The following is a 230,686-nucleotide window of genomic DNA, read 5'->3' as shown; positions in this document are numbered from 1 at the left end:
AATGACTATGATACGCTATCATATCATTGTCCAAGGAAGGGTACAGGGTGTAGGCTTTAGATATTTTGTTCAATATACTGCATCTCTGCTTAATATAACAGGTACTGCTACAAACCTTGATAATGGCGATGTAGAAATCTATGCACAAGGTGATAATGAGCATGTAACTGCATTTTTAGCTAGAGTTAAGAGAGGTAATGGCTTTTCAAGAGTTATTGATTGTGAAGTTCAAGAAATGCCTACAATCGAAAAAGAAAAATCTTTTAAAATAGTTTAAATCCTTGTGGATTATAAAGAACAAAGTATGCCGCCTGCCATTCTTTCTTCACATACGTTCATAACAAGCAGATGCGCAAAAAAATCACTGAAGGTCGCTTCAGTGACTTTTTTACTTCATTTAATTATTCTTCTGAATTAAGCTGTTCTAACACATAGTTAGGAAGTGCAAAAGCACCAACATGAATATTGGTATTGTAATACTTTGTCTTTAGGCCACGTTTTTCAAAGTTTGCTGCATTAAAGTCCTTGATAGGATGAAGGGCCTTTGATGCAAATCCAAATAACCAATGTCCAGAGGCATATGTAGGCATATGGTACTGATAAGCCTCACAGATTGGGAATATTTTCTTTAGTTTTGAATACGCCCTCTTCATTTCTCTTGAATTATTAGGATAATAAGGACTTTCTCCTTGATTAACTAATATTCCTTTTTCGGTAAGAGCCTTAAAGCAATTATTATAGAATTCAACAGTAAATAGTCCTTCTCCAGGTCCTATTGGATCAGTAGAGTCAACTATTATAAGATCATACTCATTTACTTTTCCTTCAACAAACTTAATTCCATCTTCAAAGTATAAATTCACTCTTGGATCATCAAGTTTTCCTGCTGTAAATGGTAAAAATTCCTTCGAAGCCTTAACAACTACTTCATCTATTTCCACCATATCTATTTTTTCTATAGTTTCATACCTTGTTAGCTCTCTAACAGTTCCACCATCACCTGCGCCTATTACTAATACTTTTTTAATGTCAGGGTTTGTAGACAATGCTACATGTGTAATCATCTCGTGATATATAAACTCATCTTTTTCAGTAACCATAGTCCAACCGTCTATTACTAGAACTCTTCCGAATTCGTAAGTATCTATTACTTCTATCTCTTGAAATGGACTTTTTTCCGCATATAGATGACTTTTTACCTTCATTGAGAATTTTACATTAGGTGTCTGATTTTCTGTATACCACAATTCCATTTTAATTCCTCCAAACATTATTCATTCATTGGCTTATGTGTAACATCTACATTGTCATATTGGCCATCAGAATAGTTTTTTATCTTTTCTATAATTCCTCTTGATACTTCAGTTGATTCACTTCTTTCAGCCTTCAGCATATCTTCTAAATAGTTAAATGCCTTCCATGGGTTAACACTATCACCACAGGTATATAAATCAACAGATGCATAACCGTACTCAGGCCATGTATGAATTGTTAAGTGAGACTCTTGTATAATTACTGCACCACTAACTCCCCATGGATTAAACGTATGAAAACAACTTGTAACTATAGTTGCACCTGATTTCCTTGCAGCTTCGTTCATGTATTCTTCTATCAAACTATGATTACTGATTACATCCTTATCACAATTATAATATTCCACCAATATATGTCTTCCAAGTTGCTCAATTTTCATAATAACCCCTCCTAATATTAAAGAAACCTAGTATTAAAAATATTAAAATTTAATATAAATATTTGCGTATTTATCTTCTAAACTCAACTAAACTCTTGGTTTAATAAAGTTTACTTTTACTAAACCAAGAGTTTATCAATATTAAGTACAAATAAAATATATCATATTTTAAAAATTTGTCAATAGCTTTTAGAATATACCCATATTCTTCTTTTTCCCCATGGATTTAGTAGATATAAAGAAAAATAGACTGCATTATACAGTCTATTCATTAGTATCAGTATGTACTTTCCTTGGCTTATCTTTTCCTAACTTCCTTGATTCTTTTGAGTATCCTATCTCATTAGCAGTTTCTATTTTCATATTCTCTAATTCTTTCTTTGTCTTAGGATTTGACTTTTTATTATTCTTACTATTTTTATTATTTTTATGAGACATGTATAACCCTCCTTATAATAAGCTACTATAATATTAAACTACTGTATTAATATTATTAGTACTTTTTGAAAGCCTATACCTGAAACATATTAACAAAGATTTTTACAAGTTATATATATAAATTATCTAAGTACCAAAAACTATAATTCCTCCCATAAATCTTCTATAGAAGGATAGTCACCAAATATCTTATCCATTAAATCTTCTATATCATCATCTTCCCAGGTAGTATGCTTTTCTACCTTTTCCAATTTAATAAGGTTATCATTTTTATCTTTTTTTATCAAAATCTTTTCAGAACATTTCTCTATATAGTCATCTATATGCTCTTTAACAGTATTTTCAAATTCTAAAGTTATATGTCTTTCATTGTTCTCGTCTCTGAAGTCTACCACTACTCTATGCTGTTTTCTCAAAAGCTCCAAAAAATCCTTATGGTTGTCGTCCCCATAGTCAAACCAAATATCATATATATTATCAAAATTCTCTCCAAACTTTATTATAATCGCATATACATTGCATTTCTTGTCACCGATAGAAGTGCTTTTTATCCCTATGGGAGTATCTTCATTTATTGATACTAGGTCTTCTTTTCTCTCTTTAATTATTATGATAGGAAATAAATTTTCTTCTATCCCCACAACTAATGGAGTTACACTGCCACAAGGTCTCTCTGCTATAATATCATTTACTGTTAAATCAACCATAAGCACATCTCCTTAACTTAATCCTTATCATAGTATTATACTTCAAATGGAAATAATTATACAATAGAAAATTTCTATATATAGTTTACAACAATATTGAATTTCTATATATGTTGCTACTGGATAGGCACTTTGCTATAATAAAGTAATAACTTGTTTAAATTGGGGGTATTTCTATGAAAATTGATTTTATAAAATGTCATGGTTCAGGAAATGATTTTATATTAATAGATGAACTAAAGGAATCACTTAATATAAGTGAAAATGATAGGATAAACTTAGCAATCGAATTATGTAACAGAGAAAAGAGCATAGGAGCAGATGGTATTTTATTTGTACAAAGTAGCTCTTTCTGTGATGGGAAAATGAGAATATTTAATGCCGACGGTTCAGAACCTGAGATGTGTGGTAATGGGTTAAGATGTGTAGGTAGATATCTAATAGATGCTCTAGGAAAAGATTTTATAACTGTTGAAACTATGAAAGCAAAATATGATGTAAAAGCTGTTTCTGAAATATTTAATGGAGTAAGAACAGTAGAAATCGAAATTGACACTGTAAGCTTTGATGTTACTACGCTTCCACTTAATCATTCAAAAAGCACGTTAATAAATGAGGCACTCCTAGCTTTATCCGAGGATCTAGTGTTTACAGCTGTTAGCATAACAAACCCTCATATAGTAACATTCATTGAAGACTTAAGCAGAAATGAAATAACAAGGATAGGCAAAGAAGCAAACACAAATAAAACTGTATTTCCACAAGGAGTAAATGTAAACTTCGTAAAGATAATTGACAACAATAGCATATATGTAACTACTTATGAACGTGGTGTAGGTATAACTAAATCCTGTGGAACTGGTATGACTGCTTCAAGTGCAGCATATTGTCTAAATAACCCTGGTCAATATTATAAGGAACTTAACATATACAACGATGGCGGAATGATAAAAATATATGTTAACAAAGACGAACTAAACAATTATAAGATTAGATTTATTGGCAACGGCTCTTACGTATACTGTTCTACAGTAGAAGTAGATGATAACTTTAAAGTAACCTCCCTATCTGATAAAAAAGACTTTGAAGACGAGATCTCAAGCTACAATGAATTTTTAAAGTATACTAAGGAAGTAATCTCCAAGTAATTATTTATATATACTTTTTATATTACAGAGTTCTATCACGAAGTAGATATTAAAATGTTCCTATACTGAAACTTGATTTATACTTGTTGAAAATTACTAGCTTTTGGCACCTTCTAGCATATGTAAATTAATAGTTTAGTTAATAACTCTATAGCTATATAAAAATTCACATTAGATATTATTATCTAGCAAAGCAAGAAAAGCCATTATCATTTTTGTGATTATGGCTTTCATTTTATTGCTTTTTTGCAATATATTAAAGTACCTATTTATTAAGTTTTATATCTTTTCTCATATTTAGATCTCTTTGTCAGTACCTTCGAATGCATTTATATACATTTGTCTTATTTCGCCCATAAGAGGATATCTTGGGTTTGCTCCTGTACATTGGTCATCAAAAGCCTGCTCAACCATTTCATCTAAAGTAGCATAGAACTTTTCTTTAGAAACGCCCCATTCTGATATTGTTTTTGGCATTCCCACTCTAGCTTTAAGGTCATCTATAGCCTTAATTAAGTTATGGATTTTTTCTTCTTCTGAATTTCCACCAAGCCTTAAGTAATCAGCTATTACACTGTATCTCCACTTAGCATTAGGATATCTATATTGCGGAAATGCAGTCTGTTTTCTTGGATCATCCACTGCATTAAATTTTATTGTTTCATTTATTAGTAATGCATTTGCAACTCCATGAGGTACGTGATGCATTGAACCTAACTTATGTGCCATTGAGTGACAAACTCCTAAGAATGCATTTGCAAAAGCCATTCCAGCTATTGTAGCCGCATGAGCCATCTTCTCTCTAGCCTTTATATTTGTAGTACCTTCTTCATAAGCCAGTGGCAAATATTTAAATATAAGTCTAATAGCCTCTAAAGCTAAGCCGTTTGTATACTCTGAAGCTAAAACTGATACATAAGCTTCTATAGCATGAGTTAAGGCATCAATTCCAGATGCAGCAGTTAAACTCTTTGGCATATTCATCATAAGCTCGGCATCAATTATTGCCATTCCTGGAGTTAACTCATAATCTGCTAATGGATATTTTATTCCTGTCTTTTCATCTGTAATTACTGCAAAAGGAGTTACCTCCGATCCAGTTCCTGCAGATGTAGGTATTGATACCATCATAGCCTTACGACCTAACTCAGGGAACTTATAAACTCTCTTTCTTATATCCATAAACCTCATAGCTAAATCTTCAAATCTTACATCTGGATGCTCATACATCACCCACATAATCTTAGCACAATCCATAGGTGATCCACCACCTAAAGCTATAATTACATCTGGTTTAAATTTATCCATCTGTTCTGCACCGTTCTTGGCAGTTGCTAGTGTTGGATCCGGCTCTACGTCATAGAACACTCTAAAATCAACATGACCTTCCTCTAAAACTTTTATAGCCATATCAGCATAACCTAAATCATATAGAACCTTATCCGTAACTATAAAGGCTCTCTTCTTACCCATATCAACTAATTCCCTTAATGCTACAGCAAGAGATCCATACTTAAAATATATCTTCTCCGGCACCCTGAACCAAAGCATATTTTCTCTCCTCTCAGCCACATTCTTGATATTTAGTAAGTGTTTAGGGCCAACATTTTCTGACACTGAATTTCCTCCCCATGAACCACAACCTAATGTTAAAGATGGCGCTAGCTTGAAATTGTATATATCTCCTATGGCACCTTGAGATGCTGGCATATTTACTATTGTTCTTGCAGTCTTCATCATATTCCCAAAGCTTGTAATTCTATCAGCACTTCTTGTCTGGTCTGTATACAATACTGAAGTATGACCAAAACCTCCAAGTTCTACTAACCTTGAAGCTTTTACCAAAGCGTCTTCAAAGTTTTCAGCTTTATACATGGCTAGTACTGGAGATAATTTTTCATGTGAAAATGGTTCCTCTAACTCAACAGATTCAACTTCTCCAACTAAAACTTTAGAGTGCTTTGGCACTTCAACACCTGCAAGCTCTGCAATTTTATGTGCAGACTGGCCAACAATATCTGAATTCAAACCACCTTTATCATTAAGTATTACTTTTCTTACCTTCTCTGTTTCCTCTTCATTTAAGATATAAGCCCCTCTATCATAAAGCTCCTTTTTCACCTCATCATAAATTTCTTTTAATACAACTAAGGCTTGCTCAGATGCACAAATCATACCATTATCAAAGGTTTTTGAAAGCAATATAGAGCTTACTGCCATTTTAATATGAGCAGTCTCATCAATTATTACTGGTGTATTTCCTGACCCTACACCTATGGCTGGTTTTCCTGAAGAATAAGCAGCCTTTACCATCGCTGGTCCCCCAGTGGCAAGTATTATATCGGCTTCTCTCATAACCATTTGTGAAAGCTCTACTGATGGCTCATCAATCCATCCTATAATATTTTCTGGTGCTCCAGCCTTAACTGCAGCATCTAGCACAATTTTAGCAGCAGCAATCGTTGATGCCTTAGCTCTAGGATGAGGAGAAAATATTATTCCATTCCTTGTCTTTAGGGATATTAGAGCCTTAAAAATCGCAGTTGAAGTTGGATTGGTAGTAGGTATTATTGCAGCCACCACACCAATAGGCTCCGCCACTCTTGCTATACCAAATGCTTCATCATAATCTAGAAGGCCACAGGTTTTATCATTTTTATATTTATTGTATATATACTCTGAAGCAAAGTGATTCTTAATTACCTTATCCTCAACTACACCCATACCAGTTTCTTCTGCTGCCAATTTTGCTAGAGCTATTCTTGCATTATTAGCAGCCATAGCTGCTTGCCTAAAAATTTCGTCCACCTTTTCCTGACTATAAGAAGCAAAAGTTCTTTGAGCTTCTCTTACCTGTTCTATTCTTTGCATTAACTCCTCTGAATTAGTTACCTTCATACGATAATTTTCCTCCTTTCAAAAATACAACATAATTCTTGTTGACTGTGTTTAAAAACAATACATACGCTTATTAATATTAAAGCCTTATATAAGCGTATTATTCTCAACGTATGCCTAATAATATTCCATCTTATTATCAGTATATTTATAAGCTGAATTCATAGTTATAGGTTTCCTAACTATATTAATTATATTTATATATATTTTCTAAAGGCTTAATATTATAATGTTCTTGTATACTAAAAACTTCTAAATAAAGGGGGCTTCTATGAAAGCAATAACTTCTAAGATTACAAGTAATATGATTAAATATTTCAATGGAGACATCAAAAGAATAAATCATGCCTTAAAGGTGCATTCCTTTGCCAAACTTATTGGTGAATTGGAATACATAGATATTGATAAACTTTTTATTGTAGAGATCTCCTCTATATTGCATGATATAGGAATAAAAGTAAGTGAAGAGAAATATAATTCTTCAAACGGAAAGTACCAAGAAATAGAGGGGCCTCCTATAGCAAGAAGTATTTTGATGGATTTTGATATACCTGAAGAAACTATTGATAGAATTTGCTATCTTATTGGAAATCATCATAGCTATGATAAAATAGACGGATTAGACTTTCAGATTCTCATAGAGGCCGATTTCCTAGTAAATATATATGAGGACGAAATTCCTATGGAAAATATATATACTATAGAATCAAAAATATTCAAAACGAATACTGGTAAGCAATTGTTAAATTCTATATATAAATTCTAGATTTAATATAAATGACTGAAGAATAAAATCTGCATTTTAAAAGGCTCCTCTCAGAACACAGAGGAGCTTTTAAAAATAGATTTCATGTTGAATTAAATCATTGATGATTAACCACTGAATTTCAAAACAGTACTTTTAGTAGATACGTAATTTAATCTCTTTAGCCTTTTAGAATAGCTTTATATTATACTTGTCCAACATGAACTCTTGAAACATTTGATCGCATTCGCACTTACCTTCACAGTTAAAACTACCACCGTTTAAATTTGCAATAATTGCTTTTCTTATAGCTTCCACTCTATTTATAGCTGGCGCAGTGAGTTTCTCTACTATTTCAATACCTAATAATACCATTATTGGAACAAATAACATATTAGTATAATCTTTAAAATCCACATACAACTTAAGTAACCCTATAATTATTATAGAAGGGTACATTACAGTTCTAACTTTTTTCATATTCTCTGCAGGACCTAAAGCCTTTATAAGACTAGCTACATTTTTTCTGCATGCAAAGGTCATATGCTTATAAAATTCTTGTTTTTCTATATCTCCCATATTATCTCTACTAAACTTTTATAAACTCTAAGGATTTATTAGCCTATAGATTTATGTATGCTTAGTTAAAGTTCCCCCTTTCTTTTCTCTATATTTTAAATGTATGCTCAAGAAAGTAAATGAATTCTATTAATTAATTACAACTTAGAACATAAAACAATATAATTTGCTTCACAGCTAATATCTTTTATAAGATGTTAACATATAGTGACTTTCACTTATTTACAAGTATTATCCAATCTACAGAGACAATTTTTTATAACAGCTAAGCTATAAAAAAAGATATTATACAAATTTGCAAAGTAACAACTTATATGTTATCATAAAGTTGTTACTTATAAAACAAGGAGGTTAATTGATGATTGAATTTAAGAATATATCAAAACAGTTTAATAATAAAAAAGTAATAGATAATTTTAATTTATCTATAGACGATGGTGAGTTTGTAGTTTTAATAGGTCCAAGTGGTTGTGGTAAAACTACACTACTAAAGATGATTAACAAGTTAAACACCCCAACTTCGGGTGAAATATTAATTAACAATAAAGCTATTTCTACAATTGACACTATTGAACTTAGAAGAAATATAGGTTATGTAATACAAAACACAGGATTATTTCCACATATGACTGTTAAAGAAAATATAGAACTTATCCCTATATTAAAGGGTGAAAGTTTAGAATCTATATCTAATAACTGTAAGAATCTATTATCTATGGTTGGATTGAATCCTATTGAATATCTCGATAGATTCCCGGAAGAATTAAGCGGTGGGCAAAAACAAAGGGTTGGTGTTGTAAGAGCACTAGCAACAAATGCAGATATTATATTGATGGATGAACCTTTTAGTGCACTTGATCCGATAACTAGGAACTCACTTCAAGAAGAATTATTTCAAATGCAGCAAGAATTAAAGAAAACAATTGTTTTTGTTACTCATGATATGGATGAAGCTATAAAATTGGGTAGTCGGATATGTATATTAGAAAATGGCAAGATAGCTCAATATGATACTCCAGAAAATATACTAAAAAAACCATCAAGCGACTATGTTGAAGATTTTATAGGCAAAAATAGGATTTGGAATAGTCCCTCATTTATAAAAGCGAAAGATATAATGATAACAGATCCTATAAAAACAACACCTAAAAGAACAGTACTACAAGCCGTTGAAATTATGAAATCGAACAAAGTTGACAGCATTCTTGTCACAAATAAAAATAATGAACTTATCGGACTCATAACATTAAAACAGTTAAAGCTAGAAAATCGGTCAGCTTTTATAGAAGATTTAATGATTAAAGATATAACAAAAATTGATGAGGAAACAAACCTTATAGAAGTTTTGACACTGATGAACGAGCAAAAAATAGGTTACGCTCCAGTGGTTGATTCAGAAAATAGACTTAAGGGATTGATTACGAGGACAAGTATCCTCTCTACAATAAGTGCTCATCTAATAGATTTGGAGGTGAGTTTCTAATATGAATTTTCTAAATTTTATAAGTAATCGAAAAAGTGATATTTTTCAATTATTATTTCAACATTTATATTTAACTGTCTTTGCAGTTTTAGTAGCAATAGTAATTGGAGTTCCTTTAGGTATATTAGTATCAAAATCTAAAAACTTATCAAAGCCTATAATAGGGTTAGCAAATATCGTTCAAGCTATTCCTTCTTTAGCACTTCTGGGATTTTTAATTCCTTTTGTAGGTATAGGAAGCAAGCCCGCAATAATAATGGTAGTGCTATATTCACTGTTGCCTATTATAAAAAATACCCATACAGGACTAACCAATATAGATCCTGATCTTATAGAAGCTGCTATGGGGATAGGGCTCACAAAACGCCAAATATTGAATAAGGTACAACTACCTCTTGCCCTTCCAGTAATAATGGCTGGTGTAAGAATTTCTGCTGTTACCGCAGTAGGACTTATGACCATTGCTGCTTTCATCGGTGCTGGCGGATTAGGTTACTTAGTATTTTCAGGAATACAAACTGTTGACAATAATATGATTCTATCAGGTGCAATACCAGCTTGTATCTTAGCCTTAGCGATAGATTTTATATTTGGTAAACTAGAGAAACTTTTATCTTATAAAAACAATAAAGTTAAGAAATATAAATCAGCTCAACAGAAAAAAAGATTCTATAACTCTAAATTATTTAAATTTTCTAGTATACTAATAGTTATATTAATTTTAAGCTCAGCTATAGGCTATAATTATCATATGAAATCTAAAAGTATTACTATTGGCTCTAAAAACTTTACAGAACAGCTTATACTTGGAAATATGTATGCAGATTTAATAGAAGAAAAAACTGATTTGAAGGTAAATAGGAAATTAAACCTAGGTGGTACTCAAGTAGCTTTTGGTGCATTAAAATCAGGAGATCTTGATTTATATGTTGAATACACTGGTACAGGGCTTATAGATATATTAAAAGAACCTTTATCCAATAATTCTGATAAAGCCTACGATATTGTAAAAAAAACTTTTAAAGAAAAATATGCTATAAACTGGCTAAAGCCATTAGGTTTTAATAATACTTATACCCTAGCGGTTACTAAAGGATTGGCAAAGCAGTACAATTTAGAAACCTTTTCAGACTTGGCAAAAGTAAGTGATAAGTTAACACTTGGCCCTACAATAGAATTCTCAAACAGAGAAGATGGTTTGTTAGGTCTGGTAAAGACATACAATATGAACTTTAAATCTGTAAAACCTGTAGATGGCGGGCTGAGATACACCGCTCTTAACAGTGGAAATTCAGATGTTATAGATGCTTTCTCTACAGATGGCTTAATAAAATCTTTTGATCTTAAGGTTCTTAAAGACGACAAGGCCTTTTTCCCGCCATATTATGCTGCACCACTAGTAAGGCAGGATACATTAGATAAGCACCCTGAACTTAATAAGCTTTTAGATTCACTGGCTGGCAAATTAAATGATGAGACCATGAGAGGCTTAAACTATAAAGTAGATAAATTGAACCAGTCTCCCGATGATGTTGCAAAACAGTTTTTAATTGATCAAGGTTTAATAAATAATTAAATATAATTTCATAAAACAAAAACATATGTAATTGATTGAATTTCAATTACATATGTTTTTCAGCTATAACCTTCTATATTATAGTAGTATTAAAAAGATCTACTTTATAATGTAATACTAGTCTCTTAAAAACTTTCCTACTCTCTCCATTATATTTTCATCACCAATCACAAGGAGTATATCATCCTTCGTAATCAATGCATACGGACCTGGCGATATAACTATACTACCATTTCTCTTTATACCAACTACTGTTCCTCCTGTATTTTGCCAAAACTTTAACTCTGATATAGTTTTTCCTATATGTGAACAGTCATCAGGTACTTCAACCTCTATTGGCACCATTGGATTACTATCTTTTAATTTTGATGAGTACTCTTCTATCTTATTTATTGAATCTATCAATATAGTATCTAGTTTTCTTTTTTCTTCTATTATATTATTAATCTTTATCTTCAAGTCTTTCACAGATTCCATGTTAGAAAATCTACTAATATACTTGAACGCATTTTCTCTAGAGATAATTAATACTCCACTACCTTTGGTAGATTCAACTATATCAACATCTTCCAGTAACTTTATAGCTCTTCTTATTGTTTCTGGAGAAACATTGTATTCACTAGCTAAAATAGATCTACCGAATAATCTTTCCCCAACTGCTAACTTTCCAGAGTTTATTTTATTTGCTATATCTATAGCTATCTTTTGATATACAGGTATTATAATATTGTTTTCCATGCTGTACCCCTTTGTTAATTGTCAGAATTGCTTACAAAATAATGATCAATTAATTTCTCAGCTATTTTCCTATAGCCATTTGCCATATCAATTATAGAAAGTATGTATAGTAGTACATCCCCCTCTTCATCCTTTACTTCTTTAAGTTTTTGCTCTGCTGAAGACTTAATCTCTTCTGAATTATTATTCTTTATCAAAAGGTATTTATTGTATAATATATCTAAAGATACTTCGTCTCCAGTTTCATTCTCAATGCTATCTACTATGGGTTTAAGCATACTTTTGATATCATTAATAGCCAAGCTTTGCTTTAAATTATATATTATAATCATTAGTATTATATGTTCTCTAGTATATTTCTTTTTCTTTGCAGGCATTAATAGTTTATCTTTTGTATAGTTGTTTATCATTGTTTTCGTAAGTAACTTATTCTCACTACTTCTCTTTGTCTCAAACAAATTACTTTCAAATAATGTTATAACTTGATCCATGTATAAATCTAGTTTTGGTATCTGTTCAGGTTGTATTTCTTTATCAAAATGTAAATCATCAAAAATTTCTTTTAATATATCTAAGTCAAATTGTAAGTTCTCTTTATCCATATTCTCCTCCATCATTTGCATGCACAATAAGTAGTTCTTAAAACTACTTATTTTAATATTAATAGAAAATATTAGTTTATTCAAGCATTTTATAGTTAGCATGAATAAATATAGGAGAATGATCCATAATAACTATTGCAAAGCCATTATATGATATCGTATAATATAATTACAACAACAAGTAGTTAAGTTAACTACATATTTTATTCATAGGAGCTGATGTTATGACAAAGTATATAAGAGAGCCTGTCAACAGTTTAACTCATGTATTAGGAGCTATTGCTTCACTTATAGGGCTGATATTTATGATTGAAAAGGTAATAGTAGTTGATGGCTCTTTACCTGGTAAGCTTATAGGATCCATAATATTTGGACTGTCACTAATTTTCTTGTATAGCGCCAGTTCTATATATCATTGGGCAAGAACTTCTGACAACAAACTGTTATTATTACGCAAAGTAGATCACTCAATGATATTCATACTTATTGCAGGAACCTATACCCCTATATGCATTGGGGTTCTAGACGGATTTTTAAAGACTTTTGTATTGTCAACTGTGTGGACTTTAGCCATAGCTGGAATTGCATTAAAGATATTTTGGTTCAATTCCCCTCGCTGGTTATATACAGCCTTTTATATAATAATGGGATGGTTAGCTTTAACTTTTAGCGGACCTCTTTACAGAGCATTACTGATGCCTGGCTTCATTTGGCTTCTAATAGGTGGATTACTATATACTATAGGCGGAGTAATTTATGCTTTAAAATCACCTAATATTTCGTCTAAATTCGGATTTCATGAATTGTTTCATGTTTTCGTACTATTAGGAAGTTTAAGCCATTTCTATTTAATTTATGCTTACATTTTATAAAGAATTAATAAAAATTTGTATGTTTTTATAGAAAAAATCACTAATGAACTTTCATTAGTGATTTTTTCTATAAGTATATTTTTTCCGTTAATATTTTATTCTTGTCTATGTTTAATAATATTGTTGAGATTAATATACATACGATTTATAAAAAATGAATGGTTAAATAAAGAATAAAACTGTATGTTCGAACGTAGTGAGTCTACAGTTTTAGCCATGGAATACGCCGAAATCATATTAATTCTTTTCGCAAGCTCATCTAATCATCGGATGACTGAACACTTAATTTCAAAACAGTACTTTAACAGAGGCAAATTAAAAACATTTTATTTTATAAGAAGACTTCCATCATTTATCTTCCAGCTATTATCTTCATAAACTAACTCGACATTACAAACGTCAGTTACATCAGCATCTACATACTCGATTCTAGCATTGATTTTATTACCATCCTCAGTACTACTTATAACCCTTGTAAACTTCTCCAATGTATTTAACCCATCTCCACAAAGAACATATTTCTTGCTATCAATTACTTTAAAGAAATTTTTCACATGGCTGTTAATAAAGTCCTTTGAAAAATATTGTGAGAAGGCTTTTGTCTCATTATCAATATTTACACTTTGATTTTTCATGATAGCATAACTGATACCATCTGGTGAAACAGTTTGACTACTATCTCCATCTTCTAGCAACCTACTAGCTTCAAAGTTTCTTCCAACAGAAAATAAATTTAGTATATCTTCATCTTTAGGCGCCTTTATATCATTGCTAATTGAATTATTTTTCACTTCAGTAGGTTTTTTAGTTGAATCATCAGCCTTAGGTTTTTCTTGGACTTTTACTTCTGATGCAACCTTTATCTTTTCTTCTTTAACTACTGATACCTTTAAATCCTTATCAAACTTATACCAACTCAATTTGTCAGAATTATTTAGTTGAGGTATTTCTAATATACCATCCCCATCAATATCCTGAGCAAATTTATTCATACCGGCTACGGTACTGTTGATAAGTCTAGAAAGCTTTTCCTTGTCCATAATATATACATCTATATTTGAATCTTTGAGAACCATAGCATTACTTATTAGTCCATAGGTATTTTCATTTATCTTGCTTACAGAAAGCTCACCTGGGAATATTCTATTTGATGGCGCATATTTTGAGCTTACATCCTTATATTGATCTTTCTCATATTTATATATCTTGATACTTGCTTTATTATCATCGTTAGATTTAACATCTAACTTATATATTTCAGGTATTTTATCGTTGTCAAGATCGCCAAAGGCATAACCATCTTTGTTCATCTCTTGAATACTTGTCCAGTTTTTCCCTTTTGAGTATTTATCTTTAATAAAATTAATCATAAGTTCATCTAATTTACTGAATTTTTCATCTCCTCCTAATGAGATGTATTCAGCATATTTTGAGATAGCATCAGAATATTTTTTTTCATCATACAATGCACTCACTTGTTTAAAGGCTTCTTCTTTTGTATCCTTGCCTTTATTAGCAGTACTACTACATCCTGATACCAACAAAGCAATTACTAAAGTTGAAACAATCATTATACTAAATTTTTTAGCCACGTTTTCTCTCCTACCTTTACTGTACTTTTACTTTTTTCAACTATAAAATTATATCATAACAGAACATTTATTCCCATAGTAATAAATCTCAATTTAAAGTGGATTTAATTAGTTTAGTTTATTTAATTGACATAAGTCTTTAATTTTCATATCCTTATAATAAATACAAAAATTTATACGGAAATGAGGATAGTTTTTATGGATTATATAAAAAAAGTAATAGATGAAAATATAGATGAAGTAAAAGAAATGTGGCATAAACTACATGCCATACCAGAGCTTTCTTTTGAAGAGTACAAAACTCAAGAATTGCTTATAACTTTACTAGACTCTATGGGATATGAACCTAAGAAAATTGCAAAAACCGGCTTAGTTGCATTGCTAGGAAATGATTCTAAGGCTATCGGTATAAGAACCGATATTGATGCTATAAATGTAAATGGTCCTCGACATTCTTGTGGTCATGACTTTCATATGTCGACAGTTTTGGGGGCTGCACTTGTTTTAAAGAAATTAGGCATAAACAAGACCGTAAAGTTTTTATTTCAACCAGCAGAAGAAGCAATAGGCGGGGCAAAAGTAATGATTGAAGAAGGAGTGCTAAAAAATCCTGAAGTAACAGAGATGATAGGTTTTCACGTTTGGCCTAGTGTGCCAGTTGGAACCATAGAAGTATCTCCTGGTCCGTCAATGGCTTCAGTAGATGATTTTATAATAACTTTTAAAGGTAAAGGCGGCCACGCAGCAATGCCTTATGTATGCGTAAACCCTTTATATCCAGCAATGGATTTTATTAACACAATGACTATAAAGACAAAAATAGAAAATAATCCTCTTAATCCACATATACTTACCTTCACTACCCTTCAGTGCGGTACTGTTGGTAATGTTATAGCAGAACAAGCAGTAGTTAAAGGTACTGTAAGAACTTTTGATATGAACTTCAAAAAGAAGCTTCAGGAACAGCTCTTATCAGAAGCTGAAGTTATAGCCAAAAAGCATAACTGTACAGTGGCAACACATTATAACGTTTATTATCCACCTGTTATAAGCGATAAAGCCCTTACAGAAAAATTTGTTGCTATAACAAAGAATCTCTTAGGAGAAAGCCATGTAAAGCCATTGGAGAAAACCTTCACTGCTGAAGATTTCTCATTTTACTGTGAGGAAGTTCCATCAGTGCATTTTAGGTTAGGCATATCAGATGGAGAAAAAGGAGAATTGCCACTTCACTCACCAGATTTTGATGGCTCCTTAGAAGCTTTGTATTACGGAATCTACACTTTAGTAAACTATGTAATTAACTCATAATACTGCAAAGCTAAAGTAGTATTATTCTTAAGAACATCTTATTTTATCGAATACGTTAGGGGGAAAAGTCTTGCTAGGTACTTTAGTTAACTTTGGGGCTATAATTGCTGGAAGTGTTTTAGGATTGCTATTAAAAGGTGGAATACCTGAAAAGATAAGTAAAACAATCATGAATGGCCTTGCACTATGTGTATTGTATATTGGTATTTCTGGAACTTTAAAAGGAGACAATCCATTATTAATAATAATATCTATAGCTGCTGGTGCATTGATTGGTGAACTTGTAGACATTGATAATTTATTAAATCGCTTTGGTATTTTCGTTGAACAAAAATTTAATAAAATCACAAAAAATTCACCTATTGCCGAAGGATTTGTAACTTCATCTTTATTATTCTGTGTTGGTGCAATGGCTATAGTTGGTTCATTACAGAGCGGACTTCAAGGTAATCACACTGTTCTGTTCAACAAATCTATTTTAGACGGAATTTCTGCTATAGTTTTTGCATCTTCATTAGGTATTGGTGTTGTTTTATCAGCTTTTGCAGTATTGCTATATCAAGGTTCTATAACAATGTTGGCAAGCTTGCTTCAAGGAGCCTTAACTACAGCAGTAATTAATAATATGACAGCTGTAGGGAGTTTGCTAATAATAGGCTTAAGTTTTAATATGCTTGGTATAACTAAGATAAAGGTAGCAAACCTGCTTCCTGCAATAATTGTACCAATCATCTATAGCCTCTTCTGTTAAAATAGTCACAACAGTTATTATTTATATGCTATAAGATGTACCGCTTCAATCCAAAATCAATTCTCAAAACTTCTATGGTTTCTGAGAGGATATTTTGAAGATATCAATTTTATTACAAAGTAGTACATCCATATAACCACATAAAACTATAAAATAAAAATCATGCATATACTCTATGCATGATTTTTATTTTATACTAACTTGTATCCTTACAATCTTATTGATCAATAAGACTGCTAAATTACCGCTTATAAAGCATACGATTAGAATTAAGCTACGTGTACATCATCGTTAAATATAAGTATTTTATATTCTATAAATTAAAATGCTTAGCTGCTATTTCAATAGCCTTAATCTTATGCTCTTGCTTTATAGCACAAGTGATTCTAATCTCAGATGTTGTTATCATCTTAACTTCTATGTTTGCTTCAGAGAAAACCTTAAACAGCCTAGCTGCAACACCTGTAGTGTTTTTCATACCTAATCCAACAAGTGAAAACTTAGTTATGTCCTCATCTATTAATATATTTTCTTTTGATGAAAAATCAGTTAATATGTCCATACACTCATTAATTTCATTTTTAGGAATGGTAAATGAAACATTTACTCTTTGGTCCATTGGAGCCGTTTGAGAGATCATATCTATGTTAATTTTTCTTATAGCTATAGCTTCAAATAAGTCCGATAAAATATTAATATTTGAAGATAAGTTTTTAATAGTTATTGATACATCCTCATCACTTGTTGCTAAGCCTGTTACTGGTTTACTCTCTAAATTCATATCTTTTACCCCCTTGATAACTGTTCCTTTAATATCACTACAGCTCAATCCTACATATATAGGAATATCATACTTTTGTGCCAGCTCCACACTTCTAGAATGCATAACCTGAGCCCCAAGGCTTGCAAGTTCTAACATTTCTTCATAATCTATAAAATCAAGTTTCTTAGCTTCCTTAAATTTTCTCGGATCGCAGCTATATATACCATCTACATCTGTATATATTTCACATTGTCCTCCTAACTTTACTGCCAATGCTACTGCAGAAGTATCAGAGCCCCCTCTTCCAAGAGTAGTAATATCACCAAGTTCATTTATGCCTTGAAAGCCTGCTACTATAACTATCTTTCCTTCTTGTAAGCTCTTTTTAACTTTTTTCACATCTATATCATCAATCAATGACTTTCCATAGATTCCAGAAGTTTTTATACCTATCTGGTAAGCAGTGTAGCTTATAGCGTCATACCCTTTACTTTTTAGAGACATTGCTAGAAGAGATGATGATATCATTTCTCCTGTGGAAAGTAGTGCGTCAAGCTCTCTTTTATCTGGATTTGAGCTAACTGCCATGGCTAAATTTATCAAATCATCTGTAGTGTCCCCCATTGCGGATACTACAGCAACCACATTATTACCTTCCTTTTTCTTTTTAATAAGTGCATCTGCTACCTTTTGTATTTTTTCAGAAGTAGCAACTGAACTCCCACCATATTTTTGTACTATTGTCTTCAACTAGAAGCCCCCTTTTCCCTTCAAATATAAGTCCCCAAGGTTTATTGCTGCCATACTTTTTACTGTATTTCCTTAAAATTGCAAAAAATAAATGCAGCCAAGGTACACCTTAGCTGCATAAAAATACAATTGTAAATACGCATCTCGTGTCACCTTGTAGCTCTCCACTTACTATATAAGTGACAACTATACATATCTTATATGTATAGCCAGAGAACATATTTTGCTCTACATTCTCTTCGGCTGTTGTTCCTTTCCTCATGTATCATCACTTGCCAGCTACTCATGAGTACTATTAACATACAGCACCTCTACCCTAGGTATATCAACAAATCATTATTAAGTTCAATTAATGCTAACATATTATATAAAGTTTTTCAACCATTATTTTTCAATTAATATACTACTATATTCAAAAATTATTAATAAATATACAACAATATCTTATAATATTGATTATATATACTAAAAATATACTCTTTATTTATCATACACATCTATTTCAGTATAAATAGATTTCTGAAGTTAGTTTTTTGCACATATTCCTTTTATGTACTTAGTGAATAAATTATAAAACTAACTTTATTACCATATAATTATGCAATATAATTATATAAAAGTATTAAAAGAAAGGAAGTATTTAATGATTGAAAGTTCTAGAATAAAAATACTAAATGATAAACCTATTACTGATGGAAAATACGTATTATATTGGATGCAGGCTAGTCAAAGAACCGAGTATAATCACGCTCTTGAGTACGCTATCTTGAAAGCTAACGAACTTAATCTTCCCTTAGTTGTATACTTTGGTCTTGCTCCAAACTATCCAAATGCAAATCTCAGACATTATAGTTTTATGTTAGCAGGTCTAAGAGAGGTTAAATCTCAATTGCTAAGTGAAAATATAAAGTTTTTAATGTTAAAATGCCAGCCTAACTTAGGGGCCATTGAGCTTGCTAAAGACTGTGCTATTTTGATTACAGATAGAGGCTATTTAAGATTTCAAAGAGAAATTAGAACTGATGTTTCTATGAATATCTCTTGTCAAATGCTACAAATTGAAACTGATGTAATAGTACCCATTGAGCTAGTTTCAGATAAAGAAGAATATGCTGCTGCAACCATACGAAAAAAGATTTTTATACACCTAGATTCATTTAGATTCGAGGTACCTCATAATACAATTAAAATATGTTCTATAGGTTTTAATGTTGAAATTAGCGATAAATTTCTAGAAATAGATTTAGAGGATATACCCAATCTTTTGAATAGCTTGCCTATAGATAAAAATGTTAAAGATTATGGTTTCTATAAAGGTGGCACAAGCTCAGCAAAAGCTATACTTGAGGATTTTATTGATAATAAGCTGCAACATTTCAACGACAAGCGTAATGATCCATCTGAAGAATATCTTTCAAATATGAGTCCTTATCTCCACTTTGGTAATATTTCGCCACTTTACATATTACTTAAAATAGACAAAGTGCAAGGCTTCAATGAAGCTAAAAGCTCTTTTATCGAGGAACTAGTTATTCGTAGGGAGTTAAGCATGAATTATGCCTACTATAACCAATGCTACGATTGCTATGAAGGAATACCTAACTGGGCAAAGCTTTCACTTGAACTACACAAAGAAGATACTAGACCAATAACTTATTCCCTAGAAGAGCTAGAAAGCTTTCATACTCATGATCCATATTGGAATGCTGCCCAAAAAGAACTTGTTATAAAAGGAAAGATGCACGGTTATATGAGAATGTACTGGGGAAAAAAGATTATAGAATGGACTAAAGATATTGAAGAAGCTTACAACATACTGATTTACTTAAACGATAAATATAGCTTAGATGGCAGAGACCCTAATGGTTACACTGGTATTGCATGGTGCTTTGGAAAACATGATAGACCATGGAAAGAAAGAGAAGTATTTGGTAAAATCAGATACATGAATGCAGGAGGTTTAAAAAGAAAATTTGATATTGATAGATATGTGTCTAATATAGATAATCTTGAATATTAAAACTCTACTTATATTGTCTATATTTTATTTCTAATATATAATGATTATTAATTGAATACGACTATAGATAGAGTACTAAATTCAAAATTTCTTTTGATCTAAATATATATTTCTTCAATCTTTAGAATGAAACTACAAATTTAGAAGACTCAAACTAAGCTTTATTGTGATAGTTTTCAATATGAAGTAGCATTTCTGTAGATCCCCTACTTCATATAAGACTTTATATTTTCAAATTCTCTTTTTAGAGAAAGTAAAGTTTCAAAAACAGTTTTCTGATTGAAGTGATATATATTACATATAGGTCACAGAATAAAAACACTAAGGAGATCTTACAAATGCCAAATACCTTTAAACATAAAATCAGCATTGCGCCAATGGTAGATAAAACTGATAAACATTTTAGATATTTTGCTAGATTACTTACAAAAAACACCTTACTATATACTGAAATGATAACGGCTCAAGCTATAATAAACGGTGATCGAAAAAGACTTTTAGATTTTAATGCCATAGAAAATCCTTTGGCTCTACAAATTGCTGCATCAAATCCAGAAGAGCTTTATCACGCTGTAAAACTTGCTGAGGATTGGGACTATGATGAAATAAACTTAAACGCTGGTTGTCCATCTGACAGGGTTTCAGGAAATATGATGGGAGCCTGCCTAATGGCTTATCCTGATCTAATTTCCGAAATGCTTTCAGCAATGAAAAGTGCTACTAATAAACCTATTACTGTTAAGCATAGAATAGGTATAAGTAGTTCTAAGGTAACTTCTCCCTTTATGCCTTATGGTGAGTTCAAAGATTATGATCAGCTTGTGGAGTTTATAAATATAATAAATAAGGCAAACCCAGTACGAAATATAATACATGCTAGAATCGCTATCTTAGAAGGTTTAAGCCCAAAGGAGAATAGAGAAATTCCGCCTTTAGATTATGAATTAGTATACAGATTAAAAAAAGATATTCCTACTGCTAATGTAGAAATAAATGGAGGTATAAAAAACTTAGATCAGATTAAAGAACATTTAAATCATGTTGATGGCGTTATGATAGGAAGAGAAGCTTACTCAAACCCAGTCCTCATGGCTGAGTTCGACTCCCTATATGATTGCAAATCTCCTGAACCATTAACTAGAAGAAGTATCATTGAAAGCTTTATCCCTTATATAGAGACTTTAGAAAAAAATGAAGAAAATGCACACCTAGCATTAACTCACACACTAGGGTTGTTTCAAAATATGCCAGGAAGCTCTCAATGGAAAAGACTAATTTCAACTCCTTATAAGGGACTTAAAAGTCAACTCCTTAGAGAAGCTTTATCTTCATTACCTAAAGATATCTTAGACAAAGAAATCTAAGTTCAGCTTATGCCAACAACTATTTTTATATGATTAGCTTAGCTGTTGTTAAGCACTATAGCTCCTATATATTAAAGAATACTATAATTTCTTGTGTACTAAAAAGGAGTTTGAGAAATCTCAAACTCCTTTAAAATACTATTTTTTAGGTGTATATTTGTGATGAAGTAACTTATGAGCTCTTCCTTCACCTGGTGTTCCCATGTAAGTTTCATACATTTTTAATAATGCAGCATTTTCATGAGACTTTCTCTTCTTCATATCTTTATCTTGATTGTAAAGTACAGATGCTCTTACTGCCTTTATATCAACCTTTTCTAAAGTAGCAGCATTAACGTGAGGTTGTCCTCCACCATTTACGCAACCACCTTCACAAGCCATAACTTCGATAAAGTGATATTCTTTTTCCTTCATCTTGTTTGAATTCATGAAGTCAAATAGGTTGGCAGCTCCATTGATAACAGCAACATTGTAGTTGTTTCCACCAATCTCTACTGTAGCTTCTTTTATTCCCTTTAAGCCTCTTACTACTTCATAATCTACGTTTTCTAGTTCTTTCTTTTCAACAAATTCTTTAGCAGTTCTTAATGCCGCTTCCATAACTCCACCTGTTGCTCCAAATATAGTACCAGCACCAGTATATTCGCCCATTGCAGGATCAGCTATACCATCTTCAAGAGCTGCGAAGTTCATCTTAGCTTCTTTTATCATCTTAGCTATTTCTCTTACAGTTAAAACAGCATCGATTTGTCTAAGTCCGTTGATTTCCATTTCTGGTCTATCAGCTTCAGCCTTTTTTGAAGTACAAGGCATAACAGTTACAGTGAATATGCTTTTAGGATCTAAACCTGTTAGTTCTGGGTAGTAAGTCTTAGTTGCTGTACCGAATATTTGTTGTGGTGACTTAGCTGATGAAAGATTTCCAAGCATTTCTGGATAATAGTTCTCTGCTTGTCTAACCCAACCTGGACAACAAGAAGTAAACATTGGGAATGGACCATTAGCTTCTATTCTTTGAATTAATTCTGTAGCTTCTTCCATTATAGTCATATCAGCTCCAAAGTTAATATCAAATATCTTATCAAAGCCTAAGTTTCTCAAAGCTGTATAAGCTTTTCCAGTTACATCCACACCGAATCCCATGTTGAATAATTCACCTAAAGATGTTCTTACCGATGGAGCCATAGCAACTATAACGTGCTTTTCTGGATCATTTAGAGCTTCTTTTACTCTATCAATATGAAGTTTTTCTGACAAAGCATCTACTGGGCAAGCTATGATACATTGTCCACATAATAAACAGTTTGTATCGTCAAAGCATTTTCCGCTTTCATTACCGATAACTTTTTGTCCATCTTTTTCAACAAACTTAATTGAGCTTGTTCCTGTTTTCTTTTCACACTTAGCAACACATCTACCACAAAGTACACATTTTGTTCTGTCAATAACTAGTGAAGCACTTCTGTCATCAACGTATTCTGATTTGTCTGCAACCACAAATGGTTTTGAAGCCTTAGCCTTAGTCTTTATAACTAATTTTAAGAATTCACAGTTTTCTCTTCTTTTACAAGGTCCACACTTGAATTCATGTCTATCAAGCATAGTTGAAACTCTTTCCTTGATATGGTTTTGAACTTTCTCAGAGTCAGTTGTAATCACCATTCCATCTTCAACATATGTATTACAAGAAGTTGCAAGCTCGTCCCTTCCTTCTATTTCAACAGCACATACTCCGCAATTACCAACATCGTTACAATCCTTCAAAAAGCAAAGAGTTGATATGTCTATACCGTTATCTCTAGCAAGTCTTAAAATTGTCATATCTTCATTGACTTGAATGCTATTACCATTTAAAATTACATTTTTCATTTTTCCACCTCTGATTAAAATATTATTTGAATAACTGTTACTGCAGCATGGTTTATCCCATGCTTTTTTACCTTCTATAAATCCAAATCATAATGTGCATTTATATTTTATCAGATTGTTAAAGAAAATCATATGTTATATTTTAAAATAATTAACTTTTTTCGCATGTAAAACCGTTTACATGAGTATTTTTTTATATTTTTTCTTTTTTGTCAAAAAAATATCTATATTTTTATTAAATCATTTGGTTTAAAAAACAAAATTCTCAAAAATTAAAGCTTTTTTCACTAGATATCATGTTGAACCCATGCAAAAGGAAGTTTCTTAAAAGATTATATTGTTATTTTTTTAACTATTCCTGTTCTGGATATTTTTATAGAGCAAAAAGAACTCTCATACAGTGTGAGAGTTCCTATACAAATGCTATGTTCAATTTAGATAACTACAAACTAAAAAGCTTTTACCTAAGAGGCTTCTTAGTATAATACGCTATTCCTACAGTGCCTGGTCCTACATGCAAACCTATAACAGGACCTATATCACTTATTTCTACCTTTCTATTAACAATTTCCTCTACCCTTTTAGCTAATTCCTTTCCGTCTGCCTCAGAGTTTATATGATGAACTATTACTTCACCTAATTCTTTATTATTAATATCATTTTTAAAAGCCTCTATCATTGCATCAATAGCTTTCTTCCTAGTTCTAACCTTAGTGAAAACCGAAGTCTTTCCATCCTCCACTGTTAGTATAGGACGTATCTGTAAAAATGCCCCAATTAAAGCTGATGCCCCACCTATTCTACCACCTTTTTTCAGGTAATCTAAGGTATTAGGCACAAATAAAAATCTGCTTCTAGACTTTATTTTTTCTACTACTTCTAAAACTTCTTCTATGGTCTTACCTTCTTCAGCAGCCCTTGCTGCAGCTATTGCTGCATACCCCATCTGCATAGAATTAGTCTTTGAATCAACTATTTCTATCTTGGCATCAGGATATTTATCTAATATCATTTCTTTTACAAGGTTTGCACTAGAATATGTACCGCTCATATCAGAGGACAAGAATATCCCCACAATTGAATTATTGGCAACCACTTGTTTTTCGAATATTTTATAAAAATCCTCTAAGCTAGGCTGTGAAGACGTAGGAATATCACTTGCTACTATGATCTTTTCATAAAAAGCAGTCCTGTCCATTGTAGTCTCATCATAACTTTGTCCTTGAAATATAACATTTAATGGACATATAGAAATATCGTATTTTTCTATCAATTCATTAGGTATATATGAAGTGCTATCTGTAATTATTTTTATACTCAAGATTAATACCTCCAGCAAGTTTCTATGACTAAATTATACTCTTTTATATAAATTTATACAAATATATGTGCAGCTATTATTTTTTCGTAAAAACTAAAGGAGCCTTCAAGATGATTTTTTAATCAGAAGACTCCTTAGTTCCACAAATTATTTATATATTCAAAAGCTTCTATAAAATATATGGTTGCAAACTCTTATATCTCTATACTAATTTTGATATGGCATATCTAGCTATATCTCTTATATTCTCTTTGACATTATATTTAACCTTATCCATTATCTGTTCCTGATCTATAGGCTCAGAAACTATAGTTCTAATGGCTATCTCTGTAATAATATCGAATCTATTAAGCTTTGTAAGCCCATCTAGAGTAGTATACTCATTATACTTTATTACATTGTTGATTATTTTTATAGCCTCAATTATATCCTGATCTGTATTATTTCTTAACACACCTTTTTTACCCAAGGCCTTAAAGGTAGATAATGCTAATATACATAAATTTTCATCTAGAAGCTCTTCCACATCTGTAAGAGTCCTTGCCACATATCTAATGCCTTTATCTATTTGCTTATTATATAAATTGAGATCTTCTTTACCTAATCCAAAAGATAGCAAAGCTAAGCAAGTATTTTCAACCCTATCATATAATGTACTTTCTTCTGAATTATCAAAAGATCCTTCTGCAAATTGATTTCTTGCAACTATTCTCAAAAGCTCTTCTCTGTTAACAAGCTTACTGCTTTCCATTTCTGCTTTCTTTTTATTAGTTTTCTTTGAAGCATCATATAAGAAACGAGGTGAATCTATAAAATATCCACTACCAAGATCTTTTAGTGCTTCTTCATCCACTATTAAAGGAACTGCCTTTTTAATTGTAGCTCCTAAAACTGGATCTTGGAAGCTTTCAACCATAAGTAACTCGGTTTCTTCACTTAGTATCTTATGCTCCTTTGAAATCTCTATTATCTTGTTCTTCATAGACTCTGCTACTTCTCCTCTTTCTCCTCTCATTCTTTCACTTATAGACTCAATTCTCATTCTTCCCCAAGCTCTTCTTATAAGATCTACATTCTCTTCTAAGTCAAAGGAGTCCATATTTATAGTTACCTTGTAGTCCTCCTCCCCAACCTTTCCTATTATGCTTATATTACCTTCCAGAGATCCTTTTACAAGAGCGAATATAGAAAACTGCTCTCTATCATATAGATATTCTATACTTCTTGGATAGGTCCTTAAAACATCTAGATTAGCCCAGTCAATCTTTAAAACATCTATTTGTGGACTATTTATCCTGCTGAATTGCCTTACCACCATATCTTCTATTTTTTCATCATAATAAATAAATTCTGGCTTACCATATCCATATTCAGCAATCTTATTAATGAAATAGCTGTTTACTGATGTATCCATGCCAAATGGGAATATTCTGTTATCTCCAATATTATTCTTAACATAATCTAATATTTCATCTTCTTCTTCATCTTCAACATTGTCATCAGTGAATAGCAATATTGTAGAAATTCCTTCATTATTTTTCTCTTCAAGAGCAATTTTTAAGGCTTCCATAAGATTTTCTTCTTCACTGCTTGGTTGAAGTGCATTAATGAATTCACTTGCTTTTCTTAGATTCTCTTGTGTATAAGGTACTTTTCCTTTTTCAGAGAAAATTATTATCTCCTCATCAAAAGCTATTATATTAAAGGTATCAGTATCATCTAAATTCCTTAAGCAAAGCTGTAAAGCATTTTTCCCTTGTTCTAGTTTTTCTCCCATCATAGAATTTGATTTATCTAATATAAACATATAATTATTCCCCTGATCATTAAGCTCTTCATCAAGTTTTGGTAATATGTTTAAATACAACATAGATTCCTCTTTTTCTTCATCGATGGTATAATACATTCCGCTTGCTTCTATTGGATGCTTTTCTGTAAGATCAAGTACAAAATCTCTATCTAAAACCTCTGTATCTTCCAAAGTTATTTTACATAGTGTTTCATCTTCTCTTTCTATGTCTATCTTATGAGATGGTGATTCAATTGTCATTTCAACCATAGACTTCACTATTATGCTGAAATAAAATTTATTTGGCATAACATCATCATTTATTATCTTAGGAAGTGTTAATCTATAACCATCATCTTCATAAATCATATGATCCATATAGGATACTTTTATTTTTACTAGTTCACTTGGCAAGATATCCTTTATAGTTAATTTATATAGATTATTTTCATAGCTTTCTAACTTTAGAGGATTTAGTCCATCGAAAGACTCCTCACTAAATATATTTTCTACATCCGCCTTGCCTTCAACTACTGATTCCAAAGTTCTATCCCCTAATCTTATCTCAAGGCCTGTAAGCACAGCAGTTTCAGGCATGGGGAAAACATATTCACCATCTATTGTTTTGCCAGTATTATTTTTAAATGATTCAGAAAGAGTAAACTCCACAAACTCTCCACATATATGTCCATTAATACTCAATCTCTCCAGTTTTACATCCTTTATGCTCATAATATTACTTTCCTCCTATATTCTTCTGTTATTGCTATATATGAAATATTTTCTATCCTTATAATCTCACCATATTTTTCTAGCCTTTTTTAAATTTTATTTCTAAACGATTAAATTGTAAAGAGTTTTTTTAATATTCTAAAATAATAGTTTAATCAAAATATTTAGAATAAATTCCTTGAGCCGCTGAAAACATTAATTTTGTGTTAGGTAGAACTTAATAACCAAGCTTTATCTAAAATGTAATTTTCAAAAGAATAAAAAAGAAGAAGTATAGTTTTTTTATCTATACCTCTTTATGGATTTATTTTATTAAATACACTCTGCTTAAAATTACAGAATCAATTTTTTCTTAGTGTCCGTAGCATGGATTATTTTCCACATTAAATTTTTAAGGCACTTTCCTTAACTACTTGACGCTGCAGATGCACTTACAGCTGCTATACAAGCTGCTGATATAGCAGCTTGTTCCTGAGCTATTAATATAGCAATAAGACTATTGCTCATAGCAACATCTGTTATTCCATCTTTAATGCTATCTATATAGTAGCTAGAAACAATATTTGAAGAAAGTATAGTTCTAGTAGAACCATCTAAACTCCAAAAACCATAGCCATCTAAGGAATGTATATATTCATAAACTTCTTTAATTTCTGATACCAGTACATCTACCTCCTGAGGTAGCAATACTAGAAGCCCTATAGTTGACAATGCATTATGTTGCAGTCTGCATTTATTCTCCTTTAGCTTTTTATACAGATAAACAGCTCTATTGCAATTGACTTCTATATCTCCATCACTTAAAGCCAAAATATGCGATAGTGTCTGTAAGTCATTTCCTTTATAAAAACCGTTTTTATTTAATAAACTATAGTATTTTTCAACTTTATTCATTGTTTCTTCTACATCTAACTGGGAAGTAGCAAGTACTGCAGAATACACGTAATCATCTTGGGAAGTTAACCAAAAATGATTTTTTTTCATGCCCTCATAAAAATCCATCATTCTTCTTATTCCTTCATCCCACTGAGATTTTTCCAACTTAGTTGCTAGTGTATAAGCCGCCATTGGTAAATAGGGCCCTCTAGTAAATCCATTTTTCTTCATAAGTTCATATATATCTTTAATATTATCAAAGGTTTCTTGGTAATCTACCTGTGAACTTAATAAGTTTACTAATAAAAGTTCGTTTGTTCCTCTGAAGTAAGAAGTCCAGCTTGAATGTCCTTTTATATAGTTCTTTATATTTGATAGATTTTGTATATCCACCTTTCTATTAGAAATGGCATGAGACATGGCCACAAAATGTTTGATTAAATGAGAATCCCATTTAAAAGCTGATTTTAATTTATGAAAATTATCCACCATCAAATGAGCTCTATCTGCTATTAACGAATTCATATTTACCTCCATTTAATACAGTATCAATTAACTCTTTATATATTATAATAATATACATTCAATATTTTGTAAACAACTTTTATTACTGAACATTTATCTTTTTTAGGCTATATTTAAGAACATTGTTAAAATTAAGTGATAATAAATGATATGCACTATAAGAAAGCTAATAAGCTTAAATGTTTTTTAGATATACTAATGTTCAAAACTGTATACATCTTAATCTATATACTAATAAAATTTATTTTATTCCTTATGCAGGTAAATAGTTCAACATATTTTATATCAATATTTGAAAAAAACACCTGAATTATGGAACTTTTCACTCCATAATTCAGGTGTTTTCTATATAATTTATAAGTTTTCCTTTAAGTTAATCCATTCATCTCTAAGCAAACCATATAGATACATGGAGTATCTCTTATAATCTCTAAGTATAAATTCTCTGTACTCTCCTTCTCTTCTAAAGCCAACAGCTTCGTACAACTTTATAGCACTAGTATTATAGCCTAGAACATTTAACTGAATCCTATGAAAATTTAGTTCTGCAAAACCAAACTCTAATAAAAGCTTGATTGCTTCTTTTCCCAAACCTCTATTTCTATGCTTGGTATCTCCTATTCCTATAAATAGCGTTGCCACACCATTACTCCAAATTACGTCATCAAAACCCGCAACACCAATTATTTCATTAGATTCATTATTTCTTATTGCAAAAATGACTCTCTCTTGAGTATTTTTAAATTCTTCAAAAACGTCTTTTACTTCCTTGTCTAACTTTGGAATTGCTGGTACCATATCATAGAATCTTAAAAAGTCAGCATCATCATACCAACTGTTAATACTGGTAAAGTCTTCATCTTTAATTGAATTAAGCTTTATGTTTTCACCTTTAAGCAATGAATTCATTTAATAACACCTCTATATATTAACTATATATTTTCTTTCAAGTCTCACTGGATGATATGCTAGCTTTGCTTTTCTTAGACCAGCTACACCTCTATCTTCTTCTCTGTTTACATAGTCTATTTCACTTAGATACTGTTCCACAAAGGTCTTATTTATAAACGCATATATACCTTGATAATTTACATCACCTTTTTCAATATGAACTATAGCCATTTCCTTATTTACTATTTCACCTATAGTAAAACCTGCAATCTCGCCTTGTACATATACTGCCATACCTATAGCATTTAAAACTTGTAGATTTTCTAGCACACTTCTAATTCCTTGTTCTTCAATAACTAGCTGATCATCCAAGTTGTCCTTATCTAAATTCCATTTTGCTTCAAATTCTATGCAATCATCTATTACAGCTTTATCTCTAATATCTTTAACTTCATAATCATAGGTTTTAATAAATTGATTGTATTTATTCTTTTTACTGTGAAGTTTCTTTCCAGACAATGATATTAACTTTTCTGATTCATATATATAATCATAGTTGTCTTCATCTTCTTCTATAGTAATTTGCTCCCCATATAACTCTTTCAACTTTATAAGAAAGCTTTCTTCGATATCCCTAAAAAGAGCTTTAATATTAGAATCTTCTTGCTTTATCTTAAGCAGTTCGTCAATCACTGTTTTTAAATTATCTTCTTTATAACCAATAGGCTCCATAAAATATGTGCCAGTATGACTTTCGGTTTTTTTAATGATCAATACCTCATCAAAAAATCCAAATTCAACTTTAAACAAGTTTTTCCACAAATATAATGTTAAGAATGAATATTCATAAGTAGAAAACTTATAATCTTTAATATATTTTTCAAATATATCTTTATCGCTAAGCTCTAGAGTTTTAAACTGTATCATTGGTATCCTCCTCTGATGTCTACATAACACACCCTGATTGCCTTAAACATCTTCTATTATATTACTATTAAATTCAATTTGATATATTGTCTTTACATTTCAGCTTCTTCTGCTTTTCCATAAGAAATATCCCACTGTTTTCTTACTTCGTCCATTATTGTTAAAACATCTTTAGATAGGTTCATATTGTTTAACTCTTCAGCCCTATCAGTATTTAAAATACTTTCGTTCATATCTTTTACTTCATATAAAAGTGCCTTTGATTTATCTCCACACTTTATCTTTTCTGACCGTCCATCTACATAGGTTATAACAGCCTCATCAGCTCTTGGATAATCGTCAATAGTTATATACCCTAAATCTCCAGCTATTACTGCTCTCTTAGGAAGCTTAGATCTCATGGCTAAGGTAACTACAGCCATCTCGTCCTTTTCGTTTTTCAGGATTATTCCAGACTGCTCATCAACCCCTGTTTCAAACTTTTTAACTGTACTTATTATTTCATTTGGCTCTACAGATAAAAATAGTCTAGTTACTGATAGTGCATAGCTACCTATATCAAATAAAGCTCCTCCTGCTAATTCCCTATTAAAAAATCTATTTGTCACATCATATTCCTTACAGCTACCGAAGGAAACATTTATCATTTTTATAGCTCCAATTTTTCCTTGTCCAACTATTTTCTTCAACTCTTTAAATAAAGGCATATGAAAAATAGTCATAGCTTCAGCAACAACAAGATTCTTCTTTGCAGCTAGATCAATTATATTATCTAACTGTTTTCTATTGAGTACTATTGCCTTCTCACAAATAACGTGTTTATTGTACCTTAGGGCCATCATTATATATTCATAGTGATTACTATGAGGAGTTGATATGTATACAACATCTATTAACTCATCACTGAGCATTTCTTCATAATCACCATAAGCTTTAGAAACACCGTATTTTCTAGCAAAATCTAAAGCTCTATCATAAGAACGAGACCCAACTGCATATATAGCTCCATTTTCCTCTAGTATTGCACTAGCAAAATCTTTTGCAATAAGTCCTGGTCCTAAAATGGCCCAATTTAATTTTTTCATAAATACACCACCTAAACAATTACTAATTATAATCTACTATAATTATACAACCTACTTTGCAATTTTAACAAATAGAAATTAGTACTTTATGTCCATGTAAAGCTTATATACTTATTTTTCTTTAAAATTAATTACTTTTACAGCTCTATCATAGGCTAAAGATGTGTTTTCAAATATATTAGTGGCATTTTCTTTATACTCCTCTGGATTCATTAAAGAAGGGCTGAAATGAGTAATTATAAGTTCATCTACTGATGCATTTTTGGCAATTTCAGCACTTTCCCTGAAAGTCATATGTTTATTCCTTACGGCCTTCTCCAAGTCATCCTCAGATCCATAAGTACCTTCACAAACTAGTAAATCACTATCCTTCACGAAGCTTTTAATTTCATCAATTGGTCTAGTATCTGTTATATAGCTAACCTTTATGCCTTTCCTCTGCTCCGCTAATACCATGGAAGGGGTATATATTTTTCCTTCAAACTCTTCCACCAAGTTTTTTTGAAGTTTACTCCAGAGTATTTTAGGAACCTTATTATCCTCTGCTTTTTTAATATCAAACTTAGGAGCTCTTCTAACATAAAAGTTATAGCCAATACATGGTGCTGAATGATCTAAATCTAACGTATTTATTTCCAACTGTACAGAGTTAGCTTTTTCATTGTATGCTTCAGCTTCAATTATCTTAGCACTATCTTTCGTAAACTCTATAGATATAGTGCTTTTAGGGTTTTCAATTATTCCTATATCGAAAGGTAAATAAGGGATCACTACGCTTAGACCTTTCATTACCTCAAAAAGCCCTTCTGGACCAACTATGTATATAGGTTCCTCTCTACCGCTATTTCCTATGGTAGCTAGCAGACCTGGTAATCCAAGTATATGATCACCATGAAAATGAGTTATACATATTATATCTATGGTTTTAAAGCCCCAGCCAAGCATTCTCATAGATACTTGAGTTCCCTCACCACAGTCTACTAAAATTTTTCTGCCGTTATATTTTAATAACATTGAGGAAAGATATCTTTCCGGTATTGGCATAGTTCCACCGCATCCTAAAAAAGCAATATCCACCACTATTATCACCTCTCAAACTAAAATATTAGATATGTTTAGCATATTGATTTCATCTTATTATATACTTAATAATTACAAATTTCATTTTAAGTAAAGGTATATATTTACAACCATGCTATTAGGATGTAGTATAATAAATATATACTCTCACTTCTTACATTAAATTTGTATCTTTAAAGTCAATTATAATTAAAAGAGTTGATTTTTATACACTCTAAATAGTTGAAAAATTCTTAATATATTGATTTTACAATTATATTAAGATCAAATACAATAAATATATAATATATCTTTTACGCTAGCAAATATGCTAATTTTAACTCAAAATAGTTAACCATTTAGGAGGTATAATCATGTTTTTGAATGAATTATCAAAGAGAGAAGCAATATTATTTATTAATTTAGTAAAGAGTATAGCCACAGTAGATCAGGTATTCTCAGAAAAAGAACAACAACTAGTAGCTGATTATCTAGAGGAGCTTTCATTAAAAGATTCTGATTTAGAAGAAGTATCCTTTGACCAAAGTTTAGAAGGATTAAAAAACTCTACAACAAAAAATAAAAACATAATTTACTTTGAATTAGTTGGACTAGCATTAGTAGATGGTGTTTACTCTGAAGAAGAATTAAAGCTTCTTGAAAAAATCTCAGCTAGCCTAGAAATTTCATCTGAAAAAGAAACTGCTTTTTTGAACTTCTTTAAAGAGGTAAAAGACTTATATGATGTTACAGTGGTAGACTATGAAAGCAAGATAACTCAATTAGAAAAGACTGTAGCTGCTTTGCTAGCATAATAAAATACTTATTAATTAATTTTTAATCTAGTAAGACATGTAGGCATTAATAAAGCACTATGGCTATTATTTAAAATAGTCTTGGTGCTTTATTTTTTTACTTTTTTGAAGTATTCTTGGTAAACTAAAAGTTTATATAAAATAAATAATTCTAGCTTTTATAAAAGATAATGAATCTCATTTACATTTTATTTTTCTTGTGCTATAATTATTCTTGGCTGTCTGGTATAAAATTTGAAACCGCAAAATTATATTTTATTGGAGGATTCAAATGGCAAGATCAATGGGACCAAGATTTAAAGTTGCAAGACGTCTTGGAGTAAATGTATTTAACCACCCTAAAGCATTAAATAGAGGGGTAAAGAAGCAGAAACTCTCTGAATATGGAGAGCAATTATTAGAAAAGCAAAAGTTAAAAGCATATTATGGAGTATTAGAAAAGCAGTTCAGAAGATATGTATTTGAAGCTATGAGCTCTAAGGAAAAATCTGAAGTTGTACTAATACAAAGATTGGAAATGAGACTAGACAATATGGTCTATAGAATGGGCTTTGGTTCAACCTTAAGACAATCTAGACAGATGGTTTCTCATGGACACGTAAGAGTCAACGGACAAAAAGTAGACATACCTTCCTATAAACTTAAGGTTGGAGATGTTATATCCTTAAAGGAAGCTTCTAAGAAGACTCAAATGTTTGTGGATAATTTCACTTCTATATTACCAGTGGTAAACTATATAGAAAAGGATTTGGAAGCTTTAAGCGCTACAATCAAGGTTATGCCAAATATTGAAGATATTCCTGTAGATGTAAAATTCCCTAAGATAATAGAATTTTACTCTAAAAATTAGTATAAACATAACAATACAAGTTTAAAAATAATAGAACGTAAAAGCAGCTATACTTAAATTTTCTTAAATTTAGGTATAGCTTTTATATTAGGTCCCTGTTAAAAGACGATGTTGAAATTAAGTGGTTAATAATCTGATGCTTTAATGAGCTTGCATAAATGATTAATACGTTCACCAACCTCTAATATACTCCTCTAATGTAATATTTCTAGCTTCTATCACCCTGGAAATATCCCTTCCAACATATCTTATATGCCATGGTTTATACTTATATCCAGTTACATTTTCCTTTCCTACTGGATATCTCAATATAAATCCATACTCATAACAGTTCTTAGCTAACCACTGCCCTTCCTTGGTTTGAGAAAACTCGACCTTATTATCACCGTTCTCTGAATCATTGTTTGTAATATCTATAGCCAATCCAGTTTGGTGCTCATTAGCTCCTGGGGTAGCAATATATTCATCATCTTCAGCTTTTTCTTTCTTGTCCATTTTCTCAATAAGTTTCTCCTGAGTTTTATAGGATGTATAACCACACTCCATATAAAGATTGACATTCTCCTTTTTAGCTGCTTCACACAATTTCTCTAAAGCCTCTCCAGCTTCTCTCCTAATGAGCTTTCTTTCTCTAGTTATATTTTTTGAAAAATTAACTTTTGGCACAATCAAATCTGAAGGAACATAGGAATCCTTAAGCATACAATCCTTATTTACTAGGACAGATATACTTTCTGGATTATTAGGTACATCTAAATTTATAAAAGCCCTAGTAGTATAGGCTTTGTATATCACTAAAACAAATATAGTCATAAAAATAAAAAGCTTAATAAAATTTTTAATAATTCTTACCATTATATTTACCCCCACCATTATTAATAATAGAAGATAAATCCTAAAATAAACGAAAGAATTTCTTAAGAATTTATTAAGCTTATATTTATAAGTTAATAGTTAAAGTTGGAACCATATATGATTCTTTAACTAACTTTGTTATTTTCCTTCTTTTTAATATATAAGTATATAGGAAAACCAATAAGGGTTATGCAGATGCCATATAATGCATTATATGTATCAGTTATCATAGTACTAATTAAAATATACAATCCGCCTACTATACCTATTAAAGGTACTACTGGATATAGCGGAACAGTATATTCTCTTTTTATGTTTTTATGCTTTGCTCTTAATATAAAAATTCCTGCTACTGTCATAACGAAGAATATCCACATTACAAAGACCGCTAGGTTGGTCAATGTATCAAAGGATCCAGAAAGCACATATAAAATAGCTAGTATAACTTCAAATATAAAAGCATTCATAGGAGTACTGAACTTATCATTCAGCTTTCCAAAGAATGATGAAAACGGCATTAACTTTTCTTGAGCCATTGCGTATGGAATTCTAACACCAGTCATCAAATACCCATTTAATGCTCCAAATATTGATACCATTATTCCTCCAGCTATTAGTGCTGCTCCACCATTACCAAATAAAACAACTGCAGCATCAGAAGCCGGCTTTTTAGATGCAACAATATATCCTAAAGGTAATATCTTTAAAAGAGCTAGATTCACTAATAGATAAACAGAAATTATTATAGCCAAACCTATTATTATAGCTTTTGGAAGATCCTTTTTAGGTTCTTTTAACTCACCAGCCATGTTTCCTACACTTATCCAACCATCATAGGCCCATAGAGTCCCTAAAATAGCCGCACCAAATCCAGCAAGTCCTGAAGCATTACTCTTTGTTATAGCTGCTGTCATAAACCCATGTTCTGTTCCATTTATTAAACCAAAAACAATTATTACTATTATAGGTATAAGTTTTGCTATGGTAGCGATAAACTGAACCTTACTTCCTAACTTAGTGGATAGTATGTTTATTGTCATTATGAATAATATAATAAAAATTGCTAATATTTTTTGACCTGTTGCAGATAAATCTATAAAGTATGTAGCTTGAGTTACAAATACTATAGAAAGTGCTGCTACTACACCAGGAACATATATAACTGTTTGAACCCAACCAAATAAGAACGCCCACTGTTCTCCATAAAGTTCTTTTAAGTACGCGAATACTCCACCGGTCTTTGGTATTGCCGCTGCAATTTCTGCTACTGTAAGTGCTGACGCCATGGTTATTATACCACCTATAATCCACGCTGATATTCCCATCACCGAATTTCCTGCGTTGCCAAATACAGTGGTAGCCTTAAAGAATATACCAGATCCTATAACAATTCCAATAACCATGGTTATTGCTTCAGGTAATCCTATTTGTTTCTTTAAAGTAGATTCATCTACTTTTTCCCTATTATCTTTAGAATAATTCATCAATTTCATCCCTTCATTTGAATTATTAAACTCATTTTCTTTTTCTAATTCTATAGACAAAACTCTTATAAGTCAACTTATTATTACTACTTATGTTTATTATAATTTTAACAATCAATAACCATTAGATTTACATATTAAAAGCAAGTTACATCAATAGATTACATATAAAAACCATGCGTATAAATAGCCAATTAAAATGTCTTTATGAAGATTCATTTTAATGTTTCTACTCATAGCATGGTTTCATTTAGAGAGATAATATATGGAAACTTAATTTATTTAACTAACCTTCTCAACATTTTCAAATACGCTTTTTTTAGAAGCTCTATTATTATAAAGTCTAAAAGCTGTAAGTAATGCTCCTGTTGCACAAATCACACAGGCCGCAATGTAAGAATACCTCATCCCATAAACAAAAACATCTTCTCTGCCTTCAATGAAATTGGCAACCTGGTATCCAATCTTATAACTCATCCTATTATATAGTATTGCAGTTGATAAGGATATACCAAAATTCATTCCTAGGTTTCTAACAAGTGCATTTATGCTTCCTGCTATCCCCAACTTATTTTTAGGAACTGTAGACATTACTAAAGAGTTATTTGGTGATTGAAACATCCCATTACCTAGGGCTAACGCAATTAAAAATACAACTAAAATCATCATTGAAGAATTTTGATTCAAAGTTGACATCAAAAATAACCCTAAGCTTGAAGCCACAAGTCCAATAAAAGTTAATATCTCCGATCCAATTTTGTCAGATAAATGTCCACTTATTGGTGCTACAAAGGCCAATACCAGCGGAGATATCATCATAAACAGCCCAGTTACCGAAGATGATAACTTCATTACATCCTGTAAGTAAAATGGTTGTATTATATTAGGACAGCTTATTGCTATAAAGGATATAAATCCACAGAATATACTTAGAGAAAATAATCTATTTTTAAATATAGATAAATCTAACATCGGTTCAGCTACTGTCTTTTCAACAAAGATGAAAGCTACAAAAGCTAGTATAGCAATTAAGAAGCTTCCAAGTATAATAGGACTTCCATAACCCAGCTGTTGTCCCTTTATAATTGCTACAAATAACATAACAACAAAAATAGTAAACAAAGCAGCACCCTTTAGATCTAACTTTTCTTCTGATTTATTTCCCTGTGTTTTAGGTAGTATCTTATATGACATTGCAAAGGCTACTAAACCAATAGGTACATTTATCAAGAATATATACTTCCAGCTTACAAGATAAACTATGAAACCACCTAAAGGAGGACCAACCATAGTTCCTAAAGCTACTGCAGTACCAGACATTCCTAGAGCTTTTCCTCTCTCGTTTGCAGGAAATACATTAGTTATTATACCTTGGCTTGTAGACATTGTTGCAGATGCGCCTACTGCCTGAACTATTCTTGAAAGTACCAAGAACCATAGAGAATTTGATAAACCACACATAAGTGAGCCAATTGTAAACATAATTATTCCAAAGCTAAAAACCTTAGTTTTTCCTTTTATATCACCAAGTCTTCCAAATACAAGTATTATTGAAGAAATTGTTATAAGATAGCTTGTAACTACCCATTCGATTGATGCCATATTGACGCTAAGCTTCTTAGACATAACTGGCAAGGCTACATTCACTATACTACTATCAAGACAAGACATAAAAGTCATAAGAACCACATTAAATAATATAAGCCATCTATTCTTATAGATTTTTTCATTCATATTTTCCATGTATTTTTTCCCCCTCCATATTGCCATCTTTATAGGTTTGTGCATTTATCAATGCATTATTCAAAAAATCAACTGCTTTATCTATTTCTTCATCTGGTAATCCATTGGATATAATATCAATCCACCCCCAAATTTCCCTTTTGATATCTGGTATGATACTTATTGATTTTTCCGTTAAATATAGTCTAAAAGCTCTAGAGTCATCTCTATCTACTTCTTTTCTTATATAATCTAATTCAATCAGTCTTTTTATAGTCCTTGCAGACATTGCCTTATCTACATTAAGCATCTTACTTATTGAATTTTGACTTATACCTTCACAATGTTCCAATTTAAGTATAAATGGATACATTCCACTTGTAAGATTAAACTTTTCTAACGCCACATCTAGATGTGCTTGAGTATGCCTATATAATCTATTGACAAGCTTTATTAAAGTCGCTCTCTTTTCATCCATTATTTCACCTTCCTATTAAGTTGATTAGTCAACCACATTTATATTAACATTATATAGTTGACTAATCAACCTATTAATTTAAATAAAAACCATTTCATTCGTAAATTTTTTTCAGAATAAAATGGCATAGTACTACAACTTATACTTTCATAGTAGTTTAACTCCTTGTATTACATATAGAAACTTATTTTAGCTATGTACTATAAAACTAAGTTATTCATGTTTAAAGATCATGCATCTATAAATTTTAATCATATATATATTAATGTTTAAAGTTAGCCCCTATAGTACTAAATAAATCTTATATAAAGTGACTTATTACATTATTATATGTCTTGCAAAATACTCTCCTATTTCTGTCTTAATTCTACTATAAGCATCAAGTACATCTTTAGGAATATCTACATGTCCTATAAAATTCTTTCCCTTAGGTCCATATCCAGCTTCATCATCTCTTAATCTTGGAATCTCTCCTATAACAAGAGATAAAAATCTTTCCACCTCCCATATTCCTTCAATATAATCTTGCTCAAATGTTACTTTTTCTCCTTCAAATTTAATGCTTGGTAAAAATGGGGCATAGTTTATAAAGTTAATCGCTTCATATCCTTGAAAATACTTTTTAAAGGCTTCATAACTTCTAAGCTGCATAGTAGGATCTTGTATTAGTAGTACTGAACTTGGTTTAATTTTAATTTTTCTTAAAGTATCTAGTGCTTTTTCAGCATTATCTCCACAATTAGTTGATTGATTTTCTACTATGATACATTCCTCATTTACATAGTACATATCCTCAAGGATATCCTTCATAATATCTGCTTCGGCTCTACCTTGGATCTTAATATCGCTGTATCTATTATATTTTCTTATATTATCATATAAATAAGACGTGGAATGCCCTATTCCACCAACTATCATAATATAATCTGCAGACAGGTTTTCGAAAGCCTTCTCAGCTATTTCAATACTATAGGTTATACTGTTTCCAAGTAAAATAACCATATCAATTTTTTCTAAGCTATACTTTTTATATAGTTCGCTTACACTTAAACTAATGATATCCCTCTTAGCAAGATAAAATCCAATTTCATTAATGTCATCTATTAACTCCCTATTAAATTTAACTTTTTTTGCATCCATCTATATCTTCTCCTTTTATTGGTTGATTTTTGGGTACTAGTGCCTTAAAATTTAATTAATAGCATAAAGGCAGAGTAGGTTATAGTGCGTTAAGTGCCAGTAGGACGGGAAGTTTGCCTCTGGACGAAAAGTTAAGTTAACTTGCGGTACTATGATTGCATTCCGCTGCCACATAAAAGAGTGCTTATCTCTTAATGTGGTTTATTTGCCATAATTAAAGAGAGGAGGTGCTTTTTTGAAAAACACAAAAACAGTTGTGTATTTAGCTTTTTTTGTAGCTTTACAAATAATACTTACAAGATTTTTATCTATTCAAACTCCAATAGTTAGAATAGGATTTGGATTTATTCCATTAGTTTTCTCATGTATATTATTTGGGCCTTTATTAGGTGGAGTATGTGCAGCTATATCAGATGTACTTGGTATGGTAATTTTTCCCCAAGGTACTTATTTTCCTGGATTCACATTCAGTGCCCTTTTATCTGGCATAATTTACGGAAGTGTTCTTTATAAAAATAAAATATCTATCTTAAGAATCTTCATAGCAACCCTTTTAGTTAAAATACTTGTAGATATAGGCCTCAATACCCTTTGGCTTTCCATATTAACAGGCAAAGCTGTATTGATACTTCTGATTCCTAGATTGACTAAAACACTAATTATGCTACCAATTGAAATATTACTTATTAATATATTATGGGCATACTTTTACTCCAGAATAAAAGCTCAGCTAAATTAACTTATTTAAAAAGTAAAAAGGCACTATTTATAATAAATAATGCCTTTTTAATAGAACTTCTATTCCGATAATAAAATTATAACACTTCATCTTCCACTTTTTCTAACTTTATCTTAACATTTATAACTATCATTCCTAAAAATATCAAGAAAGATCCAATTAGGCTATTTCCAGTAAGTTTATCCCCTATGAAAATTGAAAATATAGCACCAAAAACAGGTTCACCAAGGTATATTATGGCAGCATGAGTGGGATTAGTATAAGGCTGCATTTCATTTTGAACCCACATAGCTATTACTGTTGAGAATATTATGGTTATCACTAAGGCCATCACTACTGTCTTAGTAACTTCAAAATGAAGCCTTTCTATTCCTACTGCGGGTATGAAGCTTAAAATTCCCACTATAAAAAGTTCTAATGTCGTTAAAAGCCCTGAGTCCACTTCTTTCGCATACTTATCAACTAATATTATTTGTGCAGCAAACACTATACTGCAAAGCAATGTTAAAAAATCGCCAAAGTTTATACCTGAAGATCCTTTAGCGGATAAAATATATAATCCTATGATAGATAAAATAATTCCTATAATCGTCCTATAATCAGGAAGCTTTTTGTAGATTATCGCTAACATAATTGGTACGAAAACCACATTTAACCCTGTAATAAAAGCGGATTTGCTTGAAGTAGTATATGTAAGTCCTACTACCTGAAGTATTATTCCTATTAAAAGTGTTACACCGATTATTCCTGCTATCTTAAAATCTTTAATACTTATAGATTTTAGCTTCTTTCGAAAAAATGTTCCTAATATTATCGCTCCAATTGTATATCTTATAGCGATATAACTATATGGAGGAATTGTTTTCAATGCCACACTCATTATAGGAAAGCTAAGTCCCCAAAACACTGTGACAGCTACTAAACTTATATCTGCCTTCAACTCTTTAGTCATACTAAAACCCCTTAAATATATATCCTAATAAGACTATTTTTCCTTATAAGATATATCCAATTCCAATTTATCCCCATTATCAAAGTTCAAAGGAACACTTATTACAACTGCATTCGCTTGACTTACTTCTATATTACTTCCAGTCATTATTATAGGAGGCGTAATATCAATATTTATATTATTAGAATAGAATATAGTTGCGGCATTGCCTAGTATCATATTACACAACTCTGATATAGCGCTCTTGGCCAACTCATCTAATTCTTTGACCTCCATTCCTCCCATCATCGCCGATACTATCTTTAATGCCAATCCCCTATTAAGCGAAACATTTACACTCCCCTGTATCTGTCCTGTAAGCCCAATAAGAACGACAATTGTATCTACTGAATACGGTACTTGCTTTCTGTAAATCTTACCTAGGCTAGGATCAAGTCCTGTTATCTGATTTATAACATTTTTACTAGCCTCAATAATTGGATTAATATATTCTACTTTCATCTTAAGCACTCCAATCTCTTATGTAATAGGTTATTTAATAAATTATATCATCTTTATTATTTACTTATCAATTCAAATTTATTGCTGTATAAAAAATCGATTACATTTTTTCTTTTTTGTTATATGCTACAAATAACTATACTGATACTTTCAAATTATTAGGTTTAGCTAACAAAAATCTTCATACTTTCTTTAACAGACAAAATCTTACCTTATTCAAAACATAAAAATATATAAAATATCGTTAGCTATACTATATAATCAAATAGGAGGTGATAAGACTATTTATATCGTAGTCTTTACCCACCTCCTGTAACCCTAATATATAAGATTAACACTTTTTTGTAATAAATAATCTATACTCTATCTAAAGAAATATTAACCTCAAAAGGCATATCATTTACAAACATCTCAACACAAAGTACCTTACTTGATGTAGCTTTAGCAGTAAAATTACCATAAATAAGTGTTGGAGTAGAAATATCTATATTTATTCCTTCATCAGCAAAGTTCATACAAGCATTAGCAGTAAGCATATTAGTAAGCTCTGATATAGCACTTTGTGCCATTTCGTTTAACTCTGGCACTGGCATCCCCATCATCATTGTTTGAGCAATACTTTTTGCTGTATCTATAGTTGTTGTATACATTACATTACCTTTTATATCTCCTATAATTCCTAAGATGATTATAACCCCTGGACTTTCTATGTATCCATCCTTTACACTTAAGTTACCCTTTCTTATCTCACTAATACCTAACATAGGAAAAACATTAGAAAAGGCTTTAAGAAATGGATTTATATATTTGACATCCATTCTCCATCCTCCTTTTGGAACCCTACACTCATGTATATTTCACCGAATATAGTATCTACTATAGCAGAAGTTGTAGTATCTAATTCAGCTCTTGATATATTAATAGATTCTCCGTGGAATATTGCTGGTGGTGCTACTCTTAGTCCAAATAACTTATTTTTTCTGTTTATAATCGAGCAACCCTGCCCTGATATTATGTTGTTTAGTTCTCCCATTACATTGAGAATCTCTTCAAAGCTCTTAGGCTCCCTCTTAAGTACGGATTTGGCAATATTTTCTGAAGTTTCATGAGACATATCAAAAATTATTCTTCCAGAATATTTTCCTATTATACCTATAACAACAGATATTCCTCTCGATACTTGTCCATTGTTCGCGTTATTTTCTTCTCTAAACTCTGGAACAGTTTTAGCAACCTTATTGAAGGTATCCATAAAGGCTTCTCTATAGCAAGAATAATATAATCCTGTAAGCTCATTATATAGCTCTTCACTTGCCATTATTCTATTGATAAGCAAAGTGACTTCTTCTGGATCTGCTGGTTTTTGAATATAACCAGAAACCTTATTTTTTCTAGCCTTTCTAAGTATCTCTTCATCCATCATTGAACTTATTACAATTACTTTTATATTTGGATCAATATCATGAACAGCTCTAGTGCATTCTAATCCATCAGTTCCCGGAATAGTCATATCCATGGTAACAAGATCTGGTTTAACTTCACTAACAACGCTGATAACTTCTTCTAATGAGCCTGCTTCCCCAACCACTTCAAATCCATTTTCCTCAAGTATATCCCTTATAATAGCAATGGAAAATGGTGAATCATCAACAATAACAATTCTTGCTTTTGCCATAAATAACACCCCTATTTAATATATTATTAATCTTTATATCGTAGGTATTTGTATTACCTTTATAACTGTTTTTGCTGAAAAATATGTATTTTCGAAAAACTCCTGATATTTCTGATAATTTTTAAAGTTATAATTCATTAAATATACTATTAAGCATTTTAGCAGATAATATGTTTATAATATGAAATAGCTCATTTATATGATGTATATCTAATCTAACAATGCCATTAGCTATTGATTTAAATATAATTATCCACTATATTTACTACACAATGTTACATCTTTATATATTTTAAAACTAAAAACAAACATTCTTTTGTCAGCACAAACACTATAGCTTCATATAATGTTATAAATATATAATTATAGATTCTAAGAATATTAATAAATATAATTGAAAAAATAATAGAAGAAAATCACTTAATTACTTGCATAAAATGGATTAAAGTTATACTATTAAATAATGAGCCACGTGCTTATTATTTTGGAGGTGTTGTATATTAATAAAAATTTAGAACTCAATGAAAATATTAGAAGTAAAGAAATAAGACTAACTGGTGAAGAAAGCAAAATCATGAAAACTGAAGATGCTTTAAGAATGGCTAGAGAACAAAATCTTGATTTAGTTATGATTTCTCCCACTGCTGTACCGCCTGTATGCAGAATAATGGATTACAGCAAATATCTTTATGAGCAATCAAAAAAACAAAAAGAAGCCAAAAAGAATCAGAAAGTAGTAGAGCTTAAGGAAATAAGATTAAGTCCTACTATCGAAGAGCATGACATAGATATAAAATGTAACAATGCTAAAAAGTTTCTATCTAGTGGAAACAAGGTAAAAGTATCAGTTAGATTCAGAGGAAGACAAAATAATACTGCTGCCGTAGGAAACAAAGTTTTAGATGTTTTCATTTCTAAACTTGGAGATGCAGGTGTTATAGAAAAATCTCCTCAATTCGAAGGAAGAAATATGTTTTTAATTCTTTCACCTAAAAAGTAATTGATATAGATATGATATATCTATTTAATGCAGAAAACCTATAAGCAAATAAGCTTATAGGTTTTTTTATTCTTAAGTGAAATTGGTTGATATTTTATAATTAAAATTGTTATACGGGAAATTATTGACAAGCACATATAATTTATGCTATCATAAAAATTTGCTATTTTTCTATTTATACATTATAATATATAAATAGACTATATTCTTGGAGGTGTTGTTTTGTTTAAAATCGGTGATAAAATTATTTATCCTATGCAAGGCGCCGGAGTAATAGAAAAAGTAGAAGAAAAAGAAATATCTCAAATAAAGATTAGTTACTTTATCATAAATATGTTGAACAACAACATGCAGGTGATGATCCCTCAGGATAAGATTTCAAATTCTGGGATAAGACTTGTCACAGATGCTAATGATCTTGAAACAATCTTAAGCAGTATCGTAATTAGCGAAGAAAGAACTGATATAGATCTTAACTATAAAGAAAGATATCAGACAAATTTAAGAAAAGTAAAAAGCGGTGACTTAAAGGAAAACTCAGAAGTATTTCGTGATCTAACAATTTTAAATAGTAAAAAGCCTCTAAATTCTAGTGAGAAGCAGATGCTAAATACCGCGAAAAAACTTTTAATCGGTGAGATATCCTTAGTAAAAAATATTTCAGAAACTGAAGCAATTGATATAGTCAATTCGATTATAGCATAATAAAAAAGTCGCTAAAGCGACCTTCTTCAGTTAGTTTTTTAGGAATCTGCCTTCCCGAAAGTTTTATACTATCATAGACAGTAAACATATCTAAAAAGAGAAGCCACTGACATTTTAGTCAGTAGCCTCAACATTTGCTTTACATATTGTTTGAATACTTATATAAGTTGCTTCTAATTATGATATCTTTAGGTGCTAATATTGTAGGCAAAAGATTCATATATCTACAACAAGGTCCTGCTGCAACTTATATATAATTTTTATTTAAACAATGCATGTATTTCTCTAGTTAACTTTTCCAAACAACAAGACTATCTTATATAATTCACTGTATTTTCTTTTCTTGGTGCAGCTTTTGCATTATCGTTAGCCTTATATCCAAATATAGCTGAATATAAAGGTTCATAGTTTTCAGGTATTCCTAAAATCTTTTTTAGTTCTTCAGCTTTTGGTGAGCTAAATATAGCATCTGAGCTTCCAAGCCAGCAAGAACCTATACCTAGTGCTTCTGCCGCAACTAGCAAGTTTTCTGTAGCTGCTCCACAGTCTGCCTTTGGCGCTATTGCATTCTTGTCTCCAGAGACAATTATTAAAGTTGGAGCATTATAGAATGGCTTAAAGTTATCACTCTGCGCTCTTTTAACCATTGCTTCTTGATTTGAATTTAAAAGAACTTGTCTAAATGTTTCTGCAAGTGTATTTATAACTTCTTTATTTTGGACTACTGTAAAATGCCATGATTGTTGGTTCATAGCGCTTGGTGCAAACCTTCCTGCTTCTAATATTGTTTCTAATTCTTCATCTTTAATCTGCTCATCTTTAAAAACTCTCGTACTTCTTCTGTTCAATAAAACCTTTATTGCCTCATTCATTATTTTATCCTCCTCTTATTATATATAGCTATATAACTTAACTATATATGTTGTTAATAAATCCTCTAGAAACTGACAATTTATTAATAATATCTTTAACGCTTAGTTATCACACAATATATTATACACCTTAAAAAACAAAAGTAAAGCAAATATCCTATTACAATTAACTATATTAAAGTAACCATGATTCTAGATAAGAATATGAAAAATCATATTCTTTATTTTAGTAAGCTCCTTAAAGCATCGGATGCTTAACCAATCAATATTAACATTCTACTTAAACTACTTTATTCTAATATCTTTTTCAAAGCACTAGTTAGGAGATCATTACTATGCTTATACTTTATAGCTATTCGAAAGTTAAATCTACTTATCCCATTAAAGCCTTTAGGAAGTCTTATCAAAATATCATACTTTAACAATTCTTCTTGTAGCCTGTAGGCATCAATCTTCTCATCTAAGATATTAATAAAGAAAAAGTTTGAACTAGACTTGTAAACTTTTATAGATGAAATCTTTGAAAGCTCATCATAGAAACGTTCTCTCTCTTCGTTAATCCATTTTAAGGTATTCTTTATATATTCTTCGTCATCAAAAATACTTTCTGCGGCTATTTCTGCTGCAGTATTTACACTCCATGGCTCCATGCTGTCTTTTATCTTCTTTACGAGGTTAAGGTTAGAAGATACTCCATATCCTAATCTAATACCAGGCATACCAAAGAATTTCGTTGCAGCTCTTATTATCAACAAATTATTATATTTATCTATAAACTCTACCATGGAAGCACTTTTAAAGCCTGGTGCAAATTCTATAAAGGCTTCATCAATTATCAAAAATGAATTCATGCTTTCTAACTTAGCCAAAAGTTTTGCTATATGCGCTCTAGGTATTAATGTACCTGTTGGATTGTTAGGATTACATAGTAAAACTACGGATTTCTCTTCCACCTTATCAAATATATAATCTAGCTTTATATTTTGAAAATCATCATCGTATATATCAAGCTCTTCTACTTTCATATTAACTCTTTCGCCAGCTCTCTTATACTCAGCAAAGGTAGGTAGTGAAATATATAATCTACTATAATTCATAACCTCAAGAGCTCTATATATTATATCTACTGCTCCATTGCCTGGAATAATTTTATCTATAGAGTTAACCTCTAAATACTTTGCTATCCTTTCTCTCATCGCCCTATATTCTCTATCCGGATAAACTGAAAACTTATTTATATTATCAGCTATAGATTTTTCAAACCCTTTAGGAACTCCTAAAGGGTTTATATTACTGCTAAAATCTATTACTCTTCTGTTATGTTCGTATATGTTACCACCATGATATTCCATGTGAAATTACTCCTTTTACAATAGCAAATATTAAAATCGAAAACACGTAAGCCCCATACATAAGTTTAATTGAATCTTTTATATATTCAACATCTAATATATTTTTACCTATTCCAATAGTAGGTTTGACTACTGGCTTTCCAAAATAATAATTTATTCCACCAAGCTCTACACCTAATGCTCCAGCTACCGCTGCTTCTGGATGAGCAGAATTAGGACTTGAATGATTTTTCCTATCTCTTTTAAATATATAAGCACTGTTCTTATAATCATATCCAAATATAAAAGCTGAAAAAATCATCATTATACCAGTTATCCTTGCTGGTATGAAATTGACTAAATCATCAAATTTCGCTGATGCCCATCCAAAATTCAAAAATATACCTTCCTTGTAACCAACCATAGAATCTAAAGTGTTCGCAGCCTTATAAGCCATAGCTAAGGGCGCTCCGCCAATAAACATATAAAATAAAGGTGCTATTACCCCGTCAGAACAATTTTCTGATATTGTTTCTATAACCGCTTTAGCTATCTGACTTTCATTTAAGTTCTCTGTATCTCTTCCCACAATATATGAAAGCTGCTTTCTAGCACTTACTATATCACCTGTCTTTATTATCTTATATATCTTAATGCCTTCACTAGCTAAGCACTTAGCTGCAACTGTTGTCCACATTATAAAAACATTTATTATGAAGTATAGGTATATTGATATATCTTTGCAAAATTTCAGTAGGAAAAATGTAATACTAAAGGTTATTCCTACAGTAGTAAGTGTCAAGATAACTCCAGCTACCTTAAGTCCAAACTCTTTTAGTTTCATACTTTCAACTAACCTTTGGAAGGCAATTATATATTTACCTATAAATCTTACTGGATGTGGAAACCAATATGGATCTCCTACTATTAAATCTACTATTAACGCTACAAATATACTTATCATACTAATTCCTTTCACAAAAGTAAAAATCACATAAATCGTAGCACTTTAGGAAGCATTTAGTCAATAATTTATATAAATTACTTTTGCTTATTGAAAATATCCAAATATGTGTTATAATTTTATTAATTTAATAATTCCGGTTGAAGCTAGCGGGATATTTAGTAAACCGCTATTGGACGGAACTCTGGAGAGACTCGTTTTGAGCACCGAAGGGGAAAACCATTATTATGGTGAAACTCTCAGGTAAAAGGACAGAGCATTAGGAATGTTTATGCATATATTTTTGCATAATCGTTTTTTAATATTCATTCTTCAGAGGCTAAGCATATTTAGGCTCTTTTTTTATTCTTTAGATAAATAAACCTACTGAAAATCATATAATAAGCATTTACCTATGATTATAAATCAGTACATGATCTGAAGAATAAAAGATAAAATAATCAGAATAAATATTAATTTTAAGGAGAGATGATTAAATGAGATCATTAATAACTGTTATAGGAAAAGATAAAATAGGTATAATATATGAAGTTACTTCTGTACTAAAAGAAAGTAATGTTAATGTTTTAGATATAACGCAAACTCTGCTTGATGGATTTTTTACCATGATAATGCTTGTAGATCTTTCAAAGCTTACTATGGACTTCTCCGAATTAAAAGATAACTTGGATACTCTAGGTTCCGAATTAAATGTATCTATTAGAATACAACAAGAAGCACTTTTCAATTCAATGCATACAATATAAAATTCTAAATCCCCCATTAGTAATTGGGTAGTCTATTCAAGTAATATAGCACTTTACCCTTTATGTTGAAATTAATATTCTAATCACTACATCTTTAGATAAATTTAGTTTCAACAATATTCTTAAGCATAGTCCTAATAACAAATGTACCGTATTCAATAGTTAAATAAATAGTACTGGAGGAATTAATTTTGATAAATACTCAAAATATACTTGAAACAATAAATATGATAGATAAAGAAAAACTAGATATAAGAACAATAACTATGGGTATATCCCTGCTCGATTGCTGTAACAGCGATGGAAAAATATCAAGGCAGCTTATATATGATAAAATCACAAAAAAAGCTGAAAATCTTGTTAAGGTAGGAAATCAACTTGAGGCTGAATTTGGTATCCCTATAATAAATAAAAGAATATCTGTAACTCCTATTTCACTTATAGCCCAAAGCTCTAATGATACAAGTTATGTAGAGTATGCAAAAATACTAGACAAAGCTGCAAAAGAAGTTGGAGTGAACTTTATTGGAGGATTTTCAGCTTTAGTTCAAAAAGGCTATTCAAAAGGTGACAGAATATTAATCGATTCTATTCCTGAAGCCTTAGCAGTTACTGAAAAAGTATGTGCATCTATAAACATAGGCTGCACTAAATCAGGTATAAACATGGATGCTGTAGCCCAAATGGGAGAGATCATAAAGCAAGCAGCCTTTCTAACTAGAGATAGAGACTCCATTGGTTGTGCCAAGCTAGTTGTTTTTGCTAACGCTGTTGATGACAATCCTTTTATGGCAGGAGCTTACCATGGAGTAGGTGAAGCTGAATCAATAATAAACGTTGGCATAAGTGGGCCTGGCGTGGTTAAAGCTGCTTTAGAAACAGTTAGAGGTGAATCCTTTGATGTTATGGCCGAAACCATTAAGAAAACTGCTTTTAAAATAACTAGAGCTGGTCAGCTTATAGCTCATGAAGCTTCAAGGAGACTTGATACACCATTTGGCATAATAGATTTATCACTAGCACCAACTCCAGCAGTAGGCGACTCAGTAGCAAGAATTCTTGAAGAGATGGGACTTGAAAGCTGCGGATGCCACGGAACCACTGCTGCACTTGCAATGCTAAACGATGCTGTTAAAAAAGGTGGGGTAATGGCGTCTTATCACGTAGGTGGCTTAAGCGGTGCATTTATACCAGTTAGTGAAGACGAAGGAATGATTCAAGCTGTAAAAAACGGATCTTTAAATATTGAAAAGCTTGAAGCCATGACTTGTGTGTGTTCAGTAGGTTTAGATATGGTTGCAATCCCAGGAGATACCCCTGCTTCTACTATCTCAGGAATAATTGCTGATGAAGCTGCAATTGGTGTAATTAACAACAAAACTACCGGCGTTAGAATTATACCTGTATACGGAAAGACCTTAGGTGATGAAGTTGAATTTGGAGGGCTTTTAGGTACTGCTCCTATAATGGCTGTAAGTAAATATTCTTCTGAAGATTTTATAAAAAGAGGTGGAAGAATTCCAGCACCTATACATAGCTTTAAAAATTAGTAGCTAATATAAAACGAAGTAATTCATCTGGAGACTTAAGCATCTTAAATAAAGAATTTCTATAATAAATATTTATACTATACCACTGGAATCATCACTTTAGTGCTCCAGTGGTATTTTTACGCACCTGCACTTTCTGAATGAATATGAAGAAAATCTGAGATGAGAATAAGATTTCTTTTTACTGTCTATCCTAGAAAACCTATTATTAGCTATTATGATTAATAGATTTAGCTAATAAAAAGTTATAAATGGTCTAGAAATTAAAAAATAATCTTTAAGTATAAGTACTAAAAATAGATATACTATATTTAAACACTTTTATAACTTATATTTGACAAAGTATTATACTATGTGTAGAATTAGAGAGATTTTTTATTATATAAAATCTAAGTATTACATTTTATTATTGTCATATTTAACAAGACGAGTAATGTTTAAAATAATTAAGTTCCATACAAAAAAGGAGATACTATTTATGAGTTCATTTGATAAATTATCAATTCCTGATTATATTATAGAAGGTTTGTCAAAATCTGATATATTAAATCCTACATCTATTCAAGAAAAAGTTATCCCGCTTGCTTTAGAAAATAAAGATATAATAGGTAAGTCTCAAACTGGTAGCGGAAAAACTCTAGCATACTTAATTCCTATCTTTAGCAAGATTGATTCCTCGAAAAGAGAAATGCAAGCAATCGTGCTTGCTCCAACTCATGAATTGGTTATGCAGATAGACAGAGAAATAAAGCTTTTAGCTACAAACTCCAATATACCTGTAACCTCAACTACTATTATTGGAGAAGTAAATATTAAAAGACAGGTAGAGAACCTTAAGAACAAACCACATATTATCGTAGGCACACCTGGTAGAGTTCTAGAACTTATAAAATTAAAGAAGATCAGTGGTCATACAGTAAAAACTATTGTTATAGATGAAGGCGATAGATTACTAAATGATAAAAATATTTCTTCAGTTAAAGACATAATAAAAACAACACTTAAGGATAGACAGCTAATGTTTTTCTCTGCAACTATCACGGCAGAAAGTGAAAAAGCTGCCAAGGAGTTAATGAAGGAACCAGTTATAATTAAATTAGATGAAGATACTAGTGTTAGTCCTACTATTGAGCACCTATTCTTTGTTACAGAACGTAGAGATAAAATAGAACTTCTAAGAAAATTAATATATGCTTCTGGTACAGAAAAAGCAATTGTATTTATAAATAAGAGTGAAGAAACTGAAACCACCACACTGAAACTTCAGTTCCACAAAGTAGAAGCTTACGGCATATATGGTGATAGCACTAAAGAAGAAAGAAAAAAAGCTCTAGAAGGTTTTAGAAATGGTAAGTATAAGATTCTAGTAGCTTCTGACATAGCCGCAAGAGGATTAGATGTAAAAGGAGTTACACATATCTTCCATCTAGATCTTCCCGAAGACCCTAAAGAATATCTTCACAGAGCTGGAAGAACAGGAAGAGCTGGTAAAAGTGGAACTAGCATATCAATAGTTACTGACAAGGAAATACCAACAATACATAAATTTGAAAGCACCTTTAATATTAAGATACATCAAAAGGACGTTTATAAAGGACAGATATTAGAGGTTGAAGAAATGAAGCAGCTTAAAGCAGCTAATTCTTACCACTCACCTAATAAGAGTAAAAAAGTAACATCAAATAAAACTTCTTTTAAGAAGAAGAAATAGTTTTATATTTATGTTCATACTACTCTCTTAGTGAAAGACTTTACCTATATAAAAAAGGTTCACTGAAATGACCTTCTTCAGTGAACCTTTTTTTGCGTAGCTGCCTTTCCCAATGTATACGAATAAAATCTAGCATGCGAATAAGTTTTATTTTTAATAATTCTTTAAAATCTATTTTAGAAGCTTGATATTACCAGGTTTAGATAGTAAAAACTATCTCTATCTAATAAGACTATTCTTGTATATCTTTATAATATCTTCAGTTGTAACCACTTCAGTATGATTTTTTAATTTGGCCTTATTTGCAGCAAAACTAGTGGCATAATCCACAATCTCTTCTTCTGTTATAGCTATATCTACTTTGAAAAGTTTATTGAAGATTTGAGAAAGTTCGTCAATACTATTTAATCCAAGTAGCTTAAGCATTCTTCTTATTTTACTTTGTTCTTTAAAGGATTTTAAGTATTCAATCGTTAATACTCCGTTAGCCAATCCATGTGGAAGTCCTTTATTATATGTTAAGGCATATCCCATACCATGAGGAAGAGAAGTTCCTGTTTGTGCTATCTGTATCCCTGCTATAGTTGATGCAGACATCACTTCTTCTCTAAACTCTTTATCCAAATTATTATCAAGAAGTTTTTTGAAACATCTACTAAATATCTCAAAACCTTTTTCTCCATATATCTCTGACGCTAAGGTACTATTGACATTTAGATAGCCTTCTACTAGATGAGTAAATGCATCTATAGCAGTATTCACAGTTATATCATAAGACAATGCTCTTGTATATTTGCTATCCAAAAATGCTATCTTTGGAAAGACTTCTTGTCCTAAATTCTTCTTTGTTTTTTCTTTATTTACTGTAACTATACTATATTGAGTCACTTCTGAACCTGTCCCAGAAGTGGTAGCAATAGCAGCCACAGGTATACTTTCAAGCTTTTCACTAGTAAAAGCATTATCTATATTTAGTTCAGGATTCTTAATAAATAGAGCAATTGCCTTTGATGCATCTAGAGGTGATCCACCGCCTACCCCAATAATAAACTGAGCATCAAATTCTTTTCCTATTTCTGCACCCTTTTCAATAGTCTCTAGAGATGGATTTTCCTCAACTTCGTTAAACACTTTATACTCTATTTTTTCCTTTTCTAAAGCTCTTATTACATCATCCAATGATCCATTAATTTTCGATGAATTTCTTCCAGTAACTATCAATGCTTTTCTACCAAGCTTTCTAAACTCACTACTGTTTTTTACTACTACATCATCTCCAAAAAATATTTTTACAGGTAGATAAAATCCAAATTCCATTTTCTATTCACTCCTATACTTCATTAATCTGTCAATAACTATTATAACAGATTATCTAGGCATGCTAGCAATTGTCAATTTTAAATTAGTTACTCTTTCCTCAGTATGACTGCTCATTATAGCAAAACTTCAAAACTCAATAGTAACTAAAAAATTGGCTAAAGAATAAAATAAGGCTTTATCATAAAGTATTACTTACATGATACAGCCTTATTTTAATCAAAGAATTAGACTACAAAACACATTAAGCCGTTTTATTTGTAGTGGTACCTAAAACCTTTGACTTAATATAATCAAATGGAAAATTGATTCCTGGGCATTCAGTTGTTGGTTTTACGTCTTTATGCCTTCTTAATTCCTTAATTCCATACTTATTAACCAAATATTTTGATAATATTATAGCTGAATTTAACTGCTGCTCGGTTGGTTTTTCAACCATGAAATTTCCCTCAAAGGCTATTCCTAGAGCTATATTATTAACACCTGGCGCATGTGAACCTACAGCATTTTCAGGTCTTCCTCTATAGATTGTACCATCTTTTCTTATATAGAAATGATATCCTATGCCAGCCCATCCTCTATTAACATGCAGCTGATGTATCTCTTCTGGTGTTTTTCCTATCTCCACAGTATGATGATATACTATCATCTGAGGTTTCATAGTAAACTGCAATGGCTGAGCCCATTTATAGTTAACTTCCACTATCTTAGGCTGAACTTGTCTTGCTTTAAAAACACGTCTATACACCCTTCTAAATATATTTTTCATCATGCTCTCCTTAATATTACTCTATAATAGCTTATGTTAAACCCTCTTTGATGACACAAATTTATTAATCTATAGCAATTTAGTATAGTAGTGTGTTAATATAAAGTGTGCTTATAAAGAGATTTATATTTTTTGCACATATTATCAAGAATATCTTTATACATAGTAAACTTATCAACTTGGGAGGTGGACAATTTGTTTCATTCTAACATAGGTGAACTAGCAGCTTTAGCTTCAGCTCTATGCTGTACAGTTTCTCCAATTGCTTTTGAAACAGCTGGAAAAAAGGTAGGCTCTCTTTCTGTAAACTACCTAAAACTCATTTTTGCTTTTATTTTTACTGGTTTATATACTCTTGTAAATAGAGGTATGTTTCTTCCTCTTGATGCGTCATTAACTAACTGGACTTGGCTCTTTGTTTCAGGAATTATAGGTTTCGTTATTGGTGATTTATTCCTATTTCAAGCCTATATCGAGATAGGATCTAGGCTATCAACCTTAATAATGGCTACAGTTCCACCAATTTCAGCTATAGCAGGATACTTTATTCTAGGTGAAAGATTATCCTCGAGAGACTTATTAGGTATGCTTATAACCTTAGCTGGTATCGCTTTGGTTATATTAGTAAAAGGATCTGATGAAAAGAAGATTAAGCTTTCTCATCCTCTTAAAGGATTGATATATGCGCTTATAGGTGCATTCGGACAAGCATTTGGATTAATTTGTAGTAAGTTCGGAATGGGCAATTACGACCCCTTTGCTGCTACACAAATTCGTGTAATATCAGCCTTTGTAGGTTTCACAATAGTTATAACTATTGCTAATGGATGGAAAAATCTATTTTCAACCTTTAAGGATACAAGTGCGATGAAAAGTATAACCATCGGTTCAATATTTGGACCGTTCTTAGGTGTTGCCCTATCTCTATTGTCAGTTCAATATACAGCCACTGGCATAGCTTCAACTATAAGTTCTATATCAAGAATACTTATAATACCTGCATCTATGGTTATATTTAAGGAGAAAGTCAGCGCAAAAGAGGTTATCGGTGCGTTAATAACAATAGTTGGTGTTGGTATCTTATTCTTATGATAATTACAGCATCTGATAACTAACTTATTAATTTCAAAATGATTGCTAATCTTATGATATAAATAAAAGCCATGGGTAAAAAGGAGATAACTTGCCTTTTTATTCATGACTTTTATTTTATAAGGAATTTTCACCTTTTGAAATAAACCTTTATTTAACTTTCTTAATCCTTCAGTTAGAAAAGTTTCAAAAAAATATTTTTATACATATCTTTCATAAAGCTTCATTATCTCTTCTTTAATAATGTCTCTTAATTCGTGAGGTTCTATAACTTTTGCTTTACTGCCAAATTGAAGAATCCAGCTTATCAGCGTATTATCATTACTAGTCTCTATGTTTGCTATAAAAGTTTTCTCTCCATCACTTAATATATCAATAACCCCTTTTAAATTATTGATCTCATCTCTAAGTTCATTATCAAACTCAATTTTCACTGGCATTTTATTGGAGTAATTCATGAATATATCATTACAATAATCATTATTTAAATTTAATGAATTTAAGTAATATCCCTTCTTATTCTCGGAATATTCTCTTATGTCAAAGCCTAATTCCTTAAAATTCTTTATGTACTCATATATAGTCCTTCTGTCAATCTTATCACCTGTTTGCTCTTCCATAATTTGTAATATTTTTTTCATTGATAACACATTTTCATTATTGCTGTGTTTTCTTAAAATGTTAAAAAAGGTATAAAACTTAATATAGTTACTTGCCATAATATCACCTTTTTCTATATATTTTATCTACGCTGAAAAATCCATATATTGTATAAAATATTAAACAAAATCTAGTTTCTATAAAATAAATTTACATAAATTTAGAACATTTATACATTTAATACTATATATACATTATAGAATCTATAATGGCAAATAACAACATTTTTCATAACTATTATGTTATATAAAAGCTACTCTTATCGATTCTCTTCCATTCTGGTCTTAATTCCTCTATATCATCTGCTAGCTTATATAATGATAAGTCCTTTTTCTTTGCTTCAAGCATAACATCCATATCTCTGTTAACTTCCTTGCATAAGTCAATAAATCTTACAAAGGCTTCAGCATCAATGTAATCTGCATGTTTTCTGTCTCTTTCACTCTCCTTAGGAGAGGAAAAGTGGAACTTTGCTGGAAGACTCTGCCCATTCCATGTATCAAAGATTTCACATATGTAATCTTTTAGCTCTTCCCCATCATTATTACAAAGATGATGATGAGCATCCAATACCATGGGAGCATTAAGTTCCTTACATAAAGAAAGTACTTCCTTTACATTAAAAGTCTTATCATCATTCTCAATCATAAGCCTTGATGTAATTTCCTTAGGAAACTTTCTAAAGTTTACTTTAAACCTCTCTAAAGCTTCCTCTTTTCCTCCTGCACTACTTCCTACATGTAGCACCATTTTTCCCTCAGGATAATCTATATCTTCAAATAGATGAACATGTGGCCATAAATTTCTCTCAGTAGCAACCACCACCTCCTCTTTAACTGAATTAATTACGTTAAATTCATCTGGATGGGTATCTACTCTCATTTGCTGTTTTCTAACCAAATCGCCAATTCTCTTAAAGTCCTTCGAAAACATAGCCCTGTATTTCCACATTACCTCTGGATGTGTTGCTAATGGTATTAAGGCAGAAGTTATTCTATAAAAGTGTAGTTGATTTTCTACATTGTATTGAAGTATTTTATACAGGTCATCCAAATTAGATAGTGTAGTAGATTTTAATTTATTAATCCTGCTTTCCTCATTAGTGAGTTTACTATAAGTTGCATATGTAACTGTGCTTGATGATGTAGTTTTAGGCAGATTTAATGCAATTGCTACATATCCTAATCTCAAAATCAAGTTATCATCTCCCTATATTTTTGCTATTAGGTTTCTCCATAGTACATATATTTATTAATCTGATTAATCAAAAAGTTTTTATGTATATCAATATCTATATATGACACAATGATATAATTTCACACTGGTCTACACAGTAAAAAAAGCACACTAAAGCGGCTTTCTTCAGTGTGCTTTTTTTGCGCATCTGCCTTTCCAAATGTATATGAGGAAAATGTGGCAGGCGAATATGATTTTTTTTACTGTTTATCCTAAATAACTACTCTAAATCGTTTATATTCCTAGGTTTAATTAGAAGAAAATCTTATACTTTCTCAAACAGTAAAAAGTCACTGAAGCGATCTTTCTTCAATGACTTTTCATATTATTCTCCTAAATATGCACTTCTAACCTTTTCATCTTTTAGTAATGCATCTGCACTACCGCTTAAGACTACATTGCCAGTCTCAAGCACATAAGCTCTATTAGCAATAGACAGTGCCATATGAGCATTTTGCTCAACTAAAAGTATAGTTGTTCCACCTTTGTTTATCTCCTGTATGGTATCAAATATATTCTTTACCACTATTGGCGCAAGTCCCATTGATGGCTCATCTAGAAGCAATAACTTGGGCCTATTCATAAGAGCTCTACCTATTGCAAGCATCTGCTGTTCTCCACCAGAAAGAGTTCCTGCAAGCTGACTCATTCTTTCCTTAAGTCTAGGAAACTTATCATATATCATTTCATAGTCTTTTTTTATACCATCTTTATCGTTACGAAGATAAGCACCTAATTCAAGATTTTCTTTAACACTTAGGTTTGCAAAAATCTTTCTTCCTTCAGGCACATGTCCTATACCTGAACCTACAAGCTTATGTGGCTGAATATTTTTTATAGCCTTATCCTTAAAAAATACTTCTCCTGTCTTATACGGAGTGAGGCCCGAAATAGCTCTAAGAGTAGATGTTTTCCCTGCTCCATTTGCTCCTATTAACGTCACTATTTCACCTTCATTAACCTCTATATTTATATCCTTAAGGGCATGTATTCCTCCGTAATAAACATTCAAGTTGTTAACCTTAAGCATCTATATAGCCTCCTCACCAGTATAAGCTTCTCCTAGATAAGCTTCTATAACTCTTGGATTATTTTTGATTTGCTCTGGTGTACCTTCTGCAATCTTCTTACCATAATCTAATACCGCAATTTTTTCGCAGATTCCCATTACTAGTTTCATATCATGCTCAATCAAAAGGACCGATACACCAAATTTATCTTTAATCCAATTAATTAACTTCATTAAGTCTTGAGTTTCTTGTGGATTCATTCCTGCAGCTGGCTCATCTAAAAGTAATAGTTCTGGTCCAGCAGCTAAAGCTCTAGCAATCTCAAGTCTTCTTTGCTCTCCATAAGAAAGGTTTGTTGCTAGTTCAAAAGCTTTGTCTCCTAGTCCAAAAGCTTCTAAAAGCTCTAAGCACTTTTCCTCAATTTCCTTTTCAACCTTAAAATACTTAGGTGTTCTAAATATAGCCTGAAAAATATTGTATTTTGCTCTATATCCAAAAGATATTTTTACATTATCTAAAACTGTAAGACTGCTAAACAATCTTATATTTTGGAAGGTTCTTGCTATTTTCTTTTGAGTAATGCGATAAGGCTTTAAACCTTGTATCTTCTCGTCCCTGTAGGTAATTGAGCCTTCAGTTGGTGAATAAACTCCAGTAAGCATATTAAATACTGTGGTTTTGCCTGCTCCATTTGGTCCAATAAGACCTACTACCTGTTTTTCATCAATCTCAAGTCCGAACTCAGATACTGCTTTAAGTCCACCAAATTGAATAGTTAGGTTTTCAACTTTTAGCATCACACAATTCCCCCTTCCTTCTTTTCCTTTTTAAATAATTTTCCAAATACACTTAGACTTACTTCCTTAGTTCCAAGTAAACCTTGTGGTCTAAATATCATTAATACAATAAGCGCAACAGCGTAAATGATCATTCTAAAGTCCTTTATAGGTCTTAATACTTCTGGTAAGAAAGTTAATATACCAGTTGCTATGATAGATCCAGACAAAGATCCCATACCACCAAAAACTACAAAAGTTAATATTTCAATAGACTTCATAAAATCAAAGTAACTTGGTATTAAGAACTTAGAGTAATGAGCGTAAAGTCCACCACCTACACCTGCTAAGAATGCTGCTATTACAAAAGCAGTTACCTTGTATCTTGAGGTATTAACACCCATAGCTTCAGCAGCTATTTCATTTTCCCTTACTGCTATCATACTTCTTCCCTGAGCTGAATGAATTATGTTGTATACTATTATAACTACAGCTACCATAACAAAAAATGCCCAAGTAAAAGTGGTTTTTGGAGGTATCCCAGTAAATCCTCTTGGACCTCCAGTATAATCTATATTAGTAAGTATAACTCTTATGATTTCTCCAATACCTAATGTAGTTATTGCAAAGTAGTCTCCTTTAAGCTTTAAGGTAGGTAATCCCACTATTAAGGCAACAACTGCAGCCAATATTCCACCAACTATCAATGCTAATACAAAATTATATTGTAGTTTTGCAGTAAGAATAGCAGCAGTATATGCACCTATAGACATAAATCCTGCATGTCCTAGACATAACTGACCTGTAAATCCTGTTATAAGATTTAAGGAAACTGCTAGTATTATATTTATACAAGCTAACGTTATAAGTCCACCGTAAAATCTGTTTATGATTCTTTCATGCAATAAATAATTAAGCAAAAAGAAAATTCCTAATATTATAACTGCATACACTAAATAATTTAATATCTTCTTCATGCTATCACCTACACTTTCTCTCTAGTTATCTTACCTAGTAGACCTGAAGGCTTGATAAGAAGAATTATGATTAGTATTGAGAATGCTATTGCATCTGAAAGTCTTGTGGAAACATATGCTTTAGTCAAAGTTTCGGCAACCCCCATGAATAGTCCACCTATAAGAGCTCCAGGTATAACTCCAATACCTCCAAGTACAGCTGCTACGAAAGCCTTAATACCAGGCATCATTCCCATATATGGATCTATTGTCGTCCATGCTAGTGCTACCAAGACACCAGCTGCACCTGCTAATGCAGATCCTAAAGCAAAGGTAAATGATATTGTGTTATTTACGTTTATACCCATTAATGAGGCAGCTTCAATATCAAAAGAAGCCGCTCTCATAGCCTTACCAACTTTGGTTTTGTACACTATAAACTGGAGTAATACTACTAGGAGTAGCGACACACCTAAAGTTATAAGTTGTATGTTGGTTACTTGAAGAGAACCTATATTTATTTTTGAAGATTCAATGAGACTTGGAAAACTCTGAGGAGTTGGTCCAACTATAAATCTCATTCCGTTTTCTAGTAATAACGATACACCTATAGCTGTGATTAGAAGCGTGATTCTAGGTGATTTTCTAAGTGGTTTATATGCTACCTTTTCTATTACAATTCCTAAAACTGCTGAAACTATCATTGCTATTATCATAGTTGGCAGGAAGGATAAATGAAGCTTAGTAGCTACATAGAACCCTGTAAAGGCACCAATCATATATATGTCCCCATGGGCAAAGTTTATAAGTTGGATTATACCGTATACCATTGTATATCCTAATGCAAGAAGAGCATATATGCTTCCAAGTGATAGTCCATTAATCAATTGCTGTAGTAACTCCATAGTAGTCCTCCTATTTATTTCCTTAATCCTTATCTATCATTTATTTGCTAGGATCAACCTTTGATACAAGTGAGTTCTTTTCTCCCTCAACCTTTAATATTGCAGCACCTTTTATTGCTGTTCTTTCTGAGTTGAACTTTAACTTTCCTGTAACTCCAGTATATTCAACCTTAGCTAATGCATCTTTAATCTTATCTCCATCAGTACTCTTTGCATCTTCTATAGCTTTAAATAGTACTTTTGCTGAGTCATAACCTAGAGCAGCAAGAGCATCTGGTTCCTTGTTGTATTCTTTCTTATAAGCTGAAACATAGTCTTGAACTTCCTTAGCTGTATCTCCAGGGAAATAGTGATTTATGAATAAAGCACCCTTAACAGCATCTCCACCAATCTTGTATAAATCAGCTGAATCCCATCCATCTACACCAAGCAATTGAGCATTAATTCCAACAGCCTTAGCTTGTTTAGCTATAAGTCCAACAACATTGTAGTAATCTGGTAAAAGCAATACATCTGGATTGTCATTCTTAATCTTAGTTAATTGGGCATTAAAATCTTTATCATCATTATTGTAAGTAGAAAACTCAACAACTTTTCCACCTTTTGCTTCAAATTCTGCTTTAAAGGCTTCTGCTATACCTTTGGAATAGTCAGATCCTACGTTGTATAAAACAGCTGCAGTCTTTTTACTTAAGTCACCAGCTGCATATCTAGCCATTACTTGACCTTGATATGAATCAACATAACAGCCTCTAAATACATACTCTCCACCAACCTTTGTTATTGTTGGTTCTGTTGCCGTAGGTGTTATCATTGGAATCTTTGCCTGAGTTGCATTAGGTGCAACTGCTAATGTTGCGCCAGAAGTAACTGCCCCTATTACTGCTGAAACTTTTTCCTCATCAACTAATTTATTAAAGGCATTAATAGCTGCATTTTGATCAGCTTGATCATCTTCAAAAACAACCTTAACTTTCTTTCCATTAATACCGCCATTTGCATTTATTTCTTTCTCAGCTAATTGAACCCCTTCCTTAACTGATTGTCCATAAGTAGCAACTTTTCCTGTTAGTGGTGCAATAGAACCAATCTTTATTACCTCAGCACTGTCACCATCTTTTTTGCTGCTACAACCTACAAATAAACTTGCAACCATAGCTACTGCAAGTGTAGCTACAAGTATCTTCTTTTTCATAATTAAGTCCCCCTCTTTATACATTCCTTTTTATTTATATTAGCAACTAATCAATAAAAAATCAACAATATTTTTCGGTATTTTTTAATAATTATCTATATTTTAGTATTTCAAATTAACTATAACGTTCAATATCATCTATTTTTTTAACAAATTAATAATTTACCTTTTTAAGTAAACGTTTTTCTGGTTATATCAATTTCAAAATAATCAAAATATTAATAATATGTTAATAATGAAGAAAAAATAAAAATATCACTTTATTTTTAACGTTAAAATTCAAATCAGCATTTATGCTATAATTCTATTAAAAGTTTAATTTTTAACAATCAAACATATTAAACTAGCATGTTTTTATTATGTTTATGCTCAAATTATTAAAACCATGAAAACAAGACTTGATGTTAATCGCTTGTTTTCATGGTTTTAATTTTTTGTGAACGCTGTTAAATATATATCACTTAGTTCCGAAATCTATGTTCAAAGCCCATCTGAGTTACGAGAGAATAATTTGAGAATTGAAATTTTATTTTGAAGTGGCACATTCGTAAATATCATATATCAGAAAATTCTATTTTTATTTTCTGAAGTAATTCCTCTTCTAAAATTTCATAGTTGCATTTATTGTTGACATCAGCTCTGATAATTTTCTTACCTTCAATAGGTATTTTTATTATAAATTGATTTGATATGTTTTCAACACAATTAGATACTTCGATACTCCATTCATGAAGCTCTACTATATTTTTCACAATAAACAGCCCAAGTCCTATTCCTTCATGGCTTTTTGCTAGATTACTCTTCTTGGCTGAAAATTTTTCAAAGAGTTGATTTAAATCATCCTCTTCAATTATATTTCCTTTATTATAAACTACTATTTCTATATTTTTTGAATTACTCTCTTTTATACAAACATATATTGTATCTCCGTTATTGTTAAACTTAAAAGAGTTAGATAACAATTTTAAAAAAGCATTTTGAAACCTATTTAAGTCTAGATAAACAAACTTATCTTTAACACTTGTAAAGAATTCGATATCTATTTTTTTGTCTTTTATATTTTCCCTTACGTAATCGCTTATAGTAAAAACCATATCTTCTATAATATCTGCTATGTCATAAAGCTTAAGATTAAGAATAAAAGCTTTACTATCTAACAAGGTTGAGTCTATTATATTATTTATTAATTTTAATAATCTAAAACAATTTTGCTTCATTACTATGGAATTGTGTTTCATCTTAGCTATATTATTTTCTAACGTTGCTATGTCTTCAATATAAACATCACTCATTTGCATTGAACACATTAGAATATTTAAAGGGGTTCTAAGTTCATGAGCTAGAATTGGGATCAGTCTAGCAATATAATTCTCATATCTAATCTTGCTCAAATCACCTTCTTCTAAATATTCAGGCTCATAACCTCTACTACTTTGAAAAACTTCCTTAGGTTCCACTTCATCATAAACCGTAAAGTTTTCATTTTCATAATAATATCGTATATAAGTAACCTTATACTCCCTATTATCAAAAGACATATTACAGTTCCTAACCACCACTTTTTTTACTTCTTGTCCTTTATATATTAAATTTGTTCTAAATGTACTATGATGAAACGCTCTACATATCTCTTCATCCATTTCCCTATAGTAAGTTAAGTATGTTTCTAAAATTTTAAATACATCCTTATCTATAATCTCATCAACAGCATGCATCCCAAATAGCTTTAATAAACTCTTATTTGCAAATACTATATTGCTACTATCATGAATGATTATGCCCTCTGACACTTGATCTAGTAAATCAGCATAAAGTTTATATCTATTCATAAAATTTATTAATGAATTAGGAAACATATCAGAATCACACTTTACTTTCAAATTATCTACAAGAACTCTATTATTTTTTGCCATTCCAATCATCTCCTTCAAAATATTTTGAATATTTATAATATTCTACGATATCCATCTTTTCCCTCTATTTTCCGAAGAATTGTGCACCACAATTTACGACACTCTTCGCAGTTTCACCAATCTTTTATAGCTTCAATGATTAAAATTCTAAATTCATTTCAAACTATAGCTATCCAACTTCAACTATCAATTTGTTCATACCCGATAATCTCCAGAAGCCTGTATTATCGAACATACATAAACTAGGTTTTCGTAAAGGATACCTATAGTACATATTAAACTTTTAAAGTATTATTAATATAAATATATAAAACTTTTACTTTTGAGGTGATTTTACATTGGATATAAAACAAATAAAATACTTTCTTACAATAGCGGAGGAAGGTCAAATTACTAATGCTGCAAAAAAACTTAATATGGCACAACCTCCTTTAAGTTATCAGTTAAAGATGCTTGAGCAAGAGCTTGGAGTTAAATTAGTTGAACGAGGAAGTCGCAAAATTCGTCTTACTGAAGCTGGTAAGCTATTAAAAATTAAAGGAGAAAAGATCTTAGAACTTGAAAAAGCAACTGTTATGCAAATAAAAGATTTAGGAGATAAGGCCATAAAGACACTTTCTATTGGAGTAGTTTCTTCTTCAGCATCAGCTTTACTACCTAGTCCAATAAATAAATTCCATGAGGATAATAAAGAAGTCAACTTTGAACTTTGGGAGGGAAACACTTATAGAATTTTAGAGATGTTAGAAAGTGAGCTTATAGAAGTAGGAATAGTTAGAACCCCTTTCAATATTGATGATTATCAATATAAGTATCTATCTTCTGAGCCCATGATAGCTGTTTTCAATGACAATTTTCTTAAATATAATCTTGATGATAAGCTTTCAATATCTGCTTTAGAGAAATTACCTCTAATTATATATCGACGCTTTGAATCACTTATCATGAAATGTTTTGATAATAATAATATAGAAGCTAATATAGTATGTAGATGTGATGACGCCCGTACTGCTCTTTTATGGGCCAATTCAGGTATAGGAATAACATTAGCACCCAAGACAGCAATAAATCTTGTAAATACCACAAACTTAAAATATGTAGAATTGACTGAAAGTAAATTAGAAACTAGAGTGACTGCAATTTGGTTAAAGAATAAGTACTTATCAAAGCAAGCTTATAACTTTTTAAGAACATTTGATAATAAATAAATATTTTTATTAGTAGCTATGATACCTCAAGTTTAATCTTCTTAATCTTGACAATAATACTAGTATAGATAATCCGCTTCAATCCTACATAATTTTTCAAACTCTTCTCATCTAATCTTATAGAAGAGGAGTTTGAAAATATTGATTTTATGGAGTGGCAAATATATAGTTTCGAGGTGAATATATGAAAATAAAAAGTTTTATTCCTCCAGATGTAATTCTTACTGTTGTTATTGGACTCATTGTATTATTAATTAGCAACTTTCTTCTTAAACTGTATTTTAGCTGAAATTCTTTCAGAAAAACCTACTTAATTAAAACATTTTCATTTCAATGTTATTTAGAATAATTAATATTCTTGCAATAGTAGCTTTTTTCTGGACTGCATTTTATTATTCTTTATAAATTTATATAGTATGAATTTCATTTTTAGCACAAATTTTCTTTTATTTCATATAACATTTAGTGTAAGATATATTCTTTTGGAGGAAATCATGTACACCGAGCAATACGAAATAAACGACGATTCTAGAAATGATGCATCTCAGATGAATTCTAATATGCAAGGCACAACTCAAGATACTTCTACCTATCAAGGTACAATGCAGGGAACCGAATATATAAGCTTTGGAAACAACCTAAGCCAAGTACCTTTTATTCCTAATCCATACTACCAAGGTAATGTTCAATTTAATTATCCAGATACAATGGGACAGATGATGCAAAATCCTATGTCTCCTATGAATACTACTGGTCAAGTTATGCCTGGTTCTATGTCACCTAATCCTTACATGGGCCAGACTATACCTGGTTCAACTATGTCGACTACAACACCTATGGGACAGATGATACCTGGCTCTATGTCACCTATGCCATATATGGGACAAATGCTTCCTGGTTGCCCAACACCTTACATGAGCCAAATGATGCCTGGTACTCCAATGACACCAGGATCACCTATGGGGCAGATGGCTCCTGGTTATAATATGACCACTCCTGGTTCACCTATGGGACAAATGACTCCTGGCTCTAATATGACTCCAGGTTCATCGATTGGTCAAATGACTCCTGGCTCTAATATGACTCCAGGCTCATCTATGGGTCAAATGACTCCTGGCTCTCAAATGGCTCCAGGAACTAATAGCGGACATACTCCTTCTACAAATCAAATGAGTGATGCTGAAGACGATTCCCAGCAAGTAATGGCAAAGCCATTCCATAATAACTGGGGATATCCAGGTTACGGATACCACTATGGATACAAGTATCCATATTATCAACCATATTACTATAACAATTATAATCCTGGATTTAATCCATTACCTTGGTTTTTACTAGGTTCCATACTTTAAAAGAATATAAGGCAGCTCAATAAACTTGAGTTGCCTATTTTTTTATGTTTTAGGAAATTATTTTTTATATAGAGCTAGGGATACGTATTTGTAGACACCTCAAATATAGATATGGGAAAAAAACAAAAAGGGAATTTATCAATTATAGCATAAATTCATCCTATAGTTTCATAAGCTTATAAATAGCGAAAGCATTAAAGGAATTTGGCATATTAAAAATTTGTGGTATAATATGCATAAGTCACTGCAACAAAAAAAGGAGAATTTTGCTATGCGTAAAAAAATTATTTGTATGATCCTAACATTAGTTATTCTATTTAGCTATAGCTTAACTGCAATAGCTTCAGATAATGATACGGAACAAACTATAGCAGAAAGTAAAAAGAGTTTTCAGCAGTTAGATGGTAAGATACAATCATTAAATTCTGAAATGGCTGGCATGAACATAGAGATAGATAAATTAACAAAAAAACTAGACGATAACAATAAAAATATACTTGAAACAGAAAAACAAATAGACGTAACTGAAACTAAGATGGAACAATATCGAAAAGAGATTGAATCAAATCAAAGTGTTTTAGACAGCCGTCTAAGAGGAATGTATAAAAGTGGTTTAGATAAAAATTACTTAGCCATATTATTAGGATCTTCTGGCCTAACTGATTTCCTAAATAAATTATCTGCTATAGAAAAAGTAGTATCTTTGGACAAGCAGTTAATCGATGAATTGAATTCCAAAAAGGAAGCTCTAAGAAAAACAGCTAATGATTTAAATAAGAAGAATGAAAGCCTTAAAACGTTAAAGAAAGAAACTGAGGCAAGTCTAAAAACTCTTAATGATAAGAAGCAAGAGGAACAGGCTTTAGCTGCGCAATTCGAAAAAGAAAAGGCGTCACTTGCTGCAGTTATTGAAGCCAATGAGACAAAATTAATATCACATTCAGTTAGTACTATAGATTCTGCTTCCCCATCAGAAGCAGACATAAGAAACGCCATATCTACACTTACTAGTTTATCAGCTCAAATAAGTACAGCTTCAGTGAAAGCTAAAGCTCAAAAATACATCGGATTAGGTAAAGATAAACTTTCTGCCATCTTGGCTAGTGCTACTATTTCTAGAGGGCAAACTTCTACTAATACAAGCGTACAGTACAAGACTTCCTATACTATGAGTGCTACAGCTTACACTGGTGGCGTATTTACTGCATTAGGTCTAAAACCAACTCATTCTTCAGATGGACTTAGTACTATAGCTGTTGATCCTAGTGTAATACCTCTTGGCTCAAAGGTATTCATTCCTGGATATGGAACTGCAATTGCTGCTGATACTGGTGGTGCAATAGTGGGAAATATTGTAGACTTATACTTTAATTCTTTGGATGAATGTAATTCTTGGGGAAGAAGAAATATTACTTTGTATATTGTAGCTTATCCTAACGAATGGTAGCTACTATAGAACTTTAAATTTTATATCTTCCTATCCAATAAAAATAACCACTTCAAATGATATTTTGCTTTGAAGTGGTTATTTTTATTAAAGATGTAATCCTTCAATCAGAAGCTTAGCATTTTAAATTTGCCACTGTTAAAGTACTGCGTTAAAATTGCGTGGTCAGTCATACCATGCTTTGATGAGCTTGTGCAAGGAATTAATATTATTTATTCACTATTGTTTTTGGGTCTACATATGGCAACTTTAGGCTCTCAGCTACAGCCTTGCAGGTTATATTTCCTTCATACGTATTTAAGCCTAAAAGTAGAGCCTCATCTTTTAAAATGGCGTGTTCCACTCCATTGTCTGCTATTTCTATTAGATATGGCAATGTGGCAGCTTCAAGTGCTAAAGTGGATGTTTTTGGTACAGCCCCTGGCATATTAGCTACAGAGTAGTGTATAACTCCGTACTTTTCATAGCAGGGATTATCATGAGTTGTAACTCTATCTATTGTCTCTATTGATCCCCCTTGGTCTATTGCAACATCCACTATTACAGATCCCTTTTTCATTGTCTTAACCATTTCTTTAGAAACTATCTTAGGCGCGCTTGCTCCAGCTACCAAAACTGCACCTATTAATAAATCAGCCTTTTCAACAGCCTTAGCTACATTATACTCATTACAAGTTAAGGTTGTTATCCTACCAAAAAATATATCATCTAAATAAGCTAATCTCTCATTACTTATATCCATTATAGTTACTCTAGCCCCTAAACCACATGCAATTTTGGCCGCATTAGTTCCGACGATACCACCACCAATTATAACAACCTCTCCTTGCATTACTCCTGGGACTCCTCCAAGTAATATACCTGATCCACCATTATATTTTTGTAATAGATTAGCACCTATTTGTACTGACATCCTACCTGCAATTTCGCTCATAGGTACAAGCAATGGAAGGCGTCCATTCTTAAGTTGCACTGTCTCATAGGCAATTCCTGTAATCTTCTTTTTTAATAAAGCCTCTGTCAATGGTTTATTAGGTGCTAAGTGAAGATAGGTATATAAGGTTTGTCCTGTTTTAAATAAATCATATTCCTCTTCAAGTGGCTCTTTAACCTTTACGATAACATCTGACTGATTAAACACATATTTTTTTTCCTCTATTACCTCTGCTCCAGCTCCCTTATAAAGCCAGTCTTCAAAGCCACTTCCTATGCCAGCGCCCTTCTCAACTAAGACCTTATGCCCCCTCTTAACAAGAACTTCTACTCCACTTGGAGTTAATCCTACTCTATTTTCATTATTTTTTATCTCCCTTACTAATCCAATAACCATTGTATCCCTCCTTAATTTTCAAAAAAAAAGTGTACAGAAGTAAAAATTATCTGTAACACCATTGTATTTTATGATATTTTATTGCAATAATATACCAATCTATTAGCTAATACTATATTATATTTTTTCTATCTAAATTTGATACTACTGTTCTTCAATCTTTGGTTATAAAAACTTATTACATTGGTTAAGTGCAGCATTTAGTATCGTGTTGGTTGAAATAACTTCATTATCTACTAAGTTTCCTTGCTTTTATTCAATTAGCATTAGAAGGTTATACCCTAATCTCTCCAATATCCTTCAAAATATCTTTTAACTCTGCCATAGCTATATCTCTATAAAAATATATTTTTATAAAGATATACCAATTCAAACTCAAATATATAATAAATAAAAATACCATCAACAGTAAAAAACTCCAAGTGTTTTTCAAGACTATAAAACTGACATATCTATTCTTCTGAGCAAACATACTACTTCAATCCTTAAACTCAAAATAAAGCTTACGAACAATTGCCGAAGCTTTATTTTTGTAGATTCCATTTTAAAGTAGTATTAGCTGGTCTATAGTAACAAATTAATAACTTAATCATATAATGTAATATAAGTGTAACCATTATATATAAAATATTTTTATGCCTTAGCATAATGATTAAACTGCCGATAAAGGAGAGATTCATATGGCATATGAACACTCAAAGAGACCTTATGACGACTATGAAGATTATGAAAATTCTTCGAACTTAGAAGGTAACTTTATACAACAAAGACATGATCATGAGTTTTTAGGAAGCACTAGGCTTGCAGAAGAAGGTGAAGAAAGGCATAATCACCGTTTCGCAGGAGTTACAGGACAAGCTATTCCTTGTGGTTCATCTCATGTTCATAAATTATATGTGAATACTGATTTTTTTGATCATTTTCATATCATAAGTATAACAACTGGTCCAGCAATAGACGTTGGAAATGGAAAGCATGTTCACTTGGTAAGAGGAGTAACAACCTCAAATGATGGCCATAGGCATAGCTTCATTTTTACAACTCTTATTGAAAGCCCTTTAACTAATTGCTAGTATTTTCTCAGTAATTTAATATATAAAATTCGCTAAAGAAGTACTTTTTAGCGAATTTTTTACTTATACATCCTTTATTAACGTATCATAATTTTTCTGCTTATATTAAGCTATATAAACTTTCTTTTATCCTTATATTTATAAAATCTAATTTAGTAATTATTAAAAAGCTAACTATAAACACAATAGAGCTTTTAATCATTATTAATCCTAATTAAGACAAACTTATGCACAAATCGACCACATTTTTTATATCATAGTACTATAGATATTATCTTATCTATAAATATATTTATGGAGAGGAAAAATAAGTATGTCTGAGTGTTATGAAAATAATTTATCTTTAACTGGTTATGATAACATTTTACCTAGCTATGACTATCTTCCTAATCCTTGCTGCCTACCAAGAATAAGAGGCGGACTTAGAAGTAATACTAGATTTAATTTCGGATCAATTATTCCTTTTGCATCAGGATTACCAGTAATTCTTACAACTTTGGTTACAGGATTAGCTGGTACAGTAAGCGCACTTGGTTTTGGTAGTTCTGCTACCGGTCTAACTGTGGCTGGTTTAACCATAGATCTTACTGGAGGTGCTGGTTTAGCTATAAATGAAGCTTTCTCAATGCCTCGAGACGGTGTTATAAGATCAATATCTGCTTTTTATAGTAATGTACTTGCTTTAGCTCTTGTTGGTACAACAGTAAATATCACCGCACAATTATACAGTGCTCCTCCTACAAGCAATATATTTACTGCTATACCAGGTGCTTCTGTTCAATTAGATCCACTTCCTGGAGTTCTAGCTATCGGTGGCACAAGTAGTGGTATAACTACTGGTCTTTCAATTCCTGTAGCCGCTGAAACTAGACTTCTTCTGGTATACTCAGCTACAACTACCGGAATTCCTGTTGTAGCAGCCGTAACAGGATATGCAAGTGCTGGTGTTTCAATTAGCTAGCAAATATTTATTAACCAATAAAGAATAAATTCTTATAAAAATGACCTAGAAGGCTTCCTTCTAGGTTTTATTTATAACTTTTTTCTGCATCTTTTTGCAAAATAAATACAAATAAAATATTCTAATTACCTAATGTTTTTTATTCTCTCTTCTATATATGAATATAAGTAAACTACTTATACTTTTATTGAAAGCCTTATTTAAAATAAAATTCCTTAAACTATAATTTTTTTGTATTTTTACATGAATTCTATCAATTTTGCCACTGTATATTTCTTATACCCTAGGAAATTATATTAAAGAGCATTCAATTTTATTGCTCCGCAGTGCTTCAACTGCATCCTTAATTCATATGTAAAGACTTATTGAGCGTTAATTAATAAGGGTACATATATAACAAATACTTTTAAAGGTTGGTGAGTTAAGAATGAATAATGTAATAGTAGATATTCCAAGAGATACTGATGTAAAAATATATTCAGTTGAGATTCCTAAGAACTTCAAATCAGGATATCAAGAATTTGAAGATGGAACAGCTCTCCTACTAGATGAAAACGAATATTTTCAATGGGCCTGGTACTACATAGGTCACAAAAAAGGTGAATTTGCTGTAGATTTTAATAATGTAGCCGGCTTTGCTCCAGTAACTGGTAACTGCTGTGAGTGGGATGTTCATAATAGAGTACCTTCAATTGGCAATGCTTTTTTTCACACCTATGGAGTTATGAGAGGTATAAACACTGTAAGAGTATTTGGTAATCATTCTTCAGATGAACCTTTACACGTAGCAGTTGGATATGTTGTTATAAAGAGTCAGATTTAATCAATGTATCATAACACTATTTCCGTTTAATAATATTATTTCAATATAAATTTGGTATTCGCATTATTTGCCAAAATATTCTTTGTTATTATAGTCAAAACTTCGCTAAAGAGTTTTCTTCAGCGAAGTTTTTTCTCATCTAACTTTGAAAATCTATATTCGAAAACTCTGATTATGTAATATTTTTTTCTTTAATATATCTTATAAAACATATATCCTACAAGAAACTTCCAAGTTGTAATTTTCTATAGTGTTCCTAACTTAAGTTTCGATATAGAAACCCTATATACATGTACCGCTTCATACTACACTTTATATTATCAAACTCTTTCTTAGAGTCTAGGGGAGCTTTCACAATAATCTTCTGATTGAAATGGTACATCTTTATAAATACTTCAGTATATTAACTTTTAACAATATAAATAAAATTATATATTTTTACCCTATATCTTTTGTTTTCTATTGTAAAACATCTTAAATAAGGGTTATAATATAAGCAGTTGCACACGTGTGCAAAATAATATTAATGAGGTGTCACTGTTATGGAAAACATAAGTTGTTTTTATTGCGAAAAGGATCAGAGATTAGATGACTTAATGATAAAAATCACTAAGTTAAGTGTTTCTACTTTATATTTATTTAAAGAGCAAACTTATAAAGGTAGATGTGTCGTTGCCTACGATAACCATATAAATGAATTATTTGAATTAAGTGATGAAGAACGTACTTCCTTTATGAAGGATGTAGCTATAGCTGCAAAAGCTATAAAAGATGCCTTTGGGGCTGATAAGATGAATCTTGGAGCATACTCAGACAAGCTTCCTCATCTTCATTTTCATATAGTTCCAAAGTATAAAGATGGTTACAGCTGGGGTGGAACTTTCGAAATGAACCCTGCGGCTAATCTTAAACTTAGTGATGCAGAATATGAAGAAGTAATAACTGCAATAAGAGAAAATTTATAGAAATATATATAAAAGCACTTAAGTTTATCACTTAAGCGCTTTTATATACTAAAACTATTTATTTGACTTATTTTTTACTTCCTGTCTCTCACTGCTATCTGTTCTTTTAGTGCCAATATTGGTTTTCTGCTTATTTTGTTCTTTAGGATTACTTTTAGATTTTGCCATGAATTTCACTCCCTTCAGAAATTATCTTTTCCTTTTAGAAGGGCAATATTCATTTGATATTTAGTTAGCTAATTGATGTACTTATCTACATTGCTCTTATCTACCTTTTCAAAAGGAACCCATATAAACTTACCATCAGTAGTAAGATTTTCTATACCAGATAAAGAATCTCCTGAGCCCATTTTTATAGCTGCTTTTACAGCACTTATACTTTGTCCCTTTGCAGACTGATAAACTGTAACTCCAAGACTTCCATTCTTAACTGCTTTCAATGCATCACTTGTAGCATCTACACCTAAAACTGGAACCGATGAAGGATCTATACGGTTCTCTATTAATGAATCCACTACTCCTAAGGCCATGGAGTCATTATTTGCAATTACACAATCAAACTTTTTTCCTGTAGATAAAAACACATTGAACATATCTTTAGCTTTTTGTCTACTCCAATCCGCGTTATCTTCAAAAACATATTCTGCATTTATCCCATTGTCTTTAAAAGTTTGTTTTACTGCATCTGATCTTCCTTTCGATGCATTATGTCCTTTTTCTCCTTTAAGAAGTACTACTTTTATATCATTTTTACCGCTAAAGTGATTAATAATATACTCTGCTTGAAGTTTTCCAGCAACTTCTTCATTAGAAGCTACGTAAATGTACTTATCTTTTTCCAACAACTTATCTTCAGGCTTACTATTCATAAATACTATAGGAACTCCTTTAGAGGCTCTTTCCAGTTCTAAGGTTGTACTAGGATTTACAGGTGCACATATTATAACATTATATCCACCAGAAACTGCTTCTTTCATATGTTCAACCTGAGTTTCTATTGATCCTTCTGCATCTTTTACTGTCATATCAATACTTTGACTCTCTGCATAACTTTTAGCATTTGAAACTATTAATTTACGATAATCATCAGATCCATCTGATATAGATAAGAGAATCTTAATCTTCTTATTCGAAGTTGCTGATTTATTCAAACTGCAGCCAGATAATATAACAAAAGTCATTATTATACTTAACAACACTGCCACTCTCTTCTTCATACTTCTCCCCCTTTTGAAATTCTTTCAGTTATATTTAACTAGTTTTTAATTATTCTTAATACTTCTTGTAGCTTTACTTTTAATTGTGATATATCAATGTTAAAATGTTTTGTATATAATTTACAGAGTTCTATAATTTAAAAATTTGAATCTGCTTACCAAGCTCTTCTGCAGTATCTGCAAGTTTATCCGCATCAGTAGCTACCTTTTCACTATTGCTAGTAATACTCTTAGCTTGAGAAACCATTACCTCAGAAGTGGCTAGTATTTCTTCTGCACTTGCAGCTTGCTCCTCTGATATAGCAGCTACTGATGCTGCAACTTCATCTAGATTACCAATCTTTTCAGTCATATCCTGAATCAAATTATTAGTTTCATTGATCATATCAAATATACTATCAAAGGTATCTGCTGTTCCACTTATTAAGAAACTACTTTCTGTTATATGTTCTGCACTTTCGTTGGCTTTCTTAACTGTGTCTAAAACCAATCCATTTATTTCATTTACAAGTGTTGATATATCATTAACAGATTCAGAACTTGTCTTTGCTAACTTTCCTATTTCCATAGCTACTACTGCAAAGCCCTTTCCAGCTTCACCAGCTCTTGCTGCTTCTATAGATGCATTTAGAGAAAGCAGATTTGTTTGCTCTGCGATATCTCCAATAACATGTATTATACTAGTAATTTCATTTGAAGATTTACCTACTTTGCTAATAGCCTGCTCAAGAGAAGAAATTGAATTTCTTATATTCTCCATAGCAGCATTAACCTTCTCCATGTCTTTGCGACCTTTTTCTGAAACATTAATTGTTTCTTTCATCTTTTCATTTACATTGGCACTATCATCTCTAGTAGTGGTAACTACAGTTGCTAAAGTCGTTGTATTTTCTGCAACTTCTCCTACAGAGCTTGCTAATTGATCTACCGTTTGATTTAGACTCTCCATAGATTGAGACTGAACCATAGATGAATCAAACATTTCTTTAGAAATAGTACTACTATCATCAGCCTGTACACTTAATTTTTGTGACATAACACTTATATTATTAATCATACTTCTCATAACTGTTATAAACTCTTTTACACTTTTAAGCATAACTGATATCTCATCATTGCCCTTTACCTCTACATCTACAGTAAAATCTCCATGTGTCATCGCTACTATGGTGTCTGTAAGCTTCCTAATTGGTTTAATTACAATCTGAACCACTCTCTCAACCAATCCAGTCAGAACAATAATAGATATAATAGCAATTATAATCATGAAAGTACGTAACTTTAGCAGTTCAGCCAATATAGACTTTTCAGGCACATATGATACTAGAATCCAGTCGGTCCCCTCTATTTGTTTAAAAGAAACCATATTCTTTTCGAGTTCAACTGAACTATATTGTTTTTTATCCAACCTTTGCCCAATAGCCTTAAGAAAGCTATCGCTACTTGCACTAAGCTTTGTTGAAATTAGCGAGCTATCCTCATAAGCTAAAATTGTCTCATCGCTTTTATTAACTAAAAGTGATTGAGCATTTTTCATTTCAGCTAATGAATTTACTATTATTGATATCTTGTCCAAAGAAAGATCTGCTGATAAAACCTTTATTTTACTGGAGTTATCATTAAGTATAGCTGATGCACTAATAATATTTTTACCCTGTTCATTAACATAAGGAGACCCTAAAGCCATATTTATTCTAGTAAGCCCTTGATTGTACCACAATGAACCTAATACATTCTTATTGGATATTGTAGATTTCTCTGCCTTTAGTAAATTTCCAGTAGAATCTCCAATATAAACACCTTCCGGAAAGTTACTATTATATCCGTAATATTTGTTTAATAAATTCTGTAACTGTCCATCATTTAGGTTCGAACTCTCAATCGAATGCTTCACCGCGCTAAAAGACGATAAATTCTCATTTAACCATGATTCAATCTGATTAGCCTGTTTTTTCGTAGATGTCTCTAATAAATCATTAGCAGAGTTAGTTATTATGCTATTTGATTTAGTATACGATATACCAATTAATAGTGAAACAGCTATAGCCATCATTGGTATTATGACTCCAAGTAATTTAACCTTAATAGAAATCTTGTGTTCCTTTTCTTTTTTTCTCATATAAATCTCCCTTCAACACTATTCGACAAGTTTCTATTATATTAATCGTATGTAAACATGTTTTTCTTTATATTTTTATTTAATTTAATTTTCAGCTCACTTAAATACCATATAAATACTTTTATGTAGCTAGAATCCACAAATCATAATTCAATTCCAAATTAACTCTATTTACATTGCTCAGTGTGATTTTTGCACACCTGCATTTTCTGACTATATTTGAAAAAACTCTGGTACCAGAATAATATTTCTTTTTTACTGTCTATACTAAAAAGCCGTTCTAAACCAGTAATATTTTTAGGTTAGCTAACAAAAAGTTTTATAACTGCTCCTAACAGTAAGAAAGAACCCCAATATGGTGGGGTTCTCAATTAGTTTTAATTCTATTTTAAGAATATTACCTTATGCTTTCTGCAGTAACTCCAACTTTTACGACTTCTAAATCCAGAGGCTTTATATCATTATCCTTCCAAGCTTCATAAAGTTCCTTTTTATTATTATCTCCTGCTAAAAAAGCAATACCACAATCTCCTCCACCAGCTCCAGAGGACTTTCCGCTACCAAACCTTTCAGCAATTAAGCATAATCTTTTCAGAGTTTCAGTTTCAATAGTTATCTTAGAAGCTTCTTCTAAGCCTTGCAGTGCTTTTCTGTTTTTATAAAGACTTTTTATTGCTTTTTTGCAATCTTTTCTCTCGAACCCATCTATCATTGCTTCAACAGCATTAAAACTTTCTGCTAAAAAGTAGTTGTATTCATCTGTATTATGCTGTTTAAAATTTTGAACACTCTTAATCATAGGTGCCGTTGATATAGGAGACTTTGTCCACCCCACCGCCAATTTAAGTTCTGGTGGTGGTAAAAGCTTCTTTATTGATAAGTTAGGCCACTTCTGATTTATTATATCTATTATCTTTTTATCTTGATGTAATTCATCTATCACCCATTGAGTTCTAAAAGATGAATACTCTAGCCACCCACCATAAACAGATGCCGCAATATCAGCTCCTGAGCCACTCTTTTGAGTTCTTAAATGAGCTATAGCAGAAAGTTTAAAAATCTGTTCCAAGGAAGGCTTATCTTTACTAATCCAATGAATACTCAATATAGCTGAAATAACTGAAACCACAATTGCAGCACTTGATCCTAGACCGTACTTTTCTCCAGTTGTAGTATCGTCAAGCTCACTATTAACCAATAATCTAAAAGGACGTATTTCTATGAAGTTTTCTTTTAAATATTGATTGGCTACAGCAATAGAATTTTCAATAAAGTTTAATCTAGTGTTTTCCTCACTAAACTTAACCTTTCCATCAATTATTTCCCAAGCAATATTCTCTAAACCAAGTTGAGGAAGAAACAGTTCATTCTTTTTAGAAGGTTCAATATGAATATTGACATAACGATTTACTGCTACTACAATAGCCTTTTGATTAGGCTCTAAGACGGCATACTCACCTGCAATCATTAATTTTCCTGGTACTTTCACATTATAGCTTGAATACTGCATAGACTTCCTCCCTTCAAACTTCAAAATTTATAAACCTAATTTTCATATATTTAAGCAAGTTTTATAGACCAGCCAGTTTTGTAACTATCCATGGTGCTGAGTATAATATCATAAACTGAACGCCATAGTTAACTCCTAGACGATACAATACTCCACCAACTATTCCTATAAGAAGAACACCTCCAACATTAATTAAACCTGCATCCATGTAAGCAAGTAATATAACTAAGCTAAAGAATAGACCAAGCATGGCTTCGTGTGGAATCTTCTTAAATACAAAAGCACAAATTTGTTGTGAATATTTAACTGTAACATAATAAGTGATACATAATGCTACAACCGCTCCAATTATAGTAGCCCATATAAAATCTGAATTACTTAATAAGTGATGCATATTGTTCTTCAATGTGTATACTGGAGGAGCATTGAATAATGGGTTTGCAGGACCTAGTGCCATTGGTGACAAAGGAATACCTAGCGCAATAAGCGGAATCAAGGTTCCTGAAATATATGTTGCATGGGCCAAAGCTTCCATACAGGAAATAGCTAGAGATGCTTTTTCTACCGGATCCTTTGTACGACTAGAAAACAGCTCTCCTAAAAAAGTAGTAAGCCCTACAGGACTTAAAATAAAGGTTAGTGATCCAATTATAGATGTCAAAGCACTATAAGCAGTTTCTTTTTTAGTTAATATCTTAAATGGGTTAGGAACAGACTTAATTTCTTCACCCTTTTTAAAGTATATAGCCTTTTTATCAAATCTTTCGAGACCATCCCTCTTGTTTTTATTTAAAAGCTCAAACAATGTCAAGATAACAGGTCCAATTGTAATTCCTAAGAAAATAGATGTAGATACATTAGTTCCCTTTGGAACTGCTCCTGTCCCCCAATACAAATGACGAAGGCCTTGTATCAATAAAGCAAAGGGTACTATTGAAACCAGTGATACCCATTTACTCTTACTCATCAAAGCTAGGAATATAGCACCAACAAAAAATACTATGTCTCCATATTGCTTAATGGTAGTGGAAAATGGTATTAGTGCCTGTGCTAACAGTAAGCTCACAGGAACTGATACTATTGTACCAATAATGGAACCTGAAGCCATTTTCCTAATGCTTGTGTCTGTAAGCCCAAACTTTTTTAGCACCATTGCATGCTCTATCATAGGAGTAGACATTACGCCGGCAGGAATTCCTGCTATAGAAACCGGGATAGCATCTGTTAATTTACTTGCTACAATTGCTGAAATGAAAAAGGATAAAATTACTGCAGGATGTAAACCTGATAAGACAAGAACCAAAGTTACCGGCGCAATTGTTGCCGTTTCATCAGTACCAGGTGCTGCCCCAATTATTGTATATAAAATAGCTGCTACAACAGCTGAAAGAATCATCTGTAAAATCAATGTAGTAGTCATGTTAATCCTCCTGACTAGTTTCTATAAATTCTCTCTTAGGTTTTATGATGATACTGCATATCACAAAGGCGATTATTGCACCAAGTAACCCTAAAAATAATTGTTTTGGTCTCTCCTTTGGCGCTAGAAAATACCCTCCAAAAGCACCTAAAGAGCATATAACCAATGATATTACCAATTCCTTAATAGAAACCAAATCTTCCCAAACTTCAATATTCTTCTTATTTAAGTCACCTTCAGGTGATTTTTTCATATCCTTATCTAAGTTATTCATTCACTCAACTCCTATTATCTTAAATTTCTATAGGTAAGTGATTCCCTTTCCAGGATGACAAGTAAAAACCTTTTTAACTTTTGGAAGCTTTATCAGCGACTCATATACTATTTGCTCATGGTTCGGCATACAAAGTACCTTTACATTTGGACCAGCATCAATAGTAAAATAAACCGGAATACCTGACCTCCTAAGAAGTTGAATATGATGTATCACATCCATAGTTCCGCTTTGCCAATATAAGATTGGAGGCTCAGCTCCAAGCATAGTACCATGCATCTTCAATGCATTTGACTCCATCACCTTACCTAAGCTATCAAAATCTCTATCCCCTATAGCATCTTTTAAAGTACTTAAATCTCCCTCAATGGTATCTAGCCAGCCCTTGTAAAAAGGTGAAGTTAATACTGTTTGCCTCATTCCATCTCTGCTAGATACATTCTTTTGTTCTGAAGCTACTAAAACTGAAAGAATACTAATATTCCATGAATTTTCATCCAATAGCTGGCTGGCATAAGAATCCCTTCCGTCAGCTTCTATTCCTTTATGCCATTCAACGAATCCACCATATATAGATCTACAAGCAGATCCAGAACCTTGACGAGCTAAAACAGATAACTCTTTTCCACTTAAATTCATTTGAAGTGCTTTTGCAGCTGCGGCAGCCAGTGCAGCAAAGCCTGAAGCTGAAGATGCAAAACCTGCTGCTGTAGGTACTTTATTCTCAGAAGAAACTAACGCACGATATGTTACTCCTGCAGCAATTCTTACTTTATCAAGAAACTTTGATACCTTCTCTAATTCCTTATCACTAGCAATCACATTATCTAGAAAGAAAGTATCCTTATCAAAGCTCCCACTGAACTCAACAGTTGTGATGGTATAGAATCTATCTAGAGTTACTGATAAACTGCTATTCATAGGTAAAAATAACTGTTCGTCACGCTTTCCCCAGTATTTAATAAGCGCTATATTAGTGTTTGCCTTCGCTGTAGCTTTCACTTGACTCCCTCCTATTTCTTAGTTATGGTACATAAAGACTGTTATCATTACTTGAAAAATACCAGCTTTTAAATGCACCAGCTTTAATAAGCTCTGACGAAATTAATCTAGCCTTTTCTAAACTACTGGCTAGAGCTATCATACATCCCCCTAGACCTCCACCAGTTAATTTTGCTCCCAAAGCACCTGCCTTCATAGCAGCCTCAACCAATAGATCTAATTGATCATCACTAACTCCTAAGTTTATAAGTTCCTTATGATTACTATATAGTAGTCTTCCAAGTGAGTTAATCTCTCCGTCAATAATAGAACTCCTTGCAGAATCTACGACTTTACCTATCTCATTCAATGACTTTTGTACTTTTAGAGGCTCCAAATCATACTTCTTTTTTACATTACCTACAGCTGTATGAGTATCCCCTACCCTTCCAGTATCTGCCACCACTATAAATAATTCTTTTCCACTTTTAATAGGAAATATATCCTTTCCCTTTTCAAACCAAATAGGACATTCACATATTTCTGAAGCGGTATCAATTCCACTTGGTTTTCCATGTGCATATCTCTCAGAAATTTGAACTAGACGAAACAACTCTTCATCTGAAAGCTCTTCCTCAAAAAAAGAAAATAAACTTCTTACAATGGCTATAGCAACTGCGGCGCTTGACCCTAATCCACGACCTGAAGGCACTTCCGAATCTATTAATATTTTTAATCCATACCAAGATTTGTTTAACTTTTTTAAAGTTTCCTTTATACAGGCTGATAGCCCCTGCATCTTCATTGGTATATTTTCTATAGCTCCACTATAAATAGCAGATTCAAGCATAATTTTTCCAGAATAACTGCTAGTCACTGCCTTAACCTTAAGCGGAAAAGGAATTGCTATTGCTGGCTTGCCATAAACAACTGCATGTTCCCCAACTAGAATCAACTTACTATGTGCTTCCCCCACAGCTGATTTAGTAGAATTTGTATTCATATATAACCATCCTTTATTGTTCACCGTAAAAATTTAATAATCTCCCTCTAAACTTTGGGATATTTTTCATCGAAAATTTATATCCATTGATAATAATAATTGATTAATATTTAATTGTCAAATAATACTTATTATCAACAAAGCAAATCTTATATGAACTTTTTTTTCATATTTTATTATTAATTAAATTTATAACACACTATCTTAGCTGAATTACATTTGTCTAAAGAATAAAATAATACCATTCATATATTTAAATCTAATAGCTCTATTTCATAAAAGTGATATTGGAATATTGTCAAACCACAGAATATGTGATATAGTATATCTTAATATAAAGTAAATAATACTAGTTACGGTTGGGTAAATTGAATAATTTACTTTCAAGCAATTTGGTTTCTGGGGTGGGAAGCTTTTTCAAGGCATTCCCATCTTTTTATTTTGCAATATTTTTTTAACTATTAGAAAAACTATGAACAGTTATATGACTTATTAGACTTTATTATCCCAGCGAGATATCAAATTACTGGATATAAGTTAAGTAACAAAATAAGTTGAGCTTTATATTTTATTAACTACAGAGAAAGGATATACAATATGCAAAACACACTAAAAGACAAGAACTACAACTTTTTCCTTAACTTTTTTAAAAATGAGGCTTCCAGTGGAATACTATTGCTCGCCTGCTCTATTATTGCAATCTTGGCAGTAAACTCTGAATTTGGACCATCTTATAATGAATTTCTTCATAATAGTTTAGCAATCGGATATAAAGATGCTTCTATTTCAATGTCAATAGGACACTGGATTAATGACGGATTGATGGCTATATTTTTCTTTGTGGTTGGAATGGAAATTAAGAAAGAACTCTTAATAGGAGAACTGAAATCAATAAAAACCACTATATTACCAATAGCTGCTGCTATTGCAGGAATGATTGTACCTTCTATTATATATGCTATAAGCAACTATAATCAGCCAACTATACATGGTTTTGGCGTTCCTATGGCAACAGATATTGCCTTTGCCCTAGGCATAATATCTTTAGTTGGCAAGAAAGCTCCCAAAGGAATTGTTGTTTTTCTTACTGCACTAGCTATCGTTGATGATTTAGGTGCCATAATAGTTATTGCATTATTCTATAGTAGTGAACTTTCTTGGCTTTATTTACTAATAAGTGCAGTTATAGTTTGCTTACTTGTTTTAGCTAATAGACTAAAGGTTAAATCTCCAGCAGTCTTTATAATACTGGGATTTATATTATGGTTTACAGTACATAAGTCTGGCATACATTCTACCTTTGCTGGCGTATTATTAGGTATGACAATACCTGGCTCAAAGGATGAAGAGGAATTTGAAAATTCAATGCTAAATAAGCTTGAAAAAGCTATTTCTCCATGGTCTTCCTACTTAATAATGCCTTTATTCGCATTGGCAAACGCTGGAGTAGCAATAAGTACAAACAGTATTTCTACAATAATGTCAACCCCAGTAAGTATAGGAATTATCCTTGGACTTTTCTTAGGAAAGCAACTAGGAATTTTCGGCATATCAGCTCTACTTGTTAAGTTAAAGATTGCTGAGCTGCCTACTGGAGTAAATAAAAAGCATTTGTATGGTGCCAGCATTCTTGGTGGTATTGGATTTACCATGTCAATCTTTGTTTCATCTTTATCCTTCTCAGATGAGACCATACTTTCTACAGCAAAAATAAGTATAATGGTAGCTTCCCTTCTATCTGCAATATTGGGATTGTTAATTTTTAATCTTACAAAAGCATCACCTGAAGAAGCTGTAATAGACTAATTTAGCTAGTATTATATTATCCAAAACATTTAATATAGAAATATTAAAATCCCTTATAGCATAAGTATAAAACTCTATCTATAAGGGATTGTTCTTTATTCAATTATATCTATGCTAATCGCTTGGCTCTACATGGATCATAGCTTCGGTAATGTTAAAGTTTTTCTTCAAATTCTTCTCTATTTCTTCCGTAATGTTATGAGCTTCCACTACATTCAATGTTGAATCTACAGCTACAGTAACATCTAAGAGTATATTATTTCCAAGAATACGAGCTCGTATTTGCTTTACCTTATCAACTCCTGATATTATTTTTATACCTTCTGTCATATCATTCAACTGTTCCTGACTAAAACCATCTGTCAGGTTATGAGAGGACTCGCTAAATATCTCCCATCCAGTCTTTATGATCAATATTCCTACTATTATTGCAGCTAGAGGATCAATCCAAGGCAACCCAAACTGAGAAGCTATAATCCCACTAGAAGTTCCAACGCTTACCCATGCATCAGATAGATTGTCCTTGGCTGCAGCCATAAGTCCAGAACTGTTTATCTTTATTGCTATTCGTTTGTTGTATCTGTATACAAAATATATAGCAACGGCACAAAATATCCCTACAACTGCTGATATCATATCTGGAGCCTTTGCTTTAAAATGGATGACTGACTGAACTGCACCAAAAAGTACATTTAAACCTACCGCAATCATAATTAGAGAGGCAACTAACGATGCTATGGTTTCCGCTCTAAAATGCCCATAAGGGTGATCTTCATCTGCTGGCTTTCCTGACAACCTTAATCCAATTAGAACTGCTACTGAAGCTATTATATCAGTGGTATTATTAATTCCATCAGCAGATAAGGCTTCTGAACCAGATATGTATCCAACTCCAACCTTAACTATTGATAATGCAATATAGGCTAAAATACTTATTCTAGCTCCTCGTTCTGCAAGTTTTAAGTTAGTATACTTTTCATCCATTAACTACACTCCTTACACACTAAATCCCTCTAAATAATTTAACGCTTATCATCAATATTTATGTACCATACTAAAAACTAATGTTAAATAATAAAAAAGACTTTCAACGCAACAAATAACATTGCGCTAAAAGTCTCACTTAACTAAAATTAGTTATAATATAGCCAGACCTATGGTCAGTATGTTGACTATATCCCCTTACCTAAGGTAGTTACTCCCTTTTAACTATTGTAATAAACAGATTATATGACAAGTTTACTGTTGTTGCAAATAAATTACAACATAAAAACTTGTATTTTACTTTAAGATCAAGTCATCATAAAAAGATAATATAAAATAGTCTTTTATACTATATGCTTATTTTAGTATAAAAGATGTTCAATATTCTATTTATTTAATATTAACTATTTAATTATTTTATAATATACTCCTTCACTAATACCCATCTTTAGCATCTCTAAAAACGAAAATCTAGCTTAATTCATCAATTTTATTTGATTCATAAATAACGACTCCAGCCTCATCCTTCTTTGCCGCTACAATCATGCCTCTAGCTACTGCTTCACCTCTTATTGGTCTATATTTTCTTAATGGTCCTATAAGCAATGGAGTAAATAAACCTGATAAAGCCGCAGTTATTCCTTCTCCCATACGAAATTCTCCGCGATCACCTAGCAAAAGAGATGGACGAAAGATTTTAAGTGCTGGTAGATTTAACTCTCTTAGAGCTTCTTCAATCTCACCTTTTACTCTATTGTAGAAAATACTAGATGAAGAACTAGCCCCCATAGCTGTTACTATTAAAAACTGTTTTGCTCCCATCTTTTTAGCCATCTTCCCTAAGACTAATGGGTAGTGATAATCTACTTTTTTGAAGTTCTCTTGAGTCTTTGCTTTTTTTATTGTTGTTCCAAGGGCACAAAATACATCTGCATCTTTTAAATTAATATCTATGTTTTCTAAAAAATCAAAATCTATTATCTTCTCTTCAAGCTTAGGATTATTAATTTCTAAAGATCTCCTTAATATCAATGTTACAGAATTATATTCTTGATCACTTACTAATTGTTTTACCAGCTCTTTCCCTACTAATCCAGTACCACCTACAATTACAGCTTTTCTTTTCATGCTGATTCTTCTCCTTTATATAATTAACTTGTTACAGATACCTAATTTATTAATAATAATTGTATTTTAAAACTCTCGTAAAATAATAATATTTTCAAGCTTATCTTATACTATCTAATATAAAACTAATTCCTATAAGTTACAATATAACTACCTAACTTCAAGTATTAATTTGTATATCACATTCGAGGTTTCTATTGAAGGGTATTGATAATTTTATATAAGATGCAAATTTTCTTATTAATATTTCTTCTATAATATTAATATAAGCCATCTACCAATGCTTATCTAAAATTTTATATACAATATAAGGTTTTTAAAGAATAAAAAAGTTATATTTGTCAAATTATAACCTTACAAACAGTAAAGAAAGGATGTTGTATTATGGACGAAGATTTCATAACCCTTGATGAATTAACAGAATCTCTTGAGGAAAAAGGAGAAATTAGTATTACTGATGGAATAAATGAACTATTTATTGAAGCTATAGATGACAAAGAAGGCTACTCTTATGTAAGTAGTACAAATGAAGAGTTCGATAATAGCAGAGAAGCAGTAGAGTGGGCTGTAAAAAAGATCAAAGGACTTGATAATATAGTAACTTGGGACTAATTACACTAGTCCCAAGTAATATTAGTCAGAATAGAAGGTCGCTGAAGTGCTTATTCATCGACCTTCTCCATATCAGTTATTGCAATTTATATTAAGAAAACCTTACAAGAAAATATGTTTAATTTATTCCAAACTACCACTTGATACTGGAAGCCTTATACTTACATTAAAAATATTCTTATCATTTTTAATAACCATGGTTCCCTTATGACTTTTAATTATCTTTTCACAGGTCTTAAGGCCAATTCCAGTGCTATCCACAACTTTTAAGTCAGTAGTTATATAATTCTTAAACTCTAATAGTAAGAGTTTATTTTCTATACAATACTTTATGTTTATAGATTTTTCTTTGTCTGAATACTTTAATAAATTTGAAAATACATTATCAAGAACCCTTCGAATTGAAATTAAATTTAGTTTTATTAAAAATGGTATTCTATCACAGTTTAATTCTATATTATAGCCTTTTTCCTCCAATATAAATATTTGTTCCTCTAACAATTGCTGAAAAATCTCATTTCCATCAAAAAGTTCTTTTTCTAACATTTCTTCATTAGTATTGAAAACTAAAAAATACTCAAATAACTTATCAGAAAGATATTTTATTTGATAAGCCTTTTCTCTACTATTATGAATATATTTTTTTAAATCCTCATCTGTTTTATATTTTTTATATTCGATTATATCTAAGTAACCAACTAAGGCTGTAAGTGGGGTTCTTAGGTCATGGGACATTGCAGTAATCAAATCACTATTTGCTACTCTTGCTTTTTCTTCGTTTTCCCATCTCTCAATAAAAGACTTCCTCATTTCATTAATGCTTTGAGCTAAAGAAGAAAGTTCATCATTACCTTTACTCACTATTTCATAAGTTAAGTCTCCACCCTCTAGAATTTTTATCTCACTATTAATTTTCTCAATATACTTTATCTTTTTCCTTATAAAGAATAGATTTATTGCAATAGAACATAAAAAAGCAATCAAAATGCTTATAATACTTATAATGGAATAATACTTATATTCAAAAAAACATTCTATGTATATCTTGCCAGTATAATCAGCAAATTCTATATTCTGCAACGCACTGATTTCTGAAACTTGATTAATAAAATTCTCTTCATAGCCTATATTAGATTTAAACTTACTTGAATCATATATTAATTTATTATCTTTATAAACATTTATAATTACATATTTTTGATTTTTTACCCACTTATTTATCGCCTCATAATCAGATATTTTCACCTTGTTCTCTTGAACATATTTACTAAAATCAACCAGAGTTTTCTGTCTTTCATTATCAAAAAAAGAGATTTGATTAAAATGTTCAATTACTATGTTTTCTCCAGTGCCATCTAATATAAAATATACTCCAACCGCTATTAAAAATGATATTACAAGAGATATAACCAATTTAAATTCTAGTTTATATACACCACTTTTTCTACTCAATTCTATATCCCTTTCCCCAAACAGTTTTTATATATTCAGGATTTTGAGGGTCTTTCTCAAGCTTGCTTCGCAAATTTCTTATATGTACCATAACTGTGTTATTACAAGAATAGAAGTATGGCTCAGCCCATACACTCTCATATAAATTTTGTGCTGAAAATATTTTTTTTCTATTTTGAGCCATAAGTAATAAAATTCTATACTCAATCTCTGTAAGTATTATTTCTTCTCCGTATTTAGATACTTGATTGGAATCCTTATTTATTGTCAATCCATTTATGCTGATACACTCATCAGCGTGGATTTTCTCTTTGCCTTTATATACATAATATCGTCTAAGCAGTGCCTTAACTCTTGATATAAACTCAGTATAAGAAAAGGGCTTTGATAAATAATCATCACTGCCAGCAGAGAATGCCATAATTTTATCTGAATCCTGAGTTTTTGCTGTAAGAAATAAAATAGGTGCAGTGGTTTTTTCTCTTATTTCACCACATGCCTTAAAGCCTGATTTTATTGGCATCATTATGTCAAGTATTACTAGATCTGTATTACCATCAACCTTTTCTACAGCTTCTGCTCCATTTGATGCCTCGATTACATTATAGCCTTCACTTTCCAGTAAAACCCTAACTATTTCTCTTATTTCTTCATTATCATCAGCTATTAATATATTTTTACCATAGTCCATTAGCACACCTCCACTTTTACTATTAGTATATATTGATGTTTTTACAAAATCCATATACTTTATATCACTTAAGAATTCTTAAGATTTACCCTACAAACTTCTTAAGATTTATAAGATAAGCTATGATTATTAGATTTCTTATTGAAAGGATACGTTAAAATGAATAAAGCTGAAAAAACAATAATTTATAAAATATGTGCCTTTTTGTTGTGTATATTAATTGCCATCCCTATAATAAAGTACTTACCTGATATTATTGCTTTAACGATGTCTATGGAAAAGTTCAGCAGTTACATAATATCTCTCGGTAGCCTTGGAGCCGTCGTATTCACTTCTTTTCAAGTACTTCAAACGGTTATAGCACCAATACCTGGAGAAGTTATTCAAGTTGCTGGCGGATATATATATGGTGCTACCTTAGGAACTATTTATTCCATGATAGGTCTTTTGTTAGGCGGTATAATAGCCTTTTACTTCACCAGATTTATAGGTGGTAACTTTATTGAGAAATTATTAAAAAAAGAAAAACTTAGCTGGCTGTCAAAGATAATGCATAGTAATAAGTTTGACCTTGTTATATTTATAATATTTTTAGTACCAGGTCTACCAAAAGATTTTCTAATTTATGTAGCTGGTTTAACGCCAATTAAATCGTTAAAATTTTTCATTATTTTAACTATAAGCAGATTTCCTTGGACACTAGCTTCTGTAAGCATCGGTTCAAATCTTCACTATGGTAACTATACAGCTACAATAGTAGTGGCACTTATTGCATGTGTTGCATTTATTCTTGGAATAATTAATAAAGACAAGCTTATTAACAAGTTCACACCAAATAACAATTAATAAAAAATAGGAGTATATATATGATTAAAAAATGGATTCCAAACCTACTTACTTTTGCCAATCTATCCTTTGGTATTTTCTCGATAATATCTGCTTTCAAACATAATTTTATATTCGGCGCAGCTTTTATACTTATTGCGGCTTTAATAGATAGATATGATGGCAGAATTGCTAGATTACTCAATGTATCCAGTGAAATAGGAAAAGAATTAGATTCTTTATCAGATTTAATTTCCTTTGGAGTAGCACCTTCTCTTCTAATACTTATTAAGTATGCTCCATTATCTAATATTTACATAATAGACATAGGCTTTGTACTACTTTATATAATTTGTGGTGCCTATAGGTTGGCAAGATATAATACAAGCACTTTTAATGGAATTTTTACCGGAGTCCCTATAACTATAACCGGTTCTCTACTAGCTTTATTTTCAATTTCTACTCCAGCTAATAGCATTTACTACTTAGTGTCAACGATATTACTTGTAGCTTTTAGCTATCTTATGATATCAAAACTTCAATTAAAAAAATTATAATATATTTTCTCAAAACTATTAATATAGAAAAATAAACGGACAATATTAAGTCCGTTTTATTTTTTAACTATCAGTTTTCTTTAATCCTTGCTCTTTTGCTAATATTTTCTCTTCATATCCATCAATTTTATTATCTAGCCTTTGCAAAGTCTGCTGCATCTCACTAACCTTCTCAGCAAGCTTGCTTCGTTGCTCTATTAAAAGCTCTTTTCTAGCCTCTACTGTCTCGTCACCTTCTTGGAACAGTGAAACATATTCAATCAATACTTCAATGGGAAGGCCAGCACTTCTCATACACTTAATAAACTCTACCCACCTACAGTCTTCCTCTGTATAACTTCTTATTTTGCTCTTATTTCGATTTACATGAGGAATCAAGCCAATACGCTCATAGTAACGTAAAGTATCTTGTGATATACTAAATTTTTCACTTACTTCTGCAATAGTCATTTATTTTCACCCCTTTAAATATTTCTTAGATACCTAAAACTAACACCATAAATCTTGCCTATGTTTAAACACAGTACTTTTATATAGCCTAAATCTTATTTAACTTTTTTGTCATTTCAATAAGCTCATCTATTAATCGTTTCTCTGAACTAGCATTCATTAAATGATTTTGGCAATGGATAAACAATACTGAAAATTCAATTTTTTCACCGTTAGCTTCTCTCTTAATCAAGGAAGTTTGCATATTCTGAGCTTTTTTTAAAGTGCCCTCCGCTTCTTCAACTAATTCATCCACTTTGTGGAAGCATCCTTTTTTAGCTGAATCAAGCGCTTCATACATCAATGTTCTAGCTTCACCTGCGCTCACTAGAATTTCCATAACCATCACTTCTTCTTCCCTACTCATAAAATCCCCTCCAAAATCAAGCTTACTTAAGAATAAGTCTAGCATTTGGAGTTAGGTCCAAGTCAATGATTTTTATTATAATTTATTGTAAAATGTAATAGTAAATTCTTAATTGCCATATGAAGACCTTATTTCCTTATATATAATAATTTATTATTACTAAAAAAACTAAAAATCTCATTCTAATGTAGGTTGAATGAGACTTTTAGTTCAACATATTTTCGCTTTCATATTCCATATAAACTTCATCCATACCTAATCTTTACTTCTTGCTATTTGTATAAGCAATATATTTATCTCCCCATATTCTAAACTGATCAAGTACTGGTTGAAATTCTCTTCCTAACTCAGTTAAGGAGTATTCTACCCTAGGTGGTATTTCCGAATAAACCTTTCTAGAAACTAACCCATAGTCTTCAAGCATCCTTAACTGCTTAGTAAGGGTTGCTTGAGTAATATCTTCAAGTCTTCTCTGAAGCTCCCCGTATCTCAAGGTACCTTCACTAAGATGATGCATGATAATTATAGACCATTTACCAGAAAATACTTTTTGAGCAGTAAAATATGGGCATTTGCCAAATAAACTTTTATCGTCTTCCATTACAAGTAACCTTCCTAGTATATTTTTTATATTATAACTTAATCGTACCAATGATTTATTTTGATTTTTATTTTATCACAACAATCCTAAGTGGACAATGATTAAAAATCCTTATGCTTTATATTACTATATACATAAGGATTTTTGTATTACCAATACTTATATATCTATTTTTACCTAGCTATGTTTAATAATATTGTTAAAATTAACAGAGTCCTTTATTCTTACGTTAGCTTAGCACTTTATTTAAAACTTCTTCTATTGATGTACAGCTTCTTCCTATTAGTTTTTCTAAATCTTTTGATACCTTAGAAAATTGTCCTTCAGCTATTGGAAGATAAAGTCCATAAACATTAAACCCTGCAACAGCTTCTGGCTCTCCCATTGAAATTAACTTTTCAACTGCCTCACTTGGCTCTAAGCTAACATGCTTAACTTCTTTTTGATAAAGCTTAGATAGTATCTCAGCGTATTCATCAAAGGATGTTGCTGTTGAATTTACTAAATTATAAACTTTATTTTCATGCCCTTCTCCTATAATAGCTGATGCTGCAGCAAGCGCTAAATCATCTATTAATACAAAATTAAATCTTCCATTGGCTGCTGCTGTAATTAAACTTCCATTGGAAACAGCTTTATTAACTAAATCTCCTGTTATATTCTCTAAGTAAAACCCATTTCTAAGAAAAGTGTAGCTAATCCCTGTTGTCTTTATCATATATTCGGTTGCAAGGTGAACATTTTGTAATCCTACTACATTCATATCTTCTGCATATGCAATACCTGTATAAAAAATATGTGATACCTTTGCATCTCTTGCTGCTTTAACAACATTGGCATGCTGACTTATACGCAAAGTATTGTCAAAGTCTGGAGAAGAAACGAACATTAACTTTTCTATTCCTTCAAAAGCATTTCTTAAAGAAGCTTCATCATTGTAGTCTCCAGTTTTAATTGTGACACCCAATTTCTTAAGCTTTTCTCCCTTTTGCTCATCTCTAACTAAAACAGCTATATCTTTTGCTTCCACCCCTTTTTCTAATAAGTGTGTTATTATAGATCCACCTAATCTTCCTGTTGCTCCTGTAACTAAAAATCTAATCATTTTTTTCATTCCTTTCATTTTACTTATTTTTAATATTCCATTTCTACAAAAATTCGAAAATTAATATAAATACTACTATTAAGATAAACTGTTCAACTATCCACATAATTATGACTTAAAGTTTAAACTATAAGTATATGTCAATAAAATTCATATCAAATATTTATGACAAACTGCAATAACAAATTAAATTAATTTCTATTTATTAATAATAATTATCACTCAATATAATATTATTTTATTTTTAAATATTAGTTTTGTATAGTACAATCTTTTATTAATGTTAGTATCTAACTAGATAGACTTGACTATTTCACTTATTCTTTTTGAGATATAAATTATTTAAATCATCATATTCTACAATTTATTTAATTTTTTATTCTCTCAGATGTATTACATAAAACCTAACATTTAACTCTCTAATTATTAGGTTCACCAAACAAAGTGTTTTATACTTTTATTTGCATTAAAAAGCACCAAAATATTAGATAAAAAATCTAATATTTTGGTGCTTTCAAGAATTTCATTATACTTAACTTGAGACATTTTTATGATATTTTTAAGTTCCTATTTGCTTTCCTTTATTAATAAGTTCCTGGAACTTCTCTAATCCAGTAACAACTTCTTTTAACTCTTCAATGGATGCAATCTTAGCCATATCAGCGAAGTATTGGCTTCTTATCTCTGGTATATTGAACTTTCCTAGAAACTCTTCAGATAAATATAAGTTTACAGATCTACGATTATCTTCTGGTATTTCACGTATTACACTGCCTTGCTCCACTAACTTATCGATTAGCGCAGAAACTGTACTTTTTGATAAGCTTAACTTTTTACTTAATTCTTGAATATTAATACCAGGATTTTTATATATGGCATGAATTGAGAATAACTGTGAGCCTGAAAACCCATATTGCTTAGCTTTTTCTATAAAATAATCATTAAAATCTTTCTGTAAATTTCTAAAAAGAGTCATTAATCTTTCTATATATTCACTGGTTAATTGATTCTTATCATCAATATCTATCATATTTTCCTCCTAAGAACTAGTTGTCATAAAGATAGGTAACTTACATGCTGTCTATATTAATATTATAACGTTTTGTATTACAAAATCCTATAGTCTACTTTTTTACTATTTACCCTAAATATCTACTCTAAGCCTTTGAAGTTAGTAGGTTTAGCTAGTAATTTTATTTCTTTCTAAACAGTAAAAAAAATGTGGCTTTATGTGAGTGATTAATCTCATTCACATAATAGCCACTTTAATCTTTTGTTTAGTTAATAGGTAGTTTTCTAACCCACAGCCTCAGTTTCTAAGTCTGCCCCTGAGAATTGGCTGTTGTAAAGATCAGCATAGAAGCCACCCTTTTCTAACAACTGGTTATGGTTACCCATTTCTATTATTGTTCCCTTATTCATAACTAAGATAAGCTCTGCGTCACGAATAGTTGAAAGTCTATGAGCAATTACGAAGCTTGTTCTATTAGCCATTAAGTTAGCCATAGCTTTTTGTATTAACACTTCTGTTCTAGTATCAACACTACTTGTTGCCTCATCAAGTATTAATATTGTAGGATTTGCAAGTATAGCACGAGCAATAGTTAATAGCTGCTTTTGACCTTGAGAAATATTTGTTCCTTCTTCATTAAGAACAGTATCATAACCTTCCGGTAATGTTCTTATGAAGTGATCAGCATGAGCTGCTTTTGCTGCACGAACTATATCCTCCATAGTAGCACCTTCTGAGCCGTAAGCTATATTGTCCTTAATTGATCCATTGTATAGCCATGTATCTTGAAGAACCATACCAAACATCTTACGTAATTCGCTACGTTTAATATCATTAATATTTACACCATCAATCTTTATCTTACCAGCATTTATTTCATAGAAACGCATTAGAAGATTAACAAGTGTTGTCTTACCAGCACCAGTAGGCCCAACGATAGCAACTGTATGACCTTTCTTAACATCTAGGTTCATATCTTCTATTAGAGGAACATCTTCTACATATCTAAAATCAACATGTTCAAAAGTAACTTCTCCATTAGGATTTTCGAGAACTATTGCATCAGCACTGTCTGGTATTTCCTCTTCTTCATCAAGAATTTGGAATACACGTTCAGCACAAGCTATAGTTGATTGAATAACATTTGCTATATTTGCAGTTTGAACTATTGGCATAGTAAAGGATCTTGAGTATTGTATGAAGGCAAGTATATCCCCTAAGCCTAATAAGCTCTTTGTAATCCATATACCACCAACTATACTGATTCCAACATATCCGATGTTACTTATGAAGTTCATAAGTGGGAACATGATACCTGAAACAAATTGTGCTTTCCAGCCTGCATTTCTAAGTCTGCTGTTAATAGCTTCAAACTCTTCTATAGAGTCCTTTTCATGTCCAAAAGCCTTAACTATCTTATGTCCAGTATACATTTCTTCTACGTGTCCACTTAGAAGACCAATTTCCTTTTGTTGAGAAGCAAAGTACTTTTGAGACTTCTTTGCAATTGTTGCTGTAGCTAAAACATATAAAGGTAATGTTGCTATTACAATAAGTGTTAGTATTGGACTGATTGTAAGCATCATTATGATATAACCAACTATAGTTATAACTGATGTAATTATCTGTGTTAAACTTTGTTGTAGTGTTGTTGCTATGGTATCAACGTCATTAGTAACACGGCTTAATATATCACCATGTGCATGCATATCAAAATACTTAAGTGGCAATCTTCCAAGCTTTTCGTCAACTTCTCTTCTTAAGTCACGAACAGTCTTTTGAGCTACCCCTGACATTACAAGTCCCATTGTTAAACTAAATAATGCACTTATAACATACATACCAATAAGTATTAATGCTATTACACCAATATAATGGAAATCATATTTCCCATTTGTTTCTCTTATTGCAGTAATTGCAGAATCAATCTGAGCATCAGTAAGCTTCACATCATTTTTAGGACTTGAAGGTGCATTGTCCATAGTCTTACTTAATTCACTGCTTAAATCTAAGATTTGCTTAGCAGTATCTGCTTTTTTATCAGCATCTGTTAGTGTATCTAATCTTGGAAGTGCAATAAACTTTTGGATAGACTTTATACTCTTAGTGTCTATCTTATTCTTTGAATCTGTATCAGTAGTTCCCATATCTGGCATACTGCTGAAGATATCTAACATTTGATTTGTAACTTTAAGCTTTTCATCAGCATTAGTTATTGAGTTTAATACTGGTAACCCTAATAATTGTTTAACGCTGTTAAGTTGATCTGGGTTCATTGTATCCTTTGACTTATCATCTGTAGTAGTATCAGTCTTAGGCATCTTATTGAATATATCAACTAATTTAATTGCAGTTTCGTTCTTTTCCTTAGCATCTGTAATAGAGCTTATATCCTTAACTGCTAGTAAATCTTTAATAGTTTGTATATCTGATTTGTTTACCTTGTTTCCTGAGCTATTGCTGTCACTTGACATATCAGGCATATCATTGAATATATCTAATAATTGATTTAAGTTATTTTTCTTTTCATTAGCATCCTTAATATTATTGATTAATGGAAGCTTTAATAACTTTTGCACGGCGTCTGTAGCCTTTTGATCCATTTTGCTAGTTGATGAGCTTGAGCTCTTTGCAGTGAAATCTGTCATCTTAGCTATTCTAGAATATACTTCATTCATTTCTGCAGTATCAAGACTCATTGAGCTTTGTGTAGAACCTCCTCCTGGTAGCTTTTTAGCAACATTCATGAAGTTCTTTATTACTGTAACCTTATCATTACCAGCCTTAGCCTTGTCTAGCATTGGTATATTTAACAACTCTTCTAATGGAGCTAAAGAAGCTTTATCTATCTTACCATTTGCTGGCATAACCTTAAGTATGTTGATAAAATCAAGTGTAGTTTTAACTCTTGTAGCTCTATCATTGGAAGCATCAATCATTGGAAGCTGCATTAGCTTTTGTAGCGTTGCTATAGTTTGAGCATCTGGCATTGCCGCCGCACTTTGAGCTGCTGCTGCTTGCGCCGCTGCCGCTTGGCTAGCTTGTGCACCACCCTGAGCTGCAGCTTGCTGCATCTGTTGTAGCTTTTGCATCTGTGCCATTTGTTGTTGCACTTGAGCTACCATAGTTTTTTGAGCTGAAGCCATCTGAGTAGTTATCTTATCTACTGCTGTCTTCTGTCCTGTAAGTACACCTTGGTACATTTGTGTAGCTACATTGTTATAAATTGCATCTACTGCCTTTGACTGTGCGTCACCCATGCTTGTAGTAATCTTATCTACTGCAGTTTTTTGACCATCAGCCATCTTGTCTATTATTTTGTCACTAACTTCTTTTTGAACATCGCCCATCTTGCTGTTCATTTCATCTATTGCCTTATTCTGTCCTTTAGACATTTCAGAAACCATCTTACGAGCCATATAAGCATTTTGAAGTTTGTTCATTGCTTTACTTGATATCTTTGGTGCTGCTATTGTAAAAGTAGTACTTAATATAGCAAATAAGAATACTACTATCAAATTCATTTTATGAGGTCTTAGGTATCTAAGAAGTCTTTTGAAAGAGCCTTTAAAGTCCTTAGCCTTTTCTACTGGTCTTCCCATACCTCCCATTGGGCCGCCTCTTCTGCCGCCTGCTGGTTTTTTGGTATTTTCACTCATGCTATCTCCTCCTCTGAAAGTTGTGAGGATACAATCTCACGGTAAACATCACAGTTTTGTAGTAATTCCTTATGAGTTCCCATGCCTACAACAGAACCTTCATCAAGAACTATAATTCTGTCTGCATCCATAACTGTACCAACTCTTTGTGCAACTATTATTACGGTTGATTCCTGAGTTTCTTGCTTTAGGGCCGCTCTAAGCTTCGCGTCTGTCTTAAAGTCTAGTGCTGAGAAACTATCATCAAAAATATATATTTCTGGCTTTCTAACTAAGGCTCTAGCTATAGAAAGTCTTTGCTTTTGACCACCAGATACGTTAGTACCACCTTGTGCTATTTCGTGATCATAGCCGCCTTCCATAGTTGCTATAAAGTCTGCTGCTTGTGCAACTTTAGCAGCATGTTTGATTTCTGCATCAGTAGCATTATCATTTCCAAACTTAATATTTTCAGCAATTGTACCGGAGAATAGAACTGCCTTTTGAGGTACGAAACCAATTTTATTTCTAAGAACTTCTTGTGAAATATCTTTAACATCTACCCCGTCAACTAATACACTTCCACCTTGTACATCATAGAATCTTGCTATTAGATTGATTAATGTAGACTTACCAGAGCCTGTACTTCCTATGATAGCAGTAACTTCACCTGGTTTTGCTGAGAAGGAAATATTTCTAAGAGCTGGTTCTTCAGCACCATGGTAGCTAAAGCTTACATCCTTGAATTCAACATATCCCTTACCTTCAAAGCTCTCATTTAATACTTTTGCATCTTCTATATCTGGGGCAGTGTCAAGCACTTCGTTAATTCTAACCGCTGCAGCTTGAGCACGAGGAACCATTATAAACATCATTGAAAGCATAATCATTGAGAACATGATTTGCATAGCGTATTGAGTAAAGGCTGAAAGTGCACCTAAATCTAAACTTCCATCAGCTATACGTAATCCACCAAACCAAAGGATTGCAAGTGAAGTAAAGTTCATTATAAGCATAATAGAAGGCATCATGAAAGCCATGATTCTATTAACTTTAATGTAGTTTTGTGTAAGATCATCATTGGCATCATTGAAACGCTTCTTTTCTCTATCTATTGTATTGAAAGCACGTATAACTCTTATTCCTGTAAGTTTTTCACGTAATACTAGGTTAATTCTATCTATCTTAACCTGTACCATTTTGAAAAGCGGCATCATTCTTGTTGCAAGTATTGCTATAACTAATATAAGAACTGGCATTGAAACTGCAAGCACCCAAGTAAGTGATCCATCTTTTCTGTATGCCATAATGATACCACCAACACACATTATAGGTGCACTTATCATCATACGCATTATCATAACTGTAACTGTTTGAATCTGAGTGATATCATTTGTAGTTCTAGTGATAAGTGTTGCTGTACCTAACTTATCGAATTCATGTAAAGAAAAGCTTTCAACCTTTCTAAATACCTTATTTCTAATAATTTCTCCAAGTCCTGCTGCAGATCTAGCTGACAACAAACTTGCCAAAATTGAACAAATAACTCCTCCTAAAGCAACTAGGATCATTATCCCTCCAGTGTGGAAAATCTTGCTTGTATCTCCTTGCATAACGCCATCATTGATTATATCTGACATTAAAGTTGGAAGATAAAGATCACCGATAGCTTGACAAGCTACGAAGATTATTACTCCTATTACCGAAATGGTAAATGGTTTTAAAAATTTATAAAGTCTTAACATAAAGCTATCTCTCCTTTCTAGCCATTAATATTCTTTTTAAGGTACTTAATCCCTCAACTATTTTTTCCATATCCTGTTCAGTCGCTGAACTAAGCAAATCTTCAAAACTTTCTTCTGCTTTCTTGTGCAATTCTTTATGATTTTCTTCGAAGGCTTTAGTAACACTTACATAAACAGTCCTTCTATCCTCATCATTTCTTGTTCTTTCCACCAAACCATGCTTTTCTAATCTATCCACTATCCCTGAAACGGTACTCTTTGACAAATGAACCTTATCGCTTAAGTCACTAATCTTCATCTGGCCATATTCTTTTAATATATGCAGAACCATACCTTGTGGCATAGTAACTTCGCTATCTTCAAAATTTTTTCGCATGCTTTGCTGTATAAGCTTACTTACTTCAACAAAAAGCCTGGTCGTTTCTCTACCTGTATCACTTGAATACATTTTTCCCCTCCTATTATTCACAGGAATTAATTCGCTTTCCAATTGTTCGTATCCGATTAATTCGTGCACGAACTAATTATATCACCCTATATGTTTCAGTCAAGATATCTTTTATCATGGAATACGATTACAAATAAATTTTTTTTATTTATTATTTTAATTATTACTTCTATAAGATATTCATACGTTTTCAACCTCTTAACTAATTATAATAAACCTTAGATTATAGCATCTCCCCCTAATTATGTATGTCCCACTTCGTGATAAAATCTATATATTCAAACCTATCTTTCAGAAAACAGTTAAATTTTAAAAACAGACTTTAGATCAAAGTGGTGCCTCTTTATTTGTCATTCTTATAATATAGTTTCGATGATAAAAGGAAAAAGGTTATAGCTAAAGCTTTATTTCGATAAATTTTAATATAAAGTATAACTTTATAGATAAAAAATCATGTATATAAGGATTATTTACCTGTATATACATGATTTATACTTATCCTAAAAATTATCTCTTTGGTATAGGTATATGACCTTTAATTCAACAATAATCATCTAACTAAGCTTCATAATATTATAAAATTATATTACATATTAACTTTACCAAGCTTTTTTACTTTCATAAATATATTTATTCTCTCACTGCTGTAAAGCATGGTGAAGATATATATCAAAACAAAAAACGGCATAATGCCAATATTGGTTTTAGCTGCTATAACTCCCAAAATTGGAGGCAGGAATGTTGCTCCAATATAACCAGCTGCCATTTGATATCCTATGATTTTTTGTGACTGTACTTTACCAAACCTAACTGGGGTTTCGTGGATCATACAAGGAAATATTGGTGCAAATCCAAGTCCAACCATTATAAACCCTAAAAAAGCAAAAGCCTTAGATAATGGCAGTATTAATAATAAAATGCCTACCAGAGACATAATTTGCCCCGCTCTTATAAGTATCTTATTTGACAACTTCATTGTAATAAAGCCAGTTATCAGCCTTCCTATGGTAATACCTCCATAGTATAGTGATACCCAGCTTGCAGCCGTAGCTGGAGCGAAAGCTTTAGTATTAACCAAAAAGCTACTTCCCCACAAACCAATGGTAGATTCTCCACCGCAATAAAATAGAAAAGAAATTAACGCAAAACTTACTCCAGGATATTTTAATACATTTTCTTTTACTTTAGAGCCACTTTTCTCCTGTAAGTCTAAAATTTCCGAGTTATCTTTTCCAACTTCTACTACATTATTAAGATTTTTATCATCTCTATATTCGTAAGTGTCGATTTCCTCAATTTTATGTTGTTCTTCATTGCTATCTTTCCCCTCACCTCCAACCTTTCTCCATAAGGGTAAAGTTAAAAATAGCAGGATAACTAAAGAAAATTGCAAAAAAGAAACTGTTCTATATCCATTCCTCCAGGAACCATTATTCCCTATAAAACTTGACATTATTATGGGGCCTAAGGTAGCACCAACTCCCCAAAAACAGTGAAGCCAACTCATGTGATGTGCCTTATAGTGATTTGCTACATAGTTATTAAGTCCTGCATCCACAGAACCAGCTCCAAGTCCTAGAGGAATAGCTAATAGTATAAGCCAAAGAAAAGAAGGTGCTAAAGAAAATCCTAAAAGTGCAGCTGCAGTCATAAAGCAACTTATCAATGTAACCTTTCCTGTTCCTAACTTTTTAAGTACATAACCACTTGCTAAGCTTGATACAATTGTCCCTCCAGCTATGGACATAGATATAATTCCTGCGGCTTCTAACTTAGCACCAAGATCTAAATGCATGACTGGCCATGCAACACCCAACAATGAATCAGGTAATCCTAGGCTAATAAAAGCTAGATATATTATCATTAAAAAGAATACTGCCAAACTTCTTTCCTCCAAATTAAAAATTTTTGATGTTCAATTATAATTGTAACACAAAAACACACTACTATGTATTAATTTTCCAATTCAGAAAAAACCCTAGCATCTATGTAGTCTTTTGTAAACTCATTTTAAATTCTATGTACCAGTTCTGTATAGTTTTTTGAAAACTCAACTCCTGCATTGCAGCAACACTCCTTAAAAATAGTCTCTTTTCCTTTCTTGTCATAGAGTGTTACCTTTAGCTTTCCACTTAAAGTTTCTCTTGCCGTAGGTATCATACTCCCGTCATAGGGTGCATATAGGTTCATGAAGTGAGCTTCTTCATAGATAGCCTCTACTTTTAAGTTATAATTTTTATTTTCAGTTTCTAAAATAACTTTATTTTTCTCATAGCCAATTGATAGCTTGCTTCTATTTATTGTTGTAAATTTATAAAATCCCTCTTTCACGTAAAGCCCTATTAAAAAGCCAGTAAAGCTTTTGAAAGGTTTTGGAAGTGGAATATGCCCAATAGAACAGCTAAGTGATGCATTTACATTTTCAAAGGAATTTCCTTGGGCCCATATATAGGAATACGGAAAAGCCTTTCCCCAGTTCTTCTCAACATATAGCTTCCCTCCTGTGAAATCAATATCCTTTCCATTAATATTAAGCTTTCCTATTATGTCTCCATCCATAGCACAAACCTGACTATAGCACTCCATAAAATCCAAATAATTATAAAAGCCCATACTTCCTGGATTTATTGAAGTATCTGGCCACTTTATTATATTTTTAAAATACAGACTTCCACATATTTTTTCTTGTTTCTCATTAATATTCAATTGTATCCCCTTAAGAGAAAAAGAATTAACACCTAGCTTTACATCAAATTCAGTGTCACTAGCCTTAAACTCATCTTCTTTAAACCTCAAGTAACTAAAATCACATTTACTTCCTTTGAGTACTTGAATAAAACTGTGAGACTGATTTTCCTCTCTTGACATAAAAACTCCAGGGATAAAACAATAGGTATCCCCGTTATTAGGCTGAACAAGCTTAAAGTACCAGCCTTCAAAGAAATTTATTTTTCTATTCTTACCATGAAAGACATCAGGATTTCTAATAAATTTAATCAATTAAACACCTCTTTCACATAAAGAAAAATTTTGTTCACCAATATTCTGGTGAACAAAACTTTTATTAATTGTTATACCTTTAAGTATATTTATCTTAGTAAACTATTTTAAAGCGCGAAACTTATAATATTACTCTTCTTCAGCTTTAATGCTTTTCAATCCTTTAAAGCTTCTATTAAGTACAAATCCTCCTATTAGGAATATAAGCATAAATGTTAATAGGAAAAAGGAAATTTGAGTTAATCTTATACTGTTAATACCACTTATTATCATCCTAAGACCTTCCACCGTATAGGTCATTGGGAAAAATGGTGAAAGGACTCTAAAGACTCCTGGTGCAGTCTCTATAGGAAAGGTTCCTCCTGAAGATGCAAGCTGCAGTATAAATAGCACGAATAATATTGGTGTTCCTACCACTCCTATTGCATAAGATACACCATACATTATGCTGAAGAATACAATAGATATAAACATATTTTCCAGATAAAATACAAATTGATTTGTAGGTTGAAGTCCTAGAGCTGCTATAAGCACAGAACTTAAGATAACTGCCTGAAGCATAACTAACACTGATCCAGCTATAAAAGTCCCCAAGTAAGTTTTTATATATTTGTTTTGAACTACCTTTGACAGCTTTGTAAGAGACAATATTAAATTCATTAACATTGCCCCCAGCCAAAGTGATAAAGAAATAAAATATGGGGCAAGCCCTTCACCATAATACTTAACTGTGTTTATTGATACATCAGATAAAGTTAGAGGATTAGTTACAAAGCTTGATATATCTTCTATTCCAAACTTTAAGCTGTTATTCATAGTGTTATAACCACTGTTTAATCCATCTCTTAGCTTTATAGTTCCATCACTAAGTGAATTAAGTCCATTGGACAAATCCTTAGTACCATTATTTAGAGTAGTAAGCCCTGAAGCTAACTCTCCTGTTTTTTTTACTGCTGTACTTAATCCCCTACTAAGCTCCTGGCTTCCACTTTTCAGGTTATTTGCTCCATTTATAAGTTGATTCACGCCAGAAAGAGCATTATTTTGAGTAGTAGAAAGTGTACTTGCTGCAGCACTTAATTGATTTAAGTTGTTTGTTAAAGAACTAGCACTGCCTGCTGCAGTCCTAAGATTTTCTTCAAGCTTCTTAGTGTTTATAGTATTGACCAATCCATTTAAGATTGTTTGAGCAGTACCAATACTCTGTGGGTCATTTGAGGTAGACAGTATGGAAGATACCTGATTTAACGCTCCTTTAATTTGAGCTATGCTATCTGCTGCAGTTGTTAGTCCTTGAGAAAGATTAGCTTTTGAAGTTCCAGATGCCACTGCCGACATACCATCTGAGAGAGCCTTAGCTCCACTTACCAATTGATTAACTCCCTCTGAGTTTTGAGTTAATCCACCTTTAAACTTATTTAATCCAGCCAGTAATGAATCTATTCCCGTTGTAAGTTTAGCTTCTCCAGCATAAGCTTTTTCTAAGCCACTTTGAAGCTGCTTTGCTCCACTTGTAGCTTTAGCTAATCCTGTATCTAATTGATTTGAACCATTTAATAACCTTACCGTGCCATCCACCAATGAACTTGCACCTTTACTTGCCTCTGACAAAGAATCCTTTACAGTGTATAAGCTACCTGCTAGTGATTTAGTTGTTTGTTCCTGAATACTAGAAGCAACTTCTGACTTAATGCTTTCAGCTGCTCTTTCAGATACTTGAGCAAACACAAAGTTCTTACCTTTGTTTGCTTCATAAAGTACCGTAGGCTTAACCAAGTTGCCACTAGCTGCTTCAGATATGTTCTTAGAGAAGTCTTCTGGAATTAATATTAAAGCATAATATTTTGTACCACTTACTCCTTTTTTAGCTTCATCATAGCTAACAAATTTCCAACCAACCTTATTATTTTTTCTTAGATTATCTTCTATATCCTTTCCAACGTTATACTCTTTTCCTTCCTTAACAACCTTCTTATCTAAGTTTACAAAGGCTACTGGCACATCATAAAACCTTCCATAAGGATCCCAAAAAGCATAAAGATATATTCCCGAATATAATATAGGTACAAATATAATTGCTATAATAGATATTACTATTATTTTAAACAAAATCTTTCTTCTATCCCTATTTACTTGTTCACCCATAGCTATCCTGCACATAGCTAAACTTACCTTATAGTCCTCTATAAAATAACTGTGCAGGCTATCACCTACCTTTCTACTATAATGGAATAAAAATTCTCTGAGGTTAAACTTCCTTAATAAACTTTTTCGCGTCTGCCTTTTCTGAACGTTTGTGCACAAGGTCTATCAAGCGATTTTTTTACCTTTTACTCTAAATAGTTGTCCTAAGCCCTTCATATTTATTAGGTTTAGCTAGCAATTTTTTTATATTTTCTTTAACAGTAAAGATAGTTTTTGCATAGCAGCATCACATTATGTGCAATAAAAATAATAGTATTTTCTATAATCCTTATAAAGTAAAAAGACAGTTCTAATTAACATAGAACTGCCTTCCAATTAAAAGCTTAAAAGTTACTTATAATAATAAGTGAATGTTTTTAGTTCTTCAGCAATCAATTACCTTCCCATATCACTTAAATATTCATTAATTTCTGCTGCTCCACTTTCATTTACAATAATATGAAGAAAATCTCCAGCAGCAATTATAGTATCTCCTCTTGGAATAACTTCTTTTTCTCCCTTTTTTATGGCAACAACTAGACAATCTTTAGGTAAACTTAGATCTTTTATATGTTTATCTTCAATATCGGAATCCATTAGAACTGGAATCTCTAGAATGACCTTATTTGTTTCGCTGTCTGAGTATTTTTGTTTATCTCTCCCCTTAACAAGCCTTTCAAGTAAAGATTCGTATATTGGTTCAGATTTTAGTAAGTCTGCTACAATATAAGCTACAATTGACACAATACTCAATGATAATAGATGATTTAATGAACCTGTCATCTCAGTTATTAATATACTTCCTGTAATGGGTGCTCTTACTATTGCTGCAAAGTATCCAGCCATAGCAAGTATTATAAAATTATTTATATACATTGGATCTAATCCAAAGAAATATACTAAAGTTTTAGCAAATATTGCCCCAGTAAGTGCTCCTAATACCAATAGTGGAAAGAAAATCCCTCCTGGAGCCCCAGACCCAAAACTTATCATAGAGTATAAAAACTTAACTACTAGGATTAAAACAAGCATTTTCAGAGTAAAGTTACCAGAAATTAATTCATTTATTATGGAATGTCCTCCACCGAGAACAACTGGTAAAAATAACATTAATACTCCTGCAAGCACAAAGGGTATTATTGGTTTGAACCTTCCTGATAACCATTTTTGCTTTCCATATAACTTTAAAGCATTCATAAGTGAATAATTATATACCACTCCAAATAAGCCAACCACAATTCCTAATACTACAATATAACCATAGTAACTAAGAGGAAGTAAGGTTATATTCTTAAAATTAAAGACTGGATTTAATCCAAAGAAATACCTTGAAACTACATCTGCTGTTAAGGATGCCGACATAGCTGAAAGTAATACTAATGGCGAAAAATGCTTGTGCACTTCTTCTAACGCAAACATAACTCCAGCGAGAGGAGCATTAAAGGCTGCAGATAACCCAGCACTTGCGCCACTGGTAATAAGATATCTTTCTTCCACTTTAAGTCGTTTAAATATCTTGCTAAATCCTTGTCCTACTGCTGCTCCAAGTTGTATAGAAGGGCCTTCACGGCCTAAAGAAAGTCCGGCTCCAATAGATATTACCCCACCTATAAACTTTTTAACAATCACAGGTAACCAATTCATCTTAAGCCTTCCACGTAATACCGCCTCAACCTGAGGTATTCCACTTCCACTTATCATAGGCTCACTTTCTACAAGCTTGCCTACAATCACTGCTCCAATTATCAAAATAATAAACCAAATTATATCTACTATTATATTAGAAGAATTAGCCACTATTAATTGGTTTCTTAAGCTCTCTGCCTTCTCCAAAGCTATCCTGTATAATACAACCAATAACCCAGAAAAAATACCTACAATTATGCCTTCTAGCATGATTTTAATTTTAAAATCTTGCCAGTGAGATATAGTATTGTAGGCATTATTTTTATTTTTATCTGTCATTAAAACTCATCTCCATCTAAATTGTAAAACAATTAATTGCTTTTTAATTATATCTCTATATTATTACTCATGCAAATAACTAGGGCATTGGCCTATAATTATAACAATGATTTAACAGATTAATACTTTGATAGTCTGTATGCGTAATTTCATTTGAAAGAACTTCAAAAATATCATCTTTGAAAGCTTTTCTTTCTTATACCATACCTATATAGTAAAATGTAACTAAAGTGGCATATCTATATGTCTAAAAATATAAATGAAAGAATAATGAGGTGATAGAAAGTGGAACTTACTGCTTTTAACTATGGAGCCAATGCCGTTAGCTTCATAAAAAATGAAAGAAAATATGGTATGATTTGTGCCTGGGCTATGCAGGCAGACTATGACAAAATCCTAATGCTTCTTGGAACTCAAAGCATAACCGGAAAGAATATCTGTAAAGGGGATATCATCGGTGTAAGTGCATTGAATGAAAATCAACAAGATATAATTAAATCTTTAGGAGAAAACCATTCTGATGATACAGATAAGTTTTCAAACATCAAGTATACAATAAATGACTCCGCTATACTAATAGATGGAGCTACTAATTGCATGGTTGTAGAAGTAATAGATGTCCTGCATCTTGAAGGAATTGAACAAGATAATCTTGTATATGGTCTTGTTAAGTCAGTTGTAAGCAATGATTCTAAAAAGTACACTCTATAGTAGCCTATAAATAAGAATGGATCGTAACAAATCATTTTCCGCTCCATAAAATTTTTTAAATGAATAGAAACACCGCATTTCTGCGGTGTTTCCTTATTATTAATCTTCCAACTTTTCTCCATTAGAATCAATGACTTTTTTATACCAGTAGAAAGAATCTTTACGATAACGATCTAAGGTCTTTAGATCAAATTCTTCTCTATCCACATAAATAAAGCCATAGCGTTTTACCATACCTTCATGAGTAGATATTAAATCAATAGCAGACCAAGGGCAATACCCCATCATATCTACCCCATCGGTTATAGCTAAGCGGAGCTGCTCTATATGTTTTCTCAAATACTCAATACGATATGGATCATGTATTGAGCCATCTTGTTCTAATTTGTCATAGGCACCTAAGCCATTTTCAGTAACAATTAATGGTAATCTATATCTTGAATATATTTCTCTCATGGTAGCCCTGAAGCCCTCTGGATCTATCTCCCAACCAAATTGAGTAGTAGGTAAGTTTGGATTTTTAAAACCTTTAAATACTCCTGGCTCTCCCATAGATTTCTGTTGATCCTTTTTACCAGCTTCACTGGCTTCCATATCACTAGCTTGCACAGTAGCAGTATTATAGTAGTTGAACCCAATAAAATCTGGTTTACCTGAAGCAAGTATTTCCATGTCTCCTTCTTCAATCTCAGGAACAGCATCAATTTCTTCCAAGTATGACCAAGCTAAACTATTATATTTGCCATATACAGCCATATCTAAATATAACCAGTTACGTATAGCATTAAAATTTTGAGCTGCTAAATTATCTTCTGGTTTACAACTAGCAGCATAGACCAAGGATATATTTGGCGCTGGACCAATTTTTGCATCTTTTATCATCTCATGACACAATGCCATAGCCTTAGCTTGAGCGACTAACATATGATGGTTTTGCTGATAGATTTCTTTACGTATATTAGTGCATCCTTCAGGAATCATTGCAGTACCAATAACTTCTCCAGCCAGGGTTAATACATTTTGCTCATTGATAGTAAGCCAGTGCTTAACTCTGTCACCGAAATTTTCATACATAACTTTAGCAAAGTTCACAAACCAATCTATAGACTCTCTTTTAGACCAGCCACCCCTTTTATCTAGTGCTGCTGGCATGTCAAAGTGAAACATTGTGACTAAAGGAATTATATTATGTTTAAGACATTCATCTATTAAATTATTATAGTACTCTACTCCTTTAGGATTTACTTCTCCTGTCCCTTCTGGAATTAATCTTGACCAAGAAATAGAGAAACGATAAACCTTAAATCCCATTTCTGCCATTAACGCAACATCTTCTTTATAACGATGGTATTGATCTGCACAAACATCTAACTCAGAAGTACCTTCTGGTACCTTCTTTACATCTTGGCAGGATGGCCCTTTGCCATCGATTAAATTAGCTCCTTCAACTTGGTATGCAGATGTAGATGCACCCCAAAGAAAATCCTTAGGAAATGGTTTTAATTTTTTATGAAGCATTTTAACTACTCCTTTACAACTTAATTTTATAGTAATTAATTATATTAATATTTTTGCATGAATAATTAGAGCAACATCGGATTAACAAATAAACTTTGTCAAGCTGCTTTAGCAACAATATTCTATCAAATCCAATGTAAACATTATCTCTACTTATAATTATAATTTTCTAATTTAAATATTACAAACCTCACAATTCTAATCTGTATTAATACAGATTAGAATTGTGAGGTTAACTTTTTTAATGTAATCACAATATTTTCCTATTGCTCTAGAGAAATAAATAAACATTTCAAGTTTGCACTAAAATCATATTGATTAAATGTTTTTTGATAGTACAATAACACTATATGTTGTACGTACATAAACTATAACCCTTCAGATATATATTTTATTTAATTTAGACTCTTCTTATCAAGTAATTACTGTTGGAGAACTTCAAATGTACTAATTCTAATCATACCAGTTGCTTAATTTACCAACCTATAAATCATACATAACTATCAATAAAACTCAATCCCGATTCTCCTGAATTTACTATATCTCTTCTTTAATAATGTATCTAAATTACATTCCATTAATTTATCTAATTCTTGGATTAAAATCTTCTTTAACTCTTTTGCTATATACGCTCTATTATTATGTGCGCCATCTTCTGGTTCTTCAATTATTCTATCTATTATTCCTAGTTCTTTAAGATCATTTGCAGTCAGTCTCATCACACTAGCAGCCTCTACAAATCTACTAGAATCCTTCCACAATATACTGGAAAAACCTTCTGGAGACAAGATTGAATATATAGCATTTTCTAACATTAATATCCTATCCGCAATTCCTAATGCCAATGCTCCACCACTTCCACCTTCGCCAATAAATACTGATACTATCGGAACTTTCAATTTACATATCTCTATTAGGTTATTTGCAATCGCCATACCTTGCCCATTCTCTTCAGCTTCAATTCCACAGTAAGCACCTGGTGTGTCAATTAGGCATATGATTGGCATTTTATGTTTTTCCGCATATTTCATTAATCGTAAGGATTTCTTATACCCCTCTGGTTTTGGCATTCCAAAATTTCTATTTATGTTTTCTTTAGTATTATCACCTTTCGTAATTCCTATAATAACCAGAGATATTCCATCTATTTTACATACTCCTGCGATAATGGCACTATCATCACCATAACATCTATCCCCATGTAGCTCTATAAACTTATCACTAATGTTACTTATATAATAATTAGAGCTAGGTCTTCTTATATCACGTGATAGCTTGACTTTTTCCCAAGCATTATTATTAAAATTATTTTCTTGATTCATAGTGTATCCCCTTATTTATATCAAGAATGTCGAACAAAAAACTCTTCATTTCCTTTCTATTTACTATCTTATCAATTAACCCTTTTCTAAATAGAAATTCTGCTCTTTGTAGATCTTTTGGCAATTCTTCTTTTATAGTATTCTGTATTACTTTTTTACCTGCAAACCCTACCAAGGCCTTTGGCTCAGCAATTATTATATCTCCTTGCATGGCAAAGCTGGCACTTACTCCTCCTGTTGTTGGATCAGTTAATACAGAGATATATAGGCCTCCTTCTTCCCTAAACTTTGATAATTCAAATGATATCTTCGCCATCTGCATCAGTGAAAATATTCCCTCCTGCATTCTCGCTCCACCAGAAGCACAAAAAATTATCAATGCTACCCTTTTTTCTCCAGCATATTCAACCAACCTTGTAATCTTTTCTCCTACAACTATTCCCATACTTCCCATCATAAAATTACTATCCATTATAGCTACAGCTACCTTTATGCCACCTATTTCACCAGTTCCACAAATAACCGCTTCATTTATTGAACTTTTTTCAATACTATCTCTTAACTTTTCATCATAACCATCAAAATTTAAAATATTCTTTGTTTCTATGTCACTATATAATTCTTCAAAAGAATTTTCATCTATTATAAGTTTAATCCTTTCTTTAGCACTTATTCTAAAATGATAATTACATTTTGGGCATACATTATAATTTTCTTCTAATTCTTTTGTATATATGATATTTGTACATTTTTTACACTTCGTCCACATTCCCTCTATTATATTAACTTTACTTAACGAATTCATTTACACTCACCAACTTATTTGATAAAAATTCTGTATTATAGCTTCCATTTAAAAATTCCTCTTGTTCCAGTAACCAACTTTGAAAGTTTTTATTAGTAATTATATTATCTATTCTGAGTTCTTCAAGTGCTCTTACCATCCTTTTGATAGACTCATTTCTATCTCTTCCATGCGCAATTATCTTAGCAATCATAGAATCATAATATGGTGATACATTACAATCACTATAAATACAACTATCAACTCTAATACCAGTACCTCCTGGTAGTATTAGGGTTCCTATCTTTCCAGAACAAGGTGCGAATCCATTCTTAGTATCTTCTGCATTTATCCTACACTCGATAGCATGTCCACTTAAGCTTACTTCCTCTTGAGTAAAATAAAGTCTTTTTCCACTTGCAACATTTATTTGTTCTTTAACTAAATCAATACCGGTAATTACTTCAGTTATAGGGTGTTCCACTTGTATTCTAGTATTCATCTCCATAAAGTAGTAGTTGTTATCCTCATCCAGTAAAAATTCAACAGTTCCTGCACTTACATATCCAACTGATTTCGCTACTTTAATAGCAACTTCTCCCATATCTCTTCTCAGCTTTTCAGAAATATAGTTACATGGAGATTCTTCTATAACTTTCTGATTATTTCTCTGCATAGAACAATCCCTTTCTCCTAGATGAACTACATTTCCATACTTATCTGCAATTATCTGAAATTCAATATGTTTTGGAGATCTGATAATTTTTTCTATATATACACTTTCACTATGGAAACAAGCCTTAGATTCAAGCCTTGATACATAGTATTCCTTTTTTAATTCTTCATCGCTATTAGCTATTCTTATGCCTTTCCCTCCACCACCAAATGAAGCCTTTATCATTACAGGATATCCTATCTTATTTGCAATTATTAACGCTTCTTCTACAGAATTAATTTCTCCATCTGATCCAGGTATAGTAGGTATATTTAAACTTCTCATAATTTTTTTTGCTCTTGATTTATCTCCCATCATTGATATGGTTTCACTACTGGGTCCAATAAAAGTTATATTACAATCCTCACATATTCTTGCAAAGTTAGGATCTTCCGATAAAAAGCCAACACCGGGATGTATACTGTCTGCACCAGTAACATCACAAGCACTAATTATATTTGGAATATTCAAATAACTCTCTTTAGCAGAAGCCCTACCAATACAAATTGCCTCATCTGCTAAATCAGTAGTTAGTGAATATTTGTCTTCTTCAGAATAAGCAGCAACAGTTTTTATCCCTAATTCTTTGCAGGCTCTTATAATTCTTACAGCAATTTCTCCTCTATTAGCTATTAAAACCTTTCTTATAGTGTTGTCTCTCTTAATCAAAATATCACCCTCTTAACCTAACTTAATCTTTATAAGAACATCACCATACCCTACGGTTTCATTATCTTTTTTACAAATTTCGATTACCTCACCTTCACAATTACTTTCTATCTCATTCATTAGCTTCATTGCCTCAACTATTCCTATTACGTCTCCTTTTTTAACTTTACTTCCAATACTAACAAAAGGGTCTTCTTCAGGACTAGCTGAATTATGAAATACTCCAACCATAGGAGATTTGATAATTTCTATAAATGCTTGTCCATTTATACGTTCTTCTATAAGGCTATCACAAACCTCATTATCCTCATAATAAATCCTATCTAAGCTTATCTCTTTACTATCTACTTTCTCCAACTTCAAAGAATCGCCACCAATGCATAATTCAACTTTAGAAAAATTCGATTTTTCTATCAAATTCAATAATTCCTTAACACCATCAATATCCATCTCTCTCCTCCTTAATTTTATTAATGTATCCTTATATTAAGAAACCTCTTCTTAATAAATAATATAATCACTTAAATAATTAAGTAATTATATAAATAATACAGATTTAATGTCATTTTTCCGTGACTTTTAAATTATAGTAATTAAAATTCTGTGGAAAACACTTCCTAGAATCTTGAAGTTATTAGAAATGATTAGTTATGAAGTTCCTTGCTTTGTTTGATTATATATAATATCAAGTATTTCTTTCCCGTAGTCCCGTATAAAAAAATGTCCACCATTAAAATTATAGCTAATAAACTTTTTTGATGTATATCTACTCCATTCTTCTATATCTTCCTTGTCTAAATCATCTTCTATACCATTAAAAATAGTTATATCAAAATCAAATATTTTTACTGGCTTTTCATATAGACAAGTCTCAACTAGCCTATAGTCATTTTTTATAATTGGAATGTAAATTTTTAACATTTCTTCGTTTTCTATAAGTTCCTTTGGTGTGCCTCCAATTTCATATATTTTACTTACAAACTCCTTATCTGTCATTTCGTAAAAAAATTCGCTACTCTTGTTAATATGAGGAGCTCTTCTTCCTGATATAAACAATCTACTCGGCAATCTAATACCACTTTTTACAATTTTATTAGTTAAATAGTATACAAAAAGTCCACCCATACTGTGTCCATATAGCATATATTCATCTTCAATAAGACTTTTCTCTAAGCTATTGTATACATCGTCAACTAATTTCTTCATGTTATCACATAGCTTTTCATTAAATCTTATTCCTCTCCCAGGAAATTCGACTGGAACAATTTCTATAGAACTGTTCACCATTTTTTTCCACTTTGAATAGACAGTCGCTGAACCACCTGCATAAGGAAAGCAAAATAACCTCATATTTCCCCTCTTTTCTGCTGTATAAAACACTATATTTACAGCATCTATTATATGAATAATTTTATCAGATTTTCTACAGATATAAACTGCTGCGAATCCAAAGTAATTTCTTCAATAAAAAATACATATGGCTTACTGCAGCAGTAGATAGTTTTCATATGATTTTAAACTTTAAAAATCATATTTTTCACAGGAAATTTGTTATTGAATAATATAGGAATTCCTTTTCCAAACCACATATATTCTGAATCTGAAGATACAACCTGCATGTGTAAATGAGGAAACTGAGTCATACCTGAATTACCTACTCTAGCAATCTCATCTCCCTTAGCTACATATTCAGATAGCCTAACTCTTATGCTTCCCTTCTGTATGTGGCCCATTAAAACATAATAATCCTTAGTCTTAATAATTATTGTATTTCCTGTATTATACGGGTAATTTCCACCATATGGAGCACTATTGTCATACTCCTCAATTATATCAACTACTTTTCCATCACATGGGGCATAGATCTTATCTTGAAAACTTTCGTAATCTAATATATTTGTTGAAAATATATGCTTTGATATCTTACCTCTACTAAGTTTAACTATATCTACTGCATATCTCATTGAATCATTAACTCCAGCTCTTCTATGAAAAAAAGCATTATAGTGATAATTTGTCAAAGAACTATGTTTGCCATCTCCTCCATGCATTATCCAATATTCCCCATCCTTAAATGGAAATTCTAGTTTAACATCCTTTCCTTTATAAGAAAAACTTTTGAATATAAATATAATATTAACGCCTAGTATCAAAAATAGTATTATCCTAAACATAAAAAATAAATTTGACATGTCGGTCACTTGATATAAAGTTGTCAATGTTGTAATTTCTTTAGTCTCCCTAAGAATGACTAGTAATCCTATCGTAACAAAAAGATATTTTATTTTATAGTTTATAGCTCCCCAATATCCCGTGTAATATAGAATTACAAAATACTCTAAAAAAATAATTATATTTGTTAAATATACCAATACACTTTTAGGATTAGTAAATATTAAATTTCCAATTATAACACATGGTAAGATAATATATATAATACTAAATACTGTTATAACTGATTTTCTCTCCAATGACATTTATATTCTCCTCTTATTCATATCTAAGCAGCTGCATCTAAAGCAACCTTTCTCCACTTACCTAGCAAGTAGTATAATGAGCTATTAACAGAGGTTACAGCATAACTTATAAGAATTGCAATCCATATTCCATTTAATCCAAACCCATTATGAGATAAAAATATTGCTATAGGTACGCGTATAATGCATAGAGACAAAAATGATATAAGCATTGTAATAATGGTTTTACCTGAGCCATTGATAATCCCGTTAGTTACAAATGATATTGCAAAAAGTATATATCCAAAACAAACTATCTTAAGATAATTAGCCCCAATATTTAATACATGTGGATCTGCTGCAAACATACGTAATAGTATTTTAGGCATGAAAAATACTACTAACGCAATAATAAGATTAATTAATAAATTAATTTTTATTGCATTTTTAAATATCTCTTTCACTCTGTCATATAGACCAGCGCCTATATTTTGACCTGCCATAATTGATACTGCATTTCCAATTGCCATCGCCGGTATTATAGCAAAATAGTCTATCTTTCCAGCAGCTCCAAACGCAGCTATAGATTCCGAACCGTAACTTGCTACAAGTGCTGTAATAAATAATGAGCTTAATGGTAATAAACATTGTTGTATTAATGAAGGAAATCCAATCTTCACCAATTTGATAATTATTTCTTTATCAAAGGTAAATCTCTTAATTTTTATTGATAATAAATCGCCCTTTTTATTGATATAAATAATCCCTGCAATTAAAGCAGCAACTTGAGAAATTAGAGAGGCAAATGCAGCACCTTTTAAACCAAATCTGCTAATCAGTATTGGATCAAGTACAGCATTTATAACAGTTGATAATACCAAAATTTTTAATGGTGTTTTTACATCTCCAACTCCATTTAATATTGCATTGACTACATCAAATAAGTATATTGCCAAAAAACCTACCATTGATAGTCTTAAGTAAGTTGAAGCCATACCAAGTATTTCATCAGACGCTCCCATAACTTTAAGGAAAAAATTACTTCCAATTATAAAAACAACGGTTATAATTACGCTAACTATAATAAAAAAGTATATTGAATTATCTACAATTTTTTTAACCATTTCATGGTCTTTCTTTCCGAATGTTTGGGAGATTAATATAGAGATAGCTAAAGTTGAGCCTGTCGCTACCGAAATAAGTAAACTTAGAATTGACAAGCTAACAGTTGCTGAAGCCAATGCATCCTTTCCTAGCATATTCCCTATCCATATTGAATTAATTATTTGGTATCCCATTGTCAAAAGTAATACTAAAAATATTGGTAGTGCAAGTACTATTAAATTACTAAAAACCTTTCCTTTTGTTAAATCCCTTCCATATTCATTTCTCATTATATTCCTCCTCATAATCATGTCTTCTAATGCAACTATAAGATTTAACAGTTTTACTACATCATATTAAATCACCCTAAGTGCATATATATTAATTTTACCATATATATACACTTAGTCAATTTTTCCCATGGAAATTCAATTACATTTTACTTTAATATAGTTATTATATTATTTTCTTTTTCATCTCCTATAGTAGTAAATTCACCATGACCAGGATAAATCGTTACCTTATCCTCTAGGACAAATAACTTGTTTCGAATAGACTGAACTATCTCTGAATAACTGCCTCCCCACTCACTGTCTGGATTTCCAATAGAATGCTTAAATATTACATCACCTGTAAACAGTTGTTTTTCAGACTTAATACATATACTTCCTTTAGTATGTCCACCCAAATGGATTATTTCAAGCTTTAAGTTTCCTACTATAATCTCTTCAGCATCTTTAATATATCTAAATATATTCCTAGGCTCACCCTTAATAGTACTTCTTAGTAAATCTATATCACCTTCAGGAACTAGAATCTTAGCATTGGTTTTTTCAACTACTTTATCTGCATTCATTATATGATCTAGATGACAATGGGTTGCTATCACGTATTTTATATCCATATTTGATTGTTGCGCAGCATTTAATATCTCATAATAATCAACACCTGGATCAATAACTATACACTCTTTACCATCCCCCAAAATATAACAGTTAGCAGCCATAGCAGTGGTTTCAGTTATTTTTTTTTCTAAAACAACCTTATCATTATTAAATACAACTATTTTACAGTAGTCATACCTTTTTAATTTCTTTTCAAGTATTTTATTTTTTTTACTTATATCTTCTGGAGTTAGTTCATATCTATCAGGAGCTACTTTATTTTCTACATCAGATGAAATGTTATCTTTTTGTATAATCTTTTTCTCAATTCCTTTTGCTATATCAAAAATAGTTGTGTAATCTGATATTTCGTCAAGTTTCAACTGAATTTTCATTTCATCACATATCTTATACACAATCTCAATTATATGGATTGAATCTACTCCAAGATCAAAAAGTTCGTCATAGATACTTATCTCTTTCATCCCCAGCTTTTCAGCTATAATTTCGCCTATTTTCTTCTCGAATGTACTATATACACCATCTCGTCTCCCAATTACTTTAATAGTTTCTAAACTTCTATACCTATCTACATTCACTCTTTCTTTTTCCCTATCATCTTCTTCTCTTTTTGGAGTGTCAAGCCAACACCTTTTTCTCTCAAAGGGATATGTCGGTAAACTTACTTTTTTAACTTTCTCAGTACTATAAAAGTTATTCCATGGAATATCTGCTCCTCTCAAATACAAAGAGCATATACTCTTTAAATACTCAACTTTAACTTTTCCGGTATCTAAGTAATCTTTTAATAATATAAAAGACTCTTTAGTAATACTGTTTTTCTCTTTCTCTGTTATAGATTCTTCATTCATGTATTCATCATTTTCATGAACAACTCTATGCTTTCCATAATAAACAAATTCATCATCTATATTTGAAGGAAATTTGCAAATTAAATTTTTTAATCTTTTCTCTAGTTCTTTTAAGTCTTTTACTATTATTGCAACACGATAGTTATAGTGACCTCTGCCAATACTTGAAGTATAACAAATATTTTTCAAATTTAAATCTTCATTGTTTTTTAAAAACTTATAATAGTTTTTTATAATACGCTTAAGTACTTTTTCACTTTTAGCAGATAAAGTCAGCACATTATAGTTTGGAATATTTGGGAGTAGCTCTTGCCTTTTTTCACTTTCTTTTTCTCTATATTCCTCCAAAACTACATGACCATTGGTGCCACTTAAACCAAAGTTACTAATACCAGCCCTTCTTGGACCATCTTCTGACTTCCAATGCCTATAGATATCATTGAAAAATACAGGGGAATTGCAAAAATTAATGAAAGGATTAGACTGCTCAAAATTTATATTGGGAGGTATCGCTTCATTTTTTATACATAGTACCACCTTTATTAGAGATGCTATACCTGATGCACTCATAGAATGTCCTATATTTGCTTTTACAGCTCCTAAACTACAAAATTGCTTTTTATCTGTATACCTTTTAAAAGCATTTGTTAATCCCTTTATTTCAATAGTATCTCCAATTTTTGTTGCAGTGCCATGAGATTCTATATATGAGATAGTTTCTGGATCAATTCCAGCATTCTTCCAAGCATTTACTATTACTTCCTCATGTGCTTCAGCACTAGGAGCAGTAATTCCATTAGCTGTACCATTATTATTTATTGCACTACCTTTTATTACTGCATAAATATTATCATTATCTTTTATTGCTTTATCTAGTAATTTTATAACAACTACACCAACGCCTTCTCCCCATATTGTTCCTGATGCATCTTTATCGAAGGCTCTTAGCTTTCCTTCATTAGATTCTATCATATCCATATTGGACCCTTTTCCATCAATTAAAAATGGATTTATAAATAGATTTATTCCACCTACTATAGCCATTTCGCATTCATCATCTTTTAATCCTTTGCAAGCCATATTCAACGCTACAAAACTTGAAGAGCAAGCTGTATCAAAAACTATACTTGGTCCGTGCAGGTTAAAAACGTATGATATTCTACTTGAAAGAATCGCTGGATATGAACCTGTAGCAGCTAAAAACTCCTGATTGCTGACCCCATCAATATACATATCATTTGTTGAGTAATCTCTCCCTATAAAAACACCTGTGTTTGAATTTATAATTGCGTTTCCTCCATAACCTGCATCTTCTATAGCTTCATATGAAGTTTCAAGCAGCAATCTTTGGTATGGATCCATCAAAATAGCCTCTTTAGGCGATATCCTAAATAAGGATTCATCAAACTTATCTATTTCATCAAGTGCACCAATCTTAAAGTCTGAACTTTTAGCTGCCTCTTTAGTAAACGGAAAAAAATCTACAATATCTTTTTTTCTTGTTTCTGAACACCTTTTTATACTGTTCACACCATTTAATAGATTATTCCAGTATTCATTAACATTTTTAGCTCCTGGAAGTCTACATGCCATTCCTATAATTGCAATATCTTTTGATTTATTTTTCCCGTTAATATTTATTTCCTTAAGTATTTCTAATGCCATCTTTTTTTCTATTCTTTGTTCTTTAACACATTCAAGAATATATTTATTAATAAGTTCAACATCCATAAGCTATCCCCTTTTATCCTTAAGAATCTCTAATGCATTCTCTATAGTTGTTGCACCTGCCTCTAGATTATCTAACAAATCCAATAATTCGTCTTCATTATATGAAGATATATCCTTAGCGCTTAATACTTTCTTGTTTGAATTGCATTTATCTTCTATATACTTTGCCATTTCTATAATTGTTGAGTAAGTAAATATATCTGAAATATCTAAAACCTCTGGATAAACTTTATCTATCTCCTTTAATAGTTGAGTTGCTAGTATGGAATCTCCTCCCATTTCATTGAAACTCTCATATAGATCAACTTCTTCCATTCCTAGTACACTCCCCCATACTTCTGAGAGTTCTTTTTCTATTGTATTTAATTCTTCTTCTGATTTTCCCCTAATTGCAACTTTACCTACAATTTTCCTCTTACTTAAGTTATTCTTTTTAGCTCTTGAAGAATTTATTTTTTTATTAATTTCTTGTTCCAATTTTGATGATATTTTTATATAACTATTTTTATCTACATCAGCTTCGATTGAATTGAAGTTTAACTCAGCTGGTACTACTTTGGTTATATCAGAACTTATAATATCATCAAATATATTTAATGCCTCCTCAGAATTTATCATTCTAAATAATCCCGAATCTTTATCGACGTTATTTTCAAACGCCATGCCCATATCCTCCCACGCTGACCATTTAATAGAATGAATTCTCCTTCCCAAAACACTTCCATATTCAGAAAAAGAGTCTAAATAACAGTTAGCTGCAGTATAATCCGATTGTCCTTGTATTCCAAATAAAGTAACTATTGATGAAAAAAGTACAAAGAAATCTAAATCCATATTTGAAGTAATATCGTTTAATATCCATGTGCCATAAACCTTAGGATAAAGTACTTTATTAAACTGCTCTTCGTCCTTTAGTAACATAAGCCCCTTCCCAGCGACCCCTGCTGCATGAACTATTCCATTTATATTTCCATACTTTTTAACAATATCATCAAAAGCTAACCTCATTTGTTGTTCATCTGAGACATCTACACTATAGCAATCCACTAAGGACCCGCTATCATTAATTTGTTTTATATCCTTTAGCTTTTTACTAAGTTTGGAATCATTAATCAAATTAATGTGTTCTATTAATTTGTCTTTTTCAGGCATAGGTGAACGATTTATTAATATTAACTTAACCTTGTCTAGTGATGAAATATGTTTCGCTACCTCTAATCCAAGAGCACCAGTTCCACCAGTTATAACATAAACCCCACCTTTTTTTATATGAAATTGAGTTCTTTCTACTGAACCCTTCTCTAAACTAGTCAGTTCTTCAACGTAATTTTTCCCTTGCCTATTTGCTATACAATACCAATTTGTTTTAGAATAGATTTGGTCTAAAATAGAATTTGGTGAGGTATATTCATCTATATCAATACACCTACAATTTATATTTTTAAGTTCTTCACGTAGTACTTTTCCAATACCAAACATTGTTGCATTGTGAGGATTAATTATGGTTTCTTCTCCAGTTACTTTATTTACATAATCAGATACTAATATAAGATCGATTGATTTATTTATATTATTTTTATTTAAAGCTTTAGCTAAATAGAAAATCGAATAAACCCCTCTTTTTTGCAACACTTTAAGAGATTCTATATCTAATAACTCCCTATTATCTCTTAAAGTCATCATATGAATTATTCTAGTAAATCCGCTTGTTCTAATAGCATTAATAAAGTTGTCATAATCCATTTGGGTTGTCCCTATTTCATACTTATTTTCACTTATCTTCTTAAATTCACTTCCAATCTCTACCTCAATAACATTCTCACCATGCTTAACAAAATTATCAATTAACCTTGAACATATATCCCTTTCCCCTTTAAATACCACTGTACATTCCCTTGTAAATTGTTTCAGGTCATTATAAATATTTTCTTCTCTCCAGTTACTTACAAGATATGAATTTATCTTTCCATAACTGCCTTTATATTTAAGCTGATCACTCTCACTCATACGTTTAGTTGAATATTGCTCAATTTCCGCAAATACATTTCCTTCCTTATCCATGAGAGATATGTTATACGTAATGGTTTCTGCATTTTTTGGGTTTTTAGTTATCTTTCTCAAGTAGCTATAAAACTCTTCTTGCATTGGCGCAAAAAACTTTAATTTTTTATATAAAAAGGGCAAATATACTCCGCCTACATCACTGGTAGATATCTGTATATTTACTGCATTATCTAACAAAGATGGATGTAAATAGTACTCCTCTAAATCACTCCTATACTGTTTCGGTAATTTCATAAGTACTAATGTATCATTTATGTTTTCATCAACATAAACTTCTGCTAAATTATACCACCTTCCTCCAAAATCGAATGGCCCTATTTTTGTTGAAATATCAACTAGTTGATCAACATTATCAATTTTACGACTACACTTCTTTATTATCTCATTTATATCATATTTTTGAGGCTTACTTTGCTCCATATCTACATAAGCCCTTCCCTCTGAGTGTATAATCCATTCTGCATCTATTGGATTATCTTCTGTTCTCAATTTGCTTACTATAGAAAATTTCAAACTATCTTTTTCCTTAGAAATAATAGTTTGTACCTCTTTTACTTCGTTTTCTAATACAACAAGTGGAGTTAAAAATGTAACATCCTCTAAAGAAATATTATTACTTCCCGCATAATCGGAACATGCTTCCCTTGCCCATTCTACATAAGCTACACCCGGAACTACATAATTGCCCATAAATCTATGCTCTTGTACTATCCAGTGTTTATCAACACTCAGTTCAGTTATATAAATTCTTTCATTCATTGAATCCGCCAAAACTCTATCAATTAATGGATACTCAAGTTGTTTCGTAGTTAATTCATTGTTTTTTTCTCCAAAATCTTTAGGATTAGCCCAATAACGTATTCTCTCTAAAGGGTATACAGGGATACTTATTCTGTGTCTATTTTCACTCTTATAAATTATCTTCCAATCAATATCTACCCCGTTAGAATATTGCCTACATATTTCAGTTAATAGCTCTTTATTGGATAACTTTAGTGTAAGACTCTCTCTAATGCTTTTGTTAAACTCATCACTGATTTGAGTTTTATTTGATATTGTAATTTCACCGATTTCTCTTTCTTTTTTACCTTCAGACACTATTTTAAATTTCCCGAAATAAACTCCCTTACTTTCATCTGTTTTTAATTCACCACTTAATAACCATCTTACTTTTTCTTTTAAATCATCTAAATTCTTTACAAGTATAGCGAGTCTGCAAAAATAATGTCCTCTTCCTACATTAGCTGTATAGCATATATCTTCCAACTTATCTTCTGTTTGATGTTGTAAAAACTTGTTGTAGTTTTCTATTAGCTGTCTTAATACATTTTCATTCCTTGCAGAAAGCGTTAATATATTTTCACTTCTATGGTTATCTTTAGAAGTTTCTTCTAATTTATCAGGTGCCTCTTCAAGCACCATATAGCAATTGGTACCACTAAATCCAAAAGAGCTTATTCCACCTCTTCTTGGAGTCTCACCTCTTTTCCAATCTCTTAGCCTATCATTAACATACACTGGAGAACTTAAAAAATTAATATATGGATTTGGTTCATTAAAGTTTAGACTAGCTGGAATCTTTTTATTTTTTAAAGAAAGGATTACCTTAATCATACCAGCAACTCCTGATGCAGCGACTGTATGTCCTATGCTTGGCTTTACAGAACCTATGGCACAAAATTGTTTTTTTTCTGTATACTTATTAAAAGCATTAACTAAACCTTTTATTTCTATTGGATCTCCCAAAACAGTCCCAGTTCCATGAGCTTCTGTATACATCAAAGTTTCAGGATTTATGTCTGCTTCTTTCCAAGCTCTTAATATTACATCTTCTTGTGCTTCCGCATTTGGTGCAGTTATACCATTTGAAGCACCATCATTATTAATGGCACTTCCCTTAATAACAGCATGAATATTATCTCTATCAGTGATAGCTTTACTCAAAGGTTTGAGCATTACCACACAAACACCCTCACCCCATACAGTTCCATTAGCATTCTTATCAAAGGTTCTTACAACCCCAGCATCTGATTCAACCATACTCATATCCATTACAGAATTTGCTGATTTTAATAATTGCATATTTATATTTATTCCACCTGCTATAGCCATATCGCATTCTTTATTTCTAAGTGATTCACATGCTAAATGAACACTTGTTAATCCTGAGGAACAAGCAGTATCAACTACCATGCTTGGTCCCTGTAAATTAAATATATAAGATATACGGCTAGCCAATATACCTGTCCAAGAACCAGTTAAGTGCATTGAATCATCTTCTGTAATAAATTTATATAATGATTGAGGGGAATAGTCTCTACCTACAAAAACTCCAGTTTTGCTCTTATAAATATCATTGCTATTATATCCAGCATCTTCTATTGACTCCCAAGCAGTTTCTAAAAAAAGTCTCTGATAAGGATCCATAAATGTTGCCTCTTTAGGTGTAATATTAAAAAATGGTGCGTCAAATTTATCTACCTCATCTAAAAAAGCGCCTTTAACATATAAATCTTCTTCATCTTTTATTTCATTTAATGATCGTCCAGTAAAGAGCTTCATTGCTGGACCTTGCACTATGTGATCAAAATCAGCTCTTCTTTTACTAGGTACACTTCCAATAAAAGTTTTTGAAGTCTCAAGATTACTCCAATATTCATCAACATTCTTAGCCCCTGGTAGTTTACAAGCCATTCCTATTACAGCAATATCTTCATGTTTTGACTTTTTATTTTGAAGCTCCAAGAGCATTTTCTTTGCTTCTTGTTGAGATAAATTTTTATTACCTACTTGTTCATAGATATATTTAACAATAGATTCCACTACTCATCACCCTCCAAACCAAATAGTTCACTGGCCTCACTAGCACTAATCTCACCCCTTGAAAGGCGTTCTAATATATTATCTAGCTTTTCAGAGCTATCCTCTTGCTTAACTTCAACTTTTTCATTAATTTTTCCACTTAAATATTCAGACATCTTACCTATAGTTGAGTAAGTAAATATATCTGCTATGTCTATATATCCTGGAAACTCCTTTTCCATATACCTTAACAGTTGAGTTGCTAAAATTGAGTCTCCTCCAAGTTCATTGAAATTATCATCAACATGAACTTCATTAATTCCTAATACTTGTCCCCATACTTTTGCAATCTTTCTATCAATTTCTGTTAAGCTATTTTCTGGCTTCCCTTTTATTATTACATCCAACTGTAAGTTAGATTCTATTTTTTTGCTGTTTTCATAGGCATTTATCTTTCTTTCAATAATCTCTTTTATCCCACGAGCTAAAGTTATTTGGTGCTGATTGTCGAATAATCTTACAGCATCGTAGTTTAATTCCCCCACAACAACCTTTGTTATGCTCTTCTGAATTATTTCTCTAAAAGCTTTAATTGCTTTTTCAGTTGAAAGTGATTTGAATAAATTTCTACTCTCATCTACATTAAAGTCAGCAGCCATACCTACTTCCTTCCATGCAGCCCAGTTAAATGTTATAGTCCTCTTGTTTTCTCTATTCCTATATTCAGTAAAGGAATCCAAATAACAATTAGCTGCAGTGTAATCGCTCTGTCCTGGAATTCCATATAGAGTATTTATTGATGAAAAATTAATAAAGAAGTCCAACCTATCATTTTCAGTTATCTTATTTAATATCCAAGTTCCTAACATTTTAGGCAATACTACTTGGCTAAATTTTTCTCTTTCTTTTGTTAAAACAAAGCCGTTTCCTGCAACTCCTGCACCATGTATTAATCCATTAATCCTGCCGAATTTACTTCTAACATCACTAAAAACTTTGTTCATATCAGTATCATTACATACATCCCCGCTGTAAATAAACACTTTACTTCCTAGAGATTCTATTTCATTTATCTGCTTAATCTTATTTAGCACTTTTATATCTATATTCCCCTGTTTTATACCTGTCCAATTTTCACGTCTTGGAAACACGGATCTATTGATCAGCACTAAATTCACTTTTTCAATAGTTGCCAAGTACTTAGCTATTTCTAAACCTATACCTCCCATACCACCTGTGATTACGTAAACTCCATCGGCTTTAATTTTTATTTCTTCTGGAGAAATATTTTCAATATTTTTTTTATCTAATTCTTGTACATATCTTACACCTTGTCGGTAGGATACAAATTCAGTCTCATCCTTTGTACTTATCTCAGCTAAAATATCCTCTACATCTATTTCCGAATCAATATCAATACATTTGCACTTTAAGTTTTTATACTCATTTCCAATAACCTTCGTCAATCCATATAGACTAGCATTGTGTGGTTTTATACTCTCTTCCTTGCCAGTTATTTGATGTCCATAATCTGAAATAACTACAAAATCTGTGTTAATTACCATCTTACTTTCTAAAAGTGCTTTTGTGAGTTCAAATAAACTATATACACCTACGTTTAGAGCCTCTTGAAATTCATTTATGCTTCCTATCTCTTTAACATCATTTAAACTCATAAGATTTATTACTTTATCAAATTTCATGCCTTCTAAATCATTAAACAATCTCAAAAAATCATATTTACTTCCATTAATGCTATATCTATTATTAGAAACTTTCGAATAATTGCTAGCAAAATCAACTTCTACTAAACTTAAAGAATGTTTCCTTATTTTACTTAATAGTTCATCACAAATATTCTTTTTACCTTTCAATACTAAAACATTTCCATAATTTATATCACTATTTGTATTTATCAAAGGTTCTTCTATCCATGAAACACTATAAAAACAATCTAGCTTATCTCCAAACCTTTCTTCTACCTCATGTACCTTTTTTACGAAATAATCCTCAACATCTAAAATAACATTCCCATTTAAATCAACTAAGGTAACATCAAAAGTTGCTACTTCTATACCATTTTCTTCTGTGCCTTTTCTTCTTATATAACTATAAAAACTATTAGGTATCGGATAGTATTGCTTTAAAGATTTATATGACCATGGAAGATACAATCCTTCTCCAATATTCCTAATTAGTAAATTCATTGCCATATCCATTAGAGCTGGGTGAAGTTTGTACTCAGCTGTTTCTGAATGATATTCTTTAGGTAACTCTAGCTTTCCTAATATGCTATCTTTTCCTACTGCAATTGCCTCAATACACCTCCATCTATTACCAGTCTCGATGGCACTTGGAGGAATCTTTGAATAATCAACTACTTCCTCAGGTGAAAACTTATTTTTCAGACTATCTAGATCATAAGGTTCTATAGGACTCAGAAATTCTGCCTTAACTCTCCCTTCAGCATGACAAATCCATTGTTCATCATCGTTGTTAACTCTGCTTACTATAGATACATCTAAATATCCCTTCTCTTTTTTTATAATTGTATGGACCTCCTTATATTCACCATAGTCTACCATAAGTGGAGTAAGGAACGTAAACTCCTCCATCTCAATAACTTTCTCACCAAAATACTTTTCGCATGCTGCTCTAGCAATTTCAAGATAGGTAGTGCCAGGTACAACGCATTTTCCATTAACCTTATGCTCATTAAGTACCCAATGCTTCTGCGGTGAATATATAGTAGAATAAATTTCTATATCTTTGGACTTAATCTCAACTCTATCTAACAAAGGATGTATATAAATGTCACTTGTTTTTTCGATTTCCTTAATTTTAAAACCAACTAAGTTGTTATTTTTAGGTTTAACCCAACACTTATCTCTACTAAAGGGGTACGTTGGTAAACTAACCTTTTTAACTTTCTTACCGTTAAAAAACTTTCTCCAATCAATATCTGCCCCCATAGTATAAAGTTTAGCTATATCATACAATGATTGCTCGTGCTCTCTTATATCTTCCAAATAAAAATTCAATTTTTCGCTAGCATTAGCTGTTATTCGAACCTTTTCTTCTAAAAACAGCTCATTTAAACTTTCTTTTTTGTCACCCTTAACATACTTCACTTCACCATAATATATGTCTTCAAAACTATAAGATTCTCCAACAAAATCAAAAGTACATATTTTCTTGATCTTCATTTTGATGTCTTCTAAATCATTAAATAAAATTACCAAACGATGATTATAATGATTTCTGCCTACACTTGCTGTGAAGGTAATGCTATTAATATCAAGATTCTCTGAGGCTCCATTAAAAAAGTCATCATAATATTTCACCAATTCTTTTAATAAATAAGCTTCTTTTGCAGATAACACTAAAATTTTCAAACTTTTATCTAATTCTACTTTCTTATTTAGAGGTATAATAGGAGCTTCTTCTAAAACTAAGTGACAGTTAGTGCCACTTAAACCAAAAGAGCTTATACCACATCTTCTTGGGTAATCGCTATTCCATTCTGAAAGCCTATCATTTACATATACTGGTGATTCCTCAAAATCTATCTTTGCATTAGTATATTTAAAATTAATGCTTGGTGGAAGCTGTTTATTTTTAAGAGACAATATTACCTTAATTAAACTTGCAATACCTGCAGAGCAATCTAAATGACCAATATTAGGCTTTACAGATCCTACTGCACAAAATTGTTTCTTATTCGTGTACTTACTAAAAGCCCTCTGTATTCCACTTATTTCGATAGGATCACCTAACTTTGTTCCTGTTCCATGAGCCTCTATATATGAAACTGATTCAGGATTTATATTAGCATCTCGCCAGGCTCTGGTTATGACATCTTCTTGAGCTACTGGATTAGGAGTCGTTAATCCAACAGAATTTCCATCTTGATTTATAGCACTGCCTTTTATTACTGCATAAATATTATCTCCATCATCTAAAGCTTTGTATAAAGGCTTTAGAATAACGCTTCCTGCACCTTCTCCCAGTCCAGTTCCCACTGACCGTTCATCAAAAGTCTTAGCCCTAAAATCTGGTGATTGAATTCCAATCTGCCAACTATCTTCTCCTTTTAATGGAAATAATATTACTTTTACTCCACCTGCAATAGCCATGTCACACTCACCATTTCTAATTGCTTGACACGCTAAGTGAACGGCTACTAGCACAGATGAGCAAGCTGTATCAACCACTAAACTCGGTCCTCTCAAGTCCAGCAAATAGGATATTCTACTACCAATAATTGACTTAATATTTCCAGCTGTAGCTACACCTATATCCTCAGGCGAGGTCATTTGAACATATTTTCTATAACTATCTTCAAAGTCATTGCTAAATCCAATATATACTCCAGTCTTTGTTCCACTTATTAGCTCTCTGCTATAGCCAGCATCTTCTATTGCAGCCCATGCTGTTTCTAGAAATATCCTTTGATTTGGATCCATTAGACTTGCTTCTTTAGATGACACCCCAAAAAAGCTGTAATCAAACTCATCTATATTATTTAAAAAACCACCTTCAATAAATTTAATTCCATCTTCTGACAATCCTAGAGCATGCATTTGTTCTACATAATTCATTATTTGGCTTGCTCTATCCTTTGGAAAGCTACGAATACAATCCTTTCCCAGTTTCAATAAATCCCAATACTCCTTAAGATTATCAGCCTCTGCAAACCTTCCACTAATTCCAATAACAGCAATATCATGTTTTGAAATACTATCTAGTTGGGTATTGTCCTCATCCGATATATTGTTCAATTCAATACTTCTAAGTTCCGATAACCGCATATTTACTTTACCTCGCTTCCCTTAAATATATATCAGCTATTCTGCGTAATAAAATCTAAAAATAAATTTCTGGTTCCAGTTTCATTAAATAGTTGATTTAATCTTTCATTTTGTTCTTCAACCGATGTACCCTTAGTCCTAAATACTGACATAAGCATCTCTAAAGCCTCTTCCATATGCCTCATTGTAGGTTCTTTTGCTGCCTTTTCCAACTCTACCTGTATATTTTGTACCTTCTTATATGGTTCTATAACGCCTCTTTTATACTCGTCATTATTCCAATTGTTATTCTTTGTACAAACAGCTATAGCCATACTTCTTGTTAAGAACCTCATTCTATTTTCTTTCACATTACTGATTAATGAGATATCATCCTTTAACTTTTTTACCTCTTCATTATCATCGTAGCTATAAGCTACTATCTTATTCGAATTTTTTTTCATCAATTTTGTAAGAACCTTTTTGGGACCAAGTTCAATAGCAATTTGAATAGCCTGTTCATCTAGATACTCTATTGTTTCCTGCCATCTTACCGGTTCAACTATCTGTCTTATTAAATTTCCAACCACTTCCGAACTATTTTCGTATGGCATAGCCGTTACATTTGTTATTACTGGATATTTTGGCTCTTCATATTTGTATTTTATTAATTCCTGTTCAAGCTTTTCTGCTGCAGACTTCATAAGTGGACTATGAAATGGAGCACTAACACTCAATTCAGAAACTTGTCCCCCTTTTTGTTCAAGCTTATCTGATACTTCTCTTACAAATTCTTTATATCCTGATATAACGGTTTGACTAGGTGAGTTATAGTTAGATACTACAACCAACCTTCCATTATCTTTGTATATACTACATAGCTCCTCTATAATGCTAACATCTAAATTGCTTATGGCTGCCATCGCTCCAACACCTTGCGCCGCAGCTTCCTGCATAAACTTGCCACGATTACGAACAATTGTTAATGCATCACAAAACCTTATAGCTCCTGCACATGTAAGCGCAGTGATCTCTCCAAGACTATGCCCAGCCATATATGAAGGTTCTATACCTATCTCCTCCATATAAACTTTAAACATAGCAAATCCCATAGTTAAAATAGCCGGCTGTGTGTTTTCTGTCATTGTAAGTTTTTTAATGTCACCTTCTAAACATAACTTTCCAATATTAAATCCTAAAACTTCACTAGCTTCTTCAAAAGTCTCTCTAAAAACTTTATATCTTTCATAAAATTCTCTTCCCATTCCAACATATTGGGATCCCTGCCCTGGATACAATAATGCTATCTTTTTCATACTACTTCATCCTTTCTAATACTATTGTTTTTAATAATTCTCTGAAATGATACGCCATATCTTTTATTTTGTGATTTCTAAGATTTGATGCATTATACTCGAAATTAAATGTTATATCTTCACCTTCCTGTACTCTTACTACTAAGTCATATAAACCTAATAATTTTTCAACATTACATTTTCTATTTGTAAACATAGGTATCATGGAACACTCTTCACTATTTACTAATTTATCTATATTATCAACCTCATATATCTGAGAAGCTGTTATTCCTCTTCGTATATTATTTACATTAATAAAAAGCTCTTCTATTTCTGCTAATTTGGATATATCAATACTTAGAGCAAACACTCCATTTATGCCCTCTAGGAAGGTTTGAACTGTTATATTTTCTTGGTCACTCATACAATTAAGTTCATATATATATATACTTAATAATACATCCTCCAATTTAACTTTATTGTCTTGAGCTATATCTAAAATTATATTTACAGTCTCTTTATCAATTGTGAACTGTATCAATGTATCCTCATTTTCCTCATGTTCTTCGATAAAATACTCTTTAGGTAACTTAATGCTCTCTATTTCCACCCTCTTTTTTATATCAGGTTCTTTTTTATTTATAAACTCTGATAGCTTAGCGATAGTTGAATACGAAAAAATATCCGCTATTTTTACTTTACTTGGATACAGTTCATCTATTCTTAATTGCATTCTAGCTAAAAGTAAAGAGTTGCCACCTAACTCAAAGAAATTATCATTTACTCCAACTTGCTCCCTTCCCAATAGACTCTTCCATATAGATACAAGATTCTTCTCAATTTCGGTAGTTGCTTCCTTGTAATTGATAAAGTGACTATTTTCATCTTTAATAGGCTCTGGCAGAGACTTTCTATCTATCTTACCGTTAGGTGTTAGTGGCATTTTCTCTAATCTCACAAAATAGGCTGGTATCATATAACTTGGCAATTCTCTTGATATATAGTCTCTTAACTCTGACACACCTATTTCTTCATAACTCATATAGTAAGCTACAAGATATTTATAACCTTCTTTACTATCTCTTGCTGTAACAACACACTCTTTTATGCCATTATGTTGAGATAGTATTGTCTCTATCTCTCCTAGCTCTATTCTATATCCCCTTATCTTTACTTGTTGATCCATTCTTCCTAGAAATTCTACCTCTCCATTAGGAAGCCATTTTGCCAAATCTCCTGTCTTATAAATTCTTTTTCCTTTTTCAAATGGACTCTCCATGAATTTCTCGTCAGTTAAATTTTTTCTGTTGAAGTATCCTCTTGCCAAACCATCTCCACCAATACAAAGTTCTCCACTCACTCCTATTGGTTGAAGCTTATTTTCTTCATCTAATATATAAATTTGTGTATTGGCTATAGGCTTTCCAATTGTTATATTATCAGTATTTGTTAATTCCTTTACCATAGACCAAACTGTAGTTTCTGTTGGTCCATACATATTAAATATCTTTCCATCATATACTGACTTTATTTGTTTAAGCAGCTCATACTGCAAAGCTTCTCCACCAATCATTATCTCTTTCAAGTATCTAAAACAATTTAACTTGCTACCACTTTCAATTAATAACTTTATCCTTGACGGTGTTGCCTGTATCATATCAATTCTATTTTTTACTATTAATTTATCTATAAGTGTTGCATCCATTTGTTCCTCTTCATCTGCAATAACAACTTTTACACCACTTATCAATGGCAACAAACTCTCCAGCACAAAAATATCAAAGGATATAGTAGTTAAGTTCAATATTGTCTTTTCAGATCTAAAGTCAATAATATCTGTTATTCCTTTTATAAAATTGTTTACTGCCATGTGTTCAATCATTACACCCTTAGGCTTTCCTGTGGATCCTGATGTGTATATTACATAAGCTATGTTTTTTGGATTATTTACTACTTCCAGATTGCCGAAATCTGCATAACCATAAGATTCTTCTCTAAATAGGTCTATGCATTGACCGTTAAAATCTACTTTACTATCAAGTCCATCTTGTGTAAGTAACACATTTGTTCCACTATCTTCAAGCATGTAGTTAATTCTCTCACTTGGATAGTCTGGGTCTATTGGCAGATAAGCTCCACCAGCCTTAAGAATAGCCAATATAGCTATAATCATTTCTGGTGATCGTCTTACCATTATTCCAACTATATCATCTGGCTTCACACCTTTTTCTCTAAGAACCATTGCCAAACCATTTGATTTTGTATTTAGTTCACTATAGGTTAATTGTTTTGTTTTATATACTAAGGCAACATTACTAGGTGTTTTGTATACCTGTTCTTCAAACAATTCACTTACTGTTTTATAATTCTCATAATCTATTTTAGTTTTATTAAAATCTTCTAGCAGAAGTTTTTTTTCTTTTTGTGGTATTATATTAAATTCCTTCAATGGAATATCGAGATTATATTGCAAGTTTTCTAATATATGGATAAAATATTTTGAAAAACGCTCTATTGTCTCATCTCTGAATAAATCTGTATTGTATTCTATAGTAAAATTAATCTTATCTTCCTTCTCTTCACACAGTAAACTTATCTCAAATTGACTTATGTTATTACTTTGTGTATGAAACTGCTTATAAAATTTAAATGAGGTTTGGAATATAACATTTCTAGTAAGATTACGTTCAGGATTTATTTTTGTAACAAGCATGTCGAATGGGTACTTACTATTTTTATATCCATTTAAGGTTTTTTCCTTAACAACATTAGCTAAGTCTCTAAAACTTTCTATACCAGAAAAGTTAATTCTAATACATATGGAGTTAATAAGTAATCCAACCATGTTTTCTAAACTTTTATCATCTCTACCTAACACAGGGGTACTAATAATAATGTCATTATCCTTTGTGATTTTATTTAAAAACAAAAAGTATGAAGATAAAAGAAGCATATTTGTTGTTAAATTCAATTTTGAGGATACATTTTTTACTCTCTGGGCAGTCTCAAAATCTAATGTATATTTAATAAAGTTCCCATTATACGTTTGTGTTTGTGGATAAGGAAAATCAGTAGGAAGATTTAAGTTTGGTAGAGGTTTACTTAATTCATTAGTCCAATACTTTTCCATATCTATACATTCATCACTATTAAACCATTCTTTTTGACTAGTTACAAAGTTGCTATATCTTGGACCTATTTCTCTACTATCAACTCTATTACCTAATGTACAGATTCTATAAACCTCCATAAGCTCATCCATTATCGCTGAGAAACTCCAACCATCAATTACAATATGATGAATTCCACAATAAAAACAATACTCTTTTTCTTTGACTTTAAATAATATCACTCTTATCAACAGCTTCTCCAAATCAAAAGGGAGCTTATTTAGTTTGTAAACCAACTCTCCAAGCAACTCCCTACTATCTTCGTTACTTGAAATATCTTCATATTTCACTTCCAAATTGGCACTTTCTAAAATCATTTGTTTAGGAATACCATTATCTTCAATAAATATAGTACGAAGTGAACTATGTCTTTTAAGCATTATATTTACCGCTATATTTAAGGCTGCTAAATCAATTTCATCATGTATGTCTACCTTAGTAGATAAGTTATATGCAAACATTTCAGGTTCTAGCTTTTGTAAAAACCAAATTCTTTGCTGAGCATGAGATAGATCAAATACTTCTTCTTTATGATCTTCATAAGTTTTTTCAACCTCATTACTTTCAATAAGAGCTGTTACCTCTGAAGATTGGTGCTTATCAATATGAGTTGCCAAAGCCTCTATAGTTGTATTTTCAAAGACATCATTCATGGATATCTTCTCCACTATGTCCTTATTAATTTCATTTGTAATCTTGATTGCTTGAATTGAGTCTCCACCAATTTCATAAAAATTATCGTATATACTAATCTCATCAAGTCCTAATACTTCTCCCCAAATACACGCAAGTCTCTTTTCTAAAGGGGTATACTCATTTGATGCTCTTCCATTTAACGCTACATCTCTAGTAGCATCTGCATCAGACTTAGCTACTTTTTTCTTAAACTTTGACATTATCTCATTATTAAATTTGAAAGTTTGGTTTCCTACTTGATCTACAATTTTTCCTTCTAAATTCAGCTCTGATATAACAACACGGTTTATATCTCTCATAAAAACCTCTTCGAAGGAACTCATCGCTTTTTTAGTTGAAATTGCCTTGAAGACACCAACATCAAAATTCGAATTATTTTCAACAGCCATACCAACATCTTTCCAAGTTGGCCAATCTATTGTAAGTGTTCTTCTTCCTTTTCTACTTCTTAATTTAGCAAAAGAATCTAAATACGCATTGGCAGCTGTGTAGTCACCTTGTCCTACACCTCCTATAAATGAACCTATTGAAGAAATCATTATAAAGAAATCTAAATCATCCTTATCTGTTAGCTCATCTAATACCCAAGTTCCCAAAATCTTCGGTCTTATAACTTCTATAAACTTGTTTATATCCTTTTTTACAATAAGACCTTCACCAGGAACACCTGCGCAATGTATTACACCGTCAATTCGCTTATACTTATCTCTTATTTCATTTAATATATCCTTCATTTTATCGAAATCAGAAACATCAACACTATATTGGATAATCTCTGAACCTGTTTCTTCTATCTCTTTTATGGTATTTATCTTATTACATAATTTTGTATTATTATTATCAAAAAGTATCTTATCCCAATATTTCTTTTCTGGCATACTAGATCTATTTAGAACAACAATTTTTGCTTTACACTTAGATGCCAGGTACTTGGTATACTCTAATCCTATTCCACCGGCACCACCTGTAACAATATATACTGCCCCGTCTTTGAATGTAATATCATTCAATTGGTATTTGTCAATATCTATAATTCCAAGCTCTTCGCTATATCTCTTGTTATTACGTAGAGCAATAACACCATTTTCTTCGGTAGAATTTATCTCATTGATAATCTCATTAAGTTCAACAGTACTATCTATATCTATACATTTGCAATTAAGATTCGAGACCTCACTTCTAATTACTTTTGCCAATCCACAAAGTGACGCATTTTGAGGATTTATTACAAGTTCATTCCCTGTTATTTCATTAGCACAATCAGTAATTAGTGTAATGTTTATATTTCTCTGTATGTTGTTATTGTATATAGCTCTAACAATATAGAATACAGACATTATTCCCATTTTTTGAGATTTATCAAGATCATTTATTGTATCTATAGAGTTATTGCCTTGCAAGCTAGTTAAATGAACTATTTCACTTATGTTTCTATCCTTTAACATACTAAAAAGTTGTTGATAACTATCTTCATTATCTTCAATCATAAAATGATTATAGTCTTTTATATTAAACTTTTTTCCTATCTCTATTTCAATTATATTTTCTTTTAATGTTTTAAAAAGCGGAATCAGCTTTCTAGATAATCCTATTTCATCACAAAAGACCAATATACTGCCATCGATAGTCTTGTTTCGATTATCATTAGCTTTTTCTTCTACCCATCTAAGATCAAAATACTGTATGTTAGAGTTGCTTTCCAGTCTAATATCATTTTCGTTTATTCTTTTAAGCATGTAATTTTCAACTTCTGCAATCACCTTTCCCTTTTCATCTAATATCTTAGCATTTAACTCAATTATTCCTGTAGCATTACTACCATCATTCAATATTTCTTGATAACTATATATTTTGCTAGGTAATGCTCCATATATTCTCATCTTTTTATAAGTAAATGGCAAATGTATTCCTTCACTTAGATTTTGACTTATAACATTAACAGCATTATCCATCAATGCTGGATGTATAATAAAATCTTTAACTTCAACCTTATATTCATCAAGTAATTCTAATTCAGCAATTAGCGCATTACTTCCCATGTACTTTTTCTTTACATTTAGCCATCTTCTTCCTAGTTGAAAAGCTCCAGAAGAAGTATTTTCATCCATGCTTTCTATCTTTAACCCACACTTTTGCTTTAATTCTTCGATACTAAAACCTTGTATTTCATGCTTATCAACTTTATGAAACTCACCCTGTGCATGTAATACCCAATTTGAAATCATTTCAATGTCATCTTCTTTGTAGTAATCCTTTGTAGATTGGCTCACAATATTGAAAACGAAATAATCCTTTTCTTTTCTTAAGATAATCCTAATTTCCTTTTCTTCACCACTATTTACTACAACTGGTGTTAAAAATGTAGCATCCCTTAATTCGAATTCGTTATTATTAGAAAGTCTTTGGTAAGCCTCTAATGCAATTTCTAAACATGCAGTACCTGGAACAACATAATGTTCTAATAATCTATGCTCCTTCAATATCCAGTCTTTTTCTGGGCTTAATATAGTTGAATAAATTCTCTCATTAACAGAATCACAGACATGTTTTTCCACCAGTGTATGAATCTTTCTAGGATTTTTTTTACTTTCATATAGATCAAAATCTTTTACATCAGCCCAATATCTTACTCTTTCTAAAGGATAAACAGGAATGCTTACTCTTACTCTCTTTTGGCCTTCATAAATCTTCTTCCAACTTATATCCATACCTTTAGTGTAATTCTTACATATTTCAATCATTAGATCGTCGATACCTGAATCATCAGTAAAGTTATTCTCTATTCTTTTATTAAATATAGCACTACCTTTTTTTATTTCTGACTCAATAACTTCACCTTCTACTATATCTTTCTTATTTTCTGATACAACTCTAAACTCTCCATAATAAATACCATTTGCTTCATCTGTCTTAAAATCTTTTTTTAATAGTTCTCTAACTTTTCCCCTTAAATCATCTAAGCTACTACAAATTATAGCTAACCTACAATTATAATGTCCTCGTCCTACATTTGCCGTATAACATATATCATCAAACTGCTCTTTATCAACATTTTTTAAAAATGTATCATATCTTTGTATAAGCTCTTTTAATACACTCTCTTTTTTAGCCGATAAAGTTATTATTCTTTCTTTGTATATTGAATTATTTATAAAACTTTTGGGTATTTGCGGTGCTTCTTCTAATACAACATAGCAATTTGTTCCACTAAATGCAAAGGAACTTACTCCAGCTCTTCTAGGAGTATCTTCTTTTTTCCACTCTCTTAGCTTATCATTTACATATACAGGAGATTCAGAAAAATTAATGTATGGATTAGGTTCTTGAAAATTTAATGTAGCTGGAATCTTTTTATTTTTCATTGAAAGTATTACTTTAATCATCCCAGCAACTCCTGATGTAGCTACTGTATGTCCAATACTAGGCTTTACAGATCCTATTGCACAAAATTGCTTTCTATCTGTATACTTTCTAAACGCATTCATCAAGCCTTTTATTTCTATAGGATCCCCAAGAACAGTTCCTGTTCCATGAGCTTCAGTATAAGATATCGTCTCTGGGTTTATATTTGCCTGCTTCCAAGCTCTTAATATTACATCTTCTTGAGCCTCAGCATTAGGTGCAGTAATACCATTAGAAGCTCCGTCATTGTTTATAGCACTGCCTTTTATTACTGCATGTATATTATCTCCATCCTCGATAGCTTTAGCCAAAGGTTTAAGTAATACTGTACAGACACCTTCTCCCCATATAGTTCCACTTGCACTTTTATCAAAAGGTCTGAGTTTACCATCCTTTGATTCCACTATTACCATATCAAATGCTTCTGATACTGATTTTAATGGTGTACTATTTAAATTAATTCCTCCAGCAATGGCCATATCACATTCTTTTAAGTATAGAGACTCACAGGCTTTATGGATGGAAACCAAACCTGATGAACATGCTGTATCAACAACCATACTTGGACCTTTCAAATTAAATATATAAGATATACGACTAGCCATTATGCCTGTCCATGATCCTGTCAAATTCATTGGATCTGGCTTAGCTAAATACTTATATATTGACACTGGAGTGTAATCTCTACCTATAAATACTCCAGTTCTTGTACCATAAATGTCGTCACTACTATATCCTGCATCTTCAATAGATTCCCATGAAGTTTCTAAAATCATTCTCTGATATGGATCCATATACTGAGATTCCTTAGGAGAAATTCTAAAAAAGCCCGCATCAAATTTATCAATTTCCTTTAAATAACCACCGACTGAATAATCTTTTTCCTGCTCTTCCTCTGGAATGCTTTTCCCAGCTAAAAAATTCATTACTGAGTTAGAAAACATAATTTCAGTATCTTTCTTTCTATTCTCTGGAAATTGAGAAATACACTGATTACCTTCTTCTAAATTTCTCCAATACTCATCTATATCTTGAGCACCTGGAAGTTTGCATGCGATCCCTATAACTGCAATGCCATCTCTACTGATATTACTAATTTCCTTTAATTCTACTAGCATGTCCTTAGCGTCTTGTTGAGATAAATTGTGTTTTGCAACTTGCTCATATATATATTTACTTATCTTCTTTTCCACTCACTATTCCCTCCTGTTGAACTTCAAGTAAAAAGCTTTTAAATATATGAATCGTTCCAGTTTCATCAAGTATTTGATTAAACCTATCAACTTGCTCTTCAATTGCAGTTCCTTTTGTAATAAATACAGACTTAAGCATCCTCAATACTTCTAATGTCTGCTCAGTAGTAGGCTTTAATCCCGATTCTTTCAACTCTTCTATCATTTTTTTCATCTTTCTACATGGTTCTATTACTCCTGTTTTATATTGCTCTTCATTCCAATTATTATTTTTTGTGCATACTGCAATAGCTAAAGCCCTCATTATTAGCAATAATTGATTGTCGTTACCTTTTCCCATACCTAATTAACTCCTTCTAATATTACAGTCTTCAATAATTTTCTATATCTATGTGCCATATCTTCAACTTTACTTTTTCGTAAAACTTTTGCATTGTATTCAAAGCTTAAGAATAAGTCATTATCTTCTTGATCTACTCTAAATACTAAATCATATACATCAACAAACTCTTCACTAATATCTTTTCCACTCACAAATATAGGCACTATTAATTCTTCATTTATATTTTTTTCATAGCTTATATCATTAATCCCATACAAGTTATCTTGTTCAACTTCTTCACATATATTGCTTACATTTACTATAAGATCCTCTAATTCTTTTAAATTAGAAAAATCAACCTCTGCTGAAAATATAGCATCTTTACTAGCTAAAGCCACCTCTACTGATATTTTATTTTTTCCACTTATATCATGTAATAAATATATATATAGTGAAAGTAATACCTTTTCAACTTGTATATTTCTACTATATGAAATTCTACTAATTCCATCAAAAATAGTTTGTCCTGTGTTAAACTTTATTAATAAATCTTCATTTTCCTCACTATCAATTACAAAATACTGTTTAGGTAATTGAAGACTCTTCAATTTCTGTTTCTTAATTTTAAGCACTTCATGTTTATTTATGAACTCTGATAGGCTAGCTATAGTAGGATAGGCGAAAACATCCGCTACTTTAACTTTATTAGGATATATTTCATCTATCCTTATTTGCATTTTCATTAAAAGCAATGAATTCCCACCTAATTCAAAAAAGTTATCATTTATTCCAATCTGACTTTTGGTAAGTATATCCTTCCATATAGATACAAGAATCTTTTCTACTTGGGTAGTTGGCTCCTTATACTGTGCTAATGACATCTTCACTGCGTCTTTTGGTTGTGGAAGAACCTTTCTATCTATCTTTCCATTAGGTGTTAGCGGCATTTTCTCTAATCTTACAAAATAGGCTGGTATCATATAGCTTGGTAATTCTCTTGATATATGGTCTCTTAACTCTGACACACTTATTTCCTCATCGCTCATGTAGTAGGCTGCAAGATATTTATAACCTTCTTTGCTATCTCTTGCAGTAACAACACACTCCTTTATGCCATTATGTTGAGATAGTATTGTCTCTATCTCTCCTAACTCTATTCTGTATCCTCTTATCTTTACTTGTTGATCCATTCTTCCTAGAAATTCTACCTCTCCATTAGGAAGCCATTTTGCCAAATCCCCTGTCTTATAAATTCTTTTTCCTTTTTCAAATGGACTCTCTATGAATTTCTCATCAGTTAAATCTGTTCTATTAAAGTATCCTCTTGCCAAACCATCTCCGCCGATACAAAGCTCTCCGCTCACACCTATTGGTTGAAGGCTATTTTCTTCATCTAATATATAAATTTGTGTATTGGCTATAGGCTTTCCAATTGTTATATTATCAGTATTTGTTAATTCCTTTACCATAGACCAAACTGTAGTCTCTGTTGGTCCATACATGTTAAATATCTTTCCATCATATACTGACTTTATCTGTTTAAGCAGCTCATACTGCAAAGCCTCTCCACCAATCATTATTTCTTTCAAGTATCTAAAACAATTTAACTTACTACCACTTTCAATTAATAACTTTATCCTTGACGGTGTTGCCTGTATCATATCAATTCTATTTTTTACTATTAATTTATCTATAAGTGTTGCATCCATTTGTTCCTCTTCATCTGCAATAACAACTTTTACACCACTTATCAATGGCAACAAACTCTCCAGCACAAAAATATCAAAGGATATAGTAGTTAAGTTCAATATTGTCTTTTCAGATCTAAAGTCAATAATATCTGTTATTCCTTTTATAAAATTGTTTACTGCCATGTGTTCAATCATTACACCCTTAGGCTTTCCTGTGGATCCTGATGTGTATATTACATAAGCTACATCTTTTGCATTATTTACTACTTCAAGATTACCGTAATCTCGGTAACCATAAGCCTCTTCGTTAACCAAGTCTATACATTTACCAGTAAAATCCACTCTACTTAAGAGCTCTTTTTGTGTAAGTAATAACTTTGTTCCACTATCTTCTAATATATAGTTTATTCTATCTCTAGGATAATCAGGATCTATAGGTAGATAAGCTCCTCCAGCTTTTAGTACAGCCAACATACCTATAATCATTTCTGGTGATCGTCTTACCATTATACCCACTATATCGTTTGGCTTTATTCCATCTTTTCTTAGTAAAACTGCTAACCTATTTGCTTTATTATTAATTTCTTCATAAGATAATTCCTTTTCCTTAAATACAATTGCCTTGTTTTTAGGAGAAACTTCAACTCTGTTTTCAAAAAGTTGGCTAATTGTACTTTCCATCAAATAACTTAAAGATGTGCTATTAAACTTATATAGAAGAGTTTCTCTCTCTTTATCATCTATCATTTCTATTTGTTGAAGCCCTATATTGGGATTGTCTGATATTATTTTTAATATATTTATAAAATAATTACCGAATCTTTCAATAGTAGATTTATTAAATAGGTCGCTGCAATATTCAACTATAAGTCTATATTCGCCATTTTCTTCAATAACTTCGAATGTGATATCGTAATTACTTGTATGATTATAAAAGGCATGTGGTATAACAGTAATATCTTTAGATTCAAATCTTCCCATATAAGATTTATCTTGCAAAACAAACATAGTATCAAATAAAGGATTTCTACTTAAATCTCGTTGAATATTAAGTTTGTCCACTAACATTTCGAATTGATAACTTTGATTCTCTAATGCAGAAAATATATTTTCACTGACAGACTTAAGAATCTCTTTAAATTTATTTTTCACTTTAATATTACTTCTAATAGGTAACGTATTAATAAAGATCCCTAAGCCACTCTCAATATCTTGATGTATTCTGCCTGAAACAGGTGTTCCAACTACTATATCTGTTTGACCTGTTAATCTCCATAATAAACAAATATATGCAGTTAACAAAGTTGAATATAATGTAGTCTCATTTTGTATACTTATTAGTTTTAGTTTATTTATTAAAATATTATCAATTTTAAAGTTAAATGCGTCACCTTGGTATGTCTGAATAGCAGATCTTTGCCTATCAGTTGGAAGGTTTAGGACTGGCACTTGTTCCTTAAAAGTCTCAAGCCAGTATTCTTCTTGCTTTTTTATTTTACTGCCAAGAAGTATATTGTTCTGCCAGTATACGAAGTCTTTGTACTGTATTTTAGGTTCATGCAATTTCTCATCATTATATAATGAAAATAACTCTCTTATTAAAACTCCTATGGATGTTCCATCAGAAATAATATGATGAATATCCAAAATCAAAAAATGTTTATCCTCTTTAACAGATAAAATCCCAACTCTGAATAGAGGTAAATCTTTCAGATTGAAAGGCTTTATGAAACTATCTATTATACTCTGTAGCTCAACCTCTTTACCAACATAATAGCTAATATCACTTATCACTTCTTCTTCAATCTTTTGAAAAGGAACCCCGTCTATAAAATCAAAATAAGTTCTTAAAATTTCATGTCTTTTAATCAACTTATTAAAAGCCTCATACAACTTACTTTTATCAATTATTCCATGTATTTCAAAGTAAGTGCATATATTATATATAGTTTTTATATTCGAAATGTTATTCATTATCATGATGCGTTTCTGCGCTGATGAAACAGAATAATACTCAGCTTTCTCTATTTTCTTTATAGGCTCAAATGCTTTTATAATATTATTATCATTTTTGCTCCCAGAGCTCTCTAAAAATTTCGTTAACGCCTTGATACTTCTATTATTTACAAATTCATTTATACTTACGCTAACCTTTAATCTTTGCTGAATTAAGTTTAATATCTTGATAGCAATAATAGAATTGCCGCCTAAATTAAAAAAATCTTCATTTACATCAATATCTTCAAAACCAAGAACATCCAGCCATATATTTTTAATTTGCAATCCAATATTTACATCGCCTTCATTTTCCTTATATTTTACATGATTTTTTGTTGAACTTAGGTTTATCCAAACCCTCTTTTTATCAAATGGGTATGTTGGTATTGATACTATCTTATATGACTTTCCTTCATACAATATCCCCCAGTCAACTTCTGCACCTCTTACATAAAGCTCACAAACAGAACTTAAAATATATTCTCCATCCTTATTTCCTAGAGAATATTCTTTAAGTTTTCTATTTGCATCTTTGCTTATTTCATTTTTCATATCTATCTTTGACTTAATTTCATCAATATTATTAAAAAATTCATTCGAAGTATCATTAAATATACTTAGTTTATATATGAATTCATCAATATTTTCCGCAAAAAATGCTGCCCTATATTTAAAATGTGTTCTACCTACATTTGATGTAAAGCAGATATTACCTAAATTTGTATCTTCTTCATTTTTTAATATTTCTATATATATTGATATTAGTCTTCTTAATGCTTCTTTGCTTTCAGCTGAAATTGTCATAACCTTAGTACCTTCATATATATTATTTTCTGAAACTTTAGGAGCTTCCTCAAGGACCATATGACAATTAGTTCCACTAACAGAAAATGAGCTAACACCACATCTTCTTAGACTATCTTCTGAATTCCATTTTCGTAACTCATCATTTATATAGATAGCAGTATTATCGAAATCTATTGAACTATTAATAGTTTTAGCTTTATACATAGGAGGCAGTTTCTTATTTTTCAAAGACAATACCGCTTTAATAACAGCTGCTACTCCTGAAGCTTCATACAAATGACCAACGCTACCCTTCAATGTGCTTACCGCGCAGAATTGCTCTTTATCAGTAAACCTGCAAAATGCATTTTTGATTCCTTCTGCTTCTACCGAATCTCCTAGTTTAGTTCCAGTACCATGAATTTCAATATATGATATTGTCTCAGGTTGTATCCTAGCATCTCTCCAAGCATCAACTATTACTTGAGTTTGAGATTCAACATTTGGTGCTGTTATACCGGCTGCCGCTCCATCTTGATTTATGGCACTGCCTTTTATAACTGCATATATATTATCCTTATCCCTAAGAGCTTTATCCAAAGGCTTAATTAAAATCACTCCTCCACCTTCACCCAAGGCAGTTCCATCAGCAAAGTCATCAAAAGTTTTAGTTTTAAAGCTTGGAGATTCCATACCAATCTTTACTTTGTCATAAAGAGGAAATAGGTTTATTTTAATACCACCTGCTATAGCCATATCACATTCACCATTTTGAAGAGCCTTACAAGCAAGATGAATAGACACAAGTGAAGAGGAACATGCTGTATCTATTACCATACTCGGACCTTTCAAATTTAGAATATATGCTAATCTTCCTGGAATAAGAGATGTAATATTTCCAGGTGCAGCGACATCTATCATATCTGGATAAACTTCTGAAAGCATTTTAAAGTAATTATATTCAACATCTGTAGAATATCCTATATATATGCCAGTTTTACTACCTGAAATCTTCTTTTTAGTATATCCAGCATCTTCAATAGCTTTCCAAGCCGTTTCTAAAAATAATCTCTGATTCGGATCAATAAGTCTAGCTTCATTAGGTGAAATTTTAAAAAAATCATAGTCAAACTTATCTATCTCTTCTAAAAAAGCTCCTTTTATATAACCTTGTTTGTTTTTTGTATTACCTAAAAAATTCAAGTATTCATCTATATCTCTTTTACGACATTCTGGAAATTCAGAAACACAATCCTTGTTTTCCTTTATATTATCCCAGTATTCATCTATAGTTTTTGCCATAGGCATGTTTACAGCCATCCCTATTATGGCTATATCTCTACTATTACCGTGCTGTATATCTCTCAACATTTTGATTAGATTTACTGCAGTTTCTTTGTCTATACTACCAGATTTATTACTTTCAACTATATATTTAAGTACATCTCTCATACTATTTTCCTCACTTTTTATCTAAAGCATCAAGAAATTCATCTATTTCAAAATCATCTTCATTAACCTTGTCAAAAAGTTTATAGATTGTCTTATCTCTAGTCTCTTTTGAACCAAAATTATCAATATATTGAGATAATTGCACCACTGATGGATGAGCTAATATTTGAGCAACTGATACATTTTTAGGAAAATACTTATCTAATTCGTTACATATTTGAGGAATAAGTATAGAATCTAGCCCAAGCTCAACTAAATTTTCATTTACATCTATTACAGGCACTCCTAATATCTTTTTACATACAGAAAGAATTATACCTTCAGTGTCATTTCTTGCCTCTTCTATATTTTCTTTGTTCAAAAATTCTCTACTAAATTTATTTATTTGTTCGGATATTTCTTTAAATTCACCATTGCTATATATCTCTGACATGATGTACCTTTGTACTTTTCCACTTCCTGTCTTATGAAAACTACTAACTGGTATCACATCCGCTACATTTATTCCCATGTTAGTTGCTATATATCCTTTAATCTTTAGAGCCAATGGAGCAAAGTTTGACAAAATATATTCAGTCTGAACAAAAATTATAACTTCTTCTCTATGATTGTCACTATTGTATGCTCCACATGCTATTACTTTTCCATCTTCAACACCATCTACTTGTTCAACAACTCTCTCTATATCATATGGATAGTAATTACGCCCATTAATAAAAATAATATCTTTTGCTCTCCCTGTAACAATAACTTGTCCGTTATTTAAGAAACCTATATCTCCAGTATTCAGCCATCCATCTTGGTCTATCACTTTTTTAGTCATCTCTAGACTATTATAATAACCTCTAGTTACATTTTTGCCTTTAATCTGTATATTACCAACAAAGTTTTCTTCTAATATATTATTTGAATCATCAACTATGCGTACTGCGCAACATGATAATGGAGATCCTACACTAGCAAATTCTAGAGCATTGCTAAAATCTGATTTGTTATTTATAAGCCTTACTGGACTCCCTGTATTAATATGATTTCTATCTACACTTAATATTCTCATCTTTTCCTCAAGTGACGGAAAGCAAATTGCCAATGTCGCTTCTGACATACCATATACCGGATACATACTATTGGCACTGAGCCCATATGCTTTTAGTGCTTCAGTAAAATCGTTACTTAGCGAAGTAGATATAGGTTCCCCTCCATTAAAAATCAAGCGAACGTTAGAAAAATCCCATGATTTTTTGCTGCAGGTAGTTAGTTTTGATAACAAATACTTATATCCAAAATTAGGGGAAATAATATGAGTAGACTTATGCTTGTTAATCTTATCTAACCATATAGTAGGATCTTTTAGGAATAAACTTGTTTCCATTATAACCTGTTTAGAATTAGCTTTTAATGGAAAGAGATGAAATCCAATCATCCCCATATTATGGTTTAATGGCATCCAGCTAAGAAATGAATCTTCAGAGCTTGTTTTTGTACGCTCTATCATAGCATCTATATTAGATACTAAATTATCATGAGTAATTAATACCCCTTTAGGATCTCCTGTAGAACCAGAAGAAAACTGTATAAGTGCTATATCTTCTCCTTGCCTCTTCTTAATCTTTCCTAATCCACTATTACTACTTTCTATATTCATCATGTAAGTATTACTTAAAATTTCTTCCATACATTCACATAATCCATACTCAATAGCGCAATCTTCAAGTTTTTTCAAATCACTGTTATCTGTAATTAGATGTGGATTTTTTAATTGCCTCCATATTCTAAATAACTTTAATCGTTGCTCAGAATTGTTACCTACATTTACATATACTGGTATAATCCCTCCTAGCATACATGCCCATAGTGATATAATATAATTTCTATTATCTTCTATTTGAAATATTATTTCGTCATTTTCTTCTACTCCAGCTTGCTGCAGACTATAAAGTAACTTCAGGGCCTTTAAATAAATGTTTTTTAAAGATATTGTCTCTTCTTTATTTTCATCAATTACAAAGGTTATACTATTCTCCCCTTTAGCCCTATCAATAAACACATCTAATATGTTTTTCATACTATTCCCCTCCAAATTTAGCAAACATATATTCTTTTTCATGTACCTTTAATGTGTAACATTATTTATAGTTCAATTCAGTTAATATTTATATAGTTGATTATTTTTTATATAATATTTCCAAGATAAGCATACTTAATCATTTTTTCTTTTTTACTAAAATACAGTCTTAGGTTATTATTAATGTAGCGTATCGATTACATATCCTTTTTCATTAAATCCATGTTGCTTTTATAAGTTAAAAATTAATAATAAATAAAATATAATATTTTATTTCTTATAAAGATATTTTAATAGATGTTTGAAAGTTTATAGATTTTAGGTTTAAAGAGTTTTGTTAGTGAGATTAAGAAATGTCTGTTATTTTCTAGTAGGTATTACTTTGGTATTATAGTTGTTAAATGATGCCTAAATATATAAGCAAAATATAGTTTGTGATCCTAGTTATTGTTTATATAAATGTAATCTGAAAGTATAATAGTACTTATAGCTTTAAGTTATAGTTTTAAAAAATGTTTGTAGAATTGATTGTAAATAACATATTAAATTAATTTTATGCTTATAGAATAGCCTTAAAAAATCTAATATTTTATTAACCCCTTTTAAAGAATAGTTATATTACAGCATTAATTTACTGTATTCTTGGCTTGTTGTTTCAATCTCTTTAGTAGTAGTTATCTGCCATAGCGTTTCTGCTAGGACCAGTACAATTTCATCATCACTTACTATTTTATGTGTACATCTAATAAACTGTTCATCATTCTCTTTTGTATAGCTTGTCCTTATTACATCATTATAGCTAGCTGGTTTTTTATAACTAATACTTATTTGCTTTACTGTATAGTACCTCATTATGTCTAGTGAAACCGAGTTCAGAATCCATGATAAATATTTTACATTATTAACGTGGCCATTGGTATCTATGTCACAATAACCCACGTGAAACTCTTTGATATCATGTAAATCACTGGTTGTTTTTATTTCTTTCATTATATTAATTTTGTTATCAGAGTAATTTAGCCCATAAACCTTATACACATCCTCAAATTTATTTCTACAAGGTATCCTATCTTTCATATCCAACAGAATCCATAATGAATATGCATCTGCTATTATGTTTTCATAAGAATCTAATATCTCAAATCTTATATTCATATACGATTTTCTGTATGCCGTTGGGGTCATTCTTATCTTTATGCTTTCGCTATAACTTGGATAGTCATACATATTTATTTCCCACTTATGAACAACCCACGTCAAGTTTATATTATTCATATATTGTATTCCTCTGCCTCCACTCTCGGATGCATACACAAATATGTCTTGAAGAAAATTCATTAGGCTTGTTAGTGTTAATTTCTTGTTTATGTCAACATCATAGTAGTGTATCTCATATTCTTTCTCTATTGATAACATTTTATCTCTCCTTTATCATTTTTTATGAATATGTTAATAATTAATATATAATGTAAGAAGTAATTCAAAATGCGTTAATATAATTGAAATGTATCTACCATCCTCTATTATTTTAGATTTTGTATTATCTAAGTAAAAAATATAATTGAATTTAGTATTTTTATTCTATACATTCATCTCATTATTTAATACATATTAACTTTCTACACTAAAAATGTTTAGTATTTCATTTAATAAGTTTAATTATGTTACATTTAACCTATATATTTCCATAAAAATATAATACTGCAATATTTTTGTTCACACAAATCAATTTCAATCTAATTGCATGCATTATTTAGCATCCAGCTCGTTAATACTTCATTTCTCTTACGTTTACTTTCCATTCCATTTTTAACCATTTGTTAACAAAAGTTTTCCTTATTAAGACATATATACTATTCATCTTTTTCCGTTTCGATAATATATATATATATACTTGTTATTAAAAGAACCTTTTCCCACAATTATAAAGCTATAAATTGTATTATTTTTTTCTTATAATGTCAAGTTTTTCATAATAGTTAGTCACTTTTATATTTTCAATAATTACTATTCTAATTTATAATCAATAATAAATATATCTGATACCTACATAATCTAAGTGCTCTATATATCCAATCATGATTTCACTAACTATAGCCTCATTTTATCGATTGCTAAATGTAAGGTTTATATAAAAGCAATTAAAACGCTAAAGTAGTAGACTACACAGAAACTTTATAATAACAACTAAAAATTTCAAGTTTACACTAAAATCATATTGATTAAATGTTTTTTTGATAGTACAATAACACTATAGGTTGTACGTACAATATTATTCTGTGAGAATTTCATTTTAATATATACAGAAAATATTTAAAGTACTAGTTTCAACAACAGACGAGACAATCAATAATTTTAAATAGAATCTAGCATTAATAGCTCAACTATTGATTATAATATTCACAAAATAGTTTCGCCATAAGTTGTACGTACATAATCTATGACCTTTCAATTATGTATTTTAGCAAGGAAGGTTCATAGTTAAACATCTAAACGTTATCAATTCAAATTATATAAATATTACAATATTTTATGGAGGAATAAAAATTGAGTATTACAGTGAATGATATCAAAAATTCAATTATCAACGGAAAAACAGTACTTGGTATTGAACTTGGTTCAACAAGAATCAAAGCAGTTCTTATTGGTGAAGACAACTCACCTATAGCTTCTGGCAGCCACGACTGGGAAAACAGTTACATCAATAACATCTGGACTTATAGCTTAGATGATATTTGGACAGGTATACAAGACAGTTATCAGAAGATGGCTAAAGATGTAGAAGCTCAATATGGAGTAACTCTTGAAACAATCGGTGCTATAGGTTTCAGCGCTATGATGCATGGATATATGGCATTTAATAAGGAAGGAGAACTTCTAGTTCCATTCCGTACATGGCGTAACACTATTACTGAACAAGCTTCAGAAGAATTGACTAAACTTTTTAACTATCATATTCCTCAAAGATGGAGTATAGCTCATCTTTATCAAGCTATTTTAAATGGTGAAGACCATGTAAGTGATATAAACTTCCAAACAACCTTAGAAGGATATGTTCATTGGAAGCTAACAGGCGAAAAAGTTATAGGTGTTGGTGAAGCATCAGGAATGTTCCCTATAGATATAGAAACAAAGAACTATAACTCAAATATGATTAATCAATTCAATGAATTAGTATCATCTAAAAACTTTGATTGGAAGCTTCAAGACATACTACCAAAGGTTTTATTAGCTGGTGAAAGTGCTGGAGTCCTTACAGAAGAAGGAGCAAAACTACTAGATGTTACTGGTAAACTAAAAGCTGGTATTCCTCTTTGCCCACCAGAAGGTGATGCAGGAACAGGTATGGTTGCAACAAATAGCATTGCAAAGCGTACTGGTAATGTTTCAGCTGGAACTTCAGTTTTTGCTATGATTGTTCTTGAAAAAGACTTATCAAAGCCTTATGAAGAAATAGATTTAGTTACAACTCCTACTGGTAACTTAGTTGCTATGGTGCATTGTAACAACTGTACTTCCGATCTTAATGCATGGGTAGGCTTATTTAAAGAATACTCTGAAGCAATGGGAATGGAAGTTAACATGGATAAATTATTTGCAACTTTGTATAACAAAGCTCTTGAAGGAGATTCAGACTGTGGTGGCTTATTAGCATACAACTACTTCTCCGGAGAACATATAACTAATTTTGAAGAAGGTCGTCCACTATTTGTACGTACACCAGAAAGCAAGTTTAACTTAGCTAATTTCATCCGTGTACATCTATTCACATCTTTAGGCGCTCTAAAAACTGGTTTAGACTTACTTCTTAAAGAAGAAGGCGTTAAAGTTGATGAAATGCTAGGACATGGTGGATTATTTAAAACTAAAGGTGTTGGACAAAAGATTATGGCTGCTGCTATAGATGCTCCTGTTTCTGTTATGGAAACTGCTGGAGAAGGCGGAGCATGGGGAATTGCTCTACTTGCATCTTACATGCTTAATAAAACAGAAAATGAAACATTAGAGCATTATTTAGACGAAAAGGTATTTGGCGGAAAAGTTAGTACAAAAATGAATCCAGATCCTAAGGATGTTAAAGGCTTTGATGAATTCATGAACCGTTATACTAATGGACTTGCTATAGAAAGAGCTGCTGTAAATAATCTTAAATAAATAAAAATGGAGTAACCTTAAATCAATGGTTACTCCATTTTTATTTATAAATTTAATGCTCCATTTACATATCATTACTCTTTTCTATATTATAGACACCAAATAATATGATGATAATTCCCACTAATTGAATTAGATTTATCTTCTCTCCAAAAATAAGTAATCCTGCAATAATTGATGTAGGCACTTCTATGTTACCAATAACAGAAGTGTTAAAGGAACCAATATGCTTTATTGAATAATAGAACAGCATGAGTGGTAAAAAGGCACATAAAAGAGCTAGAACCACTATAAAAATATAGGCCTTTATTGGGAGGTTTAAATCTATTCCCTTTGAAGGCAGTCTATATATACAAAGAAGAATCAATGAGAATAGCATAGAGTAAAAAGTTAGACTCATTGCATTAATATTTTCAAGTTTCTTAGAAGAATACACATTCATAAACCCAAAAGCTGCTGCTCCTAAAATACCGTATAGTATACCTATTGGTGAATAAGAAAATGGTAAGATTCCTATAACCATGGAACATCCAATAAATATAACTATAAGCAGGCTAAAGCTTTTAATAGTAAACTTTTTATGTTCAAAAAATATTGAATATAAATATATAAAAATAGGTGATGTATAAAGTAACACCGTAGCTATTCCCACTGGAAGGTAGTAAAAGGACTTATAATAAAATACCGTCATAAAACAATCACCTATTATTCCTAAAATAATAAGTCTAAAAAGGTCCCTCTTTCCCACTTTTAATATATTGATATTAAAGGTTGCTAGTCCAACAAATAATATAGCTATAATAAAAGCATATTGTAATATTATTAAATCAATAGAATCTATATTATAAAAGAATATAAGTTTAATAAAAACTCCCGCAAGCCCAAATAAAATGGCTGATAATATAGAAGTAATGTAGCCAAGCTTCATAAGTATAACCCTACTTTCTATAGAAAATTTACTACTGTTTTAAGCTTCGTTAAAATACAATATTTTTAAACATAGTCTTACTTTTAAGATCTACAAATCAATTTTAATCTAAAGTGATTCATATGTATTTATGATTGCATTACTCCAACCTTTAATAAATTAACATAAAATAAGGTACAGTATCAAGTTAATTAAGTAACAAATTTTCTCCATCTGCCTTTTCTTAGCCACTGAAATAAATTGTTGTCTGAAAATGAATCTTTACTACAAAGCCTAAATAACTATGCTAAACCCTCGTAACTGCTATAGTTAAGCATGAGGAAAACTATATTTTCACATAGTAAAAACGCAGAAGCAAAAGGCTCTGCGTTTTAGATATATTAGCTTATAAACTGTTACCCAATAAATTCAAAAGTAATAGAATGAACCTTCAATCCACTTTGACCAAAGTATATCTTCATATAGTGGTTAACTCCAAACATATAAGTTTCTCTGCTTAGAGTTACTTTCTCTCCTCCTGTTCCATTAAAGGAATAGGTACCTATATCACTACCACTCCTAGATAGAGTAACTGGGATTTGTGCAATTTCGCTAGCAGTTGAGGATGCAGTTAAGGAAATTCTGTAGTTACCCATCTTAGCTAAAGTAATTCCCATTAAATAGCTACTTCCTCTATCAGTATTTATACCTTCCAGAGATATAGTTGTTATTTCATCAATTTTCTTATATTCCATATCAAAATCACTTGTTATTGACTGATCTTCCGGCTTGTTAATTATTTCAACTTCTCTCTCTACTCCCATCATACGTTCCATAGATGGTGTACGCATCAAAAAGCTGCAAATATTAGATGCACATCTTACAAGTTCTCCACGAGTTAAGGTTCCCTCTTTTAAAGAAGCTAGTAAATTATCACCATAACTAACTGCATCTTGAGTAACCATGTATACGTCATTTTGAGAACGTACCATTGCTGCTAGGTTCTCTCTTGAAGGTTTTTCTCCCTCATCATTTGCCATGGCCCACCAGTCAGTCATAACAAATCCGTCATATTTCCATTCATTACGTAGTATTTCAGTATTTTGATCGTAATTACCTGCTGTCCATACTCCATTCACAGCACCATAAGTAGTCATAATTGAATATGCCCTACTGTTTTTTACTGCCATCTCATATCCCTTTAAGTATATTTCACGGAGTGCACGCTCTGAAACTATACAATTTATTTCAGTTCGCTTAAACTCTTGGTTGTTTGCACAGAAATGTTTAATAGTTCCTGTAACTCCTACACGATGCATACCCTTTAATTGAGCTACGGCCATCTCTCCAGTCAAGAATGGATCTTCTGAGAAATATTCAAAGTTACGTCCATTTAGAGGATGCCTATGAATATTAATTCCAGGTCCAAGCAAGGTATCTACACGGTTGTTACGCATTTCTAAACCTTCCATCTCGAATAAAGCCTCATTTAACTCTGTATTAAAGGTGCAAGCCAGTAAGGTTCCATTGGGCAAGCTAAAAGCATTAGTTCCTGAGTCTAAACGCATACCAGAAGGTCCATCAGTACAGCACCCAGCTGGAATACCAAACTCTAAAAGTCTCTCAGTAACACCTCCAAAGGCAGCAGCGGTTCCAGGAGTTACCTTAGGGCTACACATTCCCTCAGCTTTAATCATATAACTAAGCTCTTCATCTGATAGTTGTGCTAAAAATTCACCTATAGAAACTGTACCATTCTTTACATCCTTAAGCTTGTAGCCTCTATCGCCAGTATATTCTTTGCAACTTGGAATACTAGCTTTACGTCGACTTTCTATATCAATGGTTCTAGTAGGCACTTTATCCATCGTAATTGTAAAAGTACCATTTTCATTTCTTCGTGGCTTCATTCTATCAAATTCATTAACAGGAGCCATAGCTTCTGTAAGTTTGCTGGTTTCCATTATTTCATTTAAGCTAAAACCTCCAACTAAGGCAGCTGAACGTACGTCTGAACCAACAAATAATTCATAAGAGCCTGCTTCCAAAACATAACAAGATTTGTGACCGGTTACACCGATGTCATCGTAGGAAGCCATCATAGATTTTTCCACAAATATTTCTAGATCTTCACTTTCTCCTGGTCTTAAAGTTTTTGTTTTCTTAAATGCCACTAAATTTCTAATTGGTTTACCAAGTAATCCTTGTGGTGGATTTACATAAACCTGAACTACTTCCTTACCTGAAACCTCTCCGGTATTAGTAACGGTAACTTTTAAAGTAACCCTTTCTTCAGCTTCATTAAATTCAGTTTCCATAGAAAAACTTGTGTAGGAAAGACCAAAACCAAAAGGATATTGTACCTTTTCCTTAGCAAAGGTTTCAAAATAACGATATCCAACATAAATATCTTCTTGATAAACGTTAGTGACAGCACCACCAAAGTTTGAATCTGATGGATAATCGCTTAAATTATAAGCTATAGTATCTGATAGCTTACCTGAAGGTGAAACTGCTCCAGTTAGTACATCTGCAACACCCATACCACCTTCCATTCCACCATGCCATGCATATAACACTGAGGATGGGTTATATTCCTCCACCCACTTCATATCAATTATATTTCCTACATTTAAAACAACAGCAACTCTCTTAAAGCTTGAACATACCTTAGATATCATTTCCTTCTCTAAGTCACTTAAATAATAGCTTCCTGACTCATTTTTATTATCTTTATCTTCACCAGCAGTTCTTCCAATAACAATAATAGCAATATCTGATTTATCTGCTGCAGCAGAGACTATGTTATCACTTAAAGGCATCTCAACCTGTGACCAAGGTTCACCAGCCCAGCCAACTCCCTTATCAATTGGGTTTTCCTTACACCAAGCCTCGTAGATATTCACTAATTCTTCATTTATATATATGTCTTTGCAAGCCTTAAGGCCATCTAAAATTCCATGAACATAGTTTACATTGACCAAGCCACCAGAGCCTGTTCCACTTTTATAATAATCAAATTGAATACGACCAAATACAGCTACATTTTCACCTTTTAAAATAGGTAAAGCTTTGTTGTCGTTCTTTAACAAAACACAACCTTCTGCTACTGAAGTTCTAGCAATTTCTACGTATTTATTCCAATCTAATGTATAGGCTTTCATTAATTTATCCTCCCAAATATATATTGTGGAGCCATTTTATATAGATGTATCACTTCATATTGAAATCTATATTCTCAAATTCTCCTCTCATAACCCAGAGGAGCTTTGAAAATAGTTTTCGGATTAAAGTGATACATCTTTAGATGTACCACTCCTTAATAAAACTATATTTTCAAATTATTCTCTCAGAACTAGAGTGGCTTTAAAAATAAGTTTTGGATCGAATTGGCACGCCTTTAAAGAGTTACTATATGGAAACTCTATAGCTCCACAATTTATTAATTCTATAATCTTTTATAAATTAATTTCTACACTGGTGCTTCCTGCTGCTGCTTCAACCGTTATATCAGCTCCTGCAACAACTACCTTAAAGTTTTTATCAACTGCAGCATAAGAAACCTTTATTACCTTACCACTTCTTGTAGCAGTTATATCAGTAAGCTTATTTGCCATACTATCGTAAATAGAAGCTGTAGCTGATTTGCCATCTTCTAATCCATAAATAGTTACTTCTGCATTTTGCAGATAATCATAAACTACATTATTGTTTGCAAACTCACCGTAGGTCACAATTGAATTTGGCCTTGCAAGGATAGGCATTTCATAGTAATCACAATTTCTTTGATAGTATCTGCCTCCTTCATAAGTATCCTTTGTAACTACATCATACCAAGTTCCTTGTGGTACATAGAATTCAGCTAAACCTTCTTCATTCATTACTGGAACTATTAGAAGGTTATCTCCTAACATATATTGTTGATCAAGATACTTACATGCAGTATCCTTTGAGAAGGCTATGATCATTGAACGCATCATTGGAACTCCCACTTCATGGGTCTTAATTGCCTGTGCCCAAAGATATGGCATCATTTTTCCTTTTAATTTTGTATAGAAACGTAATACATCACAGGCTTCATCATCAAAAGTCCATGGCACTCTATAAGATGATGACCCATGAAGACGACTATGAGTTGACATCAAACCAAAAGCACACCATCTCTTATATACATCTGCTGGTGCTGTTGCTTCAAATCCTCCGATATCATGACTGAAGAAACCAAAACCTGAAGAACAAAGTGAAAGACCTCCACGGACAGTTTCAGCCATTGCTGAGTATTCTGCATAGCAGTCTCCTCCCCAATGTACTGGGAACTTTTGTCCACCTACTGTTGCACTTCTAGCAAATAGGCAAGCCTTATCCTTACCATAGTATTCTTCTAAAGCTTCAAATACACATTTGTTATAGAGATAAGTATAATAATTGTGCATCTTTATTGGATCCATACCATTATGATATACACACTTTGTTGGAATTCTTTCACCAAAATCAGTCTTTATATTGTTAACACCCATCTTGAATAATTCCTTCAAAAGCTCCTTATACCACTGGCAAGCTTCTGGATTTGTAAAATCAACAATAGCCATTCCTGGCTGCCAGAAGTCAGTTTGGAACACACTGCCATCGGAGTTCTTTATGAAGTATCCTTTTTCTTTACCTATATCAAATAACCTGGATCTCTGACCTATATATGAATTTATCCATACACATATCTCTAAGCCCTTGTCATGAAGTCTCTTTAGCATACCTTTAGGATCTGGAAATTGTCTCTTGTCCCATTCAAAGTTACACCATTCATATTCCTTCATCCAGAAGCAATCAAAATGGAACACCTGTAATGGAATATCTCTTTCAGCCATTCCATCAATGAAGGAATTAACTGTTTCCTCATCATATTTAGTTGTAAAGGAAGTAGATAACCACAACCCAAAAGAATAAGCTGGTGGAAGTGCTGGCTTCCCAGTTAAGGTTGTATAATTCTTTATAACCTCTTCTAGGTCTTCCCCTCCAATTACAAAATACTCTAATTCTTCACCAGGTACTGCAAAAGATACTTTTGATACTGTATCTGACATAACTTCAAAGGACACCTTATCTGTACTGTTTACAAGTACTCCATAGCTCTTAGAAGAAACATAGAATGGTATATTTTTATAACTTTGATCTGAACAAGTACCACCATCGTTATTCCATATCTCAACGTTTTGTCCATTCTTAACAAATGGAGTGAATTTCTCTCCGAAGCCATATATACATTCCCCAATATCTGTCTTTAACTGTTCTCTTATATATGATGTATTTGGGTCCTGTGGATAGTTGAAGAATTGATCATCCTCCTGTGCTGCCATTCTCGCATTAGCTGAAAATTGACTTTCTTTTATATAGGAAGTGGCACGCCATGCTCCCCCTGTAAGATGCCTATCTTTATAATAAAACTGAACGTTCCAATCAGTTCCTTTTTTAATAACAACCTTTGTATCACCTGAAATTAACTCAACATAATCTTCTGCTTCATTAATAGTAGGTGTGTATCCTGTATCTTCATTTAATTCGAAATAAGGAACATTATCAAGACTACCTCTAAAGTGAGTAATATTTACTTTTATAATATTCTCAGAAGTTGATGAATACGTTATCTCTAAGTTCGGACCACTTAATGTCATTCCACGATTCTGTATAACATATGGTGTTGCCAAAACCTTTATTGAGTTTTTTGTTGTTTCAATTTCATAAGGCTGTGATGCATAGTTTACTTCATATCCTCTTTTACTTAACCAAAAGCCGTCTGCTACTTTCATTTTAACCCCTTTCTATTGTTTCATGAAGAAACAATAATACCCTATTATTTTTTATTTCTTTAAACTTAAATTATTGGCTATGTTTAATAATATTGTTGAAATTAAGTGGCAATGAAGGAGCTGCTATATGAGCGAGCGATTAATTTCACACACGTTACTTTAGCAAAGCCACTTTATTAGAAACCTATTTTATATTGCTGAGAATTACAGTATAGAATTACATCTAATACATTTACTATCACCCTTCTATATGTTATTATATTGATGTTTAGATATGAATTCTTTAACTATAATGCTTATTTTTTGCACTATTTTGATGTTATGTAAATTTTCTGTGATCTAGGGGGATTTTTTATGAGAGAACACCGTAATTTTGAGGAAAAAATACTTCATGGGACTGCGGAGCTGCCAATAGCTCTCCATAAGCTTACTTACCCTGAGGGCACAGATATGCTTTTCTATCTTCATTGGCACAAAGAGTTTGAAATACTTTTCGTAACAGGAGGAAGTATTTTATTTACAATAGAGCAGCATGAATATCTTCTACATCCTGGAGACTATGTTTTTATAAATTCTAATTACTATCATTCTGCCAAAGCCGCCTCAAATGAAAGCTGTAGCTTTTTTGCTCTTGACTTTTCTTATCAGCTCTTTCATGAAAACTTAAACTCACGTTTCTGCAAAAAATATATTCTTCCTATATTAAATGGCAGCCTTGAACCATATGAAGTTATAAGAAAAGCAGACTCAGATACTAATCCAGATTCTTGGCAAGCTAAAGTAATGAAACTTCTTATAGATATCAATAAGTATGAGGAGTATGAGCTTGAGTTACACGAGCTAGAAATAAAAAGCCACTTATTTATAATTTGGGATCTGTACTACAAGAACTGTAATATCAAAAGTGATTTTAAAGACGCAGACTTACTAAACTTAGAACGTTTAAAACCAGTAATACAGCATATACAGGATAACTATGCCTATGAAATCACCTTAGCAGAACTTGCAGGTTTTATTCCTATGAGCGAAGGACAGTTCTGTCGTATGTTCAAAAAGACTATGAAGGTCACTCCAATTCAATACATAATGCGCTATCGCATCCTTCAAAGCTGTCATATGCTTCTAGGCACAGATAAGAAAATCAGTGAAATCGCTAATCTGACTGGTTTTAATAGTATAAGCTATTACAACAGATTATTTACCCAGACCATTGGCTGCTCGCCTAAGCACTATCGTAATAGCCAAGGCTAGTGGTAAAGTTGTATTGCTAATTGGCAAACTATTATAACAGCAGGTGTAACCTATTATATTGATGAATATCACAAAAAAGCTAGCTTCTCTTTATTTAGGAAACTAGCCTCTTGTTATATAATCTTTTGACTATGTTTAATTTCAACACAGTACTTTAACAGCGCCAATCTTTTAAAAACTATTCTAATAATGTTCTTATTACTAGACCTTTTTATCCAGTAAAACACCATGACCTATGTCTCCGTACATTAAGGCATTCTTTACTTCCTCAACATAACTTTTATTCTCCATATAGTCATCATCCACCTTATCTTCAGTAGCTTTTTCTTCAGCGACTTTACCATCCTTGTTACGCCACTGTTTCTTCTTTTTAAGTAGAAGATTTCTAAACCTATAATCTTTCTGTACTATACGGACCTTCGGTACTGCAGTAATCCTTTCTACCTTTTTTTCAACCTCCATACATAAAACTCCTTCCTTGGACCTTATGATTAATTATCGTAGTAAATAGATAAAAATAAATACTTATAATGCAGAAAATTCTAAAAACTCCAGTTCACTAAAAGCCTTCACAAATTCTTTTACTCCGTAGTTTTCGAATTCAACCGCAAGCATCATATCATCTTCATTAATAACTTTTCCTATTCCGTATTTTTTGTGTTTTACTTTCCTTATAGCTACCTTGGCTTCTGACTCAGTATTCTCAACCTTTTCATCTATTGCTTCCACCGCTACTTCTTCTTTATCCTCTTTATTTCTAGCCTCTATAATTTGCTTTTTAAGCTCCTGTAAGCTTATACCTTCACCTTTATTGTTATCACTCTGTAGTAACTGCTCCGGCAACATATGAATATATCTACTTTCTCCAGGAACAGCTCTGTGATAATCAGGATTAGTATAGTAAGAAAGTTCTAGCCAATCCTTTGCTCTAGTAATACCCACAAAAAACAGCCTCATCTCCTCTTCTTCTTCCTCCATAGCTCTAGTCTGTAAGGGAATCAGCCCATAGTTTACCCCTGTGATAAACACATAGGAAAACTCTAGCCCCTTAGAAGCATGTAAGGTCATTAGCTTTACAGTATCACTATCGCTACTTATATCTTTTTTTAATATATTAACTCCATACAAGGCTGAAGAGTTTACAAAGTCCCTAAGCCCATCAACGAATTGCATTTCTCTTTCTTTCACATATTCTGTGATAATATCAAGGAAAGTGCAAATGGCTTCTTTATCTTCCTCATAGCTAGCTGAGGTTGGCCTTATATACTTATCCAACTCAAAATAGTTATAAATCTCCTTTGCTTCTTTTACCGAAGAACAGGCTATAAGAAAGTTATACATTTTGGTATATAGCTCTGATTTCTCTATAATCTGCTCTTTTAAAAGCTTTCTAGCTGCTGCTTCCTTTATCCTTTCACCATAATCCTTATTGCTAATAACATATAAGCCAGAGGAGAAATCCTTAGGATTTATGGAAAAGCGAAGTAGTTTTATCATCCAGTTGAGCACTGGAATATCTCTTATATTTTTCTTCATAGATACTTCATAAGGAATATTATTTTTTATAAATACATCCTCAAAAACCTGTGACTGATTCTGTAATCTATAGAAAACTGCCATTTCACTATACTTTATCCCTGAATTATGTAATTCCTTGATCTTATCCACTAAATAACAAGCTTCATTAAAGGGATTGTAATGATTCTTAACTATAATTTTATTTCCTGAATCTCTCATGCCTTTCAGCTCACTTCCATCTAGCAAGAAACATCTAGCAGCCTCTAAAATAGAAGTACTTGATCTATAATTGATTGGAAGGGTTAATTCTTTTGCCATATATTTATGCTTTAGTGTATAAAATACATTGAGAGTACTTCCACGCCAGCTGTAGATAACCTGATTTGGATCACCTACTGCAAATAATTTAGTGTTAGAACCTTTCAGCTTATCAATAAAATCAAGCTGTAATTTATCACTATCCTGAACTTCGTCTATTATTATCCACTTAGGTGCAGCCTCACTATGCTCCAGCAGAATATTTACGTTTCTTAGTATATCCTCAAAGGTCATTTTGTTTTGCTTAATTTTTTCTTCTTTTATTAAATCCACTAGTTTAAATATATCATCATTATATTTTGAAACCTTTTCCTCTTCCTTCTCCAAAGAAGAAGCTTGCTCAAGCCTCTTTTTTAAACGATTCTTGTACTTAATTGTAAGCTTTTCTTCCTGTATTATTTCCAAGGCAATATCTAACTCTTCTTCTGGTTCTATAACCATAAATTCTTTAGTATAGCCTAATTTATCAACAGGTAGCGAATTTTTTAACAAATAAAGTGCAACACTATGAAAGGTTCCAAAACCTTCTAACTGTTCTATCTCAATACTGCTATCAAGAGCTACTAATCTCTCCTTTATCTCATTAGCGGCCTTATTAGTAAAGGTTAGAACAATCATGTCTTTATAGCTTACGTTCTTTCCATAGTGAAGATACATAACCTTTGAAGTCAGTACTGTGGTCTTGCCACTTCCCACATTTGCTTTTACAATGCAGGCTTCACTTTCGTCTAGTACTGCTTCTCTTTGATATTCATTCAATCTTTCTAGTTCTCTTTTATAGTCCATGGAATCCTCCTATTCCACAAGATCTTCATATCTTCTCTCTAATTTATTTTTTACGCTCTTTCTATCAACATCATTAGCTTCAAGTCTTAATTTTAGATTAATTCCAGCTGGAGCATCAGTATTGAAGGAAATTATATTCAGTATGCTCTTTTTATTTGTCTCTTCCATTACCCATTCCTTATAAAAAGGATTATTTAACACCAAAGTAATAGTTCTATTATCTATTTCAACCTCAGAAATCGTACTTAAAAATGTTGCAAAGGAATCACCATTTTCCTTAATATACTCGCAAAACTCAATCCACTTTTCCTGTAGCTGAGTAAATTTGAAGGGCTTTCTAATGAAGGTTGACTCAGCATACTCCACCAGCTTAATATCCTTTGGTGCTTCCATTTCTTCTAATAAGTTTTTTAAGCCCCATAAAACCATAGCCTTATTTAGCTTATAATCACCAATACATGCAGCGCAGCCACTTTCACACTTGCAGCCTCCTACCAGCTTAATAGCACCATCAATAATCTCATTAGTTAGATCAAATACTTTTTCTGAATATCCTAATCCACCTATATACTTATCATAAATGAACATATATACTTCATCGTCAAAATTGTCACTTAACTCTATGGCGTTATTTGACATTGAAACTCCAATATCCTCCTGCTCAGTCATGGTAATCATCATTGCCACGTTTTTTATAGCATAACATAATCCTTCAAAATGATTGTTTCTTATAAACATTCCATTTTCACTTTCCTGAAGCAACCTTCTGTATACCTTAACTACGTTATTAGGGATTCTTATCCAAGTGCTTTCCGTATCAAAATCTTTTGATAGTGGCTTTTCTAACTGCTCAAAGCCTAAGTTTTGATGATTATGGAATTGCAGTTTTTTATACATATAAACTATCTCATCCACATTTATATCACCAAAGGCAACTTTTACCCTATTATAGTCCATATCTCTATTTCCTTGAATGATCCTAATACTTGTATTGCCACCAGGCATAGTATAGTAGTTGCCGTTAAAGGGAATAGCAAAGGCAGTCTTACTTTCCAAATCAAGCTTTATAACTTGGTACTGAATACCATCATGCATATATATAGCTCCACTGTGAAGCTCACGAAAAGCCTGCATTTCATCCATCTCTGTTATTTCTTTATTATTCGCTTGATTAATGAGTTTATATCGAAACTTATCAATGTTTCTTAAACTAAAATCTCCTGCTGGAAAGGAGTTGCCGCACCATGCAAACTTACCACTTTGATTAGTAAGTTCCTTTGCTCTTATGAGAACCGGAATGGTTTCTCCAAGGTCAGGGAAAATAGATATATCATCCAAGGTTAAAGGTATCTCCGCAGCTGCAGCACGTATATGAGCAAGCTCTATAAGGAGGTTATTCTTGTCAATCACTGCATTTTCACTACCACTTTCAAAGAGCCAGTCTGGATTAATGCCTATATATTGATCAAAAGGCAGATTATCAAGAATTAAATAGTTAGAACTTTCTTTTCCGCTTCTACCTGCTCTTCCTGTCTGCTGCCAGAAGGAAGCTCTTGTTCCAGGGTATCCAACCAGAAGCGTAGTGTCAATTTTTCCAATATCAATTCCTAGTTCTAGAGCATTGGTAGAAACTAATCCACTCAAAGCCCCAGTGATCATCTTATTTTCAATTTCCTTACGCTCTAAGGGAGTATACCCTCCCCTGTATCCTGATATCTTATCTGCAAGGGACGCACCAAAAAAGCTTTCAGTCTCTAATTTATCTCGGGCTTCCTTCAATATTACTTCCACATTTCTTCTTGATTTTGCAAAGGCTATGAAGCTATTATCATTCTCCACTAAGTCAGGTATAAAATCAGCTGCCACCGCTGTTGTCTGCACTTGTCCATAATACTTTTTATCATCCCCCATTATCTTTGGAGGTTGTACAAGCATATATTTTCTCTTTGCAGCAGGTGAACCATCTTTATCAACTCTAACAAATTTCTGACCACAGATTTCTTCTGCAAGCTCTACTGGATTTGCTATGGTTGCTGAGCTGCAAAGGTATTGAGGAGATGAATTGTAGTATCTGCATACTCTTCCTAGTCTTCTAAATACATTTGCCAAGTGAGATCCGAAAGCACCTCTATAGGTATGTAACTCATCAATAACTACATATTTCAGATTAGAGAATATAAAATCAAACCCAAACTTACTATGATTAGGCAAAAATGCTGCATTTATCATTTCAGGATTAGTTAATATAATGTTAGCATTCTTTCTAATTCTGCTTCTTTCATTTACAGTGGTATCTCCATCGTATACCCCTGCTGAAATCCTGTTTTCCCCAAAGTATTCTAAGTATGGCTGAATAGCTCTGTATTGATCACTGGCCAATGCCTTTGTAGGGTATATGAAAATAGCTCTTGCAATAGGGTTTGATAAAATCTCCTGAATAACAGGTAATAAAAAGCTTAGTGTCTTTCCGCTGGCTGTAGAAGTAGTTATCACAACATTATTCCGTTCCATTGCCTTTTCAAACATTTCTGCCTGGTGACAGTATAAATTATCAATTCCATTTGAAGAGAGATATTCGCTTAACTCCCGTGACAGATTACTTGGAAACTCAGAATACTTTGCTGCTCTCTTAGGTATTGTCTTATTGTATATGATTAAATCGTCTATGTTCATTGTTTTTACTCCTATTCTAATAAATCAACTGTACAGAGTGCCTAACTCTTTAATTCCACCATGGAGAAAATATCCTGTTTAGATCAGATTCCAATATTACAGTTTCACCGATCTTAGGTGTTATTAGATTAACATCTGATTTTTCTGCCTCCTTTGAAGCTCTTTCTACTGGTTCCTTCCAGCCATGAAAAGCTAAAGTAAAGGCTCCCCAGTGCATCAGTATCATATTTTTTCCCTTTACATCTTGATGAGCCTGAACAGACTGCTCTGGTATCATATGTACAGAAGACCAACGTCTATCATACTGAGCTCCTTCAATCAAAGTAATATCAAAGGGGCCATATTTCTCTCCTATTTTCTTAAAGTGCTCACCATAGCCGCCATCTCCGCTAGTATAGAAACTTGTATGGCTTCCAAAAATAGCCCAGCCTCCCCACAAGGTTGTGTCTCTATTGAAGATTCCTCTACCTGAAAAGTGTTTAGAAGGAAGAAATACCAGTTTTATATCTTTAAAGCTTGTTTCCTGCCACCAATTAAGCTCTGTGATTTTATCTTTTGTTATACCCCAACGTATCAAATGAGCACCAACCCCTAAGGGTACAAAGAAATGTGAAACTTTCTTTTTTAACTTAATGATAGACTGATAATCTAAATGATCATAGTGGTCATGGGTAATTAAAACCGCATCTATAGCTGGCATATCGTCAATAATATGTGACATATTTTCACTATATTTATATCTTCTACTTCCAGCAAAAGAAACCGGAGATGCAATGTCTCCAAGCATTGGATCTAAAAGAAGCTTCTTATTATCTACACTAAGTAAAAAAGCAGAGTGCCCAAGCCAAGTTAAACTATCTTTTTCACTTTTAATTTTCTCCCAATCAATAGCAGAAACAATAATCTTCCCAATAGGTTTTCTCTGATTATTATCTTTTACAGAGTCTTTAAGCATTGAAACTCCACTGGTTACCCCCATGTTCATCTTCATTTCACTTTCATTTACAAACTTTCCATCTACGTAATTATCAAGATGTTTATAAAGTTCTTTGTTGGATTTCCCACCGAATACTGGACTTAAATTAATAAACAAGGCTACTGCTATACATAGTAACACTAGAAAAATAATTATATATACCATCCCACTACTCCCTTCTCTTTATATTCACTTTTATAGTTATTTATTTTAGAAACTTCTAATTTACTATTATGAATCAGTTGTTTAAAAATACTTTTACAGAACTACTTTTCTTATATCTTTTTATGCCATTATATCAATGTATATAGAAAAAGTATAGGAGTATAACTTAGTCATATTACCAAGTTTAAATTATGCCTTTTCTATATTTCCTATTTAGATTGCTACATAACAATTGTATAACTTCTAAAAGTATTATTAGATTAACTATGAGTGCTATTTAAGGAACTATACAGTATTATTAAGAAGTTTTCATATGCAAAAGGAGCTAAATAGTCTAGTCTACACCAAACTATTTAGCTCCTTTTTTAACTAGTGAGTATATATCCACTATATACTCAGATAACTCATCAAATTACTTACTAACTTTTTCTTTGTGCACTACTCCTGCAGTAGCCTGGTGAGTTGGAGTTACTGTAACCTCACAGATTTGCACATGTGCAGGCACAGAAGCAGTATAAAGTATTACATCTGCTATATCCTCTGCAGTTAATGGCTCAATCCCTTCATAAACAGCATCAGCTTTTTCCTTATCACCGTGGAATCTTATCACACTAAAGTTAGTCTCAACCATACCCGGTTGTATATTAGTTACCTTAATAGGAGTGTCAACTACATCCATCCTCAAGCCATCACTGATAAACTTCACTGCAGCCTTTGTAGCGCAATAAACAGTACCTCCTGGATATGCTACTATACCTGCAGTTGACCCTATATTTATCACATGTCCTCTTCCATTGCCAATCATAATAGGAACTATTTTTCTAGTAAGATATAACAGACCTTTGATATTTGTGTCTATCATAACATCAAAGTCTTCCATATCTTCTTCCTGAACCTTTTCAAGACCTTGAGCAAGACCTGCATTATTCACCAATATATCTATATTTTTTAGCCTTTCAGGCATACTTTCAAAAATGCTGTTAATAGCCTTCTTATCACGAACATCTAACTTATAGGTATGAACCTCAACTGCATAATCTTTCACTAATTGCTCTTTTAAAGCATCAAGCTTTTCTAAACTTCTTGCGCAAAGTATAAGTATAGCCCCTTCCTTTGCAAATCTCACAGCTGCAGCCTCACCAATACCACTGCTAGCACCACTTATAAAAACTATTTTATCCTTTAACATCTACTCCACCTCTTCTAAAATTGCTTAACTCTTATGAATGTGTAATTTAATAAAAATTAATTGTTAAGATTAATTCTACTTATTGGTAGAGTAAATTGCAATACTTCTTAGTTATTCATATTTGAGGTATATAATATTATACTTTGATGAAATTGTGCAGACAGTGTCTGCACAATTTCATAGCAATATTTTCTCTCATCTTCATGTATTTCACCATCAAAACAATTTATACGTTTTTCTAGATCTTCAATGGTTGGCAAAGCATTCTCAAACTCTTCAGGTAATTCTCCAAATAGTTTGTATTCACTTCCCCCAATTGGTTTTGTCATATCCTTAAGAGCATACTCCGCAATCAACTTATTTTTCTCCCTGCATAATAGTAGTCCTATTGTAGGATTATCTTGTTCAGTCTTTAAGATATCATCAACAGCAGAAAGATAAAAAATTAGCTTTTCTGCATATTCAGGTACAAATTTTCCTGTCTTTAACTCAATAACCACATAAGATTTTAATTTCAAATGATAGAATAATAAGTCAATATAAAAATCTTCACCAGCTACTTCCATGTGATATTGATTTCCTACAAATGCAAAACCTGAGCCAAGTTCTAAAAGCAACTTAGTAACCTGCTTTACAAGCTCTTTTTCAAATTCAACTTCTAACATATCTTCTCTAAATGTAATAAAGTCAAAATTATAAGGATCTTTTAAAATTTCCTTTGCAAGTATACCTTGTATTCGGGATAAATTTTTTTCGTAGTTAGTAGTTTTTTCTACTAGAACTTGTTTTTTATATAAATTGGTTTTTATTTGATTTGCAAGTATATTTAAAGACCATCCATTTTCTATAGTCTTTTCAATATACCATTTTCTTTCTTCATGTGATCTTACCTTATCCATAATCTCAATATTATGAGACCATGTTATTTGTGCAGACACTGTCTGCACAAATTCAAAATCTTTATATATCTCTGCAAACTTACGCATATATTTTAAATTCCGCACTGAAAACCCCTTCAATTTAGGAAATTCAAGTTTAATATCTTTAGCAAGTGTATCAATAAACTTATTGCCCCATTCACTGTTCTTAAGAATAACATTACCTATATTCCAATATAACAATATAAACTCCCTATTTACAGCTTTTATAGCTTTATACTGTGATGACTGTATCTGTTCCTTTATTGTCTGTATGGTTTCAAAATAATCATTTTCATTAATGAGCATCGTATACCTCCACTTCTACGCTTTAGTTGTTTCCTACTCAATCCCTTAGTATTTCAAAAACGTCAAAATGAGCTTTCTATTTTATACAATCCCAAAACATATATGTTTTACTTTGCCTTTTATGGCATTAATTCTATACACTTTTTGAACCACGTATGCCAATCACTTTAGTATTAATATTTTATCTTAACATTCTAATATATTACATATCTATTACACTATTGATAAACTTTATTATCCTTATTAATTAAGCGATGGAACATATTTTAATAAAAGCCTTCTTTTCTAAGAGACCGCTTTTCAACAACAATCTCATTAGTATATTTGTTTCATTTGCAATCTATTAAATATTTTTAGCTACAATATTGGATAACTCATGAAATATCAAATATCAGTTAACATAGCCAAAAAACTACTCTTCATTTCATACCTTGAATGATGGTGTAATATAGTAAAGATGCAGAGACTTTAAATAGTAAAAATAAATATTTATCACCTTTCTTTTAAATCATACCCTAACTTTATGATGCTCTTTTCAGTTTCATAAAAGCCTTCCTTACCATAAAAAAATTTCTCGCTAAATAATTGCATTTCTCCAAATACACTATTATAAGAAAGTGAATTACCTACAAAATACTCGGATCGTAATTTTAAATATTTATAGAAACTGTTGCTATGATTTGTGGCTTTGATCAAAAACTCTAATAACTTTTTTGCCTCTTCCTTCCTATCTTTTAGTGCCAAATAAACTACTAATATATGAAAGAACTGAACGCTTAAATAGCTAATTCTAGGCTCTAGCATCAAACTTTCCCTTTCAGAAACCATATTATCCATAAAACCTTTTGCTTTATGAGGTAGCTTTTCAATATCGTGTACCAGAAAGTATTGTACTATCAAGTACCCCATCAATATTTGATATGAATTTTTACTGCAAGTAACCTCTTCCTTTGTTAATTTCCTTAAACTCCCAACAAGCAAATTTATCATATATTCATTCTCATCGCCGTTATTGTACATGTACTGTTTGAACAAATTTACCAAAGCAAACTCCTTGTCCTTTATATATAAATAAGCAAACTTGCCATCTCCAAAAACTAAAGCTTGTACCCCTATAAAAATACATAAAAATAAAGGGGCTACTATAAAGCAATACAATTTATAGTCCACTAAATTAAGGATAACTATAAGTATTGCTGCCATAATTAAACTCCCCACTGGCCCCGCTATGTTGATAATTGACATTTTTAATACGCTTCTCCTATAAGCCTCTTCAGAATTAATTTTAGATAACTTAATATTTACACTTCCAAGTTTACCTCTGGTTTCAAAGCTTACTTCTTTTATTTCCCATCTTCCAGCTGTTTTTTCAAAGGTAAAAGGAATTGAATATAAGTTATAAGGTGACTCTCCCAAAATCTTAGCTACTATAGCATGGGTTAATTCGTGTAATAAAGTGCATAAGATCGCGCAAACTACTGAATATAAAAGTCCAATAAGCAATATATATATATTTTGATTTTGTTAAAAGACATAAAACTTACTGTTGCATAAACAACAAATACAGTCATAGAAAAAATACTAAAGTATAAGTTATTTTTTTTCATTACACTTACCTCTTATTTTTCTTAATAAAGTAAACATGTCCTAAATATATTATTGCATATTAAGGTAATTATTGGTATATAATATTGCACAGTTATTTTTTATCCGTAAATTGAAAAACTAACTTCCGTTTTCCAAGTCAACCGGAAGTTAGTTATGTATAGAGTTTGATATAATTAAAATGATATTTGTCCTTAGCATATTAAGGAGAGTAATTATGTCAGATAAAGATTTATGCAAAGGAAAACACCTTAAGATAGAAGATCGACTTATAATTGAATACGGGCTAGATGAAAATTACACATTAAAAGAAATTGCTTAAAGAGTTAAGAATGACCCGACTACTATCTCTAAAGAGATTAAGCAGAATATATTTCTTAAATCAAGTAAACGAAAAGAAAATAGTTTAGAATCATGCCAGCATTGAAAAAGTTGCACTAAGCTTAACCGTTACCCATATGTCTGCAACAGTTGTAGCACAGTCACTACGTGTACCGTTGAAAATATCTACTATAAAGCTAAAGTGGCAGATAGAAAGTATGCTGAACTATTATCTAGAGAAGGTCTTAACATAACTTCAAATGAACTAAAAAAGATAGATTAAGTGATTTCACCACTTATTTTGAAAGCACAGTCAATATCTCATATTTTTACTCATCATAAAGATTAGATAAACTGCTGCGAAAGAACTCTATATTATTATTTTGATAAAAATGTTTTTTCAGCTAGAAAAATTGATTTGCCTAGAAAAGTTAAATATAAACGGAGAAAGAAAGCTACACATCCTGTAGCAAAAGAACCAAATGATATAATGGGAATAACCTTCAATGACTTTGTTAAGTTTATTGAGGATAATCCTAATTCTCTAGTAGTAGAGATGGATACTGTTCACGGCACACGAAGTGGCAAATGAATGGCAAATAAAAAAACACTTAGGCATAAACCTAGTGTTTTCAATGTGCGAGATAAGTCTGTAAGCCGAGTTCTGTATTAGACAATCATCTATCTAGGCCTATCGTTGCCAATAGGCTCCAGCGACACACCCAGAGGCGGGACGGGCAATCCCATAATGCCTCTCTATTCGGTCTTGCTCCAGGTGGGGTTTACAGAGCCGTGAAGTCGCCATCACGCTGGTGAGCTCTTACCTCGCCTTTCCACCCTTACCAGATGATATAAATATCATGCTCATTCTTAAAAAGAATTCTGGCGGTATATCTCTGTTGCACTTTCCTTCGAGTCACCTCGACTGGACGTTATCCAGCACCCTGCCCTGCGGAGCTCGGACTTTCCTCTCCTGACTGTCGTCAGCAGCGATTGTCTGGCTTACTCGCAAGATTTATATTAACATATAACTTTATATAAAGCAAATAATTTTTTATAGGAGGTTGTCCTCAATGTTAGAAACAGCTTCCATATCTTTATCTTTAATACCTTAAAACTCAGGTAATATTTAAGAATAATGCTAAAATAAAGTGGCTAAACAGAAGATGCTATATGATCAAGCAATTATAATTATATGTCTTTTATTCTCAAACGTAGTGAGTTTAAAGTTTCAGCCATCTAATATGACAAAATCATGTTAATTCTTTGCGTAAGCTCATCTAAGCATCAAATTATCCCCCATTTAATTTTATTATCCTGTCAAAAGTCTACTTTTAAAACTTTATAGCCACTTCCAGCTATATAATATAAAGCATAAACCTTAATATAATTGAAGGTCTGTTGCTAAAATTCTTAAAAGCAAGAAATGGCTATATTCATTAAAAAGTCGCTAAAGTATCCTTAATTATCTTCGATTGCTCATATATAGTGCAGCAATCAATATTAAAATTGCAATTGGTATACCTATTCTGGTAAATACCAAAAGTACTATTATAGCTGATATTATGAGGTATTTAAAAAGGTTTGTACTTCTCTTTATCTTCATAGGTAGTTTATAATCCACTTTTTTATATATGTTTTTTATATCATTACCTAGCTTCTTTAAGTCATCACCTAAATTATCATAACTATTACCGCCACTTTGATAGTGCTTGTAACTTTTCTTTTTTGACACACCTCTCAACCCCTGAAATTATTAACGACCATCACCATCTAAAAAGTTCCCTAAACCACCTAATATACTTCCTTCATCTTTTCTGCCGCCACCATGCATACCTGAAGCTGCAAAGACTCTTGAAGCAAGTCTTGAGAATGGAAGACTTTGTACCCAAACAGAACCTGGTCCTGTAAGTGTAGCTAGAAATAACCCTTCTCCACCAAATAGAGTATTTTTTATTCCTCCTACGAATTCGATATCATAGTGAACATCTCTTGTCATGGCAACAAGACATCCTGTATCTATTCTTAGAGCTTGACCTGGCATTAAATCTTTTCTTGTTATGGTTCCTCCAGCGTGGACAAAGGCTAGACCATCACCTTCTAATTTTTCAAGTATAAAACCTTCTCCTCCAAAGAAACCTACACTTAATTTTTTTCTAAAGTCTATGCCTACTGATACGCCTTTTGCTGCGCAAAGGAAAGCATCCTTCTGGCATATTAGCTTCCCGCCAAGCTTTGATAGATCCATAGGTATTATCTTGCCAGGATAAGGAGCTGCAAATGAAACCTGTGCCTTCCCATAACCTGTGTTACTGAATGCAGTCATAAATAAACTTTCGCCTGTTAGCACTCTCTTTCCTGCTGAGAACAATTTCCCCATAAAGCCACTTCCAGCATTAGTTCCATCTCCAAAGATTGTTTCCATCTTAATAGTTTGATCCATCATCATCATTGCACCTGCTTCTGCAAATACAGTTTCATTTGGATCTAACTCTATTTCTACAAACTGCATATCATCACCATAGATTTTGTAGTCTATCTCATGTGAATTCAATAAAAATCACTCCTTATAAATTTATAATAATATTCTATTTGAAATTTCGTGCAAATAAAATATACATTTAGCACTTTTAAGAAATTTTTAAGTTATTTCTAAAAAATACTAAATATAAAACTATTCTCAGTATATATTTATTGTTCCTTGCTCAAGAATATTTATTATATCTATATAAAACTTATATCATCTATTGAACTTCGCAGAATATATCTTTGATTTTTCCTATCGTAGATGTATGTTAAGCGACTTTTTCAAGGGATATATTATCTCTTTTTATTCCTTAGGCTATGTCCAAGAATATTGTTTAAAATAAGTGGTTATGAAGGAAATGCTGTATGAGCGAGCAATTAGAATCAAATAATTTTTTCAGATATAATGGCTTTAAAAATCACTAATACATTCTTCATTAGTGATTCTTTGTTCAAGCTCATCTATGTATCGGATGACTGATCACTTAATTTTAACCTAGTGCTTTTTTAATATAACCTAAATAAAAAAACAGCCCGATTAAATCAAGCTGCCTACATTGCTTATATAAAATTATACGGATCGTTAGTACTCTTAGATATTACAACTTTTATGTTTTTATCCACTGCAATAAACTTTTCTTTTAATCTGTTGCAGATATTTATAAATAATGGCCATTCTGAACCAAAGTGACCTATATCTAATATGGATATCCCCATTTCATTATAATCACTTACATAATGGTAGGTTGTATCACCAGTTATGATACAGTCTGCACCATATCTATTTGATATTTCAAAGAAGTCTTGTCCGCTGCCATTAATTATAGCTATCTTCTTTACTTCCTTATTTAAATCACCAGTGAATCTTAAATTATTTATTCCCAGCTTTGACTTAATATCTTGCACTAAATCAGATAGCTTTATAGCATTTTCTAGTTTAATTAGTCTTCCTATACCTGAACCTTCCAAGTTAGTAACTTTAGATGGTTCCAATATTTTTTCGCTTTTAAAGCCTAAAAGCTCCACTATAGTGTCATTCATACCATCCTTAGCTGAGTCTAAGTTGGTATGAGCACTATATAAGTTAATATTATTCTTTATAAGCTCTATTATCTTTCTACCTTGCAGAGTATCAGCTGTTATAGTCTTAGGCTTTCTAAAAAGCAGCGGATGATGAGTGAGTATCATTTCAGCGCCTATATTCTTAGCCTCTTCTATTACGCTTAAGGTACAGTCTAAAGCCACTAGTATAGTAGATATTTCAGCATTGTTATCTCCAACCATAAGTCCTACATTGTCATAATCCTCTTTTAACACTTTAGGCGCCATTTGTTCAATTATCTTTGATATTTCAAATACCTTCATATTACAATAACTCCTTAAGTTTAGAAATTTTAATTTCCAGCTCCTTCTTTTTTCCCTCTGCGTTAATAGTATTTTCATTAATATGCTTAACTATGCTTTCATATTTATCTATTCTTCTTTTGAGGAAATTCATAAAGGTTGCTTCCTTCTTCTTTAAGAGTATAGGACTTATCTCATAATAAATAGGATCCTTTACTTCTATGCCTTCGTTTGCTTCATTATATCTCACCTTAAAAAGCTCATAATACTTTCTTTCCTCGAAGCACATATCTTCATCAAGGACTTCGAACTTACTAGAATATAAAAACTCTCTTAAAACCTCTGGATTTTGAGCAGGTTGAAGTATTATAAAAGAGCACTTTTTAATCTTGTCTATATCTGCTAAAAGTATGTCTCTGGTTAGGTTCCCCCCCATACCAGCTATAACTAAAGCCTCTACTTCATCTTTATCCAGTGTGGTTAACCCCGGTCCTAACCTGCAATCTACGCTTTTATTAAGACCCTCCATTGACACATTAAGTCTTGCCTTTTCTATGGGCCCTTTATTAATATCCGAAGCTATTGCTGTATCGCATATGTTGTTTTTTACGCAATAAATTGGTACATATCCATGATCTGTACCAATATCTGCTATACTTTCACATTTATCCATATTATTAACTATAGTTTGTAATCTCTTACTAAGTTCCATTAAGTTCACCTTTCCATACATCCATCATTAGCTTAGAAAACTTTTATAAATATAAATGTAGTATTCTGATTTGTATTACTAAAAATACCACCGAAATAAGTAATGCTACATAAATATATTTATAAGCTGATCTCTTATCATATTTAGCACAAAAATATGCTGCATAATGCATACAAAATAGTATTATCATATTAAGTGCGCCATAGGTCATCTGCCTGAAGGCGAATTGCTTTCCAGTACCTTGAACAACTGGTCTGAAAGTAGCATCAAAGTAAAGAGGCATATTATCTGGAAGCTTATCCATAAGATAAAGTACAAAAGGGTTTAAGGTCATGTAAACAATAATTAGCGCTACCAATATAAAAGGAATAAAGAAACTTTTTTCCTTAAACAGATCTCTATTCTTGTTTAGTTTCATTTCAAAGTTTTTCTCTTCTATTCCTTTTTCCTTAAACTTCTGCAAGAAAGCTTCTATGTTGTCTGGTGAAATACCGTAGCTTATTTCCTCAGTGTGAATATATAGCACTTTTTTACTTGAAGTAACAAACATATGGCTTGTTCCAACATTATCAACAACAGATCTACCGTAGTTATATCTTGTCTTACCTACTCCAGATAAATTCATACCTTCTATAGGTCCTGTCTGAATATTATAGCCATCTATTTTTTCATAAGAAATAAAAACTCTTTTTATTCCCCAAAGAGCATTTATCTCTACGCCATCTTCATTTATTTTATATCTCAAACTTAAAGTCTGAAGTATATAAAACAAGCAGTATATTGAAAAAGCTGCTGCGAAAATTTTTATAAGGCTTATTTCAGTATATGTGTTAAATAGCTTTACTCCAAAATATATAGCAATATCTACAACCAAGATAAAAAACATGAGCTCATATATAGCAATCCCTTTACGGGGCTTATAACTTTCCACTCTAACCACCTCAAAGTCATTATATCATAATCTATGGTTATCCTTAACAAAGATAGTACTAATATTAACATTGTTTATAGAATATTAACGAACTATCCTTAATTAAGATTAAAAGCACCATTGGTGGGTGCTTTTAGTCTAGATAATCCTTTAGTTTTTTACTTCTGCTTGGATGTCTTAGCTTTCTTAAAGCCTTAGCTTCAATCTGTCTAATTCTTTCTCTTGTTACGTTGAACTCCTTACCTACTTCTTCTAGAGTTCTAGCTCTTCCATCATCTAAACCAAATCTAAGTCTTAATACTTTCTCTTCTCTTGGAGTAAGGGTATCCAATACATTTATAAGTTGCTCTTTTAACATGGTGAAAGCTGCTGCTTCTGCTGGTGCTGGAGCTTCATCATCTGGTATGAAATCACCTAAATGACTATCCTCTTCTTCACCTATAGGAGTTTCTAATGATACTGGTTCTTGAGCTATCTTCAATATTTCTCTTACTTTATCTACAGGCATATCCATATGCTTTGATAATTCCTCTGGCAATGGATCTCTCCCTAATTCTTGTAATAATTGTCTTTGAACTCTTATCAACTTATTTATAGTCTCTACCATATGAACTGGTATTCTTATAGTTCTAGCTTGATCTGCTATAGCTCTTGTTATCGCCTGTCTTATCCACCAAGTTGCATAAGTTGAGAACTTAAATCCTTTTCTATAATCAAACTTTTCTACTGCTTTTATTAATCCAAGATTACCTTCCTGTATAAGATCTAGGAAAAGCATACCTCTTCCAACGTATCTTTTAGCTATACTTACTACAAGTCTTAAGTTAGCCTCAGCAAGCTTCTTCTTAGCATACTGATCTCCCTCTTCTATTCTTTCAGCAAGGTTTATTTCCTCATCAGATGATAATAGAGGAACTTTACCTATTTCCTTTAGGTACATTCTAACAGGGTCATCTATAGCAATACCTTCTGGTATTGAAAGATCAAGTTCTTCTTCTATATTTTCAGAATCAGCTATATCTCCTATTACTTCTATTCCCATGGATTCTAAAACTTCATAGATTTTCTCTATTTGGTCAGGACTTAAGTCAATTTCATCTAACTCATCCATAATTTCTTTATATGTTAAGGTACCACTCTTCTTACCCTTCTCTATGAGTCTTTTAACAATCACCATCTTAGCGTTTTTATCTTTAGTATCAACTTTAGCGGTTACCTTATCCTTAGTTGATTTCACCTTACTTGCCTTTTCAACATTTTCCATGTTAATACCTCCTTCCGCCATATCCGTACTTAACCCCTTTCTAATCTTTTAAGTTTATCGTCTACTTCTTTAGCTTCTTTTACTAGCTTAATAGATTCTTGAAATAGCCCTTTTTCTTCATTAAGTTTTAGCTTCTGTAAAATTTCTTTCTTATAGTTCTCTAAACTTTGCTTTTTTATTTTATTTATATAGTCACTAATGATTATTTCTATGTCATTATCTACAATCATTATTTCAATTTCCCTTATAAGTATCCATTCTTTTAAGCTGTCACCATCATCACATCTAAACTCAATTAATGATTCTATATTTTCTTTTCCTTCCTCAAATAGAGATGTTATTATAGAAAATATTTTTTTATGTGAATCTAAAATTAAATCCTCTTTAGATATATGCCCAACAACATACTGATAGAATTGTTTATTAGACATAATCTTAAGTAAACTTCTTTCTGATTTAATATAAGCTGGCTCTACATATAATTTTGTTCCAAATTCTTCCTTATTATTCATGTTAGGTGAATATTCATTGTTTTTTGTCATTTTTTTCGATAATAAGTCGTAGAGTGACTGCTCTCGGAGACCAGTTTCTTCAGAAATCTTCTTAACATATACATCCTTTTCCACAGGATTAAGATCTGCTAAGATTTCAGTTACTCTTTCTCCATACTTTATAAGTTCTTCATTATCGCTAAAGTTTATTCCTTCTCTTGCCCTTAGCAATCTATATTCTATTAGAGGCTGTGACGTTTCAATTAACCTTAAGAATGCCTCTTTACCATTGCTTCTTATGTATTCATCGGGATCTTTTCCTTGAGGAACTATCAATACCCTAACATCAAAGCCTGCACCTCTAAGTATTTCCAATCCTCTTACGGTGGCATTTTGTCCAGCCAGGTCTGCATCGTAAGAAATTATAACCTTGTCGGCATATCTTTTCATAAGTCTTGCTTGCCCTGGAGTAAGTGCAGTACCAAGTGACGCTACTGCGTTGTTTATTCCATATTGATGTAAAGAGATACAATCCATATAACCCTCTACCATTATAAAGTATCTTTCAGGTATCCCTTTCTTAATTGCAAAGTTTAAACCATATAAATTGGTACCTTTTTGGAATACTAGTGTTTCAGGAGAGTTTAAATATTTAGGTTTAGAATCATCTAATACTCTTCCACCAAAACCTATTACTTTACCTTTGTAATCAAATACTGGGAACATAACTCTGTTTCTGAATCTATCGTAGACTTTTCCCTTTTCACTTTTTACAGCTAACCCAGCTTCAATTATGAAATCTTCTCGATAGCCTTTTCTCTTTAGAAAGTTTAAAAGAGAATTCCAACTATCAATAGAATAACCTAAACCAAATTTTTTAATTGTGCTTTCAGTAATACCTCTGCGTAAGAAATACTCCTTTGGTATTTTATTAGTTTGAAGATTAGAAAAGAAAAATCTAGCAGCATCTGTATTAACTTTATAAATTAAATCTTTTTTAGAATTTATCTTACTATTGCCGCTGCTTTCGCTTTCCATAGGTATATGTGCTCTATCAGCTAAATATCTGGCTGCATCAAAATAAGGTAAGTTCTTTGTTTTCATAATAAAGGTTATTACATTGCCCGCTTCACCACACCCAAAGCATTTGTAAATCTGCCTATCTTGAGTTACAGTAAATGATGGAGACTTTTCACTATGAAACGGACATAGTCCCGTATAGTATCTGCCTGCTCTTTTTAGTCTAACTGTTTCTGAAACAACATCAACAATATCATTTTGTTCTTTTATCTTTTCTAAAAGCTCTTCCGAAATTTTCAAGGAGCATTACCACCTTAAAATAAATTTATTTCTTTGCAAGTTTTATAATATTCGACATAAGTTGATAAAATCCTTCTTAAAATATATTTTTTTTTAACTTATTCATTAAAATTTATTATATATAAGTAATTTTATTATTCGTTATTTTCTTTAATTTTCCTTCTTTTATATAAATATCTAATATTTTTTTTGTGATTTATATAATTTTCAAAGGTTCCTTATTAGTAAATCACAAATTTAGGTACATAAATTTTATTAAACATATTAAGACAATAATCATCACTCATTCCAGCAGCATAATCTGCAACTGCTCTCTCTAAGCCCTCATCTTCAGCAATCTTTTGATATATGATAGGCATCTCCTCTGGATGCTTCATAAAATACTCAACTACATGACCTAGTACGAATTTAGCTTTTTCTCTCTCAATCTTTAATATATCTCCAAGATATACTTTTTTAAACATAAAGTTTCTAAGCTTTGTAAGGGCTGCTCCCACCTCATCACTCAATGAAACTCTTACATCACCTTTTTCTATATTGTTTAAAGTATTTTCAATACAATCTGTTACTAAAGTATTTATTCTTTCTGAGTTATTTACTCCTAGTATATGTAATATATCCTTAGGAATTTCATCCTCTTTTAACAGACCCGCTCTTATTGAGTCATCTATATCATGATTTACGTAAGCCATCTTGTCGCTGTATCTAACAACCTGCCCTTCCAATGTAGAAGCCTTAGCTATACCATTAGTAAAGCCACTATGATTCTTTATACCATCTATAACCTCAGCACATAGATTAAGACCGTGCCCTTCTTTTTCCAACTTTTCTACCACTCTTACGCTTTGCTCATTGTGTCTAAACCCATCCTTCAAAAACTCATTTAGCACTTCTTCTCCCATGTGAGCAAAGGCAACATGCCCCAAATCATGCCCTAGGGCTATGGCTTCAACTAAATATTCATTTAAGCCTATTCCTGTTGCTATAGTTCTTCCTATTTGTGACACTTCTAACGTATGAGTAAGTCTTGTTCTGTAGTGATCAGATGACGTTTTTATAAACACCTGTGTTTTGTGCTTAAGTCTTCTAAAGGACTTACAATGTAATATTCTATCTCTATCAACCATATAACAGGTTCTTATATGATCCAACTCTTCATGCTTCTCTCTACCCTTAGTTTTATTTGAAAAAGCAGCTTCCTTTATCAGTGTCAAACTTTCAAAATTCTCATTTTTTTCTCTTATAGTCATATAATCACCTCCTTTATAAATATTCTATACTTTCTCTTAAAATCCTTCAAAATTGTGCTACTATTTATGATTTGCAATTTTTTTCAAACTATTACAATTTTATATTTATAATATTAGAAATATGAGTATTTATTTAAATAAAAAGAAAATATCTTTAATTTTTTAATTGTATTTTCTAAACTCATCATATATAGATGTACCACTTCGTAATAAAACTAGTATTTTCGGATTAAAGTTGACATATTTATTGAAATCTTGAAATTTTCTAAATATTAACCCCTTAATTTACCAACTCTACGTATAATGTAATAACTTTCATAATATTAATATAATATGAAAATTTATGTGAAGGAGGTACTTATGCCAAAAGAATCGCTTGCAACTGCAGATTATTACCTATCTGAAGCTAATGTGGCAAAGCATGTATTACCTTTTTACAATTTGAAAGAAGCCTCCATAGAACAAATAAAATTAAAAAACACAGATAAGCAGAGGGCAGTTTATAAAGTTGATCATAACAAAAATACTTATTGTCTTAAAAAAGTTTATTATACTGAACCTGATTTACTCTTTGTTTATTCAGCTATGGAATGGCTTTATAGAAATGGCATTAATGTGCCAAGGTTTTTACCCACTATAAACAAAAGTAGATATGTAAATTACAACGATATGCTTTTCGTACTTACACCCTGGGTCGAAGGAGAAAAATGCGACTATGATAACATAGATAACATAGTAGAAACCTCTAAGTACTTAGCAAAGATGCACTACTGCGCTAAAAACTTCATCCCTATACCAGGAAGTAAAATAAAAAAGGGATATGATGATTTATACATATCCATAAACAAACACTTTCAAAAACTACTGATCTGTTCAAACGCTGCATATCTACACAAAGATAAATTCTCTAAAATATTCTTAAACAGCTTTGATAAAAACATTGAACTTGCAAAGTTTGCATTAGAAGTAGCTTCAACTATTAATAAAGATAATTTGACAACTTCTCTCTGCCATGGAGATTATGTTAATAAGAATATAATTTTCGACAATTCAGGACAGATATGGGTAATTGATTTCGACAAATGTTCCTATGACTATATAGCACATGATATATCTTATTACTTAAGACGCCTATTAAAAAGAGATAATACAAAATGGGATGCAGAAATAGCTATAAATTGTATTAAAAATTACAGTAGTATAAACAACCTAACTATTGATGATATAAAATATATTTTAGTGTACTTATCATTTCCTCAAAAGTTTTGGAGGATTTCGAAGGACTATTATAATAACATAAAAAAATGCAATAAAAATTCTTTCTGCAATCTCTTAGAAAAAACAGTTCAAAAAACCGAGTATCAGATGAACTTTATAGATGAGCTTTCCAATTATTTAAAGAAGTACTACTCTATTAGTTTTTAGATTCCATTAAAGTATTGTGTTGAAATTAAGTTGTCAGTCATCCGATGCTTAGATGAGCTTACGCTAATTGCTCGCTCATATAGCATCTCCTTCTTGACCACTTAATTTAAATAACAAAAAATCTCATACTTTACTTAACAGTAAAAAAAAGCAAAGAGCCAGGATTATTAAGAATATATCTTCTTAATAATCTTGGTTCTTTTTGGCAAAGTAAATCAAAGTATTGTCGGAATCAATGACTTTATTTTAACACAGTAATACACTACAGTCTAAATGTAATGGTTGGTAAGAAAGTAAAAACGCATCATAAATGTTAGCATACAGCAACATTTATGATGCGTCTTATATTATCCTATATTGTTTCTATAAGAAACAATATAGCTTATTTTACTCTATCTTGGGTTTTTAATTTGAGCTTGAGCTGCAGCTAATCTAGCTATTGGAACTCTAAATGGTGAACATGATACATAATCTAATCCAAGTCTATGACAGAACTCTACTGAAGCTGGATCTCCACCATGTTCTCCACAGATACCTAGCTTGATATCAGGTCTTTCTGACTTACCTTTTTCAACAGCTATCTTCATTAATTCTCCAACACCAGTTTGATCTATCTTAGCAAATGGATCTTGCTCATAGATCTTCTTTTCATAATAATCCTTTAAGAACTTAGCAGCATCATCTCTTGAGAAACCAAAGGTCATTTGAGTTAAGTCGTTAGTTCCGAAGGAGAAGAACTCAGCTTCTTTAGCTATAGTATCTGCAGTAAGAGCAGCTCTAGGAATTTCTATCATAGTACCAACCTTAAATGGTAGCTCTACATTCTTTTCGCTCATAACTGTCTTTGCAGTTTCTACAACTATATCCTTAACATACTTTAATTCCTTTATTTCCCCAACAAGAGGAATCATTATTTCAGGAACTATATCATAGCCCTTCTTTTCTCTAATCTCTATAGCAGCTTCTATTACCGCTCTTGTTTGCATTTCTGCTATTTCTGGATATGAAACAGCTAAACGGCAACCTCTATGACCCATCATTGGGTTGAATTCATGTAACTCTTCACAAGTTGCTTTAAGCTCTTCATAAGTTATATCCATCTCCTTAGCTAAAGCTATTATATCCTCTTCAGCTTGAGGTAAGAATTCATGTAGTGGTGGATCTAAGAATCTTATTGTTGCTGGTCTTCCTTCTAGAGCTTCGTACATAGCTGCAAAGTCTCCTCTTTGCATTGGAAGAAGTTTATCTAAAGCCTTTCTTCTTTGCTCAACAGTCTTAGCAACTATCATCTCTCTAACAGCAGCTATTCTGTCTTCAGCGAAGAACATGTGCTCTGTTCTACATAAGCCTATACCCTCAGCACCAAACTCTACTGCTTGTTGTGTGTCTCTTGGAGTATCAGCGTTAGTTCTAACCTTAAGCTTTCTAGTTTCATCAGCCCATCCCATAAATGTAGCAAAGTATCCACTTATTTCAGGTGATACTGTCTTTACAGCTTCAGCATATATATTACCAGTTGATCCATCTAATGATACCCAGTCATTTGCAGTTAAAGTCTTACCTGCAACTTCTAAAGTTTTAGCTGCTTCATTTACCTTTAACTCTCCACAACCAGCTACACAGCAAGTTCCCATACCTCTAGCAACAACTGCTGCATGTGAAGTCATACCTCCTCTTACAGTAAGTATACCTTCAGCTGCTATCATTCCTTCTATATCTTCTGGAGAGGTTTCAAGTCTTACTAAAACTACCTTTTCTCCATTCGCAGCTCTTTCCTTTGCTTCTTCAGCAGTAAATGCTATCTTACCGCAAGCAGCTCCTGGTGATGCTGGCAACCCCTTAGCTACAACTTCAACTTTCTTAAGTTCAGCTGGGTCAAAGGTTGGATGAAGTAATGAATCTAGCTGCTTTGGATCAACCTTTAGTAAAGCTTCATCCTTTGTAAGCATACCTTCTTCAACTAAATCCACTGCAATCTTTAAAGCTGATTGAGCAGTTCTCTTTCCGTTTCTTGTTTGTAAGAAGTATAGAGTCCCTTCTTCTATTGTAAACTCCATGTCCTGCATATCTCTATAGTGCTTCTCTAAAGTATTAACTATGTCTTCAAATTGTTTGTAAATCTCAGGATTTTGTTCCTTCAACTTATCAATTGGCTGAGGAGTTCTTATTCCTGCAACAACGTCCTCACCTTGAGCATTCATTAAGTACTCACCATAGATATGCTTTTCACCAGTCGATGGGTTTCTTGAGAAAGCAACTCCAGTACCTGATGTTTCACCTTTATTACCAAATACCATCTCTTGAACGTTTACAGCAGTTCCCCAATCACCTGGAATATCATTAAGTCTTCTATAAACTATTGCTCTTGGGTTATCCCATGATCTAAATACAGCAGTAATTGACTCTATTAACTGGTCTTTAGGATCTTGTGGGAATTCTTCGCCTTTTTCTTTCTTGTAAAGTTCCTTAAATCTTACAACAAGTTGTTTAAGATCTTCTGCAGTAAGTTCTGTATCGAAATGAACACCCTTTTCTTCTTTCATCTCATCAATCTTTTCTTCAAACATTCTCTTTTCTATACCCATTACAACGTCAGAGAACATTTGAATAAATCTTCTGTAGGAGTCATAAGCAAATCTTGGGTTGTTAGTAAGTGCTGCCATAGCTTCAACTGCATCATCATTTAGACCAAGATTAAGTATTGTATCCATCATACCTGGCATTGATACTCTTGCTCCAGATCTTACAGAAACTAAAAGTGGTTTATTTAAATCACCAAATTTTTTACCTGTTATTTCTTCTAGTTCAGATAGTTTATCATGTATTTCTTTGATTATTTCTGGTGAAATTTTCTTTCCATCTTCATAGTATTTGTTACAAGCCTCAGTAGTTACTATAAATCCCTGTGGAACCGGAATCCCTAAGCTTGTCATTTCGGCTAAATTAGCTCCTTTACCTCCAAGTAAGTTTTTCATTGATGCATTACCTTCTTTGAAGAGGTAAACATATTTTTTATTCTCCATCTCAATACTCCTCCGTTCAATACTATTTATAGTAATATGTTTATATATACTAACAGAGCTATGCTCCGAAAGCTAACAAATTGAACTTGTGAACCATAGATTATTAAAAAACATTTGCGATACTTACCCTTAATTATTGACCATTACCCATTTTTACAAACAATTTTGTTATATTTGTTTTAGAAATTTTCCCTATTATTTTATATTGTTCTTTATCATTGCTGTCTATAACCTTTTCAACCACCGGAACAGAATCTATTTCATGTTCTATTATCTTTTTTGCTACATCATATGCACTATGTTCTTTTGTAACGAATATTATATTAGGCATCCTTGTCATTATTACTCCTACGGGTACCTTATGTATATCAGTTCCACCTATAGCTATTTTCAAGAAATCTTTTCTTGAAACAGCGCCAATTAAAAAACCATCACTTTCAACAAAAAGCGTTCCTACATCTGTTAAAAATAAATTTACTATAGCATCATATACCATAGTTTCTTCATTTACAAAAGCAGGCTTAGACATTATGTCCTTAACTTTTATATTTGCAATATGTTCATATAATAGACTATTCATAGGTTTCTCAGAATATACATACCCAACTTTTGGTCTTGCATCTAAAGCACCAATCATAGTAAGTATTGCTAGATCTGGCCTTAAAGCAGCTCTAGTGACGCCAAGCCTTGAAGCTAGCGCCTCTGAAGTAATAGGCTGTCCCTCTTTTACAAGCTTTATTATTTCCTCCTGACGCGGTGATAACTTCAATGTCCTTCCCCTCTTTCGTTTTAAATAAAGAGGAATATTCTGATTATTCAGAACCGTATACGTTTTACATAATTCATTATATCACTATATCGAAGTTTGACTATACCAAATTTTCTGAATAATCTTTTAAATTCTTAGAATATCCCTCATTTGCCTCTTATTTCTTCGGAATTTTCTTATTTTTCTTTAAATTCCTTATTCTTCTTTGTCTACCTCATCAAATTTTACTGTGTAGGTATATACTGGTGCATCATTATCTACATGAATATTTTTGTTAGAAGCAGCTTTATCATTCTTTATTGAGTTTATTTTATCTTTTAAAGTCTCAGCAAGATCACTTGCTTTTTCTTTTATATCACTAGCCTTATCTTTCATATCATCTACTGTATCTTTAACAACTTTATTTACTATTTCTACAGAACCGTCTTCTTTAGTTATTTCAATTGTAAGCTTTGTAGCAATGGCTGTAACCACACCTATTATTAATAGCTGCGGAATTATTAAAGCTATAACGCCGGCTGCAATTCCAGCATTTACAGGCACATCAATAAGCACTTTTTCATCTCTTTTTATCTTTATTCTAGATATATTTCCCTTTTTAATCATTTCAGATAACCAAGTTTTAAACTCATCTAAGGTCTCATACTTTTGTGAGCAATCTTCCTTTTCTGCTTGCCACTGATTATCGCTGTTATCATCATGACTCTTCACTTCTTCAAGATAAATTAATGCTTCTAGAACATCTCCATTATTAACCTCTAAGGCATGTTTTGCCTCTGCATAGCTAACTCCAGTTCTTTGTCTTACTTGGTCAACCTTTTCTAAAGTTACTTCACTCATTTTTATCACTCCTTAATATAATTTAGCATTTCTAAACTTTTTGGTTTTTTAGAATAATTTGAATTAATCATGTATGCTGTAATTTTTGCAATTTCATCTTTTATAATTCTATTAACATTAAGCCTATATATTTTATCCATAGGAGCATTATTTATATACTTTAGTGCACTGTATGCTCCTTTTGATAAAGATATTCCATGTTCCTTAGTACAATCTTCGCAAACACCTCCATAATAAGACAAATTTATGTAGGATGCAGTTGTTATACTTTTCTTACAGTATGCACAGTTCTCTAAATTCAATCCATATCCAGTAGCTTTTAGTAATTTAAGTTCAAAACTCCTTACTAAAAGCTCATAATCAAGCGCATCTGTATTTAATAAGTATAAACATGTAACAAAGTCTTTAAACAACTGTCTGTTGTCCTCTTCATCTGTTACACATATATCAATAAGCTCGCAAATATATGATGAATATGTCAGTTTCTCTAAATTATTTAATAAGCCTTGAAAGGAGCTTGTTATCCTTCCTTCTGAAAGAGTATATAGATTTTTACCTTTAAAAACCACATATTGGCCATAACATAAAGGCAAGGTAATAGAAAAGAGTCTACTTTTATTTTTTTTAGCTCCTTTAGCAATAACTGCTATCTTACCTAGTTTCTCTGTAAATAGCCAAATTAATTTATCATTTTCTTTAAAATCCTGAGCTTTAATAACTACAGCATTAGTTTCTAAAATAGACAGAAATCCTCATCTCCTACTCTATTTTTTCTTATATCCAAGCTCTCTTAAAAATAAAGGATTATCTCTCCATTCTTTTCTTACCTTAACCCAGATCTTTAAGTTCACTCTTTCTCTTAAGAATTTTTCAATTTCATATCTAGCACTAGCACCTATTTTCTTAAGCGTCTGGCCATTTTTCCCTATAATTATCCCTTTATGCGAATCTTTTTCACATATAAGGTCCACTTCTATATTATATAATCCTTTTTCATTTTGTTTCATCTGTATTATATCTACTGCTATACCATGAGGTACTTCTTCGTTTAAAGTTCTAAGGGCCTTTTCTCTAACTATCTCTGATATAACAAATCTTTCTTGTACATCTGTTATCATATCTTCTGGATAGAATTTAGGACCTTCTGGCAGATACTTTACTATAAGATCTAAAAGAGTGTTAGTATTTTTCCCTTTAAGAGCTGATATCGGTATTATTTCTGCAAAGCTCATTGTCTCTGAATAGTTTTTAAGAGTTTCTGCAACTCTCTCTTTAGTGTTTTCATCTACTTTATTGACAACTAAGATCACTGGTGCCTTTATACCCTTTAAACTTTCTATAATATATGAATCTCCTCTTCCTATCTCAACATCAGGAGTTATTAAAAATAAAACTAAGTCAACCTCACTCAAAGATTCCTTAGCTGAGCTCATCATATATTCACCTAGTTTATGCTTAGGCTTATGCATTCCAGGAGTATCTACAAATATCATTTGATAGTCTTCCCCTGTAAGAATGGTCTTTATGTTGTTTCTTGTGGTTTGAGGCTTATTTGATACAATCGAAAGCTTCTCCCCCATTAGGTGATTTAGCAATGTAGATTTACCTACATTTGGTCTTCCTACAATTGTTATATATCCTGATTTAAACATTTGTCCTCCTAGTTATTTATTTAAGTCTTCTTTTGAAAAAATACCTGGTAATATATCTTCTAAAGTCTTAACAATATATTCTTTTTCATTTTTAACTATTATTATAGGTATCTTTGTATCTTTTGCAAACTCAGCGATTACCTGTCTACATATTCCACATGGATAGGTATATGCATTTACATCTCCTATAACAGCTACGGCTTCTATGGATTTATGACCTTCAGATACAGCTTTAAAAATTGCAGTTCTTTCAGCACAGTTAGTAGCTCCAAAAGATGCATTTTCAATATTGCAGCCTTCAAATATTTTGCCATCGCTTATTATAGCTGCTCCTACTGGGAAGTTTGAATATGGAGCGTAAGCTTTATCTCTTGCATTTATAGCGGCTTTTATAAGTTGTTCATACATTATTAACTACCCCCAATTGTTTTTTGGTGCAAAATAAATTATAACACTATTAATATTATTTACAAGCTAAGTTAATATTCTGCCAATCACTATATTTTTCTACGAAAAAACAAACTCTTTTCCAAATTAACTTTGTGAAAATTTAATTAAATAACTTAAATACTATTAAGGTTAAAAAGGTACCAAATATAGCGCCTACTATTACTTCCCAAATACTATGCACCTCGGAATCTACCCTGCTTTGAGCTGTAATGAAAGCCATAAGATAGCTTAGCATTATGCATAGTGGCTCCTCAGTTATTAAAGCTATAGCTGTTGCTAAAGAAAAAGCTAAGGCACTATGACCACTAGGCATACCTCCCTTTAGTGGTGTACCTTCACCAAAGAAAGCTTTTACGGCTATGGTAGCTAGACAAACAATAACTAATACTATAAAAATAGTATAAGGTTCAGACTGCCTTATCTTTCCCACTACAAGATAAGTAACGTTAGTAAGTTTATCCCAGAATATAACATATCCAACCAATATAGCATTGATTGCTGTAACTAATACTGCTCCTGCTGCTGCATTTTTAGCAAGTTTAGCTAATGGATGATAGTAGTTTGTGGTCATATCAACTACGTGCTCTATTGCCGTATTCATAAGCTCAGAGGCAATTACCATTGTTATAGTTACCGCTAAAATAAGAAACTCCATCTTCTTTATATCATATATAAAACAAGCAGTAAGAACCCCAAGGGCCACTGCTATATGAATACGCATATTTCTTTGAGTTCTTACAGAATGTATTATTCCATTAATTGCATAGTTAAAGCTATCAACTAATTTTCTTACCTTCATAATATTCACATTAAACCTCTCTTGTTATATTTAATTTCTCAAGTATGCTTTCTTCTCTTTCCCTCATAATAGACTTTTCTTCTTCTTCCATGTGGTCATAACCTAAAAGATGTAAGATTGAATGCACTACTAAATAGCAGCATTCTCTTGTAAAAGAATGATTAAACTCTTCACTTTGCTCTTTTGCCTTTTCAAGAGAGAGAACTACATCACCTAAAACTAAATCTGCTTCATCAAAGAATGACGCATCGAAATTATAATCTATGTATACATCTTTATAAACCTTACCTTTGGGATAATCTAACATAGGAAAAGATAAAACATCTGTTTCTTTATCCATATTCCTAGTTTCTTTATTTATTTCCCTTATAGATATATTATCTACAAATATTACACTTATTTCACAGGACCTATCTACATTTTCTTCATTTAATGCAGTTATTATTACATCCTCTATTATCTTTTCAAAATCCTTATCTAAACTAATTTTTTCTTGTCTATTGTCTATATATATCATTTTATCCCGACCTTTGTAGCTAATTTTATTTTGATTATTATATATTACTGGCAAAATCAAGTGGTTATACAGGAACTGCATAACCATTTATATATGAACCACTTCCAACTAAAGTTTATCCTTTCAAATCCCCCTCAGAAACAGACGAGTTTTGAAAAGAAATTTAGGATTGAAGCGGCTCATCCTTAACTTCAACAAAATCATTTTTAGTATTTTTTCAGGCTATGTTCAACACAGTACTTTAACATATACTTTTTCTAAATCTTATCTTTCTCTGTTGGATACTCTATCCTCTGATGATATATTCCATTAAGAACTTTTAAAAAGCACTTAGATATCTTATTAATATCCTTCAATGTAAGATCACAATTATCTAGTTCCCCAGAGTATAACTTATCCTTCACTATCTTGTTTACCATTTCATCTATCTTGCCCTTAGTAGGGTCACTTATGGATCTTACAGAAGCCTCTACGCTATCTGCAAGCATTATAATTCCTGCTTCCTTACTTTCAGGCTTTGGACCAGGATATCTAAAATCCTCTTCCTTTATTTCATCAGGATTTTCAGCATTATTCTTCATGGTTATATAAAAGTATTTAACCAAGGTAGTTCCATGATGCTGTTCTATTATGTCTCTTATAACCTTAGGCAGATTGTATTCCCTCGCAAGTTCCAATCCATCCTTAACATGAGATATTATAATTAAAGTACTCAAATTAGGAGTTATTTTGTCATGAGGGTTCTCTTTTCCTATTTGGTTTTCCTTGAAGAAATAAGGCCTTCTTGTTTTTCCTACATCATGATAGTAAGACCCTATTCTTGCCAGCACTGGGTTACCTCCCACTTCTTCAGCGGCAACCTCCGAAAGGTTAGCCACCATCATGCTATGGTGATATGTTCCTGGCGCTTCCATTAAAAGTTTCTTTAAAAGCGGATTGTTTGGATTTGATAATTCTAAGAGTTTCACAGTGGTAACTACATCAAAGGTGCTTTCAAAGAAAGGTAATAGTCCAACAGCCATAACTCCTGAGAATAGACATCCTATTATTACAAAACCAGACTTCATTAAGATATCCAGTATATTATTCGAAAGTATAATTCCTTGAGTAAATGTAACTATTGCTCCAATCACTGATAAAAACAGCGTAGAATACAGTATATCATTCCTCTGCTCTATCTTCCTTAGTGAAGTAGAAGCTAAAATAGAAATCAAGAATGATAAGACGATGGCTTCTGCATTAAAGTTTACAGCTCCAGCAATAAGAATGCAGTTAAGCACACTTAGAAATAGAGAAACCTTATAATTTACCAGCAAGGTTAATAATATAGGAGCACAAGCTAGAGGTATCAAAAATGGAGATACTATAGCAAAGGCTCTAGCCAGAATTAGTGACGTTATATTTACTATACTAATAAGCAGTAACTTACTATTATCATCGTATACGTCCTTATAATACTTTTTAAGGTATCTGAACTGTAAAGATAGTATAGTAGCTACGAAAAATGCTGTAGAAATATATATAATGAAATTTATATCTGATTTATTAAGTAATCCTAAAGAGTCAAGGATCTTTATTTGATCTTCAGTGACCGGTTCACCCTCTTTAACTATTGTTTGATTTTTTTTGATTACTATAGGCGCTACTTCCTTGATAGCTTCTTTTTTCTTTTCTTCAGTTTTGTCCTTATCAAAGAATAGATTTGGCTTAATTATATAATAGCCTATATTACGCAGGATATCCTTTATATTTCTATTATAATTTATATTTGCTATTAGATTATCAAGGATGCTTTTTGAACTCTGCAGATCCGAAGGCTTATCTTCTTGTATATTTTTCTCATAAGACTTTTTTAGGCCATCTAACATGATACCTAACAATTCATTGAGATTGTCTTTAGAAAGCCCTAGCAAGCTGCTTATCTCATCATTGTCAAGTTTTATTGGTGTAAGCTTGCTAATTTGAGATATTTTATCGGTCTCAGGAACATTTGAATCCTTAAGGGCACTTATTTTATTAAACAAGGTTCTTAGATTATCTTCCGCATCCTTCTGTATATCAGTCTTTAAAGTGTATTGCTGTCCATACTTATCCGCCTCTGCCTGTTGCCTCTTAGTCGTTGCATCTTGGTCTACTATCTCTCTTGGAGCTTTTATGTCTACCTTTGAGATGTCGCCTTCTTTCAAGTCATATTTTTTAGTTACAAGAGAAGATATTATACATAGATAAGCTATTAAGAATGTCAATACAAACATAATTATTCTTTTAGGATTATTTATAAACTTAAAACTGATTCTTTTTTCTTTGCTCAAAACTCCCACCTTCTTGTTAGGCTTATTTTTTGTAAATCACTCTACATCCTATAGATAAACAAATCCTATTAACACAAATTAGTTACTAATCCTTAGATCTGTTATATCTGTTTATAAATTTATGGCTTTATAGCTATATTTTGTTCTATCACTACTGCTACCTTAAGTCTAACCTTACCTTCACCAATATCTTCTGTATTAACCATCTTTTTAACGAACTTTCCTTGCTTATCGATATCCTTCATTATAGCATCATATAGCTTATTTGTTGCATTATTAATTATATTTTCTTTAGTGTCTCCAATAGGCTTTACACTTTTCTCATAATATACTATTTTATTAAATATTTTACCCTTATTTTCTATTTTATCATAATTAGCGAATTCTTTTGTAGGCTTTTTTATATAAATTTTCTTACCTAAAATCTCAAGATAAACAGCCTCCTGTTTATTGCCTGTTTGCTCTTCTACATTTCCGCTTATCTGAAGATCAGTTATCTTTTCATAGAAAGTATTAGCAAAAACCTTCCCAGCTGCTTCTACTTTATATTCTGCTCCTTCTTTACCTTGTACACCTTTTATAAGAACTTGTCCCTTTTTTACCAAGTCTCTTTGATTCACAGCTGCAGTTCCAGATGTGGTATATACTCTTACAACTTCTCCATCCATCTTTGCTACTACATCATTTTCATTAGCTTGTTTTACTATCTCTGGAGGATTAATTTTCTCCTCTATCTTCACCTTTAAGGTGGAGCCTTCTATTCTTGCTCTCACCCACATTATCTCTCCATTTCCATCCTCAAGCTTTTTCTCAAGCTGTCTAAAATCTACTAAGGACTTTTTCACACCTGGTTTTATTCCAAGCCGTCCTAATTGCTGCCTTATTTCATAAGGTGATACGTACCTACTGGTATCAACCTGAATACTCCATATGTATGTTGAAAGATAATATAACATTGCTAAAAACAAAACTGAGCCAGCTATAAGAGTGCTTTTCTTTTTCATCCTTAGTAAAGTAAATGCTATGCCTTTTCTTCCTATTACCTTTATCCTAGCCTTTGACTTCTTAGCTAAGTCCAATACTTCATTATAATTCTTAAGCTCAACTTCTATAGTTATAGTAGATATGTCTAGTTTTTGAATATTCTTAGCTAGTATTCCGTTTCTCCACAGAAGATTTATAAACTTCTCAGGATACAATACCTTTACTTCTAAATTTATAATTCCTTTACTATATCTCTTAAAATCCATAACATCATAACTCCTCATATACTAAAGATTTGAATTTGCCGCTTATGGTTATTGTGTTTCCTCCTATAAATAAAATCTCTAAATTGTGTCCACCTAAAGTGATGGTTCCAACCTTCGAATTTATTTTTATCTCATTATTATCAAAGGATATTATTCCCTTATGGTTCTCAATAATTATTTCGTTGTCACCTGTAATAACTATCTTAGGAATATTAAGAATAATATCTCTTGGCAAATCAAGTTTTTCCGCAAGCCCTTCTTTAACCTTGTCTAGTTTATTCTCCATTACACAAAACTCCCATAAAGTACTTTCATATTAGTTTATGAATTAAATTTTGTATAAATGCTAACTTTCTTATAAGAGGTGTTTTTGAATATAAAAATTTGGTTCTGTTTAAGTACCATTTTGACCTTAAAGGTCAGTCATAGATGCTCTAGTAGTCACTAAATACCAAGAATATCATTAAACATAGTCAAAAACTTAAATTGTTATCTTTTTATATTCTTAAATTGTTAAGAATTTATAGTAATAATGCGGCTTTTAATGACATCTTAAAGTTATATTCTAATATATTAACAGCTTAATGCCACTAGGTTTAGACAGTAAAAAAGGCAGCACCAACAATTGGTACTGCCTAAGTTTCATTATTATTATTTAAACAATTCTTCAAAAATATATCCGAGGAATTCAAACAAAAAAGAACTCAAATAGAGTTCTTCTTTATTTATTTAAATAATCTTTTACCATTTGACTAACAAGTTTACCATCAGCTCTACCTAAAACTTTAGGTTTTACAGCTGACATAACCTTACCCATGTCTTTCATGTTATTCGCACCCACTTCGATAGCTGCTTCTTTGATGATTTCTAAAATTTCGTCATTACTTAACTGCTGAGGAAGGTATTCTAACAAAATCTGGATTTCAGCATTTACTTTGTCTACAAGATCTTGTCTATTTCCCTTTTCGAATTCAAGCATAGCTTCTCTTCTTTGCTTGATTTCTCTAGATAGAATCTCTATAACTCGTTCATCCTCAAGCTGTACTACTTCAGTTTTTTCAACTAAAAGTATTGCAGACCTAGCAGTGCTTAATGTTTCAGCTTTAAATTTGTCTCTCGCCTTTAAAGCTTGCTTCCAGTCTTCTTGAAGTCTTTCTTTTATTGTTGGCATCATTCTACCTTCTTTCAAAGAAATTCCTACTTAAACTTTCTCTTTCTAGCAGCTTCTGACTTCTTCTTTCTCTTTACGCTTGGCTTTTCGTAGTGTTCTCTTTTTCTAACTTCAGAAAGAACACCAGCTCTAGCACATTGTCTTTTAAATCTTCTAAGTGCTTGATCTAATGATTCATTTTCTCTAACTCTTATTTCTGACATTCCTTTTTTCCCTCCCTCCGCTAGCTATATACTGTATTAAATATATCACAGCTGTGGGCTTAACAACACACGCTATATTATACAATAGAATTTTAAACACTGTCAAGAATTTCATTGCTATTTTTAGTTTGTTTTTAGCCTGGAGGCCATTTTAGTTCTCTTCCGCCTAACACATGAAAATGCATGTGATTAACTGTTTGTCCTCCGTCAACACCACAATTATTAATAATTCTATATCCAGTATCAGCTATGTTAAGTTCTCTTACTAGTGTATTAATAACATTAAATATGTGTGCAATTACTTTAGAACTTTCTTCATCTATATTATTAACACTTTCTATATGTCTCTTAGGAATTACTAGAAAGTGAATTGGAGCTTCTGGATTAATATCATTAAAAGCTATCACATCTTCGTCTTCATAAATCTTTTTTGAAGGTATTTCACCTTTTATTATTTTACAAAAGATACAATCGTCCATATTGATTCACCTCCTTTTAAAAGATATATATATATCTTACCACTAAATGAGGTATCTTAACCATAATATTCTAAATAAATACTATATTATTTCTCCTAAAGCATAATCAATATTACTTCCAATTATCTTCGTAGGCATTATTTTTCCTATTACAGAATCGCAGTCAAACTTTGCCACAACTCTAACATAGTTTTCTGTGTAACCTTCATAGCAGCCTTCCATGTTTGAAACAGCTTGTTCAAATAGAACTTTTTGAGTACTTCCATTTAAAGCACCAATAAATTGCTTCTCATTTTCTTCATTTAGTCTTATTAACAGCTTACTTCTTTCTTCTTTTATATTTCCATCAACTTGCTTTTCCATAGAAGCAGCTCTAGTGCCTTTTCTTGGACTAAACTTGAATATATGGGTCTTAGTTAACTTTATATCCTTTAGGAAGTTATAAGTATCCTCAAACTCTTCTTCTGTCTCCCCAGGGAATCCAACAATAACATCAGTAGTTATAGAAACATCTTGGAAATGTGTCCTTAATACCTGTACTATATCCTTATAATCCTTAGCTGTATACTTTCTATTCATTCTATTTAAGGTTTCATCGCAGCCGCTCTGAAGAGAAAGGTGAAAATGATGACATAGCTTTTTAAGCTTTGATATACGGTCTACTACTTCTTCTGTAAAGAAGGTTGGATCAATAGAGCCTATTCTAACTCTTTCAATTCCGTCAATGGCTTCTATAACCTCTAATATATCAACTAAGGTTACCTTCTGCTCTAAATCAACTCCATAAGAAGCAGTATGTATACCTGACAGTATTATCTCCTTAAAGCCATGCTCTGAAAGTTTCTTTACCTCTTCTTTTATCTTCTCTGGATCTTTTGAACATACAGCTCCTCTTGCGTAAGGAATCAAGCAGTATGAACAAAATCTGTTGCAACCATCTTGAATCTTTAGAAAAGCTCTTGTCTTATCTTGATATTCTTCTATATTTAGATCCTCAAACACACTATTCTTTAAAACCGGCGAAACCTGTATCTGCTGTTTACCTTCATCAATAGCTTTATTTACCCAGTAGACTATTTCTCCTTTGTTCCTAGTACCTAGTACGACGTCTACACCTTCAATGTTTCCTACCTCTGTTGGAGCTATTTGAGAATAACACCCTACTACAGCTATTACTGCATCTTCATTCTCACGTCTAGCTCTTCCTATGATTTGCCTAGACTTCTTATCCCCCATGTTAGTAACGGTACAAGTGTTTATCACGTATACATCAGCAAATGAATCGAATTCAACAACTTCATAACCTTCTCTGATAAACTTTTCTGCCATAGCTTCAGATTCATATTGATTTACTCTACATCCAAGTGTAGAAAAAGCCACCTTCATCACTTATTTCCTCCTATATCCCCAAGTTCATATTGCAAAAGAGACAGTGCAGTAAAGCCTGCTGTCTCTGTCCTCAAGATTCTAGGTCCTAAGGTTACAATTTTCGCTCCACTTTTCTTAAGTTCTTCTATTTCAAATTCTTCAAAGCCGCCTTCAGGTCCTATGATAATTGCAATATTAATAATCTCTGCATTAGAGATTTCACTTACAGCATTTCTTATACCATACCCAGTAGCATTTTCATACGGAACTATAACCATATCCATTCCCTTCAAAGCTTGAAGCATAGCACTGAATTCTATCGGTTCATCAATATTAGGTATAATAGTTCTCTTGCATTGCTTTGATGCCTCTAGAGCTATTCTGTGAAGTCTATCTAGCTTCTTAAACTCCCCTTTAAGTTTTACATCCACTCTATTAGTTATCAAAGGAGTTATTCTTCTTATTCCAAGTTCAGTACACTTTTGTACTATTAAATCCATCTTTGTAGATTTAGGTAATCCTTGAAACAAAGTAACATTAATATTACTCTCATTATTGCAAGCTAGCTCTTCAACAAGCTTAACCTTAACATATTGTTTAGTAATCTCTTCGATTTCTCCAAGGTACTCCTTGCCTTCTAAGTTATTTAAAGCAATCTTTTCTCCTTCTTCTAATCTTAGAACCTTGTAAATATGTTTTACATCATCTCCAGATATAGTAGCATGAGTTTCTGTAAAGGTGTCCTTTGGAGTGAAAAACTTATGCATCTTACACTCTCCTTAAAAGTTTATTTTACTTTTGCTATAATGCAGTTCCATTCACCATCTTTATTAACTTCAACTATTTCAAAGCCTGATGCTTCTAATTTATCAATTACCATTTGTCTTCTATCATGTATTATTCCTGAAGTTATGAATAGTCCACCTTGGTTCATAGCCTTTTTAACATCGTCCACTAATACACATATTATTTCTGCTATAATATTAGCTACAACTATATCGGCTTTTCCACTAACAACATCTAAAAGATTTCCTTCTAGTATCTCAATATTATTAAGATTGTTAAAACCTACATTCTCCTTAGCAGAATCAACTGCAACTGGATCAAGATCAACTCCTACAACATGCTTTGCTCCAAGCTTTGAGGCAACAATAGCTAGTATTCCTGATCCTGTACCTATATCAAAAACCACAGAATTTTCTTTAACATTATTCTCCAAAGCTTCTACACACATTCTAGTAGTCTCATGAGTTCCTGTACCAAAAGCCATACCTGGATCTATTTCAACCACAAGTTCATCTTTTGTAACTTGGTATTCTTCCCATATAGGCTTTATAACTATGTTTTTACCTATCTTAGTAGGCTTGTAATACTGCTTCCAGTTATTAGCCCAGTCTTCTTCCTTCATCTCAGTTGCTATAACTTCACCTTCACCTATATCTATACCAGACTCTTTAAGCTCCACAAGCTTTTCTTTTATATATGTAACCACTTCTTCTATATTATCTTCTTTAGAGAAGTAACCTTTAACTACTGCAGCTTTCCCCTTATGTTCTAATATATTTATGTCTGCAAAGTCCCAAGTAAGAGGGCCTTGTTCTCTTGTTAATATATCATTTGGATCTTCAATAGCCACACCTTTGCAGTCTAATCCATAAAATATACCTGACACAGGCTCTAAGGCCTCACTTTTACTTATTACCTTTATTTCTATCCATATTCCGTTCATATGCTCAATCCTTTCCTGCTTTAACTACATATATATGTTTGACAAATAAACTTATATAAATACTTCTAGTTCGTAGAGAAGCTATATTAAATCAAACATGTATATCACTTTAATATATCATAATATTTTGTGCTTTGTCATAACTCATATATTTTACACTCTTAGCTATCTTATGTAAATAGATTATCCTCTTCTATTTGTCAATTCCTCTAAATTTAACTAGGCTTCAATATAATTATTGAAATATGGATGCTTGTCAAGCTATACTATAAGAGTAATCATTTACATGAGATATTTTTACATTTCAATTTAACGGTTACTAGCAGTATAATTTTTATCTGCATTTTTGTCCCAGAAGTACTTTTCTATAATCTGTTGCATATCATATAAATAAATATTTATAAAATAGGCGGGTGATAACATGAATTGTTATGAAGCAATGAAGAGAATGCTTGAGATCGACTCAAAGATGCTTGAATTAGGCAAATTATTAGCAAACGCTAAAACTGTTGATGATAAAGCTAGATATGAAGCTAGCATTGATACATTGGAATTAGAATTTATAAAATTAAAGCATCAGTTACAATTTACTGAACTAAATACTAATAACCCATTAAATCTATAGGCATAGTGAATAAAATCTTATAGACTAACTGTAAGATTTTATCTTAAATAAACTGGCTTATGCCACACTTTTCTTAGTAAATCTTACAACTACTAATACAGTAAATAAGTGCTATGGGACATATTTATCAATTTACTAAGCTTGTGGCAAAAACATATATACTAGAATTTATATTCGGTTGAGTATAAAAAATAAAAGCAGTTAATGAACTATCATTAACTGCTTTTTTGCCTACTATCCAAATATCTTGCCCATGAAACCTTTTTTATCTTTGTCTTTATGATCGTTAGTATCACTTACTTTTTCGCCTGAAGCTTCTAAGAACATATTAAGAGCTTCTCTTTGCTTATCATTTAGACTCTTAGGAATATCTACGATAACATTAACGTATTGGTCACCTCTACCCGAGGAGTTTACTCTAGGTACACCTTTTCCTTTTAATCTAAATAAAGTTCCTGGTTGAGTTCCTGATGGAACAGTGTATTTAACATCTCCATCAACTGTTGGAACCTTTATTTCGGTACCCATTGTAGCTCTTATCATATCTAAATGATAGTCTAAGTAAATGTCAAAGCCTTGCCTCTTAAAAATTTTAGAAGATGCTGCATTGATTCTTATATATAAATCTCCTGGCGAACCGTTGTTTGAACCGTGTTCTCCTTGTCCTCTTAAAGGCATTACATTACCAGTATCAACACCTGCTGGTACATTAACTTTTATCTTTCTAGTCTTTCTTACATTGCCTTTTCCTCTACAATCTGGACATGGATCTTCAATTACGTGTCCCCTGCCACCACATTTATCACAAGTTGTTTGACTAACCATGTTACCAAAAGGAGTTTGTCTTTGAACTCTTATTTGACCTGTTCCACCGCATTTTGAACAAGTCTTTGGTGATGTTCCAGGCTTAGCACCTGAACCTCTACAAGTCTCACAGTTTTCACTTCTTGTTAAAGATATTTCTTTTTCTACTCCAAATACAGCTTCTTCAAAAGAAAGATTAAGAGTATATTCTATATCAGCACCTCTTTGTGGCCCATTTCTTCTGGCACCAGCACCGCCACCACCGAAACCGCCGCCAAAAATACTTTCAAATATATCTCCAAAACCACCCATACCTCCAAAATCAAAACCATCAAAACCATCTGCACCGCCGGCATTAAAGTCTGTTGTTCCGAATTGGTCATATTGAGACTTCTTCTGAGGATCACTTAAAACTTGGTAAGCTTCATTTAATTCCTTAAATTTTTCTTCTGCTTCCTTATCCCCTGGATTTCTATCAGGGTGATATTTTAGGGCTTGCTTTCTAAAAGCTTTTTTTATCTCATCATCACTTGCACCTTTTTCAAGACCAAGTACACTGTAATAGTCTTTGCTTGCCAATTATTTCACCACCTAAGTTGTAATATTAAAGGGAAGACGAGTTAGCCTTCCCTGTCATATTATATATTAAATACTCGCTTTGTTACAACTATTTGTCATCATCAACTTTAAAATCAGCATCTACAACATTGTCATCATGAGGTGCTCCTGCATTTGCTCCACCTGCATTAGCAGCGTTTGGATCGAATCCAGCACCGCCTTCAGCATTTGCTGCACCATATACCTTAGATGAAATTGCATAGAATTCTTGAGTTAAGTCTTCTACAGCTTTCTTTATTCCTTCGATGTCATCAGTATCTTTGATTTTCTTAACTTCATCAAGCTTAGCTTGAACCTTTGCCTTATCATCAGCAGATATCTTATCTCCAAGCTCAGTTAGAGTTTGTTCTGTTTGATATACAACTTGATCAGCATTGTTCTTAACTTCTATTGATTCTTTTCTCTTCTTATCTTCTTCTGCAAATCTTTCAGCTTCTTTAACTGCTGCATCTATTTCTGAATCACTTAAGTTTGTTGAAGCTGTAATAGTGATATTTGCTTCTTTTCCAGTTCCCTTATCAACTGCTGATACTTTAACTATACCGTTAGCATCTATATCAAAAGTAACTTCTATTTGAGGAACGCCTCTTCTTGCTGGAAGGATTCCTGATAGTGTAAATCTACCAAGAGTCTTGTTGTCAGCAGCCATTTGTCTTTCACCTTGAACAACGTGTATTTCAACTGATGTTTGGTTATCTGCTGCTGTTGAGAATACTTGACTCTTTCTTGTAGGTATAGTTGTATTTCTTTCTATTAATGGAGTTGCTACTCCACCTAGAGTTTCTATACCAAGACTTAATGGAGTTACATCTAGAAGTAATACGTCCTTAACATCTCCAGTTAATACACCAGCTTGAATAGCAGCACCTACTGCAACACATTCATCTGGGTTAACTCCCTTTGAAGGTTCCTTACCAGTAAACTTCTTAACAGCTTCTTGAACTGCTGGTATTCTTGTTGAACCACCAACTAAAACTATCTTATCAATATCATTTAAGCTTAAACCTGAGTCAGCAAGTGCTTTTCTCATTGGCTCTATTGTTCTATCAACTAGATCACGAGTTATTTCGTTGAATTTTGCTCTTGTAAGAGTTAATTCAATGTGCTTTGGACCTGAAGCATCAGCTGTAATAAATGGAAGATTTATTATAGTTTGAGTTGAAGATGAAAGTTCTATCTTAGCTTTTTCTGCTGCTTCTTTAAGTCTTTGTAAAGCCATCTTATCATTTCTTAAATCAATTCCATTTTGTGATCTGAAGTCTTCTGCTATATAATCTATAATCTTTTGGTCGAAGTCATCTCCACCTAAGTGAGTATCTCCGTTTGTTGCTTTAACTTCGAATACACCATCACCAAGTTCAAGTATAGATACGTCGAATGTACCACCACCTAAGTCATATACGAATATCTTGTGGCTGTGATCTGTCTTATCTAACCCATAAGCAAGAGAAGCTGCAGTTGGTTCATTTATTATTCTTAAAACTTCAAGTCCTGCTATCTTACCAGCATCCTTTGTTGCTTGTCTTTGTGAGTCATTGAAGTAAGCTGGAACTGTTATAACTGCTTGAGTTACAGTTTCTCCAAGGTATGCTTCTGCATCAGCTTTAATCTTTTGAAGAACCATTGCTGATATTTCTTGTGGAGTATAGTCTTTTCCATCTATTGTAGTCTTATGGCTAGTTCCCATATGTCTCTTTATTGATATTATTGTCTTATCTGGATTTGTGATCGCTTGTCTTTTAGCTACTTGACCAACTAATCTTTCTCCGTTAGCTTGGAAAGATACTACTGAAGGAGTAGTTCTAGCACCTTCTGAGTTTGCTATAACTACTGGTTCTCCTCCTTCCATAACAGCTACACAAGAGTTAGTTGTTCCTAAATCGATACCTATAACCTTTCCCATTTCTATTTCCTCCTCGTTATTGCGAATTTAATTTATTTATTCAAAGTAAATTATGTTTACTAGTTTGCTACCTTGACCATAGTGAATCTAAGAACTTTGCCACCCTTTTTATAGCCTTTTTGAAACACTTCAGCTATTGAGTTTTTGTTAAAGTTCTCGTCTTCTATATGCATTACTGCTTGATGTAAGTTAGGGTCAAACTCTCCAGTTGTGTCGATTTCCTCAACACCTAACTTTTCAAAAGCATTTTTGAACTGTCTTATTGTCATATCAACGCCTTTCTTAAGGTCATCAACACTACCTTCAACAGCTACAGCTCTTTCAAGGTTATCTAAAACTGGAAACATTTCTTTTAGTACATCTTCGCAGGCATCAGTGTATATGCCTTCTTTTTCTTTAGAAGTTCTCTTTCTAAAGTTGTCATATTCTGCATTTAGTCTTAAAATTCTTTCCTTTAATGCATCTAATTCATTATTAAGCTTAGAGTTCTCATTTTTTAGTTTAATAAGCTCATCCTTGAATGAAGTAACATTATCACTACCACTCTCAAACTCTATATCCTCTAAAACTTCACCTTCAAAAACTTCTTCTACGTTTTCTGTTTCTTCAACGTTGCCAGTGACATTTTCTGAAGCATTAACTTCATCTTTTTCATTAACTTGATCGCTATTCACTTCTTTCATATCTTGTTACTACACCTCATCTCTCATTTATGAAATAGGGCTTTTTCTAAAATTATATAAACCCTTTATTGGTTTTCATCTTAATTGATATATCTATGAAACTCAAAACTTATTTTAAGCCTTGATTTTTTAACGATTCATTAAGTTCCCTCATTACTTCTTCCATGATGGACATGACCTTCGGATAATTTATTCGGGTGGGTCCAATCAGTGCTATGGTTCCTGTATTTTTATTTCCTAAGGTATATGCAGCTGTAATAACGCTACAATCCTTAGCTTCAGGCAGATAATTTTCATCACCTATTCTCACAGAAATATCATCTTCACTGACTATTAGTTTAGCAACATTATCCTTATCATAAAGAAGTGATAATATTTCTTTAGCTTTTTCAATGTCATTGTATTCTGGGTAATTAAATATGTTAGTTGTACCCTCCATAAAAACCTCACTTTCAGAGGTATTTAAGGTTTCATACAATGCTGGTATCAATGCATTGAATATTTCATCAAAGCCTGATAAATCTTTCTTAAGCTTATTTATTGTTTCTAAATTTATCTGCTCTATAGTTAGGTCCTTAAGCCTTATATTAAGTATATTATTTATTTTTATCAAAGTTTCTGGTGAAGGTATACTAGAAACCTTAATAAGACTATTCTTAATAACTCCACTATCTGTAACTATAACACAAAGAAGATTAGCCTGATCTACTGTAAGCAACTGTATAGACTTTATAACACTCTTCTTTACTGAAGGAGCATTTACTATACAAGTCAGCTTTGTAAGCTGAGATAAAAGCGTACTTGCTTGCTTTATCATCCTATCTACTTCAAAAAGAGCAGAGTCTATAAGATATTTTTTAATCAATAGTTCTTCTTCTAAGCTAACGCCTTGAAACTCCATTAATTTATCAACGTATAATCTATAGCCTTTACTTGACGGAATTCTACCAGCAGACGCATGAGGTTGTTCCAGGTATCCCAATTCTTCTAAGTCAGACATTTCATTTCTTATAGTGGCTGAACTTATTCCCAAGTCATATTTTTTAGCGATAGTCCTTGATCCTACTGGCTCACCTGTCATAATATAGTCATTTATAATCGCCTGAAGAATTTTTATTTTTCTCTCATCTACCACTAATCTCACCTCTTTTGTTAGCACTCGTTAGTAGTGAGTGCTAATGACTACGATTTAAATATATTATTTATATATTTTTTTGTCAATTTGTTTTATGCTAATAAATCTATAGATTCAATTAATTTAAGCCGTTATAGAGAAATTTTCTTTCAATATCTCAAGATTTCTTCATGTTTCTCAAAAATTCATTTTTAAAACTATTACATACCTGTTCCATTGCTATTATAATTATAAAATTTCCAAACTATTTTATGTTTAGGCTTATCTAATAATGTTGCTGAAATTAAGTCATCACGAAGGAGATGCTATATTAGCAAGCAATCATCTCAGCTCATTAAAGCATGGGATAACTGACTACTTAATTCCAGACTTAATTTATGACAGCATAAAATCGCTCATAACATAGTTTGACAACTCTATACCTTTTTTACTCAAATAAATTCTTCCATTTTCTCTTATTAGAAGTTCTTCTTCAATATGTTTTTTTATAACATCATAGAATATATCCTCTATAGCTGTGCCAAACCTATGCTTAAAGTCTTCTTCAGATATACCATCTAACTTTCTTAATCCCATGAAAATAAATTCCTCTATGTTATCTTCTCTAGAATTTTCTATAACTTCTTCATATTCTTCCAGATTGTTTTCCATAGCTTCCATATACTTATTTAAGTTTGAAAGGTTCTTATATCTTGTTCCATTAATATAAGACGATGCTCCAGTTCCACAAGCTAGGTAGTCTTCCATATTCCAATATACAAGATTGTGTCTGCATTCTCTGTTAATCTTAGCATAGTTAGATATTTCGTATTGCTTATACCCTGCCTCCTTGAGTAAAGTATGAGTTAATTCGTTCATTTCTCTTTCTTCATCTTCTGACGGAAGATTCAGTTTATTTTGTTCATACCATCTGTAGAATACAGTATCTTCTTCAACTATAAGGCTGTAGGCAGAGATATGTTCTGGTTTTAATTTAACTATTTCTTTTAAGCTTTCTTCCCAATGCTGTACCTTCTGACCAGGTAGTCCGTACATAAGATCTATATTTATATTAGAAAATCCTTTACTTCTAGCTAGATAATAATTTTCTTCAAATTCTTTGTAATTGTGTATTCTACCTATAACTTTTAGCAAGTTATCTTGACAGGCCTGTAGTCCAATTGAAAGCCTGTTCACCTTGTTTTCTTTCATAATTTCTAATATTTCATCACTTAAGGTTCCTGGATTACATTCAACAGTATATTCAACATCCTCAGAGAGCTTTAAAGCTCCAATGCACTTGAGCAGCTTTTCAAATAAGTTCAAATGTAAATAGGTGGGAGTTCCCCCACCTATAAAAATAGTTTTAATCTCATATTTATGAGCTTTTCTATTTATTTCTGCTATAAGAGCATCTGTATATCTATCCATTATGTTTTCAATACCTTGAAATGAATGAAAATCACAGTAAAAACACTTTTGCTTACAAAATGGTATATGTACATAAAGCGCTATCTTTTCCACACTGCTATCCTCCAATATCAAGTTTATTTCTTTAGTTTTAGTATCAAAACACTTAATTTTTTCTATATTAATAAGCTCTTTAAATTGTCCTATTCTACCTTTAGAACAGCCATGAATGCTTCTTGTGGAACTTCAACAGAACCTACCTGTCTCATTCTCTTCTTTCCTTCTTTTTGCTTCTCTAAAAGCTTCTTCTTTCTAGAAATATCTCCACCATAGCATTTTGCAAGTACGTCTTTTCTCATAGCCTTTACAGTTTCTCTTGCTATTATCTTTGTACCTACAGCAGCTTGAATTGGAATTTCAAAAAGCTGTCTCGGAATTATTTCTTTAAGCTTTTCAGCTATTCCTCTACCTTTATGATAAGCTCTCTCTTTAGGAACTATCATAGATAAGGCATCTACAGTATCCCCATTTAGTAATATATCAAGCTTAACAAGCTCAGAAGTTTCATAACCCTTTAGCTCATAGTCTAGGGATGCATAACCTTTAGTTCTTGATTTTAATGCATCAAAGAAGTCATAAACTATCTCGTTTAGAGGTATCTCATAATTAATTACAACTCTAGTAGTCTCGATATACTCCATATCAAGATATTTTCCTCTTCTCTCCTGGCATAGCTCCATTATAGGACCAACATACTCAGTAGGACTTATTATTGCAGCCTTTACTATTGGTTCCTCCATATAGTCAATTTCAGTTGGTTCAGGAAGATTTGTTGGGTTTGTAAGCTCTATTAAAGTACCATCTGTCTTTATTACTTTATATATAACAGAAGGAGCTGTAGTTATAATCTCAAGATTGAATTCTCTTTCTATTCTTTCTTGAATTATTTCCATGTGCAATAGTCCTAAGAATCCACATCTAAATCCAAAACCTAAGGCAATAGAAGTTTCTGGTTCAAAAGACAATGCAGCATCGTTGATTTGAAGCTTTTCAAGCGCTTCCTTAAGCTCTTCATACTTTGCACCGTCTACTGGGTATATACCAGAGAATACCATTGGTACTGCTGGTTTATAACCTGGTAGTGGTGTACTAGTAGGTCTATCTGCCTCTGTTATGGTATCTCCAACTCGAGCGTCTCTTACGTTCTTTATAGAACCAGTAACATAACCAACATCCCCAGCTCTTAGCTCTGAAATCGGCATAAAGCCAGGTGTAAACACCCCAACCTCAGTTACTTCGTATACCTTATTTGTAGCCATAAGCTTTATCTTTGTTCCTACTCTAACAGAACCTTCTTTTACTCTTACATAGGAAACTACCCCTTTATAACTATCATAGAAGGAGTCAAATATAAGAGCCTGTAAAGGTGCTTCTTCATCACCGGTAGGTGCTGGAACTTTCTCTATTACTGAATTTAATACATCAATGATGTTAAGGCCAGTTTTAGCAGATATAAGCGGCGCATCATGTGATTCTATTCCTATTACATCTTCAATTTCTTGCTTTATTTCTTCTGGTCTAGCACTCGGTAAATCTATTTTATTTATTACTGGAACTATCTCTAAATTATTATCTAAAGCTAGATAGCAGTTGGCAAGAGTTTGTGCTTGTATGCCCTGAGTAGCATCTACAACTAGTACTGCACCCTCACACGCAGCCAAACTTCTCGATACTTCGTAGTTAAAATCTACGTGTCCAGGAGTATCTATAAGATTAAGTATGAATTCCTCTCCATCTTCTCTTCTATAAACCAGTCTTGCAGCCTGAGATTTGATGGTTATTCCTCTTTCTCTTTCAAGCTCCATATTGTCTAAAACTTGCTCTTCCATTTCTCTTTGGGTTAAGGTTCCTGTGGTTTCAAGAAGTCTATCTGCCAATGTAGACTTACCATGATCGATATGTGCAACGATTGAAAAGTTTCTTATGTGTTTCTGTCTATTACTTTGCATATTCATAAACCCATCCTCAAGGAATTTCCTTGGAACAGTTTTCACCCCCATGTAGATTAAATCTTGTTAAATTATATCATAGCCTCCAGCTTGATTGTCAACATATATATGCTATGATACCACACCATCTATCTTTTTACTTATCTTTTCGTAAAAATACTCCATCCCATTTCCTATCTTGTCTATTATTATACTGCCTCCATCCTTTATCTTACCTAAGAACTTGAACTTTGTAGCAATTCCATTTATATCATAGTACTTTCCATTGAACTCCAATTTATAGCTTCCATCTTCATCATGTATCTTTAGTTCACAATCATCTTGTAAAAGTCCTAAAAAATCCTGTCCAAATTCACTTTTCAATTCCTTATAATCGTCTTGTGATATAGTATTAACACCTTCAGTGCTTTTGCTTAAAGAAGCAGTATTTATTATGTTTATATTTATAATGCCCCATAAAACAAAGGATATAATCATAAATATAAAAATAACATTTATTAATTTTCTCAAAAAAACACCCCCAAGATTTAAGTGTTGAGTTATAACTTATATCTATAAGGATGTTCATTTTTACCATTTTTATTCAATTCTTCACTTAATTCCAACTGATATTACACACTACTCTTTAATTAATTCTGATTACATTTATTATTATTTAAATATAAGTAGCTATTCATTACATGCTACATTAGTCAAATATTAAGATTAATTCATTGGCTGACTAACCACTTATTCAAAAAAGCTATTTAAGCAAAATCACCTAGTCAGGAGTCTATTTATTACTTTTTATTCAAATATTCAGCGATTACTCTAGCTACGTATTTTGCTGATCCTTGTGACTCATCACTAGTATTGATATCAGAACCAACCTCTATCAATATAGAGTGATTACTTAAATTCTGATTAAAGGAATTCATTCCTCTTCTATAAGACAGTATTCCCTTTGAAAAGCCTGGAAAAAGCTTTCTGCTTATATCGTTTAAACTTTCAGTTATTCCATTATTCTGATCATAATACGGTGTATTTTGTGCAGTAACAAACATTATTTTTGCTACATTTTCACCATTTATATTCAATGTAGTGGCATTTTTATTTTCTGTAGAATCTCTATGAAGATCTATTATCAACTTAAAATTATTATACTTTCCTAAATATTTTTTTACAGTTTCTGCAGACCTTAAATAACTATCATTGTATACCATACTGTGCATGGTCTTATCATGGATTACAGAAATACCGTAATTCTCAAGTTCCTTTTCAAGAGCAGTTCCAACTCCTACCACACTATACTTTTCTTCTGTTGAATCAGCATTTGCTGGTTTGTAGGCTTCTGTTGTATGAGTATGATATATAAGCACTTCCGGTTTGGATTCATTTAGCTGTTTCTTAAGCTTTGGATCAAAAGCAGCAGAAACTTTTATAGGTGTTCCGCTATCTCCCTGCTGATTTGTACTTTGCTTTTCTTCTGGATTAAGTTTAGCTATAGCTCCATCAGAAAGACTAAATGGATTGATTGATGCATAGTTTTCATTATATTCTTTTTCATTGCCGCTGGTTGAATTGAAGTAAGGTATCTCCTCAGCCAATAAATTTGATGGATTCATCAGGTCATTGGTTATTTTATCGTAGATAAGATCCCTAAAAGATTCACTTTTTACGCCTTTGTCATTAGTAGCTTGTACATTTGTACCAAAGTAAGGTATGGATTTTTCTATAGCTTTGATATAAAGATAGGAATCCTTTATTAAAGCTGTCCTCATATTAGTAAACAACACCACCACTACTAAGGCTAAACAAATTATCATAAAAAGCATCAATTTTAAAGAGCTATGTTCATTAGTTCTCCTCTTATTATAATACAATGTTATCCCCTCCTCATATAATTTATATGAGAAAGATATTTAAATTATGTTATGTAAAATTGCTAGTTATTTATGGATGTACCACTTCGTAGTAAAATTATATTTTTGTACTGAAATGGTACATATAAAAAAATCGCCAATAAAATTATCATATTAGCGATTCTTTTGAGCAATTATAGTTTTCCAACTTCAACTATTAAGTTTTCGTAATGGAACCATATAATACTTACCCCATAAATTTATTTATATCATCCATATCAAGACTAGGTTGCAATGCCATATTTAAGCCATTTGATATTATCTTAGACACAGAATCTATAACCACATCTACTTCTTTTGGTGTTACCATTAAATCACCTACATGAGGATTTAATAAGGACTTTATCATCTTACTCTTTTCATTTTTATCTATTGTCTTAAGCATATTATAGAATTCACTACCTTGTGTAGATTGGTGTATCATTTCATCTAGTACCAAATCCATAGCATCATTAACTATTGTGGCAGCATCTACCACAGTAGGAACTCCTATAGCAATAACTGGTATCCCTAGATTTTCTTCATTAATTTCCATTCTCTTATTGCCAATTCCTGCTCCAGGAGATATACCTGTATTTGCAATTTGTATTGTCCTATTTACTCTCCTAGTACTTCTAGAAGCTAAGGCATCTATACATATTACCATATCAGGCTTTATTTTTTCTGCTACTGCTTTTATTATTTCTCCTGTTTCTATTCCTGTTATACCTAGCACTCCAGGTGCCAAAGCACAAACCGGTCTCACGGAATCGTCAATAGAATCTGGCATAACTGCTTTTAAGTGCCTTGTTATCATCAATTTTTCCACAACCTTAGGACCTAAAGCGTCCGGTGTTACATTCCAGTTACCTAACCCTACTACTAGAGCAGTTTTAGATGGATTTATGTCAATTAGTTTGTTTAAGCTATCGTTTAGTACATCAGATACTTCATCCATAACCTCTCCATCATAATGAGTAAACTCAGGTATATCAATTGTTATGTATGTACCAATTGGCTTTCCAATCTTTACAGCACCATCTTCATTTATTATTTTTACAGTAGTTACCTTTATATCATTTATTTCTTCTTCCTCAGAAATAATGCCATCTGCTTCTCTTTTATTTATTTGTTTATATAATTCTCTTGCTTCCACAGCTAGGTCAGTTCTTACATTTATCATAAGGTTCACCTCCGACATAATTATTTTGTTCATATTTTATCCCACTAACTAAATAATTATTTATTTATAGATGTTGCTGCATATCTCAAGCTTATTTAAGTTATTGGCTAGTAGAAATTGTTAGTAATAAATCTTAATTTACTTGCCTTTATGCTAAAGTATTAGTATATTTAATATACTTACATTTTTCTTCAAAAATAATTATTTTGAATAATTATAGGGAATTCTAATGATATTAAGTTATAGTGTTTTTCGCTGATACTGTTATTATGTATAATTTTAACTGGGATTTACCAGCTAGTATGGCTTAAAAAAATAAAATAGTACTTGAATTAGGCCCTTATCAATGCTATAATATCATTTGTTGAATATGAACTCGTACGCAGATTTCCCCAAAAACTGCAGAGACCCTATAAAACTGAAGGGGGTGAACATGAATGGCAAATATAAAATCAGCTAAAAAGAGAATAAAAGTTATTGAAACTAAAACTTTAAGAAATAAGATAATAAAATCTGCTCTTAAAACAGCTATAAAGAAGTTTGAAGTAGCTGCTGGCGCTAACAATGTTGAAGAAGCTAAGGTTACTTACAAGGACGCTGCAAGAGCTTTAGATATGGCTGCTGCTAAGGGAGTAATCCATAAGAATATGGCTGCTAGAAAGAAATCAAGATTAGCTGCTAAGTTAAACACTATAGCATAATAAGCTTGTAAACCGGTCTAAAGACCGGTTATTTATTTTTCAAAAAATTAGAAAAGTCATATACATGAAGGAGCTATTCCAAACATATACATGACTATTATTTGATAAATTAAATATATATTAGTTTGTAAATTACGAATTAGTTACTTAAACCATCAATGTACTCATTATCATAATTTCCATCTCTGTTTTCTTGTCAAAGGCTGTACTCTTTAGCTTTCTTTCTGTCTCTATACATAGCTTCATACAACTATAAAGTTGCTTGTAAGAAAACTTTCTGCTTTGAGTCATTAACTTTTCACATATGAAAGCTGGTCTTCTAATCTCCTTAGCTAGGTCGTCCTTAGTCTTCCCCTTTTCCATGCCAAGTTTTATCTTATATAACATAGTAAATTGGGATTGTATTAAAGACAGTATAAGCATTAGATTCTCACCTTTACTTATAAGTTCATTCATGATATCAATTGATTTTTCTGACTTCTTTTGACTTATAAAGTCTACCAAATCAAATACATCATCTTCGCTTTTATGAGGAAGCATTTTTGTTATATCCTCTCTGGTTATGTCTCTTCCTTCCGTATAGCTTATAAGCTTATCTATCTCTCTTTCAATTATATTAAAATTGTTCTCTACAGAATCACAGAAGTATCTTAACTCTACTTTTCCTATATTCTTTCCTTTCTCCTCAAATATAGAACCTACCTTTTTGTAAAGCCTTTCTCCCTTTAGCTTATCAACCTTTACCACCGTAGCATTTTTTTCAAGGGTAGTTAGCTTTTTATTCCTAGTAGGATTTTCTCTCTTATCATTTAATAGATAGTACATAACTAGTATGCAATGAGAAGGTGCATCTTTTAAATAATCTACCAGTTGGTTATATATCTTAGTACCTGCCGCATCACTTTTATCTCTTAAAAAATTAGATCTATATATGACAACTACCTTTTTATCTGCAAAAAACGGCAAGGTCTCGCAAGCATTCATTATCTCATCAAAAGAGGTTTTCATTCCATCTATTCTTATATAATTAAGATCTTTAAATTCACCACTTACGGTTTTAGCTACTATCTTATCTATATTTTCACTTATTATCATCTCATCTAAGCCTACAAATACATAAGCCCCTTCTAGGCCTTTTTTCATCTTACTTTCTAATCCATCTAAATCAATCACTGTTATCACCTTCAGATTCAATTATAGTATCACTTAAACCATCGGAGGCTTTTTTACTTGAAATAAGCTCTCCTTTTCCACTAGTTTTTATTATATCATAGTATTGATTGCAAATATAACACTGATTGTTAACATCTACTATGTAGCTTTTTCCTTTGTTTACTATCACTATCTCCTTTTCCTTATCATTTAGCTTAATAGCAATATTACCCTCAATATAGGATCTTTCATTTATCCACTTTAAACTTTCAGTTGGATAGTACTTTTTGTTCATTAAATTATAACTATACCCAGTTAAATTATGGACGATTAATATTCTATTAAAACCCTGTTCTACCAATAATGCCTTAGTTTTATTGTCATTAATTAAGGTTAGCTTTGTTTGAATACTATATAAAGAAAGAATTACAACAACAAATATCGCCCATGCTACAGACCTAGCCTTCTTATACCCTTTGCTATACATATAGATACAGATTAGTATTAGACAGTACCCGTAGACTATATTAAAGTTAATAGTAGTAACTTTCAGAGAAAACTGATCAATAAAGCTTATTCCTCCTTGCATTGCCACAATAAAAAGCTTTATCAGATAAGCTGATAGCATAAACACCTTATCATTAAACATAAGCAAAAATGCTATGTTGCCAAGTATTACTATAGCCGTAAACATAGGAAGTAAAAATAGATTCCCCCACATAAAGTTAGGTGAAAAGTTATTTAAGGCCAGGGTGGCTACTGGGAAGGAAAAGACCTGAGCTGAAATAGAAATGCAAAAGGTATCGCTTATCAGCTCTGGCAGCTTATAAAACTTTCTTTTAAGCTTATTATAAAACAGCAATATACCTAAGGTTGATAGGTACGACAACTCAAAGCCTATGTCATATAAATAATAAGGCTTAAAACATAAAAGAAGTATTGCTGAAAAGCATAGGGAGGATATAGAATCATAATTTCTATAGAGCTTTTTAGATAGCTTAAGAATAAGTATCATTATGAAGGCTCGCCAAGTAGAGGACTTTCCTCCACTAAATATGGTATAAATAAAGCTTACTAGCAGAGCCACCTTAAATCCTAGTATCTTTTCTATGATTGAATATACAACGGCTATATGAAAGCCTGAAACTGATACAACATGTATTATTCCAAACTTACTCATCAATGTGTTCTCATCATCTTTTAGGTACTTAGTATATCCAAAGGCTGCTGAACATACTAGCGCAGCTCCATCATCCCCTATATATTTCTTTATCTTGTTATAGAAATCATCTTGCTTTTCATTTGAACTACCGCTAAACCCATTCTTTAAATAACTATATTTAGATACTTCTATAGTTCCTACTATCCCTTTCTCATAGTCAGCTTTTCTCTCAAACCTTCCATATAGAGCGTATTTACCGCCATCTTTAAGCTCCGGCAGCTTACCCTCAAGTTTAAAGCTCTGTCTGCCAATCTCGCCAATCTTACTTTTCGAATTTGAAACTTCAACCTTAAAAACATTTTCTGTATTAGTGTAAAAGCTGTAATACACCATAGAATTAACATAAGCTGCCACAAAAAATATTATAATAATTGCTATAAAATTTTTGCTATATATAAAAAAATGTATTAAAAAAAATGATGCAGCTATAAGCACTGCACCAAGAAAACTTACTTTTATTAGATTGAAGGTTAATATCCCAGCAATACATGCAACTAATATATTGACCGCTGGTCTTTTAACCTCTTCATTGTTTGTAAGCTTATTTATCATAATAATCAAAATATCATATATAAACTAATAAAAATAATACCTCTAAATATATGCACTATACAATATCCTTCATACATTAACTTATCCTATAGATATTACACTTTGTAATAAAACTTATATTTTTAAATACTTCTCTCAGAACCCAAAGAATTTATAAAAATAGATTTCATATTAAAGTGATACATCTTTACAATTCAATAAAAAGCCTATATATAATACTAATTCCTTTCATAATATAAGTGATATAAGTTTAAAAGAAATTTCTTAGCTTTCATTGTATATTCTCTCCATTTAATTGCAAAAATTTCAATAATTCCATATAAAATCATAAAAACAGCTGCAATTATAAGTACTTTTGGATTAAATCCATATAAGAAATACAATCCTAACACAACTTCAACTATATATACCGGTAACCCGAAGCCTATAAACTTCAACAAATTCTTAGACTGTTTAATGTTAATATCAAATACTATATATGATTTTAACAATAATAAAAGGTAAAAACATATGGTTATGAGCTGTCCATAATTTGCGAAATTAGTAATCTTGCATATAATTGCAAATATAACAGTTGGTAAAACAGCAGTTCCTGCCAGATATGCTAAGCTTCTTTCCTTAATTACATATCTTTCGTTAAATAATAGTCCTACCGCAAGTAATGGAATAAGCAATATATTTTCAACAATAGTTAAAAACATGTCCCTATTAAAATCAATGCCAAAGATTTTTGGTACTACTAAGGAAGAAATCTGTAATAAAACCAAATAGATCAATAAACTTTTTCCTATCCATAGATTTCGTCTCAATATAGTTATTTTTTTTATTAACTCCAAATACTTATGTAAACAGTCTTCCTTCATGTACACGTCTGATAGTTTCTTAACCAAACTAGAACATTTCTCTCCGTTGGATATTCCAAGCTGAGCTGCACTTAAGGATGGAAGGTCAGTTAGGTTATCCCCTACAACCGCTACTTTATATCCATCGTTTATAAACATGTTGATTATTCTATTCTTCATCTCATAGGATATCCTAGAATAAACCTTTACTTTTGAAAGAACACTTATCATTTCTTCTTCGTTTAATGAATCTAGCTCAACACCTGATATTACTTCGTCTATACTGCTTATTAGTGATATATCTGTTGCTACTTTTGCGGCAGCTATCTTGTTCTCTTCTGTTATTATCATAGGAGCTATATTATTTCTTTTTAGAGTCTTAATTATTTCATCACTATCTTGTACTACTGGGTTTAAAAAAGCCATGATACCTACAAAAACCATATTACTTTCTATATTTTCATCTGGGGTAGGCTGATATCCAAAACTACGATAAGCAAATCCAATGGTTATTAGACCTTCACTAGAAAAATTATAATCACAGTTTTTGATATTTTCTATATCTTCTTCTGTTATTTCCTTTTCTACACCCTCTTTCATTATATGAGTACATCTGCTTAGTACTTCATCTAAAGCACCTCTTGTGTTTACTCTGTAGTTCTTCTCCACCTTATTTAGAGTTGTAACCATTCTTCTTTCTGTATCATAAGGCAACTCAAATATTCTTCTCTGCTGAGTCATAAGCATTCCCTTATAGATCCCTCTGCCTGCCCCCAATCTCAATAAAGCTATCTCAGTTATATCTCCCTTTCCAGAATCATCATTAACATTGTATATGGCATTATTAGTTAAAAGTCCGATATTAATCATTCTTTGAAGGTTTATATCATTATTGTCCCCTTCATCTTCTCCATAAACTTTTTCATCAGTATACATCTTCTTAGCTATCATCTTATTAACAGATATAGCTCCAATCTTCTCCAAAAATATTATATCTATCTTTTCTTCGATATCAAGAACTGAAAGGTTTATAAGTTCTATCCCTTCTAATGCTAACTTTTTCTTATAAAGATATATAAATGAAATGACTATAATTACATACCCTACAGTTTCTAAAGAATATAATTCATTTAATAATAAATTAATTCCACTGTTTCTACCAACAAAGAAATATTGTGCTAAAGCTACCATACCTGAAATAATCAATGTGTACTTAAAAACAGTGTTAATCTTCTCTTCTAATTTTCTTCCTAAGGTATTTTTTCTAATCCCCGCACTGTTAAGAAGAGCCATATTCCTGCCTAGCTGAGTTTTACTACCTATAGCTATTACAATTCCTAATCCGTCACCTCTTACAATAGTGCTTCCCTTGAAAAGTATATTCTTCATCTCTGACAGAGAGTTAACAGCCCCTTCTATCATAGTTTCATACTTCTCACATAAAAACTCTTCTCCGGTGACATTCTTCTCATTTACCTTAAGCTCTTCACTTTCAATCACTCTTATGTCTGCCGGAACTAACATGTTTTTTGTAAGAACAACAATATCTCCAACAACCAGTTCTTCTGAATTAATATTTTCCCTAATTCCATTTCTTATAACTCTTGTGGTAGTATAGTTTAGGCTATTTAATATGCTTAATTCTTTTCTACTTTTAACAATTTCATAATATCTTATAGCAACTGTTAAAATAGCCAATAATACTATAATTACACCTTGTACAAAGTAATGAAAAAACATAAAAAGTACTGTAGTGGCAAGCATAATTAGGAACCATGGTTTTAAAAGGAGCCTCACCAGTATAACCTTTGAAGTTTCTTCTATAGTTATTGGCATTATATTTAATCCGTTTGCTTCTCTTCTCTTACTTACCTCATCACTACTTAACCCTCTATTTAAATCACTTTGCAACTTATCTATGACTTTATTCCAAGATATGTTATACCATCTTTCCACTATATTTACTCCCTGCTATAATTATTTGCTACTTTAATTTTCGTCTATATTGCTAACACACTTTACCAAATAAATATAAAAAGTAAAATTATACTTCTCAAATTAATTTACTTTGTATCATTTATTATAACAGAGACCCTATTTCTAATGAACTAGCATTTTTAACTAAAGATGTAGCACTTCAATCCGAAACTTATTTTCAAAACTCCTCTAGATTTTGAGAGGAGAATTTGAAAATAAAAATTTTAGTATTATTTGATACATCTATAGAGCACTTACTATGATTTTGTCTTTGGATTAAATACAAGTCCCATTATATATCCAAAGAATATTGCCGCGGTAATACCTCCTGCGGTTCCAGTGATTCCTCCAGTAAAAGCACCAATTAGACCATTTTCTTTAACCGCCTTTATCGCTGCTTTAGCTAGTGAATTTCCGAAACCAGGTAAAGGAACAGTAGCCCCAGCTCCTCCTATTTCTATTATTTTATCGTATATATTAAAAGCGCCTAATATGACACCTAGAGTTACAAAAGCTACTAATATCCTTCCTGGAGTAAGCTTAGTTTTGTCCATCAATACCTGAGCTATTACACAAATAGTTCCACCTACCAAAAAAGCATAAATGTATTCACTCATAATATTTCTTATCTCCTTTCAAAATTGTGAATCTCATTTTAACTATATTCAATGGCCACTGCATGAGCTATACCTGGTATTGTTTCCCCTTGAAGGGAGGTTGTTGTACTCATCAGTGCTCCAGTGGAAACAAGTAATAGCTTCCCGATCTCACCTTTCAACATCTTTTTATATAAATAACCGCAAGTCACAACTGCTGAACACCCGCAGCCACTAGCTCCTGAATTAGTCTTTTGTCTTTCATTATCATAAATAACAGCTCCGCAATCGATGTAAACATCCTTAATGTCATAACCATATTCTAAAAGAAGCTTTTGTGTTATTTCTTTACCGACAAGTCCCAAATCTCCAGTGGCAATAATGTCGTAATCATCTGGTGTACGCCCTGTATCTTGAAAGTGCCTATAAATAGTATCTACAGCAGCTGGTGCCATCGCTGCTCCCATGTTTGATGCATCCTTAATACCGTAATCTTTTACTATTCCTGTGGTTACATAAGTTACATATGGGTTATCTCCTTCGTTAGACAGAAGTATTGCACCTGCTCCTGTAACAGTCCATTGAGCAACTTCTGACCTTTGGGCCCCATATTCTAGTGGAAATCTAAACTGTCTTTCTGCTGAACTAAAGTGTGATGAGGTTGCTGCTATAACGTACTTTGCATATCCTCCATCCATAAGAAGTGATGCAAGCCCAAGAGATTCAGCCATAGTAGAGCAGGCGCCATATAGACCTATAAAAGGTATATTCATATCTCTTGCTGCAAAGCTTGAAGACGCAAGCTGATTGAGTAAATCCCCAGCAAGTAAATAATCGATATCCTTCTCCTCAAGTTTTGCTTTTTTTATAGTTTCTTTTATTGCTGTATACATCATGGAAGACTCCGCTTTTTCAAAACTTTCTTTCCCATTGGTATCATCTCGAAGTATTATGTCAAAATAGTCTTTTAAAGGTCCATCGCCTTCCTTTGGACCAACTATACTAGTTGTACATATTATCTTAGGTGGATTCTGTAGTTTAACGGTTTGTTTTCCTATCTTTTTCTGCTCATTACCCATATTTATCTCATAGCCAAAAATTTATTATTAAAATATAAACTTTAGTACCTTAAAATTTTTGGCCTCTCCTTTCTATCTATATAATTAAGATAAAAGTTTTAATAAAGTAACCTTATTCAGTGATTTTTTTGTAATTAGATTTGCGAAACCAGTGTTTCAGTGTTTTACTTTATAATACCGATAACATAATAGATCAAACCTACTATTACGGAAGTACCAATACCGTAAACTAGCACTGGACCTGCAATAGTAAACATCTTTGCTGCTAAGCCAAAGATATAACCTTCTTTCTTAAACTCTATAGCAGGAGAAACTATGGAGTTTGCAAAACCAGTTATAGGTACAACAGTACCTGCGCCTGCAAATGACGCAATTTTATCGTACACTCCTATACCTGTCAATAACGCTCCTATAAAAACCATAACTATTGCCACCCAGGTACCCGCATCTTCTTTGGACATACCCCAATATAAAAATGTATTTGAAAAAAACTCTCCTACATCACAAATTAAACCACCAACAATAAATGCATTAATACAGTTCCTCAAAAGCTTTGGTTTTGGTTCTGATTCTTTGGACAACTTATCAAATCTCTTTTTTATACGTTCTTCTTTAGGCTCCATTTTATCCCTTCCTTCTGAAAAATGAACTAAACCCTTTTATATGCACCTTATTCCTATAAATTAATTCATTTTAATATTAAACTTAATTACTATTTTACTTAGTGTAACTTATTGTCTAAGTGTATTTTATGGATTTGTAGTATATTTATAAGCAAGAAAATTTGGCAATAATCAAAAACTTTTATAAAACAAAAAAAAACGGTGGTAATCCATCCGTTTTTTTAAAATTCCGATAATTTTTTTCGCATCTGTTGCAGTACTTTCTTCTCTATTCTAGAAACTTGTACTTGACTTATACCAAGCATCTTAGCTACTTGTATCTGAGTTTTATCTTTAAAATATCTAAGTAATATTATTTGCCTTGACTTAGGTTCCAAACTCTTTAAAGCTTCCTTTAAAGCTAATCTATCTATCATTTCAGCATCTTCTTCACCATTTTCAGCAATCTTATCAATAAGCAGTACTGGTGACCCATCATCTTGATGTATAGTATCATATAGGTATTGCATACTATTAGCTGATTCTAATGCAAAAACAATTTCTTCCTTATCTACACCAGAATACTCTGCCAGTTCTTCAATAGTAGGTTCCCTATCTAACTTTTTTGATAGTTCCTCTCTACTAAAATGAAGTTTTCTGGCTAAAGTTTTAGTATTTCTAGATACTTTTATAAAGCCATCATCTCTAAGAAATCTCTTTATTTCTCCTATTATCATTGGAACTGCATAAGTGGAAAATTTTACATTGAAGGAATCATCAAAATTATTGATAGCCTTAACTAGTCCTATTGAACCTATCTGAAATATATCTTCGTAATCATAGCCTCTATTTAAAAACTTTCTACTTATTGAAGAAACTAGAGGCATATTAATCTCAATAAGTCTATTCATAGCTTCTACGCTACCAGCTTTAGCCTGCCTTATCAGTGTGGTATTATCATCATAATTGAACTCTTCTTTTTTGAAATTATTATTTTCCATAGATTATCACCTAACCTACAGAGTTAAAGTTTTTTTTCATAACTATTTTAGTCCCTTTTATTCCATCACTGTATACTTCTAAGGAATCCATAAAAGTCTCCATAACAGTGAATCCCATACCTGATCTTTCTAAATCTGGTCTGGAAGTATATAAGGGCTGCATTGCCTCGTCTAAATTCTTTATTCCTATTCCTTGATCTTCAATTATGATGGTTGCTTCACTCCCCTCTAATATGGTCTCTATGCTTACTACTCCATCTTCCTTTTCCTCATATCCATGAATAATAGAATTTGTAACAGCTTCAGATACAGCAGTTTTAACATCACTTAACTCTTCTATAGTAGGGTCTAGTTGAGATATGAAGGCAGCTACAGCAACTCTTGCAAAACCTTCATTTTGAGATTTACTTAAAAATTCTATCCTCATTTTATTTCCTTCCATGTTAATTCCCCCTTAATTAGCCGCATTTGATGGCATCATTTATGCTTTCGTAGTAATTAATTATTTTGAACATGCCAGACAATTCAAATACTCTTTTTACATTTTTATTTGCTGCTACCACACTTACCTTACCTTTTCTAATAGAAAGCCTTTTATATCTTCCTATTACCATGCCTATTCCTGAACTATCCATAAAAGTTACCCTAGAAAAATCAAAGACAAGATTATTTATTCCATCTCTATCAATTCTATCATCAACTTTAACTCTTATTTCCTCAGCACTATGGTGGTCAAGTTCACCTGTCAGTGCTACCACTAAATTATTATCAACTTTATTAAAATTTAATTCCATAAGCATTACTCTATTAAGAGTAATCCACCTCCTTAGCTACTTCGCCAATTTAGCTTCCTTCTTTTTCCATAATTTTAACATAATTTTTTGTAATAAGTCAAACATATTTATCATATATTTGTAAATTATGGTATTTAATTCTGTAAATATATAAAAAAGTGGCTGAAGTAACCTTCTTCACTGAGCTTTTTTGCCCATATGCCCTTAAGGTAAAAAAACACGCTGAAGCCACTTCCTTCAGCGTGTTTTTTGAGTATCTGCCTTTTCCAATACATATGAGAAAAAATCTAGAAGGCAAATAAATTTCATTTATTATTTTGATTTGTTATATGCATTTATCTCACTTTTTATAGAACTCAGTATATCTTCAACGGTACATGTATCCTCTGCCATAAGTATCTGTATAGCATCATCTATATCATTTATAGCATAAATATGGAATTCACCATCTTCAATAGACTTTTCTACTTCGCTGTTCAGTACTATGTCACTAATATTACTAGATGGTATTATAACTCCTTTTCCATATACATTATCTATAGCTTTGCACACCTTATAGAAGCCTTCTACCTTTTCATTTACTCCTCCAATTGGTTGAACCTCACCAAATTGATTTAAGGAACCAGTTACAGCTATATTCTGCTTTATTGGCACCTTGCTTAAGGCTGAAAGCATGCAGACAATCTCTGCTATAGATGCACTATCCCCCTCTAACATCCCATAGGTTTGCTCAAAACTAACATGAAAATCTACAGGGATCCTAGAATAAGGATCTATTAGCCTATTTAATAGACCATTTAATATATCTATGGATTTTGCATGAATGCTTCCACTTAAGTTACTTTCCTTATGCACATCGACTATTCTTCCAACTCCCTTATGACATATACAGGTTATTCTAGTAGGCTTCCCAAAGCTGTAATAGCCTGTGTCTAAAACAGATAGACCATTTATACTACCGACTATTTTAGACTTAACATCTATGATCATTTTTCTTTCCTTGAACATAGAAATTATTTCTTTTTCTATAAGCTCTTCATTGTAAGCTACTGAAATTATCTCATTTTTTCCTATTATTCTTTTATCTACTTTTTTTGCAATATCATTTGATAAAATAAGTATTCTGCTTATCTCCTCATCATCGATAAATAACTTATTTTTATCCTGAGCCTTTCTTGATAGATACTTCCCTATTTCATTTATAGCCTCATTACTAACTAAAAGAAGTTTATTTTTTTCCTTTATCTCTTTTATTATAGAAATTAATGATATTTTTACTTCTTCATTTATACTTACATAGGGATTATATTGAGCTTTTATTTTAAATAGATTTCTAAAGTCCTCATCATAGGTATATAAAAGATCATAAGTTTCGCTGTCACCAATTATAACAAGCTTCACATTTATATCTATAGGCATTGGTTTAAGCCCATTAAGCGCTAAGAACTCCAAATAACCTCTATTATAATCATAGCTTAATTTATTGCTCATCAAGGTTTTTCTAAGGTAATAATAGCTTCCTGGATTGTTAAGCAGTGAACTTGCTCTTACTATAACACATCCTTCATTGGCTTCTAGTAACGAACCTGAAGTTATTAGAGATATATCAGTAGTATATACACCATTATGGTTTTCATATTCTATACTTCCTATCAAACTAGTTATGCTAGGATCTTCTTCAAAAACAACCTTTGGATGTTCTACTTCCTTATTATCTACTAGCAAATTTATCAATAGCCTATTAGCTAGTTCTTCTATCTTCTCTATATCCTCTTCATAGTTCATAGAATAATTCTCTATGACTTCATTTTCAATCAAATCACATATTTTATTTAGATAATCTAAAGCTTCTTTCTCTTCAATAAATTCCTTAAATACATCATCCTTTATATCCTTAGACTCTTCGTTTAGATACTGTTTAAATATCTTTTTTATTTTATCAATAGAATTTAACTCTATATCCTTTAATTGTTCTAAAACATCCTCAGCTCCATACTTAAGCTTACTTGCTTTTGTTACTATTTGATCCTTTGATACTTCTTCTAACCCGTCATATTCTTTTTCTGTCATGGCCTCTCCCTCTTTAAGAGGTATGAAAGCAAAGCCATTGGTTGTAGCCTTTACATCAAACCCTTCAGTTTTTGCCATTTCAACAAGACTGCTAATATAATCACTTCTCTTCTTCTGAATTTCCTCTATTATATTTTCTTTCTCTTTATTGGATGACGAATTGTAAAAAGCAAAAACTTTTTCAAGGTAGAAGTTCTTTATACCTTCCAATCTCTCTTTAAAAATCTTTCCTTTTCCATTACTTAGGAATAAAGGCTTAGGATATCTATCATCTTCTAAAACAACATAGCATATATCCTTTGGTGGAGCTTTTTTCACAAAGATATCTTCAATGAAATTAATTATATTTTCTAATTTGTCTTTTGAAAACAAGTCTATAAGATAAACATTAAACCCTTGCTTTTCAATCCTAAGAGCTGTTTCTAGACTCTTATAAACTTCTGCATATTCTGGTATAAATCTTTTATCTGCTGCTTTTGAAGCTTGACTAAAATCAACATTGTAAATAACCTCTTGTGGAGTTAACTCTCTCTTCATAATGTCCCACTCAAAAATTGCAAAAGGCAAATCTTTTTCCAATTTATTAGAGTAGTTTCCTCCTCTATAAAGTAATCTACTATATTAATATTCTATTTTTTTAATTTTAGGTATAAATTTTACCAATTTATTTCATCAACTTTCATCAGAATTATACATTGTTTAAATATTATACTTTCATTACTCTAACAGCTAAAGGCAACTAGTTTCCAATTTATGTATTGATTGGTGGCATTCATAAAAATATAATTATATATAATGATGTATTACTTTCATGACAAATATATTAAAAAAACTTCCTATGATTTCTGAGAATTGATTTTCAAATATAAATCTTAACATTAAGTTGTATATAAATTATAAGGATTTCAACTCCTGATAATATAGCATGTCTAAAACTAAGCACATATTTAACAAAATGGAGGAATCTTATTTTGAACGAATTATATTTAATTAATATTGACAACCGCTATGGCTTTATCGATAATGATGGAAAATTTGTTATTGAACCAGTCTATACCTCTGCAAACGAGTTTTCTGAAGGCTTAGCTCATGTTATAACTTTAGATAATACTAAAGGATATATAAATACAAACAATGAAATGGTAATAAAACTAGACGCAAGTTTCTACGATGACTTTCATGAAGGACTTGCTTGTGTAACTTTAGATAAAACCTCAGGTTATATAAATAGTGAAGGAAAATTTGTTATTGAGCCAATATATTCCTATGCAAGTCAATTTGGAAATGGTACTGCCTCTGTTAAACTTGGAGACAAGGCTGCTATAATTAATAAGCAAGGAGATTATATAATAGCCCCTAAGTACGACAATATATCAAACTTTTCAGAAGACTATGCTGTTGCTACACTTAATAATACTGCTGGTTTTATAAACAGAGACGGAGAAGAAGTTATTGATTTCAAGTTTCAATCTGCCTACAGCTTCTCAGAAGGACTTTCCTGTGCTAGAGTAGACGGTAAATGGGGATTTATAAATAAAACTGGCGAGTTTGTTATTACTCCAAAATACTATTATGCTGAAAGCTTTAAAAACGGCTATGCTAAGGTCACTATAAATCCTGATGGAGGAATTGGCTTCATAGATAGGTTTGGTAACGAAATAATTAAGGATGATTTTTATTATGCAGAGGACTTTTCTGAAGGTTTATCTGCTGCTGGCTATTACAATGTAGGTTTTGGCTTTATAAATCCCCAAGGTGAATTTGTTATAAATCCAATATTTAATGTGGCACATAGCTTTCATAATGGAGTAGCTTTGGTTGTGTATAGAGGTGTTTGGGGATATATTAGAAAAGATGGTTCCTGGATTTATAAGCCAGAAAACTTAAAGTAACAAAAAGTTTTACACTTTGCTTAATAGTAAAAAAAGGAGCACTAAAGTAATTTTCTTCAGTACTCCTTTCGTATAATATGTCTTATTCCACTGTATATAAATAAGTTTTCTACATACGCTTAATTTCAACAGTGTATTTTAAATAGACCTATCTTAATAATTTGAATTTGATACTTTTCCTTCGCATATCTCTATAGAAGCTGATGCCCCTATTCTAGTTGCTCCGTTCTCTATCATCTTTAAAGCATCTTCTTGACTTCTAACTGCACCAGAAGCTTTAACACCTAATTCTGGTCCTACAGTGTCTCTCATTAATTTAATATCTTCTGCAGTAGCCCCACCAGTTGAAAAACCAGTTGAAGTCTTTACAAAATCAGTTCCTGCCTCTTTTGCTAGCTTGCAAGCCATAACTTTTTCTTCATCAGTTAATAAACAAGTCTCAATTATTACCTTTGTAAGCGCTTTACCTTTTGCTGCATCTACTACAGCCTTTATATCTTCTTTAACATATTCGTAGTCTTTATCTTTTAACTTGCCTATGTTTATAACCATATCAACTTCAGTAGCGCCCTTAAGTATTGCATCACTTGTTTCAAAAGCTTTTACTTCTTTAGTGTTTGCTCCTAAAGGGAATCCAATTACTGTACAAACCTTTACTTCGCTTCCCCTTAATAGCTTTGCTGCTAGTTCTACATTGGAAGGATTAACACATACTGAGGCAAATTTATACTCTAATGCTTCTTTGCAAAGCTTTTCTATTCCTGCCTTAGTAGCTTCTGGTTTAAGTAAAGTATGATCGATCATTTTTGCTAATTGTTCTTTATTCATTTCTTCCTCCTATTATAAAAAGGTTTCTTTAATATTCTAGTTAATTATAAACTTCTAAGAAGTTTTCGTCTACATAAAAAACTCACTGAACAAGGGTACTCTAGATACTTCAGTGAGATTTTTGCGCTTCTGTCTTTTTGGACCCTACGTGAAGAAATTCTAACAGGCGCCATAATTTTCTTTTTTATTCTTACTTTTTATTCTTTTTAGCAGTAGCTTTGTTTTCATAAGAGCATACTATACCTAAAAAGCTTATAATAATCAACACACCTTCAACTAAAAATGCCGTTAAGCTAAATCTCTCATAGAAAACTACAGAAAATGCTATCACTGCACTTAGCACCACAAAAAACTTATAAAAGCTTTTCACCTTAAATACAACAAATATCAAAACAAAAAACTTTATACCATACAAAATACTAAGTATTATAGCTTGACTATCCGTAGGAAATATGTCAGATAAAACTGGTACATTGAGCATTTTATAAAAATATATTCCGCTCATAAATATTACTTCTAGAAAGAGAATAGTTAGAAAAACCACCCTATAAGTTCTTAAGTTAATTTTCATCTTTTCTCCTGTTCCTTAAACTCCTTACCAATTAATAACCTTTGGCAAGAAGCTTATCTTTATTTCTAGAACTCCTAACTCAACTATTGATTGATACATGCATACAAATCCTCAAAAGCCAGGGTTTTAAGTCAAGTATAAATTAAGTTTCTATATAGGAATTCTTTAATTGGCATTATATATCATAGCTTGTTGCTGGCTTACTAAACAGTAATTTATGGTAAGAGCTATAATTGAATTCAAATATCCGTCTCCGAAATGTTTCTTACTAATTATAACCATAAACATAGAAATCATCAATCTAAAGCTTTTATCCATAAAAAATTCATACTCATGGGTCTCACTTAAGTAAGTTTCTACAGTTTGCACTTCTCTCATAAATTTATTAACATCATGTACTAGAATAGAAGCAATGCCTATTATCCCAGCATATTGTGGTTGTACACTACCAACACTACCTCTTACTATTTCGCATATTTCTATAGCCTTATCTAAATTATTAATATAATTTTCTGGATCAGTACATATTATGTTTGACAAGGTCTGAGCACCATTATTGCTAATTATATCTTCTGAGGTTATCTTATCATAACATTTATCAGCTATATCAATATTTTTTCTATTATCAAGTCCTAGCGACACTAGAATAGCACACATTATATAATCATCTGAAGAAGTAACGTTTGAGTACCTATCTTTTATTAAAGCAAAAACCTGTTTCATTCTTAAAGAAACCGTATACAGCTCTTCATCCTCGAAATAATCAGTTAATATCCAAATACCTACTGATAAATAAGGGCTTTCAATGAATCCTTCTTCTTTTAATTTATCTTCCCAAATTAATATTCTTTCAAATCTGTCTTTCCAGTCATTTTTTAACGATAACAATATAGAAATAATATATAGATTATTTCCTCTAAAGGTCGAAAACCAACTTGTTTTATCTTTAATATATTTTCTTATGGTTCTAATCTTATCATAATTAAATTCTTTATTAGAATTTGTCAGCACTAACGCTACAAAGTGATTTAGCAGATCACCATCATATTTTAATTTATCTTTACTTTTTAAATAATCATTTTTCATTGTATCAACATGTTTTTTTAGTATTTTATCCATAAATTTACCTCATCTTAGTTTAGCTTATCATTTTAAGAGTTATTTAATATCCTATAATAATATTATAATTTTTTTCCCTTAATAGCAATTAATATTTTGTAACAATGCTGTGAATTATTTTTTACTGTTCATAAATGTATATGTGCAAAAGGCGTACTGAAGAAGTTAGCTTTATCGACTTTTTACTACTAACACCAATATACATATCTAATTTAACATAATGTATACGTTATTACATTACAAATTGGAGATAAAAAATAATTCTAAGTAGGTCATTGGCAATTTCTAATATACTTCTAAATAAAAAATTCTGATTATTAACCTAAGTTTTTGCTTATAATAAACTATACCTAGTGATTTTGCACTTTAGTATTTTATTAGCATTGATTATATGCTATAATACTAGTTGTTTATTGTGTTTTATAATTTTTTATATTAAACTCAACTCATATATATCTTTATTCTTAGTTCATCAATTTATAACTCATATTATTATTCTATTGCAAATATATGAATAAAATTATGTGAAAATAGTTATTTTTTTGTGAACTAAAATATTAATTTTCCATTTAACTACTTTATATAATCATAAAGGAAACTTATATTGGTAAAGATGTCAATTTAAAGTTAGAGTTTTAAATTAAAAGCTAAAATGGACTTATAATATATGAAAAGGGGTTTTAACCATGGGTTTTAAGGAAAAACTATCAAAATATTATACTGACTCATACATAAAAAAGTATGGTGATAGAATGGCTCAATTTCAAGGAACAGTTATCTCAGCTAAGGTTGAAGAAAAGACTATTCTTTGGATATTCCATACATTAGCAGCTACACTAATAATCAGACCAGAAAGAAGTAAAGCAGTAATTAAGTGTTCTTATAAGAAAAATAGATGGTTTAAAAAACCTGAGTTTATAGCAGTAAATCAAGGTCATAACGTTTTAGTTCAAGGATTAAAAGGTAAAGGTGATAAGAAATCAAAAGCAACTGGTGATGTAATTACTATCATGAATGTAGTCAACTTTACGACGAAGAAAGATTTGTTCCCAGTAGACCACTCACAAATAAAAAAAGCTAGGCAGCAACAAGTTACCAGAACAAAATAAAAGAATTGCGATAATATCGCAATTCTTTTATTTTTTATTCTATTTAGGTACTGTGTTGAAATTTAATGGTTAGTAATCTCATACTTTGAGTTCTACCAACGTACTCCTTATAAAAAAGTATACTCTACAAAATTATTAAATTTCAATAATACTCTCAAACTCAGTTATTTTTTCACTTTTATATATAGGTATACACTGTTTATAAATGCTATAACTCCAGAGAAGAATAAAACTATAAGCCACTGACCTCCACTAAGTGGTGTTGTATGAAATAGCAGTTGGAAGAATGGCATATAAACTATAGATACCATCATTGTTATAGAAACAGCAACTGCTCCCACCAAGTAAGGATTAGTTAAGAATTTTATTTCAAAGATAGAGTGTCTCTCTGATCTACATTCAAAAACATGAATTAACTGAGACATAACCAAAGTACATAAAGCCAAAGTTCTGCTTGTATCAAGACTCCACTTATAATACATACCTACCATAAAGGAGAATAAAGTACATATACCAATAAGCGTTCCTCTTACCATTATCTTTTCAGTTAAACCTCTAGAGAAAACACTTTCGTTCTTCTCCCTAGGCCTTTGCTTCATAATATCCTTATCTGCTGGATCAACACCTAGCGCTATAGCAGGAAGTCCATCTGTAGCTAGATTTACAAATAGTATTTGAATTGGTGCCAGTGGAGTTGGCAGTGAGAATATTGAAGCTAAAAACATGGTAAGTACTTCTCCTAGATTACAGGATAGTAGATATCTTATAAACTTTCTTATATTTGAGTATATAACTCTTCCCTCTTCTACTGCTGCTACTATTGTAGCAAAGTTGTCATCCATTAATATCATGGATGATGCCTCTTTAGTAACATCCGTACCAGATATACCCATAGATATTCCTATATCTGCTTCTTTTATAGCTGGTGCATCATTTACTCCATCACCTGTCATAGCTACTATATTTCCATTCTTCTTAAAAGCCTTAACGATTCTAAGTTTATGATTAGGACTTACTCTAGCAAATACCCTTATCTTATTAACCTTACTATAAAGCTCCTTATCGCTCATTTTTTCAAGTTCTTCACCAGTGATTACTTGATCTAGTGATGAACATATGTTAAGATCTTTAGCTATAGCAAAAGCCGTATTCTGGTGATCTCCAGTTATCATAACAGGCTTTATTCCAGCTAATCTACATTTTAGCACTGCATCTTTTACCTCTAACCTTGGCGGATCTATTATTCCTGCTATTCCTAAAAAGGTAAGATTGGTCTCAAGTGAATCATCCCTTTGAATATTAGTATCCTTATATGCAGCAGCGATACATCTAAGAGCCCTATTGGACATAGAATCTACAAAGGACACAATTTGCTTCTTCTTCTGAAAAGTTAATGGTCTTACTTTTCCATCTTCATATATATAGTTACATTTATCTAATAGTCTTTCAGGTGCCCCTTTTACATAGCATATTTCTCTTCCGTTTTCCTTCATTATTACACTCATCATTTTTCTTGTAGAGTCAAAAGGAATATCAAATACCCTGTGTCCTCCAGCTAAGAATCCTCTTAAGGCTCCAACCTCTTTAAAATAAAGCTTTATTAGAGCTGTCTCAGTTGGATCTCCATGGAGAGCCTTGTCCACATTTTTCTCTTCAAAGTTGTAATTGCAATCATTACAAAACACAAAGGATCTAGTTAGCATAGAGTTTGGCGGAAGCTTTTCTTCATTGAGGTTATATATCTTTCCGTTCATATATACTTCTTTTACTGTCATGTTGTTCTGAGTCAAGGTTCCAGTCTTATCACTGCATATTATAGATGTA

179 protein-coding genes, 1 other RNA gene, 3 riboswitches and 1 other annotated feature (1 of these 184 running past the window's edge) are annotated in these 230,686 nt (G+C 31.8%); of the genes, 40 read left to right on the top strand and 140 right to left on the bottom strand.

Annotation, left to right across the window (positions count from 1 at the left end):
• The first annotated feature begins 7 nt into the window (after positions 1 to 7).
• Positions 8 to 277 (top strand): acylphosphatase, encoded by a 270-nt coding sequence (locus tag GXK57_RS03055; RefSeq protein ID WP_160671235.1) that lies wholly within the window; start codon positions 8 to 10, stop codon positions 275 to 277.
• Between the two features lie 124 nt (positions 278 to 401).
• On the opposite strand, the gene speE is transcribed toward GXK57_RS03055, so the two are convergent.
• From speE to GXK57_RS03035, 4 genes are all read right to left on the bottom strand, one after another.
• Complete coding sequence (gene speE, locus GXK57_RS03050; protein ID WP_160671232.1) at positions 402 to 1,253, bottom strand: polyamine aminopropyltransferase; 852 nt, start codon at positions 1,251 to 1,253, stop codon at positions 402 to 404.
• Between the two features lie 17 nt (positions 1,254 to 1,270).
• Entirely contained in the window at positions 1,271 to 1,687 is a 417-nt protein-coding gene (gene speD / locus GXK57_RS03045) for an adenosylmethionine decarboxylase (RefSeq protein WP_279285474.1), read from the bottom strand.
• A gap of 270 nt (positions 1,688 to 1,957) precedes the next feature.
• The gene (locus tag GXK57_RS03040; protein ID WP_160671224.1) at positions 1,958 to 2,131 is read right to left on the bottom strand and encodes a small, acid-soluble spore protein, alpha/beta type; all 174 of its coding nucleotides are present in this window, start codon (positions 2,129 to 2,131) and stop codon (positions 1,958 to 1,960) included.
• A gap of 140 nt (positions 2,132 to 2,271) precedes the next feature.
• Positions 2,272 to 2,838 carry a hypothetical protein gene (locus GXK57_RS03035; RefSeq protein WP_160671221.1) on the bottom strand — a complete coding sequence of 189 codons (567 nt, stop codon included), beginning with the start codon at positions 2,836 to 2,838 and terminating at the stop codon, positions 2,272 to 2,274.
• 176 nt (positions 2,839 to 3,014) lie between these two features.
• On the opposite strand from GXK57_RS03035, the gene dapF reads away from it, so the two are divergent.
• Entirely contained in the window at positions 3,015 to 3,986 is a 972-nt protein-coding gene (gene dapF, locus GXK57_RS03030) for a diaminopimelate epimerase (RefSeq protein WP_160671218.1), read from the top strand.
• 297 nt (positions 3,987 to 4,283) lie between these two features.
• On the opposite strand, the gene adhE is transcribed toward dapF, so the two are convergent.
• Entirely contained in the window at positions 4,284 to 6,884 is a 2,601-nt protein-coding gene (gene adhE, locus GXK57_RS03025) for a bifunctional acetaldehyde-CoA/alcohol dehydrogenase (RefSeq protein WP_160671215.1), read from the bottom strand.
• Between the two features lie 271 nt (positions 6,885 to 7,155).
• Here adhE and GXK57_RS03020 point away from each other — a divergent pair, with 271 nt between their 5' ends.
• A complete protein-coding gene (locus GXK57_RS03020) occupies positions 7,156 to 7,650 on the top strand; it encodes an HD domain-containing protein (protein ID WP_160671212.1) in 495 nt (164 codons plus the stop codon).
• Positions 7,651 to 7,818: 168 nt separating this feature from the next.
• Here the strand turns inward: GXK57_RS03020 and GXK57_RS03015 are convergent, their stop codons facing one another.
• Complete coding sequence (locus tag GXK57_RS03015) at positions 7,819 to 8,208, bottom strand: hypothetical protein (protein WP_160671210.1); 390 nt, start codon at positions 8,206 to 8,208, stop codon at positions 7,819 to 7,821.
• Between the two features lie 358 nt (positions 8,209 to 8,566).
• On the opposite strand from GXK57_RS03015, the gene GXK57_RS03010 reads away from it, so the two are divergent.
• Complete coding sequence (locus GXK57_RS03010; RefSeq protein ID WP_160671207.1) at positions 8,567 to 9,691, top strand: ABC transporter ATP-binding protein; 1,125 nt, start codon at positions 8,567 to 8,569, stop codon at positions 9,689 to 9,691.
• Between the two features lies 1 nt (position 9,692).
• Positions 9,693 to 11,267, top strand: a complete 1,575-nt coding sequence (locus tag GXK57_RS03005; protein WP_160671204.1) for a glycine betaine ABC transporter substrate-binding protein — start codon at positions 9,693 to 9,695, stop codon at positions 11,265 to 11,267.
• Between the two features lie 117 nt (positions 11,268 to 11,384).
• Here the strand turns inward: GXK57_RS03005 and GXK57_RS03000 are convergent, their stop codons facing one another.
• Positions 11,385 to 12,005: a TrkA C-terminal domain-containing protein gene (locus GXK57_RS03000; protein WP_160671201.1), complete on the bottom strand. Its 621-nt coding sequence runs from the start codon at positions 12,003 to 12,005 to the stop codon at positions 11,385 to 11,387.
• A gap of 14 nt (positions 12,006 to 12,019) precedes the next feature.
• Entirely contained in the window at positions 12,020 to 12,607 is a 588-nt protein-coding gene (locus tag GXK57_RS02995) for a DUF1836 domain-containing protein (protein ID WP_160671198.1), read from the bottom strand.
• A 224-nt stretch (positions 12,608 to 12,831) separates the two neighbouring features.
• On the opposite strand from GXK57_RS02995, the gene GXK57_RS02990 reads away from it, so the two are divergent.
• Positions 12,832 to 13,479, top strand: a complete 648-nt coding sequence (locus GXK57_RS02990; protein ID WP_160671195.1) for a hemolysin III family protein — start codon at positions 12,832 to 12,834, stop codon at positions 13,477 to 13,479.
• A gap of 326 nt (positions 13,480 to 13,805) precedes the next feature.
• On the opposite strand, the gene GXK57_RS02985 is transcribed toward GXK57_RS02990, so the two are convergent.
• Entirely contained in the window at positions 13,806 to 15,071 is a 1,266-nt protein-coding gene (locus GXK57_RS02985; RefSeq protein ID WP_160671192.1) for a DL-endopeptidase inhibitor IseA family protein, read from the bottom strand.
• A gap of 198 nt (positions 15,072 to 15,269) precedes the next feature.
• On the opposite strand from GXK57_RS02985, the gene GXK57_RS02980 reads away from it, so the two are divergent.
• The gene (locus GXK57_RS02980; RefSeq protein WP_160671189.1) at positions 15,270 to 16,382 is read left to right on the top strand and encodes a M20 family metallopeptidase; all 1,113 of its coding nucleotides are present in this window, start codon (positions 15,270 to 15,272) and stop codon (positions 16,380 to 16,382) included.
• Between the two features lie 70 nt (positions 16,383 to 16,452).
• Positions 16,453 to 17,133 carry a DUF554 domain-containing protein gene (locus GXK57_RS02975; protein WP_160671187.1) on the top strand — a complete coding sequence of 227 codons (681 nt, stop codon included), beginning with the start codon at positions 16,453 to 16,455 and terminating at the stop codon, positions 17,131 to 17,133.
• Between the two features lie 313 nt (positions 17,134 to 17,446).
• Here GXK57_RS02975 and GXK57_RS02970 read toward each other — a convergent pair whose 3' ends face one another.
• The gene (locus tag GXK57_RS02970) at positions 17,447 to 18,646 is read right to left on the bottom strand and encodes an aspartate kinase (RefSeq protein ID WP_160671184.1); all 1,200 of its coding nucleotides are present in this window, start codon (positions 18,644 to 18,646) and stop codon (positions 17,447 to 17,449) included.
• A 149-nt stretch (positions 18,647 to 18,795) separates the two neighbouring features.
• Positions 18,796 to 18,968: riboswitch (Lysine riboswitch) on the bottom strand.
• A 321-nt stretch (positions 18,969 to 19,289) separates the two neighbouring features.
• Between GXK57_RS02970 and GXK57_RS02960 the strand changes: the two genes are divergently transcribed.
• Positions 19,290 to 20,666, top strand: a complete 1,377-nt coding sequence (locus GXK57_RS02960) for a deoxyribodipyrimidine photo-lyase (protein WP_160671178.1) — start codon at positions 19,290 to 19,292, stop codon at positions 20,664 to 20,666.
• 338 nt (positions 20,667 to 21,004) lie between these two features.
• The gene (gene dusA, locus GXK57_RS02955) at positions 21,005 to 22,030 is read left to right on the top strand and encodes a tRNA dihydrouridine(20/20a) synthase DusA (RefSeq protein ID WP_160671175.1); all 1,026 of its coding nucleotides are present in this window, start codon (positions 21,005 to 21,007) and stop codon (positions 22,028 to 22,030) included.
• 138 nt (positions 22,031 to 22,168) lie between these two features.
• Here dusA and GXK57_RS02950 read toward each other — a convergent pair whose 3' ends face one another.
• From GXK57_RS02950 to GXK57_RS02915, 8 genes are all read right to left on the bottom strand, one after another.
• A complete protein-coding gene (locus tag GXK57_RS02950) occupies positions 22,169 to 23,899 on the bottom strand; it encodes a ferredoxin hydrogenase (RefSeq protein WP_160671172.1) in 1,731 nt (576 codons plus the stop codon).
• Between the two features lie 460 nt (positions 23,900 to 24,359).
• On the bottom strand, positions 24,360 to 25,220 hold the full coding sequence (locus GXK57_RS02945; RefSeq protein WP_160671169.1) for a DegV family protein: 861 nt from the start codon (positions 25,218 to 25,220) through the stop codon (positions 24,360 to 24,362).
• Positions 25,221 to 25,422: 202 nt separating this feature from the next.
• Entirely contained in the window at positions 25,423 to 27,741 is a 2,319-nt protein-coding gene (locus tag GXK57_RS02940; RefSeq protein ID WP_160671166.1) for a VIT and VWA domain-containing protein, read from the bottom strand.
• Between the two features lie 405 nt (positions 27,742 to 28,146).
• Positions 28,147 to 29,142, bottom strand: coding sequence for a DUF4003 family protein (locus GXK57_RS02935; protein ID WP_243156356.1), 996 nt, complete (start codon positions 29,140 to 29,142; stop codon positions 28,147 to 28,149).
• A gap of 354 nt (positions 29,143 to 29,496) precedes the next feature.
• Positions 29,497 to 30,051 (bottom strand): GNAT family protein, encoded by a 555-nt coding sequence (locus tag GXK57_RS02930; RefSeq protein ID WP_160671163.1) that lies wholly within the window; start codon positions 30,049 to 30,051, stop codon positions 29,497 to 29,499.
• 12 nt (positions 30,052 to 30,063) lie between these two features.
• Complete coding sequence (locus GXK57_RS02925) at positions 30,064 to 30,960, bottom strand: phosphatidylglycerol lysyltransferase domain-containing protein (protein ID WP_160671160.1); 897 nt, start codon at positions 30,958 to 30,960, stop codon at positions 30,064 to 30,066.
• A gap of 92 nt (positions 30,961 to 31,052) precedes the next feature.
• Complete coding sequence (locus tag GXK57_RS02920; protein WP_160671157.1) at positions 31,053 to 32,045, bottom strand: Gfo/Idh/MocA family oxidoreductase; 993 nt, start codon at positions 32,043 to 32,045, stop codon at positions 31,053 to 31,055.
• A gap of 111 nt (positions 32,046 to 32,156) precedes the next feature.
• Positions 32,157 to 33,125 carry a ribonuclease Z gene (locus GXK57_RS02915; protein WP_160671154.1) on the bottom strand — a complete coding sequence of 323 codons (969 nt, stop codon included), beginning with the start codon at positions 33,123 to 33,125 and terminating at the stop codon, positions 32,157 to 32,159.
• Positions 33,126 to 33,478: 353 nt separating this feature from the next.
• Here GXK57_RS02915 and GXK57_RS02910 point away from each other — a divergent pair, with 353 nt between their 5' ends.
• Together GXK57_RS02910 and rpsD are read left to right on the top strand one after the other, a co-directional pair.
• Entirely contained in the window at positions 33,479 to 33,919 is a 441-nt protein-coding gene (locus GXK57_RS02910; protein WP_160671151.1) for a hypothetical protein, read from the top strand.
• A gap of 271 nt (positions 33,920 to 34,190) precedes the next feature.
• Positions 34,191 to 34,769, top strand: coding sequence for a 30S ribosomal protein S4 (rpsD, locus tag GXK57_RS02905; RefSeq protein WP_160671148.1), 579 nt, complete (start codon positions 34,191 to 34,193; stop codon positions 34,767 to 34,769).
• Between the two features lie 171 nt (positions 34,770 to 34,940).
• Here the strand turns inward: rpsD and GXK57_RS02900 are convergent, their stop codons facing one another.
• From GXK57_RS02900 to GXK57_RS02880, 5 genes are all read right to left on the bottom strand, one after another.
• Entirely contained in the window at positions 34,941 to 35,624 is a 684-nt protein-coding gene (locus GXK57_RS02900) for a M15 family metallopeptidase (RefSeq protein WP_160671145.1), read from the bottom strand.
• A gap of 125 nt (positions 35,625 to 35,749) precedes the next feature.
• Complete coding sequence (locus tag GXK57_RS02895; protein WP_160671142.1) at positions 35,750 to 37,108, bottom strand: amino acid permease; 1,359 nt, start codon at positions 37,106 to 37,108, stop codon at positions 35,750 to 35,752.
• A gap of 282 nt (positions 37,109 to 37,390) precedes the next feature.
• Positions 37,391 to 38,851 carry an MFS transporter gene (locus GXK57_RS02890; protein ID WP_160671139.1) on the bottom strand — a complete coding sequence of 487 codons (1,461 nt, stop codon included), beginning with the start codon at positions 38,849 to 38,851 and terminating at the stop codon, positions 37,391 to 37,393.
• The gene (locus GXK57_RS02885; protein WP_160671136.1) at positions 38,835 to 39,308 is read right to left on the bottom strand and encodes a MarR family transcriptional regulator; all 474 of its coding nucleotides are present in this window, start codon (positions 39,306 to 39,308) and stop codon (positions 38,835 to 38,837) included. Before GXK57_RS02885 ends, GXK57_RS02890 begins: the two co-directional genes overlap by 17 nt.
• A 318-nt stretch (positions 39,309 to 39,626) precedes the next feature.
• A complete protein-coding gene (locus GXK57_RS02880; RefSeq protein ID WP_160671133.1) occupies positions 39,627 to 40,448 on the bottom strand; it encodes a YdcF family protein in 822 nt (273 codons plus the stop codon).
• Positions 40,449 to 40,516: 68 nt separating this feature from the next.
• A riboswitch (THF riboswitch) is annotated at positions 40,517 to 40,618 on the top strand.
• A gap of 65 nt (positions 40,619 to 40,683) precedes the next feature.
• Between GXK57_RS02880 and GXK57_RS02875 the strand changes: the two genes are divergently transcribed.
• Complete coding sequence (locus GXK57_RS02875; RefSeq protein ID WP_160671130.1) at positions 40,684 to 41,187, top strand: folate family ECF transporter S component; 504 nt, start codon at positions 40,684 to 40,686, stop codon at positions 41,185 to 41,187.
• A gap of 76 nt (positions 41,188 to 41,263) precedes the next feature.
• Here the strand turns inward: GXK57_RS02875 and GXK57_RS02870 are convergent, their stop codons facing one another.
• From GXK57_RS02870 to GXK57_RS02855, 4 genes are all read right to left on the bottom strand, one after another.
• Complete coding sequence (locus GXK57_RS02870; RefSeq protein ID WP_160671127.1) at positions 41,264 to 42,139, bottom strand: DMT family transporter; 876 nt, start codon at positions 42,137 to 42,139, stop codon at positions 41,264 to 41,266.
• Positions 42,140 to 42,172: 33 nt separating this feature from the next.
• Positions 42,173 to 42,640: a chemotaxis protein CheX gene (locus tag GXK57_RS02865; protein ID WP_160671124.1), complete on the bottom strand. Its 468-nt coding sequence runs from the start codon at positions 42,638 to 42,640 to the stop codon at positions 42,173 to 42,175.
• Between the two features lie 356 nt (positions 42,641 to 42,996).
• Complete coding sequence (locus tag GXK57_RS02860; RefSeq protein ID WP_128212634.1) at positions 42,997 to 43,458, bottom strand: chemotaxis protein CheX; 462 nt, start codon at positions 43,456 to 43,458, stop codon at positions 42,997 to 42,999.
• Positions 43,440 to 44,315 carry a response regulator gene (locus GXK57_RS02855; RefSeq protein ID WP_160671121.1) on the bottom strand — a complete coding sequence of 292 codons (876 nt, stop codon included), beginning with the start codon at positions 44,313 to 44,315 and terminating at the stop codon, positions 43,440 to 43,442. Before GXK57_RS02855 ends, GXK57_RS02860 begins: the two co-directional genes overlap by 19 nt.
• Before the next feature lie 484 nt (positions 44,316 to 44,799).
• Between GXK57_RS02855 and infC the strand changes: the two genes are divergently transcribed.
• Positions 44,800 to 45,315 carry a translation initiation factor IF-3 gene (gene infC / locus GXK57_RS02850; RefSeq protein ID WP_243156355.1) on the top strand — a complete coding sequence of 172 codons (516 nt, stop codon included), beginning with the start codon at positions 44,800 to 44,802 and terminating at the stop codon, positions 45,313 to 45,315.
• Positions 45,316 to 45,537: 222 nt separating this feature from the next.
• The gene (locus GXK57_RS02845) at positions 45,538 to 46,020 is read left to right on the top strand and encodes a CarD family transcriptional regulator (RefSeq protein WP_202127662.1); all 483 of its coding nucleotides are present in this window, start codon (positions 45,538 to 45,540) and stop codon (positions 46,018 to 46,020) included.
• A 311-nt stretch (positions 46,021 to 46,331) separates the two neighbouring features.
• Here the strand turns inward: GXK57_RS02845 and GXK57_RS02840 are convergent, their stop codons facing one another.
• The 3 genes from GXK57_RS02840 to cbiB form a co-directional block, all read right to left on the bottom strand.
• Entirely contained in the window at positions 46,332 to 46,892 is a 561-nt protein-coding gene (locus GXK57_RS02840; RefSeq protein ID WP_160671115.1) for a nitroreductase family protein, read from the bottom strand.
• 290 nt (positions 46,893 to 47,182) lie between these two features.
• Positions 47,183 to 48,244 carry a histidinol-phosphate transaminase gene (locus GXK57_RS02835; protein WP_160671112.1) on the bottom strand — a complete coding sequence of 354 codons (1,062 nt, stop codon included), beginning with the start codon at positions 48,242 to 48,244 and terminating at the stop codon, positions 47,183 to 47,185.
• Positions 48,225 to 49,187, bottom strand: coding sequence for an adenosylcobinamide-phosphate synthase CbiB (gene cbiB / locus GXK57_RS02830; protein ID WP_202127661.1), 963 nt, complete (start codon positions 49,185 to 49,187; stop codon positions 48,225 to 48,227). The genes GXK57_RS02835 and cbiB overlap by 20 nt, the downstream gene beginning before the upstream one ends.
• A gap of 174 nt (positions 49,188 to 49,361) precedes the next feature.
• Positions 49,362 to 49,452, top strand: a riboswitch (glycine riboswitch).
• Positions 49,453 to 49,663: 211 nt separating this feature from the next.
• Between cbiB and GXK57_RS02825 the strand changes: the two genes are divergently transcribed.
• From GXK57_RS02825 to GXK57_RS02815, 3 genes are all read left to right on the top strand, one after another.
• On the top strand, positions 49,664 to 49,933 hold the full coding sequence (locus GXK57_RS02825; RefSeq protein WP_160671109.1) for an ACT domain-containing protein: 270 nt from the start codon (positions 49,664 to 49,666) through the stop codon (positions 49,931 to 49,933).
• 191 nt (positions 49,934 to 50,124) lie between these two features.
• Positions 50,125 to 51,483 (top strand): PFL family protein, encoded by a 1,359-nt coding sequence (locus tag GXK57_RS02820; RefSeq protein WP_160671106.1) that lies wholly within the window; start codon positions 50,125 to 50,127, stop codon positions 51,481 to 51,483.
• A gap of 478 nt (positions 51,484 to 51,961) precedes the next feature.
• The gene (locus tag GXK57_RS02815; RefSeq protein WP_160671103.1) at positions 51,962 to 53,194 is read left to right on the top strand and encodes a DEAD/DEAH box helicase; all 1,233 of its coding nucleotides are present in this window, start codon (positions 51,962 to 51,964) and stop codon (positions 53,192 to 53,194) included.
• A gap of 219 nt (positions 53,195 to 53,413) precedes the next feature.
• On the opposite strand, the gene GXK57_RS02810 is transcribed toward GXK57_RS02815, so the two are convergent.
• Together GXK57_RS02810 and GXK57_RS02805 are read right to left on the bottom strand one after the other, a co-directional pair.
• Positions 53,414 to 54,511 carry an iron-containing alcohol dehydrogenase family protein gene (locus GXK57_RS02810; RefSeq protein WP_160671100.1) on the bottom strand — a complete coding sequence of 366 codons (1,098 nt, stop codon included), beginning with the start codon at positions 54,509 to 54,511 and terminating at the stop codon, positions 53,414 to 53,416.
• A 244-nt stretch (positions 54,512 to 54,755) separates the two neighbouring features.
• Positions 54,756 to 55,280: a peptidoglycan recognition family protein gene (locus GXK57_RS02805; protein ID WP_160671097.1), complete on the bottom strand. Its 525-nt coding sequence runs from the start codon at positions 55,278 to 55,280 to the stop codon at positions 54,756 to 54,758.
• A gap of 186 nt (positions 55,281 to 55,466) precedes the next feature.
• Between GXK57_RS02805 and GXK57_RS02800 the strand changes: the two genes are divergently transcribed.
• Positions 55,467 to 56,372 carry a DMT family transporter gene (locus GXK57_RS02800; RefSeq protein ID WP_243156360.1) on the top strand — a complete coding sequence of 302 codons (906 nt, stop codon included), beginning with the start codon at positions 55,467 to 55,469 and terminating at the stop codon, positions 56,370 to 56,372.
• Between the two features lie 200 nt (positions 56,373 to 56,572).
• On the opposite strand, the gene GXK57_RS02795 is transcribed toward GXK57_RS02800, so the two are convergent.
• The 8 genes from GXK57_RS02795 to GXK57_RS02760 all read right to left on the bottom strand — a co-directional run bounded on the left by GXK57_RS02795 (position 56,573) and on the right by GXK57_RS02760 (position 65,023).
• Complete coding sequence (locus GXK57_RS02795; protein WP_160671091.1) at positions 56,573 to 57,091, bottom strand: WYL domain-containing transcriptional regulator; 519 nt, start codon at positions 57,089 to 57,091, stop codon at positions 56,573 to 56,575.
• Between the two features lie 178 nt (positions 57,092 to 57,269).
• Entirely contained in the window at positions 57,270 to 58,229 is a 960-nt protein-coding gene (gene uvsE / locus GXK57_RS02790; protein WP_160671088.1) for a UV DNA damage repair endonuclease UvsE, read from the bottom strand.
• A gap of 364 nt (positions 58,230 to 58,593) precedes the next feature.
• Positions 58,594 to 59,298 carry an ABC transporter ATP-binding protein gene (locus GXK57_RS02785; RefSeq protein WP_160671085.1) on the bottom strand — a complete coding sequence of 235 codons (705 nt, stop codon included), beginning with the start codon at positions 59,296 to 59,298 and terminating at the stop codon, positions 58,594 to 58,596.
• Positions 59,299 to 60,075: an ABC transporter ATP-binding protein gene (locus GXK57_RS02780; protein WP_160671610.1), complete on the bottom strand. Its 777-nt coding sequence runs from the start codon at positions 60,073 to 60,075 to the stop codon at positions 59,299 to 59,301.
• The gene (locus GXK57_RS02775) at positions 60,075 to 61,031 is read right to left on the bottom strand and encodes a branched-chain amino acid ABC transporter permease (protein WP_160671082.1); all 957 of its coding nucleotides are present in this window, start codon (positions 61,029 to 61,031) and stop codon (positions 60,075 to 60,077) included. Before GXK57_RS02775 ends, GXK57_RS02780 begins: the two co-directional genes overlap by 1 nt.
• An 8-nt stretch (positions 61,032 to 61,039) precedes the next feature.
• Positions 61,040 to 61,915, bottom strand: coding sequence for a branched-chain amino acid ABC transporter permease (locus GXK57_RS02770; protein ID WP_128212618.1), 876 nt, complete (start codon positions 61,913 to 61,915; stop codon positions 61,040 to 61,042).
• 40 nt (positions 61,916 to 61,955) lie between these two features.
• Positions 61,956 to 63,110: an ABC transporter substrate-binding protein gene (locus GXK57_RS02765; protein WP_160671079.1), complete on the bottom strand. Its 1,155-nt coding sequence runs from the start codon at positions 63,108 to 63,110 to the stop codon at positions 61,956 to 61,958.
• Positions 63,111 to 63,664: 554 nt separating this feature from the next.
• A complete protein-coding gene (locus GXK57_RS02760; protein WP_160671076.1) occupies positions 63,665 to 65,023 on the bottom strand; it encodes a PAS domain-containing sensor histidine kinase in 1,359 nt (452 codons plus the stop codon).
• A gap of 338 nt (positions 65,024 to 65,361) precedes the next feature.
• Here GXK57_RS02760 and GXK57_RS02755 point away from each other — a divergent pair, with 338 nt between their 5' ends.
• From GXK57_RS02755 to GXK57_RS26815, 3 genes are all read left to right on the top strand, one after another.
• The gene (locus GXK57_RS02755) at positions 65,362 to 66,231 is read left to right on the top strand and encodes a LysR family transcriptional regulator (RefSeq protein WP_160671073.1); all 870 of its coding nucleotides are present in this window, start codon (positions 65,362 to 65,364) and stop codon (positions 66,229 to 66,231) included.
• Between the two features lie 494 nt (positions 66,232 to 66,725).
• Positions 66,726 to 67,583, top strand: coding sequence for a hypothetical protein (locus tag GXK57_RS02750; protein ID WP_160671070.1), 858 nt, complete (start codon positions 66,726 to 66,728; stop codon positions 67,581 to 67,583).
• A 271-nt stretch (positions 67,584 to 67,854) separates the two neighbouring features.
• Positions 67,855 to 69,030, top strand: a complete 1,176-nt coding sequence (locus GXK57_RS26815; RefSeq protein WP_160671067.1) for a 3D domain-containing protein — start codon at positions 67,855 to 67,857, stop codon at positions 69,028 to 69,030.
• A 208-nt stretch (positions 69,031 to 69,238) separates the two neighbouring features.
• Here the strand turns inward: GXK57_RS26815 and ald are convergent, their stop codons facing one another.
• The gene (gene ald, locus GXK57_RS02740; RefSeq protein WP_160671064.1) at positions 69,239 to 70,360 is read right to left on the bottom strand and encodes an alanine dehydrogenase; all 1,122 of its coding nucleotides are present in this window, start codon (positions 70,358 to 70,360) and stop codon (positions 69,239 to 69,241) included.
• Between the two features lie 680 nt (positions 70,361 to 71,040).
• On the opposite strand from ald, the gene GXK57_RS02735 reads away from it, so the two are divergent.
• The 4 genes from GXK57_RS02735 to GXK57_RS02720 all read left to right on the top strand — a co-directional run bounded on the left by GXK57_RS02735 (position 71,041) and on the right by GXK57_RS02720 (position 74,182).
• Positions 71,041 to 71,433, top strand: coding sequence for a YmaF family protein (locus tag GXK57_RS02735; RefSeq protein WP_160671061.1), 393 nt, complete (start codon positions 71,041 to 71,043; stop codon positions 71,431 to 71,433).
• Positions 71,434 to 71,746: 313 nt separating this feature from the next.
• Positions 71,747 to 72,394, top strand: a complete 648-nt coding sequence (locus tag GXK57_RS02730) for an exosporium glycoprotein BclB-related protein (protein ID WP_160671058.1) — start codon at positions 71,747 to 71,749, stop codon at positions 72,392 to 72,394.
• A 427-nt stretch (positions 72,395 to 72,821) separates the two neighbouring features.
• Positions 72,822 to 73,217, top strand: coding sequence for a hypothetical protein (locus GXK57_RS02725; RefSeq protein ID WP_160671055.1), 396 nt, complete (start codon positions 72,822 to 72,824; stop codon positions 73,215 to 73,217).
• A 542-nt stretch (positions 73,218 to 73,759) separates the two neighbouring features.
• A complete protein-coding gene (locus tag GXK57_RS02720) occupies positions 73,760 to 74,182 on the top strand; it encodes an HIT family protein (protein WP_160671052.1) in 423 nt (140 codons plus the stop codon).
• 236 nt (positions 74,183 to 74,418) lie between these two features.
• On the opposite strand, the gene GXK57_RS02715 is transcribed toward GXK57_RS02720, so the two are convergent.
• The 7 genes from GXK57_RS02715 to mvk form a co-directional block, all read right to left on the bottom strand.
• Positions 74,419 to 75,399, bottom strand: coding sequence for a substrate-binding domain-containing protein (locus tag GXK57_RS02715; protein WP_160671049.1), 981 nt, complete (start codon positions 75,397 to 75,399; stop codon positions 74,419 to 74,421).
• 130 nt (positions 75,400 to 75,529) lie between these two features.
• Complete coding sequence (locus tag GXK57_RS02710) at positions 75,530 to 77,518, bottom strand: methyl-accepting chemotaxis protein (protein WP_160671046.1); 1,989 nt, start codon at positions 77,516 to 77,518, stop codon at positions 75,530 to 75,532.
• Positions 77,519 to 77,915: 397 nt separating this feature from the next.
• The gene (locus GXK57_RS02705) at positions 77,916 to 79,028 is read right to left on the bottom strand and encodes a phosphomevalonate kinase (RefSeq protein WP_160671043.1); all 1,113 of its coding nucleotides are present in this window, start codon (positions 79,026 to 79,028) and stop codon (positions 77,916 to 77,918) included.
• Positions 79,029 to 79,089: 61 nt separating this feature from the next.
• Complete coding sequence (locus GXK57_RS02700; protein WP_160671040.1) at positions 79,090 to 80,448, bottom strand: tripartite tricarboxylate transporter permease; 1,359 nt, start codon at positions 80,446 to 80,448, stop codon at positions 79,090 to 79,092.
• A gap of 1 nt (position 80,449) precedes the next feature.
• Complete coding sequence (locus tag GXK57_RS02695) at positions 80,450 to 80,722, bottom strand: hypothetical protein (protein ID WP_202127660.1); 273 nt, start codon at positions 80,720 to 80,722, stop codon at positions 80,450 to 80,452.
• A gap of 27 nt (positions 80,723 to 80,749) precedes the next feature.
• Positions 80,750 to 81,724, bottom strand: a complete 975-nt coding sequence (gene mvaD, locus GXK57_RS02690; RefSeq protein ID WP_160671037.1) for a diphosphomevalonate decarboxylase — start codon at positions 81,722 to 81,724, stop codon at positions 80,750 to 80,752.
• Between the two features lie 22 nt (positions 81,725 to 81,746).
• Positions 81,747 to 82,706 (bottom strand): mevalonate kinase, encoded by a 960-nt coding sequence (gene mvk, locus GXK57_RS02685; protein ID WP_160671034.1) that lies wholly within the window; start codon positions 82,704 to 82,706, stop codon positions 81,747 to 81,749.
• 357 nt (positions 82,707 to 83,063) lie between these two features.
• Positions 83,064 to 83,120: a sequence feature (sodium ion sensor (DUF1646 type); this cis-regulatory element may regulate processes involved in with the transportation of sodium ions), on the top strand.
• Between the two features lie 183 nt (positions 83,121 to 83,303).
• Here mvk and nhaA point away from each other — a divergent pair.
• Positions 83,304 to 84,512: a Na+/H+ antiporter NhaA gene (nhaA, locus tag GXK57_RS02680; RefSeq protein ID WP_160671031.1), complete on the top strand. Its 1,209-nt coding sequence runs from the start codon at positions 83,304 to 83,306 to the stop codon at positions 84,510 to 84,512.
• A 114-nt stretch (positions 84,513 to 84,626) separates the two neighbouring features.
• Here nhaA and GXK57_RS02675 read toward each other — a convergent pair whose 3' ends face one another.
• Both GXK57_RS02675 and GXK57_RS02670 read right to left on the bottom strand, forming a co-directional pair.
• Positions 84,627 to 85,496, bottom strand: coding sequence for a cation diffusion facilitator family transporter (locus GXK57_RS02675; RefSeq protein WP_160671028.1), 870 nt, complete (start codon positions 85,494 to 85,496; stop codon positions 84,627 to 84,629).
• A gap of 471 nt (positions 85,497 to 85,967) precedes the next feature.
• Positions 85,968 to 86,624: an oxidoreductase gene (locus GXK57_RS02670; RefSeq protein WP_160671025.1), complete on the bottom strand. Its 657-nt coding sequence runs from the start codon at positions 86,622 to 86,624 to the stop codon at positions 85,968 to 85,970.
• 384 nt (positions 86,625 to 87,008) lie between these two features.
• On the opposite strand from GXK57_RS02670, the gene GXK57_RS02665 reads away from it, so the two are divergent.
• Complete coding sequence (locus GXK57_RS02665) at positions 87,009 to 87,236, top strand: hypothetical protein (protein ID WP_160671022.1); 228 nt, start codon at positions 87,009 to 87,011, stop codon at positions 87,234 to 87,236.
• A 123-nt stretch (positions 87,237 to 87,359) separates the two neighbouring features.
• On the opposite strand, the gene GXK57_RS02660 is transcribed toward GXK57_RS02665, so the two are convergent.
• Both GXK57_RS02660 and GXK57_RS02655 read right to left on the bottom strand, forming a co-directional pair.
• On the bottom strand, positions 87,360 to 88,688 hold the full coding sequence (locus GXK57_RS02660) for a HAMP domain-containing sensor histidine kinase (protein WP_160671020.1): 1,329 nt from the start codon (positions 88,686 to 88,688) through the stop codon (positions 87,360 to 87,362).
• Positions 88,681 to 89,379, bottom strand: coding sequence for a response regulator transcription factor (locus GXK57_RS02655; protein WP_160671017.1), 699 nt, complete (start codon positions 89,377 to 89,379; stop codon positions 88,681 to 88,683). The genes GXK57_RS02660 and GXK57_RS02655 overlap by 8 nt, the downstream gene beginning before the upstream one ends.
• Positions 89,380 to 89,538: 159 nt before the next feature.
• Between GXK57_RS02655 and GXK57_RS02650 the strand changes: the two genes are divergently transcribed.
• Complete coding sequence (locus tag GXK57_RS02650) at positions 89,539 to 90,225, top strand: VTT domain-containing protein (protein WP_160671014.1); 687 nt, start codon at positions 89,539 to 89,541, stop codon at positions 90,223 to 90,225.
• A gap of 20 nt (positions 90,226 to 90,245) precedes the next feature.
• Positions 90,246 to 90,761, top strand: coding sequence for a CDP-diacylglycerol--serine O-phosphatidyltransferase (gene pssA / locus GXK57_RS02645; protein ID WP_160671012.1), 516 nt, complete (start codon positions 90,246 to 90,248; stop codon positions 90,759 to 90,761).
• Positions 90,762 to 90,824: 63 nt separating this feature from the next.
• Here the strand turns inward: pssA and GXK57_RS02640 are convergent, their stop codons facing one another.
• The 12 genes from GXK57_RS02640 to GXK57_RS02585 all read right to left on the bottom strand — a co-directional run bounded on the left by GXK57_RS02640 (position 90,825) and on the right by GXK57_RS02585 (position 107,315).
• Entirely contained in the window at positions 90,825 to 91,211 is a 387-nt protein-coding gene (locus tag GXK57_RS02640; RefSeq protein WP_160671009.1) for a MerR family transcriptional regulator, read from the bottom strand.
• An 88-nt stretch (positions 91,212 to 91,299) separates the two neighbouring features.
• The gene (locus GXK57_RS02635; protein WP_160671006.1) at positions 91,300 to 91,617 is read right to left on the bottom strand and encodes a PTS lactose/cellobiose transporter subunit IIA; all 318 of its coding nucleotides are present in this window, start codon (positions 91,615 to 91,617) and stop codon (positions 91,300 to 91,302) included.
• Between the two features lie 262 nt (positions 91,618 to 91,879).
• A complete protein-coding gene (locus GXK57_RS02630) occupies positions 91,880 to 92,218 on the bottom strand; it encodes a helix-turn-helix domain-containing protein (protein WP_160671003.1) in 339 nt (112 codons plus the stop codon).
• 229 nt (positions 92,219 to 92,447) lie between these two features.
• Positions 92,448 to 93,323 carry an SDR family oxidoreductase gene (locus GXK57_RS02625; protein WP_202127659.1) on the bottom strand — a complete coding sequence of 292 codons (876 nt, stop codon included), beginning with the start codon at positions 93,321 to 93,323 and terminating at the stop codon, positions 92,448 to 92,450.
• A gap of 559 nt (positions 93,324 to 93,882) precedes the next feature.
• Positions 93,883 to 94,353, bottom strand: coding sequence for a MarR family transcriptional regulator (locus GXK57_RS02620; RefSeq protein WP_243156354.1), 471 nt, complete (start codon positions 94,351 to 94,353; stop codon positions 93,883 to 93,885).
• A gap of 266 nt (positions 94,354 to 94,619) precedes the next feature.
• A complete protein-coding gene (locus GXK57_RS26975; RefSeq protein WP_347709077.1) occupies positions 94,620 to 96,482 on the bottom strand; it encodes an ABC transporter ATP-binding protein in 1,863 nt (620 codons plus the stop codon).
• 1,508 nt (positions 96,483 to 97,990) lie between these two features.
• Complete coding sequence (locus GXK57_RS02610) at positions 97,991 to 99,718, bottom strand: ABC transporter ATP-binding protein (RefSeq protein ID WP_160671000.1); 1,728 nt, start codon at positions 99,716 to 99,718, stop codon at positions 97,991 to 97,993.
• Between the two features lie 4 nt (positions 99,719 to 99,722).
• Positions 99,723 to 100,166 (bottom strand): MarR family transcriptional regulator, encoded by a 444-nt coding sequence (locus GXK57_RS02605; protein ID WP_160670997.1) that lies wholly within the window; start codon positions 100,164 to 100,166, stop codon positions 99,723 to 99,725.
• A 586-nt stretch (positions 100,167 to 100,752) separates the two neighbouring features.
• Positions 100,753 to 102,030 (bottom strand): MFS transporter, encoded by a 1,278-nt coding sequence (locus tag GXK57_RS02600; RefSeq protein ID WP_202127666.1) that lies wholly within the window; start codon positions 102,028 to 102,030, stop codon positions 100,753 to 100,755.
• A 146-nt stretch (positions 102,031 to 102,176) separates the two neighbouring features.
• Positions 102,177 to 103,166 (bottom strand): tocopherol cyclase family protein, encoded by a 990-nt coding sequence (locus GXK57_RS02595; protein ID WP_160670991.1) that lies wholly within the window; start codon positions 103,164 to 103,166, stop codon positions 102,177 to 102,179.
• 129 nt (positions 103,167 to 103,295) lie between these two features.
• Positions 103,296 to 105,311, bottom strand: a complete 2,016-nt coding sequence (locus GXK57_RS02590) for a YhgE/Pip domain-containing protein (RefSeq protein ID WP_160670988.1) — start codon at positions 105,309 to 105,311, stop codon at positions 103,296 to 103,298.
• A gap of 435 nt (positions 105,312 to 105,746) precedes the next feature.
• Complete coding sequence (locus GXK57_RS02585) at positions 105,747 to 107,315, bottom strand: ClC family H(+)/Cl(-) exchange transporter (protein ID WP_160670985.1); 1,569 nt, start codon at positions 107,313 to 107,315, stop codon at positions 105,747 to 105,749.
• A 285-nt stretch (positions 107,316 to 107,600) separates the two neighbouring features.
• Here GXK57_RS02585 and GXK57_RS02580 point away from each other — a divergent pair, with 285 nt between their 5' ends.
• Positions 107,601 to 108,026 carry a flavin reductase gene (locus GXK57_RS02580; protein ID WP_160670982.1) on the top strand — a complete coding sequence of 142 codons (426 nt, stop codon included), beginning with the start codon at positions 107,601 to 107,603 and terminating at the stop codon, positions 108,024 to 108,026.
• A gap of 99 nt (positions 108,027 to 108,125) precedes the next feature.
• Here GXK57_RS02580 and GXK57_RS02575 read toward each other — a convergent pair whose 3' ends face one another.
• From GXK57_RS02575 to GXK57_RS02495, 17 genes are all read right to left on the bottom strand, one after another.
• Complete coding sequence (locus tag GXK57_RS02575; protein ID WP_160670980.1) at positions 108,126 to 109,544, bottom strand: glycoside hydrolase family 1 protein; 1,419 nt, start codon at positions 109,542 to 109,544, stop codon at positions 108,126 to 108,128.
• A 503-nt stretch (positions 109,545 to 110,047) separates the two neighbouring features.
• On the bottom strand, positions 110,048 to 110,866 hold the full coding sequence (locus GXK57_RS02570) for an acetyl-CoA carboxylase carboxyltransferase subunit alpha (protein WP_160670977.1): 819 nt from the start codon (positions 110,864 to 110,866) through the stop codon (positions 110,048 to 110,050).
• Positions 110,850 to 111,671: an acetyl-CoA carboxylase, carboxyltransferase subunit beta gene (gene accD, locus GXK57_RS02565; protein ID WP_160670974.1), complete on the bottom strand. Its 822-nt coding sequence runs from the start codon at positions 111,669 to 111,671 to the stop codon at positions 110,850 to 110,852. The genes GXK57_RS02570 and accD overlap by 17 nt, the downstream gene beginning before the upstream one ends.
• Entirely contained in the window at positions 111,655 to 113,034 is a 1,380-nt protein-coding gene (gene accC, locus GXK57_RS02560) for an acetyl-CoA carboxylase biotin carboxylase subunit (RefSeq protein ID WP_243156352.1), read from the bottom strand. Before accC ends, accD begins: the two co-directional genes overlap by 17 nt.
• Positions 113,035 to 113,046: 12 nt before the next feature.
• Positions 113,047 to 113,484, bottom strand: a complete 438-nt coding sequence (locus GXK57_RS02555; RefSeq protein WP_160670971.1) for a biotin/lipoyl-containing protein — start codon at positions 113,482 to 113,484, stop codon at positions 113,047 to 113,049.
• A 198-nt stretch (positions 113,485 to 113,682) separates the two neighbouring features.
• The gene (locus tag GXK57_RS02550) at positions 113,683 to 114,384 is read right to left on the bottom strand and encodes a thioesterase (RefSeq protein WP_160670967.1); all 702 of its coding nucleotides are present in this window, start codon (positions 114,382 to 114,384) and stop codon (positions 113,683 to 113,685) included.
• A 164-nt stretch (positions 114,385 to 114,548) separates the two neighbouring features.
• The gene (locus GXK57_RS02545; RefSeq protein ID WP_160670964.1) at positions 114,549 to 115,226 is read right to left on the bottom strand and encodes a M23 family metallopeptidase; all 678 of its coding nucleotides are present in this window, start codon (positions 115,224 to 115,226) and stop codon (positions 114,549 to 114,551) included.
• Positions 115,227 to 115,534: 308 nt separating this feature from the next.
• Complete coding sequence (locus tag GXK57_RS02540) at positions 115,535 to 116,884, bottom strand: MATE family efflux transporter (RefSeq protein ID WP_160670961.1); 1,350 nt, start codon at positions 116,882 to 116,884, stop codon at positions 115,535 to 115,537.
• A gap of 149 nt (positions 116,885 to 117,033) precedes the next feature.
• Positions 117,034 to 120,081, bottom strand: coding sequence for a beta-ketoacyl synthase N-terminal-like domain-containing protein (locus GXK57_RS02535; protein WP_160670958.1), 3,048 nt, complete (start codon positions 120,079 to 120,081; stop codon positions 117,034 to 117,036).
• A gap of 3 nt (positions 120,082 to 120,084) precedes the next feature.
• Complete coding sequence (locus GXK57_RS02530; RefSeq protein ID WP_160670955.1) at positions 120,085 to 124,968, bottom strand: type I polyketide synthase; 4,884 nt, start codon at positions 124,966 to 124,968, stop codon at positions 120,085 to 120,087.
• Complete coding sequence (locus tag GXK57_RS02525; RefSeq protein ID WP_160670952.1) at positions 124,968 to 129,758, bottom strand: type I polyketide synthase; 4,791 nt, start codon at positions 129,756 to 129,758, stop codon at positions 124,968 to 124,970. The genes GXK57_RS02530 and GXK57_RS02525 overlap by 1 nt, the downstream gene beginning before the upstream one ends.
• 32 nt (positions 129,759 to 129,790) lie before the next feature.
• Positions 129,791 to 131,053 (bottom strand): ACP S-malonyltransferase, encoded by a 1,263-nt coding sequence (gene fabD, locus GXK57_RS02520; RefSeq protein WP_160670949.1) that lies wholly within the window; start codon positions 131,051 to 131,053, stop codon positions 129,791 to 129,793.
• Between the two features lies 1 nt (position 131,054).
• Positions 131,055 to 139,496, bottom strand: coding sequence for a non-ribosomal peptide synthetase (locus GXK57_RS02515; RefSeq protein ID WP_160670946.1), 8,442 nt, complete (start codon positions 139,494 to 139,496; stop codon positions 131,055 to 131,057).
• Positions 139,477 to 139,836: a hypothetical protein gene (locus GXK57_RS02510; protein WP_160670943.1), complete on the bottom strand. Its 360-nt coding sequence runs from the start codon at positions 139,834 to 139,836 to the stop codon at positions 139,477 to 139,479. The genes GXK57_RS02515 and GXK57_RS02510 overlap by 20 nt, the downstream gene beginning before the upstream one ends.
• Before the next feature lie 2 nt (positions 139,837 to 139,838).
• On the bottom strand, positions 139,839 to 145,745 hold the full coding sequence (locus GXK57_RS02505) for a non-ribosomal peptide synthetase (protein WP_160670940.1): 5,907 nt from the start codon (positions 145,743 to 145,745) through the stop codon (positions 139,839 to 139,841).
• A 10-nt stretch (positions 145,746 to 145,755) separates the two neighbouring features.
• Positions 145,756 to 147,810 carry a non-ribosomal peptide synthetase gene (locus GXK57_RS02500; protein WP_160670937.1) on the bottom strand — a complete coding sequence of 685 codons (2,055 nt, stop codon included), beginning with the start codon at positions 147,808 to 147,810 and terminating at the stop codon, positions 145,756 to 145,758.
• A 618-nt stretch (positions 147,811 to 148,428) separates the two neighbouring features.
• Positions 148,429 to 149,226, bottom strand: coding sequence for an acyl-ACP thioesterase domain-containing protein (locus tag GXK57_RS02495; RefSeq protein ID WP_160670934.1), 798 nt, complete (start codon positions 149,224 to 149,226; stop codon positions 148,429 to 148,431).
• A 1,131-nt stretch (positions 149,227 to 150,357) separates the two neighbouring features.
• On the opposite strand from GXK57_RS02495, the gene GXK57_RS02490 reads away from it, so the two are divergent.
• A complete protein-coding gene (locus tag GXK57_RS02490; RefSeq protein WP_160670931.1) occupies positions 150,358 to 151,965 on the top strand; it encodes an FGGY-family carbohydrate kinase in 1,608 nt (535 codons plus the stop codon).
• A 64-nt stretch (positions 151,966 to 152,029) separates the two neighbouring features.
• Here GXK57_RS02490 and GXK57_RS02485 read toward each other — a convergent pair whose 3' ends face one another.
• The 3 genes from GXK57_RS02485 to yicI form a co-directional block, all read right to left on the bottom strand.
• Entirely contained in the window at positions 152,030 to 152,893 is an 864-nt protein-coding gene (locus GXK57_RS02485; RefSeq protein ID WP_160670928.1) for a DMT family transporter, read from the bottom strand.
• Between the two features lie 395 nt (positions 152,894 to 153,288).
• Complete coding sequence (locus tag GXK57_RS02480; protein WP_160670925.1) at positions 153,289 to 156,036, bottom strand: glycoside hydrolase family 3 protein; 2,748 nt, start codon at positions 156,034 to 156,036, stop codon at positions 153,289 to 153,291.
• Positions 156,037 to 156,330: 294 nt separating this feature from the next.
• Complete coding sequence (gene yicI / locus GXK57_RS02475) at positions 156,331 to 158,673, bottom strand: alpha-xylosidase (RefSeq protein ID WP_160670923.1); 2,343 nt, start codon at positions 158,671 to 158,673, stop codon at positions 156,331 to 156,333.
• A gap of 354 nt (positions 158,674 to 159,027) precedes the next feature.
• Here yicI and GXK57_RS02470 point away from each other — a divergent pair, with 354 nt between their 5' ends.
• Positions 159,028 to 159,924 (top strand): AraC family transcriptional regulator, encoded by an 897-nt coding sequence (locus GXK57_RS02470; protein WP_160670920.1) that lies wholly within the window; start codon positions 159,028 to 159,030, stop codon positions 159,922 to 159,924.
• Positions 159,925 to 160,125: 201 nt separating this feature from the next.
• On the opposite strand, the gene GXK57_RS02465 is transcribed toward GXK57_RS02470, so the two are convergent.
• The 7 genes from GXK57_RS02465 to GXK57_RS02435 all read right to left on the bottom strand — a co-directional run bounded on the left by GXK57_RS02465 (position 160,126) and on the right by GXK57_RS02435 (position 170,278).
• Positions 160,126 to 160,386: a hypothetical protein gene (locus GXK57_RS02465; RefSeq protein WP_160670917.1), complete on the bottom strand. Its 261-nt coding sequence runs from the start codon at positions 160,384 to 160,386 to the stop codon at positions 160,126 to 160,128.
• A gap of 63 nt (positions 160,387 to 160,449) precedes the next feature.
• On the bottom strand, positions 160,450 to 162,546 hold the full coding sequence (locus GXK57_RS02460) for an ATP-dependent helicase (RefSeq protein ID WP_160670914.1): 2,097 nt from the start codon (positions 162,544 to 162,546) through the stop codon (positions 160,450 to 160,452).
• 9 nt (positions 162,547 to 162,555) lie between these two features.
• Positions 162,556 to 165,219 carry a DEAD/DEAH box helicase gene (locus GXK57_RS02455; protein ID WP_160670911.1) on the bottom strand — a complete coding sequence of 888 codons (2,664 nt, stop codon included), beginning with the start codon at positions 165,217 to 165,219 and terminating at the stop codon, positions 162,556 to 162,558.
• Between the two features lie 49 nt (positions 165,220 to 165,268).
• On the bottom strand, positions 165,269 to 166,360 hold the full coding sequence (locus GXK57_RS02450; protein ID WP_160670908.1) for an MBL fold metallo-hydrolase: 1,092 nt from the start codon (positions 166,358 to 166,360) through the stop codon (positions 165,269 to 165,271).
• A gap of 412 nt (positions 166,361 to 166,772) precedes the next feature.
• Positions 166,773 to 167,549 carry an SDR family NAD(P)-dependent oxidoreductase gene (locus GXK57_RS02445; protein ID WP_160670905.1) on the bottom strand — a complete coding sequence of 259 codons (777 nt, stop codon included), beginning with the start codon at positions 167,547 to 167,549 and terminating at the stop codon, positions 166,773 to 166,775.
• A gap of 107 nt (positions 167,550 to 167,656) precedes the next feature.
• A complete protein-coding gene (locus tag GXK57_RS02440) occupies positions 167,657 to 168,775 on the bottom strand; it encodes a PDDEXK nuclease domain-containing protein (protein ID WP_160670902.1) in 1,119 nt (372 codons plus the stop codon).
• Positions 168,776 to 169,267: 492 nt separating this feature from the next.
• Positions 169,268 to 170,278 (bottom strand): site-2 protease family protein, encoded by a 1,011-nt coding sequence (locus GXK57_RS02435; RefSeq protein ID WP_347709076.1) that lies wholly within the window; start codon positions 170,276 to 170,278, stop codon positions 169,268 to 169,270.
• A gap of 319 nt (positions 170,279 to 170,597) precedes the next feature.
• Between GXK57_RS02435 and GXK57_RS02430 the strand changes: the two genes are divergently transcribed.
• Positions 170,598 to 170,702, top strand: coding sequence for a helix-turn-helix domain-containing protein (locus GXK57_RS02430; RefSeq protein ID WP_160670896.1), 105 nt, complete (start codon positions 170,598 to 170,600; stop codon positions 170,700 to 170,702).
• Positions 170,703 to 171,119: 417 nt separating this feature from the next.
• Complete coding sequence (locus tag GXK57_RS02425; RefSeq protein ID WP_160670893.1) at positions 171,120 to 171,293, top strand: hypothetical protein; 174 nt, start codon at positions 171,120 to 171,122, stop codon at positions 171,291 to 171,293.
• A gap of 44 nt (positions 171,294 to 171,337) precedes the next feature.
• On the opposite strand, the gene rnpB is transcribed toward GXK57_RS02425, so the two are convergent.
• The 9 genes from rnpB to GXK57_RS02380 all read right to left on the bottom strand — a co-directional run bounded on the left by rnpB (position 171,338) and on the right by GXK57_RS02380 (position 180,539).
• An RNA gene (gene rnpB / locus GXK57_RS02420) (RNase P RNA component class A) lies at positions 171,338 to 171,710 on the bottom strand.
• Positions 171,711 to 172,166: 456 nt separating this feature from the next.
• A complete protein-coding gene (locus tag GXK57_RS02415; protein WP_160670890.1) occupies positions 172,167 to 172,436 on the bottom strand; it encodes a hypothetical protein in 270 nt (89 codons plus the stop codon).
• A 21-nt stretch (positions 172,437 to 172,457) separates the two neighbouring features.
• A complete protein-coding gene (locus tag GXK57_RS02410; RefSeq protein ID WP_160670887.1) occupies positions 172,458 to 173,255 on the bottom strand; it encodes a TIGR00266 family protein in 798 nt (265 codons plus the stop codon).
• A 533-nt stretch (positions 173,256 to 173,788) separates the two neighbouring features.
• Entirely contained in the window at positions 173,789 to 174,592 is an 804-nt protein-coding gene (locus GXK57_RS02405; RefSeq protein WP_160670884.1) for a Nif3-like dinuclear metal center hexameric protein, read from the bottom strand.
• Between the two features lies 1 nt (position 174,593).
• On the bottom strand, positions 174,594 to 175,283 hold the full coding sequence (locus tag GXK57_RS02400; RefSeq protein ID WP_160670881.1) for a class I SAM-dependent methyltransferase: 690 nt from the start codon (positions 175,281 to 175,283) through the stop codon (positions 174,594 to 174,596).
• 43 nt (positions 175,284 to 175,326) lie between these two features.
• Positions 175,327 to 176,214, bottom strand: coding sequence for a PH domain-containing protein (locus GXK57_RS02395; protein ID WP_160670878.1), 888 nt, complete (start codon positions 176,212 to 176,214; stop codon positions 175,327 to 175,329).
• Positions 176,215 to 176,347: 133 nt separating this feature from the next.
• Entirely contained in the window at positions 176,348 to 177,499 is a 1,152-nt protein-coding gene (gene rpoD, locus GXK57_RS02390; RefSeq protein ID WP_160670876.1) for an RNA polymerase sigma factor RpoD, read from the bottom strand.
• Positions 177,500 to 177,507: 8 nt separating this feature from the next.
• Entirely contained in the window at positions 177,508 to 179,289 is a 1,782-nt protein-coding gene (gene dnaG, locus GXK57_RS02385; protein ID WP_160670873.1) for a DNA primase, read from the bottom strand.
• Positions 179,290 to 179,510: 221 nt separating this feature from the next.
• Positions 179,511 to 180,539 (bottom strand): deoxyguanosinetriphosphate triphosphohydrolase, encoded by a 1,029-nt coding sequence (locus GXK57_RS02380; protein WP_160670870.1) that lies wholly within the window; start codon positions 180,537 to 180,539, stop codon positions 179,511 to 179,513.
• A gap of 360 nt (positions 180,540 to 180,899) precedes the next feature.
• Between GXK57_RS02380 and GXK57_RS02375 the strand changes: the two genes are divergently transcribed.
• Complete coding sequence (locus tag GXK57_RS02375) at positions 180,900 to 181,964, top strand: CotS family spore coat protein (RefSeq protein WP_160670867.1); 1,065 nt, start codon at positions 180,900 to 180,902, stop codon at positions 181,962 to 181,964.
• Positions 181,965 to 182,356: 392 nt separating this feature from the next.
• On the opposite strand, the gene ppdK is transcribed toward GXK57_RS02375, so the two are convergent.
• The 17 genes from ppdK to prmA all read right to left on the bottom strand — a co-directional run bounded on the left by ppdK (position 182,357) and on the right by prmA (position 198,526).
• On the bottom strand, positions 182,357 to 184,987 hold the full coding sequence (ppdK, locus tag GXK57_RS02370) for a pyruvate, phosphate dikinase (RefSeq protein ID WP_160670864.1): 2,631 nt from the start codon (positions 184,985 to 184,987) through the stop codon (positions 182,357 to 182,359).
• A gap of 133 nt (positions 184,988 to 185,120) precedes the next feature.
• Positions 185,121 to 185,756 (bottom strand): helix-turn-helix transcriptional regulator, encoded by a 636-nt coding sequence (locus tag GXK57_RS02365; RefSeq protein ID WP_128212551.1) that lies wholly within the window; start codon positions 185,754 to 185,756, stop codon positions 185,121 to 185,123.
• Between the two features lie 195 nt (positions 185,757 to 185,951).
• Positions 185,952 to 186,596: a DUF4342 domain-containing protein gene (locus GXK57_RS02360; RefSeq protein ID WP_160670861.1), complete on the bottom strand. Its 645-nt coding sequence runs from the start codon at positions 186,594 to 186,596 to the stop codon at positions 185,952 to 185,954.
• Positions 186,597 to 186,601: 5 nt separating this feature from the next.
• Positions 186,602 to 187,342 (bottom strand): DNA repair protein RecO, encoded by a 741-nt coding sequence (gene recO / locus GXK57_RS02355; RefSeq protein WP_160671592.1) that lies wholly within the window; start codon positions 187,340 to 187,342, stop codon positions 186,602 to 186,604.
• Positions 187,343 to 187,360: 18 nt separating this feature from the next.
• A complete protein-coding gene (gene era / locus GXK57_RS02350) occupies positions 187,361 to 188,248 on the bottom strand; it encodes a GTPase Era (protein ID WP_160670858.1) in 888 nt (295 codons plus the stop codon).
• A 12-nt stretch (positions 188,249 to 188,260) separates the two neighbouring features.
• Positions 188,261 to 188,656 carry a cytidine deaminase gene (locus GXK57_RS02345; protein WP_160670855.1) on the bottom strand — a complete coding sequence of 132 codons (396 nt, stop codon included), beginning with the start codon at positions 188,654 to 188,656 and terminating at the stop codon, positions 188,261 to 188,263.
• Positions 188,657 to 188,798: 142 nt separating this feature from the next.
• The gene (locus GXK57_RS02340) at positions 188,799 to 189,497 is read right to left on the bottom strand and encodes a diacylglycerol kinase (protein WP_128212546.1); all 699 of its coding nucleotides are present in this window, start codon (positions 189,495 to 189,497) and stop codon (positions 188,799 to 188,801) included.
• 10 nt (positions 189,498 to 189,507) lie between these two features.
• Positions 189,508 to 190,014 carry an rRNA maturation RNase YbeY gene (ybeY, locus tag GXK57_RS02335; RefSeq protein WP_160670852.1) on the bottom strand — a complete coding sequence of 169 codons (507 nt, stop codon included), beginning with the start codon at positions 190,012 to 190,014 and terminating at the stop codon, positions 189,508 to 189,510.
• A 257-nt stretch (positions 190,015 to 190,271) separates the two neighbouring features.
• Entirely contained in the window at positions 190,272 to 192,269 is a 1,998-nt protein-coding gene (locus tag GXK57_RS02330; protein ID WP_160671589.1) for an HD family phosphohydrolase, read from the bottom strand.
• 176 nt (positions 192,270 to 192,445) lie between these two features.
• On the bottom strand, positions 192,446 to 193,576 hold the full coding sequence (gene yqfD / locus GXK57_RS02325) for a sporulation protein YqfD (RefSeq protein ID WP_160670849.1): 1,131 nt from the start codon (positions 193,574 to 193,576) through the stop codon (positions 192,446 to 192,448).
• 4 nt (positions 193,577 to 193,580) lie between these two features.
• Complete coding sequence (yqfC, locus tag GXK57_RS02320) at positions 193,581 to 193,862, bottom strand: sporulation protein YqfC (RefSeq protein ID WP_128212543.1); 282 nt, start codon at positions 193,860 to 193,862, stop codon at positions 193,581 to 193,583.
• Positions 193,863 to 194,297: 435 nt separating this feature from the next.
• Positions 194,298 to 194,747: a GatB/YqeY domain-containing protein gene (locus tag GXK57_RS02315; RefSeq protein WP_128212542.1), complete on the bottom strand. Its 450-nt coding sequence runs from the start codon at positions 194,745 to 194,747 to the stop codon at positions 194,298 to 194,300.
• Between the two features lie 26 nt (positions 194,748 to 194,773).
• Positions 194,774 to 194,950: a 30S ribosomal protein S21 gene (rpsU, locus tag GXK57_RS02310; protein WP_072897356.1), complete on the bottom strand. Its 177-nt coding sequence runs from the start codon at positions 194,948 to 194,950 to the stop codon at positions 194,774 to 194,776.
• A gap of 134 nt (positions 194,951 to 195,084) precedes the next feature.
• A complete protein-coding gene (locus tag GXK57_RS02305) occupies positions 195,085 to 195,429 on the bottom strand; it encodes a histidine triad nucleotide-binding protein (protein ID WP_160670846.1) in 345 nt (114 codons plus the stop codon).
• An 81-nt stretch (positions 195,430 to 195,510) separates the two neighbouring features.
• Positions 195,511 to 196,815, bottom strand: a complete 1,305-nt coding sequence (gene mtaB, locus GXK57_RS02300; protein WP_160670843.1) for a tRNA (N(6)-L-threonylcarbamoyladenosine(37)-C(2))-methylthiotransferase MtaB — start codon at positions 196,813 to 196,815, stop codon at positions 195,511 to 195,513.
• Positions 196,815 to 197,564, bottom strand: coding sequence for a 16S rRNA (uracil(1498)-N(3))-methyltransferase (locus tag GXK57_RS02295; protein WP_160670840.1), 750 nt, complete (start codon positions 197,562 to 197,564; stop codon positions 196,815 to 196,817). Before GXK57_RS02295 ends, mtaB begins: the two co-directional genes overlap by 1 nt.
• Positions 197,565 to 197,584: 20 nt before the next feature.
• A complete protein-coding gene (gene prmA / locus GXK57_RS02290; protein ID WP_160670837.1) occupies positions 197,585 to 198,526 on the bottom strand; it encodes a 50S ribosomal protein L11 methyltransferase in 942 nt (313 codons plus the stop codon).
• Positions 198,527 to 198,947: 421 nt separating this feature from the next.
• Here prmA and GXK57_RS02285 point away from each other — a divergent pair, with 421 nt between their 5' ends.
• The gene (locus GXK57_RS02285; RefSeq protein ID WP_128212537.1) at positions 198,948 to 199,151 is read left to right on the top strand and encodes a hypothetical protein; all 204 of its coding nucleotides are present in this window, start codon (positions 198,948 to 198,950) and stop codon (positions 199,149 to 199,151) included.
• Between the two features lie 234 nt (positions 199,152 to 199,385).
• Here the strand turns inward: GXK57_RS02285 and dnaJ are convergent, their stop codons facing one another.
• The 9 genes from dnaJ to gpr form a co-directional block, all read right to left on the bottom strand.
• Positions 199,386 to 200,534, bottom strand: a complete 1,149-nt coding sequence (gene dnaJ, locus GXK57_RS02280) for a molecular chaperone DnaJ (protein ID WP_160670834.1) — start codon at positions 200,532 to 200,534, stop codon at positions 199,386 to 199,388.
• An 88-nt stretch (positions 200,535 to 200,622) separates the two neighbouring features.
• A complete protein-coding gene (gene dnaK, locus GXK57_RS02275; protein WP_160670831.1) occupies positions 200,623 to 202,476 on the bottom strand; it encodes a molecular chaperone DnaK in 1,854 nt (617 codons plus the stop codon).
• A 59-nt stretch (positions 202,477 to 202,535) separates the two neighbouring features.
• On the bottom strand, positions 202,536 to 203,159 hold the full coding sequence (gene grpE, locus GXK57_RS02270) for a nucleotide exchange factor GrpE (RefSeq protein WP_160670828.1): 624 nt from the start codon (positions 203,157 to 203,159) through the stop codon (positions 202,536 to 202,538).
• 109 nt (positions 203,160 to 203,268) lie between these two features.
• On the bottom strand, positions 203,269 to 204,294 hold the full coding sequence (hrcA, locus tag GXK57_RS02265) for a heat-inducible transcriptional repressor HrcA (protein ID WP_160670825.1): 1,026 nt from the start codon (positions 204,292 to 204,294) through the stop codon (positions 203,269 to 203,271).
• 375 nt (positions 204,295 to 204,669) lie between these two features.
• On the bottom strand, positions 204,670 to 205,797 hold the full coding sequence (gene hemW, locus GXK57_RS02260) for a radical SAM family heme chaperone HemW (RefSeq protein ID WP_160670822.1): 1,128 nt from the start codon (positions 205,795 to 205,797) through the stop codon (positions 204,670 to 204,672).
• 89 nt (positions 205,798 to 205,886) lie between these two features.
• Positions 205,887 to 207,692 (bottom strand): translation elongation factor 4, encoded by a 1,806-nt coding sequence (gene lepA / locus GXK57_RS02255; RefSeq protein ID WP_160671586.1) that lies wholly within the window; start codon positions 207,690 to 207,692, stop codon positions 205,887 to 205,889.
• 111 nt (positions 207,693 to 207,803) lie between these two features.
• On the bottom strand, positions 207,804 to 208,202 hold the full coding sequence (locus GXK57_RS02250) for a hypothetical protein (protein ID WP_160670819.1): 399 nt from the start codon (positions 208,200 to 208,202) through the stop codon (positions 207,804 to 207,806).
• 269 nt (positions 208,203 to 208,471) lie between these two features.
• The gene (locus GXK57_RS02245; protein ID WP_160670816.1) at positions 208,472 to 209,554 is read right to left on the bottom strand and encodes a stage II sporulation protein P; all 1,083 of its coding nucleotides are present in this window, start codon (positions 209,552 to 209,554) and stop codon (positions 208,472 to 208,474) included.
• A 226-nt stretch (positions 209,555 to 209,780) separates the two neighbouring features.
• On the bottom strand, positions 209,781 to 210,755 hold the full coding sequence (gpr, locus tag GXK57_RS02240; protein WP_160670813.1) for a GPR endopeptidase: 975 nt from the start codon (positions 210,753 to 210,755) through the stop codon (positions 209,781 to 209,783).
• 437 nt (positions 210,756 to 211,192) lie between these two features.
• Here gpr and rpsT point away from each other — a divergent pair, with 437 nt between their 5' ends.
• Positions 211,193 to 211,456 carry a 30S ribosomal protein S20 gene (rpsT, locus tag GXK57_RS02235; RefSeq protein ID WP_128212528.1) on the top strand — a complete coding sequence of 88 codons (264 nt, stop codon included), beginning with the start codon at positions 211,193 to 211,195 and terminating at the stop codon, positions 211,454 to 211,456.
• A gap of 147 nt (positions 211,457 to 211,603) precedes the next feature.
• Here rpsT and holA read toward each other — a convergent pair whose 3' ends face one another.
• The 10 genes from holA to GXK57_RS02185 all read right to left on the bottom strand — a co-directional run bounded on the left by holA (position 211,604) and on the right by GXK57_RS02185 (position 223,880).
• Positions 211,604 to 212,629, bottom strand: a complete 1,026-nt coding sequence (gene holA / locus GXK57_RS02230) for a DNA polymerase III subunit delta (protein WP_160670810.1) — start codon at positions 212,627 to 212,629, stop codon at positions 211,604 to 211,606.
• Entirely contained in the window at positions 212,622 to 214,382 is a 1,761-nt protein-coding gene (locus tag GXK57_RS02225) for a ComEC/Rec2 family competence protein (protein WP_160670808.1), read from the bottom strand. The genes holA and GXK57_RS02225 overlap by 8 nt, the downstream gene beginning before the upstream one ends.
• 218 nt (positions 214,383 to 214,600) lie before the next feature.
• Positions 214,601 to 217,180 (bottom strand): cation-transporting P-type ATPase, encoded by a 2,580-nt coding sequence (locus GXK57_RS02220; RefSeq protein ID WP_160670805.1) that lies wholly within the window; start codon positions 217,178 to 217,180, stop codon positions 214,601 to 214,603.
• A gap of 278 nt (positions 217,181 to 217,458) precedes the next feature.
• The gene (gene spoVAE, locus GXK57_RS02215; RefSeq protein ID WP_160670802.1) at positions 217,459 to 217,818 is read right to left on the bottom strand and encodes a stage V sporulation protein AE; all 360 of its coding nucleotides are present in this window, start codon (positions 217,816 to 217,818) and stop codon (positions 217,459 to 217,461) included.
• Between the two features lie 38 nt (positions 217,819 to 217,856).
• A complete protein-coding gene (spoVAD, locus tag GXK57_RS02210) occupies positions 217,857 to 218,876 on the bottom strand; it encodes a stage V sporulation protein AD (protein ID WP_160670799.1) in 1,020 nt (339 codons plus the stop codon).
• Positions 218,877 to 219,040: 164 nt separating this feature from the next.
• Complete coding sequence (spoVAC, locus tag GXK57_RS02205; RefSeq protein WP_160670796.1) at positions 219,041 to 219,499, bottom strand: stage V sporulation protein AC; 459 nt, start codon at positions 219,497 to 219,499, stop codon at positions 219,041 to 219,043.
• 221 nt (positions 219,500 to 219,720) lie between these two features.
• A complete protein-coding gene (gene sigF, locus GXK57_RS02200) occupies positions 219,721 to 220,479 on the bottom strand; it encodes an RNA polymerase sporulation sigma factor SigF (RefSeq protein WP_160670793.1) in 759 nt (252 codons plus the stop codon).
• A gap of 10 nt (positions 220,480 to 220,489) precedes the next feature.
• The gene (gene spoIIAB / locus GXK57_RS02195; protein WP_160670790.1) at positions 220,490 to 220,921 is read right to left on the bottom strand and encodes an anti-sigma F factor; all 432 of its coding nucleotides are present in this window, start codon (positions 220,919 to 220,921) and stop codon (positions 220,490 to 220,492) included.
• A gap of 16 nt (positions 220,922 to 220,937) precedes the next feature.
• On the bottom strand, positions 220,938 to 221,273 hold the full coding sequence (gene spoIIAA / locus GXK57_RS02190; RefSeq protein WP_160670787.1) for an anti-sigma F factor antagonist: 336 nt from the start codon (positions 221,271 to 221,273) through the stop codon (positions 220,938 to 220,940).
• Positions 221,274 to 221,585: 312 nt separating this feature from the next.
• Positions 221,586 to 223,880 carry an AAA family ATPase gene (locus GXK57_RS02185; protein WP_160670784.1) on the bottom strand — a complete coding sequence of 765 codons (2,295 nt, stop codon included), beginning with the start codon at positions 223,878 to 223,880 and terminating at the stop codon, positions 221,586 to 221,588.
• Between the two features lie 434 nt (positions 223,881 to 224,314).
• Between GXK57_RS02185 and GXK57_RS02180 the strand changes: the two genes are divergently transcribed.
• Positions 224,315 to 225,235, top strand: coding sequence for a WG repeat-containing protein (locus GXK57_RS02180; protein WP_160670781.1), 921 nt, complete (start codon positions 224,315 to 224,317; stop codon positions 225,233 to 225,235).
• A gap of 153 nt (positions 225,236 to 225,388) precedes the next feature.
• Here GXK57_RS02180 and deoC read toward each other — a convergent pair whose 3' ends face one another.
• The 3 genes from deoC to GXK57_RS02165 form a co-directional block, all read right to left on the bottom strand.
• Positions 225,389 to 226,063: a deoxyribose-phosphate aldolase gene (gene deoC, locus GXK57_RS02175; RefSeq protein WP_160670778.1), complete on the bottom strand. Its 675-nt coding sequence runs from the start codon at positions 226,061 to 226,063 to the stop codon at positions 225,389 to 225,391.
• 190 nt (positions 226,064 to 226,253) lie between these two features.
• On the bottom strand, positions 226,254 to 226,634 hold the full coding sequence (locus tag GXK57_RS02170) for a hypothetical protein (RefSeq protein WP_160670774.1): 381 nt from the start codon (positions 226,632 to 226,634) through the stop codon (positions 226,254 to 226,256).
• A 165-nt stretch (positions 226,635 to 226,799) separates the two neighbouring features.
• Positions 226,800 to 227,753 (bottom strand): DUF4003 family protein, encoded by a 954-nt coding sequence (locus GXK57_RS02165; RefSeq protein WP_160670771.1) that lies wholly within the window; start codon positions 227,751 to 227,753, stop codon positions 226,800 to 226,802.
• 686 nt (positions 227,754 to 228,439) lie between these two features.
• On the opposite strand from GXK57_RS02165, the gene GXK57_RS02160 reads away from it, so the two are divergent.
• Positions 228,440 to 228,862 (top strand): hypothetical protein, encoded by a 423-nt coding sequence (locus GXK57_RS02160; protein ID WP_160670768.1) that lies wholly within the window; start codon positions 228,440 to 228,442, stop codon positions 228,860 to 228,862.
• Between the two features lie 164 nt (positions 228,863 to 229,026).
• On the opposite strand, the gene GXK57_RS02155 is transcribed toward GXK57_RS02160, so the two are convergent.
• Positions 229,027 to 230,686, bottom strand: the 3' portion of a protein-coding gene (locus tag GXK57_RS02155) for a calcium-translocating P-type ATPase, SERCA-type (protein ID WP_160670765.1). The gene runs 890 nt beyond the window's last position; the window shows 1,660 of its 2,550 coding nt (coding positions 891–2,550); its start codon lies off the right edge, out of view; the stop codon is at positions 229,027 to 229,029.

It is taken from the genome of Clostridium sp. C8-1-8, assembly GCF_009928445.1.
Lineage (GTDB): Bacteria > Bacillota > Clostridia > Clostridiales > Clostridiaceae > Clostridium_AR.
This window is presented reverse-complemented; position numbering and strand designations above follow the sequence as displayed.

Excerpts from the sequence above, each read along its gene's own strand:
- GXK57_RS03055 (WP_160671235.1), top strand. The coding sequence starts at position 8 with ATGATACGCTATCATATCATTGTCCAAGGAAGGGTACAGGGTGTAGGC.
- speE (WP_160671232.1), bottom strand. The coding sequence starts at position 1,253 with ATGGAATTGTGGTATACAGAAAATCAGACACCTAATGTAAAATTCTCA.
- GXK57_RS03040 (WP_160671224.1), bottom strand. The coding sequence starts at position 2,131 with ATGTCTCATAAAAATAATAAAAATAGTAAGAATAATAAAAAGTCAAAT.
- GXK57_RS03035 (WP_160671221.1), bottom strand. The coding sequence starts at position 2,838 with ATGGTTGATTTAACAGTAAATGATATTATAGCAGAGAGACCTTGTGGC.
- dapF (WP_160671218.1), top strand. The coding sequence starts at position 3,015 with ATGAAAATTGATTTTATAAAATGTCATGGTTCAGGAAATGATTTTATA.
- adhE (WP_160671215.1), bottom strand. The coding sequence starts at position 6,884 with ATGAAGGTAACTAATTCAGAGGAGTTAATGCAAAGAATAGAACAGGTA.
- GXK57_RS03020 (WP_160671212.1), top strand. The coding sequence starts at position 7,156 with ATGAAAGCAATAACTTCTAAGATTACAAGTAATATGATTAAATATTTC.
- GXK57_RS03015 (WP_160671210.1), bottom strand. The coding sequence starts at position 8,208 with ATGGGAGATATAGAAAAACAAGAATTTTATAAGCATATGACCTTTGCA.
- GXK57_RS03010 (WP_160671207.1), top strand. The coding sequence starts at position 8,567 with ATGATTGAATTTAAGAATATATCAAAACAGTTTAATAATAAAAAAGTA.
- GXK57_RS03005 (WP_160671204.1), top strand. The coding sequence starts at position 9,693 with ATGAATTTTCTAAATTTTATAAGTAATCGAAAAAGTGATATTTTTCAA.
- GXK57_RS03000 (WP_160671201.1), bottom strand. The coding sequence starts at position 12,005 with ATGGAAAACAATATTATAATACCTGTATATCAAAAGATAGCTATAGAT.
- GXK57_RS02995 (WP_160671198.1), bottom strand. The coding sequence starts at position 12,607 with ATGGATAAAGAGAACTTACAATTTGACTTAGATATATTAAAAGAAATT.
- GXK57_RS02990 (WP_160671195.1), top strand. The coding sequence starts at position 12,832 with ATGACAAAGTATATAAGAGAGCCTGTCAACAGTTTAACTCATGTATTA.
- GXK57_RS02980 (WP_160671189.1), top strand. The coding sequence starts at position 15,270 with ATGGATTATATAAAAAAAGTAATAGATGAAAATATAGATGAAGTAAAA.
- GXK57_RS02960 (WP_160671178.1), top strand. The coding sequence starts at position 19,290 with ATGATTGAAAGTTCTAGAATAAAAATACTAAATGATAAACCTATTACT.
- dusA (WP_160671175.1), top strand. The coding sequence starts at position 21,005 with ATGCCAAATACCTTTAAACATAAAATCAGCATTGCGCCAATGGTAGAT.
- GXK57_RS02950 (WP_160671172.1), bottom strand. The coding sequence starts at position 23,899 with ATGAAAAATGTAATTTTAAATGGTAATAGCATTCAAGTCAATGAAGAT.
- GXK57_RS02940 (WP_160671166.1), bottom strand. The coding sequence starts at position 27,741 with ATGAGCATAAAGGATGTAAAACTGGAGAGATTGAGTATTAATGGACAT.
- GXK57_RS02935 (WP_243156356.1), bottom strand. The coding sequence starts at position 29,142 with ATGAATTCGTTAATAGCAGATAGAGCTCATTTGATGGTGGATAATTTT.
- GXK57_RS02930 (WP_160671163.1), bottom strand. The coding sequence starts at position 30,051 with ATGAATTCATTGCTTAAAGGTGAAAACATAAAGCTTAATTCAATTAAA.
- GXK57_RS02925 (WP_160671160.1), bottom strand. The coding sequence starts at position 30,960 with ATGATACAGTTTAAAACTCTAGAGCTTAGCGATAAAGATATATTTGAA.
- GXK57_RS02920 (WP_160671157.1), bottom strand. The coding sequence starts at position 32,045 with ATGAAAAAATTAAATTGGGCCATTTTAGGACCAGGACTTATTGCAAAA.
- GXK57_RS02910 (WP_160671151.1), top strand. The coding sequence starts at position 33,479 with ATGTTTTTGAATGAATTATCAAAGAGAGAAGCAATATTATTTATTAAT.
- rpsD (WP_160671148.1), top strand. The coding sequence starts at position 34,191 with ATGGCAAGATCAATGGGACCAAGATTTAAAGTTGCAAGACGTCTTGGA.
- GXK57_RS02900 (WP_160671145.1), bottom strand. The coding sequence starts at position 35,624 with ATGGTAAGAATTATTAAAAATTTTATTAAGCTTTTTATTTTTATGACT.
- GXK57_RS02895 (WP_160671142.1), bottom strand. The coding sequence starts at position 37,108 with ATGAATTATTCTAAAGATAATAGGGAAAAAGTAGATGAATCTACTTTA.
- GXK57_RS02890 (WP_160671139.1), bottom strand. The coding sequence starts at position 38,851 with ATGGAAAATATGAATGAAAAAATCTATAAGAATAGATGGCTTATATTA.
- GXK57_RS02885 (WP_160671136.1), bottom strand. The coding sequence starts at position 39,308 with ATGGATGAAAAGAGAGCGACTTTAATAAAGCTTGTCAATAGATTATAT.
- GXK57_RS02880 (WP_160671133.1), bottom strand. The coding sequence starts at position 40,448 with ATGGATGCAAAAAAAGTTAAATTTAATAGGGAGTTAATAGATGACATT.
- GXK57_RS02870 (WP_160671127.1), bottom strand. The coding sequence starts at position 42,139 with ATGACTAAAGAGTTGAAGGCAGATATAAGTTTAGTAGCTGTCACAGTG.
- GXK57_RS02865 (WP_160671124.1), bottom strand. The coding sequence starts at position 42,640 with ATGAAAGTAGAATATATTAATCCAATTATTGAGGCTAGTAAAAATGTT.
- GXK57_RS02860 (WP_128212634.1), bottom strand. The coding sequence starts at position 43,458 with ATGGATGTCAAATATATAAATCCATTTCTTAAAGCCTTTTCTAATGTT.
- GXK57_RS02855 (WP_160671121.1), bottom strand. The coding sequence starts at position 44,315 with ATGGCAAAAGCAAGAATTGTTATTGTTGATGATTCACCATTTTCCATT.
- GXK57_RS02840 (WP_160671115.1), bottom strand. The coding sequence starts at position 46,892 with ATGAATGAGGCAATAAAGGTTTTATTGAACAGAAGAAGTACGAGAGTT.
- GXK57_RS02835 (WP_160671112.1), bottom strand. The coding sequence starts at position 48,244 with ATGGAATATCATGGTGGTAACATATACGAACATAACAGAAGAGTAATA.
- cbiB (WP_202127661.1), bottom strand. The coding sequence starts at position 49,187 with ATGATAAGTATATTTGTAGCGTTAATAGTAGATTTAATAGTAGGAGAT.
- GXK57_RS02825 (WP_160671109.1), top strand. The coding sequence starts at position 49,664 with ATGAGATCATTAATAACTGTTATAGGAAAAGATAAAATAGGTATAATA.
- GXK57_RS02815 (WP_160671103.1), top strand. The coding sequence starts at position 51,962 with ATGAGTTCATTTGATAAATTATCAATTCCTGATTATATTATAGAAGGT.
- GXK57_RS02810 (WP_160671100.1), bottom strand. The coding sequence starts at position 54,511 with ATGGAATTTGGATTTTATCTACCTGTAAAAATATTTTTTGGAGATGAT.
- GXK57_RS02805 (WP_160671097.1), bottom strand. The coding sequence starts at position 55,280 with ATGAAAAATATATTTAGAAGGGTGTATAGACGTGTTTTTAAAGCAAGA.
- GXK57_RS02795 (WP_160671091.1), bottom strand. The coding sequence starts at position 57,091 with ATGGCAAGTAACTATATTAAGTTTTATACCTTTTTTAACATTTTAAGA.
- GXK57_RS02785 (WP_160671085.1), bottom strand. The coding sequence starts at position 59,298 with ATGCTTAAGGTTAACAACTTGAATGTTTATTACGGAGGAATACATGCC.
- GXK57_RS02780 (WP_160671610.1), bottom strand. The coding sequence starts at position 60,075 with ATGCTAAAAGTTGAAAACCTAACTATTCAATTTGGTGGACTTAAAGCA.
- GXK57_RS02775 (WP_160671082.1), bottom strand. The coding sequence starts at position 61,031 with ATGAAGAAGATATTAAATTATTTAGTGTATGCAGTTATAATATTAGGA.
- GXK57_RS02770 (WP_128212618.1), bottom strand. The coding sequence starts at position 61,915 with ATGGAGTTACTACAGCAATTGATTAATGGACTATCACTTGGAAGCATA.
- GXK57_RS02765 (WP_160671079.1), bottom strand. The coding sequence starts at position 63,110 with ATGAAAAAGAAGATACTTGTAGCTACACTTGCAGTAGCTATGGTTGCA.
- GXK57_RS02760 (WP_160671076.1), bottom strand. The coding sequence starts at position 65,023 with ATGGCAAAAAATAATAGAGTTCTTGTAGATAATTTGAAAGTAAAGTGT.
- GXK57_RS02750 (WP_160671070.1), top strand. The coding sequence starts at position 66,726 with ATGTACACCGAGCAATACGAAATAAACGACGATTCTAGAAATGATGCA.
- GXK57_RS26815 (WP_160671067.1), top strand. The coding sequence starts at position 67,855 with ATGCGTAAAAAAATTATTTGTATGATCCTAACATTAGTTATTCTATTT.
- ald (WP_160671064.1), bottom strand. The coding sequence starts at position 70,360 with ATGGTTATTGGATTAGTAAGGGAGATAAAAAATAATGAAAATAGAGTA.
- GXK57_RS02735 (WP_160671061.1), top strand. The coding sequence starts at position 71,041 with ATGGCATATGAACACTCAAAGAGACCTTATGACGACTATGAAGATTAT.
- GXK57_RS02730 (WP_160671058.1), top strand. The coding sequence starts at position 71,747 with ATGTCTGAGTGTTATGAAAATAATTTATCTTTAACTGGTTATGATAAC.
- GXK57_RS02725 (WP_160671055.1), top strand. The coding sequence starts at position 72,822 with ATGAATAATGTAATAGTAGATATTCCAAGAGATACTGATGTAAAAATA.
- GXK57_RS02720 (WP_160671052.1), top strand. The coding sequence starts at position 73,760 with ATGGAAAACATAAGTTGTTTTTATTGCGAAAAGGATCAGAGATTAGAT.
- GXK57_RS02715 (WP_160671049.1), bottom strand. The coding sequence starts at position 75,399 with ATGAAGAAGAGAGTGGCAGTGTTGTTAAGTATAATAATGACTTTTGTT.
- GXK57_RS02710 (WP_160671046.1), bottom strand. The coding sequence starts at position 77,518 with ATGAGAAAAAAAGAAAAGGAACACAAGATTTCTATTAAGGTTAAATTA.
- GXK57_RS02705 (WP_160671043.1), bottom strand. The coding sequence starts at position 79,028 with ATGCAGTATTCAAGCTATAATGTGAAAGTACCAGGAAAATTAATGATT.
- GXK57_RS02700 (WP_160671040.1), bottom strand. The coding sequence starts at position 80,448 with ATGACTACTACATTGATTTTACAGATGATTCTTTCAGCTGTTGTAGCA.
- GXK57_RS02695 (WP_202127660.1), bottom strand. The coding sequence starts at position 80,722 with ATGAATAACTTAGATAAGGATATGAAAAAATCACCTGAAGGTGACTTA.
- mvk (WP_160671034.1), bottom strand. The coding sequence starts at position 82,706 with ATGAATACAAATTCTACTAAATCAGCTGTGGGGGAAGCACATAGTAAG.
- nhaA (WP_160671031.1), top strand. The coding sequence starts at position 83,304 with ATGCAAAACACACTAAAAGACAAGAACTACAACTTTTTCCTTAACTTT.
- GXK57_RS02675 (WP_160671028.1), bottom strand. The coding sequence starts at position 85,496 with ATGGATGAAAAGTATACTAACTTAAAACTTGCAGAACGAGGAGCTAGA.
- GXK57_RS02670 (WP_160671025.1), bottom strand. The coding sequence starts at position 86,624 with ATGAAAAGAAAAGCTGTAATTGTAGGTGGTACTGGATTAGTAGGGAAA.
- GXK57_RS02665 (WP_160671022.1), top strand. The coding sequence starts at position 87,009 with ATGGACGAAGATTTCATAACCCTTGATGAATTAACAGAATCTCTTGAG.
- GXK57_RS02655 (WP_160671017.1), bottom strand. The coding sequence starts at position 89,379 with ATGGACTATGGTAAAAATATATTAATAGCTGATGATAATGAAGAAATA.
- GXK57_RS02650 (WP_160671014.1), top strand. The coding sequence starts at position 89,539 with ATGAATAAAGCTGAAAAAACAATAATTTATAAAATATGTGCCTTTTTG.
- pssA (WP_160671012.1), top strand. The coding sequence starts at position 90,246 with ATGATTAAAAAATGGATTCCAAACCTACTTACTTTTGCCAATCTATCC.
- GXK57_RS02640 (WP_160671009.1), bottom strand. The coding sequence starts at position 91,211 with ATGACTATTGCAGAAGTAAGTGAAAAATTTAGTATATCACAAGATACT.
- GXK57_RS02635 (WP_160671006.1), bottom strand. The coding sequence starts at position 91,617 with ATGAGTAGGGAAGAAGAAGTGATGGTTATGGAAATTCTAGTGAGCGCA.
- GXK57_RS02630 (WP_160671003.1), bottom strand. The coding sequence starts at position 92,218 with ATGGAAGACGATAAAAGTTTATTTGGCAAATGCCCATATTTTACTGCT.
- GXK57_RS02625 (WP_202127659.1), bottom strand. The coding sequence starts at position 93,323 with ATGATTAGATTTTTAGTTACAGGAGCAACAGGAAGATTAGGTGGATCT.
- GXK57_RS02620 (WP_243156354.1), bottom strand. The coding sequence starts at position 94,353 with ATGATAGATATTGATGATAAGAATCAATTAACCAGTGAATATATAGAA.
- GXK57_RS26975 (WP_347709077.1), bottom strand. The coding sequence starts at position 96,482 with ATGGGAACTACTGATACAGATTCAAAGAATAAGATAGACACTAAGAGT.
- GXK57_RS02610 (WP_160671000.1), bottom strand. The coding sequence starts at position 99,718 with ATGTTAAGACTTTATAAATTTTTAAAACCATTTACCATTTCGGTAATA.
- GXK57_RS02605 (WP_160670997.1), bottom strand. The coding sequence starts at position 100,166 with ATGTATTCAAGTGATACAGGTAGAGAAACGACCAGGCTTTTTGTTGAA.
- GXK57_RS02600 (WP_202127666.1), bottom strand. The coding sequence starts at position 102,030 with ATGATAATATATCTAGCTTTTATTAGCCTAGGATTACCTGATTCATTG.
- GXK57_RS02590 (WP_160670988.1), bottom strand. The coding sequence starts at position 105,311 with ATGGGTGAACAAGTAAATAGGGATAGAAGAAAGATTTTGTTTAAAATA.
- GXK57_RS02585 (WP_160670985.1), bottom strand. The coding sequence starts at position 107,315 with ATGACAGATAAAAATAAAAATAATGCCTACAATACTATATCTCACTGG.
- GXK57_RS02575 (WP_160670980.1), bottom strand. The coding sequence starts at position 109,544 with ATGCTTCATAAAAAATTAAAACCATTTCCTAAGGATTTTCTTTGGGGT.
- GXK57_RS02570 (WP_160670977.1), bottom strand. The coding sequence starts at position 110,866 with ATGAATCAAGAAAATAATTTTAATAATAATGCTTGGGAAAAAGTCAAG.
- accD (WP_160670974.1), bottom strand. The coding sequence starts at position 111,671 with ATGAATTCGTTAAGTAAAGTTAATATAATAGAGGGAATGTGGACGAAG.
- GXK57_RS02555 (WP_160670971.1), bottom strand. The coding sequence starts at position 113,484 with ATGGATATTGATGGTGTTAAGGAATTATTGAATTTGATAGAAAAATCG.
- GXK57_RS02550 (WP_160670967.1), bottom strand. The coding sequence starts at position 114,384 with ATGAGGTTATTTTGCTTTCCTTATGCAGGTGGTTCAGCGACTGTCTAT.
- GXK57_RS02545 (WP_160670964.1), bottom strand. The coding sequence starts at position 115,226 with ATGTCAAATTTATTTTTTATGTTTAGGATAATACTATTTTTGATACTA.
- GXK57_RS02540 (WP_160670961.1), bottom strand. The coding sequence starts at position 116,884 with ATGAGAAATGAATATGGAAGGGATTTAACAAAAGGAAAGGTTTTTAGT.
- GXK57_RS02535 (WP_160670958.1), bottom strand. The coding sequence starts at position 120,081 with ATGGATGTTGAACTTATTAATAAATATATTCTTGAATGTGTTAAAGAA.
- GXK57_RS02525 (WP_160670952.1), bottom strand. The coding sequence starts at position 129,758 with ATGCGGTTATCGGAACTTAGAAGTATTGAATTGAACAATATATCGGAT.
- fabD (WP_160670949.1), bottom strand. The coding sequence starts at position 131,053 with ATGAAAAAGATAGCATTATTGTATCCAGGGCAGGGATCCCAATATGTT.
- GXK57_RS02510 (WP_160670943.1), bottom strand. The coding sequence starts at position 139,836 with ATGGGAAAAGGTAACGACAATCAATTATTGCTAATAATGAGGGCTTTA.
- GXK57_RS02505 (WP_160670940.1), bottom strand. The coding sequence starts at position 145,745 with ATGAGAGATGTACTTAAATATATAGTTGAAAGTAATAAATCTGGTAGT.
- GXK57_RS02500 (WP_160670937.1), bottom strand. The coding sequence starts at position 147,810 with ATGAAAAACATATTAGATGTGTTTATTGATAGGGCTAAAGGGGAGAAT.
- GXK57_RS02495 (WP_160670934.1), bottom strand. The coding sequence starts at position 149,226 with ATGTTATCAATAGAGAAAGAATATGAGATACACTACTATGATGTTGAC.
- GXK57_RS02485 (WP_160670928.1), bottom strand. The coding sequence starts at position 152,893 with ATGAAGCTTGGCTACATTACTTCTATATTATCAGCCATTTTATTTGGG.
- GXK57_RS02480 (WP_160670925.1), bottom strand. The coding sequence starts at position 156,036 with ATGAAAGCCTATACATTAGATTGGAATAAATACGTAGAAATTGCTAGA.
- yicI (WP_160670923.1), bottom strand. The coding sequence starts at position 158,673 with ATGAAAGTAGCAGACGGCTTTTGGTTAAGTAAAAGAGGATATGAAGTA.
- GXK57_RS02470 (WP_160670920.1), top strand. The coding sequence starts at position 159,028 with ATGAGAGAACACCGTAATTTTGAGGAAAAAATACTTCATGGGACTGCG.
- GXK57_RS02465 (WP_160670917.1), bottom strand. The coding sequence starts at position 160,386 with ATGGAGGTTGAAAAAAAGGTAGAAAGGATTACTGCAGTACCGAAGGTC.
- GXK57_RS02460 (WP_160670914.1), bottom strand. The coding sequence starts at position 162,546 with ATGGACTATAAAAGAGAACTAGAAAGATTGAATGAATATCAAAGAGAA.
- GXK57_RS02455 (WP_160670911.1), bottom strand. The coding sequence starts at position 165,219 with ATGAACATAGACGATTTAATCATATACAATAAGACAATACCTAAGAGA.
- GXK57_RS02450 (WP_160670908.1), bottom strand. The coding sequence starts at position 166,360 with ATGGTATATATAATTATTTTTCTAGTGTTACTATGTATAGCAGTAGCC.
- GXK57_RS02445 (WP_160670905.1), bottom strand. The coding sequence starts at position 167,549 with ATGTTAAAGGATAAAATAGTTTTTATAAGTGGTGCTAGCAGTGGTATT.
- GXK57_RS02440 (WP_160670902.1), bottom strand. The coding sequence starts at position 168,775 with ATGCTCATTAATGAAAATGATTATTTTGAAACCATACAGACAATAAAG.
- GXK57_RS02430 (WP_160670896.1), top strand. The coding sequence starts at position 170,598 with ATGTCAGATAAAGATTTATGCAAAGGAAAACACCTTAAGATAGAAGAT.
- GXK57_RS02405 (WP_160670884.1), bottom strand. The coding sequence starts at position 174,592 with ATGAAGGTATTTGAAATATCAAAGATAATTGAACAAATGGCGCCTAAA.
- GXK57_RS02400 (WP_160670881.1), bottom strand. The coding sequence starts at position 175,283 with ATGGAACTTAGTAAGAGATTACAAACTATAGTTAATAATATGGATAAA.
- rpoD (WP_160670876.1), bottom strand. The coding sequence starts at position 177,499 with ATGGCGGAAGGAGGTATTAACATGGAAAATGTTGAAAAGGCAAGTAAG.
- GXK57_RS02380 (WP_160670870.1), bottom strand. The coding sequence starts at position 180,539 with ATGACTATAAGAGAAAAAAATGAGAATTTTGAAAGTTTGACACTGATA.
- GXK57_RS02375 (WP_160670867.1), top strand. The coding sequence starts at position 180,900 with ATGCCAAAAGAATCGCTTGCAACTGCAGATTATTACCTATCTGAAGCT.
- ppdK (WP_160670864.1), bottom strand. The coding sequence starts at position 184,987 with ATGGAGAATAAAAAATATGTTTACCTCTTCAAAGAAGGTAATGCATCA.
- GXK57_RS02360 (WP_160670861.1), bottom strand. The coding sequence starts at position 186,596 with ATGAGTGAAGTAACTTTAGAAAAGGTTGACCAAGTAAGACAAAGAACT.
- era (WP_160670858.1), bottom strand. The coding sequence starts at position 188,248 with ATGTTTAAATCAGGATATATAACAATTGTAGGAAGACCAAATGTAGGT.
- GXK57_RS02345 (WP_160670855.1), bottom strand. The coding sequence starts at position 188,656 with ATGTATGAACAACTTATAAAAGCCGCTATAAATGCAAGAGATAAAGCT.
- GXK57_RS02340 (WP_128212546.1), bottom strand. The coding sequence starts at position 189,497 with ATGAAGGTAAGAAAATTAGTTGATAGCTTTAACTATGCAATTAATGGA.
- ybeY (WP_160670852.1), bottom strand. The coding sequence starts at position 190,014 with ATGATATATATAGACAATAGACAAGAAAAAATTAGTTTAGATAAGGAT.
- GXK57_RS02330 (WP_160671589.1), bottom strand. The coding sequence starts at position 192,269 with ATGTTTGTATTGACATTCTTAATAGCTTATCTATGTATAATATCTTCT.
- yqfD (WP_160670849.1), bottom strand. The coding sequence starts at position 193,576 with ATGGATTTTAAGAGATATAGTAAAGGAATTATAAATTTAGAAGTAAAG.
- yqfC (WP_128212543.1), bottom strand. The coding sequence starts at position 193,862 with ATGGAGAATAAACTAGACAAGGTTAAAGAAGGGCTTGCGGAAAAACTT.
- GXK57_RS02315 (WP_128212542.1), bottom strand. The coding sequence starts at position 194,747 with ATGCCAACAATAAAAGAAAGACTTCAAGAAGACTGGAAGCAAGCTTTA.
- rpsU (WP_072897356.1), bottom strand. The coding sequence starts at position 194,950 with ATGTCAGAAATAAGAGTTAGAGAAAATGAATCATTAGATCAAGCACTT.
- GXK57_RS02305 (WP_160670846.1), bottom strand. The coding sequence starts at position 195,429 with ATGGACGATTGTATCTTTTGTAAAATAATAAAAGGTGAAATACCTTCA.
- mtaB (WP_160670843.1), bottom strand. The coding sequence starts at position 196,815 with ATGAAGGTGGCTTTTTCTACACTTGGATGTAGAGTAAATCAATATGAA.
- GXK57_RS02295 (WP_160670840.1), bottom strand. The coding sequence starts at position 197,564 with ATGCATAAGTTTTTCACTCCAAAGGACACCTTTACAGAAACTCATGCT.
- prmA (WP_160670837.1), bottom strand. The coding sequence starts at position 198,526 with ATGAACGGAATATGGATAGAAATAAAGGTAATAAGTAAAAGTGAGGCC.
- GXK57_RS02285 (WP_128212537.1), top strand. The coding sequence starts at position 198,948 with ATGAATTGTTATGAAGCAATGAAGAGAATGCTTGAGATCGACTCAAAG.
- dnaK (WP_160670831.1), bottom strand. The coding sequence starts at position 202,476 with ATGGGAAAGGTTATAGGTATCGATTTAGGAACAACTAACTCTTGTGTA.
- grpE (WP_160670828.1), bottom strand. The coding sequence starts at position 203,159 with ATGAAAGAAGTGAATAGCGATCAAGTTAATGAAAAAGATGAAGTTAAT.
- lepA (WP_160671586.1), bottom strand. The coding sequence starts at position 207,692 with ATGCAAAGTAATAGACAGAAACACATAAGAAACTTTTCAATCGTTGCA.
- gpr (WP_160670813.1), bottom strand. The coding sequence starts at position 210,755 with ATGATAAATGTAAGAACTGACCTAGCTGTGGAAGCAAGAGAATTATAT.
- rpsT (WP_128212528.1), top strand. The coding sequence starts at position 211,193 with ATGGCAAATATAAAATCAGCTAAAAAGAGAATAAAAGTTATTGAAACT.
- GXK57_RS02225 (WP_160670808.1), bottom strand. The coding sequence starts at position 214,382 with ATGATAAATAAGCTTACAAACAATGAAGAGGTTAAAAGACCAGCGGTC.
- spoVAE (WP_160670802.1), bottom strand. The coding sequence starts at position 217,818 with ATGAGTGAATACATTTATGCTTTTTTGGTAGGTGGAACTATTTGTGTA.
- spoVAD (WP_160670799.1), bottom strand. The coding sequence starts at position 218,876 with ATGGGTAATGAGCAGAAAAAGATAGGAAAACAAACCGTTAAACTACAG.
- spoVAC (WP_160670796.1), bottom strand. The coding sequence starts at position 219,499 with ATGGAGCCTAAAGAAGAACGTATAAAAAAGAGATTTGATAAGTTGTCC.
- sigF (WP_160670793.1), bottom strand. The coding sequence starts at position 220,479 with ATGGAAAATAATAATTTCAAAAAAGAAGAGTTCAATTATGATGATAAT.
- spoIIAB (WP_160670790.1), bottom strand. The coding sequence starts at position 220,921 with ATGGAAGGAAATAAAATGAGGATAGAATTTTTAAGTAAATCTCAAAAT.
- spoIIAA (WP_160670787.1), bottom strand. The coding sequence starts at position 221,273 with ATGGAATTAAATTTTAATAAAGTTGATAATAATTTAGTGGTAGCACTG.
- GXK57_RS02185 (WP_160670784.1), bottom strand. The coding sequence starts at position 223,880 with ATGAAGAGAGAGTTAACTCCACAAGAGGTTATTTACAATGTTGATTTT.
- deoC (WP_160670778.1), bottom strand. The coding sequence starts at position 226,063 with ATGAATAAAGAACAATTAGCAAAAATGATCGATCATACTTTACTTAAA.
- GXK57_RS02170 (WP_160670774.1), bottom strand. The coding sequence starts at position 226,634 with ATGAAAATTAACTTAAGAACTTATAGGGTGGTTTTTCTAACTATTCTC.
- GXK57_RS02165 (WP_160670771.1), bottom strand. The coding sequence starts at position 227,753 with ATGGATAAAATACTAAAAAAACATGTTGATACAATGAAAAATGATTAT.
- GXK57_RS02160 (WP_160670768.1), top strand. The coding sequence starts at position 228,440 with ATGGGTTTTAAGGAAAAACTATCAAAATATTATACTGACTCATACATA.